The sequence below is a fragment of the Blastococcus sp. SYSU DS0616 genome, from assembly GCF_054051015.1.
Genome location: NZ_JBJHAJ010000001.1, coordinates 166,234 through 344,912, shown reverse-complemented (window position 1 = coordinate 344,912; position 178,679 = coordinate 166,234). Strand labels below are relative to the sequence as shown.

General features: G+C 74.3%; 161 protein-coding genes and 1 pseudogene (1 of these 162 running past the window's edge). 85 read left to right on the top strand and 77 right to left on the bottom strand.

What is annotated here, in order from left to right:
• Positions 1-41: 41 nt before the first annotated feature.
• The 4 genes from ACI79K_RS01665 to ACI79K_RS01650 form a co-directional block, all read right to left on the bottom strand.
• A complete protein-coding gene (locus tag ACI79K_RS01665; protein WP_456589362.1) occupies positions 42-938 on the bottom strand; it encodes a glutamate ABC transporter substrate-binding protein in 897 nt (298 codons plus the stop codon).
• A 23-nt stretch (positions 939-961) separates the two neighbouring features.
• Entirely contained in the window at positions 962-1,717 is a 756-nt protein-coding gene (locus ACI79K_RS01660; protein WP_456598771.1) for an amino acid ABC transporter ATP-binding protein, read from the bottom strand.
• An 82-nt stretch (positions 1,718-1,799) separates the two neighbouring features.
• Positions 1,800-2,081 carry a helix-turn-helix domain-containing protein gene (locus tag ACI79K_RS01655; RefSeq protein WP_456589364.1) on the bottom strand — a complete coding sequence of 94 codons (282 nt, stop codon included), beginning with the start codon at positions 2,079-2,081 and terminating at the stop codon, positions 1,800-1,802.
• Complete coding sequence (locus tag ACI79K_RS01650; protein WP_456598770.1) at positions 2,078-2,704, bottom strand: DUF2975 domain-containing protein; 627 nt, start codon at positions 2,702-2,704, stop codon at positions 2,078-2,080. Before ACI79K_RS01650 ends, ACI79K_RS01655 begins: the two co-directional genes overlap by 4 nt.
• Positions 2,705-2,776: 72 nt before the next feature.
• Between ACI79K_RS01650 and miaB the strand changes: the two genes are divergently transcribed.
• Complete coding sequence (gene miaB, locus ACI79K_RS01645; protein ID WP_456598769.1) at positions 2,777-4,258, top strand: tRNA (N6-isopentenyl adenosine(37)-C2)-methylthiotransferase MiaB; 1,482 nt, start codon at positions 2,777-2,779, stop codon at positions 4,256-4,258.
• Between the two features lie 49 nt (positions 4,259-4,307).
• Here the strand turns inward: miaB and ACI79K_RS01640 are convergent, their stop codons facing one another.
• Positions 4,308-5,813 (bottom strand): DUF349 domain-containing protein, encoded by a 1,506-nt coding sequence (locus tag ACI79K_RS01640; protein WP_456598768.1) that lies wholly within the window; start codon positions 5,811-5,813, stop codon positions 4,308-4,310.
• A 40-nt stretch (positions 5,814-5,853) separates the two neighbouring features.
• Between ACI79K_RS01640 and ACI79K_RS01635 the strand changes: the two genes are divergently transcribed.
• Genes ACI79K_RS01635 through dapF form a run of 3 tightly spaced genes read left to right on the top strand, consistent with a single transcriptional unit; the run spans position 5,854 to position 8,401 of the window.
• Entirely contained in the window at positions 5,854-6,579 is a 726-nt protein-coding gene (locus ACI79K_RS01635; protein ID WP_456598767.1) for a hypothetical protein, read from the top strand.
• Complete coding sequence (gene miaA / locus ACI79K_RS01630) at positions 6,576-7,532, top strand: tRNA (adenosine(37)-N6)-dimethylallyltransferase MiaA (RefSeq protein WP_456598766.1); 957 nt, start codon at positions 6,576-6,578, stop codon at positions 7,530-7,532. Before ACI79K_RS01635 ends, miaA begins: the two co-directional genes overlap by 4 nt.
• Positions 7,529-8,401, top strand: a complete 873-nt coding sequence (gene dapF, locus ACI79K_RS01625; RefSeq protein WP_456598765.1) for a diaminopimelate epimerase — start codon at positions 7,529-7,531, stop codon at positions 8,399-8,401. Before miaA ends, dapF begins: the two co-directional genes overlap by 4 nt.
• Before the next feature lie 4 nt (positions 8,402-8,405).
• Here dapF and ACI79K_RS01620 read toward each other — a convergent pair whose 3' ends face one another.
• Entirely contained in the window at positions 8,406-8,612 is a 207-nt protein-coding gene (locus ACI79K_RS01620) for a hypothetical protein (RefSeq protein WP_456598764.1), read from the bottom strand.
• A gap of 114 nt (positions 8,613-8,726) precedes the next feature.
• On the opposite strand from ACI79K_RS01620, the gene hflX reads away from it, so the two are divergent.
• From hflX to ACI79K_RS01605, 3 genes are read left to right on the top strand one after another with little or no spacing between them, the layout of a single operon-like run.
• A complete protein-coding gene (hflX, locus tag ACI79K_RS01615; RefSeq protein ID WP_456589372.1) occupies positions 8,727-10,217 on the top strand; it encodes a GTPase HflX in 1,491 nt (496 codons plus the stop codon).
• 58 nt (positions 10,218-10,275) lie between these two features.
• A complete protein-coding gene (locus ACI79K_RS01610) occupies positions 10,276-10,998 on the top strand; it encodes a phosphatase PAP2 family protein (protein ID WP_456589373.1) in 723 nt (240 codons plus the stop codon).
• The gene (locus ACI79K_RS01605) at positions 10,970-12,013 is read left to right on the top strand and encodes a hypothetical protein (RefSeq protein WP_456598763.1); all 1,044 of its coding nucleotides are present in this window, start codon (positions 10,970-10,972) and stop codon (positions 12,011-12,013) included. The genes ACI79K_RS01610 and ACI79K_RS01605 overlap by 29 nt, the downstream gene beginning before the upstream one ends.
• Before the next feature lie 3 nt (positions 12,014-12,016).
• Here the strand turns inward: ACI79K_RS01605 and lexA are convergent, their stop codons facing one another.
• The gene (lexA, locus tag ACI79K_RS01600) at positions 12,017-12,784 is read right to left on the bottom strand and encodes a transcriptional repressor LexA (protein WP_456598762.1); all 768 of its coding nucleotides are present in this window, start codon (positions 12,782-12,784) and stop codon (positions 12,017-12,019) included.
• A 421-nt stretch (positions 12,785-13,205) separates the two neighbouring features.
• Between lexA and ACI79K_RS01595 the strand changes: the two genes are divergently transcribed.
• The 5 genes from ACI79K_RS01595 (at position 13,206) to ACI79K_RS01575 (ending at position 19,423) form a co-directional block, all read left to right on the top strand.
• On the top strand, positions 13,206-13,502 hold the full coding sequence (locus ACI79K_RS01595; protein ID WP_456598761.1) for a LysM peptidoglycan-binding domain-containing protein: 297 nt from the start codon (positions 13,206-13,208) through the stop codon (positions 13,500-13,502).
• 125 nt (positions 13,503-13,627) lie between these two features.
• A complete protein-coding gene (locus ACI79K_RS01590) occupies positions 13,628-14,380 on the top strand; it encodes a hypothetical protein (RefSeq protein ID WP_456598760.1) in 753 nt (250 codons plus the stop codon).
• Positions 14,381-14,896: 516 nt separating this feature from the next.
• Positions 14,897-15,418, top strand: a complete 522-nt coding sequence (gene nrdR, locus ACI79K_RS01585) for a transcriptional regulator NrdR (protein WP_456589378.1) — start codon at positions 14,897-14,899, stop codon at positions 15,416-15,418.
• A gap of 144 nt (positions 15,419-15,562) precedes the next feature.
• Positions 15,563-18,445, top strand: coding sequence for a vitamin B12-dependent ribonucleotide reductase (locus ACI79K_RS01580; RefSeq protein WP_456598759.1), 2,883 nt, complete (start codon positions 15,563-15,565; stop codon positions 18,443-18,445).
• 252 nt (positions 18,446-18,697) lie between these two features.
• Positions 18,698-19,423: an IclR family transcriptional regulator gene (locus ACI79K_RS01575; RefSeq protein ID WP_456589380.1), complete on the top strand. Its 726-nt coding sequence runs from the start codon at positions 18,698-18,700 to the stop codon at positions 19,421-19,423.
• Positions 19,424-19,498: 75 nt separating this feature from the next.
• On the opposite strand, the gene ACI79K_RS01570 is transcribed toward ACI79K_RS01575, so the two are convergent.
• The 9 genes from ACI79K_RS01570 to ACI79K_RS01530 all read right to left on the bottom strand — a co-directional run bounded on the left by ACI79K_RS01570 (position 19,499) and on the right by ACI79K_RS01530 (position 31,615).
• A complete protein-coding gene (locus ACI79K_RS01570; protein WP_456598758.1) occupies positions 19,499-20,947 on the bottom strand; it encodes an aldehyde dehydrogenase family protein in 1,449 nt (482 codons plus the stop codon).
• Between the two features lie 66 nt (positions 20,948-21,013).
• Positions 21,014-22,228: a fumarylacetoacetase gene (gene fahA, locus ACI79K_RS01565; RefSeq protein WP_456598757.1), complete on the bottom strand. Its 1,215-nt coding sequence runs from the start codon at positions 22,226-22,228 to the stop codon at positions 21,014-21,016.
• Positions 22,225-23,103, bottom strand: a complete 879-nt coding sequence (locus tag ACI79K_RS01560) for a hypothetical protein (RefSeq protein WP_456589383.1) — start codon at positions 23,101-23,103, stop codon at positions 22,225-22,227. Before ACI79K_RS01560 ends, fahA begins: the two co-directional genes overlap by 4 nt.
• Entirely contained in the window at positions 23,100-24,305 is a 1,206-nt protein-coding gene (locus ACI79K_RS01555) for a cupin domain-containing protein (RefSeq protein WP_456598756.1), read from the bottom strand. Before ACI79K_RS01555 ends, ACI79K_RS01560 begins: the two co-directional genes overlap by 4 nt.
• Positions 24,306-24,323: 18 nt before the next feature.
• Positions 24,324-25,931 carry an FAD-dependent monooxygenase gene (locus ACI79K_RS01550; protein ID WP_456589385.1) on the bottom strand — a complete coding sequence of 536 codons (1,608 nt, stop codon included), beginning with the start codon at positions 25,929-25,931 and terminating at the stop codon, positions 24,324-24,326.
• Between the two features lie 26 nt (positions 25,932-25,957).
• Positions 25,958-26,920: an MBL fold metallo-hydrolase gene (locus tag ACI79K_RS01545; RefSeq protein WP_456598755.1), complete on the bottom strand. Its 963-nt coding sequence runs from the start codon at positions 26,918-26,920 to the stop codon at positions 25,958-25,960.
• Between the two features lie 169 nt (positions 26,921-27,089).
• Positions 27,090-28,580 carry an APC family permease gene (locus tag ACI79K_RS01540; RefSeq protein WP_456598754.1) on the bottom strand — a complete coding sequence of 497 codons (1,491 nt, stop codon included), beginning with the start codon at positions 28,578-28,580 and terminating at the stop codon, positions 27,090-27,092.
• 414 nt (positions 28,581-28,994) lie between these two features.
• Entirely contained in the window at positions 28,995-29,585 is a 591-nt protein-coding gene (locus ACI79K_RS01535; protein WP_456589388.1) for a TetR/AcrR family transcriptional regulator, read from the bottom strand.
• Positions 29,586-29,632: 47 nt separating this feature from the next.
• On the bottom strand, positions 29,633-31,615 hold the full coding sequence (locus ACI79K_RS01530) for a primary-amine oxidase (RefSeq protein WP_456598753.1): 1,983 nt from the start codon (positions 31,613-31,615) through the stop codon (positions 29,633-29,635).
• A gap of 197 nt (positions 31,616-31,812) precedes the next feature.
• On the opposite strand from ACI79K_RS01530, the gene ACI79K_RS01525 reads away from it, so the two are divergent.
• The gene (locus ACI79K_RS01525; RefSeq protein ID WP_456598752.1) at positions 31,813-32,112 is read left to right on the top strand and encodes a hypothetical protein; all 300 of its coding nucleotides are present in this window, start codon (positions 31,813-31,815) and stop codon (positions 32,110-32,112) included.
• Between the two features lie 10 nt (positions 32,113-32,122).
• On the top strand, positions 32,123-32,980 hold the full coding sequence (locus tag ACI79K_RS01520; RefSeq protein ID WP_456589391.1) for a DUF817 domain-containing protein: 858 nt from the start codon (positions 32,123-32,125) through the stop codon (positions 32,978-32,980).
• A gap of 9 nt (positions 32,981-32,989) precedes the next feature.
• On the opposite strand, the gene ACI79K_RS01515 is transcribed toward ACI79K_RS01520, so the two are convergent.
• The gene (locus tag ACI79K_RS01515) at positions 32,990-34,282 is read right to left on the bottom strand and encodes a HupE/UreJ family protein (protein WP_456598751.1); all 1,293 of its coding nucleotides are present in this window, start codon (positions 34,280-34,282) and stop codon (positions 32,990-32,992) included.
• A 171-nt stretch (positions 34,283-34,453) separates the two neighbouring features.
• Between ACI79K_RS01515 and ACI79K_RS01510 the strand changes: the two genes are divergently transcribed.
• On the top strand, positions 34,454-35,029 hold the full coding sequence (locus ACI79K_RS01510) for a hypothetical protein (protein ID WP_456589393.1): 576 nt from the start codon (positions 34,454-34,456) through the stop codon (positions 35,027-35,029).
• Here the strand turns inward: ACI79K_RS01510 and ACI79K_RS01505 are convergent.
• On the bottom strand, positions 35,026-36,447 hold the full coding sequence (locus tag ACI79K_RS01505) for a serine hydrolase domain-containing protein (RefSeq protein WP_456598750.1): 1,422 nt from the start codon (positions 36,445-36,447) through the stop codon (positions 35,026-35,028). The genes ACI79K_RS01510 and ACI79K_RS01505 overlap by 4 nt on opposite strands.
• Positions 36,448-36,695: 248 nt before the next feature.
• Between ACI79K_RS01505 and ACI79K_RS01500 the strand changes: the two are divergent.
• Positions 36,696-37,286, top strand: a pseudogene (locus ACI79K_RS01500) (SemiSWEET transporter); the annotation flags it as partial.
• A 45-nt stretch (positions 37,287-37,331) separates the two neighbouring features.
• On the opposite strand, the gene ACI79K_RS01495 reads toward ACI79K_RS01500, so the two are convergent.
• The gene (locus tag ACI79K_RS01495) at positions 37,332-38,498 is read right to left on the bottom strand and encodes a glycoside hydrolase family 26 protein (RefSeq protein WP_456598749.1); all 1,167 of its coding nucleotides are present in this window, start codon (positions 38,496-38,498) and stop codon (positions 37,332-37,334) included.
• A gap of 207 nt (positions 38,499-38,705) precedes the next feature.
• On the opposite strand from ACI79K_RS01495, the gene ACI79K_RS01490 reads away from it, so the two are divergent.
• The 6 genes from ACI79K_RS01490 to nagB all read left to right on the top strand — a co-directional run bounded on the left by ACI79K_RS01490 (position 38,706) and on the right by nagB (position 44,917).
• Positions 38,706-39,791, top strand: a complete 1,086-nt coding sequence (locus tag ACI79K_RS01490) for an ROK family transcriptional regulator (RefSeq protein ID WP_456598748.1) — start codon at positions 38,706-38,708, stop codon at positions 39,789-39,791.
• A gap of 91 nt (positions 39,792-39,882) precedes the next feature.
• Positions 39,883-41,214, top strand: coding sequence for an extracellular solute-binding protein (locus ACI79K_RS01485; RefSeq protein WP_456598747.1), 1,332 nt, complete (start codon positions 39,883-39,885; stop codon positions 41,212-41,214).
• Between the two features lie 78 nt (positions 41,215-41,292).
• Positions 41,293-42,288 (top strand): carbohydrate ABC transporter permease, encoded by a 996-nt coding sequence (locus tag ACI79K_RS01480; protein WP_456598746.1) that lies wholly within the window; start codon positions 41,293-41,295, stop codon positions 42,286-42,288.
• Entirely contained in the window at positions 42,285-43,163 is an 879-nt protein-coding gene (locus ACI79K_RS01475; RefSeq protein WP_456598745.1) for a carbohydrate ABC transporter permease, read from the top strand. The genes ACI79K_RS01480 and ACI79K_RS01475 overlap by 4 nt, the downstream gene beginning before the upstream one ends.
• Complete coding sequence (locus ACI79K_RS01470) at positions 43,160-44,131, top strand: ROK family protein (RefSeq protein ID WP_456598744.1); 972 nt, start codon at positions 43,160-43,162, stop codon at positions 44,129-44,131. The genes ACI79K_RS01475 and ACI79K_RS01470 overlap by 4 nt, the downstream gene beginning before the upstream one ends.
• A 3-nt stretch (positions 44,132-44,134) precedes the next feature.
• The gene (gene nagB, locus ACI79K_RS01465) at positions 44,135-44,917 is read left to right on the top strand and encodes a glucosamine-6-phosphate deaminase (protein ID WP_456598743.1); all 783 of its coding nucleotides are present in this window, start codon (positions 44,135-44,137) and stop codon (positions 44,915-44,917) included.
• A 1-nt stretch (position 44,918) separates the two neighbouring features.
• On the opposite strand, the gene nagA is transcribed toward nagB, so the two are convergent.
• Both nagA and ACI79K_RS01455 read right to left on the bottom strand, forming a co-directional pair.
• The gene (gene nagA / locus ACI79K_RS01460) at positions 44,919-46,067 is read right to left on the bottom strand and encodes an N-acetylglucosamine-6-phosphate deacetylase (RefSeq protein WP_456598742.1); all 1,149 of its coding nucleotides are present in this window, start codon (positions 46,065-46,067) and stop codon (positions 44,919-44,921) included.
• A complete protein-coding gene (locus tag ACI79K_RS01455) occupies positions 46,064-47,524 on the bottom strand; it encodes a glycoside hydrolase family 3 protein (protein ID WP_456589403.1) in 1,461 nt (486 codons plus the stop codon). The genes nagA and ACI79K_RS01455 overlap by 4 nt, the downstream gene beginning before the upstream one ends.
• A 476-nt stretch (positions 47,525-48,000) precedes the next feature.
• Here ACI79K_RS01455 and ACI79K_RS01450 point away from each other — a divergent pair, with 476 nt between their 5' ends.
• The 3 genes from ACI79K_RS01450 to ACI79K_RS01440 all read left to right on the top strand — a co-directional run bounded on the left by ACI79K_RS01450 (position 48,001) and on the right by ACI79K_RS01440 (position 48,829).
• Positions 48,001-48,135: a hypothetical protein gene (locus ACI79K_RS01450; protein ID WP_456589404.1), complete on the top strand. Its 135-nt coding sequence runs from the start codon at positions 48,001-48,003 to the stop codon at positions 48,133-48,135.
• Positions 48,136-48,191: 56 nt separating this feature from the next.
• Entirely contained in the window at positions 48,192-48,548 is a 357-nt protein-coding gene (locus ACI79K_RS01445) for a LuxR family transcriptional regulator (protein ID WP_456589405.1), read from the top strand.
• 110 nt (positions 48,549-48,658) lie between these two features.
• A complete protein-coding gene (locus ACI79K_RS01440; RefSeq protein WP_456598741.1) occupies positions 48,659-48,829 on the top strand; it encodes a hypothetical protein in 171 nt (56 codons plus the stop codon).
• Between the two features lie 9 nt (positions 48,830-48,838).
• Here the strand turns inward: ACI79K_RS01440 and ACI79K_RS01435 are convergent, their stop codons facing one another.
• Positions 48,839-48,997 carry a hypothetical protein gene (locus tag ACI79K_RS01435; protein WP_456589407.1) on the bottom strand — a complete coding sequence of 53 codons (159 nt, stop codon included), beginning with the start codon at positions 48,995-48,997 and terminating at the stop codon, positions 48,839-48,841.
• Between the two features lie 115 nt (positions 48,998-49,112).
• On the opposite strand from ACI79K_RS01435, the gene mgrA reads away from it, so the two are divergent.
• The 7 genes from mgrA (at position 49,113) to ACI79K_RS01400 (ending at position 55,721) form a co-directional block, all read left to right on the top strand.
• Entirely contained in the window at positions 49,113-50,144 is a 1,032-nt protein-coding gene (gene mgrA, locus ACI79K_RS01430; RefSeq protein WP_456589408.1) for an L-glyceraldehyde 3-phosphate reductase, read from the top strand.
• 55 nt (positions 50,145-50,199) lie between these two features.
• Positions 50,200-50,490 (top strand): hypothetical protein, encoded by a 291-nt coding sequence (locus ACI79K_RS01425; RefSeq protein ID WP_456589409.1) that lies wholly within the window; start codon positions 50,200-50,202, stop codon positions 50,488-50,490.
• A complete protein-coding gene (locus ACI79K_RS01420) occupies positions 50,487-51,755 on the top strand; it encodes a hypothetical protein (protein ID WP_456598740.1) in 1,269 nt (422 codons plus the stop codon). The genes ACI79K_RS01425 and ACI79K_RS01420 overlap by 4 nt, the downstream gene beginning before the upstream one ends.
• A complete protein-coding gene (locus ACI79K_RS01415) occupies positions 51,752-52,336 on the top strand; it encodes a hypothetical protein (protein WP_456598739.1) in 585 nt (194 codons plus the stop codon). The genes ACI79K_RS01420 and ACI79K_RS01415 overlap by 4 nt, the downstream gene beginning before the upstream one ends.
• Entirely contained in the window at positions 52,333-52,923 is a 591-nt protein-coding gene (locus ACI79K_RS01410; protein WP_456598738.1) for a hypothetical protein, read from the top strand. Before ACI79K_RS01415 ends, ACI79K_RS01410 begins: the two co-directional genes overlap by 4 nt.
• Before the next feature lie 66 nt (positions 52,924-52,989).
• Positions 52,990-55,059, top strand: coding sequence for a glycosyltransferase (locus ACI79K_RS01405; protein WP_456598737.1), 2,070 nt, complete (start codon positions 52,990-52,992; stop codon positions 55,057-55,059).
• A gap of 47 nt (positions 55,060-55,106) precedes the next feature.
• On the top strand, positions 55,107-55,721 hold the full coding sequence (locus ACI79K_RS01400; protein WP_456589414.1) for a QsdR family transcriptional regulator: 615 nt from the start codon (positions 55,107-55,109) through the stop codon (positions 55,719-55,721).
• Positions 55,722-55,746: 25 nt separating this feature from the next.
• Here ACI79K_RS01400 and ACI79K_RS01395 read toward each other — a convergent pair whose 3' ends face one another.
• A complete protein-coding gene (locus tag ACI79K_RS01395; RefSeq protein ID WP_456598736.1) occupies positions 55,747-57,213 on the bottom strand; it encodes a hypothetical protein in 1,467 nt (488 codons plus the stop codon).
• Positions 57,214-57,370: 157 nt separating this feature from the next.
• On the opposite strand from ACI79K_RS01395, the gene ACI79K_RS01390 reads away from it, so the two are divergent.
• Together ACI79K_RS01390 and ACI79K_RS01385 are read left to right on the top strand one after the other, a co-directional pair.
• The gene (locus tag ACI79K_RS01390) at positions 57,371-57,583 is read left to right on the top strand and encodes a DUF4177 domain-containing protein (RefSeq protein ID WP_456589416.1); all 213 of its coding nucleotides are present in this window, start codon (positions 57,371-57,373) and stop codon (positions 57,581-57,583) included.
• The gene (locus ACI79K_RS01385) at positions 57,580-58,134 is read left to right on the top strand and encodes a DUF4334 domain-containing protein (protein ID WP_456598735.1); all 555 of its coding nucleotides are present in this window, start codon (positions 57,580-57,582) and stop codon (positions 58,132-58,134) included. The genes ACI79K_RS01390 and ACI79K_RS01385 overlap by 4 nt, the downstream gene beginning before the upstream one ends.
• Here the strand turns inward: ACI79K_RS01385 and ACI79K_RS01380 are convergent.
• From ACI79K_RS01380 to ACI79K_RS01360, 5 genes are read right to left on the bottom strand one after another with little or no spacing between them, the layout of a single operon-like run.
• Positions 58,118-58,531, bottom strand: coding sequence for an arsenate reductase ArsC (locus ACI79K_RS01380; RefSeq protein WP_456589418.1), 414 nt, complete (start codon positions 58,529-58,531; stop codon positions 58,118-58,120). The two genes, ACI79K_RS01385 and ACI79K_RS01380, sit on opposite strands and share 17 nt — an antisense overlap.
• Positions 58,532-58,554: 23 nt before the next feature.
• Complete coding sequence (locus tag ACI79K_RS01375) at positions 58,555-59,973, bottom strand: FAD-dependent oxidoreductase (RefSeq protein ID WP_456598734.1); 1,419 nt, start codon at positions 59,971-59,973, stop codon at positions 58,555-58,557.
• On the bottom strand, positions 59,970-60,620 hold the full coding sequence (locus ACI79K_RS01370; RefSeq protein WP_456589420.1) for an arsenate-mycothiol transferase ArsC: 651 nt from the start codon (positions 60,618-60,620) through the stop codon (positions 59,970-59,972). Before ACI79K_RS01370 ends, ACI79K_RS01375 begins: the two co-directional genes overlap by 4 nt.
• The gene (gene arsB / locus ACI79K_RS01365) at positions 60,617-61,747 is read right to left on the bottom strand and encodes an ACR3 family arsenite efflux transporter (protein ID WP_456598733.1); all 1,131 of its coding nucleotides are present in this window, start codon (positions 61,745-61,747) and stop codon (positions 60,617-60,619) included. Before arsB ends, ACI79K_RS01370 begins: the two co-directional genes overlap by 4 nt.
• A complete protein-coding gene (locus ACI79K_RS01360) occupies positions 61,744-62,082 on the bottom strand; it encodes a metalloregulator ArsR/SmtB family transcription factor (protein ID WP_456589422.1) in 339 nt (112 codons plus the stop codon). Before ACI79K_RS01360 ends, arsB begins: the two co-directional genes overlap by 4 nt.
• A 132-nt stretch (positions 62,083-62,214) precedes the next feature.
• On the opposite strand from ACI79K_RS01360, the gene ACI79K_RS01355 reads away from it, so the two are divergent.
• Positions 62,215-62,697: an ArsI/CadI family heavy metal resistance metalloenzyme gene (locus ACI79K_RS01355; protein WP_456589423.1), complete on the top strand. Its 483-nt coding sequence runs from the start codon at positions 62,215-62,217 to the stop codon at positions 62,695-62,697.
• A gap of 80 nt (positions 62,698-62,777) precedes the next feature.
• On the top strand, positions 62,778-63,734 hold the full coding sequence (locus ACI79K_RS01350) for a hypothetical protein (RefSeq protein ID WP_456589424.1): 957 nt from the start codon (positions 62,778-62,780) through the stop codon (positions 63,732-63,734).
• A gap of 64 nt (positions 63,735-63,798) precedes the next feature.
• On the opposite strand, the gene ACI79K_RS01345 is transcribed toward ACI79K_RS01350, so the two are convergent.
• The 3 genes from ACI79K_RS01345 to ACI79K_RS01335 form a co-directional block, all read right to left on the bottom strand.
• Complete coding sequence (locus ACI79K_RS01345) at positions 63,799-64,341, bottom strand: DinB family protein (RefSeq protein WP_456589425.1); 543 nt, start codon at positions 64,339-64,341, stop codon at positions 63,799-63,801.
• A 91-nt stretch (positions 64,342-64,432) separates the two neighbouring features.
• Positions 64,433-65,437, bottom strand: coding sequence for a YihY/virulence factor BrkB family protein (locus tag ACI79K_RS01340; protein ID WP_456589426.1), 1,005 nt, complete (start codon positions 65,435-65,437; stop codon positions 64,433-64,435).
• Positions 65,430-66,059, bottom strand: coding sequence for a CAP domain-containing protein (locus ACI79K_RS01335; protein WP_456589427.1), 630 nt, complete (start codon positions 66,057-66,059; stop codon positions 65,430-65,432). The genes ACI79K_RS01340 and ACI79K_RS01335 overlap by 8 nt, the downstream gene beginning before the upstream one ends.
• Positions 66,060-66,134: 75 nt before the next feature.
• Here ACI79K_RS01335 and ACI79K_RS01330 point away from each other — a divergent pair, with 75 nt between their 5' ends.
• Entirely contained in the window at positions 66,135-66,941 is an 807-nt protein-coding gene (locus tag ACI79K_RS01330; RefSeq protein WP_456589428.1) for an SDR family oxidoreductase, read from the top strand.
• An 18-nt stretch (positions 66,942-66,959) separates the two neighbouring features.
• Here the strand turns inward: ACI79K_RS01330 and ACI79K_RS01325 are convergent, their stop codons facing one another.
• The gene (locus ACI79K_RS01325) at positions 66,960-67,889 is read right to left on the bottom strand and encodes a GGDEF domain-containing protein (protein WP_456589429.1); all 930 of its coding nucleotides are present in this window, start codon (positions 67,887-67,889) and stop codon (positions 66,960-66,962) included.
• Positions 67,890-68,113: 224 nt separating this feature from the next.
• On the opposite strand from ACI79K_RS01325, the gene ACI79K_RS01320 reads away from it, so the two are divergent.
• Genes ACI79K_RS01320 through ACI79K_RS01310 form a run of 3 tightly spaced genes read left to right on the top strand, consistent with a single transcriptional unit; the run spans position 68,114 to position 71,203 of the window.
• Positions 68,114-69,241 (top strand): carboxylate-amine ligase, encoded by a 1,128-nt coding sequence (locus ACI79K_RS01320; protein WP_456598732.1) that lies wholly within the window; start codon positions 68,114-68,116, stop codon positions 69,239-69,241.
• Positions 69,234-70,529, top strand: a complete 1,296-nt coding sequence (locus tag ACI79K_RS01315) for an erythromycin esterase family protein (protein WP_456598731.1) — start codon at positions 69,234-69,236, stop codon at positions 70,527-70,529. Before ACI79K_RS01320 ends, ACI79K_RS01315 begins: the two co-directional genes overlap by 8 nt.
• Entirely contained in the window at positions 70,526-71,203 is a 678-nt protein-coding gene (locus ACI79K_RS01310) for an alpha/beta hydrolase (protein ID WP_456598730.1), read from the top strand. Before ACI79K_RS01315 ends, ACI79K_RS01310 begins: the two co-directional genes overlap by 4 nt.
• A 10-nt stretch (positions 71,204-71,213) precedes the next feature.
• Here ACI79K_RS01310 and ACI79K_RS01305 read toward each other — a convergent pair whose 3' ends face one another.
• Positions 71,214-72,536: a DUF2254 domain-containing protein gene (locus ACI79K_RS01305; protein WP_456598729.1), complete on the bottom strand. Its 1,323-nt coding sequence runs from the start codon at positions 72,534-72,536 to the stop codon at positions 71,214-71,216.
• A gap of 70 nt (positions 72,537-72,606) precedes the next feature.
• Positions 72,607-74,034 carry an NAD(P)/FAD-dependent oxidoreductase gene (locus ACI79K_RS01300; RefSeq protein ID WP_456598728.1) on the bottom strand — a complete coding sequence of 476 codons (1,428 nt, stop codon included), beginning with the start codon at positions 74,032-74,034 and terminating at the stop codon, positions 72,607-72,609.
• 118 nt (positions 74,035-74,152) lie between these two features.
• On the opposite strand from ACI79K_RS01300, the gene ACI79K_RS01295 reads away from it, so the two are divergent.
• Entirely contained in the window at positions 74,153-74,785 is a 633-nt protein-coding gene (locus ACI79K_RS01295; protein ID WP_456598727.1) for an alpha/beta fold hydrolase, read from the top strand.
• Positions 74,786-75,013: 228 nt separating this feature from the next.
• On the opposite strand, the gene ACI79K_RS01290 is transcribed toward ACI79K_RS01295, so the two are convergent.
• Positions 75,014-76,441 (bottom strand): FGGY-family carbohydrate kinase, encoded by a 1,428-nt coding sequence (locus tag ACI79K_RS01290; RefSeq protein ID WP_456598726.1) that lies wholly within the window; start codon positions 76,439-76,441, stop codon positions 75,014-75,016.
• Between the two features lie 229 nt (positions 76,442-76,670).
• Here ACI79K_RS01290 and ACI79K_RS01285 point away from each other — a divergent pair, with 229 nt between their 5' ends.
• Complete coding sequence (locus ACI79K_RS01285) at positions 76,671-77,954, top strand: ROK family transcriptional regulator (protein WP_456598725.1); 1,284 nt, start codon at positions 76,671-76,673, stop codon at positions 77,952-77,954.
• A gap of 145 nt (positions 77,955-78,099) precedes the next feature.
• Positions 78,100-79,260, top strand: a complete 1,161-nt coding sequence (xylA, locus tag ACI79K_RS01280; RefSeq protein ID WP_456598724.1) for a xylose isomerase — start codon at positions 78,100-78,102, stop codon at positions 79,258-79,260.
• Positions 79,261-79,323: 63 nt separating this feature from the next.
• Here xylA and ACI79K_RS01275 read toward each other — a convergent pair whose 3' ends face one another.
• Together ACI79K_RS01275 and ACI79K_RS01270 are read right to left on the bottom strand one after the other, a co-directional pair.
• Entirely contained in the window at positions 79,324-80,238 is a 915-nt protein-coding gene (locus ACI79K_RS01275; RefSeq protein ID WP_456598723.1) for an alpha/beta hydrolase family protein, read from the bottom strand.
• Position 80,239: 1 nt separating this feature from the next.
• Positions 80,240-80,605, bottom strand: coding sequence for a hypothetical protein (locus tag ACI79K_RS01270; protein ID WP_456589439.1), 366 nt, complete (start codon positions 80,603-80,605; stop codon positions 80,240-80,242).
• Between the two features lie 37 nt (positions 80,606-80,642).
• Here ACI79K_RS01270 and ACI79K_RS01265 point away from each other — a divergent pair, with 37 nt between their 5' ends.
• Positions 80,643-81,191: a helix-turn-helix domain-containing protein gene (locus ACI79K_RS01265; RefSeq protein ID WP_456589440.1), complete on the top strand. Its 549-nt coding sequence runs from the start codon at positions 80,643-80,645 to the stop codon at positions 81,189-81,191.
• On the opposite strand, the gene ACI79K_RS01260 is transcribed toward ACI79K_RS01265, so the two are convergent.
• Complete coding sequence (locus ACI79K_RS01260) at positions 81,181-81,684, bottom strand: hypothetical protein (RefSeq protein ID WP_456589441.1); 504 nt, start codon at positions 81,682-81,684, stop codon at positions 81,181-81,183. The genes ACI79K_RS01265 and ACI79K_RS01260 overlap by 11 nt on opposite strands.
• A gap of 183 nt (positions 81,685-81,867) precedes the next feature.
• Between ACI79K_RS01260 and ACI79K_RS01255 the strand changes: the two genes are divergently transcribed.
• A complete protein-coding gene (locus ACI79K_RS01255; protein WP_456596594.1) occupies positions 81,868-83,004 on the top strand; it encodes an ROK family protein in 1,137 nt (378 codons plus the stop codon).
• A gap of 9 nt (positions 83,005-83,013) precedes the next feature.
• On the opposite strand, the gene ACI79K_RS01250 is transcribed toward ACI79K_RS01255, so the two are convergent.
• Positions 83,014-83,397, bottom strand: coding sequence for a hypothetical protein (locus ACI79K_RS01250; RefSeq protein ID WP_456598722.1), 384 nt, complete (start codon positions 83,395-83,397; stop codon positions 83,014-83,016).
• A 177-nt stretch (positions 83,398-83,574) separates the two neighbouring features.
• Here ACI79K_RS01250 and ACI79K_RS01245 point away from each other — a divergent pair, with 177 nt between their 5' ends.
• From ACI79K_RS01245 to ACI79K_RS01225, 5 genes are all read left to right on the top strand, one after another.
• Positions 83,575-85,170 carry a sugar ABC transporter ATP-binding protein gene (locus ACI79K_RS01245; protein ID WP_456596595.1) on the top strand — a complete coding sequence of 532 codons (1,596 nt, stop codon included), beginning with the start codon at positions 83,575-83,577 and terminating at the stop codon, positions 85,168-85,170.
• A complete protein-coding gene (locus tag ACI79K_RS01240) occupies positions 85,167-86,363 on the top strand; it encodes an ABC transporter permease (protein ID WP_456589445.1) in 1,197 nt (398 codons plus the stop codon). Before ACI79K_RS01245 ends, ACI79K_RS01240 begins: the two co-directional genes overlap by 4 nt.
• Before the next feature lie 111 nt (positions 86,364-86,474).
• Complete coding sequence (locus ACI79K_RS01235) at positions 86,475-87,500, top strand: substrate-binding domain-containing protein (protein WP_456589446.1); 1,026 nt, start codon at positions 86,475-86,477, stop codon at positions 87,498-87,500.
• Positions 87,501-87,564: 64 nt separating this feature from the next.
• On the top strand, positions 87,565-88,740 hold the full coding sequence (locus ACI79K_RS01230) for a Gfo/Idh/MocA family protein (RefSeq protein ID WP_456596596.1): 1,176 nt from the start codon (positions 87,565-87,567) through the stop codon (positions 88,738-88,740).
• Entirely contained in the window at positions 88,740-89,747 is a 1,008-nt protein-coding gene (locus ACI79K_RS01225; RefSeq protein WP_456596597.1) for a sugar phosphate isomerase/epimerase family protein, read from the top strand. Before ACI79K_RS01230 ends, ACI79K_RS01225 begins: the two co-directional genes overlap by 1 nt.
• Positions 89,748-89,869: 122 nt before the next feature.
• Here ACI79K_RS01225 and ACI79K_RS01220 read toward each other — a convergent pair whose 3' ends face one another.
• The 4 genes from ACI79K_RS01220 to ACI79K_RS01205 form a co-directional block, all read right to left on the bottom strand.
• Entirely contained in the window at positions 89,870-90,355 is a 486-nt protein-coding gene (locus ACI79K_RS01220; protein ID WP_456598721.1) for a hypothetical protein, read from the bottom strand.
• Positions 90,356-90,515: 160 nt separating this feature from the next.
• Positions 90,516-92,087, bottom strand: coding sequence for a DEAD/DEAH box helicase (locus ACI79K_RS01215; protein WP_456598720.1), 1,572 nt, complete (start codon positions 92,085-92,087; stop codon positions 90,516-90,518).
• A 295-nt stretch (positions 92,088-92,382) separates the two neighbouring features.
• On the bottom strand, positions 92,383-94,014 hold the full coding sequence (locus ACI79K_RS01210; RefSeq protein ID WP_456598719.1) for a GMC family oxidoreductase: 1,632 nt from the start codon (positions 94,012-94,014) through the stop codon (positions 92,383-92,385).
• Positions 94,011-95,564, bottom strand: coding sequence for an aldehyde dehydrogenase family protein (locus ACI79K_RS01205; RefSeq protein WP_456598718.1), 1,554 nt, complete (start codon positions 95,562-95,564; stop codon positions 94,011-94,013). Before ACI79K_RS01205 ends, ACI79K_RS01210 begins: the two co-directional genes overlap by 4 nt.
• A gap of 107 nt (positions 95,565-95,671) precedes the next feature.
• Between ACI79K_RS01205 and ACI79K_RS01200 the strand changes: the two genes are divergently transcribed.
• Positions 95,672-96,205, top strand: coding sequence for a hypothetical protein (locus ACI79K_RS01200; protein WP_456588431.1), 534 nt, complete (start codon positions 95,672-95,674; stop codon positions 96,203-96,205).
• A gap of 6 nt (positions 96,206-96,211) precedes the next feature.
• Here ACI79K_RS01200 and ACI79K_RS01195 read toward each other — a convergent pair whose 3' ends face one another.
• Positions 96,212-96,643: an ATP-binding protein gene (locus ACI79K_RS01195; protein ID WP_456588432.1), complete on the bottom strand. Its 432-nt coding sequence runs from the start codon at positions 96,641-96,643 to the stop codon at positions 96,212-96,214.
• A gap of 134 nt (positions 96,644-96,777) precedes the next feature.
• Here ACI79K_RS01195 and ACI79K_RS01190 point away from each other — a divergent pair, with 134 nt between their 5' ends.
• Positions 96,778-99,765, top strand: a complete 2,988-nt coding sequence (locus ACI79K_RS01190) for a sacsin N-terminal ATP-binding-like domain-containing protein (RefSeq protein ID WP_456598717.1) — start codon at positions 96,778-96,780, stop codon at positions 99,763-99,765.
• Positions 99,766-99,820: 55 nt separating this feature from the next.
• Here ACI79K_RS01190 and ACI79K_RS01185 read toward each other — a convergent pair whose 3' ends face one another.
• Together ACI79K_RS01185 and ACI79K_RS01180 are read right to left on the bottom strand one after the other, a co-directional pair.
• Positions 99,821-100,192 carry a hypothetical protein gene (locus ACI79K_RS01185; RefSeq protein WP_456598716.1) on the bottom strand — a complete coding sequence of 124 codons (372 nt, stop codon included), beginning with the start codon at positions 100,190-100,192 and terminating at the stop codon, positions 99,821-99,823.
• A gap of 209 nt (positions 100,193-100,401) precedes the next feature.
• Entirely contained in the window at positions 100,402-100,725 is a 324-nt protein-coding gene (locus ACI79K_RS01180; RefSeq protein WP_456588435.1) for a hypothetical protein, read from the bottom strand.
• Positions 100,726-100,932: 207 nt separating this feature from the next.
• Between ACI79K_RS01180 and ACI79K_RS01175 the strand changes: the two genes are divergently transcribed.
• From ACI79K_RS01175 to fabG, 3 genes are all read left to right on the top strand, one after another.
• A complete protein-coding gene (locus ACI79K_RS01175; protein ID WP_456588436.1) occupies positions 100,933-101,337 on the top strand; it encodes an STAS domain-containing protein in 405 nt (134 codons plus the stop codon).
• A gap of 117 nt (positions 101,338-101,454) precedes the next feature.
• Positions 101,455-102,666 (top strand): acetyl-CoA C-acetyltransferase, encoded by a 1,212-nt coding sequence (locus ACI79K_RS01170; RefSeq protein WP_456598715.1) that lies wholly within the window; start codon positions 101,455-101,457, stop codon positions 102,664-102,666.
• 47 nt (positions 102,667-102,713) lie between these two features.
• Positions 102,714-103,484 (top strand): 3-oxoacyl-ACP reductase FabG, encoded by a 771-nt coding sequence (gene fabG, locus ACI79K_RS01165; RefSeq protein ID WP_456588438.1) that lies wholly within the window; start codon positions 102,714-102,716, stop codon positions 103,482-103,484.
• Between the two features lie 72 nt (positions 103,485-103,556).
• Here the strand turns inward: fabG and ACI79K_RS01160 are convergent, their stop codons facing one another.
• Together ACI79K_RS01160 and ACI79K_RS01155 are read right to left on the bottom strand one after the other, a co-directional pair.
• A complete protein-coding gene (locus ACI79K_RS01160; RefSeq protein ID WP_456598714.1) occupies positions 103,557-104,423 on the bottom strand; it encodes a DUF1206 domain-containing protein in 867 nt (288 codons plus the stop codon).
• A gap of 35 nt (positions 104,424-104,458) precedes the next feature.
• The gene (locus ACI79K_RS01155; protein WP_456598713.1) at positions 104,459-105,310 is read right to left on the bottom strand and encodes a DUF1206 domain-containing protein; all 852 of its coding nucleotides are present in this window, start codon (positions 105,308-105,310) and stop codon (positions 104,459-104,461) included.
• Positions 105,311-105,427: 117 nt separating this feature from the next.
• Between ACI79K_RS01155 and ACI79K_RS01150 the strand changes: the two genes are divergently transcribed.
• The 3 genes from ACI79K_RS01150 to ACI79K_RS01140 are packed head-to-tail and all read left to right on the top strand — an operon-like array spanning position 105,428 to position 109,025.
• Positions 105,428-106,090: a hypothetical protein gene (locus tag ACI79K_RS01150; protein WP_456596611.1), complete on the top strand. Its 663-nt coding sequence runs from the start codon at positions 105,428-105,430 to the stop codon at positions 106,088-106,090.
• Between the two features lie 42 nt (positions 106,091-106,132).
• Positions 106,133-107,755 (top strand): SIR2 family protein, encoded by a 1,623-nt coding sequence (locus ACI79K_RS01145; protein WP_456598712.1) that lies wholly within the window; start codon positions 106,133-106,135, stop codon positions 107,753-107,755.
• A 40-nt stretch (positions 107,756-107,795) separates the two neighbouring features.
• Positions 107,796-109,025: a cytochrome P450 gene (locus tag ACI79K_RS01140; RefSeq protein WP_456598711.1), complete on the top strand. Its 1,230-nt coding sequence runs from the start codon at positions 107,796-107,798 to the stop codon at positions 109,023-109,025.
• 80 nt (positions 109,026-109,105) lie between these two features.
• On the opposite strand, the gene ACI79K_RS01135 is transcribed toward ACI79K_RS01140, so the two are convergent.
• The gene (locus tag ACI79K_RS01135; protein WP_456598774.1) at positions 109,106-111,406 is read right to left on the bottom strand and encodes a HelD family protein; all 2,301 of its coding nucleotides are present in this window, start codon (positions 111,404-111,406) and stop codon (positions 109,106-109,108) included.
• A 133-nt stretch (positions 111,407-111,539) separates the two neighbouring features.
• On the opposite strand from ACI79K_RS01135, the gene ACI79K_RS01130 reads away from it, so the two are divergent.
• Positions 111,540-112,211, top strand: coding sequence for an NUDIX domain-containing protein (locus ACI79K_RS01130; protein ID WP_456598710.1), 672 nt, complete (start codon positions 111,540-111,542; stop codon positions 112,209-112,211).
• Between the two features lie 269 nt (positions 112,212-112,480).
• Here the strand turns inward: ACI79K_RS01130 and ACI79K_RS01125 are convergent, their stop codons facing one another.
• A complete protein-coding gene (locus ACI79K_RS01125; protein ID WP_456598709.1) occupies positions 112,481-113,236 on the bottom strand; it encodes a hemerythrin domain-containing protein in 756 nt (251 codons plus the stop codon).
• Between the two features lie 255 nt (positions 113,237-113,491).
• On the opposite strand from ACI79K_RS01125, the gene ACI79K_RS01120 reads away from it, so the two are divergent.
• From ACI79K_RS01120 to ACI79K_RS01100, 5 genes are all read left to right on the top strand, one after another.
• Positions 113,492-114,292, top strand: coding sequence for an alpha/beta fold hydrolase (locus tag ACI79K_RS01120; protein WP_456598708.1), 801 nt, complete (start codon positions 113,492-113,494; stop codon positions 114,290-114,292).
• A complete protein-coding gene (locus ACI79K_RS01115) occupies positions 114,289-116,532 on the top strand; it encodes a SpoIIE family protein phosphatase (RefSeq protein ID WP_456588447.1) in 2,244 nt (747 codons plus the stop codon). The genes ACI79K_RS01120 and ACI79K_RS01115 overlap by 4 nt, the downstream gene beginning before the upstream one ends.
• Before the next feature lie 69 nt (positions 116,533-116,601).
• Positions 116,602-116,907, top strand: a complete 306-nt coding sequence (locus ACI79K_RS01110) for a hypothetical protein (protein WP_456598707.1) — start codon at positions 116,602-116,604, stop codon at positions 116,905-116,907.
• A gap of 111 nt (positions 116,908-117,018) precedes the next feature.
• Positions 117,019-118,179: an acyl-CoA dehydrogenase family protein gene (locus ACI79K_RS01105; RefSeq protein WP_456598706.1), complete on the top strand. Its 1,161-nt coding sequence runs from the start codon at positions 117,019-117,021 to the stop codon at positions 118,177-118,179.
• Positions 118,179-119,252: an acyl-CoA dehydrogenase family protein gene (locus ACI79K_RS01100; RefSeq protein ID WP_456598705.1), complete on the top strand. Its 1,074-nt coding sequence runs from the start codon at positions 118,179-118,181 to the stop codon at positions 119,250-119,252. The genes ACI79K_RS01105 and ACI79K_RS01100 overlap by 1 nt, the downstream gene beginning before the upstream one ends.
• Positions 119,253-119,273: 21 nt before the next feature.
• Here the strand turns inward: ACI79K_RS01100 and ACI79K_RS01095 are convergent, their stop codons facing one another.
• The 4 genes from ACI79K_RS01095 to ACI79K_RS01080 form a co-directional block, all read right to left on the bottom strand.
• Positions 119,274-119,894 carry a hypothetical protein gene (locus ACI79K_RS01095; protein ID WP_456588451.1) on the bottom strand — a complete coding sequence of 207 codons (621 nt, stop codon included), beginning with the start codon at positions 119,892-119,894 and terminating at the stop codon, positions 119,274-119,276.
• A 110-nt stretch (positions 119,895-120,004) separates the two neighbouring features.
• The gene (locus ACI79K_RS01090) at positions 120,005-121,534 is read right to left on the bottom strand and encodes an HNH endonuclease (RefSeq protein ID WP_456598704.1); all 1,530 of its coding nucleotides are present in this window, start codon (positions 121,532-121,534) and stop codon (positions 120,005-120,007) included.
• Between the two features lie 39 nt (positions 121,535-121,573).
• Complete coding sequence (locus ACI79K_RS01085; RefSeq protein ID WP_456598703.1) at positions 121,574-122,092, bottom strand: hypothetical protein; 519 nt, start codon at positions 122,090-122,092, stop codon at positions 121,574-121,576.
• A 397-nt stretch (positions 122,093-122,489) separates the two neighbouring features.
• A complete protein-coding gene (locus ACI79K_RS01080; RefSeq protein ID WP_456598702.1) occupies positions 122,490-123,080 on the bottom strand; it encodes a DUF6318 family protein in 591 nt (196 codons plus the stop codon).
• Between the two features lie 151 nt (positions 123,081-123,231).
• On the opposite strand from ACI79K_RS01080, the gene ACI79K_RS01075 reads away from it, so the two are divergent.
• The 4 genes from ACI79K_RS01075 (at position 123,232) to ACI79K_RS01060 (ending at position 127,565) form a co-directional block, all read left to right on the top strand.
• Positions 123,232-124,767 carry a class I adenylate-forming enzyme family protein gene (locus ACI79K_RS01075; protein ID WP_456598701.1) on the top strand — a complete coding sequence of 512 codons (1,536 nt, stop codon included), beginning with the start codon at positions 123,232-123,234 and terminating at the stop codon, positions 124,765-124,767.
• A gap of 43 nt (positions 124,768-124,810) precedes the next feature.
• Complete coding sequence (locus tag ACI79K_RS01070; protein ID WP_456598700.1) at positions 124,811-125,860, top strand: LLM class F420-dependent oxidoreductase; 1,050 nt, start codon at positions 124,811-124,813, stop codon at positions 125,858-125,860.
• The gene (locus ACI79K_RS01065; RefSeq protein WP_456598699.1) at positions 125,857-127,008 is read left to right on the top strand and encodes an acyl-CoA dehydrogenase family protein; all 1,152 of its coding nucleotides are present in this window, start codon (positions 125,857-125,859) and stop codon (positions 127,006-127,008) included. Before ACI79K_RS01070 ends, ACI79K_RS01065 begins: the two co-directional genes overlap by 4 nt.
• Before the next feature lie 374 nt (positions 127,009-127,382).
• Entirely contained in the window at positions 127,383-127,565 is a 183-nt protein-coding gene (locus tag ACI79K_RS01060; RefSeq protein WP_456598698.1) for a hypothetical protein, read from the top strand.
• Between the two features lie 179 nt (positions 127,566-127,744).
• Here ACI79K_RS01060 and ACI79K_RS01055 read toward each other — a convergent pair whose 3' ends face one another.
• Both ACI79K_RS01055 and ACI79K_RS01050 read right to left on the bottom strand, forming a co-directional pair.
• Complete coding sequence (locus ACI79K_RS01055; protein ID WP_456598697.1) at positions 127,745-128,170, bottom strand: hypothetical protein; 426 nt, start codon at positions 128,168-128,170, stop codon at positions 127,745-127,747.
• A gap of 50 nt (positions 128,171-128,220) precedes the next feature.
• On the bottom strand, positions 128,221-129,255 hold the full coding sequence (locus ACI79K_RS01050; protein WP_456598696.1) for a glutathione S-transferase family protein: 1,035 nt from the start codon (positions 129,253-129,255) through the stop codon (positions 128,221-128,223).
• A 113-nt stretch (positions 129,256-129,368) separates the two neighbouring features.
• Between ACI79K_RS01050 and ACI79K_RS01045 the strand changes: the two genes are divergently transcribed.
• The 3 genes from ACI79K_RS01045 to ACI79K_RS01035 are packed head-to-tail and all read left to right on the top strand — an operon-like array spanning position 129,369 to position 130,962.
• Positions 129,369-129,722 (top strand): ArsR/SmtB family transcription factor, encoded by a 354-nt coding sequence (locus ACI79K_RS01045; protein ID WP_456598695.1) that lies wholly within the window; start codon positions 129,369-129,371, stop codon positions 129,720-129,722.
• A complete protein-coding gene (locus ACI79K_RS01040) occupies positions 129,719-130,000 on the top strand; it encodes a hypothetical protein (RefSeq protein ID WP_456588462.1) in 282 nt (93 codons plus the stop codon). The genes ACI79K_RS01045 and ACI79K_RS01040 overlap by 4 nt, the downstream gene beginning before the upstream one ends.
• Positions 130,000-130,962 (top strand): NAD(P)-dependent alcohol dehydrogenase, encoded by a 963-nt coding sequence (locus tag ACI79K_RS01035; protein ID WP_456598694.1) that lies wholly within the window; start codon positions 130,000-130,002, stop codon positions 130,960-130,962. Before ACI79K_RS01040 ends, ACI79K_RS01035 begins: the two co-directional genes overlap by 1 nt.
• A 39-nt stretch (positions 130,963-131,001) precedes the next feature.
• On the opposite strand, the gene ACI79K_RS01030 is transcribed toward ACI79K_RS01035, so the two are convergent.
• A complete protein-coding gene (locus ACI79K_RS01030) occupies positions 131,002-131,421 on the bottom strand; it encodes a DUF1810 domain-containing protein (protein ID WP_456598693.1) in 420 nt (139 codons plus the stop codon).
• A 21-nt stretch (positions 131,422-131,442) separates the two neighbouring features.
• Between ACI79K_RS01030 and ACI79K_RS01025 the strand changes: the two genes are divergently transcribed.
• The 4 genes from ACI79K_RS01025 to ACI79K_RS01010 all read left to right on the top strand — a co-directional run bounded on the left by ACI79K_RS01025 (position 131,443) and on the right by ACI79K_RS01010 (position 134,712).
• Positions 131,443-132,066, top strand: a complete 624-nt coding sequence (locus ACI79K_RS01025) for a TIGR03086 family metal-binding protein (RefSeq protein WP_456598692.1) — start codon at positions 131,443-131,445, stop codon at positions 132,064-132,066.
• 101 nt (positions 132,067-132,167) lie between these two features.
• The gene (locus ACI79K_RS01020; RefSeq protein ID WP_456598691.1) at positions 132,168-132,476 is read left to right on the top strand and encodes a hypothetical protein; all 309 of its coding nucleotides are present in this window, start codon (positions 132,168-132,170) and stop codon (positions 132,474-132,476) included.
• A 119-nt stretch (positions 132,477-132,595) separates the two neighbouring features.
• Positions 132,596-134,002: a DUF4407 domain-containing protein gene (locus ACI79K_RS01015; protein WP_456598690.1), complete on the top strand. Its 1,407-nt coding sequence runs from the start codon at positions 132,596-132,598 to the stop codon at positions 134,000-134,002.
• Positions 134,003-134,211: 209 nt separating this feature from the next.
• On the top strand, positions 134,212-134,712 hold the full coding sequence (locus tag ACI79K_RS01010; protein ID WP_456598689.1) for a hypothetical protein: 501 nt from the start codon (positions 134,212-134,214) through the stop codon (positions 134,710-134,712).
• Positions 134,713-134,764: 52 nt separating this feature from the next.
• On the opposite strand, the gene ACI79K_RS01005 is transcribed toward ACI79K_RS01010, so the two are convergent.
• The 3 genes from ACI79K_RS01005 to ACI79K_RS00995 all read right to left on the bottom strand — a co-directional run bounded on the left by ACI79K_RS01005 (position 134,765) and on the right by ACI79K_RS00995 (position 143,536).
• Entirely contained in the window at positions 134,765-139,267 is a 4,503-nt protein-coding gene (locus tag ACI79K_RS01005; RefSeq protein ID WP_456598688.1) for an HAD-IC family P-type ATPase, read from the bottom strand.
• Between the two features lie 89 nt (positions 139,268-139,356).
• The gene (locus ACI79K_RS01000; RefSeq protein ID WP_456588470.1) at positions 139,357-141,258 is read right to left on the bottom strand and encodes a S9 family peptidase; all 1,902 of its coding nucleotides are present in this window, start codon (positions 141,256-141,258) and stop codon (positions 139,357-139,359) included.
• 340 nt (positions 141,259-141,598) lie between these two features.
• Positions 141,599-143,536, bottom strand: a complete 1,938-nt coding sequence (locus tag ACI79K_RS00995) for a primary-amine oxidase (RefSeq protein WP_456598687.1) — start codon at positions 143,534-143,536, stop codon at positions 141,599-141,601.
• A 142-nt stretch (positions 143,537-143,678) separates the two neighbouring features.
• Between ACI79K_RS00995 and ACI79K_RS00990 the strand changes: the two genes are divergently transcribed.
• The 3 genes from ACI79K_RS00990 to ACI79K_RS00980 all read left to right on the top strand — a co-directional run bounded on the left by ACI79K_RS00990 (position 143,679) and on the right by ACI79K_RS00980 (position 148,006).
• Entirely contained in the window at positions 143,679-144,212 is a 534-nt protein-coding gene (locus ACI79K_RS00990; RefSeq protein WP_456588472.1) for an NUDIX hydrolase family protein, read from the top strand.
• A 148-nt stretch (positions 144,213-144,360) separates the two neighbouring features.
• Positions 144,361-146,157 (top strand): putative bifunctional diguanylate cyclase/phosphodiesterase, encoded by a 1,797-nt coding sequence (locus tag ACI79K_RS00985; protein WP_456588473.1) that lies wholly within the window; start codon positions 144,361-144,363, stop codon positions 146,155-146,157.
• A 100-nt stretch (positions 146,158-146,257) separates the two neighbouring features.
• Complete coding sequence (locus ACI79K_RS00980; protein ID WP_456598686.1) at positions 146,258-148,006, top strand: putative bifunctional diguanylate cyclase/phosphodiesterase; 1,749 nt, start codon at positions 146,258-146,260, stop codon at positions 148,004-148,006.
• An 86-nt stretch (positions 148,007-148,092) separates the two neighbouring features.
• Here ACI79K_RS00980 and fmdA read toward each other — a convergent pair whose 3' ends face one another.
• From fmdA to ACI79K_RS00950, 6 genes are all read right to left on the bottom strand, one after another.
• Positions 148,093-149,346 carry a formamidase gene (gene fmdA, locus ACI79K_RS00975; RefSeq protein ID WP_456598685.1) on the bottom strand — a complete coding sequence of 418 codons (1,254 nt, stop codon included), beginning with the start codon at positions 149,344-149,346 and terminating at the stop codon, positions 148,093-148,095.
• A 66-nt stretch (positions 149,347-149,412) separates the two neighbouring features.
• Positions 149,413-150,096 (bottom strand): AmiS/UreI family transporter, encoded by a 684-nt coding sequence (locus ACI79K_RS00970; protein WP_456596643.1) that lies wholly within the window; start codon positions 150,094-150,096, stop codon positions 149,413-149,415.
• Between the two features lie 62 nt (positions 150,097-150,158).
• The gene (locus tag ACI79K_RS00965) at positions 150,159-150,443 is read right to left on the bottom strand and encodes an FmdB family zinc ribbon protein (protein WP_456598684.1); all 285 of its coding nucleotides are present in this window, start codon (positions 150,441-150,443) and stop codon (positions 150,159-150,161) included.
• A 221-nt stretch (positions 150,444-150,664) separates the two neighbouring features.
• On the bottom strand, positions 150,665-151,921 hold the full coding sequence (locus ACI79K_RS00960; RefSeq protein WP_456598683.1) for an MFS transporter: 1,257 nt from the start codon (positions 151,919-151,921) through the stop codon (positions 150,665-150,667).
• 155 nt (positions 151,922-152,076) lie between these two features.
• Positions 152,077-152,964, bottom strand: coding sequence for an alpha/beta fold hydrolase (locus ACI79K_RS00955; RefSeq protein ID WP_456598682.1), 888 nt, complete (start codon positions 152,962-152,964; stop codon positions 152,077-152,079).
• A 98-nt stretch (positions 152,965-153,062) separates the two neighbouring features.
• Positions 153,063-153,824: an alpha/beta fold hydrolase gene (locus tag ACI79K_RS00950; protein WP_456598681.1), complete on the bottom strand. Its 762-nt coding sequence runs from the start codon at positions 153,822-153,824 to the stop codon at positions 153,063-153,065.
• 145 nt (positions 153,825-153,969) lie between these two features.
• Here ACI79K_RS00950 and ACI79K_RS00945 point away from each other — a divergent pair, with 145 nt between their 5' ends.
• Together ACI79K_RS00945 and ACI79K_RS00940 are read left to right on the top strand one after the other, a co-directional pair.
• On the top strand, positions 153,970-154,356 hold the full coding sequence (locus tag ACI79K_RS00945) for a hypothetical protein (RefSeq protein ID WP_456598680.1): 387 nt from the start codon (positions 153,970-153,972) through the stop codon (positions 154,354-154,356).
• Positions 154,357-154,486: 130 nt separating this feature from the next.
• Positions 154,487-157,198 carry a S8 family serine peptidase gene (locus ACI79K_RS00940; RefSeq protein WP_456598679.1) on the top strand — a complete coding sequence of 904 codons (2,712 nt, stop codon included), beginning with the start codon at positions 154,487-154,489 and terminating at the stop codon, positions 157,196-157,198.
• Positions 157,199-157,271: 73 nt separating this feature from the next.
• On the opposite strand, the gene ACI79K_RS00935 is transcribed toward ACI79K_RS00940, so the two are convergent.
• Together ACI79K_RS00935 and ACI79K_RS00930 are read right to left on the bottom strand one after the other, a co-directional pair.
• The gene (locus tag ACI79K_RS00935) at positions 157,272-158,252 is read right to left on the bottom strand and encodes an alpha/beta-hydrolase family protein (RefSeq protein WP_456598678.1); all 981 of its coding nucleotides are present in this window, start codon (positions 158,250-158,252) and stop codon (positions 157,272-157,274) included.
• An 11-nt stretch (positions 158,253-158,263) separates the two neighbouring features.
• Positions 158,264-159,127, bottom strand: coding sequence for an alpha/beta hydrolase (locus ACI79K_RS00930; protein WP_456598677.1), 864 nt, complete (start codon positions 159,125-159,127; stop codon positions 158,264-158,266).
• A gap of 167 nt (positions 159,128-159,294) precedes the next feature.
• Between ACI79K_RS00930 and ACI79K_RS00925 the strand changes: the two genes are divergently transcribed.
• Positions 159,295-160,560 (top strand): histidine kinase, encoded by a 1,266-nt coding sequence (locus tag ACI79K_RS00925; RefSeq protein ID WP_456598676.1) that lies wholly within the window; start codon positions 159,295-159,297, stop codon positions 160,558-160,560.
• Positions 160,557-161,240 (top strand): response regulator, encoded by a 684-nt coding sequence (locus ACI79K_RS00920; RefSeq protein ID WP_456598675.1) that lies wholly within the window; start codon positions 160,557-160,559, stop codon positions 161,238-161,240. Before ACI79K_RS00925 ends, ACI79K_RS00920 begins: the two co-directional genes overlap by 4 nt.
• A 235-nt stretch (positions 161,241-161,475) precedes the next feature.
• Here ACI79K_RS00920 and ACI79K_RS00915 read toward each other — a convergent pair whose 3' ends face one another.
• Positions 161,476-162,504, bottom strand: coding sequence for a patatin-like phospholipase family protein (locus ACI79K_RS00915; RefSeq protein WP_456598674.1), 1,029 nt, complete (start codon positions 162,502-162,504; stop codon positions 161,476-161,478).
• 142 nt (positions 162,505-162,646) lie between these two features.
• Positions 162,647-163,270 carry a hypothetical protein gene (locus tag ACI79K_RS00910; RefSeq protein WP_456598673.1) on the bottom strand — a complete coding sequence of 208 codons (624 nt, stop codon included), beginning with the start codon at positions 163,268-163,270 and terminating at the stop codon, positions 162,647-162,649.
• Between the two features lie 294 nt (positions 163,271-163,564).
• Here ACI79K_RS00910 and ACI79K_RS00905 point away from each other — a divergent pair, with 294 nt between their 5' ends.
• On the top strand, positions 163,565-166,846 hold the full coding sequence (locus ACI79K_RS00905; protein ID WP_456598672.1) for a TM0106 family RecB-like putative nuclease: 3,282 nt from the start codon (positions 163,565-163,567) through the stop codon (positions 166,844-166,846).
• Positions 166,847-166,950: 104 nt separating this feature from the next.
• Complete coding sequence (locus ACI79K_RS00900; RefSeq protein ID WP_456598671.1) at positions 166,951-167,700, top strand: enoyl-CoA hydratase/isomerase family protein; 750 nt, start codon at positions 166,951-166,953, stop codon at positions 167,698-167,700.
• Between the two features lie 41 nt (positions 167,701-167,741).
• Here ACI79K_RS00900 and ACI79K_RS00895 read toward each other — a convergent pair whose 3' ends face one another.
• From ACI79K_RS00895 to ACI79K_RS00885, 3 genes are all read right to left on the bottom strand, one after another.
• Positions 167,742-168,173: a hypothetical protein gene (locus ACI79K_RS00895; RefSeq protein ID WP_456598670.1), complete on the bottom strand. Its 432-nt coding sequence runs from the start codon at positions 168,171-168,173 to the stop codon at positions 167,742-167,744.
• A gap of 102 nt (positions 168,174-168,275) precedes the next feature.
• A complete protein-coding gene (locus ACI79K_RS00890; RefSeq protein WP_456598669.1) occupies positions 168,276-170,165 on the bottom strand; it encodes a DUF262 domain-containing protein in 1,890 nt (629 codons plus the stop codon).
• A gap of 43 nt (positions 170,166-170,208) precedes the next feature.
• The gene (locus ACI79K_RS00885; RefSeq protein ID WP_456598668.1) at positions 170,209-171,159 is read right to left on the bottom strand and encodes an HNH endonuclease; all 951 of its coding nucleotides are present in this window, start codon (positions 171,157-171,159) and stop codon (positions 170,209-170,211) included.
• Between the two features lie 56 nt (positions 171,160-171,215).
• Between ACI79K_RS00885 and ACI79K_RS00880 the strand changes: the two genes are divergently transcribed.
• Positions 171,216-172,385: a DNA cytosine methyltransferase gene (locus ACI79K_RS00880; RefSeq protein ID WP_456598667.1), complete on the top strand. Its 1,170-nt coding sequence runs from the start codon at positions 171,216-171,218 to the stop codon at positions 172,383-172,385.
• Here ACI79K_RS00880 and ACI79K_RS00875 read toward each other — a convergent pair.
• The 4 genes from ACI79K_RS00875 to drmA form a co-directional block, all read right to left on the bottom strand.
• Positions 172,374-172,781 carry a very short patch repair endonuclease gene (locus ACI79K_RS00875; RefSeq protein WP_456598666.1) on the bottom strand — a complete coding sequence of 136 codons (408 nt, stop codon included), beginning with the start codon at positions 172,779-172,781 and terminating at the stop codon, positions 172,374-172,376. The two genes, ACI79K_RS00880 and ACI79K_RS00875, sit on opposite strands and share 12 nt — an antisense overlap.
• Before the next feature lie 107 nt (positions 172,782-172,888).
• Complete coding sequence (gene drmC, locus ACI79K_RS00870) at positions 172,889-173,602, bottom strand: DISARM system phospholipase D-like protein DrmC (RefSeq protein WP_456598665.1); 714 nt, start codon at positions 173,600-173,602, stop codon at positions 172,889-172,891.
• Positions 173,599-175,704 (bottom strand): DrmB family protein, encoded by a 2,106-nt coding sequence (gene drmB / locus ACI79K_RS00865; RefSeq protein ID WP_456598664.1) that lies wholly within the window; start codon positions 175,702-175,704, stop codon positions 173,599-173,601. Before drmB ends, drmC begins: the two co-directional genes overlap by 4 nt.
• A protein-coding gene (gene drmA / locus ACI79K_RS00860) for a DISARM system helicase DrmA (protein WP_456598663.1) crosses the window boundary here: on the bottom strand, positions 175,701-178,679 show its 3' portion. It continues 678 nt past the right edge of the window; the window shows 2,979 of its 3,657 coding nt (coding positions 679-3,657); the start codon falls outside the window, past its right edge; it ends in the stop codon at positions 175,701-175,703. The genes drmB and drmA overlap by 4 nt, the downstream gene beginning before the upstream one ends.

Here is a 178,679-nt window from a genome sequence, read left to right as displayed (position 1 = left end):
GCTGTGGGGCGGGTACCCCCGCCCCACAGCGCCGGAGATTGTCAGTAGCGGTCGACGTCCGGCGGCTGGGGGGCCTCCTGGCCGCTGATGGCGCCGGCGGTGCGGTCCCAGGCGTCCGCCCAGGCGCCGCTCTCGTAGGCCTCTTCCAGCGTGTCGTTGATGAACGCGCGGAACTCGTCGTCACCCTTCGGCACGCCGATGCCGTACGGCTCCTCGGTGAACGGGTTGCCCACGAGCTCGAACGCGCCGTCGCTGCCGGCGACCAGGCCGGTGAGGATGACGTTGTCCGTGGTCACGGCGTCGACCTGGCCGTTGGCCAGGGCGTCGGCGCACTTGGAGTAGACGTCGAACAGCGTCAGGGTCGCCTCCGGGTAGTTGTCCCGGATGTTCTGTGCCGGCGTGGAGCCCTCCACCGAGCAGACGTTCTTGCCCGCCAGGTCCTCGGGGCCCTCGATGCCCTCCGGGTTGCCGGCCGCCACCATGATGTCCTGGCCGGCCTCGTAGTACGGCCCGGCGAAGTCGATCAGCTCCTTGCGGGCGTCGTTGATGGTGTAGGTCGCCACCACCATGTCGACCTGGCCGTTCTGGAGGAAGGGCTCGCGGTTGGCCGAGACGGTCTCGGTCCACTCGATGTCCTCGGGTGCGATGCCGAGTTCGGCGGCGATGATCTTGGCGATCTCGACGTCGAAGCCCTCAGGGGTCTCGGTGTTGGGGTTGAGGAGCCCGAACCCGGGCTGGTCGAACTTGGTGCCGACGGTGATGGACCCCGCCTCGGCCAGTTCGGCCATCGTGGTGCCGGCTTCGAAGTCGACCTCCTCCTGCACCTCGACGGTCGAGTCGGCGGCGTCCTCTGCCTGGTCGCCGGCCTCGCTGCCACCGCAGGCGGTGAGCATGAGGCCGAGGGCCGCGAGCGAGGCGGCGTAGCGGGTGGTGCGCATGAGCTGTCCTTCCGTAGGGACGGTCAGTGGTTCAGGATCTTGGACAGGAAGTCCTTGGCCCGGTCGGAGCTCGGGTTGCTGAAGAACGTCTCGGGGTCGGACGACTCCACGATCCGGCCGCCGTCCATGAACACGACGCGGTTGGCGGCCTTCCTCGCGAAACCCATCTCGTGGGTGACGACGATCATCGTCATGCCCTCGGCCGCCAGGCCGACCATCACGTCGAGCACCTCGCTGATCATCTCGGGGTCCAGGGCCGAGGTCGGCTCGTCGAAGAGCATGACCTTCGGGTCCATGGCGAGGGCCCGCGCGATCGCCACCCGCTGCTGCTGACCACCCGAGAGCTGAGCCGGGTACTTGTCCGCCTGGGCGCCCACGCCCACCCGGTCCAGCAGCTCGCGGGCGCGCTTCTCGGCGTCCACCTTGGCGCGCTTGCGGACCTTGATCGGCCCCAGGGTGACGTTCTCGAGGATCGTCTTGTGCGCGAAGAGGTTGAAGCTCTGGAAGACCATGCCGACGTCGGCGCGCAGGCGGGCGAGCTGCTTGCCCTCCTCGGGCAGCCGCTCGCCGTCGATGACGATCTCGCCCCTCTCGATCGACTCGAGGCGGTTGATCGCACGGCACAGCGTCGACTTGCCCGACCCCGACGGGCCGATGACGACGACGACCTCCCCGCGGGCGATCTCGAGGTCGATGTCCTGCAGCACGTGCAGGTCGCCGAACCACTTGTTCACGCCGGACAGGCGGACGAGAGGCTCTCCGGTCGTACGGCTGGTCACCCTGGGGACCCTAAGGGTGGGAGGTCGCGGTTCCCGCACCGCGCGATCACGAAGGCGTAACGAACCCCGGTAGGTCGCGCGCTCACGGCTCGGTGTCCGCCCGTTCGGGTGACCGCTCCGGCGCGACGGAGAAGAGATCGCCCGGCTGGCAGCCCAGCGCGCCGCAGACCGCGGTCAGCGTGGAGAACCGGACGGCGCGCGCCCGCCCGTTCTTGAGCACCGACAGGTTGACCACCGAGACGCCGACGCGTTCCGAGAGCTCGACCAGCGTCATGCCCCGCTCGTCCAGGAGCCGGTCCAGGTGGCAGACCACGCGGTGGGCGGCGTCCTCGTCGGGGGCCGGCTCGCCCAGGCGGGGGCTCACACGGTCCCCTCGACCTCGTCCTCCAGCGCGCGCCCGCGGCGGAAGGCCTCGGCCGCGGCCAGGAGGGCGAGGGCCAGCCCGATCGGCATGAACGGGATCGTGACCTCGAACAGGACGAGCGGGGAGTCGGGCCCGGCCAGGTCGAGGTGCTCGAGCACGGCGGTGGCGACCACTCCCTCGGCCATGGGCACCACCAGGCCGCCGAGGACGACGGCCGCGGCGAGGCCGGCCAACCGGCCGGGGTTGCGCCGGTCGAAGGGGTGCCCGTCGTGGATGGCCCAGAGCACCCGCGCCAGCAGCCATGCGCCGACAGCGACGGCGATCGCGCTCAGCGAGGCCGGCAGCTCGGTGAGCGCCCGCAGCCCGGCCGGGAGGTCGGAGGCGACCAGCGTCGACTCCGGCGTGGAGTCGACGACCCAGACGCCCTCCGGCAGCCCGGGCAGGTCGAGCGCGCGGTCCCCGTCCGGTTCGGCCGCGTTCACCGTGATGCTGCCGCCCGGCTGGGTGAGCTGGTTGATCGGCTGCACCACCGCGAAGAGGGCCGCGACGCCGGCGACGACGAACAGGACGGCGGCGCCCAGGTTCGTGCCGGTGTGGCCGAGGAAGGGGCGGCTCGTCGTCATGGCGCGGACCATAACGACTTTCGATAGCAACGACAATCGTTGTTCGGGCCGCGACGTACCCTTCCTCCTGTCATGAGCAGCCTTGTGGAGAGCCCCGCCCCGCGCACCTACCGGGTGCGCACCTACGGGTGCCAGATGAACGTGCACGACTCCGAGCGGCTGTCCGGCCTCCTGGAGCAGGCGGGGTACACCGCCGCGGCGGACGGGGACGACGCCGACGTCGTCGTCCTCAACACCTGCGCCGTGCGCGAGAACGCCGACAATCGCCTCTACGGCAACCTCGGGCACCTCCGCCCGGTCAAGGACGCCCGCCCCGGCATGCAGATCGCCGTCGGCGGCTGCCTCGCGCAGAAGGACCGCGGCGAGATCGTCCGGCGGGCGCCGTGGGTCGACGTCGTCTTCGGCACCCACAACGTCGGCTCGCTGCCGGCTCTTCTGGAGCGGGCCCGGCACAACGCCGAGGCGCAGGTGGAGATCGCCGAGGCGCTGGAGGTCTTCCCCTCGACCCTGCCCGCGAAGCGGGACTCGGCCTACTCCGGCTGGGTGTCGATCAGCGTCGGCTGCAACAACACCTGCACGTTCTGCATCGTCCCGGCGCTGCGCGGCAAGGAGAAGGACCGCCGTCCCGGCGAGATCCTGGCCGAGGTGCAGGCGCTGGTCGACCAGGGCGTGCTCGAGGTGACCCTGCTCGGGCAGAACGTGAACAGCTACGGCAGCGACTTCGGTGACCGTGGCGCGTTCGCCGACCTGCTGCGGGCCACCGGCCGCATCGAGGGGCTGGAGCGGATCCGGTTCACCAGCCCGCACCCGGCGATGTTCACCGACGACGTCATCGCCGCCATGGCCGAGACGCCGGCGGTCTGCCACCAGCTGCACATGCCGCTGCAGTCCGGCTCGGACGACGTCCTCAAGCGGATGCGCCGCGCCTACCGGCAGGAGCGCTACCTCGGGATCATCGACCGGGTACGCGCCGCCATGCCCGACGCCGCGATCACCACCGACATCATCGTCGGGTTCCCGGGGGAGACGGAGGAGGACTTCCAGCAGACCCTGGACGTCGTCCGGCAGGCGCGGTTCGCCAGCGCCTTCACCTTCCAGTACTCCAAGCGGCCGGGCACGCCCGCCGCCGAGATGGAGGGGCAGCTGCCCAAGGAGGTCGTGCAGGAGCGCTACCTCCGGCTGACCGCGCTGCAGGACGAGATCAGCTGGGACGAGAACCGGAAGCTCGTCGGCGCGCGGGTGGAGCTGCTCGTGGCCGCGGGGGAGGGGAGCAAGGACGCCGCGCGCGGCCGGCTCTCCGGCCGTGCCCGCGACGGGCGGCTCGTGCACTTCACGGCGGCCGACGGGGTGCGCCCCGGCGACGTCGTCGAGACCGTCGTCACCCAGGCCGCGCCGCACCACCTGGTCGCCGACGGCCCGCTGCTGTCCCACCGGCGCACCCGCGCCGGGGACGCGAGCGAGGCCGGGACCCGGCCCACGACCCCGGGCGTCTCGCTGGGCATGCCGCGGATCGGCGTCCCCGAGCCGCTCCCGGTGCTCACGACCGGCTGCTGAACGACGAAGGGCCCGTCCGGATCGGACGGGCCCTTCGCTGCTCGCGCCGCTAGCGGCGAGCGGACTTCTCGGCCTCGGCCAGCCACTCCCGCCGGGTGGCGAGGTTCGCCTGCGCCTCGGCGATGCGGCGCTGGTCGCCCGCGGCCTCGGCCTTGGCCAGCTGCTCCTCGGCCTTGGTGACGGCGGCCCGCATCGAGGCGACCATCGGGTTCTCCGGGGCGGTGCGCACCCGGCCGGCGTCGGCGGCCCCGCGCACCTTCTGCTCCACGGCCTGCATCCGGTCCTCGAGCTGTCGCATCACCGCGCGCGGCACGTGCCCGATGGCGTCGTAGCGCTCCTGGATCTTCCGCAGCGCGTTCTGTGCCCCGCGCAGGTCCTTGCCCGGGTCGAGTTGCTCGGCCTCGGCCAGCAGCTCCTCCTTGGCCCGCTGGTTGGCGACCTGTTCGGCGTCACGCGCCTTGTCCTGCTCGGCGCGGGCGCTGAAGAACACGTCCTGCGCGGCGCGGAACTCCTTCCACAGGTCGTCGTCGCCGTCCCGGCCGGTGCGCGGCACGGCCTTCCAGCGGTCCATCAGCGAGCGCATCGCGGCGCTGGTGGAACCCCAGTCGGTGGACGTCGACAGCCGCCGCGCCTCGGCGATCAGCTCCTGCTTGGCCGCACGGGCCTCACCGCGCTGGGCGTCCAGCTGCGCGAAGTGGGCGCCGCGGCGGCGGCCGAAGGCGTCGCGGGCGGCGGCGAACCGGGACCACAGCGCGTCGTCGGTCCTGCGGTCGATGCCGCGGATGGTCTTCCACTCCTCGACGATCGCCTTGAGGCGGTCGCCGGCGGCCTTCCAGGACGTCGACTCGGCGGCGATCTGCTCGGCCTCGGCGGCCAGGGCCTCCTTGCGCGCCACCTGCGCCGCCCGGGCGGCGGCCTTCTCCGCCCGGTACTCGACGGCGGCGGCCTCGGCGGTCGCCACGATGGCGCCGGCCCGGGCGGCCAGCCCCTCGAGGTCGCCCACCGCGGCGGCGGTCGGGATCGACTCGGCCAGCGCCTGGGCCTTCGCCTTGATCTCGCCGGGGTTGCCGGTGTGCGCCTTGAGCCGGGCCTCCAGCAGCGACACCTCGGTGGCCAGGTCGTCGAAGCGGCGGCCGTAGTGGGCGAGCCCCGCCTCGGCGTCGCCCGCCTGCCACGAGCCGACCTCGCGCTCGCCGTCGGCGGTGCGCACGTAGACGGTGCCGTCCTCGTCGACCCGGCCCCACTGCGCCGGGTCGCTCACCACCCGCTCGACCGGAGGAGCCGCCGGGGCCGGGGCCGGCGTCGGCTCCGGGGTGGTCGCGGGTTCCGGTTCGGCCGCGGGTGCGGGCGCCGGCTCCGGTGCCGGCGCCGCGCCGGTGGGGTCGGCGAGGGCCGCCTCCGCGGGGGTCGGCGCCGCCGGCGTGCCGGCCGCGGGGGTCACCGCGTCGGCGCCGTCGGTCGGGGTCGCCGCCTCGGGGGCGGGGGTCTCGGGGGTCTCCGCAATCGGCGGAGCGGCCTGCTGCACCCCGTTGCCGGGGTCGTCCGTGCTCGACACGTCCGGCAGTGTCCCACGTCGCATCGGCGACACTGCTGCGGTGACCTCCCACCCCGGCGGCGTCCCGGCCCGGACGCCCCGCCCGTCGGCCGCCGTCGCCTTCTGCCCGTGCCCGCCGCTGCTGGTGCCGGCGGTGGAGGGGCGGCCCTTGCCCGAGACCGCCGCGCTGCGGTCGGCCTGCGCGGATGCGGTGACCGCCTTGCTCGGCGCCGCGCCGGAGGTGGTGGTCGTCGTGGGTCCCGGTGCGGCGCCCGGGGAACGCTTCGGGCCCGGCGACGGCGGTGACCTCCGCGGGTTCGGCGTCGATTTGGAGCTGCCCTTCGACGGGTGGTTGCGCCCGGGAGGTCTCCGGCTCCCGCTCGCGCACACCGTCGGTACCTGGCTGCTCGACCAGGCGTCGTTCGCCGGCACCCGCGTCGGGGTCGGGCCGGCCGACCTCGGGCAGCTGCTGCGGGACCTGCCGCCTCCGGTGGGCGTGCTCGCGATGGGCGACGGCTCGGCCCGGCGCTCGGTCAAGGCACCCGGGTACCTGGATCCGGCAGCCGAGCCGTTCGACGCCGCCGTCGCCACCGCCCTGGCGACGGGGGACACCGCCGGGCTGGCCGCGCTCGACCCGGCGGCGGGGGAGCGGCTCCTCGCCGCCGGCGTACCGGTCTGGCGGGCGGTGGGAGCCGCGCTCGCGGGCCGGCACGTCACCGCGCGGCTGCGGTACGACGGGGCGCCGTTCGGGGTGGGCTACCCGGTCGCCGACTGGGTGGTCGCGTGAGCGGAGCGCCCGGCGGCAGCGGACCAGTGGTCCCGACCCCGCCGCCGGTGGTCGCGATCGTCGGCCCGACGGCGACCGGCAAGACCGCGCTCGCCGTCGAGCTGGCCCGGCGGCTGGGCGGCGAGGTGGTGAACGCCGACTCGATGCAGCTCTACCGCGGCATGGACATCGGCACCGCCAAGCCCGGTCTCGCCGAGCGCGGCGGGGTGCCGCACCACCTGCTCGACCTGTGGCACGTGCGCGAACCGGCATCGGTGGCCGAGTACCGGCGGCGAGCGCGAGCCGAGATAGACCGGCTGCGGGCCGCCGGCACCGTGCCGCTGCTCGTCGGCGGCTCGGGGTTGTACGTGCGCGCCGTCCTCGACGAGCTGGAGTTCCCCGGCACCGACCCGGTGGTCCGCGCCCGCCTGGAGGGGGAGCTCGCGGACGCCGGTCCGGCCGCGCTGCACGCCCGGCTGGCCGGGCTCGACCCGGCCGCCGCCGCGGCCGTCCTGCCCAGCAACGGCCGGCGGATCGTGCGCGCTCTCGAGGTGATCGAGCTGACCGGTGGGCCGTTCCGCGCCGAGCTCCCCGAGCCGCGCCCGCATTACCCGGCGGTGGTGCTCGGGCTGGACCGCGAACCCGCGGAGCTCGACGAACGGATCGCCGTCCGGGTCGACCGGATGTGGGCCGCGGGGTTCGTGGACGAGGTGGCGGCGCTCGCCGCCGACGGGCTCCGCGAGGGGCCGACGGCCTCCCGCGCCCTCGGCTACGCCCAGGTGCTGGCCCAGTTCGACGGCGCGCTGTCGGCCGAGGAGGCACGCGAGCGCACCGTCACCACGACCCGCAGGTTCGTGCGTCGGCAGCGGTCCTGGTTCCGGCGGGACGCCGCGACGATGTGGCTCGACGCCGCCCGGGCCGACCTGGCCGACGCAGCGACCGGGGTGATCACCGGCCGTACGATCGATCCGTGACCTCCTCGCCGCGCGTGCTGCTCGGGCACGGCACCGAGAACGACTTCGTGGTGCTGCCCGACCCCGACGGCACCGTGTGGGCCGGCGAGCGGCTGGATGCCGCCATGGTGCGGCGGCTGTGCGAGCGCCGGGCCGGCCTGGGGGGCGACGGCGTGCTGCGGCTGGTGCGCAGCGCCCACGTGCCCGACGCTCCCGCCGTGCTGGGGGAGCACCTGTCCCGGTGCGAGTGGTTCATGGACCACCGCAACGCCGACGGCTCCTACGCCGAGATGTGCGGCAACGGCATCCGGCTGTTCCTGCACGCGCTGATCAGCGAGGGGCTCGTCGACCGCGCTGCCTGCGCCGACGGCCTGCTCGTCGGCACCCGGGGTGGGCCACGCCGGGTGGGCGCTGGTGCCGACGGCGGCTACTGGGTCGACATGGGCCCCGCCCGCCCGTTCGGCGAGGGCGAGGCGCTGCTCGACGGCCGGGCATTCGCCGGTCTCGCCGTCAGCATGGGCAACCCCCACCTGGCCTGCCTGACCGACGTCCCCGTCGAGCAGCTGGACCTGACCGGTACCCCGGCGTTCGACGAGGGGCTGTTCCCGGAGGGCGTCAACGTCGAGTTGGTGAACGTCCTGGAGCCGGGTGCCCACGTGCGGCTGCGGGTCAGCGAGCGCGGGGTGGGCGAGACGCGGTCGTGCGGCACCGGCGCCTGCGCCGCGGCCTACGCGGCCCTGCGTGCCGCGGGCGCCGACGAGGGCACGGTCGTCGTCGACGTCCCCGGGGGCCGCCTGTCGGTGCAGGTGACCCCCGGGACGACGGTCCTCAGCGGTCCGGCCGTGCTGGTGTCGGCCGGCACGCTGTGCCCGGAGTGGCTCCGGGCCTGAGGCGTCAGCGGCGGTCGTCGTCGGGCGGCAGCGGGACCATCGCGTCGTCGTCGCCGGTGGCCGGAGGGGTGGGTGGCGCCCCCCGGCCGCTGTCCTGGTCGGCGCCGGCACCCATCGGGTTGCGCGGCGGGCCGCCGATGCCCTCGGGGTCCCGGCCCGGGTCGTCCAGCTCGCTGTTCGAACCCATCCGGCTCGATCCGCTCTCGCTCATCGGTTCCTCCTCCGTGCGTCGCGTTCGTCGCGCTGGCCCTACCCCTGCCGCCGGTCGGGATGCATCCGGGGCGTCGATGCGTTGTACCGGGCGATGACAACTCAGGTGCTTTCCATGCAGGACCGTGCCACGCTGGAGACGATGACGACCGCCCCCGACGCCCTGCCCCTCGACGAGCAGGCCGACCTCGACACCCGCTCCGCGCCCACCGGGCGGTGGGCCGAGGCCGACGACACCACCGGCTCCTACGCGCTCGAGGCGCGCGGCGCCCTGCGCCGGGTGGCCGGTCTCTCCACCGAGCTCGCCGACGTCACCGAGGTCGAGTACCGGCAGCTGCGACTCGAGCGCGTCGTGCTCGTCGGCGTCTGGACCGAGGGCACCCAGGCCGACGCCGACCGCTCGCTGGCCGAGCTGGCCGCCCTGGCCGAGACGGCGGGCTCGCAGGTGCTCGAGGCGGTCAGCCAGCGGCGCGACAAGCCCGACGCTGCCACCTACGTCGGCTCGGGCAAGGCCAACGAGATCCGCGACATCGTCGCCGCCACCGGCGCCGACACCGTCATCTGTGACGGTGAGCTCACCCCCGGCCAGCTCAACCAGCTGGAGAAGGTGCTCAAGGTCAAGGTCGTCGACCGGACGGCGCTGATCCTCGACATCTTCGCCCAGCACGCGACGAGCCGGGAGGGCAAGGCCCAGGTCGAGCTCGCCCAGATGCAGTACATGCTGCCGCGGCTGCGCGGTTGGGGTGAGTCGATGTCCCGGCAGGCCGGTGGCCGGGTCGCCGGCGGTGGCGGCATCGGTACCCGCGGACCGGGTGAGACGAAGATCGAGACCGACCGCCGGCGCATCCGCGCCCGGGTGAGCAAGCTGCGCCGGGAGATCGCCGGCATGGCGACCGCCCGCGCCACCCAGCGGGCGAGCCGGGGACGCAACGCCGTGCCGAGCGTGGCGATCGCCGGGTACACCAATGCCGGCAAGTCAAGCCTGCTCAACCAGCTCACCGGCGCCGGCGTGCTGGTGGAGAACGCGCTGTTCGCCACCCTCGACCCGACGGTGCGCCGGGCGCAGTCGCCGGACGGCCGGGAGTACACGCTCACCGACACCGTCGGCTTCGTGCGCCACCTGCCGCACCAGCTGGTGGACGCGTTCCGCTCCACGCTGGAGGAGGTCGCCGCGGCGGACCTGCTGCTGCACGTGGTCGACGGCTCCGACCCCGATCCGCTCGGCCAGATCGACGCCGTCCACGTCGTGCTGAGCGAGATCGACGCGGCCGCCGTGCCGGAGGTCATCGTCGTCAACAAGGTCGACGCGATGAGCGAGGAGGACATCCTCACCCTCCGCCAGGCCCTGCCGGGCGCGGTCTGGGTCTCGGCCCGCACCGGCGTCGGCATCGACGCCCTCCGCAAGCTGGTGGCCGAGCGGCTGCCGCACCCCGACGTCGAGGTCGACGTGCTCGTGCCCTACGAGCGCGGTGACCTCGTGGCCCGGGTGCACCGGGACGGCGAGGTGCTCGGCGAGCGGCACGAGGACGGCGGCACACGGCTCACCGCGCGGGTGGACGGCGCCCTCGCCGCGGTGCTCGAGGAGTTCGCGGTCCCGGTGGGCTGAGCTGGGGCGGTCGATCGGCTCGGATCACGATCCGGTCACGGGCCGGTACGGTGGCGGCGTGACCAGGGGCGCGGTGCGGGTGGCCGAGTCACCGCGCGCCGCCCCCGTGGTCCCGCCCGGCCGGCCGCCGTGGTGGCTGGTCGCCGTGGCGCTGCTGGTCGGCGTCCTCATCACCGCCGACCTGCTCCGCCACGGGCCGTCGGAGCGGATGGACCTCCGGGTGTCGGAGATCGTCAGCGACTGGGGCCTGCGGGACACGCCGGGCTACCCGGCGGTGTGGGTGGTCACGCAGCTCGGCGGGCGCGTGACCATCCTCGTCGTCCTCGCCGGCCTGGTCGGCTACCTGCTGTGGCGGCGCGGCACCTGGATGCCGGCCCTCCGCGTGCTGCTGGCGCTCGGGGTGCTGACCGCCGGGGTGTACGCGATCAAGCACGGGATCGGGCGGACGGCGCCGGCGTTCCCGGGCTCCTACTTCTTCCACGCCGACGGCGCCTCGTTCCCCTCCGGTCACGTCGCCAACGCAGTGCTCATGTGGGGGGTGGCCCGCTGGCAGGCGGTCGAGTACGGGCTCCCGCCGGCGGTACAGCGGACCTTCTGGTGGCTGAGCGTCGTCGGGCCGGTCGCCACTGGCGCGGCGATGGTGTCGCTGGACTTCCACTGGGTCACCGACGCGGTCGTGGGCGCCGCTGTCGGGATCGTCCTCCTGGGCGTGGTTCATGCACTGGACGCGATGGTTCTGTCACGCTTGGTACGTGCCCGAGCAGGCCAAGCGAGTTCCTAGCCGCGCCCGGCGGCGTCGGCTCGTCGTCGCGAGCGCCCTGACCGGCGCCCTGGCCGTGCTCGTCCCCGCGTCCGCGTCGGCGGAGGAGCCGGCGCCGGAGGTCCGGTGCGCCATCACGGACCCCCGACTCGCCGAGCTGTCCGGCCTGGTGGTGGTAGGAGAGCAGATGCTCGCCCTCAACGACGGCGGTGACCGGGTCGAAGTCCTCGGGCTCGATGCCGCCTGTGCGGTGGTCGACGTGCAGGCCGGGGCCGCGGACCCCTTCGACCCCGAAGACCTCGGCGTCGGCTCGGACGGGAGCGTCTGGATCGCCGACACCGGTGACAACGGCACGAGCCGTGCCACCGTCGCGCTGCATGTCCTCCGGCCCGACGGCGCGGCAGCGCTGCATCGGCTGACCTACCCCGACGGCGCGCACGACGCCGAGGCGCTGCTCCTGGCCCCGGACGGGACGCCGTACCTCGTGACCAAGGAAGTGCTCGGCTCCAGCGGGGTCTACCGGCCCGCCGCCGCGCTCGTCGACGGCGGCACTGTGCCGATGGAGCGGGTGGGCACGGTCAACGTCACCCTCACCGGAACCCCGGGTGGCCCCGTGGGTCGTGCGGGGCAGTTGCTGATCACCGGAGGTGCGGTCGCCGGCGACGGGAGCGCACTGGCGCTGCGCACCTACACGGACGCCTACGTGTGGCCGCTGTCCGGTTCGGACGTGCCCGGTGCGCTGGCCGGCGAACCGGTGCGGGTGGCGCTCCCCGAGTCGCCGCAGGGCGAGGCCGTCAGCTTCTCCGCCGACAACCGGGCGCTCGTGGTCGCGAGCGAGGGCCTGCCCAGCGCCGTCACCGTGGTTCCCCTGCCCGCCGCGACCGCCGCCGCGAGCCCGACTCCCGCGGAGGACCCGCTGCCGTCCTTCGCGGAACTCGCCCGCTCGGACCGCTCGCCGATCGCCTCGGCGCTGATCGCCGCCGTCGTCGCCACTCTCGTGGTCTGGGTGGGCGGGAAACTGCGCCGCCGGACCTGACCCTCAGACCCGGCGCAGGACCGACACCACCCGCCCGAGGATCGTCGCCTCGTCTCCGGGGATCGGTTCGTAGGCCGGGTTGTGCGGCAGCAGCCACACGTGACCGTCCCGGCGCTTGTAGGTCTTCACCGTCGCCTCGCCGTCGATCATCGCCGCCACGATCTCCCCGTTCTCGGCGGTCGGCTGCTGGCGGACGACGACCCAGTCGCCGTCGCAGATGGCGGCCTCGACCATCGAGTCGCCGGCCACCTTGAGCATGAAGACGGTTCCCTCGCCGACCAGCTCGCGCGGCAGCGGGAAGACGTCCTCCACCGCCTGCTCGGCGAGCACCGGGCCACCGGCGGCGATCCGGCCGACGAGCGGGACGTAGGCGGGCGCGGCGGCCTGCACGCCGTCGCCGACCACGGGGGTTTCGACCGGTGCCGCGGTGGCCCGGCCGGCATCCCCGGGCAGTCGCACGTCCAGGGCGCGCGGCCGGTTGGGGTCGCGCCGCAGCCAGCCCTTCTTCTGCAGCACCGAAAGCTGGTGCGCGACCGAGGACGCCGAGGACAGCCCGACGGCCTCGCCGATCTCACGCACCGACGGGGGGTAGCCGCGCCGGTCGATGGAGTCGCGGATCACCTCGAGCACCCGCCGCTGCCGCTGGGTGAGCCCGTCCCCATCGGCCGCGCGGTCGGGAAAGGCCCGTACCGACGCCGAACCGTCCGCCGTCCCCGGGGCCACGCCCGCGGTGCCGCCCCGGTTGCCGGACGTCCTGCTCGAGTCCGCCACGTCTCCTCCTCGCCGGCTGCCCGCGCAGCTCTCGACCCTCGTCGTCGGAGGAACGGTAGCGCCGATCGGCGGCCACTTCAAACAGGTGTTCGAAACTTTCCCGTGTCGCTCCCCAAGTGTCGGTCCCATCCGGTAGACATCGGACAGGCGTTCGAATCGAACACACGTTCGGGTCCGGCGGGTGCCGGCCAGGAGGGCTGAACACATGACGAGCAGCACGGCACTGCGGGTCTGCGGCCAGGTGCCGGTCGACCCGGGGGAGCGGCGCGCCGGTCCGCCACCCGCCCGGCATCTCCGGGTGCTCCCGCCACCTCGCTCCTACGCGGAGCTGCCCGAACCTCTGCCCGCGCCGGCTCGCGGCAGGACGAGCGGCCCGCGGGCGACGGTGGGGCGGTCGCCCGGCCGGGGGTGTCGGGGGCGGGTGGAGCAGCCGCCGCTCCGGTTGACGTCGCGCGGCCGTCGCGTGCTCGTGGTCCTCACCCTCCTCCTCGCCGCGGGCGTGATCGTCCTCGGCAGCGCCGTCCTCGGGGATGCGGGTGGCGGATTGGAGCTCATGGGGACGACCAATGTGATCGTCGAGCCGGGTGACACGCTCTGGTCCATCGCCGGCACGGTCGCCGACGGGCGCGATGTCCGCGACGTCGTCGTCGACATCCAGCGGCTGAACGGGCTCGGCTCCGCGGCCATCTCGCCTGGTCAGGTCCTCGTCCTGCCCTGACGGCCCCGCAGGGCTCGGTGCCTGCGCGCCAGGGCAAGGTGTTCACAACGCGGCTCGGCGACTTCGTCAACCCTCAGTACAGGCACGTTCACCGTGCGTGCTGGTCGGCCACCTACGGTACGTCCGTGTCCAGCGTCATGGAGAACCGCGCCGCCGTGTTCACCACTCGTCCCCAGGCCGTCGAGGTCCACCAGGCGGGTGCCTGGTGTGCGGGGGAGCTGTTGGGGTGGCGACACGACGACTCCGGCGCGTGCCAGATGTGGGTGCGGGTCGTCACCGGAGGCGAAGAGCAGGCGCTCTGGATCGACCTGGGGGATGTGCGGCTTCCGGAGTCGCCGGTCGTCGAGGTGTCCCCGGTGACGCAGGCGATGCCCGCCTCCCCGTCCGCGGCACCGCTCCGGGACGGTCCGTCGACCGATGTCGAGGCGACCGCCAGCCTGCCGCTGCTGCGCGACCGCTGCGAGCCGCGGACCGGTGCCCAGCGGCCGGGCGGTCGCCGGCGCGCGCCGGAGAGCGACCCCGTGCAGGCCGCGCCGGCGTCCTCGGTGCCGGTGCCTCCTCCGGGTCGGCACCGCGCTCCGGCCACCGAGTCCGGCCCGGTCGTGGGCCGGCACCGCGCCGCCGACACCGACCTCTTCCCGGCCGTCGTCGAGAGCGCGCCGGACGCGCAGTCCCCGACCCGTGAGGACCGACCGCGGGGCGGTGGCTGGTCGGTGCCCGCGGCCCGCTCCGCGAGCACGGTCGAGACCCGCTCCACGGCGAGCGGCTGGACCCCGCCGGCCGACGTCGACCAGGATCTCCTGACCCGCCCGATGCGGTTGAGCGACCAGATCCCGCACTCGCGGCGGCCCCGGGTGGGCGGCGCGGTCAGCGTCTGATCGTCGTTCGGCGGCCCTCGCCGCGTCGACCCCGCGGGGGTGCTCGGCGCCGCCGTCGGGTGCCCGCCGGGTCGCCCGTGGCCGGGTGCGGACCGCCCAGTTCGCCGATCGGTGTGCGGCCGGCGCGTGGTTCTGCGGGTCGGAACCGCGCATGAGCGCACAGCCTTGCCGGGGCGAGCGTCCCCGGGTCGTTCCTGCGGTGTGTCGCCGCGCTCGGCACCCTCTCCGGGGAGCGTCGGGCACGGAGTTCGGCGCGTCGTCGCGGCGTGTCCTGTGACAGCTGGGGACCGCTGTTCCGCCTGCGCACCGCAGTGTCGGGGCGGAACACGCCGACGGAACGATCACTTGCACATCTTGTGTGGCCCGTCCTAGGGTTCCCCTACATCTAGTAGTTACAGAGCTGTAAGCCCGTCCACAGGCTGGTCCTCAGGTTGTCCCCGGCGCATCCACCGGATGTCCCCAGGGGAGTGCACAGCCGGCCGGTGGCGGGCGCGGCGCGAAGGGAGGTGAACCACCGTGCGTTGCCCGTTCTGCCACAACGCCGACAGTCGGGTCATCGACTCGCGGGAGGCCGACGAGGGCGCCACCACCCGGCGTCGTCGCTCCTGTCCTGCGTGCGGGCGGCGGTTCACCACCGTCGAGGAGGCGGTGCTCGCCGTCGTCAAGCGCAACGGCGTCAGCGAGCCGTTCAACCGCAGCAAGGTGGTCGCGGGCGTCCGGCGGGCCTGCCAGGGCCGGCCGGTCGACGAGGGTCAGCTCAAGCTCCTCGCCCAGCAGGTGGAGGACGCCATCCGCGCCAGCGGCGCGGCGGAGGTGCCGAGCCACGAGGTCGGCCTGGCCATCCTCGGCCCGCTGCGCGAGCTGGACGAGGTGGCCTACCTCCGGTTCGCCAGCGTCTACCGCTCCTTCACCTCGGTGGCCGACTTCGAGCGGGAGATCGCCGAGCTGAAGGCCCGGCAGCCCGCCGCGCCGCCGGGGGAGACGGGCCCGCCCGAGCCCCGGCGACCCGTTCCGTCCGGCACCGGCGCCGGCACCTGAGAACTGTCGGTGCCACCCGATAGACAGCAGTTCGAGCAGTTACCGATCGCGGCTCTTCCCCAGCCCCCGATCCACCACCGCGCAGCACCACCGCGCAGCCCCGCGAAGCACCACGCGACACACGACCAGGGAGAGCTCCACACCATGACCGAGACCGACGACCGCGTGGCCGGCGCCCGCCCCCGCCGCAGCGCCAAGACTCCCAGCCGGGCCAAGGGCCTCAAGATCAAGCGCGTCTTCACCACCGCTGGTGTGCACCCGTACGACGAGGTGACCTGGGAGCGTCGTGACGTCGTCATGACCAACTGGCGGGACGGCTCGATCAACTTCGAGCAGCGCGGTGTCGAGTTCCCGGCCGAGTGGAGCATCAACGCCACCAACATCGTCACCACGAAGTACTTCCGCGGCGCCGTCGGCACCCCGCAGCGCGAGACCAGCCTGCGCCAGCTCATCGACCGCGTGGTGCTCACCTACACCGAGGCCGGCCGCGAGCACGGCTACTTCGCCACCGAGGGCGACGCCGAGGTCTTCGAGCACGAGCTGACCTGGATGCTGCTGCACCAGTACTTCAGCTTCAACTCGCCGGTCTGGTTCAACGTCGGCACGAGCGCGCCGCAGCAGGTCAGCGCCTGCTTCATCCTCGCCGTCGACGACGAGATGGACTCGATCCTGAACTGGTACCGCGAGGAGGGCCTGATCTTCAAGGGCGGCTCCGGTGCCGGCCTGAACCTCTCCCGCATCCGCTCCTCCAAGGAGCTGCTCTCCTCCGGCGGCACGGCCTCCGGCCCGGTCAGCTTCATGCGCGGCGCCGACGCCTCCGCCGGGACCATCAAGTCCGGTGGCGCCACCCGCCGCGCGGCGAAGATGGTCGTCCTCGACATCGACCACCCCGACATCGAGGAGTTCATCGAGACCAAGGCGCGCGAGGAGGACAAGATCCGCGCGCTGCGCGACGCCGGGTACGACATGGACCTCGGTGGCAAGGACATCACCAGCGTCCAGTACCAGAACGCCAACAACTCGGTCCGCGTCTCCGACGAGTTCATGCGCGCGGTGGAGGAGGGCGACGAGTTCGGCCTGCGGGCCCGCCTCGACGGCTCGGTCATCGAGACCGTCGACGCCAAGTCGCTGTTCCGCAAGGTCACCCAGGCCGCCTGGGAGTGCGCCGACCCGGGCATCCAGTACGACGACACGATCAACGACTGGCACACCAACCCCGAGACCGGCCGCATCAACGCGTCCAACCCGTGCTCGGAGTACATGAGCCTGGACAACAGCTCGTGCAACCTGGCGTCGCTGAACCTCATGAAGTTCCTCAAGGATGACGGCACGTTCGACGCCAAGAACTTCGTGAAGGCCGTCGAGTTGGTCATCACCGCGATGGACATCTCGATCTGCTTCGCCGACTTCCCGACCGAGCCGATCGGCGAGACGACCCGCGCCTACCGGCAGCTGGGCATCGGCTACGCCAACCTGGGCGCCCTGCTCATGGCGACCGGCCACGCCTACGACTCGCGCGGTGGCCAGACGCTGGCCGCGGCGATCACCTCGCTGATGACCGGCACCGCCTACCGGCGCTCGGCCGAGCTCGCCGGCATCGTGGGGGCCTACGAGGGCTTCGCCCGCAACGCCGACGCGCACGCCCGGGTCATGCGCAAGCACGCCGCGGCCAACGACGCGATCCGCCCGGTGGGCGCCGACGACGCCGACGTGCTGAAGGTCGCCACCCAGCAGTGGCAGGAGTGCCTGGAGATCGGCGCCGAGAACGGCTGGCGCAACGCCCAGGCCTCGGTGCTGGCCCCCACCGGCACGATCGGTTTCATGATGGACTGCGACACGACCGGCATCGAGCCGGACTTCTCGCTGGTCAAGTTCAAGAAGCTGGTCGGCGGCGGCTCCATGCAGATCGTCAACCAGACGGTGCCGCGGGCGCTGCGGAGCCTGGGCTACCAGGAGGAGCAGATCGAGGCGATCGTCGAGTACATCGCCGAGCACGGCCACGTCGTCGATGCCCCGAGCCTGCGCCCGGAGCACTACGAGGTGTTCGACTGCGCCATGGGTGAGCGGGCCATCTCCCCGATGGGCCACGTCCGCATGATGGCCGCGGTCCAGCCCTTCATCTCCGGCGCGATCAGCAAGACGGTCAACATGCCGGAGACGGCGACCGTCGAGGACGTCGAGACGATCTACTTCCAGGGCTGGAAGATGGGTCTCAAGGCGCTGGCGATCTACCGCGACAACTGCAAGGTCGGCCAGCCGCTGTCCGGCGGCAAGGGCAAGAACGACGGCACCAAGGACGAGGTGAAGGCCGAGGCGACGGCGCCGGCCGCGCTGGCGCACCCGGTGCGCAAGCGGCTGCCGAAGAAGCGGACGAGCGTCACCACCTCGTTCAGCGTCGCCGGGGCCGAGGGCTACATGACCGCCGGGATGTACGAGGACGGCAGCCTCGGTGAGGTCTTCCTGAAGCTCGGCAAGCAGGGGTCGACCCTCGCCGGCGTGATGGACGCCTTCTCCATCTCGCTGTCCATCGCGCTGCAGCACGGTGTTCCGCTGGAGACCTACATCCAGAAGTTCACCAACATGCGCTTCGAGCCGGCCGGCATGACCGACGACCCGGACATCCGGATCGCCCAGTCGGTGATGGACTACATCTTCCGTCGCCTGGCGCTGGACCACCTGCCGGTCGAGAAGCGGGCCGGGCTCGGCATCTTCACGGCCGAGGAGCGCGCGGCCCAGGTGGCCGGGTACGACACCTCTGCCTCGACCGCCGCGGTCGTCGAGGAGGAGGAGGTCGACCTGGAGCAGCTGCGCGGCTCCGCGCCGATCGAGAGCGCTCCGGCCAAGGACAAGGTCACCCCGGAGGGTCCGAAGTCGGTCAAGGAGGCGCACTCCTCGGCCGAGCTCCTCGAGCTGGTCACCGGCACCGCCACCGACGCGCCGCTGTGCATGACCTGCGGCACGAAGATGCGCCCGGCCGGCAGCTGCTACGTCTGCGAGGGCTGCGGCTCCACCAGCGGCTGCAGCTGAGATGAACGGCCAGGAGGACTTCCGCTGAATCGGACGCCTTCTCCCGCCTGAGGGCAGGAGCGCCCGATCCCGGTCGGCGGGAGACCTCCTCGGCCAGCACGGCTCGCCCACCGGCCCGGCTCTGCTCGGCAGAGCCGGGCCGGTGGCATGTCCACGGCCGGAACGACGCCACCGGCGGACGGTCGGCGGCCGTGATGACGGAGCGGCGACTCAGCCGGGGTGCGGGTGGCCGCGGCGGGCGACCGTAGGCTGGTGGCGGTACCGATCACGCTCGGAAGGACGACGATGTCGGACGGCGAGGGCGCGAGCGCGCCGCAGTCACAGACGCTCGACCGCGGCATCCGCATCCTCGAGCACCTGGCTGCCACCGGCAGTCCCCAGCCGATCGCCGACATCGGGCAGGCGCTCGGTCTGCACCGGTCCATCACCTACCGCCTGCTCCGGACGCTCGAGGACCACCAGCTCGTCGAGCGCGACGCGGTCGGCCGGTACTGGCTGGGGCTGGGGATGGCCGGCCTGGCGCGCGGTGTGCGCAGCGACCTCCAGACCGCCGCCCTGCCGCGGCTCAACGCGCTCGTGGCGGAACTGGCCATGACCGCCTTCCTCGTCGTCCGGACCGGCGACGAGGCGGTCACGGTGGCCACCGTCGAGCCGCAGGACGCGTCCGCGCACGTGGTGTACCGGCCCGGCACCCGCCACCCCGTCGGCCGGGGAGCGCCCGGGCTGGCGCTGCTCATGCCCGAGCCCCCCGCCCCCGACGACCGCGACGCGCTGCGGGAGGCCCGGCGGGTCGGCTGGGCCTCCTCGCACGGCGAGGTGATCCCCGGCCTGCGATCGATCGCCGCGCCCGTGGTGGGCCCCGACGGCGGGCAGCGAGCGGCGCTCGCCGTGGTCTTCGTCGACGACACCGCCGACGTGGCCCGGATCGGGCGCGCCGTCGTCGAGGCGGCCGAGAAGGTCGGCGCCGCGCTCCGCTGACCCGCGCGGAGGACGCCGCTGCCCCGGCACCCGTGGGGGATGCCGGGGCAGCGGCGGCGCGAACTGGGGTCGACCTCAGCCGTTGATGACCTGCGGAACCGCGACCGCCTTCAGCCCCTCCACCCCGAACTCGAGCCCGTAGCCGGACTTCTTGACCCCGCCGAAGGGGATCATCGGGTGCACGGTGCCGTGCGAGTTGATCCAGACGGTGCCGGCCTGCAGCCGCGCCGCCACGGCGCGCGCCGCTGCCCGGTCACTGCTCCACACCGAGGCGCCCAGGCCGACGTCGAGCCGGTTGGCCATGGCCACCGCCTGGTCGACGTCCTCGTACCGGATGATCGGCAGGGCAGGACCGAACTGCTCCTCCGCCACCAGCGGGTTGTCGTCGGCCACGTCGGTGACGATCGTGGTCGGGTAGAAGTACCCGGCCGCGTCGGGGTCGGGGTCCCCACCGAGGAGCACCGTTGCGCCGGAGTCCCGCGCGGCCTCGACCAGCCGGGCGACGATGTCGTACTGCGCGCGGTTCTGCAGCGGGCCCAGCACGTTCTCCTCGTCCAGGCCCCGGCCCATGGGCATCGCCTTCGCCACGTCGACCAGCGCGGCGACGACCTCGTCGTAGACGTCGGTGTGGACGTAGAGCCGCTTGAGCGCGGCGCAGGTCTGCCCGGTGTTGATGAACGCGCCCCAGAACAGGCCCTCGGCGATGGCGCGGGGGTCGACGTCGGGCAGCACGATGCCGGCGTCGTTGCCGCCGAGCTCGAGGGTCAGCCGCTTCACCGTGTCCGCCGAGCTCTTGATGATCGCCTGCCCGGTGGCGGTCGAGCCGGTGAACATCAGCTTGTCGACGTCGGGGTGGCTGGACAGGCGGGCCCCGATCTCCCGCCCCCCGGCCACGACGGAGAGCACGTCGGCGGGCAGCACCCCGCTGAGCACGTGGACGAGGGCCAGCACGCTCAGCGGCGTGTACTCCGAGGGCTTGACCACCACGGTGTTGCCCATCCGCAGGGCGGGCGCGACCTGCCAGACGGTGATCATCATCGGCCAGTTCCACGGTCCGATGGCGCCGACGACACCGACCGGGCGGTAGTGCAGCTCCGCGTGCACCTCGCCGTCGTCGACCACTGTCTCGACCGGCAGCTCGGTGGCAGCGGTGGCGCGCAGCCAGGCGGCGCAGGCGCCGACCTCGAACCGGGCGTTGGGACCGTTGAGCGGCTTGCCCTGCTCGCGGGAGAGCAGCTCGGCGAGCGGCTCCGCGTACGCCTCGACCGCGTCCGCGGCACGCAGCAGCAGCTCGATGCGCTCCGCGTCGGTGCGGGCCGCCCACGCCGGCTGGGCGGCGCGGGCACGGGCGACGGCGTCGTCGAGGTCCGCGACGGACTGCTCCGGGGCGCGGCCGACGACCTCGCCGGTCGCGGGATCCAGGATCTCCCGGCCACCGGGATCGACGACGGCGGCCAGCAGGCTCTCGCACGTCGGGGTCTCCGGCGTGGTCGTAACGGGCTCGGTCACGGTCGGGGTGGTCATCGTCGTCCTCCGGGGTGGGGGCTGGGGCGGTGCCGAACGGGTCGCCGGCGGTCGGGACGGTGGTGCTCACGGCGCGGGCACGGGTTCGACCCGGCCGGTGACCTCGCCGAAGGAGATCCGGCGACCGCCGGTTCCCGGCGCGGTGGCGGTGAGGGTGACGACGTCGCCGTCCTCGAGAAAGGTGCGGCTGGTGCCGTCGGGCAGCTGCACCGGCTGCTTCCCGCCCCAGGACAGCTCGATGAACGAGCCGCGCTGGTCCTCGGCCGGGCCGGACACGGTGCCCGAGGCGAACAGGTCGCCGGTGCGCAGGCTCGCGCCGTTGACCGTCATGTGCGCCAGCTGCTGGGCGGGGGTCCAGTACATGAGGCCGAACGGCGGGCAGGACACCAGCTGGCCGTTGAGCCGCACCTCGATGGCGATGTCCAGTCCCCAGTGCTCCTCGGTGGTGTCGTCCAGGTAGGGGAGCGGCCGCGGATCGCGCGGGGGCGGGGAGACCCGGGCCGCCTCCAGCGCGGCGAGGGGCACGACCCACGGCGAGACCGAGGTGAGGAAGGACTTGCCGAGGAACGGCCCCAGGGGCACGTACTCCCACGCCTGCAGGTCCCGGGCCGACCAGTCGTTGACCAGGCAGACGCCGAAGACGTGCTCCGGGAAGGCGCCCAGCGGCACCGGCCGGCCGAGCGACGAGGGGGCGCCGACGACGAACCCCACCTCCGCCTCGATGTCCAGCCGCTGCGAGGGCCCGAACGTGGGCGCCTCGTCGGCGGGGGCCTTGCGCTGCCCGCTGGGCCGCACGACCGGGGTGCCGGAGACCTGCACCGTCCCGGCGCGGCCGTGGTAGCCGATGGGCAGGTGCTTCCAGTTGGGGGTCAGCGGCGGCGAGTCCGGCCGGAACATCCGGCCGAGGTTCTCCGCGTGGTGCTGGGAGCTGTAGAAGTCGACGTAGTCGGCGACGTCGAACGGCAGGTGCAGCGTCACCTCCGCGCGCGGCAGCAGGTGCGGCTCGACGGCGGCCCGGTGCGCCGGGTCCGCGAGCAGCTCCTGCAGCCGGCTGCGCAGTGCGTTCCAGGTCTCCCGCCCCCGGCTCATGAGCGCGTTGAGCGTCGGCGCGGCGAGCGCGTCGGCGGCGGGGACGTCCAGCCGGGAGACGTCGAGGACGGAGTCGCCGATGGCGACACCGATCCGGCGGGGGCCGTCGGGCTCGGTGGAGAAGACGCCGTAGGGCAGGTTCTCCGGCCCGAAGCCCGTGCCGTCGGGGAGCTCCAACCAGGTGGCGCTCATGCCAGGGTCCGTTCCGGGGCGGCCAGCAGGCCGAGCGCCACCAGGTCCTCGACGGGCTCGGTCACGCTGCACGTGCCGAAGGAGGTGAACAGCGACCGCACCCGGTGCACCCGGTCGGCCGGCCACGTGCGCACGGCCGAGGCGACCGTGCCCGGGTCGGTCTCGCCGAGCCAGTCCGCCGCCACGGCCGCCGGGGCCCCCGAGCTGAGCGCGGAGACGGCCAGCAGCACGTTGAGGAAGCCGTGGTGCGCGAAGCCGGTCGCCGGGGCGGTGTGCCGCACGGCGTGGTGCAGGCCGGCGGTGCACTTGAACGGCACGCTCCGCGCGATGCACGCCTGCAGGCTGTCGGCCAGCTCGGCGGAGGAGGGGAACAGCTCCGCCGACACGCCACCGGTGCGCAGCTTGGCCCGATAGCGGGTGCCGGCCAGCACGTCGAGGACGGCGTCGCGGGCGGTGGTCCGCGGCAGCTCCAGCGCCGCGGGCACCCCTTCGGGGAGGACGTCGTCCAGGGCGCGCAGCGCCTCGGCGGCGGCCGCGGCGTCGGGCGTCACCGGCACCTCGACCGCAGCCAGCGCCAGGCGCGGCTCGGCGGCGACCCGGGCGGCGGCGGCCGGGAGGTCACCGGCCGCCGCGATCAGCGAGACGTCGACGGCAGGTCCGTCGCCGACCTCGGCCACCAGCTCGTCGAGCCGGGCCGCGGGGACCACGAACGGCCCGACCAGTCCACCGAGGCGGTCGCGCAGCGCGCGGTGCTGCGGAACGGCCGCCGGCATCGGCGCGTTCCCGGGTGGGAACAGTGCGGCGTCGTCGAACAGGCCGTCGAACAGCGGCGTCGTCGCCGGTGCCGGGGCGGGCGGGTGCACCGGGGCCGTCACGCCGACGGCCCCCGTCCCGACCAGGACCACGCGTACTTGCCGTCGTCGACGGCGGTGCCGCCCTCGCCGAGGTCGAGCGGGCGGAACGTGTCGACCATGACGGCGAGCTCGTCGAAGAACTCGACACCGAGGGAGCGCTCGACGGCGCCGGGCTGCGGGCCGTGGCTGTGCCCGCCCGGGTGCAGGCTGATCGAACCCTTGCCGATGCCCGAGCCCTTGCGGGCCTCGTAGTCGCCGTCGACGTAGAACATGACCTCGTCGGAGTCGACGTTGGAGTGGTAGTAGGGCACCGGCACCGCCTCGGGGTGGTAGTCCACCTTCCGCGGCACGAAGTTGCAGATGACGAAGTTGGAACCCTCGAACACCTGGTGCACCGGCGGCGGCTGGTGCACCCGGCCGGTGATCGGCTCGAAGTCGGCGACGTTGAAGACGTAGGGGTAGAGGCAGCCGTCCCAGCCCACGACGTCGAACGGGTGCTCCGGGACGACGTGGATCGTGCCGGCGAGGCCCCCCGGGCCGGCGCCGCGGTGCTTGACGTAGACATCGACGTCGCTGCCGTCGGCCAGCAGCGGCTCGGCGGGGCCGCGCAGGTCGCGCTCGCAGTAGGGGGCGTGCTCGAGGAACTGGCCGTAGCGGGAGAGGTAGCGCTTGGGCGGCGCGATGTGGCTGTTGGCCTCGATCGCATAGGTGCGCACCGGCTCCTCGCCGGTCGGGATCCAGCGGTGGGTGGTGGTCCGCGGGAGGACCACGTAGTCGCCCGGTCCCACGTCGAGGGAGCCGAACACCGTCTCCACCGTGGCGGTGCCGCGCTCGACGTAGACGCACTCGTCGCCGGTGGCGTTCCGGTAGTACGGCGAGGTCGCCGAGGAGACGGCGTAGGAGATCCGCACGTCGCCGTTGCCGAGGACCAGCCGGCGGCCGGTGACCGGGTCGGTGGCCTTGTGCTCCTCGCCGGGGAAGAGGTCGTGCAGCTTCAGGTGGCGGGGCACCAGGGGGGCGTTGGGGGTCAGCGTCTGGTCGGGCAGCTCCCAGGGGCGGGCGTCGACGATGGCCGACGGGACGCCGCGGTGGTAGAGCAGCGAGGAGTCGGAGGAGAAGCCCTCCTCGCCGACCAGCTCCTCGTAGTACAGGCCGCCGTCGGGACGGCGGAACCGGGTGTGCCGCTTCGGTGGGACCTGGCCCACCTGCCGGTAGAACGCCATGGGGTACTCCTTCGGGGATCAGGCGGGAACGGGAGCGGGGAGCGGGCGGGCCAGCAGCCGGGCCACCGCGGTGCCTAGGTCGGCCGGGTCGGTGAGCACGGCGGCAACGTGGGCGTCCGGGCGCAGCACCCACACCTCGCCGGGGTGTGCACCGAGGGCCTTGCGCAGCAGGCCGCCGGGGTCGAGATCGGTCATGCGGTGGACGGTCACCGGCAGGTCGCCGAGGTCGGGCAGCGCCGGCGCGTCTGCGTCGTCGCCGAGCAGGACGGTGACGCCTTCCCGGGCGAGCTGGCGGAGCCGGACCAGGTCGGGTCGGCCGGCCACCGTCACCGGGCAGTCGGGGACGAGCACCCCGGGCGCCGGGACGGGGACGTCGCCGCGCGCGGGCCGGCCGGGGAACGGGCGCGCCGGGTCAGGGGTGGTGAGCGGCGAGTCGACGTACCAGAAGGGCTCGGCCAGCCGGCCGGAGTCGACCTGCGCACGGGCCGCGGGGTCACCGGCCGCCCGCTCGAGGACGTCGAGCCGGTGGCGGGCCTCGGCCTCGTCGCGGGGCACCAGGAAACGCATCGTCGCCGTGGTGACGTCGATGTTCTCCACCGCCGCGGCGTGCCGCTCGTCGTGATAGCTCTCCAGGAGCCCCTCCGGAGCCCAGCCACGGCGGACGAAGGCGATCTTCCAGGCGGCGTTCTCGGCGTCGAGGACCCCCGAGTTCAGCCCGCGCGCGCCGAAGGGCGAGACCAGGTGCGCCGCGTCGCCGGCGACCAGCACCCGCCCGACCCGCATGCGGTCGACCACCCGGGAGTGGAAGCGGTAGACCGACTTCCACACGATCTCGTAGGGCCGGTCCCCGATGACCTGGCGGATCCGCCGGTCGAGGCCGCCCGAGGCCTCCTCGGTGGCGAGGTCGAAGTCCTGTGGCACCTGCCAGTCGATGCGGAACGTCGAGTCCGGGCAGGGGTGGATGAGGACCTGCCGGCCGGGGTTCCACTCGGGGTCGAAGTAGAACCGCCGCTCGGTCTCCCAGCCGGGCAGGTCGGTGCGGATGTCGCAGATGAGGAAGGAGTCCTCGAACGACTCCCCGGGGAAGGTGAGCCCGAGCATCGAGCGCAGGGCGTCGCCGCGCGGGCCGGGGCAGGCCACGGCGTGCGAGCCGGTGACGAGCACCTCGCCGTCCTCGGTCCGGCAGGCCACCGTCACCCCGGTGCCGTCCTGGTGCAGGCCGGTCACCCGGTGACCCCACCGGACGTCGATCAGCGGCGAGGCGGCGATGCGCTCGTCGAGCAGCGCCTCGGTCTCGCACTGCGACACGTTGACGAACGGGGGGAAGGGGGATCGGCCACGGTCGGCGAAGGTGAAGGAGAACAGCTCGGCGTCGCGGTGGAAGGTCCGGGCGGTCGTCCAGGTCACCCCCCGGCGGGCGATCTCGGCGCCGACGCCGACGGCGTCCCACACGTCGAGCACGTCACGCTGCTGGCAGATCGCCTTGCTGCCGATCGGGTCGCGCTCGGGCCGCGCGTCGAGCACGACGACGCGCAGACCCCAGCGGGCGAGCAGGAGCGCGGCGGTCTGGCCGACCGGGCCGGCGCCCAGCACCAGCACCGGCGGTCCGGGGACGGGAGTGGTCACGGGGATCTCCTCGGGGGCCGGGCCGGTCAGCCCTGGAGCTGGTCCCACACGGCGCGGTCGCGCTCGGCGGTCCAGATGACGGGGCGCTCGACACCGGAGAACTCGTCCCACAGCCGGGAGACGTCGAAGGGCAGGCAGTGCTCGAAGATCGGCCACCGGCCGTACTTGGGGGCCAGCGCCGCGTGGGTGGCCTCGAAGGCCTGCTTCAGGGTGCCGCCGGCGCGGTGGACGTCGCCCACGGTGCGCTGCATCGTGAGCAGGAAGTCGCGGGTCTGCTCGACGGCGGCGTCGACCTCGTCGCGGCCACGGGCTATCCGGCCCCGGCCGCCGACCAACTGCCGCGCGCCGAGGGCCTTGACCCGGTCCAGGGTGCCGCCGGCCCAGTCGAAGTGGAACGCGTCGCCCGTGTAGAGGGCCGCCTGTGACTCGACCAGGTCGCCGGCGAAGAGGATCTCCTGCTTGGGCAGCCAGGCGACGATGTCGCCCTCGGTGTGGCCCCGGCCGAGGAACTCCAGGACCAGCTCGCCGCGGTCACCGCCCAGCTCGATGGTGAGCTTGTCGCGGAAGGTCATCGTCGGCCAGGTCAGGCCGGGGATGGATTCCGGCTCCTCGAACAACCGCGGCATGCGGCCGTACTCGCTCTCCCAGTCCTGCTGGCCGCGCTCCTCGATCAGCCGCTTGGTCTGCTCGGAGCTGACGATCACCTCGGCGTCGAAGGCGCTGGCGCCCAGCACGCGCACCGCGTGGTAGTGGCTGAGCACCAGGTACCGGACCGGCTTGTCGGTGTGCTCCCGCAGCTTGGCCAGCCACCGCCGGGCGGCCACCGGCGTGGCCAGGGCCTCGAAGCAGACGAGGAAGTCCTCACCCTCGATGGCGCCGAGGTTCGGATCGCCCTCGGCCGTGAGCGCGTACACGCCGTCGGCGAGCACCTCGAGGGTCTGCTCCTTGATGCCCAGGTCGGCGGAGGAGGCGAAGGGCTTGGCTGCCATGGGATCTCCAGATCACCGGCGTTCGATAAACGAACGAGCTGTTCTTCTACTGACGGAGACGCTACGCCCGAGTGGCGTGCGACACAAGGCGTGCCGCGGCCGGAAAGCGGCGCGCAGCGACGCCCGGATCCGGGGGAGGGGCCGGGCGTCGCCGTGCGGGCGCGGCTGCTCAGCCGACGGGGGTGTGGTCCGTCGTGGGGTCTGCTGCGGCCGTGGCCGCCCAGGAGGGACGGCGGTAGACGTCCAGCGCGACGCCCAGGAGCAGGGCCACGGGGACCGAGAGGATCAGCGGCACCGCGGTCGCCATCGAGCCATCGATGAGCAGGGTGAAGTTGCTGAGCACCAGCCAGGTCAGGCCGGCCACGAGCACGATCGCGAGCGAGGGGGCGATCAGCGTCTGCCACGGTCGCGTGTCCAGCCGGGTGCGCCGGAAGAAGACCACCACCGAGACCGAGGTCATCAGGTAGAGCGCCAGCAGGGCGAGGACCCCGACGCCGCTGAACCAGGCGAACAGCGTGAGGACCGGGTCCTTGCCCAGCACGGCGAACGGCAGCACCAGGGCCAGCGCGACCAGCGTCTGCACGGCGCTGGCCACGAAGGGCGCCCCCTGGCGGGTGGTCCGGGCGACCACCGGCGGCAGCGTGCCGGTCTGGCCGAGCGAGTGCACGTAGCGGGTGAAGGCGTTGTGGAACGCGAGGATGCCGGCCAGCAACGACGTCGCGAGCAGCACGCCGCCCACCTCGCCGACCCACGGGCCCAGGGCGTCCTCGATGGCGGCGAACAGCAGGACGGTGCCGTCGCCGGACTCCAGGGCGGCGCCGGCCGCGGGCACGACCTGGTCGGCCCCGTAGTAGCTGACGACCATCCAGGAGACGAAGGCGAAGAAGAGGGAGATGACGCCGACGGCGAGGTAGGTCGCCCGCGGGACCGTGCGCTGCGCGTCGCGGGCCTCGGTCGAGTAGATGGCGGTCGACTCGAAGCCGAACATCGACGCGATGCCGAAGGTCAGGGCGATGCCCGGCGCGCCGGCGAGGAGCGCGGACGGGGAGAAGCTGGCCCCGGGGTTCAGACCCTGCGGTCCGCCGCCGGCGAGCAGGGTGGCCAGCGCGAAGGCGAGCAGGATGGCCAGCTCCGCGGCCACGATCACCCCGAGGAAGCGGGCGCCGAGCTCGACGTTGAGCGAGCCGAGCAGCTGGACCACCGCCATCGTGACGACGGCGCACAGCCACCACGGCGGGCCGAAGCCCAGGTAGGTGTCGGCCAGCGAGGAGACGATCGCGCCGTAGAGCCCGTACATGCAGGCCTGCACGGTGCTGTAGGCCCACAGCGCCACCAGGGCGGAACCCGTGCCCAGGCGCCGGCCGAGACCGCGGCTGATGTAGGCGTAGAACGCGCCCCCGTCCGTCACGTGGCGGCTCATGGCGATGAAGCCGACGGCGAAGACGGCGATGATCGCACCGACGACCAGGTAGGCAGCCGGCGCGCCTGCGCCGTTGCCCAGCCCGATGGCCAGCGGCAGCGCGCCGCCCATGCCGGTCAGGGGCGCCTGTGCGGACAGGACGAAGAACAGGATGCCGACGACGCCGATGGCGCCGCGCTTGAGCTGCCGGTTGCCGGTCCGCTCGCGGCTGGTCGCGGCGGTCTCCGTGGGTAGGACCATGATCGCTCCGAAGGAAGGTGGGTGCCGGCGGCCGTGCCCCGGGGGGCGTGGCGCCGGGATCGAGGCGTCACCCCGGGCGGGGCGACGGCAGGCATGGGTCAGGCCCGTCCGGGGGGACGGCTCGGACCCGGGGCCCGGGGGGTGCCGGCCGGGGGGACCGGTCGGCGGGTCGGTCCGGGGGTGGTCCGCCGAGCGGCGTGCGGCGGCCGGGTGCGGGCGCCACCTGCCGGTCGGGACACGCGCCGCCGTCGGGAGGGATCCGCCTCCGGAGGGCAGTGCGGGGGAGCGCCGCGCCGAGGGGGTGCGGGGCGGCCGTCCGGTGCGCGGCGGTGGTCGCTGCGCGCCCGGTGCCCGGCTAGCGGGTGGTGCGACGCGCCGCGTGGCGGCCGGGAGGCCGCGGGAGGAGGTGCTCGGTCAGCGAGCGAGCGCGGCCAGGGTGGCGTCGAGCATCGCCAGCTGGAGCTCGGGCGTCGTCGGCGCGTCGGGCAGCAGCGCGAGGACCTGGAGGCCGAGCGCGAGGGCGAGCAGCTGCTCCACCACGACGTCGTCGGCCGTGTCGACGACGACGTCACCGTCGGCACGCGCCTGGGCGACGAGGCCCGCGAGGTCATGCCGCCACCGCCGCATGGCCTCGTCGTTGAGCCGGGCGAGTCGCTCGTCGGTGACCGTCCGGCTCCAGAAAGGGAGCACGATCCGCGCCTCGAGCCGGGTGAGCTCGGTGGCGGGGAGGACCTCCACCAGGAACGCCCGCAGCGCGGCCAGCCCGCGCTTGCCCGCGACGGCCGCCCGGATGCGCTCGTTCGTCCGGTCGAAGACGAAGACGTAGGCCGCCTCGACGAGCTCGTCCTTGCTGGCGAAGTACGGCGCCAGGGCACCGTTGGCGTAACCGGCCGCGCGGGCGATCTCCCGCATGGTGGCCGCATCCGCCCCGCGCGAGGCCATCAGCCGCCAGGTCACCTCGAGGATCTCCTGACGTCGCTGCTCGCGGTCCACCAGCTTCGGCACGGGGCTCCCGTTCGTCGTCGGAGACCCCAGTGTCCCCGTCGGCGACCTCACCCATGGCAGCAGCCGTCTGCCGCAGCACCGCCCGCAGTGCCGTTCGCCGACCCCGCCGGCCGCGACCGGCAGTGCGCGCTGGCGTTCGGCGGGACGTCGAGCGTGGGGTTCCGGTCGAAGAACCCGACCGGCTTGAGCGTGAAGCCGGTGTAGTCGACCGGCATCACCGGCCAGTCTTCGGGCCGCGGGACGTGGGTCAGGCCGAAGGTGTGCCAGACGACGAGGTCGGTCGCCTCCAGCTCGCGGTCGGCCGCGACGTATGCCGGCAGCCCGGCGCCGCCCTTGTGCTGGTTGACGAAGTCGCCGGCGGCGTAGCGCTCCGCGGGGTCGTAGCGGGTGACCCACAGGTGCTTGGTGGCGAAGGTCGCCCGCCGGTGGATGGAGCTGCCGGGGTCGGCCAGCAGCGCCGGCCGGCCCTCGGGCAGCAGCGCGTAGGCGACGGGCTCGCCCACCCGGTTGCGGCTGTCCGGGTTGGTGATGTGCCAGATGCGGCCCACGCCCTGGTCGGCCATCCGCTGGGCCTCGGACTCCCGGTGCAGCGTCGTCCGGCGCTGCGCGAAGGCGTTGCCGCGGGGGTTGTCCGGACCCATCGGGACGCGGACGAACTCCAGCTCCTCGACGGTGTTCGTCGGGCCGTCGACCATCATGTCCAGCCGCGCGCTGAACAGGTGCTGGTGGAACGGCGCACCCAGCCCGGGGGCGAGCTGCGAGGCGTACGGGTAGCCGGCGCCCGGGTAGGCCGAGGTGAACACGACCCCGGTGGCCTTGACCTCGAAGCCGATCGTGCCGTCGAGGTACAGGTACCAGTAGAAGCCGTAGTCGTAGTTGCCGATGGTGGTGAAGAAGCTGATCACCATGCGGCGCTGCCGGCGGGTCTCGGCGGAGCCGGCCCACAGGTCGGTGTGCTTCCAGAGGACGCCGAAGTCCTCTTCGTGCATGCAGATCGCGTTGCGCAGCACCTGCGGGTTGCCGCGCTCGTCGGCGATGACGGCGTCCATGTAGGTGATGTCGCCGAGGCAGTCGCAGCCGAGCTCGAGGGCGTTGGCGTAGCGGCCGACGAGGTACTCGCCGGTGTCGAAGTAGTTCTGCCAGGAGCGGATCGGGGAGGGGTCGGCGTAGGGCACGACCATCTCGGCGATGGACGCGCGGTGGATGATCGGCCGCAGCCGGCCGGCGTCGAGGAAGCCGATCTGGTGCAGGGTGAGCCCCTCGCGGGCGTCGAACCCGACCCGCAGCTGCCAGCCCTGCCAGGTGAGCAGGTTGCCGTCGAGGGTGAAGCTCGGGCCCTCGGGCTGCGTGATCTCGATGGGCTTCAGGGTGGTCCGCATCGGCCCGGTGACCGCCGGGTCGTCGAAGTTCCCCGACTCCTCGGGGATGGGCACCGGACCGAGGTCGATCACCTGGTCGACCGTCTTGTTCATGACGTCGACGTAGCCGACGAGGCCGTCGATCGGGTGCGCCCACGGGTGGTCGGCGGGGTGGTCCTGCCGGAAGGCGAGACCGCGGAGGATGCGGCGCCCCTCCTCCTCGGGGTACTCGAAGACCCCGGCGGACAGCGGAGCGACGCGCACGTCGGCGACGTCCAGCCCGCGGGCGGCCAGCGCGGCCAGCCAGCGCTCGTCGGACGCGAGCACCTCCTCGACGAGGGCGAACTCCTCGTCGAGCACCGGCAGCTGACCGTCGACCGTCGTGTCCAGCATCCGGTCCGAGACGATCTCCCGGCGGGTGACCGAGACGACGACGTCGCGGGCAGCCGGGCGCTCGACGTCGTGCAGCAGGACGCGGAGCCTGCGGTCCGTACCCGCTCCCTCGGCGTAGAGGGCGCTCTTCTCCGGCTCCTCCAGGCCCACGTAGACGAAGCGGGTGGACTCGACCACCAGGCCGGCCTGCGCCAGGACCTCCCGGGCTGCGGTGACCTCCGCGGCGGTCAGCTGGGCGAGCGGGTGCGTCGTGGCAGGGGCGGCCGAGGTTGCCGTCATGGGGTCTCCCAGTTTTGGTTCTACGGGTGTAGAAACACTGCGTGACGTACGTTACAGCCGTGCGACCGGCATGTGAAGAGGGTGTTCGCTTTGCGGGCAGCACTCGGGCCTGGTGGCGGGCGCTGCGGGTCACGACGGCCGCCGTGATGGGTGCCTGCGCCGTGCTGCACCTGATCGCGGCAGCGGGTTCTCCGCCCGTGTCGGACGCCCACCTGGTGCTGATGCTGGGCATGGCCGCCGTCTGCCTTCCGTGCGCGACCCACCTCGTCCCCGCTCCGTCGGCCCGGACATGGCTGCACGCCGGGGTGCTGTCGGCCGGCATGCTGCTGGCGCACTGGCTGCTGGCCGGCCTCGTCGGCAGCGCCGGGCACCAGCACCCCGTCTCGGGGTGGTGGGCGGTCGCGCACGTGGGCGTCGTGCTGGGGCCCGTGCTGACGTTGTGCCTGGCCCTCGCCGGGGCGGCGGTGCAGCGCCGGGTCACGGGCGTCGTTCACTAGCCTTCCGCGGGTGAGGCAGCTGCTCCGGTTCGGCTGGGTCCAGGCGCAGTGCTGCCTGTTCGCGGTGCTGTTCTTCCTCGGGCTGGGGTTGGTCCGGCTGGTGCCGCTGCCGATCGACCCCGCGGACGCGCTCCTGATCTGGTCGCTCGGCGTCACGCTGGTGCTCTGGCTCGTGCGCTGGGAGACCGGCCGGGAGGTCGCCGTCATCTTCGGGTTCCACCTCGTCGGCCTGGCGCTGGAGCTCTACAAGGTGCGCCAGGGGTCGTGGTCCTACCCCGACACCGGCGTGGCGACGATCGGCGGGGTGCCGCTCTACAGCGGCTTCATGTACGCCGCCGTCGGCAGCTACATCTGCCAGGCCTGGCGCCGGTTCGAGCTGCGGATCACCAACTACCGGGCCCGCACGACGGCGGCCGTGGCTGCCCTCGTCTACCTCAACTTCTTCACCTCGCACGCGATCTGGGACGTGCGGCTGCCGCTGGCCGTGGCCCTGCTCGCCGCCACGTGGCGCACGTGGGTGCACTTCACCGTCGGCCGGCGCCGCTACGCCATGCCGCTGGCGCTCTCGTTCGTCCTCATCGGCTTCTTCCTCTGGGTCGCCGAGAACGCGGCCACCCTCCTGCGGGCCTGGCAGTACCCGTCGCAGGAGTCGGTCTGGACCCTGGTCCACGCCGCCAAGCTGGGGTCGTGGTCGCTGCTGGTCGTGGTCAGCATCGTCCTGGTCGCGGCGGTCAAGGCCTACGAGGGGCGGCTGTACGGAACCGGCCGCGACCTGACCGTGCACCGCGCCTACGACGCCCCGCCCGAGCTGCTGCCCGGCCGGGCGGCGCGCCCCGCCGCCACCGTGGCCAGCGGCGCGGCTCCCTGACGGATCGCGTCACGCCCGCGGGGCAGGCGAGCCGGCGGTCGCCGGCACCTCGGCTGCGGCGCGCGGAGCGGGGGAGCGGTGGTCGGCCAGCCAGCAGCCCCCGGCCACCGCGGCCAGCCCGGCGACCGCCCACCACGGGTGGGCGATGACGGCCTCCTCGGCCCCGGAGAGCGGGTTGGCGAGGACGCCGAGGCGGTCGAGCGCCCAGCCGGCCGCCGCGGCCAGCGCGACGGTGGCGCCGGCGATCCGGAGCCCGCCGTAGAACCGGGTGCGCGAGGCGAGGTGGAGGGAGGGGAACAGCAGGGCCACGGTGAGCAGCTGCGCCAGCTCCACACCCACGTTGAACGCCAGCAGGGCGAGCACCGAGGTCGAGCCCTCCAGGCCCAGGTCGGTGAGGATGCCCGCGAAGGCCAGGCCGTGCACGAGGCCGAAGAGCCCGGCGATGACGGTCTCGCCGTGACGGGCCAGCGGGCGCATCGCGTGGACCGCGGCAACACCCACCGACACCGCGATCAGCACCTCCACCGGTGTGCTCGGCAGCGACACCCAGCCCAGGGCCGACGCGACGAGCGTGAGCGAGTGCCCGACGGTGAAGGCGGTGACGACACCCACGACCCGGCGAACGGTGGGCAGCAGGCCGTCCGCCCGCCGCCACCGGCCCGCTCCCGCGACCAGGGGGGCGACCAGCAGCAGGGTGATCAGGAACAGCAGGTGGTCGGCGCCCTCGAGCACGTGGTGCAGGCCGTAGCCCACCATGTCGGCCAGCCCGGTCGCGGCCGTCTGCCCGACCTGCAGTGTGCCGTCGGTGGCGTCGAGCACCCCCGCGGTGGAGACCTCGCCGGCGGCGTCGGTCAGGACGACGACGGCCTCGTGGGTGCTGTCGGTCTCGATGACCGCGTCGTAGGCCAGCGTGAAGCTCGACGGATCGGCCGCCCCGGGGTCGAGGGCGACGTCCACGCTGATCGAGTCGATGCCCTCGACCGTCTCCCGAACCGGCTCGGCGTAGGTCTCGGACCACTCGGTGCCGTCGGCGCCGGTCACGGTCAGGTGCTCGTCGAGGTAGGTGAGCACGTCGGCGTAGGAGCCGGCGTCGGTCGCGGCCGCGTGGTCGGTGCCCAGCGCGTCGTCGAGGGTCTCCAGCGCGATGCTGATCGTGGCGCTCACCTGGTCCTCCCCGACCCGCACGGACAGCGTGCTGCTGTCCAGGCTGTGCGCGGAGGCGGTCGAGGGCAGCAGGAGCACGGAGCCGCCGGCGAGGGCGGCGGCCGCGGCGAGGGTGCGGCGGCGGAGGGGGCGGGCCATGACCCAGAGGCTCGGAGACGAAGCTGGGAACTGCCCCGGAACCGGCTGGGAGACGTCGCGGAACGTAACGGGACCTTCTCCCAGTGCATCCCCAGCGGACGTCCAGGGGTGGTCGAGTTCCGCCGTCGAACCTGGTCCACGACCGGCTCCCCGACCCGAGAGAAGTCCACGATGAAGCTCCGCAGGACGATCGCCACCCTCCTCCTCGCCACCGTCGTCCCGATCGCCGCCGCGTGCGGCAGCACCGGCACCGCGACCAGCTCGGAGACCAGCACCTCCGTCGCGGCCGAGGAAGCCGCCGGCAGTGGCTTCGCCGGCGGCGGCCCCGGCGGCGGTGGTGGCCCGGGCGGTGTCGACGTCGACTCCGTGACGACGGAGGCCGAGCTCATCGCGCTGGTCCAGGAGGCCTACGGCGACGGGAGCCTCGACCTGCACCGCGGTCACCAGCCCGTGCAGGACGTGCTCGACGAGGTGCTGGCGATCAGCCACGACGAGCTGCACGTGCGGATGGAGGAGCAGGAGCAGAACTTGGCCGCCGTCGCCGAGGACATCGGCGTCGACCCGCAGGAGCTGATCGACGCGCTCGTGGAGTCGTGGAGCCCGGCCGTCGACGACGTCCTGGCCGCCGGTGAGATCACCGAGGCCGAGGCCGAGCAGTACCGCGAGGCGCTGGAGGAGGCCTTCACCTTCCGCGTGACCTGGGACGGCGAGGAGGCGATGCCGACGTTCTCCGGGCTCAGCGCCTAGGGTCCCGACGCCGGGCCGGTCATGGCGGAGCGACGGCGGCGGAACTCCTCGACCGGCCGGTTCGTCACCCCGCCGAGCCGCAGCGACACCACCCGGCCGTCGGCGTCCCGCTCCAGCGGGACGAGCTCACCGGCCGCGCCGAAACCCGGCTGCGCGGCGACCCGCAGGGTGTCGGCGTCGACGATCTCCAGCTCCTCGACCCCCGGCAGGGGGTCGGCGGACGTCGGCCGGACGAGCACCAGCCGGCCCCCGAGCTCGGCGACGTCGAGCACTCCCCAGAGGCCGGCGAACCGGCCGGTGAACGACGACGGCGGCGGGGCGCCGGGCGGCGGTGCGGGCACCGTCGCCCGCGGGCGCAGTGCGACGTCCACCAGCTTCACCAGCCCGGTCGCCAGCTCCTCGGCCGGTCCGTCGATCGCGTTCGTCAGCACGCTGACCACCAGCCCGTCGGCCGGGTCGACGAAGGTCACGGTGATCTGCCCGGGGAAGCCGCCGCTGTGCCCGACGAGGCGCCGCTCTCCCACAGTGGTCAGCACCATCCCGACGCCGTACCGGCCCACCTCGGTCCCGTAGGCGGTGACCACCGACTCCAGGCGCTGCATCAGCCGCTTCGAGTCGTCGGTCAGCAGTCGCTCGTCGCCGAGCACGTGCGCCGCCCCGAAGAGGGCGAGGTCCTCGGCCGTCGAGTAGAACCCGGTCGCCGCCGCCATGGCGCCTGTGCCGGCGGGGCCGAGGGGCTCGCGGACGTCCTCACCCAGGAGCAGCCCGGTGTGCCCGCTGACGTACTCGCCGGTCCGCGCCGCGTCGAGGTCGGTCCCGGTCCGGGTCAGGCCGAGCGGCTCCACGATCCGGGTGCGGACGGCGTCGGCGTAGGAGGTCCCGGTGACGGCCTCGATCGCCAGGCCCACGAGCGCGTACCCGATGTTGGAGTACTTGAAGTGCTCGTTGCGCCGGTGCACCGGGCCGGCCCGCAACGCCGCGCCGATCACCCCTGCCCGGTCCGGGAAGGGCTGCTCCAGCTGCCAGAAGTCGGCGTCGGCGCCGTCCCGCGTGATCCCGGCCTGGTGCCCGAGCAACTCGCGGACGGTCGCCCGGGCGACCGGCGAGCCGGCTGCCGCCAGCTCCGGCACGTGCGTGCCGATCGGGTCGTCGAGCCGCAGTCGCCCGGCTTCGACCAGCTGCAGCACGAGGGTCGCGGTGAACGTCTTGGAGTGGGAGGCGATGCGGAACAGGTGTGCCGGGGTCAGCGGTGCGCCGGTGGAGACGTCGGCGACCCCGACCGCTGCCGACAGCACCAGTTCGCCGCCGTGGCGGACGGCCGCCTGCACACCGGGCACCCGCCGGTGCCGCGCCTGGGCGTCCAGCCACGACCGCAGGTAACCGGCGGCGGCGCGGACGGTCTCGGTCGGCGTCGTCACGGCCGCCCAGCCTAGGGAGCCGGAACCCGTCGCGCGGCGCGGGAGGACGACGGCGGGGCGACGAGGGTCACAGAAGGCAACCGGCCGGTCACGGTCGGGTCACGAATGCATAACGCCGATGATGTCTCCGGCCACCTCCCGCCCCCGCCGATGCCGCTCACCGACGAGCGCCCCCGAGCCGGGTCCCGCGCAGCTCCTCGCCGGTGGCCACCTTCTCGCACCGACTCCGAACGGATTCCCGCTCCACCATGTCCGCCGCTCTCGGCATCCTCGCGGCCACCCTCAGCATCGCCGTCGTCTGGCCCCAGGTCTGGCTCTCCTGCCGGCACCGTCGCACCCTCGGCCTCTCACCCACCAGCGCCTGGCTCGCCGTCGCGCTCAACCTCTGCTGGCTGTCGTTCGGCCTGCTCACCGGCGACCGCGTGCAGATCCTGTCCAACGCCGTCGTCGGCGCCGGCAACACCGCGGTCCTCGCGGCCCTGCTGGTCACCCAGCCGCGGCTGCGGGCGGGGCGGGCGCTGGCGCGCACCGCGTCCGGCGCCGCCGTCCTCGCCGCCCTGGCTGGCGGGGGGCTGGCCGGCACCGTGCTGCTCGGCGCCGATCCGGCGGCGGCCACGGCGCTGCTCGGCGGGGTCGCCTCCGCGGTGGGCGCGGCGGCCGCGCTGCCCCAGCCGCTCAGCCTCCTGCGCGACCGCACCCAGGACCTCTCCGGCCTCTCGCCCGCGCGGTGGTGGCTCGGCTCCGGGGCGTGCGCCTCGTGGGCCGGCTACGGCTGGTGCCTCGACCAGCCCATGGTGTGGCTCTCGGCCGGCGTCGGGCTGTGCTGCGCCCTCGTCGTGTGCGGGATGCTGCGCGCCCGGCGGGCGGTGCTGCCGGCTGCCGGATCAGCCGCCGCAGCGGGGGACGTCGGTGGCATCCAGGGCCCAGCCGGGGATGTCGGCCAGGAATGCCTCGCGGACCCGCGGCGAGCCGGTCGCCCGCCAGTCCACCCGGCCGCCGACCTCCGGCTCGTCCTTGGCCCACTCGAACCAGTTCACCATCGCCAGCCGGGGCAGCTGCTCGGCCAGCTGCGGATCGAACAGCTGCTGCCACCAGGCCTGCTTGACGGCCAGCTCGTCGGCGCCGCCGCCGCCCGGGGCGAAGAAGGCCGCCGTCTCGGGCACGGCCACCGGCTTCCCGTACCGCTCGCCGTAGTCGGCGTGGAAGTCCGGTAGCCCCCGGTCGTCGCCGCCCCGGCCGACGTAGGTGCCGGTCAGCTGGGCGAGGAACTTGCCCGGCTCGGGCACCTCGTTCTCGCCCCACGGGTGGGCGTCGCCCCAGTGGTAGAGCGACATCCCCACCCAGTCCACGGCGTCCTCGCCCGGCCAGTACGGCGCGTAGGGGTCGTCGGCCGCCGACAGCACGCCGTCGCCGTCGGTGTCCAGCGCCGCGACGTCATCGGGCGTGGCGGCGTGGGCGCCCCCGGTGAACGGGTAGCCGCCGCCGTAGTTGGGCGCCCACATGACCGCCGACCCCGGAGCCCCGGCGTGGACGGCGGCGGCGAGCCGCCGGAACGCCTCGACGTAGGCCGCCGGCTGTTGCCCCCAGGCATACCAGGAGCCGTTCATCTCGTGGGCGAACCGGACCACGACGGGCACCCCGCGGCCGTTGTAGCCGCCCAGCCGCTCGGCCAGGTCCGCGGTCACGCCGTCGGTGACCGCCGCCAGCCCGTCGTGCGGCTCGAGGGTGAGCAGCAGCAGGCCGCCGCCGTCCCGCACCTGCTCGACGGCGGCGTCGAGGTTGCGCTCGTCGGCGGCGGAGAAGGGGAAGCCGGTGAACGAGACGGCGACGGCGGGGCGCGAGCCGAGGGCGGTCCCGTGCTCGGCCAGCGTCGCGGCACCCCAGTCGAGGTTCACCCCCAGGTAGACCCCGTCCCCGGCGCCCGGCCGGGTCAGCTCCGCGGCCGGGCACGCCGCCTCGGTGCTCCCGTCGGCGGTGGCGCAGGCCGAGGTGCCGAGGAGGGCGCTGACGGTCAGGGCGGTCAGGGCCAGGGCGGGCGGTCGTCGTCGCACCCGTTCCCCATCGGACGGAGGGCGGCGGGGCTGTAGTGATCGGCGCAGGTCACGGTCCGGTCACGGCGGCGCCAGCCCTTGACAGAGGAATGTAAGGACGGTGTCCTAACAAATGTGAGTGTGATGCGGGACACGACGCGCCAGGGGCACCTGCGACGGGCGACCGTGAAGGTCCTTCCGGAACACGCGCGTGCGCACAACCGCTCCATGGTGCTGCAGCACCTGTTCCACGCCGGGCCCGGCTCACGGGCCGACCTGGCGCGGGCCACCGGGCTGACCCGGGTCACCATCTCCGACCTCGTCGCCTCCCTGATGGCCGAGGGCCTGGTGGCCGAGCTCGGCGCCCGGGCGGAGGGGCGCCCGGGCAAGCCCGGCACGCTGCTGGGGGTCCGCACCGACGCGTTCCAGATCGTCGCCGTCGACCTGGCCGACGACGAGCGGATGCACGGCGCGGTGTTGGACCTCTCCGGCGCACTGCTGCAGCGCCGCACGACCCGGGTCGAGGGGCGGACCGGGGCGGCGGCCGTGGCGGCGCTGACCTCGCTGTGCCGCGACCTCGTGGCGGTCGCCACCCGCCCCGTGCTCGGGGTCGGCGTCGGCTCGCCGGGCGTCATCGACCCCTCGGGCCGGGTGCTGCAGGCGCCCAACCGCGAGTGGTACGACCTGCCGCTGGCTGATCGGCTCGGCGACGACCTCGGTGTCCCCGTGCACGTCGCCAACGACGCCAACACCGCGGCCCTCGGTGAGTTCACCTACGGCGGCGCCTCCGGCGGCGGGCTGCTGGTGCTGACCGTCGGGGGCGGTGTCGGGGCCGGGATCGTGCTCGACGGCGGCCTGGTGCAGGGCCACGAGCACGCGGCGGGGGAGATCGGCCACGTCACCGCCGTCGACGAGCGCGACGACATCGACGGCGCTCCGCTCGGGCGCCCGCTCCCGTGCGCGTGCGGGCGCCGCGGCTGCCTGGAGACGGTGCTCTCGGTACCGGCGCTGCGCCGGCGGATCGAGGGCCTGGACGCCCCGGGCGCGGCGGTGGCCCTCGGCGCCGTGGGGCGGCGCCTGGGCATCGTCCTGGCCCCGGTGGTCAGCGCGCTGAACCTGTCCGAGGTGGTGCTCAGCGGACCCCGCGAACTCCTCGACGGCCCGTTGCGCGAAGCGGCGCTCGCCACCCTTCACGAACGCACCATGCCCGTCGTCAGCAGCTCCCTGCAGCTGCGGATGACCTCGCTCGGCGAGGACGGGGCCCTGTCCGGGGCCGCGGTCCTCGTGCTGTCCGGCCAGCTCGGGGTCACGTGACGACCCCGAGCCGGCCAGTTGCAAGTCGGAGGACCACACCCCTGTGGCGGCGCTGTCCGGCACCGCCTGTGCACCAGGAAGGAACCCCAACATGACGAGGGTACGCACGAGCGGGCTCGCCGCCGCGAGCGTCGGCCTGCTGCTGGCGCTGACCGCCTGCGGCGGTGGGAACGAGGCCGAGGCGGGGAGCTCGGAGGAGATCCGGCTGTGGCTGGCCGGCTCCGACACCCCCCAGGAGCTGCGCGACTACCTGGTCGAGACGTTCGAGGCCGAGCACGAGGGCATGACGCTGGTCATCGAGGAGCAGGACTGGAGCGGCCTGGTGCCGCGCCTGCAGACGGCGCTGTCCTCGGAGGGGCAGACGCCCGACGTCGTGGAGATCGGCAACACCCAGAGCCCGACCTTCACCCACGCCGGCGCCTTCTCCGACATCAGCGACCTGGTCGACGAGCTGGGCGGTGACGACCTGCTCGAGGGCTTCGTGGAGGCCGGCACGGTGGACGGCGACGTGTACGCGGTGCCGTACTACTCCGGCGCGCGTGCGGTGTTCTACCGCAAGGACCTCTTCCAGCAGGCCGGCGTCGTGGTGCCGGAGACCCTCGAGGAGTTCGGCGCCGCGGCCGTCGCGCTGCAGGAGGCCAACCCCGCAGGCACGCCGAACTTCTCCGGCTTCTGGTTCCCCGGCCAGGACTGGTACAACGGCATCGCCTGGATCTACAGCGCCGGCGGGAGCCTCGCCGAGCAGGACGGCGACCGGTGGGTCGGCGCGCTGTCCAGCCCCGAGTCGCAGGAGGGGCTGGCCCAGGTCCAGGAGCTGTTCGCGAACGCGACGAACGCCCCGCGCGACGCCGACTCGGCCGAGCCCTGGGTGCCGTTCAACAACGGCGAGGCGGCGATGTTCTCCGCCCCGACGTGGGCCCGCTGGAGCATCGACCTGCCCGAGTGCAACCAGGGCGTCGACCCCGACGACGAGTCGGAGGCGGCCCAGGCCGCGCTCGCCGAGCAGCAGGCCTGCAACGAGGAGAAGACCGGGATCTTCCCGCTCCCCGGGCCGACGGCGGGGGAGCCGGCCACTGTCTTCGCCGGTGGTTCCAACATCGCCATCCCGGCGAAGTCGGGGAACCAGGAGGCGGCCCGCGACCTGCTGCGGATCATCTTCAGCGAGGAGTACCAGACGATGCTCGCCGAGAACGGCCTGATCCCGGGCAACAGCGAGTACGCCGACGCCCTCGGCGACGACGTCTACGCCGAGGCGGCGCTCGCTGCCGCCCTCGACGCCAAGCTGACCCCGCCGGCGGAGAAGTGGGCCGACGTGGAGGCCAACCGCATCCTGGAGGACTTCTTCCAGCAGATCGCCTCCGGTGCCGATCCGGCGGAGGCGGCGGCGCGGGCCGACCAGCTGATCACGGACACGCTCGCCTGACCCTGTGATCCGGGGCGGGGGCCCGACCGCCCGCCGACCGCGGCGGCCGCGCCCCCGCTCCCACGCCCCGGAGGAACCGTGTCCACATCCCGCAGGTCCCCCGCGGCGGTGCTCCCGCCGGCACCGCCGCGCGCCGCCGTCCCACCGGTCCACCCGGCTCCGGCGGCCGCGCCCGGCCCGCGGCGGCGCCGGTCGCTGCGCTCCCGCCTGGGGCCCTACCTGCTCCTGGTGCCCGCGCTGGTCCCCGTCGCGGTCGGCCTCGGATACCCGCTGGTGCGGCAGTTCGTGCTCTCGTTCCAGGAGTACGGGCTGGCCCAGCAGTTCGGCCGGCCGGCCGAGTGGGTGGGGCTGCGCAACTACACGGAGCTGCTGTCGGACCCCTACGTCTGGGGCGTGATCGGGCGGTCCGTGCTGTTCTGCCTGGTCAACGCGGCGCTGACGATGCTGGTCGGCATCGCCCTGGCGGTCCTCCTGACCCGGGTGGGCCGCGGACCCCGCATCACTCTCCAGGTCGGGTTGCTGCTGGCCTGGGGGACGCCGGTGCTCGCCACCATGACGGTCTGGCAGTGGCTGTTCGACTCGCAGTACGGGGTGATCAACTGGTTGCTCGCCGAGCCGCTGGGCATGGCCGGGATGCGCCACCACTCCTGGATCATCGAGCCGGCCTCGTTCTACCTCGTGGCGACCGTCATCGTCGTCTGGATGTCGGTGCCCTTCGTGGTGTTCACCGTCTACGCCGGGCTGCTGCAGGTGCCCGAGGAGTGCGTGGAGGCCGCGCAGCTCGACGGCGCCAACGCCTGGCAGCGGCTGCGCCACCTCTCGCTGCCCATGGTGGCGCCCGTGCTGCTCGTCGTCGCCCTGCTCCAGGTGATCTGGGACCTGCGGGTCTTCACCCAGATCCACGTCCTGCAGCGGGCCGGGGCACCGACCCGGGAGACCCACCTGCTCGGCACCTACATCTACTCGCTGGCGAAGGAGTTCTCGATGGCCGGAGCCATGGCCACGATCATGCTGGTCATCACCTTCGTGCTCACGGTCTTCTACATCCGCCGGATGCTGAAGGAGGAGGTGTGAGCCCCGCGCACACGGGTGCCCCCGCACCCGCCCGGCGGCGCACCCGCGGCGGCGGGACGGGGCGGCGGCTGCTCGGCCTGCTCGCCGTCGCCGTCGCGCTGGTGTGGGTCTTCCCGATCTACTGGATGGTCAACAGCGCATTCCTGCCGACGAATCGGATGCGTACCGGCGAGCCGTCGTTCCTGCCATTCGGGGGCACCCTGTCGAATTTCTGGAACGTGCTGACGAACCCTGATTTCTACGCTGCCTTCAAGGTGTCGCTGGCGGTCACCGGCCTCACCCTCGTCGTCGCCATCCTGTTCGCATTCCTGGGTGCGCTCGCGATCAGCAGGTTCCGTTTCCGCGGGCGCCGGTCGTTCATCCTCACGGTTCTCGTGGTGCAGATGATCCCGGCCGAAGGACTGTTCATCTCCCAGTACCAGATGTTGGACAGCTGGGGCCTGGTGAACGCGGTCCTGGGGCTCACCATCGTCTACGTGGCGGCGATCGTGCCGTTCACCGTGTGGATGCTGCGGGGCTTCGTCGCCGGGGTGCCGCTGGAGCTGGAGGAGGCCGCGATGATGGACGGTCTCTCGCGCACCGGGGCCTTCTTCCGCATCACCTTCCCGCTGCTGGCGCCCGGCCTCGTCGCCGCCGGTGTCTACGGGTTCCTGCAGGCCTGGAACGAGTACACGCTGGCCCTGGTGGTCATGACCGATCCCGACCAGCGGACCCTCCCGCTGTGGCTGCAGGGCCTGGTGGAGGCCAACCGGGCCACGGACTGGGGCGTCGTCATGGCCGGGGCCACGCTCATCTCCGTGCCGGTCATCGTGTTCTTCCTGTTCGTGCAGAAGCGGATGAGCGCCGGGCTGGTGGCCGGGGCGGTGAAGGGGTGAGCGCGCACCGGTCCGGCGCTCGGAGCTGCTCGGTCGGGCTCGACATCGGGGGGACGAAGGTCCTGGGCGTGCTCCTGGGCCCCGACGGGGACGTGCTGCGGACCCTGCGGGTGCCGACCCGCCCGGGTGTGCCCGGCGTCGTCGACACCGCCGAGGAGGTGGTGCGCCGGCTGTGCGCCGATGCCGGCGTGGCGCCGCGGGCGCTGGCGGGGGTCGGCGCCGGGGTGCCGGGGCTGGTCGACCCGGCCACCGGGCGGCTGTCCTACGCGGTCAACCTGGGGATCCACGAGCGCGGGGTCGACCTGGCGCCGGTGCTCGCCGCCCGCCTGGACGGGGTTCCCGTCGTCCTGGAGAACGACCTGAACGCCGCGGCCGTGGGCGCCGCCCGGCTGCTGGGGCTGCCGGGGGACCTGGCGCTGCTGGCCCTGGGCACCGGCGTGGCCGCGGGGTTGCTGCTCGGCGGCGAGCTCCGGCGCGGGCGGCACGGCGCCGCCGGCGAGATCGGCCACCTCCCGTACGACCCGGCCGGGCACCGCTGCCCGTGCGGTCAGCTGGGCTGCCTGGAGCTGTACGCCTCCGGCGCCGCCCTGGACCTCGCGTGGCCCGTCCGGTCCGCGCGGCCGGCGGCCGCCGACCTCTTCGCCGCCGCCGCGGCGGGGGACCGCCGGGCGGTCGTGGTCCGGGACCGGTTCGCCGACGCCGTGGCGACGGCGGTGCGGTTGCTCGTGCTCACCTGCGACGTCGAGCACGTCGTCCTGGGCGGCGGGGTGGCCGACGTCGGCCCGCCGCTGCTGGACGCGGTGGTGGCCGCCGCCGGGCGCCAGGCCGCGGGGTCGGCGTTCCTGCAGAGCCTCGCCGTCCCCGAGCGGGTGCAGCTGGTGCCCCGCGACCTCCCGGTGGCACCGGTGGGTGCGGCGGTGTGCGCCCGCGGCGGGGTGCCCGGTGTGGTCGAGCCGGTGGGATCCTGACGCATGGAGGTCGTGATCCTGCCCGGCCCGGACGACGTGGCCCGGGAGGCTGCGGCCCGGGTCGCAGCCGTCGTCCGGAGGCGCCGCGACGCGGTGCTGGGTCTGGCCACCGGGTCCTCGCCGCTCGGTCTCTACGCCGAGCTCGCCCGTCAGGTCGCCGCCGGTGAGCTCGACGTCTCCGGCGTCCGCGGCTTTGCCCTCGACGAGTACGTCGGCCTCCCGCCCGAGCACCCGGAGAGCTACGCCTCGGTCATCCGGCGGACCGTCACCCGGCCGCTGGGGCTGGATCCGGCCCGGGTGCACGTGCCCGACGGCCGCGCGGCCGACCTGGCCGAGGCGGCGGCCGGCTACGAGCGGGCGATCGTCGCGGCCGGCGGCATCGACCTGCAGATCCTCGGCATCGGCACCAACGGGCACATCGGGTTCAACGAGCCGACGTCGTCCATCGCCTCACGCACCCGGGTCAAGACGCTGGCGCCGCGCACCCGCGCCGACAACGCCCGCTTCTTCGCCTCCCCCGACGAGGTGCCGATGCACTGCCTCACCCAGGGGCTGGGCACCATCCTCGAGGCCCGCGAGCTCCTGCTCGTGGCGCAGGGGGAGCGCAAGGCCCACGCCGTCGCCGCGGCGGTGGAGGGCCCGCTGAGCAGCATGTGCCCGGCGTCGGTGCTGCAGCTGCACCCGCGGGCCGCCGTGTTCGTCGACGAGGCGGCGGCCTCCCGGCTGCGCCTGGCCGACTACTACCGCCACACGCACGCCCACAAGCCGGCCGGCTCCGGCGGGTGAGTCAGCGGACCGGACGGCCGGCCGCCCAGACCGCGCGCACCGACCAGTCGTCGTCCAGCACCACGGCGTCGGCCACGGAGCCCGGCGCCAGCCGGCCTATCCGGGAGCCGAGGCCGAGGGCGCGCGCCGGCGTGCGGGTCAGCGCTGTCACGGCGACGACCGGGTCCAGCCCGACGTCCGCCACGGCGGTACGCAGCGCACGGTCCAGCGTGAGCGTCGAGCCGGCCAGCGTGTCGGTGCCCGCCAGCACCGCGCGGCCGGCGCGCACCTCGACGTCGGCCCCGCCCAGGCGGTAGCGGCCGTCTCCGGTGCCCGCCGCCGCCATCGCGTCGGAGACCAGGGCCACCCGGGCGGGCGCCCCGGCGAACAGCAGCCCCACGACCGACGGGTGGACGTGGTGCCCGTCGAGCACGACCTCCAGCGTCACCCGGGGGTCGGCGAGCGCGGCGCCGACCGGCCCGGGGGAGCGGTGCCCGAGGCCGGGCATCGCGTTGAAGGCGTGGGTGAGCACCCGGGCGCCCGCGTCGAACGCCCGGGCGGTGCACGCCATGTCGGCCTCGGTGTGCCCGACGGCCACGGTGACCCCGGCCGCGGTGAGGCGGCGCGCGGCGTCGAGCGCACCGGGCAGCTCGGGGGCGATCGTGACGGAGCGCAGCGCGCCGCGGGCGGCGCGCAGCAGCCGCTCGACGACGTCGGGTGCCGGTGGGCGCAGGTGCCCGGGATCGTGCGCCCCGCACCGGGACGCCGCCAGGAACGGCCCCTCCAGGTGCGCGCCGAGCACCCGCTCGTCGGACCGGGCCAGGTCGGCGATCGCGGCGAGGGAGGCCTCCAGACGCTCCACGGGCGCGGCGACCAGGCTGATCAGCGAGCGGGTCGTGCCGTGGGCGCGGTGCACCTCCAGCGCCCGGCGCATGCCGTCGGGGCCGTCCTCCGCGGCGTACCCGCCGCCGCCGTGGACGTGCAGGTCGACGAACCCGGGGGTCAGCCAGGCGCCGGCCAGGTCGACGACCCGGTCGGCGGCCGGCGCTTCCCCGGTGCCGGCCGCGGCGATCGTGTCGCCCCGGAAGAGCACCCAGAAGCCGTCCACCCGGCCGTCGGCGTCGACCTTCCGACCGCCGCGCAGCAGCGTCGAGATCCCGCGCCCGGTCACCGGCCGACCAGCGCCTCGGCCGCAGCCCGGGTGCAGGCGCGGGAGGCGCCGTGGACGGCGACGGCCGGCCCGGGCACGAGCGCGAGGTCGTCGGGCATGCCGAGCGCGACGGTGACCGCATCGGGCCGCAGCTGCGCCAGCCGGCGCAGCCAGCGTTCCTGCCACGGGCTCCGGTACGCGTCCCGGACCGCCACGACCAGCGGCCGGCCGGCCGCTGCACCGGCGACCGCGTCGGGGGTGGGGCCGCCGTCCGTGACCGTCACCAGGGCGTCGAGGTGCCCGAGCTCCCGCAACGGGTCGGCCAGGCTCCACCCGGCCGCGCCGACCGCCATGTTCGCCTCCGCCCGCAGCTCGGCCACCAGCGCGGGCGCGGGCAGCTGCCGCAGGTCGCGGGCCCGTCGGGCCGCCCGGGCCGTCCGCACACCGATGTCGGCGGGCGCGTCACCGACGTCGACGGTCGGGGCCGAGGCCAGTTCACGACGCAGCCCGGCCACCCGGCCCGCGGCCTCGTGCAGCCGGTCCTCGGTCAGCGTGCCATCGCGCAGGTGCCCGGCGACCGCCTCGCGGATGGCGGCGCAGTGCTCCTCGCCGTCCTCGGCGCCCACGAGGAGCAGGTCGGCGCCGGCGGCCAGTGACAGCGCCGCGGCGCGTGGGATGCCGTGCGCCGCCCGCACCCCGGCCATGTCGAGCGCATCGGTGACGACCACGCCGCGGAAACCGAGCTCGGTGCGCAGCAGGTCGACCAGCAGGCGGCGGCTCAGCGTGGCGGGGGCCGCGTCGAGGGCGGGGAACACGACGTGCGAGGTCATCACGAGCCGGGCGCCGGCCTCGATCGCCGCGACGAACGGCGGCAGCTCGCGGCGGCGGAACGTCGCCTCGTCCACGTCGACGACCGGGAGGTCCAGGTGCGAGTCGACAGTGGTCGCCCCGTGCCCGGGGAAGTGCTTGGCGGCCGCGGCGACGCCGGTCGACTGCAGGCCGCGCACGTAGGCCGCCCCGTGCCGGGCGACGAGCCCGGGATCGGCGCCGAAGGCGCGCACCCCGATGACCGGGTTGCGGCTGTCGCTGTTGACGTCCACCGACGGCGCCAGGTCGACGTTCACGCCGGCGCGCCGGAGGTCCGCGCCGATGGCCGCGGCGACCCCCGCGGTCACCTCCTCGTCGTCGAGCACGCCGAGGGCCAGGTTGCCCGGGTAGCTGCTGCCGGTCCGGTACTCCAGCCGGGTGACGTCCCCGCCCTCCTCGTCGACGGCGACGAGCGCGTCCGGCCGCGCCGCGCGCACCGCGCCGCCGAGGCGGGCCACCTGCCCGTCGGCGCCACCGGCGGTCAGGTTCTGCCCGTAGAGGCAGACCCCGGCGAGCCCGTCGCCGAGCGCGTCGAGCACCCACCCGGGAACGTCCGGACCGGCGAACCCGGGCATCAGGCAGGCATTCACCAGACTGCCGAGATCGGACATCTCTCCTCGTTCCGCCGCCGGTGGGCCGACCATTCCCGACGCGGTCGGACGTGGAGTGCGGCGCCATTCTGCAGCGCCGCCCCCGTTCTGCCGTCCATTCGGGTGGGGAACGTCGTCGATCATCGCATGCGCGCTCGCGTCCGGTCATTACTCGCAGCCCGCGAGAAATGAGGCGGCGACCGCGGCCGACCTGGCGGGAGAGGCGCGCACCGCACCATTTCCCGCGCCGCGCCGATCGCCTCGGAGTTCCGACGACGGGGGTCACCCGGGAGGCGCCCGGGTCGTCGCTACGCGGGTGTGGACCCGCCCGCGGTGGGTGCGCCGGATCTGGCTGCCGACGGCGGCCCGGCCACCTCCGGGATGATCGCCTCGGTGGCCCGCGCGTTCTGCGGAGCCTGCGACCGCACCCGGCCACCGCCGACGGGCAGATCCGCAACTGCCTGTCCGCCCGCGAGGAGTCCGACCTGCGCACCGCGATGCGCGACGGCGCCACCGACACCGAGCTGGCCGACCGGTGGCGGATCGCCACCCTGGGCAAGCTGCCCGGCCACGGCATCGACGACCCCAGCTTCCTGCCGCCCACCCGCCCCATGTCCGCGACCGGCGGGTGACGTGGGCGACCAGGCGAGCGCGGTCGCCTTCGGGACGCCGGCGCACGATGGGGCCCGTGGACGACCGACGACCCGTGGACCTGGAACGGCTGGCCGCCGAGCTGCTCGCCGACGCAGCGGCGGGGAAGGCCCAGCGCGCCGCGCGCACCCTGCCGCACCCCGTCGACGGGCTGCGGCAGACCGTGATCGCCCTGGTGCGGGGCCAGCAGCTCGCCGAGCACGAGAGCCCCGGCCCGGCCAGCCTGCTGGTCCTGCGCGGGAAGGTCCGGCTCGTCTCCGGGGAGGACGCCGTGGAGCTGGGCGCGCTGGAGACAGGTCCCATCCCCGATCGCCGGCACAGCCTGCACGCCGACGAGGACAGCGTCGTCCTCCTCAGCGTCGCCGTGCCCCAGCGGGCGCCGACCGGCGGTTGACCCCCCTGGCGGTGCCGGCCGGGAGCCGCCGACGTCAGAGGGGTGCGGCCACGCCGGGCACGGCGCGGGCCGGTCTGGACGATCCGGTCGCCGGGGTGGAGGGTGCGCCCATGACGGAGAACCGCTACGCCATCGGACTGGACGACCTGGAGGCCGGCGTCCGCGTCGCTCCCGCCGAGCAGGTGGCCGGGCAGCCGGTGCCGGAACTGCCACCGGTGGACCGGCGCACCGATCAGCTGCCGTACGCCGACGGAGCCGGCGGCGACGCAGACGGGGACTGACCGGCCCGGTCAGACCTTGCTGCTGCCCTTCAACCAGCCGTAGGCGGCGGTGGCCAGGAAGAGCACGACGCCCACGAGCAGCAGCCAGAACAGCCCCTCGATCAGCGCCCCGATGATCGACAGCGCCAGCCAGACGACCAGCAGCAGACCGATCAGGCGCAGCAGCACGGGCACTCCTGGGGTGAGGCGGGGACGGCGCCGCCCAGCCTAGCGGCGGCGACCGCGCCGGACGAGGCTACGGGGCCGGTGGGCGGGGGAGCGGGCGGTCGGACAGGATGCAGCGATGGCCTACTCCGCTGCCGACGACCGCTACGAGTCCATGCCCTACCGCCGCACCGGGCGCAGTGGCCTGGACCTCCCCTCGATCAGCCTGGGCCTCTGGCACAACTTCGGCGACGACGTCCCGTTCGACCGTCAGCGCGCCATCCTCCGCCGGGCGTTCGACCTGGGCATCACGCACTTCGACCTCGCGAACAACTACGGGCCCCCCTACGGCTCGGCCGAGAGCAACTTCGGCCGGCACCTCCGGGACGACTTCCGGCCCTACCGCGACGAGCTGGTCATCAGCACGAAGGCCGGCTACGACATGTGGCCCGGCCCGTACGGCCAGGGCGGCGGCTCGCGGAAGTACGTGCTGAGCAGCCTGGACCAGTCGCTGCGGCGGATGGGCCTGGAGTACGTCGACATCTTCTACAGCCACCGGCCCGACCCCACGACGCCGCTGGAGGAGACGATGGGGGCGCTGGACACCGCCGTCCGTTCCGGGAGGGCCCTCTACGCGGGCATCTCGTCGTACTCGCCGGAGCAGACCCGCCGGGCGGCGGCGATCCTCGCCGACCTGGGGACGCCGCTGCTGATCCACCAGCCGTCCTACTCGATGCTCAACCGCTGGATCGAGCGGGAGGACCTGCTCGACACCCTCGCCGACGTCGGGGCCGGGTGCATCGCCTTCTCGCCGCTGGCGCAGGGCATGCTCACCGACAAGTACCTCGGCGGCGTCCCGGAGGGATCGCGCGCCAGTCAGGGCAAGTCGCTCTCGCCGGACCTGCTCACCGAGCAGGCGCTCACCCACGTCCGGGCGCTCGACGACATGGCGCAGCAGCGCGGGCAGTCGCTGGCCCAGATGGCGCTTGCCTGGGCGCTGCGGGACCAGCGGATGACCACCGTGCTGATCGGGGCCAGCAGCGTGGCGCAGCTGGAGCAGAACGTCGGCGCGCTGGAGAACCTCGGGTTCACCGAGGACGAGCTCGCCGCGATCGACCGGCACGCCGTGGACGCCGGCATCGACCTCTGGGAGGGCCCCCGCACCGCCTGAGCTGCCTGTGGACAACGGATCCGGACCCGAGCCGGATCCGCCTAGGGTCCGCGTCGTGACTGACGGCCTCGAGGTGGAGACCCCGGTCCTGCGCGACGCCGGCCGTGCCCTGCTGGTCGTCTACCGGGAGTTCGACGGCGCACGGGACACGGCGGACGTCGGCAGCGACGTCATCGCGCACGACCGGCTGCGCGACCGGCTGCGGGAGTTCGGCAGCAACTGGGACCATCGGCGGACGGAGATGGCCGGGCTGGTCGAGGGCCTCGGCCAGGCCGCCCAGGACGCCGCCGAGGTGTACGAGCGGATCGAGACCGAGCTGGTCGCCGCCCTGGCCGGTGAGCGGTGAGCCGCCCGCGTGACTGGTCGCCGCTGCGCCCCTCGGACCCGGTCGGCGGCGACGCCGCGGCGATCGCCCGGCTCGCCCGGCGGTACGCCGACACGGCGGCGGCGATCACCACGGCGGCCAGGGCGCTCCGCACCATCCACGACAGCGCGACGACCTGGGAGTCCGACGCCGGCCGGGCCTTCCGCGAGCGGACCGCCGAGGTGGCCGGGACGATCGAGCAGGCCCTCGACCGGTACGAGGGCACGGCGGAGGCGCTCGCCGCCTACGCGCGCACGCTCGACGACGTCCAAGCGGGCGCCGACACGGTCCTCGCGCGCGCCCAGCGGGCCGAGGACGCCCGGGACGCCGCCTGGCGGGCGAGGGAACGCGCCGCGACGCTGCCGGAGCCCGATCCGGTCGCCGAACGCCGGGCGCACGACGATGCCGCGGCCGCCACCGCCGGCATCCGGGCGGCCGACGAGGAGCTCGCGGCGCTGGAGGCCGAGTGGCAGGCGGCGGGGAACGCCGCAGCCGACGCCATCGACGACGTCCTGGGCGCCAGCGACCACCTCGCGGACAGCTTCTGGGACGACGTGCTGGACGTCGTCGCCGTCGTCACGGGCTGGGCCGGGAAGCTCTCGGCGGTCTTCGGGCTCGTCGCGCTCTTCCTGCTGGCCATCCCGGGCCTGCAACCGTTCGCCGCGGCGTTCGCGGGGCTCGCGTTCGTCACCGGGGCCGTCTCCCTGGCGGGGAACACCGTGCTGCACGCGGCGGGCCGGGCGGAGCTGTCGGACATGCTGTGGGACGCGGTGGGCGTGCTCACCTTCGGGGTGGGCCGTGCCTTCGCGCTGGCCGGCCGGGCGGTCGCCACCGGCACCCGCGGGCTGGCCCGCCCCTCGCTGGTGCAGCACCTGCGCGCCTCGGGGATGACCCGCCGGCAGGCCCGGCAGGCGGTGCGGGACCAGGGCGTCCCGGCCGGCGGGTCCGTGCCCGGCGCGCTCACTTCCCGAGCCCGCCGGCCGTCCGGCTGGGTGCCCACCCGCGGGGAGTGGGCCGAGGCCTACCGCCCGTCGGGGCTGTTCCGCGACGTGACCTCCGGTCGCTCCCCGACGGTCCACCCCGCGACCACCGCCGCCCCCGTGGTCCGGACGGGGCAGCGCAGCCAGTTCCTCGCCGACGCCGCGGTGCTCTCCTCGGCCGGTGCCGGGAGCGCCGCCACCGGCCGCGCGATCGGCGAGGAGCTGCGCGGCCACGGACCCCGCACCCCCGTCGGGTCCGGACGGTGACCATGGCGCTCCGCCCCCGGGACTTCACGTTCGCGGTGCCCGGCGACTGGGCGCGGATCCGGGTCCTGGACGAGGCGCGGCGGGATGCCGACGTCCGTCGGATCGCCCGGGCGGTCACCCGGGGCCGGCCCGACCGCGACCGGCTGATGCCGCAGGTGGCGCGCGCGCTGCACGGCGCGGCCGCCGCCCGCAGCGACAGCCACACCGTCGAGGTGCACCTCCCGGTGCTCCAGGACGGCGCCCCGCCGATCGCGTGCGCCCTGGCGGTGGGCGTCGTCCCCCCGCGCCCGGCGGGGGACCGGCCGGGCGCCGCGGAGGCGGCCTTCCTCGCCGCGGGGGGAGCGGGGGCGGCCGCCGAGGTGGTGGAGCTCGCGGCCGGCCCCGTGGCCCGCCTGCGCCGCCGGACGCAGGCACCGGCACCGGGCGGCCGGCTGCTCGAGACGGCGGTGGTGCAGTACCAGCACCCGATGCCCGGCGGCGGCTACGTGCTGCTGAGCTTCTCGACGCCGCTGCTGGAGCTGCTCGAGCCGCTGACCGCGCTGTTCGACGCCGTCGCCGGCTCCTTCCGGTGGCTCCCGTGACCGGCGCCGTCCAGGACTGGACCTACCGGGTCGAGCCGTCCGGCGCGGGCTGGGTGTGGCTGCCACGCTCCGGGGCCGTCGCCGCCTGGACGCAGGACGTCTGCGACGACCTCGGCGTCCACGGCGCCGCGGCGGGAGCGCTCGGCGAACAGGTGTTGTCGCTGGCCACCGCCCTGCGCGAGGGAACCCCCGACCTGGGCGCGCTCTGGATCCCCGATCCCCGGTACGGCGTCCTCGCCACGCTGCGCGCGGACCGGTACCGGCTCACCACCGGGCTGGCGGAGCTCGCCGAGCAGGAACGCGCCTCGGTCGGGCGTGGGCTGGCCCCTCCCGAGGTCGACCTGGTGGCGCTGCCGGCGGGCCCGGCGCTGCGCGTCCGGCGGGTGGAGCGGCAGGCCGGTGGCCCCGGGGACGGGCTGCTCGTCGAGAGCGTCCGGCACCTCGTGGCGCCGCCCGCAGTCGTCGACGTGGCCGGTGTGCCCTCGGCGGTGGAACTGGTCCTGGCGTGGACGCTGCTGCACGAGGGGGCCGAGTTCGCGGACATGGCCGATCGGACCGCTGCCCGGCTCCGCGTCACCTCCGGCTGAGCACGCGGGTCGATCTCACCCCTCGGGGGGATGTGCGCGCCGCGGGGAGATGTCGATTCCCCCGGGGTGAGCATCGAACGGGCGGCGCTGGGCCGCCCCAGCGGGACCCGGGACGCCGTTCCGGCGCCGGAGAGCGCCCTGCGGCTCCTCGGCGTGCGCGCCGTGGCCGTCGCCGCCGTCCTGGCGACCGCCGGCTACCTCACCTGGCGGCTGCTGGCCACGCTGCCCGAGGGGCCGGCGCTCTGGCTGGGGGTGCCGTTCCTGGCGCTCGAGGTCTACGGCGGCCTCGCCCTGCTGCTGTTCGTGATGACCACCTGGACCGTCGCCCCGGCGACCGTGCCGGCGCCCCGCCCCGGGCCGCCGCCGTCGGTCACCGTGCTCATCGCCACCTACAACGAGCACCTGGACGTGCTCCTGCCGACCGTCGCCGCCTGCCTGGCGATGGAAGGCGAGCACGAGACCTGGGTGCTCGACGACGGCGACCGGCTCGAGGTGGAGGAGATGGTGACGGCGCTCGGCGCGCGGTACGTCACCCGCCCCGAGCACGACCACGCCAAGGCGGGCAACCTCAACCACGCGCTGGCGCTGGTGCGCACCGACCTCGTCGCGGTGTTCGACGCCGACCACGTCCCCGACCCGGACTTCCTCACCCGCACGCTGCCCTACTTCGCCGACGAGCGGCTGGCGCTGGTGCAGACGCCGCAGCACTTCTACAACACCGGCTCGTTCGAGCACCTGCGCCCGGGCGCCGACCTGCACGAGGAGTCGCTCTTCTACCGGGTGATCCAGGCGGGCAAGCACCACGCGGGGGCCGCCTTCTGGTGCGGCACGAACGCGGTCCTGCGCGCCGAGGCGCTGCGCGAGATCGGGGGAGTGGCGACGGAGTCGCTCACCGAGGACTTCCACACGACGATGAAGCTGCACCGCGCCGGCTGGCGGAGCGCGTACCACAACGAGGTGCTCGCCCGCGGGCTCGCGGCCGGCAGCCCGGACGCGTTCTACGCGCAGCGCCGGCGGTGGGGCCGGGGGGCGATGCAGGTGCTGCGGCACGACAACCCGCTCACCGCCACGGGACTGACGCTGCGGCAGCGGCTGGGCTACCTCTACTCGCTGTCGGCGTGGTTCGACTCGTGGCGGACGCTGGGGCTGGCCCTGGTCCCGGTCGCCGTGCTGGTCACCGGGCTCTTCCCGGTGGATGCACCGCCCGCGTTGTTCGCGGTGATGGCCGGCGTCCCCTTCCTGCTCCAGCAGGCGGCGCTGACGCTGCTGTCGCGCGGGTTCGCCCCGGCGCGCTTCTCGCTGCTGTTCGAGGTCGTCCGGCTGCCCTCCAACCTCGCCGCGACGCTGTCGCTGGTGCTGCGCGGCACGGGCCGCTTCGCGGTCACCGCGAAGGGGCGCACCGGGGAGGAGCGGACCCGCGCTCGGGTGCCCGCGCTGCTGCTCGCACTCACCGCCGTGCTCGCCGGCAGCCTGCTCCACACGGCCGCGAGCCTGGCCGGCTGGACCCCGATCGAGCTCCGCTGGGGCGGCACCACGCTGGTGCCGGTCCTCTGGGTGAGCGTCACCCTCGGCTTCGTGCTGGCCGGCATCCGGCGGATCCGCGATCCGCGCTTCTCCGCCGAGCGCCGGGACGGTCACCGCTTCCCGGCCGCGCTGCCGGCCGTGGTCGACGGGGCGCCCGCGCGGCTCGTCGACGTCTCGCTCGGAGGCGCGCAGCTCCGCGTCCGCGGCGTCGGCGCCGCCGTCGGCGCCGAGGTCGAACTGGCCATCCGCGTGCCCGACCGCGCCGAGCACGTCGTCTTCCGGGCGGTGGTCCGGTCCCGGACCGACGACGTCCACCGGGTGCAGTTCGTCGGGCGGCAGTGGCGCGAGCTGGCCGCGCTGTCGGCGACGGCGTTCGGCGCCGGTGCGGCCCGCTGGGCGGCCGTCGAGGTCACCCCCGTCGGGCTCGCCGCCCCCGTCGACACGGGCGGCCGGGTTCTCGCCGCCCGCGCCGACCCGGACGCGGTGGCCGCGGCGGTGCGCAGCCCGTTCGTCTCCGCGGCCACGCGGCGCCCGGTGGACGACGACACCCGGCCGATCCCGCGGCTGACGCCGGAGCTCGAACGTTCCCTGGCCGGCGCCGACGGTCCATGAGCAGCGGTCCCGGGGACCGCACGCCCGGCTCTGGGACCATTCCGACCGTGGACCGGACCGGGAACCGTCCCGCGCGCACGCGGGTGGACGCGGCCACGGTGATCGCGCTGGCGGCCCGGTGGATCCACTCCGGGCGGCGCATCGACATGGGTGCGCTGGGCGAGGAGATCGGGGTCTCCCGGATGACCCTGCACCGGCACGTCGGCAGCCGCGAGCGACTGGTCGGCGAGGCGGTCTGGTACCTCGCCGAGCGCGGCTGGCAGGCGTGCACGGCCGCGGAGGACGCGCGGCGCACGCCGGGGGACCCGGAGCTCCGCAGCGCGCGGGTCATCCGGGCGTTCAACGCCGGGGTCGTCGGCAGCACCGGCATCCGCACCTTCATCGACAGCGAGCCGGAGTTGGCGTTGCGGGTGCTCACCGATCCCGCGGGGCCGGTGGAGCCCCGCGCGGTGCGGGTCGCGGTGGAGCTGATCGAGAGCGACGAGCGGGCCGGCCGGCTGCGGCCGATCATCGACCGGGAGAGCCTGGCCTACGCCCTGGTCAAGCTGGCCGAGGCGTTCCTCTACGCCGATCTGGTCGCCGGCCGTCCGGTCGCCGTCGAGGCGGCCGACCGCGTGCAGACGGCGCTGTTGGAGGCCGGCTGGGTGCGGCCCGGCGGTTGAGCGCCACCGGGCCGCACCCGTCAGGTCAGCGACGCCCGAAGGCGTAGTCGTCCTGGACCGAGTCGCGGAGCTGCACCGAGATGCGGTCGTTCACCGACGGGAAGCCGGGAACCGTGATCACCTCGGGCTCCCCGCCGCCGCGCGGCCGCACCTCGATGCGGATCGGGCGCAGCCCGCGCGGGCTCGCCGGCAGGTAGGCGTCGACCGCGTTGAGGAACGTGAGCGTGTTGAACGGGAACAGGTCGCCCTTGCTCAGGTCGGTGGCCTGGTCCGGCGCGGTGTACCCGGTCGGCGTCCGCGTGCCGACGTCGGTGAGGAAGAGGGCGTTCACCTCACCGACCCGCCCGAACGTGCCCTCGGTGCTGCTCCGCGGCGTGGTGGCGGGGGTGGTCACGTCCAGCGGGCCGGTGCGGTCGCCGATCACGTCGACGGTGATCTCGTCGGAGTCCGCACCCTGGTCACCCCAGATCTCCCGCGCCCGGATCAGGGCCAGGTTGGTGTGCTCCTCGCTCTTGGGCACGAAGGCCTCGAGGCCCTCGCCGGCGATGCCGCTGTTGAGGCGGACGAAGTGGTCGGACCGGGCGAACGGCGACTGGTAGAAGTGGTGGACCGAGCCGTCGGGCCGGTGGAGCGCGAACTCGTAGCTGTGCCGGCCGTACAGGTCCAGCGGGCCGAAGGACCCGTCACCGGTGATCGGGATCGTCGCCACCGGGTGGGCGGAGGTGTGCCGGCCGGTCCGCGTGCTCACCCGCCACACCTCGAGGGTGGCGCCCTCGAAGCCGAGGTTCTGCGGGAACAGCACGGCGCGTCCGGCGACGGTGACCTCGGCGGGCGGCTCCGGCACGACGTCGGTGGTCGCGGGCGCCGAGCCGGTGAAGAACTCGTAGACGGCGGCGAAGGTCCGCGCCGACGAGGCGGCCTCGGTGTGGCCCTGGTCGGGGTTGTAGAGGTTCGCCACCGCGCCTTCGATCACGCCGACGCTGCCGCGGCGGGGCTCGGGCGGGGAGTACCACTCACCCCAGACCGCCAGCGTCGGGACGCCGCCGGGCGGCGCCTCGGCGCTGCGCCCGTCCAGGTTGGCGTACTTGGCGACCTTCGCCGCCTGCGCCGGCTCGGCCAGGTACGCGTGGCTCACCGTGGTGCCGCGGGAGTGCGCGGCGAGCAGCACCTGCTCGGCGCCGGTCTGCGCCAGCACGGCGTCCAGGAAGGGGTCGAGCTCCGCGATCGCCTGCGTGTTGTCGCTGCCGCTGGTGTCGTACTCGTAGGCGAACAGCAGCTGCTGGGGGTAGCCGTTGCTGGTGAACCGCTGGAACTGCGTCTGCCACTGGGCGGCCGAGCCGCTGTTGCCATGCACGAACACGACCGGCAGGGGTTCGGCCGACGTCTCGTCGGGGTCGGCAGCCGCCGTTCCGGGGACGGCGGTGATCATCAGGGCGCCCAGCAGGACGGCGGCCCAGCGGCTGCGCCGTGGATGTCTCGGTGTGGTCCTCACGCGTGCTCCTCCCGGCGCCGGCGGCGCCCCGCGCGGACGTTACACACGAGTGATCCGTATCACTAGAGCCGTTGCAGCTCGCCCGGCTCGACGCCGGCGGGGGAGCGCGGCAGGCTGGCGGGCGACCGGCCGGACCAGGCGAGAGGACGGGTGACCCGTGGCTGCAGCGCGCTACGAGTACAAGGTCGAGGAGATCCGCGAGGGCCTCATCGGCGGCAAGATGAGCGGCGGCAAGCTGGAGAAGGTGCTCAACCAGCACGCCCGGGAGGGATGGCAGCTCAAGGCGATCACCTCGGTGGAGGTCAAGGGCCGCATCGGCCCGGGTGGGGTCGACGGCGTGCTGGTCACCTTCGAGCGCCCGGTGGGGTGACACTGCGGTTCACCAGCCCGGACGCGTGGGTCCGCGATGCCCAGCGGGACGGTGTCTCCCGGGCAGAAGCGCAGTCGTCCTTCGACTGGTTCGAGCCGCAGCCGGTCGAGGAGATGCTCGGCCGGTGGCGGGGCAGCGAGCTGCCCACGGGCTCCCCGCTGGACGGGCTGCTGGCGGCCTACGGCTGGTGGGGCAAGGAGTTCCTCGACACCGAGACGGTGCACCCGCTGCTGTTCGGGACGGCGGCGGGGCCGCGGCCGGTCGACCCCGCGCTGATCCCGGTCGGCGTGCTCCGCGCCGCCCCGCGGCTGGCTCACTCGCGGGTTGCCCGGGCCGCGTTCACCGCCGTCCGGCCGCTGCTGACGACCTCCCGCCCGAAGGCCCGGTTGCGGGCGGTCGAGCACCGCGGTCTCGTCACCGCCGCGATGGTCTACGACCGGCTGCCGATCATCGACGTCTTCAAGCGGGTGAGCAGCCGCACGGTCCTCGGGATGATGGACCTGCGCGGCCTGCCCGATCCGTTCTTCTTCGTGCTCAGGCGGGAGCGCTGACCCCCAGCTCGGCGAGCAGCCCGCGGATGCGCCGCTCGATCTCGTCGCGGATCGGCCGCACCGACTCCACGCCCTTGCCCGCCGGATCCTCCAGCGCCCAGTCCAGGTAACGCTTGCCCGGGAAGATCGGGCAGGCGTCGCCGCACCCCATCGTGATGACCACGTCGGAGGCCTCGACGGCCTCGGTGGTGAGCACCTTGGGTCGCTGGTCGGAGATGTCGATGCCGACCTCGGCCATCGCCTCGACCGCCGCCGGGTTCACCTGGTCGCCGGGCAGCGAGCCGGCCGACCGCACCTCGACGCCGTCGCCGGCCAGGTGCCGCAGCCAGCCGGCGGCCATCTGGGAGCGGCCGGCGTTGTGCACGCAGACGAACAGCACGCTGGGGCGGTCACTCACGGGGTTCTCCTCTGTCACGGGGCTCATTCGGCCATCGCCGCGGGCAGGGCGGTGACGGTGGGCGGGCGGTGCTCCCTGCTCCACGCCTGGGCGGCCATCTGCACAGCGTCCCAGGGCGACCCGAGCGGTGGGGTGTAGGTCAGGTCGAGGTCGGCCAGGCCGTCCACGGTCATGGCGTGGAACAGGGCGGTGGCGTAGACGTCGGCGCGCTTGGCGACCTCGCTGCCCAGCCGGCCGACCAGTTGCGCGCCCAGCAGCCGGCCGGTGTCGGCGTCGCCGGTCACGCGGATCGTGATCGGCCGGGCGCCGGGGTAGTAGGCCTTGTGGTCGTCCGGGCTGGTCGCGGTGGTGACCGGACGGAAGCCCGCGGCGGCAGCCTCGTGCTCGAGCAGACCGGTGCGGGCGGCCACCAGGTCGAAGACCTTGACCACCTGGGTGCCGACGCTGCCGGCGAAGCGGGCGTGCCCGCCGACGGCGTTGGCGCCGGCTACGCGGCCCTGCTTGTGCGCGGTGGTGCCGAGCGGGAGGTAGGTGACGCCCAGCAGGCGGTGGTGGGTGACCACGCAGTCGCCTGCCGCCCAGACGTGCGGCAGGCCGGTGGCCATGGTCTCGTCGACGACGACCGCGCCGCCGGCCCCTGTGGTCGCTCCCGCGCCGACCAGCAGGTCCACCGACGGGCGCACGCCGGCGACGACCACCACCAGGTCGAAAAGGCGCTCCAGCGGACCCCTCGACGTGAGCGCGCTGACCCGGGAGCCGTCGGCACGGGCCAGCCCCGTGACGGTGGTCCCGGTGAGCACCTGCACCCCGTGCCGGGTCATCTCCGCCCGGACCAGCGCACCCAGCTCGGCGTCGACGGTGGGGAGCACCTCCGCGGACCGCTGGACCACCGTGGTGGCGATGCCCCGGGCGACGAGCGCTTCGGACATCTCCACACCGATGTAGCCGGCGCCGACGACGAGCGCCGAGCGCACCGGGCGGCCGGTGAGGGTGGCCATCAGGCCGTGGGTGTCGTCCATGGTGTGCACCACGTGCACGCCGTCGGCCGGTCCGAGCCCGTCGGTGCCGCCGAGACCGCTGATGGCCGGGAGCGCCGGACGTGCACCGGTGCCCACGACCAGTTCGTCGTAGGCCAGCAGCTCCGTGGCCCCGCTCGCGTCGGTCACCGAGACGCGCCGGCCGGCGACGTCGATGCCGGTGGCGCGGGTGCCGACCCGCAGGGTCAGCCCGGCCGCCTCCAGGTCGGCGGAGGTCCGGTGGGCCAGCGACCGCCAGTCCGGTACCTCGCCCGAGACGTGGTAGGGGATCCCGCAGATGGAGAAGTTGGGGTATGCGTCGGCCACCACGACGGTGACCTCGGCCCCCGGGTCGAGCTCGCGGGCGCGCAGCCCGGCGGAGATCCCCGCGTCGCTGCCGCCGACGACGACCAGGCGGCGGCTCATGCGCCCAGTTCGGCGAGGAGTCCTCGCACCCGGTTCTCGATGTCGGCCGCGATGGAGCCCACCGTGGCGGGGTCCTGGCCGGCCGGGTCGCGCACCTCCCAGTCCAGGTACCGCTTGCCCGGGTAGACGGGGCAGGCGTCGCCGCAGCCCATGGTGATCACCACGTCGGCGGCCTGGACGACGTCGTCGGTCAGCGGCTTGGGGAAGGCGTCGGTCACCGTCATGCCGCGCGCGGCGAGCACCTCGAGGACCACGGGATCCACCGTGTCGGCGGGCATGGAGCCGGCGGAGCGCACGTGTACCCGGCCCTGCGACAGGTGCTCGACCATCGCGGCGGCCATCTGGGAGCGGCCGGCGTTCTGCACGCAGACGAAGAGGACCTCGGGGGTCTCCTTCGCCAGCGCCCCCTTGGCCTGCGCCAGCGCGGTGAGTCGCTCGGTGGCGAACCGGCAGGTGAGCACGGGCAGGTGGCTCGTGACGTTCGCGGTGCGCCCGAGAGCGGCGTAGGACTCGAAGACCATCCGCTCGACGGTCTCCGGGCCGACCATCCCCGCGAAGCGCGCTGACAGGTCCTCCACGTGGCGCCGCAGCACCACGTTCGGGTCCAGCAGCCCGGGGACGCCGGTGGGCCGGTCGGTCCGGGTCATCGGGATGCTCCTCGGTCGAGTCGGGCCGGGACGGTCGGGTCCCCCGGGAACCAGCGCCGGGCGGCCCAGAGGGACACGTAGACGAGGGCGACCAGGACGGGCACCTCGATCAGCGGGCCGACGACGCCGGCGAGCGCCTGCCCGCTGGTGACGCCGAAGGTGCCGATGGCCACGGCGATGGCCAGCTCGAAGTTGTTGCCGGCGGCGGTGAAGGCCAGCGTGGCCGTCTTGGCGTAACCGAGCCGCAGCCGCATGCCGAGCAGGAAGGACCCACCGAACATCAGCACGAAGTAGGCGAGCAGCGGCAGTGCGATGCGGGCGACGTCCCAGGGGCTGGAGGTGATCGCGTCGCCCTGCAGCGCGAAGAGCATGACGATCGTGAACAGCAGCCCGTAGAGGGCGACCGGGCCGATGCGCGGGAGGAAGCGGCTCTCGTACCAGTCCCGGCCCTTGCGGCGCTCGCCCAGGGTGCGGGTCAGGAACCCGGCCAGCAACGGGATGCCGAGGAACACCAGGACCGAGACGACGATCGCCCAGAAGCTGAACTCCGCGGAGGTGGTGGTCAGCCCGAGCCAGCCGGGCAGGACCTGCAGGTAGAACCAGCCCAGCAGGGCGAAGGCGAGGATCTGGAAGACCGAGTTGATCGCGACCAGCACCGCGCCGGCCTCGCGGTCGCCGCAGGACAGGTCGTTCCAGATCAGGACCATCGCGATGCAGCGGGCGAGGCCGACGATGATCAGCCCGGTCCGGTACTCGGGCAGGTCGGGCAGCAGCAGCCAGGCGAGGGCGAACATCAGTGCCGGGCCGACCAGCCAGTTGAGCACCAGGCTGGCGACCAGCAGCTTCCGGTCGCCGGTCACCCGGTCGAGCTCGGAGTACCGGACCTTGGCCAGCACCGGGTACATCATCAGCAGCAGCCCGATGGCGATCGGCAGGCTCACGTCGCCGACCTCGACCGCGCTCAGCGCGTCGTCGAGGCCGGGGACCCAGCGGCCCAGCGCCAGCCCGAGCGCCATCGCGGCGATGATCCAGACGGGCAGGAAGCGGTCGAGGGTGGAGAGCTTCTGCAGGACCGGCGCGTCGGCGGGGGCGTCGGGCCGGGCGGTCTCCCGGACGGCGTCGCTCATGCCGGCACCGCCGTGCGGAACAGGCTGGCGACCGCGTCGAGCGCGGCCGGGCGGACGGCGTAGTACACCCACACCCCGCGCTTCTCCCGGTCGAGCAGCCCGGCGGAGTGGAGCACCTTGAGGTGGTGGCTGATCGTCGCCTGGGTCAGCTCGAAGGCGTCGTTGAGGTCGCAGACGCAGGCCTCCCCGCTCGCACTGGAGGCGATCAGGCTGACCAGGCGCAGGCGCACCGGGTCGGCCAGCGCCTTGAGCAGCGGGGCGACCTGCTCGGCCTGCTCCGCGGACATCGCCGTACCGGACAGCGGCGTGCAGCACGCCAGGCCGGGCTCGCTCATCGAAAAACTCCTCGCGTCGGACGTCGACCGCCATCGTAACGATGCCCATCGTATTGACAAGCATCGATACCTGATGTTCATTCTGAGACAGACATCGATGTTCGTCGATGTCTTGTCTCCCGAGGAGGAACCATGTCCCGCGTGCAGCTCGCCCTCCGCGTCGCCGACCTCGACGCCGCGGTCGACTTCTACTCCCGGCTCTTCGACACCGCCCCGGCCAAGCGGCGGCCCGGTTACGCGAACTTCGCCGTCGCCGAGCCGCCGCTGAAGCTGGTGCTGCTCGAGGGCGTGCCGGGGGAGCCCACCCGCATGGACCACCTGGGTGTGGAGGTCGCCTCCACCGACGAGGTCACCGCGGCCACCGACCGGCTGGCCGACGCCGGCCTGGCGACCCGGCCGGAGGCGGACACCACCTGCTGCTACGCCGTCCAGGACAAGGTCTGGGTGACCGGGCCCGGCGGCGAGCCGTGGGAGGTCTACACCGTGAAGGCGGACGCGCGCCCCGACCTGGAGGGGCAGACGGCCGCCGAGCTCTCCGCCGTCAGCGGGGACGGCGCCTGCTGCCGGACGGAGGACTCCGACAGCGACGCCCGGCTCGCCGCGGCCTGCTGCTGAGCGTCCCGCGGCCACGAATGCTACGAACTCGTGGTGATCAGGTGCCGATCACCACGAGTTCGTAGCACTGGGGGAGGGGCGTGGAGTTCGACGAGGTGGCCGACGAGCTGTACGAGGCCGCCCCCGGGGAGTTCGTCGCCCTGCGCACGGAGCGCCAGCGCGAGGCCAGGGCCGCCGGGGACAAGGCGCTGGCCAAGGAGATCGCGGCGCTGCCCAAGCCGTCGACCGCCGCCTGGGTCTGCAACCTGCTCGTCCGCGCCCACCGCGAGGAGATCGAGGGCCTGGTCGAGCTGGGCGACCTGCTCCGCGGGGCCCAGGAGAACCTGGCCGGGGACGAGCTCCGGGCGCTGAACACCCAGCGCGGCCAGTTGCTGAACGCGCTCACCCGGCAGGCCGCCGCCCTCGCCCGCGAGCGTGGCCACCCGGTGAGCGCGTCGGTGTCCGGTCAGGTGGAGGAGACCCTGCGCGCGGCCATGGCGGATCCGGACGCCGGGGCGGCACTGCTCACCGGCCGGCTGACCGGAGCGATGTCCTACAGCGGGCTGGGGACCGTCGCACCGCGTCCGGCGCTGCGGCTGGTCCGGTCGTCGGGGTCCCCGACCCGTCCGGCGAGGAACGCGGCGGCGCGGACGGCGGGGGAGGAGAGGCCGACCGGCCCCACCGCTGCCGAGCGCCGGGAGCGGGAGCGGGAGGAACGCCGCCGGGCCGAGGAGGAGAAGCGCCGCCGGGAGCTGGCCCGTGCCCGGGCCGCCGCGGAGGAGGCCACCGCGGCCGCCGAGGAGGCAGCCGCCGCTGCCGCGGAGCAGCGCCGCGAGGTGGAGCAGCTCGAGCAGCGACGCGGTGCCCTGCAGGCGCGCGTCGAGGAGCTGGCCGACGAGCTCGCCGAGGCCGAGCGGGCCGCCGGCGAGGCCGCCGCCGTCCTCAAGCGGGCGCAGCGCCGGCAGAACGCCGCCCAGCGCGAAGCCGAGGACGCGGCGGAACTGCGGGATCGCGCCGTCGCCCACGCCGAGGAGCTCGCGGGCGACGGGCCGGGCTGAACCGGCCTGTCGCCCGTGGCGCGGCGGAGGCCGAGGCGCCGGCGGACCGGCCGGACGAGGAGCCTCAGCCCATCGTCTTCTGCCCGTCCAGGGACTCCCGCAGGATGTCGGCGTGGCCGGCGTGCTGGGCGGTCTCGGCCACGATGTGCAGGAAGACGCGGCGGGCCGAGCGGTGCGCCCCCGGCTCGAACCACGGGGCCTCCGGCAGCGGGTGGGACGCGTCGAGGTCCGGCAGCGTGCGCACCAGCTCGTCGGTGCGCCGGGCGACCTCCGCGTACCGCGCCAGCACGCCGTCGAGGGTCTCCTCCGGGAGCAGGCGGAACTCCTGCGCCCACGCATCGCGGCGCGTTGCGTCGGCCGGGGCGGCCATCGCCTCGGTGCCCTCGACCACGAACCGTGCCCACGCCGCCTCGGTGGCGGCGACGTGCTTGATCAGGCCACCCAGTGTCAGCTCGCTGGCCGTGGGCCGCTGCCGTGCCTGCTCGTCGGTGAGCCCGTGGACGGTGAAACGGAGGAAGTGCCGGTGGGTGGAGAGGGTCTCGAGCAGATCGGCCCGTTCGGCGGGGAGGGCCGCCGTGCCGCCGGGGGTGGGGGTGCCGCTGGTCATGGCCGTCCGCCTTCCGCCGGGCCGGTGGGGTCACCCGGGACGCTAGGCCGCGGCTACGACCGTTCCGCGGCGCCGAGGAACCGAGGCGGCCTCACCGCCGCGCCGGCTCCCGGTCACCGGTGCCGGCCCGGTCCGCGGTCCGGGAACCGACCGCGTCCGCTGCCCGGTCCCCGGCCTGGTCCGTGGCGCGGGAACTGGCTCGGTCGCCGAGGTGGTCCCCGGCTCGGTCCCGGGCGTCGTCCGGCCCCGGGTCCCGGGGACGGCGGGCGTGCACCCGGCGGGCCATGACGCGGTACCCGGCGATCAGCGCGGCGTTGCCGAGCAGCAGCCAGAGCCCGAGCAGCACCGCCGTCGCCAGCGCCGTCGCCCCGTAGCGCGCGGTGAAGTCGGCGTACTCGAGGTAGACGAGGTAGCCGCCGGTGGTGGCGGCGACCAGGCAGGTCGCGGTCGCGGCGCCGACGACGACGTCGCTGATCCGCGTCTCCCACAGGCGGAACAGTGCGTAGACGAGCCCGATGAGCACGCCGAGCAGCGCCAGCGACCCCAGACCCATCGCGATGCGCACCGCCGTCCCCGACCCGAGCAGCCGCGGCACCAGGTACAGCGCCGCGAGCCCCGAGAACACCGCCACCGGCAGCACGGCGATGATCGCCAGCGCCAGCAGCCGGCCCTTCCAGCCGCGCATCCGCTGCTCCGACCGCGGCGCCACCTCGCTCAACGCCCGGGCGAGGGCGGCGCCGTAGGTGGTCGCCGGCCAGACCGCCGCCACCGCCGCCACCGGCCCGGTCTCGGCGGCGACGTCGATCAGCGCGCGCAGCACGTCGGCGACCGGCAGCTGGTCGGGCGCCTGGGCGTCCACCTCGGTGCCGAGGTCCTGCAGCGCGGACTGGTCGACCACCAGGCCCGCTCCCCAGAAGCCCAGCAGCACCATCGGCGGCAGCGAGACCATCGCGTAGAACGCGAGGCTGGAGCTGGTGGTGAGGAACTCCGGGCTGCGCAGCCAGGCGAGGAAGCGCCGGGCCGGCTCGGGCACCCGCCGGTAGCCCTCGCCCAGCCGCCGCCGCAGCCGGCGGACCCGCTCCCGCGCCTCAACCACAGCTGGGGCCGTCCTCCTCGGGCCGGGCGATCGGCTCCTCCGGCGGCGTCTCCCGGCTGACCTCGGGGCGGTCGGAGCCGACCGTGCGCCCGAACTGCTGGGTCCCCCAGACCGAGCCGTCGGGGGCGCAGTGGAAGCCGATGCCGATGCGGTCCCAGCCCGGGTTGAGCACGTTGACCCGGTGGCCGTCGGAGCGCATCCACCCGACGTGCGCCGTCCCGGCGGGCACCGGCGCCGATGCGGTGAACACGTTCTCCCCGATCCCGGCGTAGCCGTCCAGCTCCTCCAGATCGAGCACCTCGCGCATGTCCTGGTGCTCGATCTGGTCGTTCTCGGCCATCTGCTCGCTCCACTCGCGCGCGACGGTCGCCAGCTCCTCGTCCCACTCCAACGGCGGCAGGTCCCGCGCCGCCCGCTCGTCGTTCACCCGGTCCAGGACGTCCCGGGCCATCCGGTCCTCCACGTCGCCGTCCTCGGCCGACGGTGGCTCGTCGGGTTCGGGCGCGGAGCCGGTGCCGGTGCCGGGCGACGACGTGTCCACGACCACGCAGCCGGTGGTGGTGAGCAGGACGGCGGCGAACGCGAGCAGGAGCCGGGCGAGCAGGGATCGGGTGGCGTCCATGCTCCACCCCTACCCAGCGGGGGGCCGGGACCCATCGCGCTGCGGGCCTGTTCCGGGATCGTTAGCGTCGCTGCCATGACCGCAGGCAGCGGGCGGGTCGCGCTCGTCACGGGATCGGAGTCCGGCATCGGGCGCGCCGTCGCGGTGGCCCTGGCCGAGCAGGGCTGCGACGTGGGCATCACCTGGTACCGCGACCGCGAGGCCGGCGAGGCGACCGCCGAGCAGGTGCGCGCACGGGGCCGGCGGGCCGAGGTCCGCCACCTGGACCTGACCCGGCTGCCCGGCGCCGCCGACGTCGTCGACGAGCTGGCCGATGCCCTCGGCGGCCTCGACGTGCTGGTCAACGATGCGGGCACCGGTCACATGACGCCGCTGCTGGACCTGGAGTTCGACACCTGGCGCGAGGTGCTGGCCACCGACCTCGACGGTGCGTTCCTCTGCCTCCAGCGCGCCGCGCGCCGGATGGTCGCGGCCGGGGGCGGCGGGCGGATCGTGAACGTCACCAGCGTGCACGAGCACGCCCCCCGGGTCGGTGCGGCCGGCTACTGCGCGGCCAAGGGCGGGCTCGGGCTGCTCACGAAGGTGGCCGCCCTCGAGCTGGCGGAGCACGGCATCACCGTGAACTCCGTCGCGCCGGGCGAGATCGCCACCCCCATGACCGGCCAGGGGGACGAGGACCCCACCGCTCCCGGCCACGAGCGGCCCGGTGTGCCGCTGCGCCGCCCGGGGGACGCCCGCGAGGTGGCGGCCGTCATCGCCTTCCTCGCCTCGCCGGCCGCCGGCTACGTCACCGGGGCGTCCTGGGCCGTCGACGGCGGGATGCTGCAGATGGGCCCGATGGCGGGGTCGCACCTCCAGGCCGACGACTGGCGCCGCGGCTGACGCCGGCCCGCACGCCGGTCACCCGGTGCGGCCGCTGCGCTTCTTCCGGTAGAGCTGCTCGTCGGCGCGGGCGAGCACGGCGGTCACGTCGTCGCCGGGACGGGCCTGCGCGACCCCGGCCGTCCACGTGGCGGGATGCGTGCGGTCGAGCTGCTCCAGCAGCTCCCGCGTCGCCTCCTCGTCGGTCGCCGGCAGGCAGAGCACGAACTCGTCGCCCCCGTAGCGGCCCAGCAGGTCCGCGCGGCGCAGCCGGCCGCTCCAGCTGGCGGTGAGGTCGCGCAGGAGCTCGTCGCCGGCGCGGTGGCCGTCCCGGTCGTTGACCCCCTTGAAGTCGTCGAGGTCCAGGATCGCGAAGCTGAGCGGTTCCCCGGTGCGCGCCGCACGCGACAGGTGCCCGGCGGCCTGCTCCTCCCACGCGCGGCGGTTGGCGACGCCGGTGAGCGGGTCGGTGCCCGCGGCACGGCGCAGCTGCCGCGCCAGCCGCCCCTGCACCTCGGTCAGCACGGCGACCGACGCCACGACCGGCAGCCAGGCGGGCAGGAAGCCCGACGGGGCCGCGGCCCAGGCACCGACGCTGCCCGAGAGGATGACCAGGCCGGCGTGCACCCGGGCGGCGGGCAGCGGCAGGAAGTGCGCGGCGTACAGCCCGATGCCGATCATCGCCGGGCCCAGGCCGACCACACCGACGGCCGTGGCCGACCGCCAGGCGAGCACCCCGAGGAGCACCGACAGCAGGGCCACCGCGCCGTGCAGGGCCCACGGGCGCGCCCGGACCCCGGCGACGCCGAGCCCGGCGCCGGCGCCCAGCCCGACGGCGCCCAGCACCTGCAGCAGGCCCACGGGGGTGGCGTCGTCCATCGGCGCGGCAGCGCCCACCCAGCACAGCGCACCGCTGACGGCGTAGACCACCGCCAGGAGCGCCGCGGGCATCCGTCGTCCGGTCTGCACCGCGCCTCCTCCCCGTTGCGGTCCATCCTCGCTGGTCACCGGGCCGCCGGGGACGCCGGGCGATCGGATACCACCACTCCGGGTGGGGCCCGGGGCGTGGGCGCCTCGGGTGCAGCCGGGCCGGCCCGGCCGTACGGTGGCCCTGCGGCTGGGCAAGCAGCCGACCCCAGGCCCGGGCGCCCGGCAGCGCCGGACGTCCCGGCCGCGGCCCCGCAGGAGCGCGCGTGGAGTCCTCCGGTCGCCCCCCGGGCGTCGTGGGCGCCACGGTGGGGGTGGAGGAGGAGTTCCACCTCGTCGACCCGCAGACCTACCGGCTGGCACAGAGCCCGGGGCTCGCCGCGGCGGCGGTGCGCCACGAGTTCGGGGAGCGGGTCCACCCGGAGATCAGCACGACGCAGCTGGAGACGGCCACCGGCGTGTGCCGGTCGCTGGACGAGGTGCGCGCCGAGCTCGCCGGCACCCGTGCGCAGGCGCGCGCCGCCGCGGCGGGGGCCGGGGTGGCGCTGCTGCCGGCCTCGACGCACCCCGCGGCGGGCTGGCAGGAGCAGGTGATCACCCCGGGGCCCCGCTACGAGGCGATGGTCGAGCGCTGGGCAGGCCTCGCGCAGCGGCAGGACATCTGCGGCTGCCACGTGCACGTGGGCGTGCCCGACCTGGACACGGCGGTGGCCGTGCTCGACCGGGTCCGCCCCTACCTGCCCGTGCTGCTGGCCATGACCGGCAGCTCGCCGTTGCACGACGGCGCCGACACCGGCTACGAGAGCTACCGGACGCTGCTGTGGGGGCGGTGGCCGCACGCCGGGATCCCGGAGGCGCTCGGCTCCGCCGACCGGTTCCGGGCGGTCGTGACCGGGCTGGTCGACGCCGGCGTGATCGGCGACGCGTCGCACCTGTACTGGGACGTCCGGCCGTCGTCGCACCTGCCCACGCTGGAGTTCCGGCTGGCCGACGTGTGCACCGACCTGGACGACGCCGTGCTGCACGCCGCGCTGGTCCGCTCGCTCGTCCGGGTGCTCGCCGAGCGGGCGCAGCGCGGTGAGGCGGTGCCCGCGGTGCGCACCGAGCTGCTGCGTGCCGCTCGCTGGCGGGCCGCGCGCGACGGCATCGGCGGGCAGCTGTTCGACCCGGTCGCCGGCGTCCTGGTCGACGCCCGCGCCGCCGTCGAGGCGCTCCTCGCCGAGCTCGCCGACGACCTCGCCGACCACGGCGAGGAGGCCGAGGTCCGCGACCTGGTGCAGCGGCTGTTCCGCCGGGGTACCTCGGCTGCTCGGCAACGGTCCGTCTGGCGGCGCACCGGTGACCTGCGCGAGGTCGCCGCCGCCGTCGTGCGCGAAGGGAGACCCGATGGCTGACCGACTCGGCGAGCAGATCCGCGACCTGGCCCGCCCGCTGCGCACGGCGGCCGACCTCGACCCGCTCCTCGACCGCGTCGGTGACGCGCGCATCGTGGCGATCGGCGAGGCCAGCCACGGCACCCACGAGTACTACGCCTGGCGGGCGGCCCTCACCCGGCGGCTGGTCGAGGAGCACGGTTTCGGCCTGGTCGCCGTCGAGGGGGACTGGCCCGACTGCTACCGGGTCAACCGCAGCGTCCGGCTGCGGGAGGACGCCGACGCCGATCCGCGCGACGCGCTCGACGCCTTCTCCCGGTGGCCCACGTGGATGTGGGCCAACGACGACGTGGTGGACTTCTGCCGCTGGCTGCGCGAGCACAACGCGGGCCTGCCGGAGGACGCGCGCGTCGGCTTCTACGGCGTCGACGTCTACAGCCTGTGGGAGTCCATGCACGCGCTGGTCGGCTGGCTGGCCGAGCACGAGCCCCAGCACGTCGACCAGGCCAAGCAGGCGCTGGCCTGCTTCGAGCCCTTCGGCGAGGACGGTGCCGAGTACGCCTTCGCCAGCCGGTTCACCCCCTCCTCCTGCGAGCAGGCCGCGGTCGACCTCCTGCGGTCGCTGTGCGAGGAGCGCGGCCGTGCGGAGTCCGGGGCCGACGCAGAGGCGCGGTTCTCCGCCGAGCAGAACGCCGCGGTGGTGGTCGATGCCGAGCGCTACTACCGGGCCATGATCCGCGGGTCGGCCGAGTCGTGGAACGTCCGCGACGTGCACATGGTCGACACCCTCGACCGGCTCCTCGCGCACACCGGCCGCAAGGTGGTCGTGTGGGAGCACAACACCCACATCGGGGACGCCCGGGCGACCGACATGGCCGCCGCCGGGATGACGAACGTCGGTCAGCTCCTGCGCGAGCGGCACGGCGCCGACGACGTCGTCCTCGTCGGCTTCGGCGGGTACCGCGGCGGGGTGATCGCCGGCCGGGAGTGGGGCGCGCAGATGGAGCGGATGGCGGTCCCGCCGGCGCGGTCGGGCAGCCTCGAGGCGCGGTTGCACGACGCCCTGGGCGAGGACGCGCAGTTCGTCTTCCCGCGCGGCGACCAGCCCGAGTGGCTGCGCCGGCGGCTGGACCACCGCGCCATCGGCGTCGTGTACCGGTCCTCGCGGGAGAAGTGGGGGAACTACGTGGCCACCGTGCTGGGCGAGCGCTACGACGCCTTCCTCTACCTCGACGACACCACGCCGCTGCAGCCGTTGCACCTGGAGCGGGCCGAGGAGCACGTGCCCGTCGCGGCGTTCGACGCATGACCGGGGCGGGGCACGCCGCGGGCCGCCTCGGCAGCCGGCCGGTCGTGGCACCCACGGGGGAGCCGTGGCCGCCCGGGGTGCACGCGCTCGACCTGGGAGGCGGCGCGGAGGTGTTGCTGGCCGTCCCGGCGGGCGAGCCGGCACCGCGCCCGCTGCTGGTCTTCTTCCACGGCGCCGGAGGCGAGCCCGCGCAGAGCCTGGCGGCGGTCGGTGCCGCTGCCGGCGCGCGCGGGGTGCTGGTGCTGGCGCCGCGGTCCGGCGCCCCCACCTGGGACCTCGTCGCCGGCCGGCTCGGCCGGGACGTCGCGGTGCTGGACGCGGCGCTGGCGCAGGTGACCGACCGGGTGCCGGTCACCCGGTGCGCGGTGGGCGGGTTCTCCGACGGCGCCTCCTACGCGCTGTCGATCGGGCCGGCCAACGGGGACCTGTTCGACGCGGTCTTCGCGTTCTCGCCGGGCTTCGCGCACCCGCCGGCGCGCGTCGGCCGACCACGGCTGTGGATCACCCACGGCACGGAGGACCGGGTGCTGCCGGTCGCGCGGTGCGGCCGGCGCCTGGCGGCCGGCTTCCGCGACGCGGGCGAGGACCTCACCTACGTGGAGTTCGACGGCGGGCACGTGGTCCGGCCCGAGGGCGTGGCCGCGGCGCTGGAGTGGTGGCTGGGCCGGGTCTGACCCCCGCCGCTCACATCGAGCGGGTCTCGCCGGCGCGGTCGGCGAACGCGTCGACGGTCCGCCCCTCGAGGGCAGCGGTGACCTGCTCGCGGTGCAGCTCGACGGTCGCGGTGTCCGTCGGGCTCCAGTCCGGCGAGAGCTCCTCGGCGACCAGGTCGGCGGCCCGGGCGACCTCCGCCCGCTGCTCGTCGTCCCGGCAGGCGACGGCCACGTCGCGGAGCATCCGCAGCAGGGCGGTGATCAGCGTGGGCTCGTTCCCGCCGAAGCGCGCCACCTGACCGCAGGCGAGATCGAGGTAGTACCGCAGGTCCCGGTCGGGGACGATCGCCCGGCCGGTGCCGTCCTCGTCCTCGTGCAGCGTGGGCCCGAGGTGCCGGCCGGTGAGCCGGACCAGCAGATCGCCCATGTGGCCGATCGCCGTCGCGGCGGTGACCGGGTCGTTCACGCTCGGGGACATGGCCTTCACGGCGATGTCCTCCAGCTGGCGGAACCCGAAGCCGGCGTCCTGGTCGATGGTCCGCTCGTTGTTGAGCACCACGGCGGCCCGGACGGCGTCGTCGAGCTCCTCGGACGCGCCCCACACCGTGCCCAGGGGCGTGCCCATCGTGACCTGGTCGCCCGGCCGGACCTCGACGCGGACGACGGTGTCGTGCGCCCGGGCGGCATCGACCAGCGTCCCGGTGTCCACCACCTCCACGAAGCCGCTGCCGGCCGCGGGAACCAGCCGTCCCTCGGCCGTCTCCAGGTCGATCTCGTCGGGCGACCGCTGCCCGTGGTCGGCGTACGGGCCGTAGAACGTCTCGATCGCCCGCCGGGCGTCGTTGTGGACGCGCGTCATCATCGTGTCGACGCGGAGCATGCGGACCATGTGGCTGATGAAGGCCAGCAGGGCACCGACGCAGGCGATCCCGAGCAGCGCGGCGGCCAGGCAGACGAGCGTGGGCACCGGCTGGTCCTGGTTGATCCCGCGCAGCCCGGTGACGGCGAGGACGAACGTCGCGGTGAGCACCGACAGGACCCGCTTGGTGACCGGGTCGCGGGTGAAGTCGCGCAGCAGTCGGGGGGAGAACTGCTGCGAGGCCAGCTGCAGCGCCACGATCGTGATGCTGAAGGTCAGGGTGGTGATGGTGACCGCGGCGGTGGCCACCAGTTGGAGCAGCGTGCCGGCGGCGCTGGTGTCGGCCGGCCACAGCGCCGCGAGGACGCCGCCGCGGGGCTCCACCATGCCCAGGGCCCAGCCCGCGGCGGCCGCGGTGACCCCGGCGATCGCCGGCCACAGCCACAGGGGTGTCTGCGAGCGGGCTGCACTTGCCTGACCTCGTCGTCCTGACACGAGGAGCGGCTACCCTCCCCGCCCCGAACATGCACCGGGCGGGGGAGGGATCACCCGGCCGGTGTACCGGTCAGGCGGAGTCCCGCTGGGTCATGTCCTCGCCGGCCGGGTCGACGTCCTTCGGCCCGCCCGTCTTGGACACCTCCCACCGGGGACCCAGCTGTTCCAGCGCGAGCCGGCCGTAGACCTGCTGCTGGGTGGCGACCCGCTCGGACCGGCCGCGGCCGAGGAAGCTGACCATCCAGTGCAGGACGGTGGTCACGCGGCTCTTGAAGCCCACGATGTACATCAGGTGGACGACCAGCCACAGCACCCAGGCGAAGAAGCCCTCGAACTTGAGCTTCCCGACGTCGGCCACCGCGGAGAACCGGCTGATGGTCGCCATCGAACCCTTGTCCTTGTACCGGAACGGCTGCTGCGGGGCCTTGCCGGTAGCGCGCCGCCTGATCGCCTCCGCGGCGTACCGCCCACCCTGGATCGCCACCTGCGCGACCCCGGGGAGCTTGCCCAGCGCCATCATGTCGCCGACGACGTGGATCTCGGGGTGGCCGGGCAGCGTGAGGTCGGGCTGGACGGAGATGCGGCCGGCGCGGTCGACCTCGGCCCCGGTCTGCTCGCCGAGCATGCGGCCCAGCTCGCTGGCCTGCACGCCGGCGGCCCATATCTTGGTGGCCGCCTGGATGCGGCGGACCTGGCCGTCGGTGTCCTTGACCTCGAGGCCGTCGGCGTCGACGTCGGTGACCATCGCGCCGAGCTGCACGTCGACGCCGATCTCGTTCAGCTGCCGGCGGGCGCGCTCGCCCAGCTTCTTGCCGAAGGACGGCAGCACGGCGGGCGCGGCGTCGAGCAGGATGATCCGGGCGCTGGTGGGGTCGATGTTCCGGAAGTCGCGGCGCAGGGTGCGGCGGGCCAGCTCGGCGATCTGCCCGGCCATCTCGACGCCGGTGGGGCCGGCGCCGACGACGACGAAGGTGAGGAGCCGGTCGACCTCGGCCGGGTCCTTGGCGATCTCGGCCAGCTCGAAGGCGCCGAAGATCCGGCCGCGGAGCTCCAGGGCGTCGTCGATGCTCTTCATGCCGGGCGCGAACTCGGCGAAGTGGTCGTTGCCGAAGTACGACTGCCCTGCGCCCGCCGCGACGATCAGCTCGTCGTACGGGTGCACCAGCTTCCGGCCGAGGATCTCCGAGGTCACCGTACGGGCGGCCACGTCGATCTCGGTCACCTCGCCGAGGACGACCTGGGCGTTCTCCTGGCGGCGCAGGATCTCCCGGGTCGCGGGCGCGATCTCGCCCTCGGAGAGGATGCCGGTGGCCACCTGGTAGAGCAGCGGCTGGAAGAGGTGCTGGGCGGTCTTGCCGATCAGCGTGACGTCGACCGGTGCCTTCTTCAGCGCCTGTGCGGCGAAGAGCCCGCCGAAGCCGGAGCCGATGATGACGACGCGCGGCCGGCCGCCGGGGGAGTCGATCGGGGCCTGCGCCTGCGCTGGTGATGTCGTCATGATGTTTCATCCTTCCACCTCGGCCCACGCCGGTCGTGGACACCCCGGGAGATGCGTGTCACGCCGCGGGCCCCTCGGTCGGCTCGCGGGCCGGACGCGGGGCCGGTAGACCATCCGGGTGCCACGATCGGTGTCGCTCCTTCTCGTTCCCGGTCTCGGGCTGGATGAACGTTCCGCCCGCAGGTTGCGGGCAGAAGTTCCTGTCGACGTCGTCGTCCTGCCGGGCATGGGCCGCGCCGAGCGCGTGCCGTCGGTCGACGACCTGGCGCGGCACCTGGTGGCGGCGCTGCCGGCGGGGCCCGTGGTCCTGGTCGGGCACTCGCAGAGCTGCCAGGTGGTGGCCGCGGCCGCGGGCGATCCCCGGGTCGCGGGGGTCGTGCTGTGCGGGCCGACCACCGATCCGCGGATGCGCCGGTTCCGGGTGCTGGCCGCCCGCTGGGTGCGCACGGCCCTCGCCGAGCCCTGGTGGCAGGTGCCGCTCATCGTCCGGCAGTGGTTGCACACCGGACCGCGCGCGATGGGGGCCCTGTGGCGGGTGGCCGCGCCCGACGGCATCGAGGGGCGCCTGGCCCGGGTCGCGGCGCCGGTCGTCGTCGTGCGCGGCGATCGGGACGCGCTCTGCCCCGGGGACTGGGCGGCGCGGGTGGCGTCGGCCGCGCCGCGGGGCCGGCTGGTCGAGCTGCCGGGTGCGGCGCACATGACGGTGCAGACGCACCCGGCCCAGCTCGCCGCCCTGCTCCGCTCGTTCTGACCATCCCGCCTCGTCCGCGCCGTGCGGCAGCCGGATGCGCCGGACACCGCTGCCGCACCGCGTGGTCGCCCCGCCACGAGCGGAGCGAGGTGTGGGAGTGACGTGCTGGAACGGCCACCCTTCAGGGACCCGCCACGAGCGGAGCGGATGGTGGGCGGTGACGCGCTGGAACGGCCCCGTCCAGAGGCTCACCGCGAGCCTGCGAGCGGTGAGGAGGACGGGGTCCTTTTACTGGCCGTCGGTGCGGCCCCGCACCTCGGCGTAGCGCTCGCGGACGTGCGTGGCTGCCGGCGCGTCGAACTCCTGCAGCCCCGGTTGTGCCCACTCCGGCGGGGCGTCGGCGCCGGAGAGCGCCCAGGCGGCCTGTCGCGCGGCACCGTCGGCGACGTACTCGCCGGGGGCCGGTACGAGGACGGGGCGGCCGAAGATGCCCGGGGCCAGCTGCTGCACGGCGGGTGAGCGGGCGGCGCCGCCGATCAGCAGCACCCGCTCGACCTCCACCCCTTGGGCGACGACCGCCTCGATGCCGTCGGCCAGGCCGCACAGCAGGCCCTCGATCGTCGCGCGGGCCCAGTGCGCCGGTGTGGAGGTGCGCAGGGTGAGGCCGTGCACCGAGCCGGTGGCGTCGGGCAGGTTCGGCGTCCGCTCGCCCTCCAGGTACGGCACGAGCACGAGCCCGTCGGCGCCCGAGGGAGCCGAGAGCGCCAGCTCCGACAGGGTGGCGTGGTCGACGCCGAGCAGCGCGGCGGCGGCGTCGAGCACGCGGGCGGCGTTGAGCGTCGCCACCAGCGGGAGGTGGTTGCCGGTGGCGTCGGCAAATCCGGCCACGGTGCCGGTCACGTCGGCGACGGCCGTGGGGGTGACGGCCGAGACGACGCCGGAGGTGCCGATCGAGACGACGACGTCGCCCGGTCGCGCGGCCAGGCCCAGCGCGGCCGCGGCGTTGTCGCCCGTGCCGGGGCCCAGGACGCCGGAGCCGCCGGAGCCGCCGGCGAGGCTGCCCACCCGCTCGGCCGGCCCGGCCACGCGCGGAACCGCCGGGCGCCGCCCGCGCATGGCGCGCTCGAGCAGGTCGAGGCGGTACTCGCCGGTGCGGGCCGACCAGTACGCGGTGCCGCTGGCGTCGCCGCGGTCGGTGACCAGGGTGCCGAGGTCGCGGTCGGCCGAGAGCCGCCAGGTCAGCCAGTCGTGGGGGAGGCAGACGGCGGCGGTGCGGTCGGCGTTGCCGGGTTCGGCGTCGGCCAGCCAGCGCAGCTTCGTCGCGGTGAACGACGCGACCGGCACCAGCCCCACGGCATCGGCCCACGCCTGGCGGCCGGCCTGCTCGTCGCCGTCGCCGAGCTCGCGGATCAGCTCCGCCGCCGCCGGGGCCGACCGCACGTCGTTCCACAGCAGCGCGTCGCGGACCACCTCGCCCCGTTCGTCGAGGCAGACCATGCCGTGCTGCTGCCCGCCGACGGCGAGCGCGGCGACGTCGTCGAGGCCGCCCGCCTCCGCGGCCGCGGCCCGGAACGCCTCCTCCCAGGCACGGGGATCCACCTCGGTGCCGGGCGGGTGCGGCGCCCGCCCCGACCGGACCAGCTCGCCGGAGTCGGAGTCCCGGACGACGACCTTGCACGCCTGCGTCGAGGTGTCGACGCCCGCCACGAGCGTCATCGGACGTGCTCCCGTCCCGGGGCAGCGGGGAGGGGCAGGGGAGCGGGTGGCGGAGCGCACACGGCGGTCATGGGAAGGGGACCTTAGGCCGCCTCCGCCCGTCGCGCCCGGCGGAGGGTCCTGCCCCGGGCGCCCGGCGCGGCGGCGGTCCGTCTTGACCGCCCGACCGGCGGCCCCTAATTTGTTTGCTCAACCGACGAATGTCGGCGGCGACCCCGAGGAGGTGGACGTGGGCGAGGTTCCACCGCTGTACGACGGGTCCTCCGAACGGCGCGCTCCGGCCGACCAGGCGACGGTGCGCCGCACCAACCTGGGGCTGGTCCTGCGGCACCTCCGCGACCACGGCCCGCGCTCCCGCGCCCGCATCGCCCAGGAGACCGGCCTGAACAAGGCCACGGTGTCCAGCCTGGTGGCCGAGCTCGCCGACCGTCGCCTGGTCACCACCGGGGAGGTCGACCGCGCCGGTTCGGTGGGGCGCCCGGGGCTCACCGTGCACCTGGACGGCGCCTGCGTGTGCGGCATCGGCGTCGAGCTGAACGTCGACTACGCCGCCGCGCTCGTGCTCGACCTGCGGGGCGAGGTGCTCTTCGAGCAGCGGCTCGCGCTCGACCTCCCCGCGCTCGGCGCCGAACGCACCCTGGACGCGGTCGCCGGCCTGGTCTCCGACGCGGTCGCCGCGGCCGCGGCGACCGGGGCCAGCCCGGCCGGCCTGACCGTGGCGGTCGCCGGCCTGGTCCGCAGCCTCGACGGCGTCGTGACGCTGGCGCCGAACATCGGCTGGCGCGACGTCGCCGTCCTCGACGGGCTGCGCGCCCGCCTGGGCACCGACTTCCCGATCCGCGTCGAGAACGACGCCAACCTCTCGGCCATCGCCGAGTGGGCCATGGGCTCCGAGGCGCGGACCTCCGACCTGGTCTACCTGACCGGTGAGGTGGGTGTCGGCGGTGGCGTGATCGTCGGCGGCCGGCTGCTGCGCGGAGCCGGTGGGCTCTCCGGCGAGGTCGGGCACACCTCGCTCGGCGATCCGGACGCCGTCTGCGGCTGCGGGCGGCGCGGCTGCTGGGAGACCGTCGTCGGCCTGGCCGCCCTGCTGCGCGCGGCCGCCGATCCCGGTGACCCGGTGGCCGATCCGGGCCGTGACCTGGAGGCGCGGCTGGCGGAGGTCGCTGCCCGCGCCGAGGCCGGTGACGCCCGCACGCTCGCCGCGCTCCGGCAGGTCGGCACCTCCCTCGGGACCGGCGCCGCCGTGCTCATCAACCTCTTCAACCCCCGGGTGGTCATCCTCGGCGGGTACTTCGCGGTGCTGGGGGAGTACCTCATGGAGCCGCTGCTCACCGAGCTGGAGGCCCGTGTGCTCGGGCCCGGCGTCGCCGGTGCGCGCGTCGTCCTCTCCACCCTGGGGTTCACCGCGGCCGTCCGCGGGGGCGCGCACGTCGCCCTGGAGTCCGTCCTCGAGGACCCGACGCTGGTGCCGGTGCCCTCGCTCACGCCGACAGGCGCCGGGGCCCGATGACCGCCACCGGCCCCTCTTCCGCGGCCCACCCCACCACCGGCGACCAGCCGACCCCCTCGTCCGCCCCGGGCCGCGCGATCCAGCGTGTGCCGGAGGCCCTCGCGCGCAGTGCAGCCAACCGATCGACCCGGATGGAGATCCCCGCATGACCGACTACACCCCGACCAAGGACGACAAGTTCAGCTTCGGTCTCTGGACCGTGGGCTGGCAGGGCGTCGACGTCTTCGGCGGCGCCGTCCGGCCCCCGCTGGACCCGGTGGAGTCGGTGCACCGGCTCGCCGAGCTCGGTGCCGCCGCCGTCACCTTCCACGACGACGACCTGGTGCCCGACGACGCCACCCGCGACGCCACTCTCGAGCGGTTCAAGAAGGCGCTGGCCGAGACCGGCATGGGCGTGGAGATGGCGACCACCAACCTGTTCGGCGCCCCGGTGTTCAAGGACGGCGGCTTCACCGCCAACGACCGCGCCGTCCGCCGGTACGCCCTCGCCAAGGTGCTGCGCAACATCGACCTGGCCGCCGAGCTGGGCGCGAAGACCTACGTGCTGTGGGGCGGACGTGAGGGTGCGGAGTCCGGTGGCACCAAGGACGTCGCCGCCGCGCTGGACCGGTACAAGGAGGGCCTGGACCTGCTCTGCTCCTACGTGCGGGAGAAGGGCTACGACATCCGGTTCGCCCTGGAGCCCAAGCCGAACGAGCCGCGCGGCGACATCCTGCTGCCGACCATCGGCCACGCGATCGCCTTCATCAACGAGCTCGAGGAGCCGACCCGCGTCGGGCTGAACCCCGAGGTCGGGCACGAGGAGATGGCCGGGCTCAACTTCGCCATGGGCATCGGCCAGGCGCTGTGGCACGACAAGCTCTTCCACGTCGACCTCAACGGCCAGCACGGCCCGCGCTTCGACCAGGACCTGCGCTTCGGCGCGGGCAACCTGCGCGGGGCGTTCTGGACCGTCGACACGCTGCTCGGCTCCGGGTCGGGGAAGGCCTACGACGGCTACCTGCACTTCGACTACAAGCCGCCGCGGACCGAGGACATCGACGGTGTCTGGGAGACCGCCCGCGCCTGCATGCGCAACTACCTGATCCTCAAGGAGAAGGCGCAGGCGTTCCGGGCCGATCCCGAGGTCGCCGAGGCGCTGGAGGCCGCGCGCGTGGCCGAGCTCGCCGTGCCGACCCTGGCCGAGGGCGAGAGCCTCGACGCCCTGCGCAACGAGGCCCACGACCCGGAGACCCTGGGTGCCCGCGGGCTGCAGTTCGAGCGGCTCGACCAGCTGGCGATGGAGCACCTGCTCGGCGTCCGCTGAGCAGACCGGCCCGGCGGCGGGCGGGCACCCCGGGACCTCCCCGGGTGCCCGCCCGTCCCGCGTTCAGGGGCGGGTGGTCCGCCGGCACCAGTCGGCGACGGTGGCGAGGAGCTCCGCGTCGACGGGGGACCGCAGCTCCTTCCGGTAGGCGCTCATCGACGCCGGCCCGGCCTGCCGCCGCAGCGTGTGGGTGAGGTCGGGGACCAGGTGCGTCTCCACCGGCCCGCCCACGGTGGCCGCGACCACCGCCAGGTCCTCCGGCCGCACCTGCAGGTCCTTGGCGCCGGTGACCGCCAGGACCGGGACCGTGATCCGGGCGAGGTCCTCCCGTGGGTCATGTGCCAGGAACTCCCGGGTCCACCGGGCGTTGACCCGGGCGCCGCCGATGCGGGCGACGTCGGTGGTGGTGGCCTTGACCCGTGCGTGGTTGGCCGCGACCTTCGCCTCCAGGTCGGTGCGCAGGAGGCGGAGCAGGAACCGCACCGGCGCCGGGAGGGTCGGCGCGATCTGCCGCGCCTGCCACCGCAAGAGCTCCTCGCCGCGGGTGGCGCTCATGGCGAGCAGCACCAGCCCGGCCACGGGCGCGCCGCGGGCGGCGAGCGAGGCCGCGAGGATCGCGCCCTCGCTGTGCCCGGCGAGCAGCACCCGCTCCGGGTCGACCTCCGGCCGGGCGCGCAGGACGTCGAGCGCGGCGGCCAGGTCCTCGACGTTGTCGTGCAGACCGGCGGCCCGCCAGTCGCCGGGGCTGCCGCCGACCCCGCGCTTGTCGTAGCGCAGCGACGCGATGCCCGCCCCGGCCAGGGCGTGCGCCAGCTGGCGGGTGACGTCGAAGCGGGCGCGGCGGTGGTTCGAGTCGCGGTCGAGCGGGCCGGAGCCGGACGCCAGCAGGACGGCGGGCGCGGGCGGTGCTGACTCGGGGAGCGAGAGGGTGCCGGCGAGCGGGGTGGCGCCGGGGATCTGGACCGGGACGTCGCGCACGTCAGGCGACCGGGTGCAGCGCGGCGGCCACGGCCGGGGCGTCGTCGGTGCCGACGAGCAGGGTGTCGTACCCCTGGCCCGTCAGGCGGACGCGGACCGCCGGCTGCCCCCGGCGCACGCAGACCAGCGTGCGCTCGCCGGGGCGCCGCCAGGTGCCGATCTTCCGGGCACCGGGGAGGGCCAGGCCGGGGGCGCGCAGGCCGCGCGTGGCCGGCAGGGCGTCGGCCACCACCTCGGCCGAGCGGACCGCCGAGCGCGGCACTTCCACGTCCCGTAGCAGGCCGGCGATCTTCTCGCCGAGGGTGAGGCGCACCGCGACGGTGGAAGGTGTCAGTTGCAGCGTGGCCATGGCGGACACTATTCTCACGCGTGAGACTGTTGTCAAGGATGAGAACGGTGAGCGCGTGAACTCGGTGGACCTGCTGCTGCACCCCGTCCGGCTGCGCGTGGTGCAGGCCTTCCTCGGCGGCCGCACGCTCACCACGGGAGAGGTGCGCTCCGCGCTGCCCGACGTGCCGGTCGCGTCGCTCTACCGGCACGTCGGCGTCCTCGCCGACGCCGGGGTGCTCGAGGTGGTGGGGGAGCGGAGGGTCCGCGGCGCCGCGGAGCGCAGCTACCGCCTGGTGTCGTCGGCGGCGGAGGTATCGGCCGACGACCTCGCCACCATGACGGGCGAGGACCACCGGCGGGCGTTCACCACGTTCGTCGCCTCGCTGCTGGCGGACTTCGACCGCTACCTCGACCGCGGGGAGCCCGACCTGGTGCGCGACGGGGTCGGTTACCGCCAGGTCGGCCTCTGGCTCACCGACGCCGAGTTCGACGAGCTGCTCACCGAACTCCGCGGGGTGCTGCAGGCACGGCTGGCCAACCGGCCCGGCGACGAGCGCCGGCGCCGGCTGGTCGGCCTGGTGAACCTGCCCGGGGAGGAGCCTCCCGGGGAGGTCAGTCGCTGAGGCGGCGGCGGGCCTTCGCGGCCCGCTTGTTGGCCTTGTCGAGCGTCTTCGCGGCCTTGCGCACCCGCCGCGGCTCGCGCTCGAGGGTGCCGCGCACCAGCATGCCGATGCCGATGCCGAGCAGCCAGCTGTCCTTGGCGATCGCCAGCCCCTGCTCGGTGGGGGCGAGGCTGCCCTCCTTCCGCATGCCCGGCGTCTTCAGGTAGAGCCCGAGCAGCCCGCCGGAGAAGGCGGTGAGCGCAGCGCCGGCAACGGCGGTGGGCACGAACGGCGTGAGCAGCGCCGCACCGACGGCGATCTCGGCGGTGGACAGCGCCTTCGCGAACTGCTGCGGCTCCATCCGCGCGAGGAACGGGTACGTGCCGCTGGCGAAGCCGTGCATGCCGGCCGCCGCCTGCTCGTCGGCACCGCGCTTGCCGAGGCCGCTGTTGAGGATGAAGGCGCCGGCGGAGAGCCGGGGTGGGATCTCGGACAGGGTGATGGGCAGACCCACGGGAGCACACCTTTCTGGTCGGTGGAGCTGGTCCAGTGCTCAACCAGCATGACCCGACCAGTGCCCCAGCACACGTCGGGCAACCCCGTGCCCGACGTGTGCGTGTGGCGGCCTCGCGCCACCGGCGGTGCGGGCGCGGCGTGTCACTATGACGGCGTGGCGTCCACCTCTGCGTCTGCCGGCGTGCTGTTGCGTCACGTGCGGACCGGCCGCGCCCGGAGCCGGGCGGACCTGGTCGCGCTGACGGGCGCCTCCCGCAACACCGTGAGCGCACGGGTCGATCAGCTCATCGCCGCGAACCTGCTGGCGGAGGGCGGGCGTGGCTGGAGCACCGGCGGCCGCCCGCCGACGCTGCTGCGCTTCAACAGCGGCGCCGGCTGCGTGATCGCCGTCGACCTCGGGGTGACCAGCGTCGACGTCGCCGTCACCGACCTGTCCGCCCAGATCCTCGCGACCGTCGGCCACCCCATCGACATCGCCGACGGCCCCGGGCCGGTGCTGGCGGAGGTCGACCGGCTGGCCCAGCAGGTGCTCGCCGAGGCGGGGCTGACGGCGGGCGACGTCTGCGCGGTGGGCGTGGGCGTGCCCGGCCCGGTGGAGTTCTCGACCGGCCGACCCTCGCATCCGCCGATCATGCCGGGCTGGCACGACTACCCGATCCCCAGCGCGTTCGGCCGGTACGAGTGCCCGGTCTACGTCGACAACGACGTGAACGTCATGGCGCTGGGGGAGATCGGCGTCGCCGGCTCGGTGCAGGACGTGCTGGTCGTCAAGGTGGGGACGGGCATCGGCTGCGGCGTGATCGTCGACGGTCGGGTGTACCGGGGGGCGCAGGGCAGCGCCGGCGACATCGGGCACATCCACGTCGCCCAGCCCGACGGCCGCACCGTCGTGTGCCGGTGCGGGCAGGAGAACTGCCTGGAGGCGATCGCCGGCGGCGGCGCGCTGTTGCGGGACGCCGTCGCCGCGGGGTTGCCGGTGGAGACCGTCCGCGAGGTCGTGCGGCTCGCCGCCCAGGGGGACGGCGTGGCGCTGGAGCTGGTCCGCGGCGCGGGGCGCACGATCGGCACGGTGCTCGCCGCGCTGGTCAACTTCTTCAACCCGCACCGCATCGTCATGACCGGGGGTGTGGCGCAGGCCGGCGTCCCGCTGCTCGCGGGCATCCGGGAGGCCGTCTACCGCCGCTCGATGCCGCTGGCCGCCCGCGCCCTGGAGATCACCGTGAGCGAGGCTCCCGAGCGCTCCGGCCGCGTCGGTGCCGCGCTCATGGCGATCGAGGAGTTCCTGGACGAGGACTCGGTCCAGGCCCTGGCGCGCTGACCGGCGCCCTCAGGACTGCAGGGCCAGCACGAGGCAGAAGGCCGCCAGGACCAGGCACACCGGGGTCATCACGGCGCGCTCCGCCCGGCTGTGCGACGCGGCGTTCACCGCCACGCCGAGTCCGAAGTAGGCCGTCAGCACCCAGATCCCGGCGTTCACGCCCCCCGCGGCGCCCGGCACGGTGAGCTGCGTGGCGGACGCCCGGATGGTGAGCGCGAAGAGCGCGTACAGCGCGATCGACAGCGCGCTGCCGATGCGCAGCCGGCGGGGGAGCACGCGGTGGCGCCCGCCCCAGGCGAGGTGGCCGAGCGGGGCGCCGGCGACGAGCGCCGCCTGGAAGACGGCCAGGCCGGCCAGCAGGGCGACGGCGACGGCGGCCGGCACGACGATCACGCGCCGCACGGTAGCGGTCCGGCTCGCGCGGAAGGCGAGGAGAGCGCCCGGGCCGGCGTCGAGGTCTCGGTTCGGTAACCGGCGCCCGGAACCTTGACCCCCTGTGACGCGGCACATATGTTGCTCGCTCAGCGGACTAATGGTCAATGGTGAGCAGAAGTACCGGAGGTGGGCGCAGTGGCCGGTGCACCGGTGGGGCACGACGGCGCGGGAGGTGCGCCGCTCCTGGCGATGCACGGCATCGTCAAGACGTTTCCGGGGGTGCGCGCGCTCGACGGCGTCGATCTCGATGTGCGGGCCGGGGAGGTGCACTGCCTGCTCGGGCAGAACGGCGCCGGGAAGTCGACCCTGATCAAGGTGCTCGCGGGCGCGCACCAGCCCGACGGCGGGCGGATCGAGTGGCGCGGCGAGCAGGTCTCCCTGACCAACCCGCAGGTGGCGATGAAGCACGGCATCGCCACCATCTACCAGGAGCTCGACCTGGTGGCCGGCCTCACCGTGGCCGACAACATCTTCCTGGGCCGCGAGCGGTCGCGGTTCGGCCTCGCCCGGCCGGCGCCGGCGAACGAGGCCGCCGGCAAGCTGCTGGCCCGGCTCGGCCACCCGGAGATCCGGCCCACCGCGGAGGTCGGCTCGCTGCCCGCCGCCGCGCAGCAGATGGTCAGCATCGCCCGGGCGCTCTCCCAGGACGCGCAGCTGATCGTCATGGACGAGCCGTCGGCCGTCCTGGACAACGAAGAGGTCCAGCACCTGTTCGAGGTGATCCGGGACCTGACCCGCGACGGCGTCGCGGTCGTCTACATCTCCCACCGCCTCGAGGAGATCCGCGAGGTGGGCGACCGGATCACCGTGCTCAAGGACGGGCGCACCGTGGCCACCGGGCTGCCGGTGCGGGACACCACGACCCGCCAGGTGATCGAGCTGATGACCGGCCGCGACATCGAGTACGTCTTCCCCGAGCGCCGGGCCGTCCCCGCCGCGGAGCCGCTGCTCTCGGTGCGCGACCTGAGCCTGCGCGGCACGTTCCGGGGGGTGTCCTTCGACGTCCGCCCGGGCGAGGTGGTCGGCCTCGCCGGGCTGGTGGGCTCGGGGCGCTCGGAGATCCTCGAGACCGTCTACGGCGCGCGCCGGGCGACCGGCGGCACCGTCTCGGTGGCGGGCCAGCGGCTGCGCCCGGGCCGGGTCTCCGCCGCGGTGGCCGCCGGCGTCGGGCTTGCCCCCGAGGAGCGCAAGAGCCAGGCGCTGCTCCTCGGCGACGCCGTCTACCGCAACATGAGCATCGCCAGCCTGGCCCGGTTCGCCCGCGGCGGGTTCCTCTCCGGCAGCAACGAGAAGGACGCCGCGCGCGAGCAGGCGCAGGCCCTCGACGTCCGCCCGGGCGACGTCAGCCGGGAGGTGCGGACGCTGTCGGGCGGCAACCAGCAGAAGGTCGTCCTCGCCCGCTGGCTGCTGCGCGACTGCCGGGTCCTGCTCCTCGACGAGCCCACCCGCGGCGTCGACGTCGGCGCCCGCTCGGAGATCTACGCGCTGATCCGCGAGCTGGCCGACCGCGGGGTCGCCGTCGTCGTGGTCTCCAGCGAGATCCCCGAGGTGCTGGGCCTGGCCGACCGGGTGCTGGTGATCTCCGACGGATCGGTCGTCGCCGAGCGGCCGGCCGACGCGCTCGACGAGCACGCCGTGCTCGACCTCGTCATGGAGGGATCGGTAGGCCCGCGCCAGCGCGGCGACCGGCAGCAGCCCACCGCACAGCAGCACGAAGGGGACGTGGCATGACCGGCAGCACCGCGACGACCGGGGGAGCGGGCGCGCCCGCGACGCCGAAGGGCCGCGCGCCCGAGGGGAACGGCGGCAGGCGCGCCGGTTTCATGGCCGGGTCGGCGGGGCCGCTGGTCGGCCTCGTCGTCGCGCTGGCCCTGCTCTGCATCGTCGGCGCGGTCACCGCGCCGGAACGCTTCGTCGACATCAACAACGTGCTGACCATCCTGCGGCTGGCCGCGGTCGTCGGCGTGGTCAGCATCGGCATGACGTTCGTGATCATCGGCGGTGGCATCGACCTCTCGGTGGGCGCGCTGGTCGCGCTGTCGTCGGTGTGGGCGACCACGCTGGCCACCCAGGCCATGGCCGAGGACTTCCACTGGATCGTCATGGTGTTCACGGCGATCGCGGTCGGCGCCGGCGCGGGGCTGGTCAACGGGATCGTCATCGCCTACGGCCGGCTGGTGGCCTTCATCGCCACCCTCGCCATGCTGGTCTCGGCCCGCGGCCTGGCCGAGATCATCGCCAACCGCCGCACCCAGATCGTGCAGAACGAGGGCTTCCTCGACTTCTTCACCGGCGACGTCCTCGGCATCCCGATGCTGGTGATCATCTGGGCGCTCGTCTCGGTCGCCGGCTGGGTCCTGCTCAACCGCACGACCTTCGGCCGGCACACCTTCGCCGTCGGCGGCAACGCCGAGGCTGCCCGGCTGGCCGGCATCCGCGTGCAGTGGCACACCTTGAAGCTCTACGTGCTCTCCGGCGTCACCTGCGGCATCGGCGCGGTGATGCTCATGGCGCGGACGACGACCGGCACCTCCACCCACGGCACGCTGCTGGAACTCCAGGTGATCGCCGCCGTCGTCATCGGCGGCACCCTGCTCACCGGTGGCCGCGGCACGATCGTCGGCACCGTCCTCGGCGTGCTGATCCTCATCACGCTGGGCAACATCTTCACGCTCAACAACCTGTCCAGCTCGGTCCAGGCCGTCGCGCAGGGCGTGATCATCGTGGTCGCCGTCCTGCTGCAGACGCGGCTGGCCGAGGGGCGCCGCGGCTCCGGCTGGCTGTCCCGCCTGCGCTCCGGCCGGGGCGAGTCGTCGTCCGGCGGCGCGGTCGCGGGGGGCACCCCGGCCGGCGCGGTGTCCGGCGGCTCGAGCGTGCCCGGCGCGCCGGGCGGCGACCGGCCCGGCACCGGCTCCGCCCCCTGATCCCCATGCACTGACTTCCCCACCCCCCAGAACCTGCCGGCGACCCGCCGGACGTGGCACACCGAGGAGAGATACATGTCTGCAGCGAGGCAGCGCCCCCACCGTCGTCTGATGTCCACCGCGGTCGCCCTGGCCGGCGCCTCCGTTCTCGTCGCCGGCTGCACCAGCAACGAGCCGGAGAGCTCCGGCGGTGGTGGTGGCGGCGGCACCGGCGCCGCGGCCAGCTCCAACGACGAGACCGGCGAGACCGTCCGGATCGGCTTCTCCGCGCCCGCCGCCGACCACGGCTGGATGGCCGGCATCACGGAGGCGGCACGGGACGCGGCCGGCGAGTACGAGGACATCGACCTGCAGGTCGCCGAGGGCACCAACGACGTCAGCACGCAGATCAGCCAGGTGGAGACCTTCATCAACGAGGGTGTCGATGCCATCGTGCTGCTGCCGTTCGACGGCGCTGCCATGACGCCGGTGGCGCTGCAGGCGATGGAGGCCGGCATCCCGGTCATCAACGTCGACCGCGAGTTCAACAGCCCGTTCGCCGCCCGCGCCACCGTCCTCGGCGACAACTACGGCATGGGCGTCTCCGCCGGCACCTACATCTGCGAGCAGGTCGGCGACAACCCCGACGCCGTCGTCGCCGAGATCGCCGGCATCGACTCGCTGCCGCTGACCCAGGACCGCAGCCAGGGTTTCGCCGACGCGCTGGCCGACTGCGGCCTCGACGTCGACAACCGGGTCGCGGCGGACTTCACCGTCGAGGGCGGCGAGGAGGCCGCGGCCAACCTGCTGCAGGCGGCACCCCAGATCGACGCCCTGTGGAACCACGACGACGACCAGGGCGTCGGCGTGCTCGCCGCCATCCAGAACGCCGGCCGCGACGAGTTCGTCATGGTCGGCGGCGCCGGCTCGGCGAACGCGATGCGGGAGATCCAGTCCGGGGACTCGGTGCTGCAGGCGACCGTCATCTACCCGCACACCCAGGCCGCCGACGGCATCCGCCTGGCCCGGCTGATCGCGCAGGGCAAGTCGATGTCGGACCTGGTCTCGCCCGAGGTCCCGCGGGAGATCGTGCTCAACGCGCCGGTCGTCACGGCCGAGAACGTCGACGAGTACATCGACCGCGCGTTCGAGTCCTGATCCGACGGGGCAGCGGGGGAGCGAGCGCGTTCCCCCGCTGCTCCACCCCCGCTGGGAGAAGCAGATGACCCGTACCCTCGGCGTCGGCCTGATCGGCTACGCCTTCATGGGCGCCGCGCACACGCACGCGTGGCGCACCGCCCCCCACTTCTTCGACCTGCCGCTGCGGCCGGAGCTGACCGTGCTGGCCGGGCGGGACGCCGCCAAGGTCGCCGAGGCCGCCGGCAAGCTGGGCTGGTCGAGCACCGAGACCGACTGGCACCGCGTCGTCGAGCGCGAGGACGTCGACCTGGTCGACGTCTGCACCCCCGGGAACACCCACGCCGAGATCGCGATCGCCGCGCTCGAGGCCGGCAAGCACGTGCTCTGCGAGAAGCCGCTGGCCAACACGGTGGCCGAGGCCGAGGCGATGGCCGAGGCGGCGGCGAAGGCCGCGACCCGCGGCGTCCGGTCGATGGTGGGCTTCACCTACCGGCGGGTGCCCGCGATCGGGCTGGCCCGCAAGCTCGTGGCCGAGGGCCGGCTCGGCCAGATCCGGCACGTCCGCGCGCAGTACCTGCAGGACTGGATCGCCGACCCCGCGGCACCGATGTCGTGGCGGCTGGAGAAGGACAAGGCCGGCTCCGGCGCGCTGGGCGACATCGGGGCGCACGTCGTGGACCTGACGCAGTACATCACCGGCCAGACGCTCACCGGGGTCAGCGCGACGCTGGAGACGTTCGTGACCGAGCGCCCGCTGCCCGCGTCGGCCGGATCGTTGTCCGGCGTCGGCGGGGAGGGGACGGGGCAGGTCACCGTCGACGACGCCGCGGTCTTCCTCGGCCGGTTCGCCGGGGGAGCGCTCGGCGTGTTCGAGGCGACCCGGTTCGCCCTCGGCCGCAAGAACGGCATCCGCATCGAGATCAACGGCTCGGCCGGCAGCCTGGCCTTCGACTTCGAGGACATGAACGTCCTGCAGTTCTTCGACGGCACCGAGCCCGCGGAGACCGCCGGCTTCCGGCGGATCATCGTGACCGAGCCGGAGCACCCCTACGTCGCCGCGTGGTGGCCGGCCGGGCACGGCCTGGGCTACGAGCACGGCTTCACCCACCAGGTCGTCGACCTGGTCACCGCCATCGGGGCGGGGGAGGACCCGGCCCCCTCGTTCGCCGACGGCCTGCAGGTCCAGCGGGTGCTCGACGCCGTCGAGCGCAGCGCGGCGGACCGCTCCACCTGGACCGAGATCGAGAGGAACTCCTGATGCCCCGTCCCGTCACGCTGTTCACCGGCCAGTGGGCCGACCTCCCCTTCGAGGAGATGTGCCGGCTGGCCTCCGGCTGGGGCTACGACGGCCTGGAGATCGCCTGCTGGGGCGACCACCTCGACGTCGAGCGCGCCGCGAACGACGACTCCTACGTGGCCGAACGCCTCGACATCCTGAAGCGGCACGGCCTGCAGGTCTTCGCGATCTCCAACCACCTCAACGGCCAGGCCGTCTGCGACGACCCGATCGACGAGCGGCACCGCGGCATGGTGCACCCGCGGGTGTGGGGCGACGGCGACCCCGAGGGGGTGCGGCAGCGCGCCGCGGAGGAGATGAAGCTGACCGCCCGCGCGGCGGCCAAGCTCGGCGTCGACGTGGTCGTCGGGTTCACCGGCAGCAAGATCTGGAAGACCGTGGCGATGTTCCCGCCGGTCCCCGAGTCGATGATCGAGGACGGCTACCGCGACTTCGCCGACCGGTGGAACCCGATCCTCGACGTCTTCGACGAGGTGGGGGTGCGGTTCGCGCACGAGGTGCACCCGAGCGAGATCGCCTACGACTACTGGACGACGGTGCGCGCGCTGGAGGCGATCGGTCACCGGGAGGCGTTCGGGCTGAACTGGGACCCGTCGCACTTCGTGTGGCAGGACCTGGACCCGGTCGGCTTCCTGTGGGACTTCAAGGACCGGATCTACCACGTCGACTGCAAGGACGCGAAGAAGCAGGTGGGCAACGGCCGCAACGGCCGGATGGGCTCGCACCTGCCCTGGGCCGACCCGCGGCGCGGCTGGGACTTCGTCTCCACCGGGCACGGCGACGTCCCGTGGGAGGCGTGCTTCCGCATGCTCAACACCATCGGCTACGCCGGGCCGATCTCGGTGGAGTGGGAGGACGCCGGCATGGACCGGCTCGTGGGTGCGCCAGAGGCGCTGGAGTTCGTCCGCCGGCTGGCCTTCGACCCGCCGTCGGCCGCGTTCGACGCCGCCTTCGCCAGCGGCGGCTGAGCTCCGGCGGTCCGGCCGCCGGTGGGGTGCAGGGAACCGGGTGGGCCGGCGGGAGACGTCCCGCCGGCCCACCCGGCGGCGTTCTCCGGCGCGGCGCGGCGACGAGCGGTGCCGCGGCAGGGTCACTCCACCTGGACGGTGACCTCGATGCCTCGTTCCCGGTCGTCGCGCTGCGAGGAGTAGAAGACGTACTCGCCGGGATCCAGGGTGACGGTGAGGGTGCCGGTCAGCCCCGGCCGGATGACACCGGTGGTCGCGACCTGCTCCCCGTCGCGATCGACGGAGAGGTCGTGCTCCTGGCCGCCCTCGTTGACGACCTCGATCTCGTAGGGTCCCGCCGCCAGCTCGGTGGGCATGACGATGCCGCCGTCCTCCAGCCGCACCGTCTCGGTGAGGACGTCGGTCTCCACGCCGGTCGAGGTCGCCGACGGCGAGCCGCCACGCCCGGAGTCACCGGGCTGGGTGGGCAGCCCCGGCGCCGTCTCGGTCGGCACGGCGTCCTCCGTGGAGCCGTTCCCCCCGCAGCCGGTGAGCAGGCCCAGCCCGACGGCGAAGGCGGCCGCCGTGACCCGGCGTCGGTGGGACGGGGGACGGGGCGATCGGGGCACGGTGCCTCCTCCGGGTGCGGTGCCCCCGGCGCGGACGCCGTCGCCCGGCCCGCGCCGGATGAGCGTCGGATCCGACGTGCAGTCCAGTGCCCAGCGATGCGCGGACCAACCGTCGACCCCTCGCCCGCGGCGGCACCGGGTCGGCGCCGCCGCGGCGCGGTCAGCGACCTCGGCGGGACCGCGAGCTGAACGAGGCGGCCGAGGTCGTCCCGGCCCGCGCGGCCAGCTCGGCGCGGGTGCGGGCCGGGCCGCTCGCGCGACCGGAGCCCCCCGAACCACCGCGGCCGGAGGCCGCTGCGGGCTTGGTCGAGCCAGAGCCGGAACCCGAGCCGCCGCGACGGCGACGGCCGCCACCGGAGCCCTGCGGCTGCGGCTCCGGGGCCGGAGCCGGCTCGACGTAGGGCGCCGCCGGGCCGGCGAGCTCGGCGATCTGCTCGGCCCCGGGGCGGACCTGGCTGACGATCGGGGAGATCCCGGCCTGACGGGTCAGGGTGCGCACCTCGCCCACCATGTCGGGGGTCGTGATCGTGACGACGGTGCCGCCGGCGCCGGCCCGGGCGGTGCGGCCCGACCGGTGCAGGTAGGCCTTGTGCTCGGTCGGCGGGTCGACGTGGACGACCAGCGCGACGTCGTCGACGTGGATGCCCCGGGCGGCGATGTCGGTCGCGCACAGCACCCGGCTGGAGCCGTTGCTGAACGCCTCGAGGTTGCGCTCACGGGCGTTCTGGCTGAGGTTGCCGTGCAGGTCGACGGACGGGATGCCCGCCGCGGTGAGCTGCTTGGCCAGCTTCTTGGCCTGGTGCTTGGTCCGCGTGAACAGCACGCTGCGGCCCAGCCCCGACGCCAGCTGCCGCACGACCTCGGCCTTGTCCGCGCTCTGCACGTGGAAGACGTGGTGGGTCATCGTGCTGACCGGCGCCACCGCGGGGTCGACCGAGTGGGTCGTCGGGTTGTCGAGGTAGCGCTTGACCAGCACGTCGACGCCGTTGTCCAGCGTGGCGCTGAAGAGCATGCGCTGCCCGACCTTCGGGGTGCGGTCCATGATGCGCTTGACGCCGGGCAGGAAGCCCAGGTCGGCCATGTGGTCCGCCTCGTCGAGGATGGTCACCTCGATGGCGCCCAGGTCGCAGTGACCCTGGCCGATCAGGTCCTCGAGCCGGCCGGGGCAGGCGATGACGATGTCGACCCCGCGGGCCAGCGCCTGCACCTGTGGGTTCTGGCCGACGCCGCCGAAGATCGTCGTCGCCGACATGCCCAGCGCCCGGGCCATCGGGTCGACGACCGCGAAGACCTGGTTGGCCAGTTCACGGGTCGGCACGAGCACCAGCGCGCGCGGGCGCTTGGCCTGGCGGCGGGTGCCGGAGGCGGCGAGCCGGGCGACCAGGGGGATGGAGAAGGCGAGGGTCTTGCCCGAGCCGGTGCGGCCGCGGCCGAGGACGTCGCGCCCGGCCAGGCTGTCGGGCAGCGTGGCGACCTGGATGGGGAACGGCGCGGTGATGCCGCTGGTCTCGAGCACCTCCACCATCGGCGCGGGGACGCCGAGGGCGGCGAAGGTGGTGTCGGTGGGGAGCACGGTCGCGTCGGCCCCGACGGGGACGACGACGGGCGCGGGGGCAACGGCGGGCGCCGGGCGGTTCTGGTTCTGCTGCTCGCCGGCCGGGCGGGTGCCGCGGCCGCGGCCGCCACGACGGCGGCGGGCGCCGCCCTCGCTGGGGGCGGGGGTGTTCTGCATGGAGGTCAATGGAGTCCTTCGACGCTCGAGTGGCTGCGCGACCACCGCAGTCGAGCGAGCGCCGGCGCACCTGCGCGTGGGCAGGGCGGGCTCGCATCGTCGGCGAGACGTCGGTCAGCCGGGCGCACCAAGGTGGCGCAGCCTCAGCCCGACGTCGATTCCTGCCGCTCCGGATGAGCGAGGGCGGCGCCGGTACACACCACTCAACCAGACCCGGCCGCCGTGTGGTCCCACCGGGAGGGAGTGTCAGGTCACATCGGGTGAGGACGCGGCACCTCCCGGAGGCGCTTCCGGCTCAGTGCGCGGCGGCCGGCTGCCCCGCGGGCGTGCGGCCGAGGATCAGGTCGGCCGCCCGCTCGGCGATCATGATCGTCGGCGCGTTGGTGTTGCCGCGCACCAGCGTCGGCATGACCGAGGCGTCGACCACCCGCAGGCCCTGGATGCCGCGCACCCGCAGCTGCGGGTCGACGACGGCCATGTCGTCGGAACCGTCGTCGGTGCCCATCCGGCAGGAGGACACCGGGTGGTAGAGCGACTCGAGGGTGTCGCGCACCTTCTGCCGCAGCGCTTCCCGCCCGTGCACCGTGCCGCCGGGCGACCATTCCTCGGCCAGCACCGAGGACAGTGGGGCGACCGAGGCGATCTCGCGGGCCCGCTCGACGCCGGAGACCAGCGCGTCGAGGTCGCGCTCGTCGGTGAGGTAGCCGGCGTCGATGGCCGGGGCCCACGTCGGGTCGGCCGAGCGCAGCCGCACCGAGCCGCGCGAGTGCACCCGCACGAGCACGACGGCCGCGGTGAAGGCCTCGGCGTCGGGGTCGACCTCCGCCTGCTTCCAGAACTTCACCGGCAGGAAGTGCAGCTGCAGGTCCGGCTCGGCCACGTCGGGGCGGGACCGGGTGAACAGCCCTGCCTCGGCGAGGTTGGAGGTGAGCGGGCCGCGACCGGCCGCCTTCCACTTCGCGAGGTTGACCGGCGTCTCGGCCAGCCGCAGCGACCTCCCCGAGCGCACGGTCCAGATGACCGGCACCAGCGGGTGGTCCTGCAGGCCGGCGCCCACCCCCGGCAGGTCGTGGACGACGTCGACGCCGACCTCGCGCAGGTGATCGGCCGGGCCGATGCCGGAGAGCATCAGCAGCTGCGGGGAGTTGACCGCGCCGCCGGAGAGCACCACCTCCCGGGTGGCGCGCACGGTGTGCAGCCGGCCGCCGCAGCGGTACTCGACCCCGGTGGCCCGCCCGTTCTCGACCAGCACCCGGGTGGTCAGCGCCCCGGTGCGCACGGTCAGGTTCGGCCGGCCGGCGGCGGGGTGCAGGTAGGCGTCGGCAGCCGACCAGCGGCGGCCGCGGCGCTGCGTCACCTGGAACGGGCCGACGCCCTCCTGCGTGGCGCCGTTGAAGTCCGGGTTGCGCGGGTAGCCGCTGGCCACCGCCGACTCGACGACCGCCGTGGTCCACGGGTGCGGCGAGCGCAGGTCCTCGACCCGCAGCGGGCCGCCGACGCCGTGCCACTCGTCGGCCCCGCGGGCGTTGTCCTCCATCCGCCGGAACAGCGGCAGCACCTGTTCGTAGGACCACGACGGGTCGCCGGTCAGCTCGGCCCACTCGTCGTAGTCGGCCCGGGCGCCGCGGATGTAGATCATCGCGTTGATCGACGACGAGCCGCCGAGCAGCTTGCCGCGCGGCCAGAAGAGCCTCCGGCCGCCCAAGCCGGGCTGCTCGTCGGTCGTGTAGTTCCAGTCGTGCCGGGTGCGCCAGACCTTGTACAGCCCGGCGGGGATCTTGACCTCGAGGACGTCGTCGGGGCCGCCGGCCTCCAGCACGAGCACCCGCAGCGACGGGTCCTCGCTCAGCCGCCCGGCGACCGCGCTGCCGGCCGAGCCCGCGCCCACGACGACGACGTCGAACTCCGCTCCGTCCGCCGTGCTCACCGGTGTCGTCCGTGCAGCATGCCCATGACCCGGGCGAGCGCGTCGGCGGCGTTCGCGGGCCGGCCGAAGCTCATCAGGTTGACCGGCAGCGGCACGCGCTGGCGGGTGATGGCCTTGGCGCGGGTGAACTCCTTGAGCCCGTCCTCGCCGTGGATGCGTCCGAAACCGGAGTCGCCCACGCCGCCGAAGGGCAGGGCGGGGACCGAGGCGAAGGTGAGCACCGAGTTGATCGACGTCATGCCGCTGCGCATCCGGCGGGCGAGGTCCATCGCCTTGTCCTTGGAGGCCGAGAAGACCGCCCCGGCCAGGCCGTAGGTCGTGTCGTTGGCGCGCTGCAGGGCCTCCTCGGCGTCGCGCACCTTCGTGATGGTGAGCGTGGGGCCGAAGGTCTCCTCGCGGATCGCCGCCGAGTCCTCGGGGACGTCGAGCAGCACGGTGGGCGCCACGTAGCCCTGGGCCGGGAACGCCTCGGCGTCGGTGCCACCGGTGACCACCCGGGCGCCGGCGGACTCGGCGTCGGCGACGTGCGAGCGGACCACGTCGATCTGCCCGGGCATGGTCATCGGGCCGTAGGTCGCCCCGCCGTCGGCACCCGGTCGCAGGGTGCGCACCTGGGCGGTGACCGCGTCCACGAAGCGGTCGTAGACCGCCTCGGTTGCGTACACCCGCTCGATGCCGATGCAGGTCTGGCCCCCGTTGCTCATCGCGCCCCAGACGGCCGCGTCCGCGGCGGCGGCCACGTCGGCGTCGTCGTCGACGATCATCGCGTCCTTGCCGCCGAGCTCCATGAGCACCGGGGTGAGGGTCTCGGCGCAGGCGGCCATGACCTTCCTGCCGGTCGCCGCGGAGCCGGTGAAGGCGAGCTTGTCGACGGGCACCCGGCACAGCGCGGCGCCGGTGGACCCGAAGCCGGTGACGACCTGGAAGGCGTCGGCGCAGTCGGGGACGGCCGCCCGCCAGGCGGCGGCCAGCCAGGCGCCGACGGCCGGCGTGTACTCGGAGGGCTTGAAGACGACGGCGTTGCCGGCGGCCAGCGCGTAGGCGATCGAGCCCATCGGCGTGAACACCGGGTAGTTCCACGGGCCGATGACGCCGACGACGCCCAGCGGCTGGTACTCCAGGTAGGCGGCGTGGTTCGCGGCCAGCAGGCCGGGGTTGACCTTGCGCGGGCCCAGGGTCTTGCGCGCGTGCCCGGCGGCCCAGGCGAGGTGGTCGACGGCGAGGGTGATCTCGAGGATCGCGTCGGCGTGCGGCTTGCCGTTCTCCCGGTGCACCAGGTCGGCCAGCTCGTGCATGCGCCGGGCCAGGTAGCCGCGGTAGGCCGAGAGCCGCTCCTTGCGGCCGTCGAAGCCCAGCGCCGCCCACTGCTGCGCGGCGGTGCGGGCCCGCGCGACGGTCGCGCCGACGGCGGCCTCGTCGTGCACGGGGAAGACGCCGACGACCTCGCCGGTGGCCGGCGCCGTCGACTCGAACGTCTCGGTGGTGGCGTGCCGGCCGACCGTTCCCGCGGTGGAGCCGGTGACCGTGTCCATCTGCTCGGCGAGCGACATGTGACGCACGTTACCCGCGAGTCACAGACATCGGCGCCGGGGTTCGCCCGGTCGGGGAAAGCCACCGATCCGAGACATCGCGGTTCCGCGCATGGCATCCTCACGAGGTGGTGCGGAGGGCGGCGTGGGTGCTGGCGGGGGCCCTCCTGCTGAGCGGGTGCGCGCGGAGCCTCGAGGAGCAGGCGCACGATCGGTTGCAGGAGCGCGTCGGGTCGGTGCACGAGCACTACCTCGACGATCGCGCGCGCGACCCCCTGTCCACCGGCCGCGCCGCACTCGAGTCGCTGGACCCCTACGGCGAGGCGCTGGCGTCCTCGGCCGACGGGGACGAGATCCGGCTGCTGGTCGGCGTCGGCGTCACGGTGTCGGAGACGGAGGGGTGGAAGCCTCAGACGACCACCGCGTCGCTGGGCACCTGCCTGGAGGTGCTGATCACCGTCGGCGAGGGCGGGGACGACCGCGGGACGGTGCGCACCGAACCCGTCCGGTGCCCGCCCCGTATCGAGGTCCTCGGGGACGACAACTCGCCGGTGGATGCGCTGACCACTGATCTGGACGGCCGGGAGGACGACGTCCCCGAGCCGCCGTACGACCGCCCGGTCTGCTACTCCGGCGGAGACTGCACCGAGGGCGGCGGCTGACCCGGTTCAGCCGCCACCGTCCACCACGGCCCAGGCGGTCTTGGCGCCGGGCTCGGCGAACCAGCCGTGGGCCAGCGAGAGGTCGGCCACCAGGTAGAGCCCGAAGCCGCCGAGCCCGGGGTCGCGGCCCTGGGCCGGGGCCGGCGGGACGTCGGCGGCGGAGTCGCGGACGGCGATCAGCCACCGGTCGCCGTCGCGGCCGAGGACCGCCGCGACCGGGGCGCCCCCGTGCCGGAGGGCGTTGGAGGTGAGCTCGTCGGCGATGAGCACCAGCCGCTCGGACCAGTGGTCGCGCTCGGGGTGGGCGACGGTGGGGCTGCCGGTCGTGGCGGTCCGCAGCCGGGCGCGCAGCGCGGCCAGCTCACCGAGCGAGGAGAGCTCCTGGCACCACACCTCGGCGAACCGGTCCGGGGGGCGCGCGGACTCCCAGAGCGCCACCCGTCACCGCCTCCTCGTGCCGGCTCCGCTGACCGGTCGTGGCGCCACCCTGCCCGTTCCGGCGCGGGTCGAATCCTCGTCCCACCCCGAAGAGGTGACCCGGGGGCGACGGGGCGGCTCTAGGGTCCGTGCGCATGGCCGCCAGCACCCCCGGGGACCCCCGCGACCCGTTCGGCACGGCCGGGCTGCGGCGCCGGGTGCTCGCGGCCTGGGCCGACTCGCCGGCCCGGTTCCGCGAGGACGCCAACGCCGAGGATGACCTCGTCCGGGGTGGCTACCGCGACCGGCTGCTCGTGGAGCTGGCGCAGAACGCCGCGGACGCCGCGCTGCGGGCCGGCGTGCCGGGGCGGCTGCGCCTGCTGCTGGCCGGCGACGAGCTGCGGGCCGCCAACACGGGGGCGCCCCTGGACGCCGGCGGGGTCGTGGGCCTGGCCACGCTGCGTGCCTCGGCGAAGCGGGACGACCCCGCCGCCGTCGGCCGGTTCGGCGTGGGGTTCGCCGCGGTGCTGGCCGTGAGCGACGAGCCGGCGGTGCTCTCCCGCACCGGGGGCGTCCGGTTCAGCGCCGGGCGTACGCGGGCGGAGGTCGCGGCGCTGCCGGAGCTGGCCGCCGAGCTGGCCCGCCGGGACGGCGCGGTGCCGGTGCTCCGGCTGCCCTGGCCGGCCGCCGGTGCGCTCCCGGAGGGGTTCGACACCGAGGTCGTGCTGCCCCTGCTCCCGGGCGCGCGGGACGGCGTCGTCGCGGCGCTCCGGGCGCTGCCGGCCGAGCTGCTGCTGGCGCTGCCCGGCCTGGCGGTGGTGGAGGTGGTGGTCGACGGCGCCCGCCGCGTGCTGACCCGGGAGGGGAGCGCGCCGGAGGTGCGGCTGACCGAGGACGGCGTGCCGACGCGGTGGGCCGTCGCCGAGCGGTCGGGTGAGCTGCCGCCGCAGCTGCTCGCCGGTCGACCGGTCGAGGAGCGCGAGCGCCGGGCCTGGACGGTCGCCTGGGCGGCCCCGCTGGACGACGCCGGGCGACCGCGGCCCCTGCCCGGCCGGCAGGTGGTGCACGCCCCGACGCCCACCGACGAGCCGCTGCCGCTGCCGCTGCGGCTGATCGCGCCGTTCCCCCTGGGGCCCGACCGGCGGCACGTGCTCCCGGGTCCGGTGACCGACCTGCTCGTGGCCGAGTCGGCGCAGGCGCTCGCCGACCTGGTCGCCCGCCTGCCCGCTCACCCGGAGCTGCTGATGGTCCTGCCCCGGCCGGGGCTGGCCGGCGCCGCCCTCGAGGCCGCGCTCACCGGTGCGGCGCTGGAGCGGCTGCGCGCGACCGCGTGGTTGCCGGTGGCCGGCGAGCCGGGGGAGCGGCAGCCGCCCGCCCGCGCGGTCGTGCTGGACGGCGCCACCGCCGAGCAGGTCGCCGCGGTGACCGGGGTGCTGCCCGGGCTGCTGCCGGCGGGCTGGTCGCGGCGCGCCGACGGGCCGGTGCTCGCGGCGCTCGGGATCCGCCGGTCCGGGCTCGCCGACGTCGTCGAGGCGGTGCGGCAGGTGGCCCGCCCGGCCGGCTGGTGGGCCGAGCTGTACGCGGCCTTCGCCGACGCCGACCGGGAGGAGCTGGCGGCGCTGCCGGTGCCGCTGGCCGACGGGCGGACCGCGCACGGCCCGGCCGGGGTGCTGCTGCCCGAACCCGGCCTGCCGGTGGAGCGGCTGGCTGCCCTTCCGCTGCGCCTCGCCGACCCGGCGGCGGCGGGCCCCCGGCCCGCGCGCCGGCTGCTGGAGCGGCTGGGCGCGCGTCCGGCCACGGCGGAGGCGGTGCTCACCGATCCGGCGGTGCGGGCGGCGGTGGCGGGCTCGCTCGACGCGGCCGAGGAGGACGTCGCCGGCGCGCCCGACCCCGAGGAGCTGGCCGACGCGGTGCTGGCCCTGGTCGCCGCCGCCCCGGAGGTCGCCGGTGCGCCGTGGCTGGCCGAGCTGGCGCTGCCCGACGCCGGCGGGTACGCGCCGGCGGGGGAGCTGCTGCTGCCGGGCTCGCCGCTGGCCGCCGTGCTGGAGGAGGGGGCGCTGGGCGTCCTCGACCCGGCCTTCGCCGCGGCGGCGGACGCCGCGGCACTGCGCGCGGTCGGCGTGCTGGACCGGTTCGCCCTGGTGCGCGCGGACGACCCCGACGAGCTCGACGTCGACGGCGCGCTCGACTGGGCCGACGCCGTGCTCGACCGGCTGGCCGGGGAGGAGCCGCCGGTCTGGCCCGCGCTGGTCGCCGTCCGCGACCTGGAGCTGGTGGCCGACTGGCCGGGGGCGCTCGCGCTGCTCGCCACGGCCCCGGCCGAGGCGTGGGCCGACGTCGTCGTCGGTGGTGTGCCGGTGCCGGGCTACCTGCGCTGGTGGCTGCTGACCCACCCGGTCCTCGACGGGCACCGGCCGGACCGCCTGGCGCACCCCGACAGCACCGAGCTCGCCGGCCTGTACGACCCCGCTCCCCTCGGGGAGCCGCTGCTGGGGCTGCTGCGCCCGCCCGCCGCGCTGGCCGACGTGCTGGTCGATCCCGACGGCGCCCGCGACCTGCTCGACCGGCTGGCCGACCCCGCGCGCACGGTCGCGCCCGCGGTGCTCCGCACGGTCCACGCGCGGCTGGCCGTCGCGCTGGACGGGTGGGACGTCGAGCCGCCGCCCCGGGTGCGGATCGCGCCGGACCGGGTGGTGGAGCGTGCGGTGGTGCTGGACGCACCGCACCTGCTGCCGCTGGTGGACCTGCCGGTCGTGCCGGCCGGCGGGGCACCGGGGCCGGTGGCCGACCTGCTCGACCTCCCGCTGGCCAGCGAGCTGGTGCGCCGGCCGCGGGTGACCAGCGAGCCGCTGCGCTCGTCGGCGTGGGCCGAGGTGCCCGGCGCCGCGCTGGCCGCCGCCCGGCTCGGCAGCGGCGCACTGACGGGATCGGTGGCGGTGCACGCACCACTCACCGTCGACGGGCGTCCGGTGCCGTGGTGGCCGGCCGACGACGTCGACCACGTCGACGGCACGCCGGGTGCGCTGGGGCGGGCGCTCGCCTGGCGGTCGGGCGCGTGGGACCTCCGCCAGGCGCTGGCCGAGGCCTTCGCCCTGCCCGACCGCGCCCTCGACCTGGCGGCCGAGGACGCGGTCGGCTGGTGAAGGACCCCGTCCCTCTCACCGCGCGCACGCTCGCGGCGAGCCTCCGGACGGGGCCTCACTGACCCCAGCGGGGGATGGCGGCGGCGCCGGGGGCGTGGCCGTGGGGAGACGGCCGGCCGCCGCCTCGCCGGTTGCCGGCGCTGGCCGCCCCGGGCGCCGGGGACACCGACTGCCAGCAGCGGAACAGCGACAGCCACCGGTCGGCGGTCAGCGCCGTCGGCCGGGTGGTGGGCGCGAGCCCTTCCTGGCGCAGCCAGCGGACGCCGGCCGTGCCGGGCAGCTGGGCCCGCAGGAGCGGACCCAGCGGCGCCGACGGCGAGGCGAGGACGGCGTGGGCGAGGCGGTCGAACGCGGCGGTCTCGTTCTCGGGCAGCGCCGCGCGGGCGTCGGCGGCGGGACCGGAGGGGACGGGGCTGGTGCGGGACACGGGGTGCCTCCGTGGCGGTGCGGTGCGGGGCGTCCCGCGAGCGCGACGAGGCCCGGCGGGGACGCGGGGGAGCGGGCGCCCGGAGGAACCGGGCGCGGACGGCGGGCGGGGGAACCGGCCCGCGGCGCGTCAGCTCAGGAGGTGCGCAGTCGCACGGAGTACCGCATGGGGAGGGACGCTAGGCCGTCGTCGTCCGGCCGTCCAACCATTTACCGGGTGGAGTTCCGCGCCGCCTTGCGCGCCTGGTGCGCCTCCCAGCGAGCGCGGTCGCGCGCCCGGGCGTCGGCGTTGCGCTCCCACTTCTCCTTGCGCCGGCGGGCCCGGGCCAGCTCCCGCTGCTCGAAGGTCGCGTGCGACTCCCAGCCGGAGGCGGCGACGGCCAGGGCCACGGCGGTGAGCGCGGCGATCGCCACCGCGGCCGCGAGGATCAGGTCCAGCACGACGAACGCGCCCACCGCCACCGCCACCCCGGCGACGCAGCCTCCGACGAGCAGGGGGGAGGGGCGGCGGGACGAGGGGCGGGGCTCGGTCACCGGCCCAGTATCCGCCTCCCGCCGGACCTGCGGCGGAGCACCTCGCACGCGTCGGCGTCCGGGCGGCGTGCCGACCCTTGTGCCCCGACCCCGCAATGCCTACGGTCGGAGGTGCGGTTCAGCAGCAGCCGCCAACCCAGTGCTGGTCGTCGTGTCGTTCGCGTCCGCAGGCTCACTGGTCCGGCATCCGCCCCGAGAGGCATATCCGTGACCGCTTCCTCGCTCGACCGTTCGCTCACCGAGTCCACCCCGGTCCCCGTCAGGCCGGACGTCCCCCCGGCGGTTCCCCTCGCGCTCGAGGTGGCCGGCACCGCCGCCCAGCCGCGGCTGACCGTCGCCGGCGAGGTCGACTGCACCTCCGCCCCCCGGGTCGGCGCCGTCCTCGACGAGCTGGTCGACGCCGCGCCCCGCGAGGTCGTGGTCGACCTGACCGCCGTCACCTTCCTCGACTCGGCGGGGCTCTGCACCCTGGCCGCCGCGCACCGGAAGGCGCTGGCCGCCGGTGGGCACCTGCGGGTGCTGGCCGCGACGCGCGCCGTCATCCGGCCGTTGCAGATCACCGGCCTCTGGAGCCTCCTGGCCGGCGAGCAGGTCGACGCCGCCGCCTCCTGACCTCCCGGGTCCCTGCCGGACAGGGGCCGGGGGCGCGCGCCGGTCGCCCGCGGGGCAGACTCGGCGCCACGCGGCGCCGTGCCGGGCGTCGGGAGCGGACGAACGAGGAGGACCACCGTGCGCGATGCGGTCATCTGCGAGCCCCTGCGGACGCCGGTCGGCGGGTTCGGGGGCTCGCTGCGCGACGTCCCCGTCCAGGAGCTGGCGGCGACGGTGATCCGGGCGCTGATGGAGCGCACCGGGCTGCCGCCGGAGTCGGTGGACGACGTCCTGCTCGGGCACTGCTACCCGACGATGGACGCCCCCGCCCTCGGCCGGGTCGCCGCCCTCGACGCGGGCCTGCCGGTGACGGCCTCCGGTCTGCAGATCGACCGCCGCTGCGGCTCGGGCCTGCAGGCGGTCGTCTACGCGGCGATGCAGGTGCAGTCCGGCGCCTCCGACGTCGTCCTCGCCGGTGGCGCGGAGTCCATGAGCAACGCGCCGTTCTACTCGACCGCGATGCGCTGGGGCGTCAAGCCCGGGCCCGGCGTGCTGCTGGAGGACGGGCTGGCCCGCGGCCGGGTCACCGCCGGCGGCCAGAACCACCCCGTGCCCGGCGGGATGCTGGAGACCGCGGAGAACGTCCGCCGGGACTACGGCATCGGCCGCCAGGAGCAGGACGAGTACGCCGTCCGCAGCCACCAGCGCGCCGCGGCCGCCACCGCCGAGGGGCGGTTCGCCGACGAGATCGTGCCGGTGACGATCAAGCACCGGAAGGGCGAGACCGTCGTCGACCGCGACGAGCACATCCGCCCCGACTCGAACGTCGAGACCCTCGCCAAGCTGCGCCCGATCCTGGGCAAGAACGACCCCGACGCCACGGTGACCGCGGGCAACGCCTCCGGGCAGAACGACGGCGCCGCGGTTGCGATCGTCACGCACCCGGAGAAGGCCGCCGAGCTCGGCCTGCGCCCGCTGGCCCGCCTGGTGTCCTTCGGGGTGGGCGGCGTGCCCCCGAAGACCATGGGCATCGGCCCGGTGCCGGCCACCGCGAAGGCGCTGGCCCTCGCCGACCTCAAGCTCTCCGACGTCGACCTCATCGAGCTGAACGAGGCGTTCGCCAGCCAGGTGCTCGCCGTCGCCAAGGAGTGGGGCTTCACCGACTCCGACTGGGAGCGCACCAACGTGAACGGCTCGGGCATCTCGCTCGGCCACCCGGTGGGCGCGACCGGCGGCCGCATCCTCGCCACGCTGCTGCGCGAGATGGACCGGCGCGGCGCCCGCTACGGCCTGGAGACGATGTGCATCGGCGGTGGCCAGGGGCTCGCCGCGCTGTTCGAGCGGGTCTGAGCCAGACTCCGTCCGACCGTCCCGAACGAGCCGAGGAGCGCTGCCGCATGTCCACGTCCCCCACCGGTTCCCCCCGCGTCGCCATCGTCACCGGTGCCGCCCGCGGCATCGGCGCCGCCACCGCGCTGCGGCTGGCCCGGGACGGCTTCGCCGTGGCGGTGATCGACCTGAAGGAGGACGACGCCCGCGGCACCGTCGAGGCGATCGAGGCCGCCGGCGGCCGGGCGCTGGCCGTGGGGGCCGACGTCGGCGACGGCGAGCAGGTGCAGGCGGCGGTCGACCGGATCGCCACCGAGCTCGGGCCGCCGGTGGTGCTGGTGAACAACGCCGGCGTCACCCGCGACAACATGCTGTTCAAGATGTCCGACGCCGACTGGGACGTGGTCATGCACGTGCACCTGCGCGGCTCGTTCCTGATGACCCGCGCGGCGCAGAAGCACATGATCGACCAGAAGTGGGGTCGGATCGTCAACCTGTCCAGCACCTCCGCACTGGGCAACCGCGGGCAGGCCAACTACGCCACGGCGAAGGCCGGCCTGCAGGGCTTCACCAAGACCCTCGCGATCGAGCTGGGCAAGTTCGGCGTCACCGCCAACTGCATCGCGCCCGGCTTCATCCAGACCGAGATGACCAAGGCGACGGCCGAGCGCATCGGCGAGGAGTGGGAGTCCTACGTGCAGAAGCGGGCCGCGGCGATCCCGGTCGCGCGGGCGGGTGTGCCCGAGGACATCGCGCACACCGTCTCCTTCTTCTGCAGCGAGGGCGCGGGGTTCGTCTCCGGCCAGGTCGTCTACGTCGCCGGCGGTCCCCGCACGTAGAAGGACCCCCGTGCAGGGCCCCACGCCGAGCATGCGAGGCGTGGGGCCCTGCACGGGGGCCGTTCCAGCGCGTCACTGCGACGGGTCGCGGTCGGGGTAGCGGGCGCGGGCGAGGGCGTAGACGCCGAACGCCGCGAATCCGGCCGCGACCCCGGCGAGCAGCCACGGCCCGGCGCTCACCCCGGCGATCGCCGTCATGGCGCCGTCGAGCCCGGTCGCGGTGGAGACGTCGGACGAGGTGGCCGCGCGCCACAGCAGGACGCCGACCAGCCCGAACGCGATGCCCTTCGCCAGGTAGCCGATCCGCCCGAGCGCCTCGATCACCGGCTCCCAGCGGTCGGGGGCGGCGGGCAGGTCGATGTCGCGCATGAAGCCGCCGGTGCAGCCGCGCGCGAACGTGTAGATCCCGACCGCCACCACCCCGGCGGCGACCGCGCCGACCAGCACCGCCCCGCCGGGGATCAGCAGCGTCTCCTCGGTGAGACCGCGCAGCCGCTCGTCGGCCTCGTACTCGAGACCGAACGAGAACAGCAGGGCGGTGAGCCCGAGGAACCCGTACACGGCGCCCTTGGCCAGGCACTTGGCGCAGACGACGGCGGTGCGCACCCGGTGCGCGGGGTCGAGCAGGCCGTGCCACCAGAGCAGCACCTCGGCCGCCTGCCACACGGCCAGCGAGAGCATGCCCAGCCCGATCGCGACCAGCAGCAGCCGCCCGCCGGGCCCGCCGGCGACGGTGAGCAGCGCGCCGGTCTGGTCGGCGTCGGCTCCCCGCAGGCCCATCGCCAGGCGCAGCGCGAGGACGGCGATGAGCAGGTGCATGGCGCCGTAGGCGATCAGGCCGGCGCGGGCGAGGTGGGTGAGCACCGGGGAGTCGGTGACCCGGCGCACCCGGTCGACGAGGTCGTGCAGCCGACGAAGGACCCCGCTTCCCCCCACCACTCGCGAGTTCGTGGCGGGACCTCGAAGCGGGGCCATCAGGTGCGCTCGGGGTACCGGGCGCGGACGAAGCAGTAGGCACCGAAGGCGGCGATCCCGACGGCGACGAGCGTCAGCAGCACCGGCCCGGCGGGCGCGGTCAGCAGCGTGTGCAGGGCACCGTCCAGGCCGGAGGCCTTGGCGGGGTCGAAGGTGACCGCCGCCCACACCAGCAGCCCGCCCACGAGGCCGAGCGCGACGCCCTTGGCGGGGAAGCCGACCTGACCGAGCCGGGTGACCAGCCGCCGGGCCGAGGCGGAGCAGCCGGCCAGGTCGATCTCGCGGAGGAAGCGCTTCGTGACGCCCTTGTGGACGAGGTAGCCGCCGACGCCCACGACGGCCAGCCCGGCGGCCACCACCAGCCAGCGCCCGGCGGGCCAGCCGAGGACGCCGGCGGTGGCCTGCTGCTGGGAGCCGGAGCTGCTGCCCTGCCCGCCCCCGGTGGCGAACCGGATCGCCAGGACCGCCAGGGCCAGGTAGACGACGGCCTTGGCGGCGGCCTTGCCCGTCCGCTCCCACGCATTCCTCCGCCGGTCCCCGGACCCGGTGAGCCCGTGCCGCCAGCGGAGGATCTCCGCGGCCTGCCACAGCGCCAACGCGACGAGGCCGATGCCCAGGACCCACAGCAGCGGCTCGCCCAGCGGCTGCTCGGCCAGGGTGGCGAGCGCACCGGACTGGTCGGCCTGCTGACCGGTCCGCCCCCACGCGAGCTGCAGCGCCAGCCAGGCGATGAGCACGTGGACCAGCCCGTAGGCGATCAACCCGACGCGGGCGAGGTGCTCCAGGCCGCCGCTGTCGGCTGCCCGTCCCGCGGCGTCCGCGGCCGACCCGGCGCTGCCCTGCACGCTCATCCCCGGTGCCTTCCTGACCTCGGTCCCGTCCGCGTGGAACGCGGAGATGATCAGCGTGGCACGGCCACCGGCCCGGTGCCTCCCCGAGCGCCGGCGGGGGTGAGGGACACTGGGCCCGTGGCGAACGGAACCGGAATCCTCTCGGCCGGCACGGTCAGCGCGGCGACCCCGGAGGTCGCGCGGCGCACCTGGCCGCGGTGGCTGGCGCTGGGCCTCGCGATGATCGCGGTCGCGGTGGTCGCCGTCGTGTGGGAGGCAGCCGGTGCCCGGCTGCTGCTCGGCGCCGTGGGTCTGTTCCTGGCCGTGCGGGGCGCCGTCCTGCTGCGCGGCGCCCGCTCGGGCGCGGTGGCGGGTGAGGTCGCCGGACGGGCGCGGTCGCTGGGCACGGCCGCCGTCGTGGCCGGGGCCGCCGGCCTGGTCGTCGCCGTCGCCTCGGCCTCCCTCTCGGCGGTGGTCCTGCTCGTCGGCGTCCCGCTGCTGCTGCTGGTCACGTCGCTCGGTCTGCTGGGCCGGGGTGGCGCGGCCCGGCGCGGCGGGCAGGCGCTGCTGGTCTGGTCGCTGCTGGTGACCGGGTTGCTGGTGGTCACCGGCCTCGCGCGGAGCTGGGACCGGGCCGCCGACGTGGCGACCGTGGTGGCCGCGCTGGCCGTGGCGGTGCTGGGTGTTCCGCTGCTGGTGGGTGCCGCGAACCTGCGCACGGTGGCCGCGACGCCCGCCCCGGCGCCGGTGCGCGCCGGCTGCGGCGGCTGCGCCTGCGGCGCCGGCGGCTGCGGGTCCTGACCGGCGGCGCATGACCCGCGGGCCGTGGGTATGGGCCCGGCCGTGAGCGGACACGTCTTCGTGGTCGGCGCGGACCTGACGCAGCTCTCCTGCGACGACGTCCTGGTGCCGACCGACCGCTCGCTGCGGGTGGCCCGCGACTGGTGCTCCCTCCTGCCGGAGGAGCTGATCACCGACCGGCAGGCCGACGGGAACTGCGTCGGACTGTCGTGGTCGGGGGACGAGCGGGTGCTCGAGGTGCCCGACGAGGGTCCGCGCCGCGCCTGGCTGGTCGACACCGTCGACGGGGGCGCGGACGGGTCGGGGAGCCGGGGGCTGTCCTGGTTGCTCGACGGGGCGCGCGAGGCGCTGGCGGCGGTCGCCCGGCGCGAGGTGCCCGAACCGGTGCACGGACGCGCGCGGCGGCTGGTGGGGCTGCCCGCGCTGGGCACCGGCTGGGGTGGGGCCGCCGGCGAGCGGGGGTCGTTGCTGCAGCAGTTGCTGCCGGTGCTGCGGGAGGCCGCCCAGGAGCACGGTTTCGACGTCGCCCTGGTGCTGCGCCGGCCCAGCGACCTGGCCGCCGCCCAGCGGGTCCGCCGGGGCGAGGAGGAGGGCTGGGACCTGCCCGGGCACCTGCGGCAGCTGGCCGAGGACCTGGGCGACCGGGCGCGCCGCGGCCAGCTGGCGCTCTTCATCGGTGCCGGGGTCAGCGCCGCCGCGGGGCTGCCGACGTGGGAGCAGCTGGTCGACGAGCTGGCCGCCCGATCGGGTCTGGACGACGAGCTGCGCGCGGGGCTGACCCGCCTCCCCGCCCAGGACTCGGCGGCGCTGCTGGCGCGTGAGCTCGGGGCGGAGGAGCTGACGGCGTTCGTCCAGGAGCGGTTCGGTCCCGGGCCCTACGCGCTGGCGCACGCGCTGATCGCCGACCTGCCGGTGCAGGAGTTCGTGACGACCAACTACGACCCGCTGGTCGAGCTCGCCGCCGACGACATCGGCCGGCAGGTGACGGTGCTGCCCTTCGACGAGGCCCGGCCGGGGGCGCCGTGGCTGCTGAAGCTGCACGGGGACGCCGCGCACCCGGAGAGCGTGGTGCTGACCCGGGAGGAGTACCTGCAGTTCGGCAACACCGGCGCCGCGCTGGCCGGGGTGCTCCACTCGCTGCTGCTGACCCGGCACGTGCTGTTCGTGGGCACCTCGATGCTGGACGACGACCTGATCCGGATCGCCCACCAGGTGCGCACCGCACTGCAGACCCAGGGGTCGGGGACGGCCCGGCGAACCGGCACCGTGCTGGCGCTGCGGGAGGACCCGGCGCGCGCCCGGCTGTGGGAGCAGGACGTCCAGACCGTGGCGATGAGCCCGGCCGACGCCTCGCCGGCCGAGGCGGCGCGCCGGCTGGAGGTGCTGCTCGACCTCATCGGCTGCCTCTCCACGCCGCCCACCGGCTACCTGCTGGACCCGGCGTACCGGGGGCTGCTCAACGACGAGGAGCGCGCGCTGGCCGAGGCGCTGGCCGGCGTCGCCGAGGTGCTGCCCGACGACGCCTCCTCCCACGTCGCGCACGAGGTGGCCGGGCTGCTGCGCCGGCTGGGGCACGGGAGCTCCGCCGCCGACGGGGACGACCCGCCCGCCGACGTCGCCACCCGGCCCCGCGACGACCGGACCCAGGAGCAGCGGTCCGGCTGACCACGGTTGTCCCCGCGCGCGGGTGGGCACCGCAGCATCCATGCCACGACTGGAGAACAGCCTGAAACTGCTGTCCAAGGGCTACGGCTGGCTGCCCGACGAGCGCCGCCGGGCCGGGAAGCACGCGGTCGGCGTCCGGCTGGGCGGGCTGCCGGCCGTCGGCATCGAGGGTCCCGAGGCCGCGCGATTCCTCTACGACGAGGACCACGTGCGCCGCTCGCACGCCATCCCCGAGCCGGTGCAGGGCACGCTGTTCGGCAAGGGCGCGGTGCACACGCTCGACGGCGAGATGCATCGGGTGCGCAAGGCCATGTTCATCGCGCTGCTGATGCGCGAGGACGGCATCGCCTCGCTCGTGGAGCGCACCACCGCTGCCTGGGACGCCGCGGTGCCGGAGTGGGCCGCCCGTCCGCAGATCGTGCTGTTCGACGAGGCGAGCCGGGTGCTGGCCGGCTCCGTGGCGCGCTGGACCGGCGTCCCGGTGCGCGACGAGGAGGTGCCCGACCTGGCCCGCGACATGGTGGCGATGGTCGACGGCTTCGCCACCGGCGGGCCGCGGCACTTCCGGGCGCGGCGGGCCCGCGGCCGCCGGGAGAGGTGGCTGACCCAGCTGGTGCAGGACGTGCGCAGCGGGCGGACCCGGGTGGAGGAGGGGACGGCGGTCGACGTCGTGTCCCGGCACCGGGACGCCGACGGCACGCAGCTGCCGGCGAACGTGGCGGCGGTGGAGCTGCTCAACATCATCCGGCCGACGACGGCGGTCGCCTGGTTCATGGCCTTCTCCGGGCACGCGCTGATCCGCTGGCCCGGGAACCGGGAACGGCTGGCGGCCGGGGACCCGGCGTTCGCCGAGGCGTGGGCGCACGAGGTCCGGCGGTTCTACCCGTTCGCCCCGTTCATCGGCGGCCGGTCGCCGCAGCGCAACGAGTTCGCCGGCGAGGAGATCCCGCAGAACGCCATGGTGCTGCTGGACCTGTACGGGCAGAACCACGACCCGGCGCTGTGGGACACCCCGTACGCATTCCGCCCCGAGCGGTTCCTCGACCGGGAGATCGGCGAGTTCGAGCTGGTGCCGCAGGGCGCCGGCGACCCGCGCACCAACCACCGCTGCCCGGGGGAGCAGATCACCGTCGCGCTGCTGTCGGCGCTCGCGGTGCGGCTGGCCCGGCTGGACTACCAGGTGCCCGACCAGGACCTGGAGATCGCGCTGCACCGCATCCCGGCCAAGCCGAAGAGCGGCGTCGTCCTGGCCGTCCGCGCCAGCGTCTGAGCTGTTCCGCGGACAGTCTGCCGCTGAGTGCACCTGCACTCAGCGGCAGACTCCGTGGGACACGGTGCCGGCCCGGCGGGTCAGCGCGGGTCGAGGTTCTTGAGCTCCGGCGGCAGCTCACCGGGGTGCACGACGCCGAGACGCTGGGTGGCCCGGGTGAGCGCGACGTAGAGGTCGTTGTGCCCGCGCACACCCTCGTCGAGGATCCCGACGGGATCGCCGACCAGCACCGAGTCGAACTCCAGGCCCTTGCTGCCCTCCGGGGTGAGCACCACCGGGCCGGCGGTCAGGTCGCCGTCCGCGGAGGCCGACGGGAGCCGGTCGCGCACGGCGGCGGTGACGGCCGCCAGCCGGCTGAACGGGACGATGACGGCGAGCGTGCCCTCCTCGGCGTCGTACTCCGCGGCCGCCGCGGCGACGGCGTCGGTGAACTCCTCCTCGGCCACCTGGTGCGACCACGGCAGCTCGCCGGTCGACCGCACCGACTCCGCGGCCGCGGTGGCGGCGCCCCCGGCGGCCAGCACGTCCGCGGCCACGGCCATGATCTCGGCCGGGGTCCGGTAGTTGACGGTCAACTCCTCCAGGCGCCACGAGCTGCCGAGGTGCGGCTCCAGCACCTCCTTCCAGCTGGTCGCGCCGGCCAGCGTGGAGGTCTGGGCGACGTCGCCGACCAGGGTCATCGAGCGGGTGGGGATCCGGCGGAGCAGCACCCGCCAGGCCATCGACGAGAGCTCCTGGGCCTCGTCGACGATGACGTGCCCGTAGGTCCAGGTCCGGTCGGCGGCGGCCCGCTGGGCGGTCGACCGCCTGTCGCGCTCCTCGTGCCGCCCGGCCAGCCCCTCGGCGTCGAGCAGGTCGCCGGCCGACAGCTCCTCGGACTCCTCCTCGGTCTCCCAGTCGGTGGAGCGCGAGCCGTGCAGCAGGTCGAGCGTCTCCTGCGCGTGCCGCAGCCGGCTCTGCCGCTCGCGGCGCTCCCGGTCGCGCTCGGCGGAGTCGTCGACGCCCAGCAGCTCGTCGGCTTCCTCGAGCAGCGGGACGTCGGCAGGGGTCCACGGGGCCGATGCCGGGCGGAGCAGCAGCTCGCGGTCGGCCTCGCTCCAGCCCTTGGTCGCCGACTCGAGGCGCCGGCGGGAGGAGAGCAGCTCGCCGATCAGGCGCTCGGCGGTCAGCCGCGGCCAGAGCCGGTCGGCCAGGGCGAGCACGGCCGACTCGGTGGCGACCTCGCGGCGCAGCGCGGCGACGTCACCCTCGCCCAGCAGGTTGGCGCCGCCGAGGACGTTCTCGCCCAGCTTGTCGGCGTACTTGCGGGCGACGATGTCGATGACCGCGCGGACGGCGGCCGGCCGGGCCTCGTTGTGCAGCCGGGAGGCGCCCCGGGCCCGGCTGCGCACCTGGGCGGCGTCGGCCTTGGCGAAGCGCACCGGCGTGCCGTCGATGGTGAGCACGACCGGCTTGTCGAGCACCGCCTGGCGGTCGCGCACGGCGGTGGTGACGACGCGGACCATGGCGGTGCGGCCCTTGATCTCGGCCACCTTGGGCGCCTCGGCCGCATGCGCCTGCAGGCCGGGCCGCAGCCCGCCGAGGTCGGTGAGCACCACGCCGGTCTCGCCCAGGGAGGGCAGCACGTCGGCGATGTACCCGAGGAAGGTGGGGGAGGGGCCGACGATCAGCAGTCCGCTGCGGGCCAGCCGCTCGCGGTGGGTGTAGAGCAGGTACGCGGCGCGGTGCAGGGCGACGGCGGTCTTGCCGGTGCCGGGGCCGCCCTGGACGACCAGGACCCCGCGGTGGTCGGCGCGGATGATGCGGTCCTGCTCGGCCTGGATGGTGCGGACGATGTCGTTCATCCGGCCGGTGCGGGTGGCGCCGAGCGCGGCCAGGAGCACCGACTCGCCGGCCAGCCCCGACCGCTGGGCGAGGTCGGGGTCGGTGAGGTCGAGGGTCTCGTCGGTGACGTCGACGACCGTGCGGCCACGGGTGCGGATGTGCCGGCGGCGCCGGACGCCGAGGTCGTGCAGCGGCGTCGCGGTGTAGAAGGGCTGGGCCGCGGGGGCGCGCCAGTCGACGAGCAGGGGCTCCTCCCGGCCGTCGTCGGCGTTCAGCCCGATCCGGCCGATGTACCGGGGCACGTCGGCGTCGTGCCGGTCCAGCCGGCCGAAGCACAGCCCGCTGTCGGCGGCGTCGAGCGCGACGATCCGCTGGCTGTGCAGCTCGACCGCGGCCTCCCGCTCACCGACGGCCTGCGGGTTGTGCGGCACGGTGGCCAACGCCTCCTCCAAGCGCGCGACGGTGCGGGCGCGCACCTCGTCGAGCCGGCCGTGCAGGGCGCTGACGTAGGTCTGCTCCGCCGCGATCTCGGCGTCGAGGGACCCGGCCGGACGCACTGTCGTCAAAGGCTCTTCGCTCTCTACTGGAACGGTGGTGCAATTCGCTCGTCGCGCCGTTGTCGGCAACTGCCCATTGTGCCCACGGCGGCGGGGCCCCAGCACCGTGCCACGCACCACTAACGTGCTGCTCGTGACGCAGATCCCGGGCATCGACGTCCCCGACGCACGTGGCCGCACCGGCCTGGACCGGGTGGGGCGGGACCTCAGCGGGAACCCGCGGGTGCGGGTCACCGACGTGGAGCTGGTGGCCAGCGCCTGGCACGTGCTGCGCCGGACGACGTTCGAGTACCGCCGGGGGGACGGCACCTGGGTGACCGAGGCGCGGGAGACCTACGACCGCGGCAACGGCGCCACCATCCTGCTGCACGACGTCGCCCGCGGGACGGTGCTCCTCTCCCGGCAGTTCCGCTTCCCGGTCTACGTGAACGGCCACCCCGACGGCATGCTCCTGGAGGCGGCCGCCGGGCTGCTGGACGAGGACGACCCGGAGACCGCCATCCGGCGGGAGGCCGAGGAGGAGCTCGGGGTGACGGTGGGCGAGCTCGAGCACGTCTTCGACGTCTGGATGAGCCCGGGCTCGGTCACCGAGCGGCTGCACTTCTACGCCGCGCCGTACACGGCGGCCGACCGCACCACCGCGGGTGGCGGAGTGGCCGAGGAGGGCGAGGACATCGAGGTGGTGGAGCTGCCCTTCGACGAGACGCTGCGGATGGTGGCCGACGGCCGGATCGCCGACGCCAAGACGATCATGCTCCTGCAGTGGGCAGCGCTGTCGGGCCCGTTCGCCCCGGCTCGCCGTTAGCCGACCGCGCGTCGTCCGGATCAGCCGATCCCTCACCCCTCCGGGGTGTGCACGGGATTAGTTGGCGTTCCATCGCAACTCTGCGGACACCTTCTCGACACACCGGTTCCCTAGCGTCGTCGGCACGACGACGAGGGGAGGACCAGCCATGAGCACGGCGACCAAGGAGCGGACCACCTGGGTCTGCGACAACTGTCACGGGCGCGAGATGAGCGCGCGCAAGCGCTGCCGCGACTGCGGCACGTCCCGCTACTGATGGACCCGGCGGCTCAGCGAGCGGGCGGGGCGCCGCGCAGCCGGACGACGGCGGCGCGGTAGCGGCCGCCGCCGTAGAGCCGCCAGACCATCCGGGTGGCGCGCGGGATGCCGCCGAGCAGGCGGGCGCGGTCGGCGGCGCTGCAGTCCTCCAGCGCGAGGCCCAGCACGAGCAGCTGCTGGCGCCCGGAGAGCCCGCAGCGGGCGGTCCGCACGACGGCCGCCCAGGCGGCGTCGGTCAGGTGGGCGTCGAGGAGGGGAAGCAAGGTCGCTTCCTCCTCGGCGGTCTGCGCGGCGACGTCGTCGGCCAGCTGCCGGCAGGAGCGGGCGAACGTCTCCCGGGCCCGGCCACTCCCGGAGCTGGCCCACTGGCGGGCCGCGGTGTCCAGGTCGCGCAGCGCGGCGTCGATGCGCCCGCACGACGACGTCCAGGTGGCGACGGCGGCCGCCACGGCGGGACGGGCCTCCTCGGGCGCGCCGCGGAGCAACGCTGGCCACAGGACGTCCCGCTCGACGGCGTGGTGGTGCAGCAGCAGCCGGGACAGCAGCCCGGCGTGGCGGGTGAGCAGCCCGGTGCGGGCGCACTCGCCGTCGGGTGCCCAGGTGACGACGTCGGCCAGCGTGCGCAGCTCCCGGCGCACCAGCTGGTGCAGCACCCGCTGGTAGGCGGCCGCCCGGCCGGAGGTCGAGGGGACAGCGCGGGCGGGGGCGGGGTCGACCGGGCGCCGGGGCAGCGGGACGGCGGGGGGACGGACCGCGGTAGCGGTCATGGCGCGCACCTCGTTCAGCGGGTTCGGGCCGGTGCTCCGGGCCTGCCGGAGCGCGGGATGCGGGGAGGGTAGGGCCGGACGGGCGGCGTCGGCGGCGGTTCCCGAGCGGCGGACGCGCGCTGCGGCGGCGCGCGGCGGTGCGTCGTCCCGGGCTCACCGACCGTCATGCCCGGGGGGCGGGGGTCGGCGTGGACGGGTCCGCCGGGACCGTGCGGATGGAACACACCGGACGCTCGTTCCACTACGGTCGGATCCGTGGGCAGCGTCATCACGCGGAACCGGGTGAACGTCAGCGGCCCGCCCGAGGGGCGGCCGCTGGTCTTCGCCCACGGCTTCGGCTGCGACCAGACGCTGTGGCGCCTGGTCGCCCCCGACTTCGCCGTCGACCACCGGGTCGTGCTGTTCGACCACGTCGGGGCGGGGCAGTCGGACCTGTCGGCCTACGACCCGGAGAAGTACGGCTCCCTCGACGGGTACGCGAGCGACGTCGTGGAGATCTGCCGCGAGCTGGCGCTCACCGACGCCGTGTTCGTCGGGCACTCGGTGAGCGCGATGATCGGGGTGCTCGCCTACCACCGCGCGCCCGAGCTCTTCGGTGCGATGGTGATGGTCGGGCCCAGCCCGCGGTACGTCGACGACGTCGACTACATCGGCGGGTTCAGCCGCAGCGACGTCGCCGGCCTGCTCGACGCACTGGACAGCAACCACCTGGGCTGGTCGGCGCAGATGGCGCCGGTGATCATGGGCAACCCGGAGCGGCCGGAGCTGGCCGAGGAGCTGACCAACAGCTTCTGCCGGACGGCGCCGCACATCGCCCGCCAGTTCGCCCGGGTCACCTTCCTCTCGGACAACCGCGCCGACCTGCACGGCATCGACGTTCCCACGCTGGTGCTGCAGTGCAGCGCCGACGCGATCGCCCCCGACGCGGTCGGCGAGTTCGTGCACCGGCAGATCCCGGGCAGCGTGCTCGTGCGCATGCGCGCCACCGGGCACGTCCCCCAGTTGTCGGCGCCGGAGGAGACGACGGCCGCCATCCGCGCTTTCCTGGCGCCGTGACCGGCCCCGAGAACCGCGGGGACCGGCTGGACCGCCTGCTCGACGAGGACCCGGCGGACCTCTACGAGAACGCGCCCATGGGGTATCTGTCCGCACTGCCCGACGGGCGGATCGTGAAGGTCAACCGGACGTTCTGCGCGTGGACCGGCCGTGCGCCGGATGACCTGCTCGACCAGCGGTTCCCGGACCTGCTCAGCGTCGGGGGGCGGGTCTTCTACAACACCCACCTGGTACCGCTGCTGCGCATGCAGGGAGCGGTGCGCGAGATCGCCATCGACGTCACCCGGATCGACGGCACGCTGCTGCCGTGCCTGCTCAACGCCGTCGAGGTGCGCGACGAGGACGGTGCTCCCCTGCTGGTGCGGGCCACGCTGTTCGAGGCGACGGCGCGGCGCCGGTACGAGCGGGAGCTGCTGGCGGCGCAGCGGCTGGCGGAGGACTCCGAGGCCCGCTCTCGGGTGGTGCAGAAGGTCGTCTTCGACCTGGCGGCCGCGGTGACCCCCGAGGACGTGGCGACGGTGATCGTGCAGCGTGGCCGGGGGGCCCTGCGGGCCGCCGGCGCCGCGCTGGTGCTGGTGGAGGGCGAGGCGGACGACCCGCGCGAGCTGCCGGCGCTGCGGCCGGTGCGCTCCGAGGGGGTGTCGCTCGAGCTGCTGCGCCGGCTGCGGGAGGCGGCGGGCAGCCGGCTGGCGCTGGAACTGGCCCAGGGGCTGCGGTCGATCGTGCTCGACGCCCGGCTGCGCGCCGACCAGCCGGAGCTGGCGGCGACCATGGCGGCCGACGGGCTGACCGACCTGGTCATCGTCCCGGTGACGGCCGACTCCAAGCGGCTCGGGGTGCTGGTGCTGGCGCGCGGTGCACCGTCGCGGGGCGATCTGATCAGCCTGGAGGAGCCGGGGGAGCACCGGCCGCTCAGCCCGGCCGAGGTCGACCTGCTGTGGACGCTCGGCCGCCAGGCCGGGCAGGCGCTGGAGCGGGTGCGGCTGCACGAGGAGACCCGTCACCAGGGTGAGCGGGCCGCCTTCCTGCTGGAGGCCTCGCGGCTGATGAGCGAGGCCCGGGACGTCACCGACACGGTGCAGCGGCTGGCCGGGCTGGTGGTGTCCCGGCTGGCGGACGTCTGCGTCGTCGACCTGGTCACCGAGCACGGGGTGCACCGGCCGGTCGTGCGGCACCGGGACCCCGCCCGGCAGCCGCTGCTGGACCGGCTGCGTGCCCACCCGCCGGTGCGGTCACCGCTGCACCCGTCGGTGCGGGCGTTGCGGGAGGGGCGGACGCAGTGGATCCGCGACCTGGCGCAGGCGCGGGCGGTGGGCGACGCGGTGGCCCCCGACGACGTCTTCCGGGAGGTGGTCGGGCAGCTGGAGCTGGTCGGGGTGGTCAGCGTGCCGATGATCGTGGACGGCCGGCGGCTCGGCGTGGTGACGTTCGGGGCCGACCGGCAGCGGCCGCCGTTCACCGCCGCCGACGTCGAGGTCGCCGAGCAGCTGGCGCTGCAGCTGTCGCAGGTGGTGGACAAGGCGCTGCGCTTCGAGTTCGAGGAGCAGACCTCGCACACGCTGCAGGCGAGCCTGCTGCCGCCGTCGCCGCCCGGCATCCCGACATTGGCCACGGCGGTGCGCTACCTGGCGGCGACGCAGGGGGTCGACGTCGGCGGCGACTTCTACGACGTCCTCCGGCTGCCCGGGGACCAGGTCGGGCTGACGGTCGGGGACGTGGTCGGCCACGACATCACGGCGGCGGCGACGATGGGGCAGCTGCGCAGCGTGACCCGCGCGATGTCGGTCGACAGCCCCTCACCGGCCGTGCTCATCGACCGGCTGCAGCAGAACTGGGAGCTGTTCGAACTGCAGCGGATGGCGACCGCGCTGTTCGCGACGCTGGACCCGGCGTCGGGGGAGCTGCGCATCGCCTCCGCCGGGCACCTGCCACCGCTGCTGTGCGCGGACGGCGGGGCGGAGCTGCTGCCGGTGCGGCCCGCCCGCATGCTCGGTGCGCCGCCGGGGCCCGCCCAGGAGTGGACCGGCGTGCTGCCGAGGGGGGCGGCGCTGCTGCTGTTCACCGACGGGCTGGTGGAGAGCCGTGGGGCTGACATCGACGCCGGGCTGGCCCGGCTGGTGGAGGTGGCGGCGCGGTCGTGGACCGGCGACCCCGAGCAGCTGTGCGACCGGCTCCTCGGCGAGCTGACCGGGGAGCACCGGGCCGACGACATCGCCCTGCTGGCGCTGACCCGCGCCTGAGGCCGTCGACCACCTACCGGATGCCGGTGTTTCGGGTCACCATGGAGGGCGACCCCGGAGGTGGCGGTGATGGACGCATCGGCTCGTGGGAACCCGGTCACCGAGGCGATCGACGGCGCGACCGGTGACTGGACGCTGTCGGGGGACGCGATGCGCTGGTCACCCGACCTGGCGGAGCAAAGACCGGCCACCGGTGAGCTCGGGGGCCTGGAGGCGGGATCCGGCGTCGGGTCCGCGCTCGGGCTGGACGTGCAGGGGGTGCGGCGGCTGGTCTCCGGCGCGCTGGTCTCGCTGGGCACGGTGGCCACCGACGTCGTCACCGAGCTCCGCCAGCTGACCCACGGCCCGGCGGACGGGGACGACGCGGAGGGGTGAAGCGTCAGCCGGAGTAGGTGGGTCCGGGCTCCCTGTGGGGAGCCCGGCGGTCCGGAGTCCGCGGCAGCCCTGTAGAACGGCGGTGAGCACGGCCACCCCCGAGGGAGTCGCATGAGCAACTCGTTGACACTGGCGCCCGCACCGCGGTCCGAGGCAGCCGAGCAGGTGCGGGCCGAGGTACGCGAGTTCCTCGCCGCCGAACTGGCCGCCGGCACGTTCCGTACGCACGTCGACACCTGGCTGTCCGGCGTCGACCCGGCGTTCTCCAAGAAGCTGGGCGAGCGCGGCTGGCTGGGGATGACCTGGCCGAAGAAGTACGGGGGGCACGAGCGCTCGGCGATGGAGCGCTACGCCGTCACCGAGGAGCTGCTGGCCGCCGGCGCCCCGGTGGCCGCGCACTGGATCGCCGACCGGCAGTCGGGACCGAACCTGCTCACCTACGGCACCGAGAAGCAGCGGCAGGAGATCCTGCCGCGCATCGTGGCGGGCGAGTGCTACTTCGTCATCGGCATGAGCGAGCCGGACTCCGGCTCGGACCTCGCCTCGATCCGCACCAGGGCGACCCGCAACGCCGACGGCAACTGGGTGGTCAACGGCGCGAAGGTGTGGACGTCGAACGCGCACCACTCCCACTACGGGATCGTGCTGGTGCGCACCTCGCCGGCGGACTCGGCCAACCGGCACGCCGGGATGTCCCAGCTGCTGATCGACCTGTCCCTGCCGGGGATCACGATCAACCCGATCCGCATCCTCGACGGCGGCCACCACTTCAACGAGGTGGTGTTCGAGGACGTCGTCGTCCCGGGCGACATGCTGCTGGGCGAGGAGGGCAACGGCTGGCACCAGGTGACCGCGGAGCTGGCGTTCGAGCGGTCGGGCCCGGAGCGGTTCCTGTCGACATATCCACTCGTCGCCGAGTTCGGGCGTCGATGTGTCGACTCGGGTGACCCGGCGCAGCTGGCGGTGCTGGGGCGTCTGTCGGCGCGGCTGCTGGCGCTGCGGCAGATGTCGCTGCGGATCGCGGCGGCGCTGGACCGCGGGGAGCTGCCGAACATCCCGGCCGCCCTGGTCAAGGACGTGGGGACGACGTTCGAGGCGGACGTCATCGAGGAGATCCGGCGGGTGGTCGACCTGACGCCGTCGCTGGCCTCGCCGGACCCGCTGGCGCGGGCGCTGGCCGAGGCGCAGCTGCACCAGCCCGGCTTCACGCTGCGGGGCGGGACCAACGAGATCCTGCGCGGGATCGTCGCTCGTGGATTGGGGCTGCGCTGATGGCATCGGACCAGGACCTGGTGGTCGAGACCGTCCGGAACATCCTCTCCGGCTTCGAGCCGTTCGTGCTCACGGCGGAGCGGTCGTGGGACGCCGGGCTGTGGTCGGCGCTGGCCGACGCCGGGCTGACCGGGGTGGGGCTGCCCGAGGAGGCCGGTGGCTCGGGTGGCGAGCTGGCCGACGCGGTGGCGATCGTGCGGACCCTCGCCTCCGGTGCCGCGGCGGTGCCGGTGGCCGAGCAGCTGCTGGTCGCGGGGCCGGCGCTGCTGGCGGCGGACCTGGAGCTGCCCTCGCCGGAGGAGCCGACGACCTTCGCGATCGCCGACGAGGTGGCCGTGCACCCGGTCGACAACGGCGACGGCCCGGGGCGGTTCACGCTCTCGGGCACCGTTCCCGAGGTGCCGTGGGCGGGTGCGGCGCGGCGCGTCGTCGTCCTGGCGCCGGCCCCGGCAGGGATTCAGGGGGCGGTGCTGGCGCTGGTCGATGCGTCGTCCCTGCCGGTGGGTGACGCGGTCAACCTGGCCGGTGAGCCGCACGGGTCGCTGGTGCTGGACCAGGCCGGTGCCGCCGGTGCTCTGCTGACCGAGGCGCAGGCGCAGGCGGTGCGGGCCCGGTACGCGCTGGCCCGTTCGGTGCAGCTGGCCGCGGCCCTGGAGCAGGTGCTCGCCTGGACGGTGCAGTACGCGGGGGAGCGGCACCAGTTCGGCCGGCCGCTGGGCAAGTTCCAGGCGATCCAGATGGAGCTCGCCGAGATGGCCGGTGAGGTGACCGCGGTGACGGCGCTGACCGACGCCGCGGTGCAGGCGCTGGACCGGGGCGAGAACGTCGTCCTCGCCGCTGCGGCGGCGAAGGTGCGGGCCGGTGCCGCCGTCGAGGTGGTGGCCCGGCTGGCGCACCAGGTGCACGGCGCGATCGGGTTCACCCAGGAGCACAAGCTGCACCACCTGACGCGGCGGCTGTGGTCGTGGCGGGACGAAGCGGGCAGCGAGCTGGTGTGGTCGCGGGTGCTGGCGTCGGGGCTGCTGGCCGGCGGGCCGGACGGGCTCTGGCCGGCGCTGACCCGCGCGGTCTGAGCTGGTCGGCCGCCGCCTCGATCAGACGGTCTCGGGTACCCGGAGTTCGGCCACCACGAGGTCGTACGTGGCGACCTCGACGACCTGGGCGCCCATCTGACGGGTGAACTCCTGCCGCAGCTCGGTGGCGCGTTCGAGTGCCTCGTGCATGGCGTCGCGGGAGTCGTAGGTGACGGCCGTGGTGGCGCGCCCGGTCTCCGGCTGGACGAGCAGGCTCACCGAGCAGAAGCCGGGGAGATCCTCCAGCCGCGGGAGCATGCTGACTCCGAATGCGTCGGTCATCCGGTCCAGTCGTTCGGGCTTGCCGCGGGTCCAGGTGACGCGGGCGCAGGCGCCTTCCGGTGCGGAGTGCATGCGGTGGAGGACGGCGATCGACCACTCGTCGACCACCGCCGGGCCGCCGAGGATGTCGCTGGCGCGGGCGCGCATCGCCTTCACCTGGTTGGCGCTGCGGTGCAGGGCGGTGGAGTCTTCCCAGGCGGTGGTGACGATGCAGCGGCCGGAGTGCCGGTCGACGAGCATGGAGAGGCCGATGAATCCGTCCATGCCCATGACGGCGGGGAGCACGCGGTCGCGGATGTAGACGATGCCCCGATCGATCTGCACGGGATTGCCGGCGATGGTGGTGGAACGCGCGTACATGCGACGGGTCCTCTCGCGACAGCCGAGCCTCCGGTGGGCGGTGCTGGGCTGCCCACTGTCCTCGCTCGAGCGCCGCTTGGGAACAGATCCGGACGTGCGCGTTCCGCCGGTCAGCGGAGCAGGGGATCGGGCGGGGCAGCCTCCTCGAGCCAGGGCGGGTCGGGCTCGGCTTCGTAGCACCAGCCCGGTGGCCGGGTGGTCCGGGAGACACCGCTCGGGGTGCGCACGAGCAGGCGTCCGTCGTCCAGGAGTTCGAAGCGCCAGCCGCGGGCGAAGGTCTTGATGCGGTGGTGCCGTCGACACAGGCAGCAGAGGTTCCAGCAGTCGGTCGGGCCGCCGTCGGCGTGGGCGACGCCGTGGTCGATGTCGCAGCGGCCGGCGCGCCGTCGACAGCCGGGCATGCGGCAGTGCCGGTCGCGGACGTGCAGGAAGCGGCGTTGCGCTGCGGTGGGTTCGTAGGCGTTCGTCGGTGCCGGTGGGCCGAGACCCGTTCCGGGCTGCCGCCCGTCGCCGGGTGCGGTCCGGCCTGCCGACGTCGTCGCGCCACCCTTCCCCCGGGATCGACGGCGGCGGTGCCCGGCGGCGCGGCGGAGCTGGCTGTGGGTGGCGACGGCGAGGAGGCGGCCGTCGAGCGGGTTGCCGATGGCGACCTGCACGCAGCCGCCGGCGGGTGCGGCGCCGACCCCGAGCATGTCGAGCTCACGCAGGATTTCCCGGCACTGGGCGGCGGTGACGATCTCGCCGGCGACCTCCGCGGCCGGCTGCGTCGCGCCGTCGCCGTCCGGGTCGTGGAGAGAGCGCAGCGGCGCGTGGATCGTCAACTGAGCGGTGACCGGCGGGCGGGAGGTGTCCCAGGGCCGCAGGATCAGGTCCGCGGCGACGGCCGCTCGGATGACGCCGATGGGACGCTGATCGCCGTCGGCGCGGAGCAGTTGGGCGTACTGGTCGATCGCGTCGGCGCAGGCCGCGGCCACGTGGACCGGCAGATCGGCGACGAGCTGGCTCATCCCGTCGCCGGTGGGGCGGGTGACGACGTCGGCACGCTTGGCCGCTTCCTTGCGGCGCTTGTCCAGGGCGGCCGCGTCGAGCCGGGCCAGCGCTCGGCGCACCCGCCCGCGGAGCTGGGGGACGGTGAGTCGGCCGGCGTGGGGGAGCACGAGGCGTTCGACCTCTGCGATGACGGACGGCTTCGCCGTGGCCAGGAGGTCGACGAGCACGCGCATCTTCCGCTCGCTGATCACGCCGGCGTACAGCGCGTCCCAGGTTCCGGTGAGCACGGTCGTGAGCAGGATCGACTCGACGGCGAGCGATTCGGCCTCTGCCTCGGTGCAGCCGCGGATCATCGCCAGCTCGGTCACGAACGTCTCACTGACCAGGGCGAGGACCTCCGAGCGACGCAGACGGTTGTCGAGCCCAGGGCCGCCGAGCGGGCCGAAGTCGCGGTCGCGCTCGATGGACCGGCGTCGGGCGAGCGCGGTGATCGCCTCCGCGCGTTGGGCGGCGTACCGGGCTGCCCGGGCATCGGAGGCCCAGACGTCGGCGACGAGTTCGAGATCGCTCAGCCCGGGAGCGAGTGTGTCGGGCACCCAGGGGACCGGGACGCCCTCGTCGGGTGCGCGGGGTGGCTCACCGGGGAACACACCTGCACGGTAGAGGCGACCACCGACAGTTTTCGCAGGTCAATCGTATGGATTGGTGAGGACGGTGCGGGCCTGCAGGACGTCGAAGGTGACCGGTGGTCCGTCGGTGGTGGTGGTGCCGGGGACGTCGGCTTCGGCGCTGCCGTCGACGGTGAAGGTGGCGCCCCAGGTGACGGTGAGGTGGGCGGTGTAGGTGCCGGGGCGGTAGCTGTGCTCGATGGTGTGGTCGGGGTACGGGGCGCCGGGATCGGTGGTGGTGATCTGGCCGGTGGAGGGGTCGCCGGTGTGCCAGGTGAACTGCTCAGCGGTGGCCTCGATGACGACGGTGAAGCCGCGGATGTCGACGGTGAAGGTTTGGGTCGTGGGGGAGTCGGTGTAGAAGATGACCGGCAACCCGGTCAGGCCGTCACCGGGTGGCTGGTGGTGGGTCGTCAGCTGCGGGAGCGGCAGCGTCTGGAAATAGCGGAACACCTCGTCCGGCGACGGCGGTGGGTTCAGCGCGGTGATGTCGATGCAGGCGCGCGTCCCGACGATCCACGGCCCGACTGGCGTGCCCACGGCGGCGTCTCCGGTGGGGAAACCATCGATAGTCCGGGTGGTGTCTTCCGGTCCCGAAAGCGCCAGGCGTCGCTGCTCGGCAACGAGGTCCTCCACCACCCGTCCGGGTGGCGACGGGCACTGGAAGAAGTCACTGGGTCGGCATCCGCCGTTTTCGCGATCACTGATGACGCATGGCCTGGACAGTCGGTAGGTGTAGGGGTGCTCCGCTGGAGCGCTGTTGGACGCCATCCAGAATCCACCCGGCGTCTGCTCCAAGTACGAGGCGGTAAGGGAGCCCGGGGCAGTGGTGACGCCTGGGCCATCGCAGTCGAGGCCGACGCAGGCCAAGGCCGAACTTGTACCCCCTACGAGCAGTCCGATCACGACTCCGAGTGCGAGCAGTAGACGCCGCACGTCAGCCCACCGTCAGCCCGGTGATGACCCAGCTGTGGACGTCGTCCTTCCACGAGAGGCTGGCGCCAGACTGCAGCTCCTCAGGCGTCGCGGCGGAGCGGTCCTGCACGACTTGCCCGCTGGGGTCCACAGCCGTGATTGGGCCTTGTACATAGCGAAACCCCATCTCGGCTGACTCGCCGTTGACGAGGGCCGGACCGTACTCTTCGAAGACATATGTGTACTCCGAATAGCGGTAGCTGGCTGCGAGATCAGCCGCCAAGGACTGAGCAATCTGATCGCAGGTCCGGCAATCCTCACTGAGCTGCAGCAGAGGTTCGGGCTCCCTTGAGTTCACGGCCAAGTACTTCGTGAGCTCTACGTAGTAGCGGACAAACTCGACTGCACCCTCGGGTGTCTTCTCTCGTGCTTCGTCGGGCACGGGGAAGTCGGCCGGACCCAGTGGCGGGAGCGTTTCCGTCGTCGGAGCGGCCTCCGTCGTCGGCAGGGTGGCGCTCGCTTCCTGCTTCTCCGCGCACCCGGTGAGCAGCACGGTGCCGGCCACGAGGCAGCCGATCGTCATCCGGACCAGGCCCCCACGGAGATCACGCACAGCGGGAGACTACGCAGAGTCCGGCTGTATCCGGTTCCGTAACTGTGGACGGCCGCCATGTGCCGCCGGATCGGGTGACCGCCCCGGCGCACGAGACGTGGCTCACCAGCGCACAATCCGGAGCCGACGACCACCGCAGACTGGGGGACGCATGAGCACGGACAGCGCCGCGACGGGGGAGCAGCCCTTCGACACCAGCGGCATCGAGCTCGGCGCGGACGGCATCCGCCGCTACACCGGGCTCCCCGTCAACCTGGTCCGCGTGCTGCTGGCCCAGGCGACCACGCGCGCGGACAGCCCCGCCATCGTCGAGCTCGGCGGCGGCGAGCTCACCTACGGCCAGCTGTGGGAGCGAGCCACGCGCGTCGCGGGCGGCCTCCGCGACGCCGGCGTCACCCCCGGCGACCGGGTGGCCGTCCAGCTGCCCAACGGCATCGACTGGGTGCTCGCCTTCTGGGGAGCCCACCTCGCCGGCGCCGTCGTCGTCCCGATGAACACCCGCCTCGCGCCGGCCGAGGCCGACTTCATCCTCGCCGACTGCGGCGCCACCTACGTCGTCCGCCCCGGGCAGCCGCTGCCCGACGGGGAGCCGGGGGAGATCCCCGACCCGCAGCACACCGACGTCGCCGCGCTCTTCTACACGAGCGGCACGACGGGCCGCCCCAAGGGCGCGATGACCACCCACGAGAACTTCCTGTCCACCATCGAGTCGGTCATCCGCTGCCGGGAGCTCAGCCGCGACCCCGCGGTGCGGCACGCCACGCTGATCTCGGTGCCGCTGTTCCACGTCACCGGCTGCAACTCCCAGTTCCTCACCCAGATCGCCCTGGGTGGCACCTCGGTGCTGATGCCCCGCTTCGAGCCGGGCGCCTTCCTCGCTGCCATCCCCGAGCACGGCATCACGCTCATCACCAGCGTCCCGACCATCTACGAGCTGGTGCTGCGCCACCCGGCCCTGGCGACGACGGACGTCTCCACCGTCCGCACCCTCAGCTACGGCGGCGCACCGATCGCCCCCGAGCTGGTGCACCGCCTTCGCCAGGCGTTCCCGAACGCCCGGCTGGGCAACGGGTTCGGCCTCAGCGAGACCTCCGCGCTGGCCACCTTCCTCCCGCACGAGTACGCCGAGACCCACGCCGACGCCGTCGGCTTCCCCACGCCGGTGAACGAGGTGCGCCTCGACAGGGCCGACCCGGTCACCGGGGTCGGTGAGCTGCTGGTGCGCGGCCCGAACGTCGTCGCCGGGTACTGGGGCGACCCGGTGCGGACGGCGGAGACGTTCGTCGACGGCTGGCTGCACACCGGCGACCTCGCCACGATCACCGACGGCATCGTGCGCATCGTCGACCGCGCCAAGGACATGATCAACCGCGGCGGCGAGAACGTGTACAGCGTCGAGGTGGAGAACGCCCTCGCCGAGCACCCCGACGTGCTGGAGGTCGCGGTCGTCGGCGTCGCGGACCCGGTGATGGGGGAGAAGGTGGGCGCCGTCGTCCTGCCGAAGCCGGGTGTGGACGCCGGGCAGCTGGTGACGTCGCTGAACGACTTCGCCCGCCAGCGGCTCGCCGACTTCAAGTGCCCGCAGTTCGTGCGGCTCATCGACGGCGCACTGCCGCGCAATGCCGGGGGGAAGGTGCTGAAGGGCCCGCTGCGCGAGGCGGAGGGCTGGGTCGCCGTCCCGCGGTAGCGCTACGTTGCCGGGGACCGCGTCCCCGGCAACAGGAGCCCCCGTGCGCATCGGCATGCCCATCTCCTACAGCGGCGGGTTCGACGAGACCGCCGCCGTCATCGCCGAGTACGAGGCGGTGGGCCTCGACACCGTGTTCGTCGCGGAGGCCTACTCCTTCGACGCCGTCAGCCAGCTCGGCTACCTGGCGGCGCGGACGACGACGGTGGAGATCGCCTCCGGCATCCTCAACATCTACTCGCGCACGCCGGCGCTGCTGGCGATGACCGCCGCCGGCCTGGACTTCGTCTCCGGTGGCCGCTTCACCCTGGGCATCGGGGCGTCGGGCCCGCAGGTGGTCGAGGGCTTCCACGGCGTCCCCTACACCGCCCCGCTGGCCATGACCCGCGAGGTCGTCGACGTGTGCCGCGCGGTGTGGCGGCGGGAACGGCTCGAGCACCACGGCACGTACGTCGACGTGCCGCTCACCCCCGAGCGCGGCGGCAGCGGGCTCGGCAAGCCGCTGAAGCTGATCAACGAGCCGGTCCGGCCGCGGATCCCGATGGTGCTGGCGGCTATCGGGCCGAAGAACGTCGCCCTGGCCGCCGAGCTGTTCGAGGGCTGGCAGCCGGCCTTCTTCCTGCCCGAGGGCAGCGCGACCGCGTTCGGCGACGCGCTCGCGCAGGGGACGGCGCGGCGCGACGCCGAGCTCGGCCCGCTGGGCATCGTCGTCGACACGCAGCTGCTCATCAGCGAGGACGCCGACGAGCAGGCCGCCGCGCTCGCCCGGGTCCGGGCCCAGCTCGCGCTGTACGTCGGCGGCATGGGCGCCCGCGGCAAGAACTTCTACAACGACCTCGCCGTCCGCTACGGCTACGCCGACGAGGCGACGACGGTGCAGGACCTCTACCTGGCCGGGCGCAAGGACGAGGCCGCCGCCGCGCTCCCCGAGGCGTTCGTGCGCGGCGTCTCCCTCATCGGGCCTCGCGGCCACGTCGCCGAGCGGGTCGCCGCCTTCCGCGACGCCGGGGTGACGACGCTGAACGCGACGCCGCTGGCCGCCGAGCACGCCGACCGGCTGCGGGGGATCGAGACCCTGAAGGCGCTCGCGTGACGGCGCTGCCCCCGCACGAGGAGGAGTTCGTCGCGCTCACCGCCGAGTTCGTCGACCGGCGGGTGCGCCCGCGGGTGGCCGATTTCGAGGCCGAGGACCGCTACCCGCACGACTTCGTCGAGGAGATGAAGGCGCTCGGTCTCTTCGGCCTGCTGGTGCCCGAGGAGCACGGGGGCAGCGGCGTCAGCACCGCCTGCTTCGCCCGCGTGACCGAGGAGTTGGCCCGTGGCTGGATGAGCCTGGCCGGGGCGATCGGCGGGCACTCGGTCATCTCGCACCTGCTCGCCACCGTCGGCACCGAGCAGCAGCGCGCCAGCTACCTGCCCCGCATGGCCACCGGCGAGGTCCGGGCCACGATGGCGCTCACCGAGCCCGGCGGCGGCAGCGACCTGCAGGCGATGCGCACGCACGCGGTCCGCACCGGCGACGGCTGGGAGATCACCGGCAGCAAGACCTGGATCTCCAACGCCCAGCACTCCCAGCTGATCGGCCTGCTCTGCCGCACCGACCGTGACGCCGTCCCGCCGCACACCGGCATGAGCGTGCTGCTCGTCGAACCCGGTGACGGCCTGCAGATCTCGGCGAAGATCCCCAAGCTCGGCTACCGCGGCATCGAGGCCTGCGAGCTGACCTTCGACGCCATGCGGGTGCCGGGCACCGCCGTCCTCGGTGGCGAACCCGGCCGCGGCTGGGTGCAGATGATGCGCGGTCTGGAGGTCGGCCGCGTGCAGGTCGCCGCCCGGGCGGTCGGTGTCGCGCAGGCCGCGCTGGCCGCCGCCACCCGGTACGCGCAGGAGCGCGAGTCCTTCGGCGTCCCCATCTGGAAGCACCAGTCGGTCGGCAACCTGCTGGCCGACATGGCCACCAAGGTGCAGGCCGCCCGGCTGCTCACCGCCGACGCCGCCGAGAAGCTCGACGGCGGTGCGCGCGCGGACATGGAGGCCGGCATGGCCAAGCTGTTCGCCTCCGAGACGGCGATGCAGGTGGCGCTGGACGCCATGCGCGTGCACGGTGGCTACGGCTACTCCAAGGAGTTCGACGTCGAGCGCTACTTCCGCGATGCGCCGCTGATGATCCTCGGCGAGGGCACCAACGAGATCCAGCGCACCGTCATCGCCGCGCAGTGGATCGCCCGGCACCAGATCTAGGTCGCGTCTCCCACGTGGGTGGCGCCCGTTGCCGAGTCCTGCACGGATGCGCGTGCGTGCGGAGCTGGGTGACACGCCGACGCGGAGCCGTCGCCTCAGCGGCCGTTCCTGCCCGGGCCCGCAGAATGAACCGAAACGAAGCGGTGCTGCGTCACTGGCCGCTCGGACCCGACCGGGGCATCCGTTCCCTGAGAGGACCCTGGTGCGCATCAGGAAGCTCGCCCTGCTCACCGCTGCAGCGACCCTCCCGCTCGGCCTGACCGCGTGCGGGGGAGCGTCCGGCGGACTTCTGCGAGGAGTGGACGACCCTCAACCAGCTCGGTGAGGCCGAGCCGGCCCAGGCCCAGGATGCCTTCGAGGAGCTGGCCGAGAGCGTGCCCGACGAGGCGGGGGCGGAGGTCGAGGACGCCGCCCGGTTCCTCGCCGCCACCTACCCGCCCGAAGGCGATCTCCGGCGGGCCGTCGAGAACGGAAGCGTGACCCAGGAGGAGGCGGATCGGTTCCAGTCGGCCATCGAGACCGTCGCCGCCTACGCCGACCAGAACTGCGCGAGCTGAGCGCACGGCACGTCCCTGCCGCGTCACGACCCGGCCAGCCCCGGTCGCCGATCCGGATCCAGAGTGACCCCGATCTGCCACTCCGGACATCAACGGCTGCGACGACTTCCCAGCTCGATCGGAGTGCCCACCGGCTCCAGATCCCCGCGCCGGGCGCCATCGTGCTCGAGAGACATCCGCTAGGCGCCCCACGCCTCGACCAGCGGCAGCACGCTGCCCGAGGCCGCCACGTGCAGGCTCCAGGTACCGGCCACGCCGTCGTCGTCCAGCACCGACCGGAGCCCCTCGGCCCAGGCGTCGTCCTCCGCGGTGACCGCCGGGTCGCCCGCCCGGCACAGCGCCAGCGCCAGGTGGCCGCGACCGCCCAGCTGGTCGTCGACGACCGAGCCGTGCACCTCCCGCAACCCCACCAGCAGCCCGGGGTCGGGGAGCGGCGGCAGGTCGTCGACGGGCACGACCACCGGCAGCTGGCGGCCGTCGGTGCCGAACCAGGTCAGCCAGAGGCGGCGCCCGGCGAACTGCACCGGGTCCAGCACGGCCCGCCAGCGATCGGTGAGGTCGGCGGCCGAGTGGATCCGGGCGTCGGCGAGCGGGGACGTCGTCATGCCCGTCACCGTGGCAGGTCGCGGAGACCCCGGACCCGGTTGTCCACAGGTCAGCGGTGGCCGAGCCCCCCGGGGCCGTGGTCGGCCGGCACCCGATCGCCCGCCGGCGGTGGGCCGGGCGGGGTGCCGTCGCCCCACGGGCGGTCGCTGAGCTGGTCGCGGTTGTGCTGCATCAGCCAGCCGGAGGTGTCGGGGCCCTGCGGGATGATCTGCGTCGGGTTGATGTCGGCGTGGACGACGTAGTAATGCTCCTTGATCTGCGGGAAGTCGATCGTGTCGCCGAACCCCGGCAGCTGGAACAGGTCGCGCGCGTACGCCCACAGCACCGGCATCTCCGACAGCTTCTGCCGGTTGCACTTGAAGTGGCCGTGGTAGACGGTGTCGAACCGCGCCAGGGTGGTGAACAGCCGGACGTCGGCCTCGGTCACCTGCCCGCCCATCAGGAAGCGCCGGTGCTCCAGCCGGTCGCTGAGCCAGTCCAGCGCGGTGAACAGCCGGTCGTAGGCGTTGTCGTAGGCGCGCTGCGACCCGGAGAACCCGCACCGGTACACGCCGTTGTTGACCTCGGTGTAGACCCGCTCCATGACCTCGTCCATCTCGTCCCGCAGGTGCTCGGGGTAGAGGTCGGGGGCGCCGTCCCGGTGGTGGGCGGTCCACTCGGTGGAGAAGTCGAGGGTGATCTGCGGGAAGTTGTTGGTGACGACGGCCTTGCTGGGCACGTCGACGATCGCCGGCACCGTGATGCCCTTGGGGTACTCCGGGTCGCGGGCGAAGTAGGCCTGCTGGAGCCGCTCGTAGCCCAGCACCGGGTCCACGCCGCCGGGGTCGAGGTCGAAGGTCCAGCTGCGCTCGTCGTGCGTCGGCCCGCACAGCCCCATGGAGATGGCCGACTCCAGTCCCAGGAGCCGCCGCACGATGATCGCCCGGTTCGCCCACGGGCAGGCGCGCGCCGCGACCAGCCGGTAGCGACCGGCCTCGACCGGCCAGTCGTCCCGGCCGTCGGCGGTGATCCGGTCGGAGATGTACTTCTCGTCCCGCGTGTACTCCGGCTCGACGTATCCGGATCCTCTGGTGTCTGCACTCACTGCTCAAGCGTTCCCGATGCCAGCGGGACTCACACCCGTGGGGTCATTGCATTCGGATGACAAGCAGGTCTACCTTGCACCCGTCAGAAAACACTTACACATGGTGGAGCGACATGACAGAGGACCGGCCGAGCGGCGACCACCTGGTCGAGATGCTGGCGGCCCTCGCCCATCCCGTCCGGCTGCGCATCCTCGCCACCCTCACCGGCGGGCGTGACTACGTGAGCCACCTGGCGCGCGAGATCGGCATCAGCCGACCGCTGCTGCACATGCACCTGCAGCGCCTCGAGGCCGCCGGCCTCGTCGTCGGAACGCTCGAGCTCTCCGACGACGGCAGGGCCATGAAGTACTTCGAGATCGCCGACATCGACCTGCACCTCACCGCGGAGTCACTCGCGCAGGCCGCCGCAACCCTCACGCGTCCGGGCCCGGCTCCGGGCCCGGCAGACAAGGAGAAGCCCCGATGAATGCCGTCGACAGCGGCACCACCTGGCCGGAAGCGGTCCTGATCCTCGGGATCGTGTTCGCCGTCCTCCTCCTGATCGGGGGCGCAGCGGCCACCGTCCTGGAGGCGCGCAAGCTCCGGATCACCGCGCAGCAGGAGGCCGACCTGCGCCAGCTGGTCAGCCGCTACGAGCAGCTGGCCGAGAAGACCCTCGACGCCCAGCAGCGCACGGCCGCCGACGTCTCCGAGCTGCGCTCCCGGACGGCGTCCATCGAGCAGATCCTGCGGACGGTCGACTGATGAGGGCCGTCGTGCAGGAGACGTACGGGTCGCCGGACGTCCTGCGGCCGGGAACCGTCGACGAGCCGGTCATCGGCGACGACGACGTGCTCCTCCGCGTGACCGCGGCGGGAGTCGACCAGGGGGTCTGGCACCTCGTCGCGGGGCGCCCGCGAGTGGTCCGGCTCGGCACCGGCGTCCGGAAGCCGAGGAACCCCGTGCCCGGCATGGACGTCGCCGGCGTGGTGGCCGAGGTCGGCGCGAACGTGACCCGCTTCCACCCCGGGGACGAGGTCTTCGGCAGCGGCACGAGCACCTATGCCGAGTACGCGAAGGTTCCGGAGAAGAACCTGATCCCCAAGCCGGCGAACGTGACGTTCACCGAGGCTGCAGCCGTCCCGATCTCCGCGCTCACCGCCCTCCAGGGTCTGCGGAAGGGCAAGGTCGAGGCGGGGCAGCGAGTCCTGGTGATCGGCGCCGCCGGGGGAGTGGGGAGCTACGCGGTGCAGCTGGCCGTCGCGGCCGGCGCGGACGTCACCGGCATCTGTCGCACGGAGAAGATGGACTTCGTCCGGTCCCTCGGTGCCGACGACGTCCTGGACTACACCCGCGAGGCCATCGCCGACGGCGGACGGCGCTACGACCTGATCCTCGACACCGGCGGCAACCGCGCGCTGCGCGAGTTGAGGCGCGCGCTCACCCCGACCGGCACGCTCGTCATCGTCGGCTCGGAGGTCGGCGGCCCGATGGCCGGCCTCGACCGGCCGATCCGGGCGATGCTGGTGAACCCCTTCATCCGGCAGCGTCTGCTGAGCTACCTGTCCATGCCGAACCAGGAGGACCTGCAGACGCTCGCCGACCACCTCGCCGCCGGGACGCTGCGCGCACCGGTCGACCGGACCTTCCCGCTGGCTGACGCAGGCGCGGCGATCCGGTACATGCGGGACGGCAGAGCCAAGGGCAAGGTCGTGCTCACCGTCTGAACCGGGAGCCGTTCCCCCGCGCCCGGCTGCGGGCCACGGTCAGAGCTTGCTGGTCGTCGCCTCGTCCTCGGCTCCGCCGAAGTAGTGGTCCAGCACCTCCCGGAACACCGGCTGGTCGGGGGCGGCGTGCGCGAAGAGCGTCATCGACGACCGCAGCTTCTGGGCATCCACCGGGCCGAGGACCGCGTCGGGGTCCGCGGTGTCCAGTGCGGTGAGCACCCGGGCGCACTCGACCAGCCGGCGCCCCAGCACGGGGTGCGCCAGGTACGCCCGGGCCTCGTCGAGGCCGGAGAGCGCGAAGCGCTGCGCCATGCCGCTGCGGCCCAGCCCCGCGATCTGCGGGAAGACGAACCACATCCAGTGGGTGCGCTTCGCGCCGGCGCGCAGCTCGGCCAGCGCCTGGTCGTAGGTCTGGGCCTGGGCGTCGAGGAACCGGTGGAGGTCGAAGGGGTCGCTCACCGGCCCAGCCTGCCGCACCCGATGAGTTCCCGGCGCCCGGGGCGTCTGCACCGCATGGAGACGACGACCGTGGACCTGGGACCGACCACCGCGGAGCTGGCGCGGGTGGTCGCAAGCGTCCGGGACGACCAGCTGCAGGATCCGACGCCGTGCGCGGGTATGCCGGTGGCCGGCCTGCTCGACCACCTGCTCGGCCTCGCCCTGGCGTTCCGGCTGGCCGCGGAGGGGACGCCGCCCGAGGGTGGCCCGAAGGCGGACGCCGCCGACCTGGCGCCCGACTGGCGCACGCTGCTGCCGGCGCGGCTCGAGGCGCTCGCCGCCGCGTGGCGGCGGCCCGGCGCACGCGACGGCGAGGCCGAGGTGGCCGGGGTGCGGATGCCCGCGGCCGCCATGGCGCTGGTCGCCCTCGACGAGGTGCTCGTGCACGGCTGGGACCTCGCCGTCGCCACCGGGCAGCCCTACCGCCCGAACCCGGCGGCCGTCGAGGCGTGCCTGGAGTTCGTCGGCGACCGCAGCGACCCCACCGACGAGCCCGACGGCCTCTTCGGGCCGGTGGTGCCGGTGCCCGACGACGCCCCCGCCCTGGACCGGCTGCTCGGCCGGACCGGCCGGGATCCGCGGTGGACGGCGCCCGGCGCGGCCTGACCTGGCTTCATGTCGAAGCCGTGTCATCTCCCGTGCGGGGCGCGTGGGCGCGGCGTCACCGGGCACCGGAGCGGCAGGCTCGACGAACCAGAGGGGGACCCATGCGCAGGACTTCGAGGATGCTCGCCGGTGCGGTGCTCGCCGCCGGACTGGGGTTGACCGGCTGCGGCGGGGACGACCAGGCGGACCCGGGGACGGGCGTCCCGGACGTGTTCCAGGAAGAGGAGGTCGGCAGCCCCGACCCGGTCGACGGTGGCGAGGAGGACGCCGACGGGATCGACCGCGGGACCGGTGGCATCGACGAGGACGACAACACCGGGACCGACGACGGCACCGGCGAGGAGGATCCCGGCAGCGTCGACGGGGAGGACGGCACCCCCAGCACCGAGGAGGGCGAGGCCAACAGCTGACGCTCCGGTCGACTGGGAGCTTGCTCACGTCGTGACCGTCCCGTCACAGTCCCCGGCCTGCCGATAAGGGCTGGTGGGTAGCGGTCTTCTCACGACCCCCGCTGCCCGGGGGGCACTGCATGAGCGAGCGACGACGGCGCATCGGCGACGGGCTGGCCGTCCTGGCCGGCGCGCGGCCGGATGTGCTGGCCGCCGCGCCCGGGGCCCGGCCGAAGTTCGTGGCGCTGGGCGGCGTCCTGCTCAGCACGGGGGCGCTCGCCGCGGTCTCCGCGGCGTTCGCCGTCGCCATGGCGCTGGGTGTGTGGTGGCCGCTGGCGGTGCTGGTCGGGCTGGGCTGGGGTGCGGTCGTGGTCAACCTCGACCGGATGCTGCTGGTCGGGATGGCGCACGACGCCTCCCTCAAGCGCAACGTCGCGATGGCCGTGCCCCGCGTCGGGCTGGCGCTGGTGCTCGGTGTCGTCGTGGCGACGCCGCTGACCCTGCAGGTGTTCCACAAGGAGATCGACGCCGAGATCGTGGCGATGCAGGCCGAGGCCGCCGACGCCCACCGCCTGGCGCTGGAGTCCGACAGCCGCTTCGCCGGGCTGCCCGCGCTGCGGGAGCGCATCGCCGCGCAGGAGGCGGTCGTCGCCAGCGGGGGAGCGGCCGACCCCGGGCTGGAGGTGGTGCGCGCCGGAGTCACCGAGAAGCAGGCCGCCTACGACCGGGCGGTGGCCCTGCAGCGCGACCTGGACGCCAAGGCGCAGTGCGAGCTGGACGGCACCTGCGGCACCGGCGACGCCGGCACGGGGGAGGCCTACCTGCAGGCGCGGGCCGCCGCCGACGCGCAGACCGCCGTCGTCACCTCCGCCCGCGCGGAGCTCGACGCCGCCGTCGCCGCGGTCGGCGCCGCCGAGGGGCGCAGCGCCTCGCTGGCGTCGTCGTCCCTGGACGGCGACCGCGCCGAGCTGACCCGGCTGACCGCGGAGCTGGACCGGCTGCAGGCCGCGTTCGACACGCAGAACGAGGGCTCCGGCGGCATCCTGCTGCGCCTGGAGGCCCTCGACCGGCTCGGCGACCGGAACGGCACCCTGGCGGCCGCGCAGTTCATGCTCTCGCTGCTGTTCATGTGCGTCGAGGTGCTGCCCGTCCTCATGAAGCTGCTGCTGAACTTCAGCCCGCCGACCGCCTACGACCGGCTGGTGCAGCTGCGCGACTCCGGCGACGTCGAGCTCGAGGAGATGGCGCAGGAGTCCCGGCGCACGGTGGCCGCGGCCAAGGAGGAGCTCCTGGTGCTGGCCGAGCGCGAGCGGGTGGACCGGCAGAAGGAGGCGATCCTGGCCCGCCGCCGGGCGGCGCTGGCCGAGGTCGCCGCCCGCACCGAGGGCGCCCGCAGCGAGGGGGTGCGCACCGCACAGCCGGTGGCCGAGGAGCCGGCGGAGGCGCCACGGCAGATGTGGGACACCGGCCCGATCCGCGAGCTCGCCGCCCGCACCGTCCGCTCGGTGCGCCGCCGCCCGGTCGACCGGACGCCGACCACCGTCTGACCACCCAGCGCCCCGGACCTCGCCGCGAGGTCCGGGGCGCTGCGCGTCCGCTGGCAGTTCACTGTGGATCGCAGCCCGCGCCGCCGTTCCGCCGCGCGGCTGTGGCAGGGTTCCCCGCGTCTGCCGAGCGGGCCGCCGCCCCCGGCTCCCCGCGTGCCCGCGCGCCGCGGACCCGATGACTCCCGCACCCCGATGAAGGACGTTCCGCCATGAGCACCGACAACCCGAACCCGACCGGCGCCACGGCGGGCGCGGGCCGGCCCGATCCCGCGACCGTGCCGCCCCTGCCGGCCGCCGCCGGGCCCACCGACGGCGTGGGCACCGGCGTCCTCCCCGGCGGGGTCGTGCCCGGTGCCGGCGTCCCCGGCGGTGCGGCGCCCGCGCCGGACGGGCAGCCGGAGCCGTCCGGCGACCCCGGCTGGGCGAGCCGCAACCGCGGCCTGCTGACCGCTGCGCTGATCGCCGTCGTGGTGGCCGCGATCGCCATCGCCGGTCTCATCCTCTGGCGGGGCGGGGTCGACGACGACAACGCCGCCACCGAGGCCGCGGTCACCCGCGCGCTCGCCGAGCAGGGCGGGCAGGTGGAGACCATCGAGTGCGACGGCGACACCTGCGCGGCGATCATCGGCGGCCAGGCCTACACCGTGCTGGTCCAGGAGGACGAGGACGGCGAGCAGCACTTCGGGGTCGCCGCCTACACCGGCGACTGACCCCCGCACCGCCGCGAGCCCCGCACCTGCCGCAGGTACGGGGCTCGCGCCGTCACGGGGTCCGGGCGCCCATCCGGCGGGCGAGCAGGGCCGGCACCACCTCGGCGCCCGCGGCAGCCAGGACGGCCGCGCCGAGCACCACCGCCCACGAGAGCGGGTCCAGCGGGGTGCAGCCGAAGAACAGGTTGATGCCGGGGGTCTGCACGATCGCCAGCAGGGCGGCCAGCGAGCCGGCGACGGTGACCAGCACGAGCGGGCTGCGCCGGCCCGACCACGCGGTCTGCGCCAGCTGGGTGGTGATCAGCGCCGCGAGCCCCATCGTGCTCGCCCGGCCGGGGAAGACCGGGGTCACCCGGCCGACCGTCCAGGCGGCCGTGGCGCCGGCCGCCGTCGCCGCGCCCCGGACGACGACCATGCGGCGCACCGCCGTGGTGAAGCCGCGGTGCGGGCCGGCCCGCAGCACCGGCGCGAGCGGGTGCCCGGCGAGCGGGCCGTCGTCGTCGCCCACGGGCACCTGCCGCGGAGCCGCCACCGCCACGGCGAGCGCCGGGAACATGTCGGTGAGCAGGTTGACCAGCAGCAGCTGGCGGGTGTTCACCGGTGCGCGGCCCCCGACCGCGGTGCCGAGCACGGTGAACGCGACCTCGCCGGCGTTGCCACCGACCAGCACCGACACCGCGTCGCGCACGCGGGACCACATGGCCCGGCCCTCGGCGATCGCGTCGACCAGGCGGGTGAGGTCGAGGTCGGTGAGCACCAGGTCGGCGGCGGTGCGGGCGGCCGGCGACTCCGCGCCCTCGACGCCGACGCCGACGTCGGCCAGCCGGATCGCGGCGGCGTCGTTCACCCCGTCGCCGGTCATCGCCAGCGTCGCCCCGGCACGGCGCAGGGCGGCCACCAGGGTGACCTTCTGCTCGGGGGAGAGCCGCGCGAAGACGGCGGTCTCCGCGACGAGTCTCGCCCGCTCGGCGTCCGTGGCCCGGGCGAGCTGCGCGCCGGTGACCACCCGGTCGGCGTCGGGGACGCCGGCCTGCGCGGCGATGGCGCCCGCCGTCTCGGGGTGGTCGCCGGTGGCCACCACCACCCGCACGCCGGCGGCCCGCAGCTGCTCGACGGCGCGCACCGAGGACTCGCGCAGCGTGTCCGACAGCCCGACCAGCCCGCGCAGGGTGAGCCCGGTGGCCGCCTCGTCCAGGTCGTCGGGCGTGCCGTCGACGGCGCGGTCGGCGACGGCGAGCACCCGCAGCCCCTCGCCGGCCAGCTGCCGGACGCGGTCGCGCAGCTCGGTGGCATCGGCGCAGCGGCGCAGGACGGTCTCCGGGGCGCCCTTCACGACGAGCCGGCCGTCGCGGACGGCGGCGGAGAAGCCGCGGCCGGCGGCGAAGCCCAGGCAGGCGTCGGGCGGGGAGTCCCAGGCGTCGCCCGCCGCGTCCAGCACGGCGCGGTCCGTCTCGTGGGACAGGTCGTCGCCGTTGCCCATGCCCGCGGCGGCCAGCCGGAGCAGCTCCTCCTCGCTGCCGCCGTCCAGGGGGACCAGCCGGGTGACGCGCAGCCGGTTCTCGGTGAGCGTGCCGGTCTTGTCGAAGCAGACGGTGTCGACCCGGCCGAGCGCCTCGAGCACCCGGGCGCTGCGCACCACCGCGCCGCGCCCGGAGAGCCGCCGGGCCGCGGCCTGCTGGGCGACGGTGGCCACCAGCGGCAGACCCTCGGGCACCGCGGCGACCGCGATCGCCAGCCCGGCGGCGACCGACTCGCGCAGCGGGCGGCCCCACAGCACGCCGAGCAGGGTGACCGCCCCGCCACCGGCGAGGGTGAGCGGGAGGACGGCGCGGGTGAGCTCGGCCAGCCGCGCCTGCACGCCCGCCGGTGGCGCCGCACCGCCCGCGGCGCGGGCGGCCCGCCCGGCCTGCGTGGCCGCGCCGACGGCGACGACCACGGCGCGGCCCCGCCCCGCGACCACCGTGGTGCCGTCGAAGAGCATGCAGGTGCGGTCGGCGAGGTCGGCCCCCGGCGTCGCGGGCACCGACTTGGCGACCGACAGCGACTCCCCGGTCAGGCTCGACTCGTCGACCTCCAGGTCCTCGGCGTCCAGCAGCCGGGCGTCGGCGCCGATGACGTCGCCGGGTTCCACGAGCACGACGTCGCCCAGGCGCAGCGCGCTCGCGGGCACCTCCTCGGACCCGCCGTCGGTCTGCCGCCGGGCGCAGCGCGCCTGCTCGAGCAGCAGCGCCTCCAGGGCGCTCTCGGCGCGCATCCGCTGCAGCCCGCTCACGACGGCGTTGATGGCGGTGACGCTGCCGACCAGCACCGCGTCGGTGATCTCGCCGAGCACCGCGGTCGCCGCGGCCCCGGTGGCCAGGATCGGGGTGAGCGGGTCGGCGAGCTCCGCGGCGACGGTGCGGCCGAACCGGGCCGGGACCCGGACGGCGGGGAGCGCGGCCGCCCGCCGCGCGGCCGCGGGCAGCCGGCCGGGCCGGTGCTCGGGCCCGGCCGGGACGTCGGCCAGCCGGCGGAGGACGTCGTCGGGGTCGAGCGCGTGCCAGGGGGTGTGCACGGTCGGGGCCGGCACCGGACGGCGGGCGGCGCGGACGGCGGCGCGGGTACCGGCCACCATCGTGCTGAGCGCGGCGTACTTGCCCGGCGTCGTGGCCCGGCGCTGGCCGAGCCGCGGGCTGCCCACGGCGGCGAGCAGCCCGCCCAGGACGTTGCCGGTGAGCGCGGCGCCGGCCGACCGGCGGCTGGTGGCCTTGGCGTCCGGGACGGCGGCGACGACGCGGCAGGCGTCGGCGAGCCCGGGGTCGGTGACGAGGTCTGCGCCCCACGCCGGGGCGTGGCCGGCGAGCACCGGGGCGAGGCCGACGTCGGCGGCCATCAGCGCGGGCCCGTCGGTGGCCGACACCACCAGCACGCCGTGGCCGTCGGCCTGCAGCGCGCGCACGGTGTCGACGAGCGCGCCGTCGTCGGCGACGTCGTCGGCCAGCCCGGTGACGTCGCGGGCGCCGACGTGCCGGGTGAGCACCAGGCGCAGCTCCGCGTCGGCGACGGTGGTGAGCAGCGCCTCGGCGTGCGGGTCGAGCTCGGCGGCGACCGTCACGGTGCCGACCCGGCGGCGGCCCTCGAGCAGCGAGCGCACCTCGCCGCCGGGCGCGTCGCCGGTGCGGCGCACGGGGCCCAGCCGGTGATGGTCGTCGGCGGGGGCGTCGCCGGTGAGCAGCCGGGTGGCGGCCGACCAGACGGCGGCGTCGTCCCACCCGTCGGCGTCCGCGGTGGCCTCGACGACCACCGGTGGGCCGGTGCAGAGCGCGGCGGCGTCGACGACGACGGTGTCGACGCGGTCGAGGCGGCGGTAGGCCGAGCCGTCGAGCGGGAGGACGCCCTGGCGGCACAGCAGCAGGTCGAGGGTGGCGGCGAAGGACTCCCGGCCCTGCACCGCGGCCTTGGGGGTGAGCGCCCGCAGCAGGTCGGCGGCGCGGCCGGGGCGGCGGGTGAGCGCGAGCAGGCCCAGCGCCGCGCCGAGCTCGGTGGGCCCCAGCCGGTCGCGGTAGGTCTCGATCGGCCCTCGCGGCAGCTCGCCGGGGCGCGGGCCGGGCGGGGGCTCGGCGGCGCGGTCGTCGTCGGGCTCGGGGCCGCACAGCTCCCGTTCGCGGCGGCGCCACACCTGCCGGCGGGCCCGCATCTCCAGGGCCCGCTGGGCGGCGGCGGCGGCGTTGAGCGCCGGCACCGTGGGGCTCTGGGTGAGCGAGTGCAGCACCGCGCTGGTGCCCTCGAAGACGAGGTCGGTGCCCACCGGGCCGATGCGGTCCGACAGCGCCTGCTTGAGCCACTGCTGGGTGTCGAGCAGCGCCATGACGAGGGTGGCGTGCCGGTGGACCGCGGGGACCGGCAGGTACTTGGCGGCGGTGGCGACGCCGAAGGCCACGGTGTCGACGGCGGCGGCGAGGACGGCGGCTAGCAACGGCTCGACGTCGGCCGGGTGGTCGGGGCGCTGCGGGAAGACGCCGGTGCCGCCGCGGGCCTGCTCGATCTCGGTGACCACGCCGACGACGTCCTCGAGGCCGACCCGGCGGGCGTCGACGGCGACCAGCACCCGCCCGACGACGTCGTTCACCGTGGCCCACTCGACGCCCTCGAGCCGCTCCAGGTGGCGGCGCAGCGCGGCGCGGGCGGCGGGGGCGTCGTCCTCGGCGGGTTCTTCGAGCTCCACCTGCAGACGGTCGCGGTCGCCCCAGACCCGGCGGGTGTGCCGGGTCGGCGCCGGCTCGAGCAGGCCCCGGGCGGCGTCGACCAGGTCGTGCAGGTGCCCGCTGGGCAGCGGGTCGGCGCCGGTGACCAGGGTGCCGACCGCGCGGGTGCCGGAGACGGCGGCGCCGTGGGCGAGGTGCAGCGACCCGCTGACCCCCGCGCGGGCGAGCCGGGTGGTGGCCGACGCCGTCCCGCCCAGCAGACCGGCGCCCACGACCACGGGCACGGCGGCCAGCGCGGCGGCGCCGGTGGCCGCGCGCGCGACCTCGTGGGCGGCCCGGCGGGCCGAGTCGAGGCGGCGGAGCAGAGTCATGGATCTCCCGTGACGACGGTCACGGGAAACGGTACGTGTCCAGCGGGTGAACCGCAGGGGGCGGTGCGCGGCGGATCAGCGGCGCAGCGTCACCCGCCGCTCCCGTCGTGGCCGGGCTGGATCGCATCCCGGCACAGGTGGGTGTGGAGGAAGCGGGTCATCGCGCCGGCCAGCGCCTTGCGGGACTTCGCCTGGCGGAAGACGTGCCCCTCGCCGGCGAGCTCGAGGTACTCGACCGCGCGGCCCAGCTCGTGCAGGACCCGGACGATCTGGTGCGCCTCGCCGATCGGCACGTTGGTGTCGTGCTCGCCGTGCACGACGAGCAGAGGGGCCTGGATGTTGCCGGCCGAGGACAGGGGGGAGATGTCCTCCAGCAGCGCCCGGTCGCGCTCGGGATGCCCGTACTTGGTCACGGCGGCCGCGGCGATCCACGGCTCGCTGTCGCGGTAGAAGGTGACCAGGTCGGACATGCCGCAGACGTCCACCCCGGCGGAGAACACCCCGGGCGAGAAGGCCAGCGTCGCGAGGGTCAGGTAGCCGCCGTAGGAGCGGCCGGTGACCGCGAGCCGGCCGGGTTCGGCGATGCCGGCCTCCACGAGGTGCTCGGCGGCAGCCAGGACGTCGGCGAACGCGTCGTACCGGCCGTGCAGGTCGTCGGCGTGCACGAACTCGCGGCCGAAGCCTGCCGAGCCGCGGATGTTGAGCGCGAACACGCTCACGCCGGCGGCCGCCAGCGACTGGTGCTGCGGTGCGAAGGCGGGCCGCTCCTGGTCCTCGGGGCCGCCGTGCAGGTAGATCGCGACCGGGCCGGGGCCGTTGAGCCGGCCCGGGGCGCGGTAGAGCCAGCCGCTCAACGGCAGGCCGTCACGGCCGGTGAACCTCTCCAGGCTCGGGACGACGAGCCGGCGCCTGGGTAGTGGCGGCGCGGAGGTCACCCGTGTCCAGGCGTGGGTGGTGGTGTCCAGGTGCCACAGCTCCCGCGGGCGCGTGGGCCCCTGCACGCCGAGCACGACGCTGGAGCCGTCGCGGCTGAGCACCGGGTCGGCGGCCACCAGCCCGGGCAACCCGGAGATCGGTGTGCGCCCGCCCGTGGCGGTGTCCATCAGCTCCAGCTCGCTGCGCCCTGCCACGTTCCACACCAGGAGCAGCAGCCCGCCGGCGTCGTCGGCGTCGATGTCCTCCAGCTCGGCGTCCTCCCGGGCCGCGAGGGTCCGCGGCTCACCACGCCAGCCGTTCGGCCCGAACGGCAGCCCGATGAGCTGCCGGCGGGGCAGGCCCACGTCCGAGGCGAGGTACACGTAGACCGGCCCGCTGTGGTCCTCCGGCGCCGGCCGGATCAGCGCCACGTCCGTGGATCCGGTGGCCCCGTGGGGGAGTGCGCTGAAGTCCTCGTCGCTGAGCCGGTCGACGACGACGACGTACTGCTGCCCCCGCTCGCCGTCGCGGATGACGATGAATCGCTCCTCGAGGGAGACGTCGAGCACGTGGATCAGGTCGCCCTCGGCCAGCGGGTCGAGCCGGCCGGTGGCGGGGTCGGCGAGGTAGGCGCGGGTGGGGACGCCGGCCGCCATCCCGGGAAGGGTCACCACGACGCGGTGACCGCTACGGGTCCACGGGCCGAGCTCGGCGTGCTCGTCGGAGTTGCCGGCGATCCGGAGGGCGTCCGAGCCGTCGGGCCGGACCACCCACACCGCCGTCCGGACGCCGCCGTCGGTGGCCACCTCGCACGCCAGCCAGCGGCTGTCGGCCGCCCACCGCACCGAGATGACCGGGTCGTCGGACAGCGGGATGTGCCGGGCCGGCGGCTGCTCGCCGTCGAGGACGACGTCCTGGAGCCAGAGCTGCGGAGTGCCCGAGCGGTCGCTGATGAACGCGACCTGCCGGGCGTCCGGGGTCATGTTGGGGCCCCAGCTGCCCCAGGCGTCGACGAGGTCCTCGGCGAGCGCCACGGCTTCCTCGACGTGGGGGGACACGCTCGCGCCGATCGTCACCGTGCGACGTCCTCCACCTTCTGCAGCCGATCTCCGGGGGACCAAGCTGCCACACGCGCCGCACCCCGTGGTGGTGCAGGTCCCGTCGGGCTCCCCGCAGCATGGCCTCCGCAGCGCCGGGAGGGAACGGCCCACGCCGCCCGCCGGCGGAATCGGCCAGGCTCCGCGTGCTCGGGACGCGGCACCGCCCCGGAGCCCGTGCGGACCCCGGGGCGGTGCGCGGCGGGTCAGCGGCGCAGCGTCGCAGTCGCTGCGACCAGCAGCTGGCCGGAGACGAGCGCCGGCTCGGGCGACATCAGCGCGCCCGCGGGAGACGCGACCGCGCGGGCCACGGCGGCGGTCACGAGCAGTGCCCGCTCGGGGCCTCGTCCGCCCCCGACGCGCAGTGGGACGACGCCGACCTCGGCACGCCCAGGCCGGGGTTGCGGTCGAAGAACCCGACCGGCTTGAGCGTGAAGCCGGCGTAGTCGACCGGCATCACCGGCCAGTCCTCCGGCCGCGGGAAGTGCGTCAGCCCGAAGGTGTGCCACAGGACGACGTCGGTGTCGGTCAGCGGCGCGTCGTCGGCGACGAACGCCGGGAGGCCGGCCGAGCCGGGGTGCTGGTTGACGAAGTCGCCGGCCGCGTACTTCTCCGCCGGGTCGTACTGCGTGACCCACAGGTGCTTGGTGGAGAAGCTGGCCCGGGCGTGCACCGACGAGGACTCGTCGGCCAGCAGCACCGGACCGCCCTCGGGGTGCAGCGCGTAGCCGACCGGCTGGCCCAGCCGGTTCCTCCTCGACTCGTTGACCACGTGCCACACCCGGCCGACGGTGCCGTCGGCCAGCCGCGCGGCCTCCGCCTCGGAGGTCAGCGGGGTCATCCGGCGGGTGAACGCGTTGCCGTACGGGTTGACCTCGCTGACCGGCTGCCGGACGGCGTCGACCTCGTAGACGGTGTTGTCGACGCCGTCGACGGCCATGTCCAGCCGCGCGGAGAACAGGTGCTGGTGGTACGGCGCGCCCAGGCCGGGGGCGATCTCGGTGGCGTACGGGTGCTCCTCACCGCGGTAGGCGGAGGTGAACACGATGCCGGTGGCCTTGCTCTCCAGCTGGATCGTGCCGTCGAGGTAGAGGTACCAGTAGAAGCCGTAGTCGTAGTTGCCGATGGTGGTGAAGAAGCTGATCACCAGCCGGCGCTGGCGCCGCGTCTCGGCCATCCCGTTGAACATGTCGGTGTGCTTCCAGAGGACGCCGTAGTCCTCCTCGTGCATGCAGACGGCGTTGCGGATCGTGCGCGGGGCGCCGTCCTCGTCGGCGATCGTGGCGTCGAAGTAGCGGATCTCGCCGAGGCAGTCGCAGCCGAGCTCCAGGGAGTTGGTGTAGCGGGCGAAGAGGTACTCGCCGGTATCGAAGTAGTTCTGCCAGAACCGCACCGGCGAGGGGTCGGCGTAGGGCACGACCATCTCCGAGATCGAGGCGCGGTGGATGACCGAGCGGCCGTCGATGGAGAGCTGGTTGAGGATCAGCCCCTCGCGCATGTCGAAGCCGATGCGGAAGCGCCAGCCGGCCCAGGTGACCTCGTCGTCCTCGACGGTGAAGCTCGGCCCCTCCGGCTGGACGATCTCGATCGGCTTGAGGTCGCGGACCGGCGCGGGGTGCACGTCGGGGGTCAGGTCGGCGCGCTCGGCCGGGACGGCGAGGTCGAAGTGGTCCTGCACCGCCGTCGCCACGCCGCGGGTGATGTCGACGAACGCGACCACGCCGTCGACCGGGTGGGCCCAGGGCAGGTCTGCCTCGTCGGCCTGGTGGAAGCCGAGCACGCGGACGATCCGGTGGCCTCGCTCGTCGGCGAAGTAGGAGCCGGCCGACAGGGGCACGGCGCGGACGTCGGCCACGTCGAACCCTCGCTTGGCCATCGCGGCGACCCAGCGCTCGTCGGCGGCGAGGATCGGCTCGATCGACTCGAACTCGGCGTCGAGGATCGGCACCTGCCCGTCGGCGACGGCGTCGAGCTCGACGTCCCGGACGACGGTGCCGGCGGTCAGCGAGACGGTGACGTCGCGGCCGGCGCCGGTGGCGCGGTCGAGCAGCAGCGCCCGGACGAGGCGCTCGACGGCGTCGCCCGGCCGCCAGGCCAGCACCTGCGCCTTGTGCGGCTCCTCGAGCCCGACGTAGACGAACTTGCTGGACTCGGCGCAGAGGCCGGCGGCGCGGACGATCGCCGTCGCGGCGGTGATCTCCTCGCCCGTCAGCCGGGCGAGCGGGTGGGTGGTCGTACCGGTTGTGACGGCGGTCATGGTCACGTGCCTACTCCTGGGGGTGCGGAAGGGGAAGGGCTCCGGTCGGGGCTCGGATCGGCGCCGCCACGTGACGGGGAGCACGTCCGCCGTCCAGCCGCGCGGGTGTCGGCCTGCTGGGGGCATCGGCTAGACAGTTCCCATGACCGAGCTGACGACGGCGACAGGCGGGGGCTGGCTGGCCCGCGAGGAGATGGACGCGGCGCGCGAGCGGCTGCCGATCCTGTACGTCGACGTGGTGCCCGTGCGGGTGGACGAGCAGGGCACCGTGACGTCGATCGGGCTGCTGCTGCGCGCCGGTGAGGACGGGCAGATCAAGCGGGCGCTGGTGTCGGGGCGGGTGCTGTACCACGAGCGGGTGCGGGCGGCGCTGCTGCGGCACCTGGAGAAGGACCTCGGCCCGCTCGCGCTGCCGCGGGTCCCGCCCGCGCCGCAGCCGTTCACCGTCGCCGAGTACTTCCCGACGCCGGGGGTGACGCCGTTCCACGACCCGCGCCAGCACGCGGTGTCGCTGGCCTACGTGGTGCCGGTCGAGGGGGACTGCTCGCCGCAGCAGGACGCGCTGGAGCTGACCTGGTTCTCGCCGCTGGAGGCGCGCGATCCTGCGGTGCTGGCCGAGCTGACCAACGGGCAGAGCACCCTGCTGCTGCAGGCGCTGGCGCACCTCGGGGTCTGACCGGCCACCGGCCCGGGGCCGTGGCGGCGCCCCGGCTCGGCGCGGGAGGTGACCCGCACCACGGGAAAATCCGCAGGTCAGCCACCCGCCCGGGTGAGATTTGCGGCCCGCCCTCCGGTTCCGCACCTCCGCGCGTCGATGTGATCTTGTGATCACTCACCTGACGACGGTCGAGGACGGTCTCGGTGCCCTGCACCCGGAGGGCGAGGCCGGCGAGACCTTCACCCTCGGCGTCCTGGCCCGTGCGGTGCCCGTGCTGCCCGGCGCCGGCAGCTGCGAGGAGCTCGACCGGGTCTTCGGGCGGGCGCGCGACGCCGGGTGCGCGGTCATCGCCCACCCCGACGTCGACGGCGTGGTCGGGCTGGTCGAGCGCAGCCGCTTCGAGGCGCTGATGAGCGGGGCCTACGGCTACGGCCGCTCGCTGTACGGGCGCCGGCGGCTGTCCGACGTCGCCCAGTGGGACGCGCTCACCCTGCCGGCGACGACGACGGTCATCGAGGCGTCCAGCCGGGCGATCACCCGGGACCCGGAGCACGTGCAGGACCACGTCCTCGTGCTGGGCGCCGACGGCGTGCGGGCCGTCCCGATGCCCGTGCTGCTCTCCGCGCTGGCCCGCGCGCTCGCCGGCCAGGCGCTGCGCGACCCGCTCACCGGCCTGGCCAACCGGCACGCGTTCTTCGGCCGGGTCGAGGAGTCCTGCCGGCGCAGCGCCACCCAGCCCGGGCACCAGACCGCCGTCGTCTACTTCGACCTCGACGGGTTCAAGCTGGTCAACGACGACCTCGGGCACGACCGCGGGGACGCGCTCCTGCGCGACGTGGCGGCCGCGCTGACCGAGGCCGCCCGGCCGGTGGACCTGGTGGCGCGCCTCGGCGGCGACGAGTTCGCCGCGTGCCTCGACATCGACACCTCCCTGGCCCGCCGCGACGGCGCACCCGACACCGACATCGCCCGCTCGATCGCCGTCCGCATGCACCGGGCCGTGGCCGCGATCAGCCGGGACGACGGCGTCGCGCAGCGGGTGCGGGTCAGCGCCGGGCTCGCGGTGAGCGCCGGCGGCTCCGTGGACCCGGGTGAGCTCGTCCGGGCGGCGGACCTGGCCATGTACACGGGCAAGCGCAACGGCGGGGACCACGTCAGCGGCCCCGTCCTGGTGACGACGGCGGTGGACGCCGATCCGCTCGCGGGTACCAGCGTGGCCCAGGCCGTGGCCCGCGGGGAGTTCCTGCTGCTCTACCAGCCGATCGTGCGGCTGGCCGACGGCCGGCTCGGCAGCGTGGAGGCGCTGGTCCGCTGGCAGCACCCGCGCCTGGGCCTGCTGGCGCCCGACGCCTTCCTCGCCTCGGCCGCCCGGTCGGGTCAGCTCACCGCCCTCGACGACTGGGTGCTGCGCACCGCGACGCGGGAGTTCGCCGCCTGGCAGCGGGAAAGTGGCCCGGAGGCGGGCTGCGTCGCGCTGAACGTCAACGTGAGCACCGACCGGCTGCTCACCCCGGGCCTGGGCACGGTGCTCTCCGACGCCACAGGTGCCGCCGGCCTCGACCCGGCGCTGGTGCGGGTGGAGGTGCCGGAGTCGCTGCTGGTCGACCAGCTGCACGCCGCGGTCGAGCCGCTCGAGCAGCTGCGCGCCGCCGGCTACAAGGTCACGTTCGACGACGTCGGCGCCGGCGGGACGTCGCTGCGCCACCTGCGCGAGGTGCGCGCCGACGGCCTGAAGATCGACCGCTCGTACGTGCAGGGCATCCTCACCGACGACCGCGACCGGGCCCTGGTGCAGCTGCTCGTCGACTTCGCCGACGGCGCCGGCCTGGTGGTCACCGCCGAGGGGGTCGAGACCGAGGGGCACCGCGCGGCGCTGCAGGCCATGGGCTGCGACTACGCGCAGGGCTGGCTGTTCTCCCGGCCGGCCCCGCTGAACGAGCTGGGGACGCACTTCCCGTCGTGACCGGGCTCGGCGCCGCACCCCGCCCGCCTGCGGAACCTGCCCGGACGGGGGAGGGACCCTCCAGCTCCGGTGGCGCACAACCGATTAGACGGTCATGCGCATGAGTCGGATGGCCCCGGAGGTGGCCACCCCGCGAGTGGTCGCCCGGACCGCCGGGCTGCTGACCGCTCTGGGCGGGGTAGCGGCCGTCGGGTTGGTCCTCGGCACGCCCGGCGGCCTCGACCACGTGCACCCGGCCGTGACGGCGCTCGGGCCCGTCACGACCCTGGTGGGCCTGGCGGTCGTGCGCTGGGGCCACCTGGTGCCGCGGGGCTTCTTCCAGGCGCTGCTCGTGCTGGGCGTCGTGGGCATCGGGATCTTCGGGCTCTCCGCGCCGACGGTGAGCGGCGCAGTCGCGGTGCTGGCGCTGTCGGCGTTCGCGGCGATGGTCGCCTTCCTCTTCTTCCCGCGGCCGTGGGCGCTGGGCTTCCTGACCGAGATGCTCGCCATCGGCACGGTGGTCGTCGCCGTGCGCGGTGACGTCCCCGTCGGGACCGCCGTCGTCCTGGCGGTGCTGGTGCTGGGCTCGGCCGGCGCCGTCGGGGTGCTGGCGCGGCGGGCGGCCAGCGCCGAGGAGGACGCGCTCACCGGGCTGGTCAACCGGCGCGGCTTCGACGAGACGCTGGACGCGGCGGTGCGGACGGCGGTGCGCTCGGGCGAGCCGCTGTCGGCGGCGCTGTTCGACCTCGACCACTTCAAGACCGTCAACGACACGCAGGGACACGCGGCCGGCGACGAGCTGCTGCGCGCGGTCGCGGCCACCTGGCGGCCGCTGCTGCCCCGGGGTGCGGTGCTGGCGCGGCACGGGGGCGACGAGTTCTCCCTGTTGCTGCCCGGCTCCGACGGCGAGCGGGCGCTGGCCGTCGCGGAGTCGCTGCGGGCGGCGCTGCCGCAGGTGGGGACGTCGGTGGGCGTGGCGCAGCTGGCGCTCGGCGACTCGCCGTCGGACCTCATGCGCCGGGCCGACGCCGCGCTGTACCGGGTGAAGACGCTCGGCCGCGGGCGCAGCGAGCTGGACGCCGACGGGCAGAGCCCGCTGGCGCGCGACCTCGCCGCCGCGCTCGCGGCCGGCCGCTCCGGTGGGCTGTCGGTCCATCTGCAGCCGATCGTCACCCCGGCGGACGGCGACGTCGTCGGCGTGGAGGCGCTGGTGCGCTGGGCGCACCCGTCGCGCGGGCCCGTCCCGCCGGCGGAGTTCGTGCCGGTGGCCGAGCAGGAAGGCCTCGTCGGCGCGCTGGGCGCGTTCGTGTGGACGGCGGCGTGCGAGGACGCGCGGACGCTGTCGGAGGCGACCGGGCGCACGCTGTTCCTGACGGTCAACGTGTCGGGTCTGGAGCTGGACGACCCCGGGTTCCCCGACCGGGTGCTGGCGACGCTGGCCGCGACCGGCTGGCCGGCGGAGCGGACCGTCGTCGAGGTGACCGAGAGCCTGGTCGAGGCGGAGACGACCCGGTCGGTGGCGGCGCTGCACGCGCTGCGCGAGCACGGGCTGCAGGTGGCGATCGACGACTTCGGCACCGGCTACTCGGCGCTGGCGCGGCTGGACACGCTGCCCACCGACTTCCTGAAGCTGGACAACTCCTTCGTCTCGGCGATCACCACCTCCAGCCGGCGGGCGCGGCTGCTGCGCAGCGTCATGGCGCTGGCCGACGCGCTGGAGCTGGTCCTCGTCGCCGAGGGCGTGGAGACACCGGAGCAGGCGCGGGCGCTGGTCGACCTCGGCTGCCCGCTGGCGCAGGGCTACCTGTACGGGCGGCCGAGGCCGGTCGGAGAGCTCGTCGCCGAGCTCGCACCCGGCGTCCGGGTGTAGCCGGCCGCCGTCGCCCGCGATACCGCCACGGCGCACGTACGGCCCCGGCCTGCGTGGCCGGGGCCGTCCGTGGAGAGGTGGTGGGCTCAGAAGCTGGACCGGGGCACCCCCATGCCGGGGTCGATGCGGGTCGGGCCCGACGCCGAGGGCTCCACGTCGAAGTCGAAGATCCCGGTGGGCAGGTAGACCGTCGAGCACGAGTTCGGGATGTCGACGACGCCGGAGAGCCGGCCCTCGATCGGTGCGGCCCCGAGGATCATGTAGCCCTGCTCCGGCGTGTAGCCGAACTTGGTCAGGTAGTCGATCGCGTGCAGGCAGGCGCGCTGGTAGGACAGGTGCGAGTCCAGGTAGCGCTGCTCGTCGTCCAGGGTCACCGACGTGCCGGAGAACGCCAGCCAGCGCTCGTACCGCGGGTCGACGTTGCCGGGCAGGAAGATGGCGTTCTCGCTGACGCCGTAGGTCTCCATGCCGCCCTTGATGACGTCGACGTGCAGGTCGATGAAGCCGCCCATCTCGATCGCGCCGCAGAAGGTGATCTCGCCGTCGCCCTGCGAGAAGTGCAGGTCACCGAGCGACAGCTTCGCGCCGTCGACGAACACCGGGTAGAAGATCCGGCTGCCCTTGGTGAGGTTCTTGATGTCCTGGTTGCCGCCGTTCTCCCGCGGCGGCGCGGTGCGCGCGGCCTCGCCGGCCACCCGGTCGTAGTCGGCGCCCTGGAGCGTGCCCAGGATGGCGTCCTGGGGGAGCGGGGGCAGCGCCAGCGGCGGCACCCGGTCGGGATCGGTGTCGATCAGCGCCTGCTCGCGGCGGTTCCAGCGGGCGAGCAGCTCGGCCGACGGCGCGGTGCCCATGAGCCCCGGGTGGACGATGCCGGTGAAGGAGACGCCCGGGATGTGCCGGGAGGTGGCGGTCTGCCCGGAGAAGTCCCAGATCGTCTTGTAGGCGTCGGGGAACTGGTCGGTGAGGAAGCCGCCGCCGTTCTGCCTGGCGAAGATCCCGGTGTAGCCCCAGCCCTGGCCGGCGAGCGGCCCGGAGTCCTCCTGGGGGATCGGGCCGACGTCGAGGATGTCGACGATCAGCAGGTCACCCGGCTGCGCGCCCTCCACGTGGAAGGGTCCGCTCAGGCAGTGCACCGTCGACAGGGGCGCGTCGCGGATGTCGTCGGCGGAGTCGTCGTTGTGGATGGCGCCGTCGAACCACTCCCGGCAGTCGACGCGGAAGGTGTCACCCGGGCGCACGGTGACGTTGGCCGGGATGTCGGGGTGCCAGCGGTTGTGCCCGACGTACTGCTGCTCGGTGAACTTCTTCGACGAGTCGAGGGGGTACACGACTTTCGGCACGGGGGACCTCCAGGTCACAGGTGGTGCGCGTCCGGGTGCGAGCGGGTGCGGTGTGCGGGATCGGCGTCACCGCCTCTCGTGGGCGGTGGGGGTCCCGGAGCGGGGGGACGGCGGCACGTCGCCCTCCCGCAGCTCCGGCGCGGGCGCCGTCGCCTCGGTGGCCGCCGGTTCGCGCAGTCGAGGGGCGAGCGCCAGCGACGCCAGGCAGATGACGGCGAGGGCGACCGCCGACTCGGTGAGGTAGTCGCCCCAGACGCCGGTGAGCAGCAGGAACGCGGGGACGGCGGCGGTGAACACACCGGCGACGACGGCCACGAGGCCGGTGAACCGGGTCCACTCCTCGCGCTTGAGCCCGAGGACGACCCAGAACAGCGCCCACAGGACCGCCCAGTAGAGCCAGATCACGCCGAACGCAGGGTCGTCCAGGCGCCCGAAGTTGAGCCCGGCGTAGACCAGGGCGCAGCAGGCGACGAACGCGGAGAACCAGCCGAGCCCGGTGCCGTCCAGGTCGCCCAGCAGGTTGAACCCGACGTAGAGGTAGGTGAAGCCGAACAGGTACAGGCCCGAGGCGGCGAGGATCGTGTCGGGGTCACCGCCGGAGGTGACGATCAGGAAGGTCGGCGTGAGCACCTGCAGCCCGCCGACGAAGAAGTTCAGCGGCGCGGCCGCGCGGGCGTCCACCCACCCGAGCAGCATCAGCCCGTTCAGGATCAGCACGGCCCCGACGTAGAGCAGTCCGACGCTGGCCATGGGGACGTCCCTTCATCGCTGGAGGCGGAGCGGGCTGCTCGTTCCGGTGGGCGACGCCCGGCTCAGGGCCGGGGCAGGTGGCGGAGCGCGGGGTTGGCGGCGACCGGGGAGCGGCGGGCCGGGCGCGGGCCGGGGGAGGACACCACCTCGGGTTCGTCGCGGGTCCGCTCGGTCCGGTCGATCAGGGCGCGCCGCGTGGGGTCGCCGAAGGAGAGGCGCGGCGGGGTGAAGACCCGCACCGCGGCGGACCCGCAGGTGGGGCAGCAGGTGGTCGGCTCGGCGGTGCCGATCGGGAGCGAGCGCTCCGTCAGCCCGTGGTCGTCGCATCGGTACACGTAGGAAGCCATCGCCGTCCTCGTCACTCGCGGTGTTCGAGCAGGCGACCCACGCTCTCGGGGGCCGGAGGACCGGTCAAGGCCTCCGGCGATCCAGCGGCAAGCGAGCTCGTTCCGGTACGCGAGAGCTCGCGCGCGCCCTCACGCAATGTGCGGTCCCGCGCGGGCTCTGCCTCTGAGTGCCGTGGCACTCAGAGGCAGAGCGGCCGCGGACCTGCTGTCGTCCCCGGTCGCTATACCTGCACGGGGACCGGCTCGGGCTCCGGTCGCACGGCGCTCCGCTGCACCGATGCCGCGTGCGCCGCGCCGGCGGCGACCACGAGGGCGGCTGCCACGGCGGGGGCGGCGAGCGCGGTGCCCGCGCTCAGCGCATCGGCGAGCACGCCGGTGAGCGCGGAGGCGACCGCCTGGCCGACGACGACCGCGGAGCCGAGCATCGTCATGGTGGTAGCCGAGCGGCCGGCCGGGCTCAGCGCCGCGGCAAGGCTGTACAGGGTGACCAGCGTCGGCCCGACGCCGCAGCCGAGCACCGCGAGGGCGGCCACGAGCGCCGGCACCGACCCGGCGCACGCGTAGGCGATCGCGCCGGCGAGCAGCAGCGACCCGAAGGCGAGCCACCGCGCCCGCAGCGAGAAGCGCACCGGCAGGGCCGCGGTGCCGAGCGCGAGCACCGCGGACCCGATGCCCATGACGCCGTAGAGCAGGCCGGCGCTGTCACCGTCGCCGTCGACGGCCAGGAAGCCGGTGAGCGAGGTCAGGGTGGCGCCGAAGAACAGGCCGACGCCGAGGGTGCCGACGACGACGGTGAGCAGCGGGAAGCGGGTCAGCTCGCGGACGGGCGCCCGCGCGGCCACCGTCGGGTCCGTGCCGGGGTGCAGCCGGCCGGTGGGGTGCAGGGCGAACGCGGTGACGAACACGAACGTCAGCGCCGAGGCGCCGGCGATGGCGACCCACGGGGCGATCGCGGTGGCGAGCAGCCCGACGAGGAACGGGCCGATGATGAAGACCATCTCGTCGGCGGCGGACTCGTAGGCCATCGTGCCGTTGACCACCCGCTCGCGGCGGTCGTGGTGCACCGACCGGCGGATGATCGCCATGAGCCGGGTGCGTGACATGGGGGCGATCTGCGGTGCGGAGGCCCCGATGAGGACCGACAGCGCCAGCAGCGCGGCGTCGGCCGCGGTGCTCGCGACGACCAGCGGGAAGACGCCCAGCAGGCTCGCGTTCACCAGGCCCACCGGGACGAGCACCCGGCGCTGCCCGAAGCGGTCGACCGCGGCACCGAGCAGGGGGCCGGCGAGTGCGGTGCCCAGGCCGGCGCAGGCGGAGTTGAGGCCGCCGAGGGTCACCGAGCCGCGCTCGGCGACGACGAGGGTGAGGACGCCGACGACCATCATCGCGAACGGCAGCCGCGCGATGAACGCGAGCGGGAAGTAGGAGAGACCGGCGGAGCGGAGCACCGCGGAGTCGGTGGGGCGCGTGTGGAACATGACCTCTGCTGGGCAGATCGGGCGTGCCGCCTTGATCCGCCGGCGTGGCCGGCAGCAGGTAGTTACACACGGGGCGTTCTGGAACCCGTCAACCCTAGCGCGCCGGCGGGACGGTCGACTTGCGACGCGTCGCCCGATCAGGTTGCCGCCGGGCGCTACTTCCAGCGGTCGATGAACTCGACCGTCGCGGCGTTCACGACCTCGGGGTGGGTCGCGCTGAGGAAGTGCTGGCCGCCCTCGACGACGCGGAGTTCGGCGCCGGCGCTGTTGACGAAGAGTTCGATCTCGGCCTGGGCGTTCGCGACCGAGTAGACCCGGTCCGCGGTGCCGTGCATCCACAGGACGGGGCACCGGACGCCGTCCAGCCGGCCGTGCAGGCCGTCCCGGTCACGCAGGTTGATGCTGCTGATCCGGAGCCGCTGCCGTCCGGCGTCGCCGGCGTAGTTCTCCTGGTGCTCCCGGTGCCAGAACGCGCGTTCGTCGGCCGGGACGTCGTCGCCCATGCCCTCCGCGAGGGTGGCGTCGACGAGCTCGACCGGGACGGTCCAGTCGTTCCCGACGGGCTCGGCGAGTGCGTCGATGGCGGGGGTGCAGAACGCGACCCCGTCCCAGCACCCCAGTTCGCGGCTGCGCTGGCTCTCGAAGTCCATCGAGGTGCCGAGCGGGACGATGCCCCTGATGGTGTCGGGAGCGAGCATGGCCATGCGTGCCGCGATCCAGCCGCCCTGGGAGGTGCCCAGCACGAACGCCTGCGGGATGCCGAGCGCCTCGAGCACCTGCAGCCCGGCGACGGCCGTGTCCCAGTAGGTGAACTGCCGGTACGAGGCGCGGGTGGCACCGTGCCCGTAGGGCTCGATGGCGAGCAGGTTGGCGGTGGCGGAGAGCTGCTCGTCCGCGAACTGGGGCCGGTACAGCTCGACGGAGGTGGTGAAGGAGTTGACCATCACCAGCGTCGGGAGCGACGCGTCGTACGCACTGCCGAGCCGGTAGCCGATGGTCGAGCCACCGAGGTGGGGGATCTGGATCGTCTCCGTGCCGCTCATGGTCTCCCTCACGGTCATCGCAGGCCGCCCGGCGGGGACGGCGGTCCGGCCATCGTGGCGTCCGGCTCCCGGGGGGTCAATCGCCGCCGGGCTCGGTGTCACGCGGGAAGCGGCGGGGCGCCGGCGAGCTCGGCGACGGGCGCGGACCACGCGTCGGGCGCCGTCCAGACGAAGCTGTGCGCGCCGGGGACGCTGCGGAACCGGCCGTCCCTTGCCCGGGAGCTGAGCTCGCGCGCCCAGGCCTCGGTGCAGAGGCGGTCGCGGTCGCCGTGGAGGACGAGCACGGGGCAGTCGACCCGCTGGATCGTGTCCTCCAGGCGGTCGGCGAGGTGGGCGGCCAGGGCGTGCCGGACCCGCCGCAGCCCGGCACGGCGCCGGTCGGGGGTGTGCTGGACGTCGAGCTCCGGAGGCTCGAGCTCGTGGTTGCGCCGCCAGGCGAGCAGGACCCGGCGCATGCTGCGGTAGGCCGGGTCGACGGTCGGGCTGGCGAGCACCAGCGCGCGCACCCGCCCGGGTTCGCGAGCCGCGACGTGGGCGGCGACCTGCGTGCCGCTGGAGTGCCCGACGAGCACCGGGTTCTCGGGCCCGCCGGCGGCGAGCCAGGAGGCGACCGCGTCGGCGTGCTCCACGACGTCCATCGGGTGCGGCGGCTCACCGCTACCGGAGAAGCCGGGCAGCTCGACGAGGTGCGCGCGGGTCCAGGTGCCGAGTGCCTCGACGGCGGGCTGCAGGTAGTTGGCGACGGCGAGGCCCGGGACGACGACGACCTCCGCGACACCGGGGCGAGCCGTGCCGGTCACGCGGCTGCGCAGCACGCCCCACGGGGTGGGGCGGTGCTGCAGCTCGACGGCCGGCGGCACGGTCTACCGGGAACGGCGGTCGGCGGTCATGGTCGGGACGCTAACGGCGGAGCGCCCGGCTCGCGCTGCGGGCGGGGCGCGGCGCTGGTTGAGTGGCCGGTGGCGGTGAGCCGACGCCGTCTGTCCTCGTACCTGGGAGTTCGCGATGTTCAGGAAGAAGACCGCAGCGGAAACCTCGAAGAGGTCGATGGCGCAGGCGCTGGGCGCCGTCGGGGCGGCGTTCGGGGCGATGAGCGTCCTGGCGCCGCGGGCGGTGGCGAACAGCTACGGCGTGCCGGTGACGCCGTCGGGCCTGCAGCTGCAGCGGCTGTTCGGCAGCCGGGCGCTGGTGGTCTCCGCGCTGGCGCTGACCGCGAAGACCGACGAGGAGGTCGACCGCGGGCTGGCCGCCGTGGCGGCGATGAACCTGCTCGACACGCTGACTGCGCTCGCGGCGGCGGGCCAGGCGGGTGGCCGGACCACGACGCGGGCGATCACCAGCTCGCTGGCCTACGGCGCGGCGGCGCTGTGGATCCGCTCGCTGAAGGACTGACCCACCCCGCCACCTACCGCCGGTCGCGGGGGCAGCCGCTGCCGTAGATCCCTCCTTCGAGCTATCCAGCACCGTCCGGTGCGCGCCGAGGTCCTCCAGGAAGAGGTCTCGACGACGGATCGGGTGACGCATGAGGGACACGGCAGGCCGACCGGCCGGCAGGGGGTACCGCGGGATCGCGGTCCTGGCGGCCGCGGCACTGGGATTCGGGGGCACGGCCGTCATCGGCACGCTCGCCTCCGCGGCACCGGCGGTGCCGGTCCTTGAGGACTTCGGCCCGGCCGGCGACGGGCTCACCCGCCTCGTCGTCACGCTGGACGGCGGGGTCACCGCCGAGCAGGTGGCGCTGCTGGACGCCCACCCGGCGATCGCGTCGGCGCAGTCGCTGTTCGACGGCTCCGCGCTGGTCGCCGGGAAGGACCTCGTCCCCTCCGTCGTCACCGACCTGCTGGCCGGCGCGCAGGTGACGCTCTCCGAGCCCGGCGAGGTCTTCGGCGAGTCCGTCTCCGACCCGTACTGGGGCACCTACGGCTGGAACCTCAGCAACACCGGCTCGAACTTCCACGGGCAGAGCGGGGTGGCCGAAGCCGACGTCTCCGCGCCGGAGGGCTGGCGGGCCGGCACGGGCCGGGGGCTCACGGTCGCCGTCCTCGACAGCGGGTTCGCGGCCGGCCACCCCGATCTGCAGGGCGCGCTGTGGACCAACCCCGACCAGCCCTGCGGCACCGGTGACACCGACGCCAACGGCAAGCCGGGCGACTGCCACGGCTGGAACTTCTACACGAACTCCGCCGATGTCACGAACGCCGGGCTGGACAACTCGCACGGCACCACGGTGGCCGGAGCCGTCGGCGCCCGCGCCGGGAACGGCCAGGGCACCGCGGGTGTGGCGCCGGACGTCTCGATCATGCCGCTGGTCATCGGCGCCGGGCGGAGCGTCGACCTCTACCTCGGCGCGCAGGCGATCCGCTACGCGGCGGACAACGGCGCCGACGTCATCAACGCCTCCTGGGGCGGCCCCGGGGGCGCGGCGATCCTGACCGAGGCGATCGACTACGCCAACAGCAGGGGCGTCGTCGTCGTGGTGGCGGCCGGCAACGACAGCGCCAACCGCGACACCTCGCCGGTGTACCCGGCGAGCATCAACCGGCCCAACGTCATCACCGTGGGCGCCAGCACGGCCGCCGACACGGTCAGCGACTTCTCCGCCTACGGGGCGGGCACGGTGGAGCTGTTCGCCCCCGGGACGCTCGTGTTCTCCACGACGCCCGACGGCTGGTACAAGCTCGTGAGCGGCACCTCGATCGCGGCGCCGCAGGTGGCCGCGGCAGCAGCGCTCTACAAGGGGCTGGACCGCGAGGCGTCCGCACCCGAGGTGGTGCAGCGGCTGCTGGCCGACGTCGAGCCCCTGCCGGCCTTTGCCGGCAGGTCGGTGACCGGCGGCCGGCTGTCGCTGACGAAGTTCGGGGAGACGGCGGCGCCGGTGCGGTACCGCTTCACGAACATGACCGCGATGGCCGGGACGGTGACCCCGCAGGTCGTCGCCAGCGGTTCGGTGCCGGGCGGTGCCTACGAGGCGCGGATCTCGCTGGGCATGGAGCACGGCGGCGACGTCCTGGCGCTGACGCAGCACGCGATCACGTTGAACGGCCAGACGGCGACGACCGACGACGCCGGCGAGGCGCGCTTCTCCCTGGGCACCCGGGAGGGTCTGGGCTCGCTGGTGCTGACGCCGAGCACCGAGCTGCAGGACGGCCGGTACGTGCTGGTGGTCCAGCTGGCCAAGGACGGCGAGGCGCTCGGCATGGCCTACGCCGCCCCGCTGCTGGTCGGCGAGGAGGCGCAGCGCAGCGCCGACCCGGCGCCCGAGCCGTCCCCGGGGACGCCGGTTCCGCCGTCCGGCGGGAGCACGCCGGCGCCGTCGGTCGGCAGCCCGGCGCCCGGCGGCTCGGCTCCTGCGCCGGGGACCTCCCCGACGCCGGCTCCCACGTACCCGACCGCTCCGGCGCCGTCGTCGCCGGGCGCTCCGGCGCCGTCGGCACCGGCTCCGTCCGTCGGCGCACCGGCGCCCGGTGGTTCGGCTCCTGCGCCGGGGACCTCGCCGACGCCGGCCCCCGCCCCGTCGTCGCCCGTGGTGGACGGCGGCCGGACGCCGGACGGTGGCAGCACCGCGCCGACCACGCCGCGTCCCGGCAGCGAGACGCCGTCGTCGCCGGCCCCCTCGGCCCCGGCACCGTCGGCCCCTGCTCCGTCATCGCCGGCTCCCTCGGCTCCTGCTCCTGCGCCGGCGGCACCCCAGCCGGCCACGGGCGGGGAGAAGCAGTACCCGTCGGTGGGGGCGTACCGGATCACCTCGATCTCGCCGTCGGTGGTGAGCGCGTCCGGTGGCACCCGGGTGCGGATCAGCGGTTCGGGCTTCCAGTCCGGGGTGCTGGTGCGCGTGGGGAGCAGTACGGGGGTGCGGATCGTCGGCCTCAGCGGCACGGAGATCGTCTTCGAGTCGCCCACGCTGGTGGCGGGCGTCTACGACGTCCACGTCTTCGCGCCGGACCGCTCGTCGACGGTGCTCGGCGGCGGGCTGACCCTGGTGACGGCGACCTCGTCGCCGGCCCCCACGGCGCCCACCCCGACGGCGCCCACCCCGACGGCGCCCGCGCCGTCGGCCCCGGGCACCGAGCCGGGGGTGGCCGCACCGGGCGGCACCCCGCCGGCCGGTGGGTCCGACGGCACGGTCCGCGGCCCGCGCGGGGAGCGGCTCCTGCCGTCCGCCCGGTTCAGCGCGCTGGCCCGCTCGATCTGGACCGTCGACTGCAGCAGCGGTTGCGGCGGGTTGAGCATCTGAGGTGAGCGACGGCAGCCCCGCGACGACTCCGGTCGTGGCGGGGCTGCCGCGTTCCCGGTGCCGGTCCTCGGCGTCACAGCATCCGGGCCCAGTCGTCGGCCAGGCTCATGCCATAGCGGTGCCCGGCGCCGGGCGGGTGGTCGAGGGCCGTGACCAGACCGGCGGTCACCTGCCAGAACGTCACCGCCGGCAGCCACGGCAGGTCACCGCGCGGGGCCAGCACCAGGCCGGGGTGCCATTCCGGGACGGGGTCGTCGTCGTTGCGGACGTCGGTGCACCCGGGGACCGGGGACGAGCCCGCCGATCCCGGCCGCCCGGCCAGCAGGCAGCCGTCGACGCCGCCGACCTCGGTCACCGCCGCGGCCGCGGCGGTCGCACCCAGGCTCTCCCCGAAGATCAGCAGCCGCGGTCGCTCGCCGGCGGGCAGGGTCGTCAGCTGGGCCCGGACCGCATCCAGGAGGGCCGTCGCCGACCGCTCCGCCCGGTCGGTGCCGAGCAGGTACTCCACCCAGCTCGGGCGCTGCGCGTACTGCACGGTCGCGGTCGCGAGGTCCCCGCCGGTCAGCTCCTCCAGCGCGGCGATCGCCTCCTCGTCCACCCAGCCCGATCCCGTGGGGACGGCGATCACCACCGTCGAGCGCGTCAGCCCGCCGGCGCCGACCAGCTCCTCGACGGCCAGCCGGGCCCGCGTCTCGTCGGTCGGCGCGTCGGCCAGGTCGATCCGCACGCGGACGGGTGTTCCGGCCGGCACGTCGGGCGCCGACGCGACGACCGGCACCCAGGCGGGCGCCGCGGCAGGTGCGGGCGGGGGCGCTGCCCCGCACCCGGCGAGCACGAGCACCGCCGCCATGCCCACGGCCAGGCGGGCCGACCGCACCCGCCCGTGGAGCACGTTCCGCACCCCCTCGACGACGGCGCCGACCAGCCGCGCCGCGCACCACCACGTCGCCGCGGTCAGCAGGCCGGCCAGCAGCCGCACCCACAGCGGCGGTTCCAGCAACCACGGGGTGACGACGCAGACGATGCCGGCCGAGGTGGCGACCACCGTCGCCACGGGATGCCGCCTCACGCCGTCGCCCCGTCCCGTGCCCCGGTCACCACGCCGGCGATCGCGGCGAGCACCGCCGAGCCCGGGTGGAAGTAGCCGTCGTGCCGCCGGACGTCGTCGGCCGGGATCAGCCGCGCCCCGAACTCCGGTGCCGCAGGGTCCGTACCGTGCCCGAGGTCGCCGACCGCCAGGTGCGGCACGAACCGGATCCAGTCCTCGGCGCCGCGCGCGGCGAACACCCGCGCGGACGTGCGCAGCCCGGTGACGTCGCGCGCCCGCGCGCCCGGGCTGGCGAGCAGCACCACGTCGTCGGCGGTCAGCTCCGGTGCCGCCAGCGCGACGACGACGGCGCCGTAGCTGTGCCCGATCACCGTGACGTGCGGCGCCGTCCCCGACCGGAACCGGAGTTCCGCGACGGCGTCGACCAGAGCCGGCGCGGCCGCCCGCGCGAGCCGGCCGGTCGCCGCGTCGACGCCCGGGCCCCGCGGTGACTCGTAGCCGACCCAGAGGACGACGGCGGTCCGCGGGCCGGCGGCCGATGCCAGCGACCGGGCCCAGCCCCACGGGCGGCGCAGCGGATCGGCGGGGTCGTGCAGGGTGGCCAGATCGGTGTCGGCGCCGGGCACGAGCACCGCGACGGAGTCCGCCGTGGCCGCGTCGCCGAGCGCGACCACCGCACGTCCGCGGCCGGCCGGGTCGCAGCCGAGCACGCGCACCGCGGCGTGGGAACCGGCGGTGAGGCGAGCGGACAGCTCGTCGGCGCAGCGGCGGTCGAGGCCGACCGGGGACCCACCGGAGGAGGCCCGCGGTTGGGCGAGCAGCGACAAGCTGCCGACCAGGGACAACAGCCCCACGAGGAGGGCGAACAGCGGGGTGCGCATGCCGTCCGATCGAAGCTTCGCGAGCGAGCGCCGTCGTCACGCTGCGGAGCCGTCCTGGCGCGCTACCGGCGTCCGACGCCGGCGGTGCGTGCTACTCCGGTAAGGGGCGCACCTGCCCTTCCGGAGGGACGCGGGAGGGCGTTCTCCGTGGCTAGGCTCGCAGCGCGATGAAGCCGACCACCCTGCGCCGCATGACCGCCACCGGCGCCTCCGGCGCGTGGTCGGCGGTGCTCGCGGCGGTCCGGCCGGAGCAGCCGGCGTGGACGGCGCCGTGGTCGAGGCTCCCGCGGGCGGGCACGGTCGGTGCCGTGCTGTTCGGCCTGTACGGGCTGGTCGTGGCCATCGCGGTCTCGAGCGCGGTGCTCAACGAACGCGGCGGGCTGCTCGGCGGGGTGGCGTTCCTCTACCTGCTGCCGGCGGCCCTCGGGCTCGCCGTCGCACCCCGTCGCCCGCTCGACGGGTGGCTGGCCGTCACCTGCTGGCTCGTCGTCCTGCGGTTGCTCATCCCGGCGTCGCCGGAGCGGCTGCCGGTGGTGGAGGTCTGGCACTGGCTGTTCTGGCTGCCGGTGCTGCTGCTCGCCGCGTGGGCCGCCCGCGGTCGCGCGCTCCTCGGCGTCGCCCTGGTCTCGGTGGTCGCGCTGATCCTGTTCGGGATCGTCGACGCGGAGGCGGTGGACGCCGGGTCGTGGTCGACGGCGCTGGTGGGGGTGGCGGTCCCGCTGGTGCTCGGTGGCGCGCTCGGGGCCCGGCAGCGGGCCCGCGCGGCGCTGGCCGGCGAGCAGGAGCGGGCCGAGGAGGCGCTGGCGCGGCAGGGCGCGCTGGCCGAGCGGGCGCGCATCGCACGGGAGATGCACGACGTCGTCGCCCACCACATGTCGCTGATCGCGGTCCGCGCCGAGACCGCGCCGTACCGGCTCGACGAGGTGACACCGTCGGTGCGCACCGAGTTCGCCGAGGTGGCGACCGCGGCGCGGCAGTCGCTGGCGGAGATGCAGAACCTGCTCGGTGTGCTGCGCTCCGACGACGGCGCCGAGCGGGCGCCCCAGCCCGGCCTGGGCGACCTCGAGGAGCTGCTGCGCGCGGCGCGGGCCGCCGGCGCCGAGCTGCAGTGGGAGCTGCGCCTGCCGGAGGCGCCCGCGGCGCTGGGCCTGTCGGCGTACCGGATCGTCCAGCAGGCGCTGGCCAACGCCGCCCAGCACGCGCCGGGTGCACCCGTGCGGGTGCGCGTCGCCGGGGAGGGCGGCGTGCTGCGGATCGAGGTGGTCAACGGCCGGGGAACGGTGACGCCGGCCGCGTCGGGCGGGGGGAGCGGCCTGCCCGGCATGCGGGAGCGCGCTGCGGTGCACGGCGGCACGGTCGAGGCGGGCCCCACGGCCGACGGCGGCTTCCGCCTCGTCGCCGAGCTGCCGCTGGTCGCGGGGGTGGACGCGTGATCGGGGTGCTCGTCGTCGACGACCAGTCGATGGTGCGGGACGGGTTCGCCGCGCTGCTGAACGCACAGCCGGACATCGAGGTGCTCGGCACGGCCGGTGACGGGCAGGCCGGCGTGGAGCTGGCAACCGAGCTGACTGCCCGGGGGCGCGGTCCGGACGTCGTGCTCATGGACGTGCGGATGCCGCGGCTGGACGGCATCGAGGCGACCCGGGCACTGCTCGGCGGTGCGCTGGAGCCGGCGCCGCGCGTGCTGGTGCTGACCACGTTCGACCTCGACGACTACGTCTACGCGGCGCTGCGGGCGGGGGCGAGCGGCTTCCTGCTCAAGCACGCGCCGGCCGCGGAGCTGCTGCACGCCGTGCGGGTGGTGGCGGCGGGGGAGTCGCTGCTGGCGCCCGAGGTGACGCGCCGGCTGATCGCGCACTACCTGGCGACGGGCCCCGCGCCCGTCAACGACCGGCGGCCCGCGCAGCTGGAGGCGCTGACGCCACGGGAGACCGAGGTGCTGGCGCTGGTGGGCCGGGGCCTGTCGAACCGGGAGATCGCCGAGGCGCTGTTCGTGGTCGAGCAGACGGCGAAGACGCACGTCAGCCGCGTCTTCGCCAAGCTCGGCCTGCGCGACCGGGCCCAGGCCGTGGTGCTCGCCTACGAGACGGGGCTGGTCCGCCCGGGCGGGTGACCTCGGTGTGTCGCGCAGAGCGGCGTCGACATCCGCGAGGGCGGCCGGCGTGCTCGGTCCGCGCGCCGGCCGCCGTCCTCAGGCCATCTCGGGAACGCGCAGGTGGTAGATCACCAGCGGACCGTGCGCCGCTACCGGGGGTCGGTCCGATCCGATCGACGGTGACGCGGCGCGCGTCTCCGCCCTCGGCGCCGTGGCCTCGTCCTCGCCCCGCCTGCTGGTCCTCGCGGGAGAGCTACGCCGACGTCGGCCGGGACGGTTCCGGGGGGAGGTCGACGCCGCGGCAGTCGCGCAGGTAGGCGTCCCAGTCCCAGTCGGCCAGGAACTCGCGGGCGGCCCGTTCGCCGGCCGCGATCAGCCGGGCCCGCTCGGCCTCGTCGATGTCGAACTCGGTGAGGCCGGTGCCGATGGTGCCGATCGAGAAGGCCCGGCGGCGCACGCAGGGGGAGGCCAGGTAGGTGCGGTCCCGCCCGGTGACCGTGGTGGCGACCAGGGAATCCAGCAGCCGCAGCGGCGGCGGCAGGTGCCGGACGCCGAACACCGAGACGTCCTCGTCGGCGAGCGTGTCGCCCACCCCCACCCCGAAGGTCGGCCAGCGCGGCGTGGCGGCGTCGGTGCGGTCGAAGATCTCGATCGGGAAGTTGGACAGCACCCCGCCGTCCACCAGGGTCGACCTCCGCCCGGTGCGCGGGTCCCGCAGGCTCCGGGGCGCGAAGAAGTACGGGATCGCCAGAGACGCGCGGACGGCATCGGCCACCGGCTGGCGGTCGGGATCCAGGCCGAACTGGCGGTAGTCCCAGGGGAGTCGCAGCAGCCGGCCCCGGGTGACGTCGGTCGCCGTCACCACGAGGCGGTAGCGCTGCCCCGGCTCCAGCGCGGGGTCGTCGCCGGGGTCCTCGCGGCGCAGGTCCCCGAAGGTCACGACGCCGAGGTCGGCCAGCTCCCGGCGCACCCACTCGGTGATGTAGCGGCCGGGGTGCAGCCCCGACCGGAGCAGCAGCCCCGCCGCCGGCGCCAGCAGGGGCACCGGCGCCCAGGAGTCCGGGATGCGGTCGTACTCCAGCCTGTCCTCTGCCGCCCGGATCCCGTCGGCGGAGAGTCCCGCGGCGAGGAATGCGGCCAGCACGGCGCCGGCCGAGGAGCCGGCCACCCGCTCGAACCGGTACCGGCCCAGCAGCTCGACGGCGGCGCCCGTGAGCGCGATGCCTTTGACGCCGCCGCCCTCGAGCACCAGGTCGGCCGGCAGGGGTCCCGGCGAGGTCATGCCTCACCGTAGGGCCGTCGCACCCCCGTCGGTGCTGCGGTCACGACCTGCCGCGCCGACGGGGTGGGAGAGCCTGGTCGCCGGGGCAGCGGGACGTCCGAACGAGCGTGCGCGCCGTCGGCTTTCGCTGCGGCCCGGACTCTCAGACCAGTTCGGGGACGCGCAGGTGGTGCAGGACGAGGTCGAACTCGGCGACGTCGGTGGCCGACATGCGCAGCCCGCGGCGGAACTCGTCGCGGATGTACGTGGCCCGCTGGCGGGAGGCCTCCATGGAGCGGCGGTCGGCGTAGACGGCGGTGAGGGCGTTGTCGCCGGTCTGCCGGTCGAGCATGAGGCTGAGGCTGCAGAAGCCGGGCATCTCGTCCATGCGCGGGATGAGGTCCGTGCGGAAGACCTCGAGGACGCGGTCCGTGGTGGCCGGGTCGACGCGGGACCAGGTGACCCGGGCGCAGGACTCGTCGCCTGCGGGGTGCAGCCGGTGCATCGCCACGATCTCCCACTCCCGCACCTCGGGTGCGGGAGCGCCGAATTGCTCCGTCGCCTCATCGCGCATCCGGAGGACCGCGTCGCGGGTCGCGGCCATCGCCTCCTCGCTCTCCCAGGCGGTGGTGACGATGCAGCGGCCGGAGCCCCGGTCGCACAGCATCGACAGCCCGACGTAGCCGTCCATGCCGCCCACGGCGGGCATGACGTCGTCGCGGACGCCGGCGATGCCGGCGTCCAGGCGGTTCGGGTCGGCGGCGATCGTGGTGCTGCGGGCGAACATGCGCCCTCCCTTCCGCGGACAGGCGCGGCGCCCGGCGATGTCGCCGCGCGAGTCATCGTTCTCGGCTGCCCGGCGCTGTCAACGGGTTCGCGCGCGGGGCCGTGCCGCGCCCGGCAGCGGGGAGGACCGCGACCGCCGGTGAGGCAGCCGGTCCCCGACTCGTCCGTCCGGGTGACGGCTGGGTCCGCTGGGGCGGGAGCGCGGCTTTCGTGTCGGTGGCGTCCGTTACTCCTTCGCCGAGGCAGGGGCGTCCGGCAGGCTGCCGGCGACGGGGACACGGGGAGGCACGGGGCGATGCAGCGACTCGACGGACGGCTGGTGCTGAGCCCGACCGATCTGACCCACCACCAGGAGTGCCGGCACCTGACCCGGCTGGACCTCGGTGTGGCCGTGGGGGAGTGGGCGGCGCCTGCTGAGGAGAGGCCGGAGGACGTGCAGTTCGTCTTCGACCGCGGCCTGGAGCACGAGCGGAAGTACCTGGCGTCGCTGGTCGCGGCCGGTCGGACGGTCACCGAGATCGCGGCCGCCTCCGGTGCCGACGGCCGTCGGGAGGCCGAGGCCGCGACGGTCGAGGCGATGCGCTCCGGCGTCGACGTCGTCTACCAGGGGACGTTCTTCGACGGCGCCTGGGGCGGGCAGGCCGACTTCCTGCTCCGCGTCGAGGCCCCGTCGTCCTTCGGCGGCTGGTCCTACGAGATCGCCGATACCAAGCTCGCGCGGAAGCTGAAGGTCGCCGCGCTGCTGCAGATGGCCACCTACGCCGAGCGGCTCACCGTGCTGCAGGGGGTGGCGCCGGCGCGGATCTCCGTCGTCACCGGCGACGGCGAGTCGCGGCCGTGGCGGCTGGTCGACGTCGCCGCGTACACCCGCCGCGCCCGGGCCCGGCTGGAGGCGTTCACCGCCGCTCCGCCGCCGACCGCTCCCGCGCCGATCGCCTACTGCGACCAGTGCCGCTGGGCGGAGAAGTGCACGACCGAGCTGCGGGACGCCGACGACCTCGGCCTGGTCGCCTTCATGCGGGGCGACCACCGCGACGCCCTCCGCGCGGCCGGCATCTCGACGCTGGCGGCGCTGGCCACCGCGTCACCGGAGCAGCTCGCGGCGTCGGGCATCGGCGCCGACGCGCGCACCCGGCTGCAGCAGCAGGCGGCCGAGCAGCTGAAGGAGAGGAGAACGGGGGAGTCGTCGCGGACGCTGCTCGACCCGGTCGACGGCCTGGGGCTGCTCCGGCTGCCGCAGCCGAGCGCCGGCGACCTGTACCTCGACTTCGAGGGCGATCCCTGGTTCGAGGACGGCGCGGGCATCGAGTACCTCGCCGGGATCGGCGACCGGTCGGGCGGGTTCACCGCGCTGTGGGCACACGACCGCCCCGCCGAGAAGCAGCTGGTCGCCGACCTGGTCGACCGCATCGTCTCGGCGGTGCAGGCGGACCCGGCGATGCACGTCTACCACTACGCGCCCTACGAGGTGACCGCGCTCAAGAAGCTGACCGGCGGCTACGGCGTCCGCGAGGCGGAGCTGGACCAGCTGCTGCGCGAGGAGCGGTTCGTCGATCTCTATCCCGTCGTCCGGCAGTCGATGCGGATCAGCAAGGAGTCGTACTCGATCAAGAAGGTCGAGGCGTTCTACGGGCGGTCGCACGAGGGTGCGGTGGCCAGCGCGCTGGGCAGCGTCCTGGAGTACGAGGCCTGGCTGGAGGACGGCGACCAGGCGCGGCTGGACGGCATCGAGGCCTACAACAAGGACGACGTCGACTCGACCCGTGAGCTGCACGAGTGGCTGGAGCAGCAGCGCGCCGAGCTGGAGGCGCTGCACGGGCCGTTGTCGCGGCCGGCGGTCTCGGTGGTGGCGCCGGACGCGAAGGTGACCCAGGCGCAGGCCGACGAGCTGGAGCTGTCGGCGCGGCTGCACGACGCCGGGCACGAGCTGCTGGGTGACCTCGTCGGCTGGCACCGCCGCGAGGACCGGCCGGCCTGGTGGGAGGTCTACCGGCTGCAGGACCTCGACGCCGAGGAGCTGGTGGGGGACGGGACGGCGCTGGGCGGGCCGTCCTTCGTCCGGTATCTCGGGCCGGAGAAGAAGAGCTCGCTGTACGAGTACTCGTTCCCGGTGCAGGACACGAAGCTCTCCGCCGGCGATGACGCGCTCGACGTGGACACCGCGAAGCGGCTCGGCACGGTGGTGGAGCTCGACATCGCGACATGTCGACTCGTCTTCAAGACGACCGCGGCGGAGCCGCCGCGGCCGCGCGGGCTCGGTCCGGGGGGCCCGCTGAACACCGCGGGCCTACGCGCGGCCATCCAGGACACCGGCGAGGACGTGCTGGCCGGCCGGGAGTGCCTCGGCCAGGCGCTGGTCGAGCGTCGCGTTCCCGCGGGAACGCGGCTCCGTGAGGGCGAGACGACGACCGACGCGATCGTGCGCCTCGGCCTGGCGCTGAACCGCGAGGTGCTGGCCATCCAGGGGCCGCCGGGCAGCGGGAAGACGACGGCCGCCGCCGCGCTGATCCGGGAGCTGCTGGACGCGGGGAAGAAGGTGGGCGTCACGGCGACGTCCCACGCGGTCATCGGCAACCTGCTGAAGGCGGTGGGGCGGCCGGCGCTGCAGAAGTGCGAGCAGCACCAGCACTGCGGCGCGGACGGTGTGGCGTGGTCTGCGGACAACGGCTTCGTGGCGCGGGCGCTGGCGGACGGCGACGCGCGGCTGGTCGGCGGGACGGCGTGGTTCTGGACCCGGAGCGACGTGGCGGAGGCCGTGGACGTCCTGGTGGTCGACGAGGCCGGGCAGTTCTCGCTGGCCAACGCCGTCGCGGTGGCGCGGGGCGCGAAGTCGTTGGTGCTGCTGGGCGACCCGCAGCAGCTGGCCCAGCCCACCCAGGCGGTGCACCCGGGCGGCTCCGGCGCCTCGGCGCTCGAGCACCTGCTGGACGGGCACGCGACCATCCCGGCCGACCGCGGGGTGTTCCTCGACCGCTCGTACCGGATGCACCCGTCGCTGACCGCCTTCGTCTCGGACCTGGCCTACGAGGGCCGGCTGGAGGCGGCGGACGGCCGGGAGCGGGTGACGGTGCTGGGGGAGGGGGTGCTCTCCGGCAGCGGACTGCGGGTGCATCCGGTGGAGCACGTGCTGACGGCGGCGGACAAGTGCCAGCAGGAGGCGGACGCGGTTGCCCGGCTGTGGGGGTCGGTGCAGGGCTCGAGGTGGCGGAACCACCTGGGGGAGCAGGCGCCGATCGGGCAGGCGGACGTGCTGGTCGTGGCGCCGTACAACGCCCAGGTCGCGCTGATCAAGGCGGCGCTGCCGGACGGGGCGCGGGTCGGCACCGTGGACAAGTTCCAGGGGCAGGAGGCGCCGGTCGTGCTGTACTCGATGACGAGCACCAGTGCCGACGACGCACCGCGGGGCGTGTCGTTCCTCTACGACCTGAACCGGCTCAACGTGGCGGTGTCGCGGGCACAGGCGCTGGCCGTCGTGGTGCTGAGCCCGCTGCTGCTCGACGCGCCGGTGCGCACGCCGGAGCAGCTGCGGCGGGTCAATGCGCTGTGCCGGCTGGTGGAGTCGGCGACCGTTGTCTGATCCAGACTGCGGTGCGCGGGCCGGTGCGGCCCCGTGGTGTGATGCCAGTCAGGTGATGTGCGGGTCGGCGCTGGGGCCGGTCCGCTCGGCAGGAAGGTGGGCACGTGGCCGGTACCGGTGAGGTTCAGCTCGAGGTGGACGGCGGCGTCGCGATCGTGACGCTCAACGCCCCCGACCGGCGCAACGCGCTGACGCCCGGGATGGCCGACGAGCTCATCGCCACCTTCGACGAGGTGGACGCCAAGCCGGAGGTCGGCGCGCTGGTCATCCGAGGCGTCGGCAAGTCGTTCTGCGCGGGCGGCGACGTCGCGACGCTGACCTCGGCCGGCAAGGACCCGGCGGCCCCCGACGCCTACGAGGGCATGGGGAAGATCTACGACTCCTTCTACCGGCTGGGCCAGGTGAAGGTGCCGACGGTGGCGGCGGTGCGCGGGTCGGCGGTGGGTGCCGGCATGAACATGCTGCTGGCGACCGACCTGCGGATCATCGCGCGTGACGCACGGCTGCTGGCCGGCTTCCTCAAGCGCGGGATGCACCCGGGGGGCGGGCACTTCGTGATCCTGTCGCGCCTGATCGGCCGGGAGGCCGCGGCGGCGATGGCGCTGTTCGGCGAGGAGATCAACGGGGCGAAGGCCGTCGAGCTCGGACTGGCGTGGGACGCGCCCGAGGACGCCGCGGTCGAGAACCGGGCGCGCGAGCTAGCCGCTCGCGTGGCCGCCGACCCGGAGCTGGCACGGATCGCGGTGAGCAACTTCCGCAAGGAGGCTGTCACCGGCGCGATCCCGTGGGATGTCGCCATGCAGTCCGAGCGCCCGGCTCAGATGTGGTCGATGCGGCGGTCAGCGACCCGCTAACTCGTGCAACCTCACTCTGCAGGGCAACTGGGCTGACATGGCTAGTCGATGCCTTCGAGACGCCTGACGGCGTCGATGAGCGGGGTGAGGCGGAGCGATCCCTGGTCGGAAGGCTGGTACGAGCGTTCCAGTGCCTTGGCGTGGCGTTCGAATAGATTTGCTTGTTCGAGCACGTCCGCATCAGTGACGAGGAGCCTGACCGCCGCCACTGCTTCCGTCAGCTGGTCGACCTCCCGACCGAAGTTTGCGCTCGCCTCTGCTTCGCTGGCGCCACTCTCGAGATCGACCAGAGCTCGCTGCACCCTTCTGCCGGCCTTCACGACGTCCACCAGGGCGAGGTGTTGCTCCTGCCGGACGCGTTCACTTTGATCGCGAATGTAGTTCCGCTGGTCGCTTCGCCAGCTGAACGCTTGCTGTAGCCCGACGCCGGCGAGCGCTGCTGCACCGCCGATGAGCGCGTCCGTCCATGCCATGACGTGCTCCTTCAGGTCTTGAGTCGGTCGGCCAATGGTCAGTGGACACCGGGGTGCGTGCCCGCGGCCGTTGGGGTGGCTGCCGTGCCGTGAGGCGGGTGTTCAAGCTGTCGGTGAGGACATCGGAGACGGGCCGAGCCAGACGTCGCACAATGCGCGAGCCAGCGTCTCGGATCGCGCCTCGATGTCGGCTTCGGTCCATGCGTCGGGATGGTCGTCAACGACGTCCTTGCTGAGCGCCAGGAGGCTGTACTTGCTGACGAGTGAGCGCTTGCCTTTTCCCTTGTACTCGCCGGTCTCTTCGATCACGGCAGCAGCCTCTGCGTCGGTCCACGGCCGATGAGACAAGGTCCCATTAAGCTCAGGGGTGACCAGCGTCAAGTTGCCCAATGTGTTGACCAAGTGGTCGCGTTCGGCCGCTGCCTCCGGGGACAGTTTTGGTGTCGCGTCCCAATAGGTCCGCCAAGCTTGTGGCATCACATGTTCGATCTGGAGATTGGAGGGGAATGGCGCGTCCTCGTGCAGGCCGGTACGGAGCTGCCTCTCCAGCGCCTCCAGCACGACTCGCAATCGCGACTGTCGGACGGTGCCGTAGAGCCTTACCTTCTGGAGGCCGTCCACCACCTGCATATCGGTGGGCCAACGTCGAGTGTCGGAGTTCTGGCTTGCGAGGAAGCCATGGACGATGTCTCCGACCTTCGCTACGTCGACACCGTCCAGCGTGCCGAGTACGGCCACCATGAATCGGTTGACGTCCTTCATGGTGTATCGGAGGAGCGTTCGGCGGATGACCCAGCTCTCGAGGGCTCCGAGGGCCTTGGCAACCTGGTCAGCGGGAACGGCATGGTTCTCCGACAGCATCCAGAGCAGCACTGGTGTGGTCGATGCGAGCTCCAGCGATTCCACCACCCGCTTGTAGAAGCGTCCGCCGACCGTGTCGGTCGACAGTTGGGCGAATGTGCGGAACGTGTTGGCGTCTCGACGCAGTTCTCCCAGAAACGCCTCGGCGGAGTCGGCGCTGATCATCCGCGGCCGGGCGTACCTCGTGAACTCGCGGAACACCTGCTCGGTGATGACTTCGTCGCGCGTCCGCATCGTGAGCCAGTACTGCAGGAAGATGTCGATCCTCGACCGCAGATGGCGACCCTGCGAGATCTCCTCGCGCCACCACGTGTCATCGAAGTCCGACCAGAAGAGCTCCGGCCACTTCTCGACGTCTGCGTTCACCCCCTCACCGACCTGGAACACCCAATTCTTGATCAAGTCGGCCTTGAGCAGAGGCGTGCCGCGGTCGTTCAAAGTCTCGAAGATGACTTGGTCGTCGTCCTGAGCAGTCAAGTTGATAGCGACCAGGTACAGACGCGTCTGCATGACGTCCGCGAGTGCGCGCACTCGGGCCTTCTCGTCGCCGACTTCCTCCTCGCCCTCCGGTACAACGCCCAGCAGCCAGTCGTGGACTTCGCCGCGGAAGAACTGGTGCGCTTCGACTATTAGGTGATCATCGCCCCCCCAGGACCCGTGGTCATCAGTCATAGCGTGTTCGAAGGCGAGGCGGTCCGAACGGGCTGGCCACAGCTTGAAGCGCTCCGGTCTTCCGGCGAACCGCTTGGCCTTGTTGAGGATCAGCTCTTCGAGCGCTTCAGCCTCGTCCTCATGCCCTCGCGCGGATACTGCAGCGTGGACGGCGTCGAGCAGGATCTGCAGTGTCGTAGTGCGCTGCTGGCCGTCGATGACCGAGTGGCGAGTGACGTCGCCGGCGATCGCTGACTTGGCCTTGAAGACAACCGCTCCGAGGAAATGTCCGCCTGCGCGTTCGGAAGCTTCCTCGTCGTCTGCTGCGCGGACCACTTTCTCTGCGACCCTCTGGACGTCTGCCCACAGCGGCGCCCACTGGTTCTCCTCGGTCCAGACGTAGGGCCGTTGGAACGCCGGGATCTCGTAGTGAACGGTGGCCCCGAACAATTCGCGGGGATTGAGGGCGTCAGCTTTCACGATCTCTCGACTCCAAGGGCTTCGTGAGGGGTGGGGCAGGGGCTCAGGCGGCCCTGAACTCTGCGTACCGCTGCATCAGGCGGTCGGTGTCTGGGCGGTCGGAGCGCCGGGCCGGGATTTGCAGCAATGGTCGACCATGGTGGTCCTGGAGCCCGTGGCGCAGCATCGGACCGTCGATCTCGTCAAGCAGGCGATGGTGGATCTCGACGGTGTAGTCGGGCCGGATGCCGAGGATCTTCCGGTCGTAGGCGACGTGGTGGATCTTGCAGAGGGCTAGCCCGTTGGTCACGACCGCGTCCCCGGTCGGGTGCGAGTCAGGGATGATGTGCGCCGCGTCCAGCAGCTCACGGTGGTTGAGCGAGCAGACAGCGCACCGGGTCTCGTAGGCGACCATGACCTGGCTGGCGAACACCGCCTGGTGCAGGCGGCGCTTGGTTTGCGCGAAGTTCCAGCGCCGCAGCGATTCCTCGATCGGGCTGTCCGAGCGCATCATCCGCTGGTCCTCGGTCAGCGCCATCACGAACTGCGAGAGGTCTGGCTCCTCCGCCAGCAGGTACACGGGGAAGATCGCCTGGTACAGCCCCGGCTTGATCCCGTAGAACCAGATGAGCGGTACCTGCTGACGCATGGCCACCCGCAGGCCCTCGTTCTCCGCGGCGCCCCGATCGTCGCGTCGAAGCTTGTACCGGTGCAGGCCGTCGGGCCCTTCGGAATCGTCGTACGGCCGCCACCGAGCTTCTTTCGGAGCGGCCGTCAGCATGCTGAGAGCCGCGGTCCAGCCGCGGGGCCGCCGGATCCCTCGACCCGCATCCACGAGCGGGAACCGCACCCCGTCGAAGCGGAAGTCGTCGCGCAGCTGTTCCCGACTGATCGGGACGGTGCCGTCCATCGTGGTGCTCTGCAACCACTCGAACGCCGCGGCCCTGACCGCCTCCTCGGAACCCGCCCCGTCCATGATCGAAGAGTGCCCGTTCGCGTCGGCGACGGCAATCACCGGCGCGCGGTTCCGACCTACTGGGATCCCTCGGCGGCGTCTGGCAGGCTCGAGGCGTGTCACCCCCCTCGCTCCTCGGCCTCTTTGCTGGCGTGGGGGGGCTCGAGCTCGGGCTCGAGCGGGCGGGCTTCCACGGACGGACCACGCTCTACGAACACTGGTCCTCGGCGCAGGTAGTGCTCGCTCATCGATTCCCGAATGCACGGCTCCACGGCGACGTCCTCAGCTTGGAGGCACTCCGAGGCACCGACATGCTCACCGCGGGCTTCCCCTGCACCGATCTCTCCCAGGCTGGGCGCACGGCAGGACTCCAGGGCAGCGCCTCAGGCCTCATCCGCCACGTCCTCGATCTTCTCCGCACAGCCCAGCCGCGGTGGTTGCTGATCGAGAACGTGCCCAACATGCTGCGTCTCGGGCGGGGCAGCGCTATCCGCGAGATCACGGCCGCCCTGGAAACCGCCGGCTACGACTGGGCGTACCGCTCCATCGACTCGCGATCCTTCGGCCTCCCTCAGCGCCGCAAGCGGGTCTACCTGCTGGCCTCGGTCGATCACGACCCGGCGGCCGTGCTCTTCCGCGAGGACGCCCCGTCCGAGGACCCCGACGGCGCGGCGCACGGGGCCTGGCGGAACAGTGCGCACGGCTTCTACTGGACCGAGGGCAACCGAGGGATCGGCTGGGCCGTCGACGCCGTGCCGACGCTCAAGGGATCCACCACGCTCAGCATCCCTAGCCCGCCAGCCGTCTGGGTTCCCGGCAACGAGCCTGGACGACGAATCGTGCGCCCGTCCATCGAGGCGGCCGAGGTCCTCCAGGGATTCCCAGCCGGCTGGACGTCGAGCGCCCCTACCCGCGACCGGTGGAAGCTCGTCGGCAATGCCGTGAGCGTGCCCGTCGCACGGTGGATCGGTGAGGGGATGCTCTCGGACGGGAGCGACCTGTCCGTCGACGGATATGGGAGAACGCCGCACCAGGAGGACCACCCGTGGCCCCGCGCGGCGTGCCACGTCGAGGGCAAGACCTGGGACGTCGACGTCTCGGAGTGGCCGCGTCGCCCGACCGAGGACGACACCCATCTCGTGACCGTGCTGCACGAACACGGTACGGAACCGCTGTCCCACCGGGCGACGCGAGGATTCCGGGACCGGCTACGCCGGAGCAGTCTGCGGTACTCGGCGGACTTCATGTCGGCACTCGACGAGCACGTGGCGCTGTCAGCGCCCTGATCTCGACGCTTCAGGGGGTGACGCTAGCCAGTTGACGATGGCTGAGACGACGTCCTCCGGCTCCTCGTGCTCCCAGTAGCGCAGCACCGTCCAGCCCATGTCCTCCAACTGCGACGTCACGTCCGCGTCGCGGGCCTGGTTGGTCGAGATCTTCTCGACCCACCAGGCTGCGTTGGCCTTCGGCGACGTCGCGTGCAGAGGGCAGCCGTGCCAGAAGCATCCGTCGATGAAGACCGCGAGACGTGCGCGCGTGAAGGCTATGTCGATCGTCCGCCGGCGTTGGCCTGGCACCGGCCATGCCACTCGGTAGCGGAGCCCGGCGGCGTGCAGCAGTCGACGCACGGCCATCTCGGGTCCGTTGTCGCGCTTCTTGACGCCGCCCATGCGCCGGGACATCTCGGCACTGGAGGACCCGGGATGCGGGCCAGGCTGGGGCGTCCTCGCCATCACGTCCAGAGCGTTTCACGGCGACGCTCCGCCCGATGCAGCGTCCACAGTCGAGATCAGGCGGAGTAGTCCACCAGGAACTCGCTCTCACGCAGCTGGTCGAGGTGTGCCTTGATGGACGACGCCACCGCGGCATCGCGCAGCAGGACGCCGCACTCGAGGTTCGTCTGTGCCGCTGCGGAGGAGAAGTTCGCGCTGGTGACGAGCGCCGCGAGCCCGTCGATCATCACGATCTTGGCGTGCTGCACGGCGTACTCGCCCACCTCGGGTGAGCTCATCGTCCAGATGCGCGCCCCGGCCAGCTTCCCGGCGAGCGCCGTGGCCGTCTGTGCCTGCCTTGCCCGGTCGACGACGAGCGTCACGGCGACGCCGCGGCCGACAGCTTCCCGGAGGGCCGCCACGTACGACGACCCCATCGTCGCCGAGTACGTGGCGGCGTAGACGTACGACTGCGCCTCGTTGATCAGCTGCGAGACGGCGAGCGTCGTGTGGCCTTCGCTGTGCGGCAGGCTCGGGGACGTCCACACCAGTTGTGGGCGGGCGGCGCGGGGCACACCGCTCAACGCCGACAGCACCGCCCCCAGGGCGCGGACGTCACCTCCCAGACCGTCGAGCGCGGCGTGGAGGAGCTCCAGCACGCGCTGCCGACGATCCGCGTGCACGCTCTTGACGGCCTGGTGGAGCAGTCCGTGGCCGAGGTCGAGGGATCCGCCTACCCGCTTCGCCTCGTCCTTGGTCAGGAAGGCGCCGAGCTCGGCTGCCGCCGTCATCCGGCGTCCTCGTCGCACAGCGGAGCGAACAGGCCCGGCGTCCACGTGCTCGGGTCGGCGACCAGGTCGAGGACCATCCGGCGGTCCAGGAAGCGGTTCGTCCGCTCGCAGCTGGTCTCGCTGACGAACAGGCAGAAGTGGCAGGCCGCCCCGTGCAGGAAGTCCTCCTTGCCGCGGGGTGCTCGGTGCGAGCAGATCGGGTCCGACGAGCAGCGGGTGCCGCGGCGGAGGGCGTCCAGCACGACCTTCTGCAGCTTCCCCGGCTTGGCCAGCTCGACGAGGCCGCCGAGCGTGCCTTCGCTGTCCGAGGACGTCGTGCTGACGAGCAGTCCAGCCGCCGGTGGGACGTCGTCGTTGCCGGGCCAGGCGAAGATGCGTTCGGTCAGGCTGGCCGAGCCGTAGCCGCTGGACATCGCCATCTCGCGGATGAGCAGGTGCGAGAGCGTGTGGATCGCCCAGTAGCGCGGAGACGGGAAGCGGCCGTCCGGATCGATCTCCGCTGCGGTCTTGCTCGTGCGGCGCAGGAAGTTGAGCCGGTGGGCTGCCTTGTAGCGCTGCCAGACCGGACGGTCCAGCACGTCGGCTTCCCAGGTGGCGACGCGGGCCTCGTCGAACTGGATGAACACGCCTTCCCCGCGGTCTTCGGTGGCCGGCACCCACGACGGGAGGCCGTTGCGGGTGAGGGGGGCGACGCGGTCGGAGGCGTCGTCGATCCGGTCGAATGCGTCGATCCGGGTGAACCCGATGAAGGCGTTGACCTTCTTGAGTCGCTCGACGGCGACGACCCCGGTGACGAGCGGCTCCAGCTCGGCGGCCACGTCGCGGGATGCCGCCTTGAAGTCGGGGGAGCCGCTGTACTTGGTGAACTTCGACGGGTCGCTGAGGACGGTCCACTCCGGCGCCAGCAGCGTCCGTGGGTCACGTCGGGCAGCCGCGTGCTCGTCATCGTCCGCGGTCGTCGCTTGCCCGGTGGCGAGCTGGAAGGCCTCCCAGAGGACGGCGTTGTCGACGTCGTCCAGGCCGGAGAGACCGTTCACCCCGGCGAGGAGCTTCAGGGAGTCCATGCCGTCGGGACCGTGGATGGCTTCCAGCACCTTCCTGGGCAGGGAGGCGATGGCCGGGGCAAGCTCGGACGCAGACGCCTCGTCCTCGCGCGGCAGGGCGAGGGCACCCACCGTGTTCGAGAACCATTGGTTGGCGGCTCCGAGCAGCATGAGCCGACCCGGTTCCTGGCACTTGAAGAAGGCGTCGAGGTGCGGATGCCGCCCCCGACAGCGCGGCAGTTTGCTTTCCGCGCCGCGGGCTGTTGCCTCGAGAAGACCGCGCTCGGCTTTGCATGACTGGCAGATGATCAGCACGCCCGGACCGATGTTCTGTCGCCATTCCCGCATCCGAAGCTTTGGCCGCGGGGCAGACGGACAGGTGCCGCCACGGTGCACCCAGGCGACGTAGGGGAACTCGTCGAGGTGGCCCTTTTGGCACGCGATCAGGTAGCGCGCCGGAACGGCGGTGCGCGGCCGAGCCTGTCGCTGCTTGGCCCCGCCTTCGGCCCAGCCCCGGCAATCGACGTGACGGAACTCCGCCTGGTCGGGCCGGTACGGATTGGTGTTCCGGTACTCGAAGCTGACGCCGTCCGACACCTGGCCGAGCAGGCCGCAGCCGGTGCACCGCAGCCACTGGGGGAAGACGCGCCCGGGGATGCCCAGGTCGGTCGCCGAGTCCTTCTGGCCGATCTCGGCGGATGCCCACGGGGGCTTGCGCAACTCGTGCACGGTCTTGCCCAGGTGCGCCTGGACGACCTGGAGCAGGCGGGGCTCGACGATCGTCTCCGGTGGGGTGGGGCGGCGGCGGTAGATGCGTTCCCAGTCGTCGAGCCCGTGGGGCATGACCGACAGGTGCGGCAGGTCGACCGTCGAGCCGATGCCCTGGGTGTAGAGCAGCGCAGAGGGCCGAACGGCACCGACCTTCGCCCGGTTCTTCGGCTTGTTGGCCTCGACGTCGGCGAGTGGGTCGAGCTCCTGCTCGACGGTCGCCACCGCCGCCTCGGGGATGTCGGGGGAGGGCGGGGCGACGTCGGTCGGGTCGTCCGATACGGCGGTCATGCGTCCTCCTCGGCGGGGGGCAGGAAGCTCCATCCCGGAGCGTCGACGGGCTCCTTGGCGGCGAGATGGCTCGGGCTCGGGCTGACCAGCAGGTTGATCTCCGGCTGTACCTCGCGCATCGAGTTGGCGACGACGAACACCTTCTCGGCGGCCGTGGTGGTCCGGACCTCGGGGCTGATCAGCAGCGGGCTGGTGACCTGGGTCTTGTCGGTCGACCGCTCGTAGACGAGGCCGCCGCCCTCCTCGATCGCACGTCCGAGCCAGCGGTCCTTGCGCTGGATCAGCTTGGCCCGGACCCGCTCGTCGAAGTCCGGCTCGGTATAGGCCCGCGCCGCCCGTTGGGTGAGCCGCTCGATGATCTCGTCCAGACGTTGTGCGCCGTCGATGACCCGGCCGGCGCCGAGCTCGGGGGACAGCGACTTCGGCCGGCCGACGTCCATCACCCGGGCCGCGCTCACGAGCACACCCATGAGCCCCCGCTCGAGAGCGGTCTCGGAGAACGGGGTGACGCTCAGCGCCTCCACCTGCGCGTAGAACGTCTCGTGGTAGTGCCGGAACTGCTCGAAGTGCGCCATGTCCCGCGGTCTCGACCAGTTGGCCAGTGACACGACCAACCCCGGGCGGGAGGGGTCACGACCGACGCGGGACGAGGCCTGGATGTACTCGGCGGTGTTCTTCGGCTGGCCGACGACGAGCATGAGGCCCAGGCGCGGGACGTCGACACCGACCTGCAGCATCGACGTCGCCAGGACGAAGTCGTAGGGCCGCTGGTCGTAGCCGCCCTTCACCTTGCCGTCCTGCATGGCCTTGGCGAAGGCGGACTTGCCGGCCGTGCTCCAGCGGTCCGGGTCGAACTCCAGGGAGAGCTTGTCCAGCGTCGCGCCGATCTCCGACGACGAGATCCGCGAGGTGAGCTCGCCAATCTCCAGCCGGGAGGTCGTCCGGCGCGGGAACGGCTCGGTCCTGCCGGACACACGAGTGGTGACGTCGTCGTCGAGGTAGCGCCGCATGCCGGCGAGCTCCCGCGTCGCGCTGAAGTAGGCGACCGAGGTCAGGTACGGGTCGGCCGCCTTGCCGTGGTCGTCGAGCAGCTTCTGCCCGGCGAGGAGAAGGACTTCGGCGATGCGGATCTCGGCGAGAGTGAGCCGGATGCCGTGCGCGCAGACGCCGAGGTACTTCCGTCCCGGGTCGTCCTCGGTGACCTCTAGCTCCCTCGAGAAGAACGTCTGCCGGACGTCGAGCACCTGCGGCGGGAAGACGTCGACGCCTCGGCCGTACAGGTTGCGGATCTGGTCCTCGGCCTTCCGGACCGTCGCCGTGGAAGCAACGATCAGCGGGAGGACAGCGCCGCCATCCCGAGACCAGGAGCAGAGCACGTCGACGACGTTCTCGAAGACGCCGACGGCGGTGCCGAGTGCTCCGGTGATGAGGTGCAGCTCGTCCTGGATGATCAGGTCCGGCGGGCGGAGGCGCGACACCGGCTCGACGTCGACGGCCGGGTAGCTGACGCCGCCCTTGTTGACCGCGTTGTGCTTCTCGCCCTTGCAGGAGTCGCCGCGCGCGTCGGGATGGCGGTAGCCGTGGCGGGGGCAGCGTTCGGCGACGTAGCCGAAGAGGCTCGCCGCCTCGCCCTCCCGCGCCAGTCGGGCGAACTTGTCGACGGTGGCGAGCAGGAACGTCGGCGGATGCCGGTAGATCTCCTCATCGACGGTGAGGATGGGCAGGCCCTCGTCGTCGGGGCCGCGCGTGGAGAAGGGGCACTCCTCGTCGCGGTCGCCGCAGTGGACGTGGATCCGCTGGGTGGTGGCGACGGCGTCGACGTCGCGCTTCGGGTCGATCGGGGTCCCGCACCACGGGCAGCGCTTGATCTGCAGCACGGTGAGGCCGTGCGCGCGACCGTCCTCGGCCTTCGCCAGCTTCACCTGTGCCTCGGCCTCGGCGTAGCGCTTGGGGCTGACGCTGCTGCCGACCCAGAGCCCGATGCGGAAGGGCTCGGTGCCCCAGGTGGTCTCGTCCTCCCGGCGGATCAGCTCCGCCGCGCACACGAGCGCGGCGGCCCGCTGGAACTGCTGCGAGGTCAGCAGGCGGAGGGTGTAGCGCATGAGGACGGCGACGCCGTCGCCGCCGTCGAGCTCACCGTCCTCGCCCGGGACGGATCCCTGGAGACGTCGGATCGCGAAGGTGAAGGCCGCCAGGCCGAGGTAGGCCTCGGTCTTGCCGCCACCGGTGGGGAAGAAGAGCAGCTCGACCCGGGAGTCGTCGCCGCTCCGATAGGGATCGGTCGGGTCCACCAGGGCCGGCAGCTGCATGAGGATGAAGGCGAGCTGGAACGGCCGCCACGAGGCGGCCTTGTCACCCTTGGCCTCGACCTCGGCCAGCGCCTGCTCCACGGTGACGCCGGCCTTGGCGGCTCGTGCGGCGGCGACCTGGGAACGGATGCGCTGGTCGCGCATCGCGCGGTTCATGAACCGGAAGGCCCTCAGCGTATCCGGGTCGGTCTCCAGCAGCCGCAGCCCGGCCTCCAGCCGGGAGGCCGCAACCCGTGCCTCGCCGATCGCCTCGGAGGCGGTCTTCTCGAGGTGATCGGGGAGTGCGGCGGCAGTTTGCGCCTGGTCCTCGTCGAGCCACGTCGCGTACCCGGCGATCATCGGCTCGAGCGCACGGCGAACGTCGCCGGCGTCGATCTCGGCGAGCACGCGCATCGAGGTGACGGTGTCACCGGCCTCGCCGGCGACGGTCTGCGGGACGTCGGCCGTCGGCAGCCAGGTCGTCGTGACCTCACGGGCTCGACGGGCCTCGGGGACGTCGTCCCAGTCGACGGAGCAGGTCCGCCCGACCGCGTACTCGAGCTTGTGCTTGTACTGCAGGTCGAGGCGGCACCGCTCCTCGTCGGGCTCCCGGTAGCCGGGTTCGAGGACGTCTCGGCTCGGCAGGAAGCACGCCGATCCGTCCTTCGAGGTGACGGTCAGCTTCGT

What these genes read in the sequence shown, in the direction of transcription:
- ACI79K_RS00875 (WP_456598666.1), bottom strand. Translation starts at nt 172,781, where the DNA reads ATGTCCCGGCGCATGGGCGGCGTCAAGAAGCGCGACAACGGACCCGAG.
- ACI79K_RS01055 (WP_456598697.1), bottom strand. Translation starts at nt 128,170, where the DNA reads ATGACGACGTCCCCGCTCGCCGACGCCCGGATCCACTCGGCCGCCGAC.
- ACI79K_RS01300 (WP_456598728.1), bottom strand. Translation starts at nt 74,034, where the DNA reads ATGACGACATCACCAGCGCAGGCGCAGGCCCCGATCGACTCCCCCGGC.
- ACI79K_RS01490 (WP_456598748.1), top strand. Translation starts at nt 38,706, where the DNA reads ATGGTGCTGCAGCACCTGTTCCACGCCGGGCCCGGCTCACGGGCCGAC.
- ACI79K_RS01025 (WP_456598692.1), top strand. Translation starts at nt 131,443, where the DNA reads ATGAGTTCCCGGCGCCCGGGGCGTCTGCACCGCATGGAGACGACGACC.
- ACI79K_RS00995 (WP_456598687.1), bottom strand. Translation starts at nt 143,536, where the DNA reads ATGACCGCCGTCACAACCGGTACGACCACCCACCCGCTCGCCCGGCTG.
- ACI79K_RS00960 (WP_456598683.1), bottom strand. Translation starts at nt 151,921, where the DNA reads ATGTTCCACACGCGCCCCACCGACTCCGCGGTGCTCCGCTCCGCCGGT.
- hflX (WP_456589372.1), top strand. Translation starts at nt 8,727, where the DNA reads ATGCAGGACCGTGCCACGCTGGAGACGATGACGACCGCCCCCGACGCC.
- ACI79K_RS00910 (WP_456598673.1), bottom strand. Translation starts at nt 163,270, where the DNA reads ATGTTCGCCCGCAGCACCACGATCGCCGCCGACCCGAACCGCCTGGAC.
- ACI79K_RS01230 (WP_456596596.1), top strand. Translation starts at nt 87,565, where the DNA reads ATGACCCGTACCCTCGGCGTCGGCCTGATCGGCTACGCCTTCATGGGC.
- ACI79K_RS01345 (WP_456589425.1), bottom strand. Translation starts at nt 64,341, where the DNA reads ATGACCAGCGGCACCCCCACCCCCGGCGGCACGGCGGCCCTCCCCGCC.
- ACI79K_RS01330 (WP_456589428.1), top strand. Translation starts at nt 66,135, where the DNA reads ATGACCGCAGGCAGCGGGCGGGTCGCGCTCGTCACGGGATCGGAGTCC.
- xylA (WP_456598724.1), top strand. Translation starts at nt 78,100, where the DNA reads ATGACCGACTACACCCCGACCAAGGACGACAAGTTCAGCTTCGGTCTC.
- ACI79K_RS01530 (WP_456598753.1), bottom strand. Translation starts at nt 31,615, where the DNA reads ATGACGGCAACCTCGGCCGCCCCTGCCACGACGCACCCGCTCGCCCAG.
- ACI79K_RS01355 (WP_456589423.1), top strand. Translation starts at nt 62,215, where the DNA reads ATGTCCCGCGTGCAGCTCGCCCTCCGCGTCGCCGACCTCGACGCCGCG.
- ACI79K_RS01125 (WP_456598709.1), bottom strand. Translation starts at nt 113,236, where the DNA reads ATGACCGCTACCGCGGTCCGTCCCCCCGCCGTCCCGCTGCCCCGGCGC.
- ACI79K_RS00945 (WP_456598680.1), top strand. Translation starts at nt 153,970, where the DNA reads ATGTTCAGGAAGAAGACCGCAGCGGAAACCTCGAAGAGGTCGATGGCG.
- ACI79K_RS01545 (WP_456598755.1), bottom strand. Translation starts at nt 26,920, where the DNA reads ATGGCAGCCAAGCCCTTCGCCTCCTCCGCCGACCTGGGCATCAAGGAG.
- ACI79K_RS01315 (WP_456598731.1), top strand. Translation starts at nt 69,234, where the DNA reads ATGGCTGACCGACTCGGCGAGCAGATCCGCGACCTGGCCCGCCCGCTG.
- ACI79K_RS00930 (WP_456598677.1), bottom strand. Translation starts at nt 159,127, where the DNA reads ATGCGCACCCCGCTGTTCGCCCTCCTCGTGGGGCTGTTGTCCCTGGTC.
- ACI79K_RS01440 (WP_456598741.1), top strand. Translation starts at nt 48,659, where the DNA reads ATGACGGAGAACCGCTACGCCATCGGACTGGACGACCTGGAGGCCGGC.
- ACI79K_RS01360 (WP_456589422.1), bottom strand. Translation starts at nt 62,082, where the DNA reads ATGAGCGAGCCCGGCCTGGCGTGCTGCACGCCGCTGTCCGGTACGGCG.
- ACI79K_RS01515 (WP_456598751.1), bottom strand. Translation starts at nt 34,282, where the DNA reads ATGGCCCGCCCCCTCCGCCGCCGCACCCTCGCCGCGGCCGCCGCCCTC.
- ACI79K_RS01010 (WP_456598689.1), top strand. Translation starts at nt 134,212, where the DNA reads ATGAGCACCGACAACCCGAACCCGACCGGCGCCACGGCGGGCGCGGGC.
- fahA (WP_456598757.1), bottom strand. Translation starts at nt 22,228, where the DNA reads ATGAGCGCCACCTGGTTGGAGCTCCCCGACGGCACGGGCTTCGGGCCG.
- ACI79K_RS01580 (WP_456598759.1), top strand. Translation starts at nt 15,563, where the DNA reads ATGACCGAGACCGACGACCGCGTGGCCGGCGCCCGCCCCCGCCGCAGC.
- arsB (WP_456598733.1), bottom strand. Translation starts at nt 61,747, where the DNA reads ATGAGCGACGCCGTCCGGGAGACCGCCCGGCCCGACGCCCCCGCCGAC.
- ACI79K_RS01620 (WP_456598764.1), bottom strand. Translation starts at nt 8,612, where the DNA reads ATGAGCGAGAGCGGATCGAGCCGGATGGGTTCGAACAGCGAGCTGGAC.
- nagB (WP_456598743.1), top strand. Translation starts at nt 44,135, where the DNA reads ATGGAGGTCGTGATCCTGCCCGGCCCGGACGACGTGGCCCGGGAGGCT.
- ACI79K_RS01555 (WP_456598756.1), bottom strand. Translation starts at nt 24,305, where the DNA reads ATGGCGTTCTACCGGCAGGTGGGCCAGGTCCCACCGAAGCGGCACACC.
- miaB (WP_456598769.1), top strand. Translation starts at nt 2,777, where the DNA reads ATGAGCAGCCTTGTGGAGAGCCCCGCCCCGCGCACCTACCGGGTGCGC.
- ACI79K_RS01235 (WP_456589446.1), top strand. Translation starts at nt 86,475, where the DNA reads ATGTCCACCGCGGTCGCCCTGGCCGGCGCCTCCGTTCTCGTCGCCGGC.
- ACI79K_RS00925 (WP_456598676.1), top strand. Translation starts at nt 159,295, where the DNA reads ATGAAGCCGACCACCCTGCGCCGCATGACCGCCACCGGCGCCTCCGGC.
- ACI79K_RS01335 (WP_456589427.1), bottom strand. Translation starts at nt 66,059, where the DNA reads ATGGACGCCACCCGATCCCTGCTCGCCCGGCTCCTGCTCGCGTTCGCC.
- ACI79K_RS00970 (WP_456596643.1), bottom strand. Translation starts at nt 150,096, where the DNA reads ATGGCCAGCGTCGGACTGCTCTACGTCGGGGCCGTGCTGATCCTGAAC.
- ACI79K_RS01510 (WP_456589393.1), top strand. Translation starts at nt 34,454, where the DNA reads ATGAAGCTCCGCAGGACGATCGCCACCCTCCTCCTCGCCACCGTCGTC.
- ACI79K_RS00965 (WP_456598684.1), bottom strand. Translation starts at nt 150,443, where the DNA reads ATGGCTTCCTACGTGTACCGATGCGACGACCACGGGCTGACGGAGCGC.
- ACI79K_RS01570 (WP_456598758.1), bottom strand. Translation starts at nt 20,947, where the DNA reads ATGACCACCCCGACCGTGACCGAGCCCGTTACGACCACGCCGGAGACC.
- ACI79K_RS01290 (WP_456598726.1), bottom strand. Translation starts at nt 76,441, where the DNA reads ATGACGCTCGTGGCGGGCGTCGACACCTCGACGCAGGCGTGCAAGGTC.
- ACI79K_RS01040 (WP_456588462.1), top strand. Translation starts at nt 129,719, where the DNA reads ATGAATGCCGTCGACAGCGGCACCACCTGGCCGGAAGCGGTCCTGATC.
- ACI79K_RS01035 (WP_456598694.1), top strand. Translation starts at nt 130,000, where the DNA reads ATGAGGGCCGTCGTGCAGGAGACGTACGGGTCGCCGGACGTCCTGCGG.
- ACI79K_RS01215 (WP_456598720.1), bottom strand. Translation starts at nt 92,087, where the DNA reads ATGCAGAACACCCCCGCCCCCAGCGAGGGCGGCGCCCGCCGCCGTCGT.
- ACI79K_RS01155 (WP_456598713.1), bottom strand. Translation starts at nt 105,310, where the DNA reads ATGAGCGTGCAGGGCAGCGCCGGGTCGGCCGCGGACGCCGCGGGACGG.
- ACI79K_RS00955 (WP_456598682.1), bottom strand. Translation starts at nt 152,964, where the DNA reads ATGAGCGGCACGGAGACGATCCAGATCCCCCACCTCGGTGGCTCGACC.
- ACI79K_RS01190 (WP_456598717.1), top strand. Translation starts at nt 96,778, where the DNA reads ATGGCCGCCAGCACCCCCGGGGACCCCCGCGACCCGTTCGGCACGGCC.
- ACI79K_RS01375 (WP_456598734.1), bottom strand. Translation starts at nt 59,973, where the DNA reads ATGAGCCGCCGCCTGGTCGTCGTCGGCGGCAGCGACGCGGGGATCTCC.
- ACI79K_RS00905 (WP_456598672.1), top strand. Translation starts at nt 163,565, where the DNA reads ATGCAGCGACTCGACGGACGGCTGGTGCTGAGCCCGACCGATCTGACC.
- fabG (WP_456588438.1), top strand. Translation starts at nt 102,714, where the DNA reads ATGTCCACGTCCCCCACCGGTTCCCCCCGCGTCGCCATCGTCACCGGT.
- drmC (WP_456598665.1), bottom strand. Translation starts at nt 173,602, where the DNA reads ATGACGGCGGCAGCCGAGCTCGGCGCCTTCCTGACCAAGGACGAGGCG.
- ACI79K_RS01045 (WP_456598695.1), top strand. Translation starts at nt 129,369, where the DNA reads ATGACAGAGGACCGGCCGAGCGGCGACCACCTGGTCGAGATGCTGGCG.
- ACI79K_RS01485 (WP_456598747.1), top strand. Translation starts at nt 39,883, where the DNA reads ATGACGAGGGTACGCACGAGCGGGCTCGCCGCCGCGAGCGTCGGCCTG.
- ACI79K_RS01370 (WP_456589420.1), bottom strand. Translation starts at nt 60,620, where the DNA reads ATGACCCGGACCGACCGGCCCACCGGCGTCCCCGGGCTGCTGGACCCG.
- ACI79K_RS01075 (WP_456598701.1), top strand. Translation starts at nt 123,232, where the DNA reads ATGAGCACGGACAGCGCCGCGACGGGGGAGCAGCCCTTCGACACCAGC.
- ACI79K_RS01110 (WP_456598707.1), top strand. Translation starts at nt 116,602, where the DNA reads ATGGACGCATCGGCTCGTGGGAACCCGGTCACCGAGGCGATCGACGGC.
- ACI79K_RS00940 (WP_456598679.1), top strand. Translation starts at nt 154,487, where the DNA reads ATGAGGGACACGGCAGGCCGACCGGCCGGCAGGGGGTACCGCGGGATC.
- ACI79K_RS01105 (WP_456598706.1), top strand. Translation starts at nt 117,019, where the DNA reads ATGAGCAACTCGTTGACACTGGCGCCCGCACCGCGGTCCGAGGCAGCC.
- ACI79K_RS01665 (WP_456589362.1), bottom strand. Translation starts at nt 938, where the DNA reads ATGCGCACCACCCGCTACGCCGCCTCGCTCGCGGCCCTCGGCCTCATG.
- ACI79K_RS01100 (WP_456598705.1), top strand. Translation starts at nt 118,179, where the DNA reads ATGGCATCGGACCAGGACCTGGTGGTCGAGACCGTCCGGAACATCCTC.
- ACI79K_RS01005 (WP_456598688.1), bottom strand. Translation starts at nt 139,267, where the DNA reads ATGACTCTGCTCCGCCGCCTCGACTCGGCCCGCCGGGCCGCCCACGAG.
- ACI79K_RS00990 (WP_456588472.1), top strand. Translation starts at nt 143,679, where the DNA reads ATGACCGAGCTGACGACGGCGACAGGCGGGGGCTGGCTGGCCCGCGAG.
- ACI79K_RS01015 (WP_456598690.1), top strand. Translation starts at nt 132,596, where the DNA reads ATGAGCGAGCGACGACGGCGCATCGGCGACGGGCTGGCCGTCCTGGCC.
- ACI79K_RS01450 (WP_456589404.1), top strand. Translation starts at nt 48,001, where the DNA reads ATGCGCGACGGCGCCACCGACACCGAGCTGGCCGACCGGTGGCGGATC.
- ACI79K_RS00980 (WP_456598686.1), top strand. Translation starts at nt 146,258, where the DNA reads ATGAGTCGGATGGCCCCGGAGGTGGCCACCCCGCGAGTGGTCGCCCGG.
- ACI79K_RS01140 (WP_456598711.1), top strand. Translation starts at nt 107,796, where the DNA reads ATGCCACGACTGGAGAACAGCCTGAAACTGCTGTCCAAGGGCTACGGC.
- mgrA (WP_456589408.1), top strand. Translation starts at nt 49,113, where the DNA reads ATGGCCTACTCCGCTGCCGACGACCGCTACGAGTCCATGCCCTACCGC.
- ACI79K_RS01225 (WP_456596597.1), top strand. Translation starts at nt 88,740, where the DNA reads ATGCCCCGTCCCGTCACGCTGTTCACCGGCCAGTGGGCCGACCTCCCC.
- ACI79K_RS00895 (WP_456598670.1), bottom strand. Translation starts at nt 168,173, where the DNA reads ATGGCATGGACGGACGCGCTCATCGGCGGTGCAGCAGCGCTCGCCGGC.
- ACI79K_RS01310 (WP_456598730.1), top strand. Translation starts at nt 70,526, where the DNA reads ATGACCGGGGCGGGGCACGCCGCGGGCCGCCTCGGCAGCCGGCCGGTC.
- drmB (WP_456598664.1), bottom strand. Translation starts at nt 175,704, where the DNA reads ATGACCGCCGTATCGGACGACCCGACCGACGTCGCCCCGCCCTCCCCC.
- ACI79K_RS00915 (WP_456598674.1), bottom strand. Translation starts at nt 162,504, where the DNA reads ATGACCTCGCCGGGACCCCTGCCGGCCGACCTGGTGCTCGAGGGCGGC.
- ACI79K_RS01095 (WP_456588451.1), bottom strand. Translation starts at nt 119,894, where the DNA reads ATGTACGCGCGTTCCACCACCATCGCCGGCAATCCCGTGCAGATCGAT.
- ACI79K_RS01240 (WP_456589445.1), top strand. Translation starts at nt 85,167, where the DNA reads ATGACCGGCAGCACCGCGACGACCGGGGGAGCGGGCGCGCCCGCGACG.
- ACI79K_RS01205 (WP_456598718.1), bottom strand. Translation starts at nt 95,564, where the DNA reads ATGTCGCTCGCCGAGCAGATGGACACGGTCACCGGCTCCACCGCGGGA.
- ACI79K_RS01020 (WP_456598691.1), top strand. Translation starts at nt 132,168, where the DNA reads ATGCGCAGGACTTCGAGGATGCTCGCCGGTGCGGTGCTCGCCGCCGGA.
- ACI79K_RS01540 (WP_456598754.1), bottom strand. Translation starts at nt 28,580, where the DNA reads ATGGTCCTACCCACGGAGACCGCCGCGACCAGCCGCGAGCGGACCGGC.
- ACI79K_RS01650 (WP_456598770.1), bottom strand. Translation starts at nt 2,704, where the DNA reads ATGACGACGAGCCGCCCCTTCCTCGGCCACACCGGCACGAACCTGGGC.
- ACI79K_RS01455 (WP_456589403.1), bottom strand. Translation starts at nt 47,524, where the DNA reads ATGTCCGATCTCGGCAGTCTGGTGAATGCCTGCCTGATGCCCGGGTTC.